Source organism: Citrobacter braakii (assembly GCF_009648935.1).
GTDB classification, from domain to species: Bacteria; Pseudomonadota; Gammaproteobacteria; order Enterobacterales; family Enterobacteriaceae; genus Citrobacter; species Citrobacter braakii.
In genome coordinates, this window is record NZ_CP045771.1 from 4,605,385 (window position 1) to 4,836,070 (window position 230,686).

General features: G+C 53.4%; 212 protein-coding genes, 1 other RNA gene, 2 pseudogenes and 1 other annotated feature (2 of these 216 running past the window's edge). Of the genes and pseudogenes, 96 read left to right on the plus strand and 119 right to left on the minus strand.

Translation table 11 applies throughout. From position 1 onward, the window contains the following. The 4 genes from lpxH to mnmH all read left to right on the plus strand — a co-directional run. Window positions 1-293: the final stretch of a UDP-2,3-diacylglucosamine diphosphatase gene (gene lpxH, locus GFC06_RS21750; RefSeq protein ID WP_046276062.1), read on the plus strand. The gene continues 430 nt to the left of window position 1, outside the view; the window shows 293 of its 723 coding nt (coding positions 431-723); its start codon lies beyond the left edge, outside the window; its stop codon occupies window positions 291-293. 173 nt (window positions 294-466) lie between these two features. Further along, window positions 467-976 carry a 5-(carboxyamino)imidazole ribonucleotide mutase gene (purE, locus tag GFC06_RS21755; RefSeq protein WP_016152120.1) on the plus strand — a complete coding sequence of 170 codons (510 nt, stop codon included), beginning with the start codon at window positions 467-469 and terminating at the stop codon, window positions 974-976. After that, complete coding sequence (purK, locus tag GFC06_RS21760) at window positions 973-2,040, plus strand: 5-(carboxyamino)imidazole ribonucleotide synthase (protein ID WP_137367296.1); 1,068 nt, start codon at window positions 973-975, stop codon at window positions 2,038-2,040. The genes purE and purK overlap by 4 nt, the downstream gene beginning before the upstream one ends. Before the next feature lie 97 nt (window positions 2,041-2,137). Further along, window positions 2,138-3,223 carry a tRNA 2-selenouridine(34) synthase MnmH gene (gene mnmH / locus GFC06_RS21765; protein WP_153690653.1) on the plus strand — a complete coding sequence of 362 codons (1,086 nt, stop codon included), beginning with the start codon at window positions 2,138-2,140 and terminating at the stop codon, window positions 3,221-3,223. On the opposite strand, the gene GFC06_RS21770 is transcribed toward mnmH, so the two are convergent. From GFC06_RS21770 to ybbA, 6 genes are all read right to left on the minus strand, one after another. Continuing rightward, the gene (locus tag GFC06_RS21770; protein ID WP_003831085.1) at window positions 3,224-3,883 is read right to left on the minus strand and encodes a methionine ABC transporter permease; all 660 of its coding nucleotides are present in this window, start codon (window positions 3,881-3,883) and stop codon (window positions 3,224-3,226) included. Continuing rightward, window positions 3,876-4,892 (minus strand): virulence-associated ABC transporter ATP-binding protein SfbB, encoded by a 1,017-nt coding sequence (gene sfbB, locus GFC06_RS21775; protein ID WP_046276103.1) that lies wholly within the window; start codon window positions 4,890-4,892, stop codon window positions 3,876-3,878. The genes GFC06_RS21770 and sfbB overlap by 8 nt, the downstream gene beginning before the upstream one ends. Before the next feature lie 62 nt (window positions 4,893-4,954). After that, window positions 4,955-5,785: a MetQ/NlpA family ABC transporter substrate-binding protein gene (locus tag GFC06_RS21780; protein WP_016152116.1), complete on the minus strand. Its 831-nt coding sequence runs from the start codon at window positions 5,783-5,785 to the stop codon at window positions 4,955-4,957. Between the two features lie 245 nt (window positions 5,786-6,030). Next, window positions 6,031-7,164 (minus strand): porin, encoded by a 1,134-nt coding sequence (locus GFC06_RS21785; RefSeq protein WP_047416825.1) that lies wholly within the window; start codon window positions 7,162-7,164, stop codon window positions 6,031-6,033. Window positions 7,165-7,350: 186 nt separating this feature from the next. Then, the gene (gene ybbP, locus GFC06_RS21790; protein ID WP_153690654.1) at window positions 7,351-9,765 is read right to left on the minus strand and encodes a putative ABC transporter permease subunit YbbP; all 2,415 of its coding nucleotides are present in this window, start codon (window positions 9,763-9,765) and stop codon (window positions 7,351-7,353) included. Further along, window positions 9,762-10,448, minus strand: a complete 687-nt coding sequence (gene ybbA, locus GFC06_RS21795; RefSeq protein WP_016152113.1) for a putative ABC transporter ATP-binding protein YbbA — start codon at window positions 10,446-10,448, stop codon at window positions 9,762-9,764. Before ybbA ends, ybbP begins: the two co-directional genes overlap by 4 nt. On the opposite strand from ybbA, the gene tesA reads away from it, so the two are divergent. From tesA to GFC06_RS21810, 3 genes are read left to right on the plus strand one after another with little or no spacing between them, the layout of a single operon-like run. Beyond that, window positions 10,416-11,042 (plus strand): multifunctional acyl-CoA thioesterase I/protease I/lysophospholipase L1, encoded by a 627-nt coding sequence (gene tesA / locus GFC06_RS21800; protein WP_101700628.1) that lies wholly within the window; start codon window positions 10,416-10,418, stop codon window positions 11,040-11,042. The two genes, ybbA and tesA, sit on opposite strands and share 33 nt — an antisense overlap. A gap of 28 nt (window positions 11,043-11,070) precedes the next feature. Beyond that, complete coding sequence (locus GFC06_RS21805) at window positions 11,071-11,841, plus strand: SDR family oxidoreductase (RefSeq protein ID WP_153690655.1); 771 nt, start codon at window positions 11,071-11,073, stop codon at window positions 11,839-11,841. A gap of 58 nt (window positions 11,842-11,899) precedes the next feature. Beyond that, entirely contained in the window at window positions 11,900-12,754 is an 855-nt protein-coding gene (locus GFC06_RS21810; RefSeq protein ID WP_016152110.1) for a co-chaperone YbbN, read from the plus strand. A gap of 78 nt (window positions 12,755-12,832) precedes the next feature. On the opposite strand, the gene fetB is transcribed toward GFC06_RS21810, so the two are convergent. Both fetB and fetA read right to left on the minus strand, forming a co-directional pair. Beyond that, window positions 12,833-13,612 carry an iron efflux ABC transporter permease subunit FetB gene (gene fetB / locus GFC06_RS21815; protein WP_016155894.1) on the minus strand — a complete coding sequence of 260 codons (780 nt, stop codon included), beginning with the start codon at window positions 13,610-13,612 and terminating at the stop codon, window positions 12,833-12,835. Continuing rightward, window positions 13,599-14,276, minus strand: a complete 678-nt coding sequence (gene fetA / locus GFC06_RS21820; protein WP_019076194.1) for an iron efflux ABC transporter ATP-binding subunit FetA — start codon at window positions 14,274-14,276, stop codon at window positions 13,599-13,601. Before fetA ends, fetB begins: the two co-directional genes overlap by 14 nt. 134 nt (window positions 14,277-14,410) lie before the next feature. On the opposite strand from fetA, the gene GFC06_RS21825 reads away from it, so the two are divergent. The 4 genes from GFC06_RS21825 to GFC06_RS21840 are packed head-to-tail and all read left to right on the plus strand — an operon-like array spanning window position 14,411 to window position 18,633. Continuing rightward, a complete protein-coding gene (locus GFC06_RS21825; RefSeq protein WP_016152106.1) occupies window positions 14,411-15,328 on the plus strand; it encodes an SPFH domain-containing protein in 918 nt (305 codons plus the stop codon). Then, entirely contained in the window at window positions 15,325-15,783 is a 459-nt protein-coding gene (locus tag GFC06_RS21830; protein WP_153690656.1) for an NfeD family protein, read from the plus strand. Before GFC06_RS21825 ends, GFC06_RS21830 begins: the two co-directional genes overlap by 4 nt. A gap of 19 nt (window positions 15,784-15,802) precedes the next feature. Continuing rightward, window positions 15,803-17,947: a hypothetical protein gene (locus GFC06_RS21835; protein ID WP_153690657.1), complete on the plus strand. Its 2,145-nt coding sequence runs from the start codon at window positions 15,803-15,805 to the stop codon at window positions 17,945-17,947. Continuing rightward, window positions 17,917-18,633 carry a DUF3142 domain-containing protein gene (locus GFC06_RS21840; RefSeq protein ID WP_049282502.1) on the plus strand — a complete coding sequence of 239 codons (717 nt, stop codon included), beginning with the start codon at window positions 17,917-17,919 and terminating at the stop codon, window positions 18,631-18,633. The genes GFC06_RS21835 and GFC06_RS21840 overlap by 31 nt, the downstream gene beginning before the upstream one ends. Here the strand turns inward: GFC06_RS21840 and cueR are convergent. Continuing rightward, the gene (cueR, locus tag GFC06_RS21845; protein WP_029139441.1) at window positions 18,630-19,040 is read right to left on the minus strand and encodes a Cu(I)-responsive transcriptional regulator; all 411 of its coding nucleotides are present in this window, start codon (window positions 19,038-19,040) and stop codon (window positions 18,630-18,632) included. The genes GFC06_RS21840 and cueR overlap by 4 nt on opposite strands. Window positions 19,041-19,330: 290 nt before the next feature. Here cueR and GFC06_RS21850 point away from each other — a divergent pair, with 290 nt between their 5' ends. From GFC06_RS21850 to ybaK, 10 genes are all read left to right on the plus strand, one after another. Then, window positions 19,331-21,475 (plus strand): TonB-dependent receptor plug domain-containing protein, encoded by a 2,145-nt coding sequence (locus GFC06_RS21850; RefSeq protein ID WP_153690658.1) that lies wholly within the window; start codon window positions 19,331-19,333, stop codon window positions 21,473-21,475. A gap of 2 nt (window positions 21,476-21,477) precedes the next feature. Then, entirely contained in the window at window positions 21,478-22,302 is an 825-nt protein-coding gene (locus GFC06_RS21855) for a heme/hemin ABC transporter substrate-binding protein (RefSeq protein ID WP_016152100.1), read from the plus strand. 18 nt (window positions 22,303-22,320) lie between these two features. After that, the gene (hutW, locus tag GFC06_RS21860) at window positions 22,321-23,667 is read left to right on the plus strand and encodes a heme anaerobic degradation radical SAM methyltransferase ChuW/HutW (RefSeq protein ID WP_019076190.1); all 1,347 of its coding nucleotides are present in this window, start codon (window positions 22,321-22,323) and stop codon (window positions 23,665-23,667) included. Between the two features lie 3 nt (window positions 23,668-23,670). Continuing rightward, window positions 23,671-24,165 carry a heme utilization cystosolic carrier protein HutX gene (gene hutX / locus GFC06_RS21865; RefSeq protein WP_016155886.1) on the plus strand — a complete coding sequence of 165 codons (495 nt, stop codon included), beginning with the start codon at window positions 23,671-23,673 and terminating at the stop codon, window positions 24,163-24,165. Next, window positions 24,165-24,788 (plus strand): anaerobilin reductase, encoded by a 624-nt coding sequence (gene chuY / locus GFC06_RS21870; RefSeq protein WP_016152097.1) that lies wholly within the window; start codon window positions 24,165-24,167, stop codon window positions 24,786-24,788. The genes hutX and chuY overlap by 1 nt, the downstream gene beginning before the upstream one ends. A gap of 51 nt (window positions 24,789-24,839) precedes the next feature. Continuing rightward, a complete protein-coding gene (locus GFC06_RS21875; RefSeq protein ID WP_016152096.1) occupies window positions 24,840-25,832 on the plus strand; it encodes a FecCD family ABC transporter permease in 993 nt (330 codons plus the stop codon). After that, complete coding sequence (locus GFC06_RS21880) at window positions 25,829-26,599, plus strand: heme ABC transporter ATP-binding protein (RefSeq protein WP_049282506.1); 771 nt, start codon at window positions 25,829-25,831, stop codon at window positions 26,597-26,599. Before GFC06_RS21875 ends, GFC06_RS21880 begins: the two co-directional genes overlap by 4 nt. A gap of 147 nt (window positions 26,600-26,746) precedes the next feature. Continuing rightward, the gene (gene copA / locus GFC06_RS21885; RefSeq protein ID WP_016155883.1) at window positions 26,747-29,248 is read left to right on the plus strand and encodes a copper-exporting P-type ATPase CopA; all 2,502 of its coding nucleotides are present in this window, start codon (window positions 26,747-26,749) and stop codon (window positions 29,246-29,248) included. Between the two features lie 202 nt (window positions 29,249-29,450). Then, window positions 29,451-30,245, plus strand: a complete 795-nt coding sequence (locus GFC06_RS21890; protein WP_049282508.1) for a TraB/GumN family protein — start codon at window positions 29,451-29,453, stop codon at window positions 30,243-30,245. Window positions 30,246-30,445: 200 nt separating this feature from the next. After that, window positions 30,446-30,925, plus strand: a complete 480-nt coding sequence (ybaK, locus tag GFC06_RS21895) for a Cys-tRNA(Pro)/Cys-tRNA(Cys) deacylase YbaK (RefSeq protein WP_016152092.1) — start codon at window positions 30,446-30,448, stop codon at window positions 30,923-30,925. A 181-nt stretch (window positions 30,926-31,106) separates the two neighbouring features. Here the strand turns inward: ybaK and ushA are convergent, their stop codons facing one another. Continuing rightward, window positions 31,107-32,759, minus strand: a complete 1,653-nt coding sequence (gene ushA, locus GFC06_RS21900) for a bifunctional UDP-sugar hydrolase/5'-nucleotidase UshA (protein ID WP_153690659.1) — start codon at window positions 32,757-32,759, stop codon at window positions 31,107-31,109. A 297-nt stretch (window positions 32,760-33,056) separates the two neighbouring features. Between ushA and fsr the strand changes: the two genes are divergently transcribed. Both fsr and ybaL read left to right on the plus strand, forming a co-directional pair. After that, window positions 33,057-34,277, plus strand: a complete 1,221-nt coding sequence (gene fsr / locus GFC06_RS21905; RefSeq protein WP_016155879.1) for a fosmidomycin MFS transporter — start codon at window positions 33,057-33,059, stop codon at window positions 34,275-34,277. Window positions 34,278-34,501: 224 nt separating this feature from the next. After that, entirely contained in the window at window positions 34,502-36,181 is a 1,680-nt protein-coding gene (gene ybaL, locus GFC06_RS21910; protein ID WP_047501892.1) for a YbaL family putative K(+) efflux transporter, read from the plus strand. A gap of 44 nt (window positions 36,182-36,225) precedes the next feature. Here the strand turns inward: ybaL and gsk are convergent, their stop codons facing one another. Then, window positions 36,226-37,530 (minus strand): inosine/guanosine kinase, encoded by a 1,305-nt coding sequence (gsk, locus tag GFC06_RS21915; protein ID WP_016152086.1) that lies wholly within the window; start codon window positions 37,528-37,530, stop codon window positions 36,226-36,228. Between the two features lie 152 nt (window positions 37,531-37,682). On the opposite strand from gsk, the gene aes reads away from it, so the two are divergent. Next, window positions 37,683-38,642, plus strand: a complete 960-nt coding sequence (gene aes, locus GFC06_RS21920; protein ID WP_019076184.1) for an acetyl esterase — start codon at window positions 37,683-37,685, stop codon at window positions 38,640-38,642. Here aes and hemH read toward each other — a convergent pair. From hemH to GFC06_RS21960, 8 genes are all read right to left on the minus strand, one after another. Beyond that, window positions 38,639-39,601: a ferrochelatase gene (gene hemH, locus GFC06_RS21925; RefSeq protein ID WP_153690660.1), complete on the minus strand. Its 963-nt coding sequence runs from the start codon at window positions 39,599-39,601 to the stop codon at window positions 38,639-38,641. The two genes, aes and hemH, sit on opposite strands and share 4 nt — an antisense overlap. Window positions 39,602-39,781: 180 nt before the next feature. Continuing rightward, window positions 39,782-40,426 carry an adenylate kinase gene (adk, locus tag GFC06_RS21930; RefSeq protein ID WP_003021773.1) on the minus strand — a complete coding sequence of 215 codons (645 nt, stop codon included), beginning with the start codon at window positions 40,424-40,426 and terminating at the stop codon, window positions 39,782-39,784. A 232-nt stretch (window positions 40,427-40,658) separates the two neighbouring features. Then, the gene (gene htpG / locus GFC06_RS21935) at window positions 40,659-42,533 is read right to left on the minus strand and encodes a molecular chaperone HtpG (RefSeq protein WP_016152083.1); all 1,875 of its coding nucleotides are present in this window, start codon (window positions 42,531-42,533) and stop codon (window positions 40,659-40,661) included. A gap of 110 nt (window positions 42,534-42,643) precedes the next feature. After that, window positions 42,644-43,249 (minus strand): recombination mediator RecR, encoded by a 606-nt coding sequence (recR, locus tag GFC06_RS21940; RefSeq protein ID WP_016152082.1) that lies wholly within the window; start codon window positions 43,247-43,249, stop codon window positions 42,644-42,646. Further along, on the minus strand, window positions 43,249-43,578 hold the full coding sequence (locus GFC06_RS21945; RefSeq protein WP_003021764.1) for a YbaB/EbfC family nucleoid-associated protein: 330 nt from the start codon (window positions 43,576-43,578) through the stop codon (window positions 43,249-43,251). The genes recR and GFC06_RS21945 overlap by 1 nt, the downstream gene beginning before the upstream one ends. Window positions 43,579-43,636: 58 nt before the next feature. Next, a complete protein-coding gene (dnaX, locus tag GFC06_RS21950) occupies window positions 43,637-45,568 on the minus strand; it encodes a DNA polymerase III subunit gamma/tau (protein ID WP_047501898.1) in 1,932 nt (643 codons plus the stop codon). Then, window positions 44,240-44,304, minus strand: a sequence feature (DnaX frameshifting element). It overlaps the preceding gene by 65 nt. Window positions 45,569-45,686: 118 nt before the next feature. Continuing rightward, window positions 45,687-46,238 carry an adenine phosphoribosyltransferase gene (apt, locus tag GFC06_RS21955; protein ID WP_006685676.1) on the minus strand — a complete coding sequence of 184 codons (552 nt, stop codon included), beginning with the start codon at window positions 46,236-46,238 and terminating at the stop codon, window positions 45,687-45,689. 193 nt (window positions 46,239-46,431) lie between these two features. Next, window positions 46,432-46,809 carry a DUF454 family protein gene (locus GFC06_RS21960; RefSeq protein ID WP_029139439.1) on the minus strand — a complete coding sequence of 126 codons (378 nt, stop codon included), beginning with the start codon at window positions 46,807-46,809 and terminating at the stop codon, window positions 46,432-46,434. Window positions 46,810-46,878: 69 nt separating this feature from the next. Here GFC06_RS21960 and priC point away from each other — a divergent pair, with 69 nt between their 5' ends. Further along, window positions 46,879-47,406, plus strand: coding sequence for a primosomal replication protein N'' (priC, locus tag GFC06_RS21965; protein WP_016152078.1), 528 nt, complete (start codon window positions 46,879-46,881; stop codon window positions 47,404-47,406). Window positions 47,407-47,420: 14 nt separating this feature from the next. Further along, window positions 47,421-47,582 (plus strand): pleiotropic regulatory protein RsmS, encoded by a 162-nt coding sequence (gene rsmS, locus GFC06_RS21970; protein ID WP_103765961.1) that lies wholly within the window; start codon window positions 47,421-47,423, stop codon window positions 47,580-47,582. A 74-nt stretch (window positions 47,583-47,656) separates the two neighbouring features. Here rsmS and mscK read toward each other — a convergent pair whose 3' ends face one another. Continuing rightward, on the minus strand, window positions 47,657-51,022 hold the full coding sequence (gene mscK, locus GFC06_RS21975) for a mechanosensitive channel MscK (protein ID WP_153690661.1): 3,366 nt from the start codon (window positions 51,020-51,022) through the stop codon (window positions 47,657-47,659). Between the two features lie 127 nt (window positions 51,023-51,149). Beyond that, the gene (gene acrR / locus GFC06_RS21980; protein WP_047416857.1) at window positions 51,150-51,800 is read right to left on the minus strand and encodes a multidrug efflux transporter transcriptional repressor AcrR; all 651 of its coding nucleotides are present in this window, start codon (window positions 51,798-51,800) and stop codon (window positions 51,150-51,152) included. A gap of 141 nt (window positions 51,801-51,941) precedes the next feature. Between acrR and acrA the strand changes: the two genes are divergently transcribed. The 6 genes from acrA to GFC06_RS22010 all read left to right on the plus strand — a co-directional run bounded on the left by acrA (window position 51,942) and on the right by GFC06_RS22010 (window position 58,735). Then, entirely contained in the window at window positions 51,942-53,135 is a 1,194-nt protein-coding gene (gene acrA, locus GFC06_RS21985) for a multidrug efflux RND transporter periplasmic adaptor subunit AcrA (RefSeq protein ID WP_016152074.1), read from the plus strand. 22 nt (window positions 53,136-53,157) lie between these two features. Then, window positions 53,158-56,307 (plus strand): efflux RND transporter permease AcrB, encoded by a 3,150-nt coding sequence (gene acrB / locus GFC06_RS21990; protein WP_016152073.1) that lies wholly within the window; start codon window positions 53,158-53,160, stop codon window positions 56,305-56,307. Window positions 56,308-56,795: 488 nt separating this feature from the next. Further along, window positions 56,796-57,170 carry an Hha toxicity modulator TomB gene (gene tomB, locus GFC06_RS21995; RefSeq protein WP_019076175.1) on the plus strand — a complete coding sequence of 125 codons (375 nt, stop codon included), beginning with the start codon at window positions 56,796-56,798 and terminating at the stop codon, window positions 57,168-57,170. Window positions 57,171-57,197: 27 nt separating this feature from the next. Further along, a complete protein-coding gene (locus tag GFC06_RS22000; RefSeq protein ID WP_002892050.1) occupies window positions 57,198-57,416 on the plus strand; it encodes an HHA domain-containing protein in 219 nt (72 codons plus the stop codon). Between the two features lie 180 nt (window positions 57,417-57,596). Next, a complete protein-coding gene (gene maa, locus GFC06_RS22005) occupies window positions 57,597-58,148 on the plus strand; it encodes a maltose O-acetyltransferase (protein ID WP_016152072.1) in 552 nt (183 codons plus the stop codon). A 116-nt stretch (window positions 58,149-58,264) separates the two neighbouring features. After that, window positions 58,265-58,735: a YlaC family protein gene (locus tag GFC06_RS22010; RefSeq protein ID WP_016152071.1), complete on the plus strand. Its 471-nt coding sequence runs from the start codon at window positions 58,265-58,267 to the stop codon at window positions 58,733-58,735. A gap of 78 nt (window positions 58,736-58,813) precedes the next feature. On the opposite strand, the gene ykgO is transcribed toward GFC06_RS22010, so the two are convergent. Both ykgO and GFC06_RS22020 read right to left on the minus strand, forming a co-directional pair. Beyond that, window positions 58,814-58,954 carry a type B 50S ribosomal protein L36 gene (gene ykgO, locus GFC06_RS22015; protein WP_005125190.1) on the minus strand — a complete coding sequence of 47 codons (141 nt, stop codon included), beginning with the start codon at window positions 58,952-58,954 and terminating at the stop codon, window positions 58,814-58,816. 1 nt (window position 58,955) lies between these two features. Then, window positions 58,956-59,216 carry a type B 50S ribosomal protein L31 gene (locus GFC06_RS22020; RefSeq protein ID WP_016152070.1) on the minus strand — a complete coding sequence of 87 codons (261 nt, stop codon included), beginning with the start codon at window positions 59,214-59,216 and terminating at the stop codon, window positions 58,956-58,958. Window positions 59,217-59,404: 188 nt separating this feature from the next. Between GFC06_RS22020 and GFC06_RS22025 the strand changes: the two genes are divergently transcribed. Further along, on the plus strand, window positions 59,405-60,958 hold the full coding sequence (locus tag GFC06_RS22025; RefSeq protein WP_153690662.1) for an EAL domain-containing protein: 1,554 nt from the start codon (window positions 59,405-59,407) through the stop codon (window positions 60,956-60,958). A 51-nt stretch (window positions 60,959-61,009) separates the two neighbouring features. Here GFC06_RS22025 and GFC06_RS22030 read toward each other — a convergent pair whose 3' ends face one another. Beyond that, on the minus strand, window positions 61,010-61,363 hold the full coding sequence (locus tag GFC06_RS22030) for a DUF1428 domain-containing protein (protein ID WP_003831033.1): 354 nt from the start codon (window positions 61,361-61,363) through the stop codon (window positions 61,010-61,012). A 64-nt stretch (window positions 61,364-61,427) separates the two neighbouring features. Then, complete coding sequence (yczE, locus tag GFC06_RS22035) at window positions 61,428-62,057, minus strand: membrane protein YczE (protein WP_016155872.1); 630 nt, start codon at window positions 62,055-62,057, stop codon at window positions 61,428-61,430. 87 nt (window positions 62,058-62,144) lie between these two features. Here yczE and yczR point away from each other — a divergent pair, with 87 nt between their 5' ends. Continuing rightward, entirely contained in the window at window positions 62,145-63,572 is a 1,428-nt protein-coding gene (yczR, locus tag GFC06_RS22040) for a MocR-like transcription factor YczR (RefSeq protein ID WP_153690663.1), read from the plus strand. Window positions 63,573-63,631: 59 nt separating this feature from the next. Here the strand turns inward: yczR and GFC06_RS22045 are convergent, their stop codons facing one another. The 3 genes from GFC06_RS22045 to ffs all read right to left on the minus strand — a co-directional run bounded on the left by GFC06_RS22045 (window position 63,632) and on the right by ffs (window position 64,392). Then, window positions 63,632-63,850 (minus strand): hypothetical protein, encoded by a 219-nt coding sequence (locus GFC06_RS22045; RefSeq protein WP_016152066.1) that lies wholly within the window; start codon window positions 63,848-63,850, stop codon window positions 63,632-63,634. Further along, window positions 63,847-64,098, minus strand: coding sequence for a hypothetical protein (locus GFC06_RS22050; RefSeq protein ID WP_047501909.1), 252 nt, complete (start codon window positions 64,096-64,098; stop codon window positions 63,847-63,849). Before GFC06_RS22050 ends, GFC06_RS22045 begins: the two co-directional genes overlap by 4 nt. Before the next feature lie 197 nt (window positions 64,099-64,295). Next, an RNA gene (ffs, locus tag GFC06_RS22055) (signal recognition particle sRNA small type) lies at window positions 64,296-64,392 on the minus strand. Window positions 64,393-64,476: 84 nt separating this feature from the next. Between ffs and GFC06_RS22060 the strand changes: the two are divergent. Further along, window positions 64,477-64,866: pseudogene (locus GFC06_RS22060) on the plus strand (MGMT family protein). A 31-nt stretch (window positions 64,867-64,897) separates the two neighbouring features. Here the strand turns inward: GFC06_RS22060 and GFC06_RS22065 are convergent. Next, on the minus strand, window positions 64,898-65,467 hold the full coding sequence (locus tag GFC06_RS22065; protein ID WP_016152063.1) for a YbaY family lipoprotein: 570 nt from the start codon (window positions 65,465-65,467) through the stop codon (window positions 64,898-64,900). 212 nt (window positions 65,468-65,679) lie between these two features. Between GFC06_RS22065 and tesB the strand changes: the two genes are divergently transcribed. Then, entirely contained in the window at window positions 65,680-66,540 is an 861-nt protein-coding gene (gene tesB, locus GFC06_RS22070; RefSeq protein WP_016152062.1) for an acyl-CoA thioesterase II, read from the plus strand. A 49-nt stretch (window positions 66,541-66,589) separates the two neighbouring features. Here tesB and amtB read toward each other — a convergent pair whose 3' ends face one another. The 5 genes from amtB to decR all read right to left on the minus strand — a co-directional run bounded on the left by amtB (window position 66,590) and on the right by decR (window position 72,549). Further along, complete coding sequence (gene amtB, locus GFC06_RS22075) at window positions 66,590-67,876, minus strand: ammonium transporter AmtB (RefSeq protein ID WP_008783954.1); 1,287 nt, start codon at window positions 67,874-67,876, stop codon at window positions 66,590-66,592. 31 nt (window positions 67,877-67,907) lie between these two features. Next, on the minus strand, window positions 67,908-68,246 hold the full coding sequence (gene glnK / locus GFC06_RS22080) for a P-II family nitrogen regulator (protein WP_003021657.1): 339 nt from the start codon (window positions 68,244-68,246) through the stop codon (window positions 67,908-67,910). Between the two features lie 256 nt (window positions 68,247-68,502). Then, window positions 68,503-70,281 (minus strand): SmdB family multidrug efflux ABC transporter permease/ATP-binding protein, encoded by a 1,779-nt coding sequence (locus GFC06_RS22085; protein ID WP_016152061.1) that lies wholly within the window; start codon window positions 70,279-70,281, stop codon window positions 68,503-68,505. After that, window positions 70,274-72,046: a SmdA family multidrug ABC transporter permease/ATP-binding protein gene (locus GFC06_RS22090; protein WP_080858958.1), complete on the minus strand. Its 1,773-nt coding sequence runs from the start codon at window positions 72,044-72,046 to the stop codon at window positions 70,274-70,276. The genes GFC06_RS22085 and GFC06_RS22090 overlap by 8 nt, the downstream gene beginning before the upstream one ends. A gap of 44 nt (window positions 72,047-72,090) precedes the next feature. After that, window positions 72,091-72,549 carry a DNA-binding transcriptional regulator DecR gene (gene decR, locus GFC06_RS22095; RefSeq protein ID WP_016152059.1) on the minus strand — a complete coding sequence of 153 codons (459 nt, stop codon included), beginning with the start codon at window positions 72,547-72,549 and terminating at the stop codon, window positions 72,091-72,093. Between the two features lie 116 nt (window positions 72,550-72,665). Here decR and GFC06_RS22100 point away from each other — a divergent pair, with 116 nt between their 5' ends. After that, complete coding sequence (locus GFC06_RS22100) at window positions 72,666-73,721, plus strand: PLP-dependent cysteine synthase family protein (protein ID WP_094168793.1); 1,056 nt, start codon at window positions 72,666-72,668, stop codon at window positions 73,719-73,721. A 50-nt stretch (window positions 73,722-73,771) separates the two neighbouring features. Here the strand turns inward: GFC06_RS22100 and cof are convergent, their stop codons facing one another. After that, entirely contained in the window at window positions 73,772-74,590 is an 819-nt protein-coding gene (gene cof / locus GFC06_RS22105) for an HMP-PP phosphatase (RefSeq protein ID WP_153690664.1), read from the minus strand. A gap of 217 nt (window positions 74,591-74,807) precedes the next feature. On the opposite strand from cof, the gene GFC06_RS22110 reads away from it, so the two are divergent. Continuing rightward, complete coding sequence (locus tag GFC06_RS22110; protein ID WP_153690665.1) at window positions 74,808-76,508, plus strand: SgrR family transcriptional regulator; 1,701 nt, start codon at window positions 74,808-74,810, stop codon at window positions 76,506-76,508. 64 nt (window positions 76,509-76,572) lie between these two features. Continuing rightward, window positions 76,573-77,268 carry a 7-cyano-7-deazaguanine synthase QueC gene (gene queC, locus GFC06_RS22115; protein ID WP_003021638.1) on the plus strand — a complete coding sequence of 232 codons (696 nt, stop codon included), beginning with the start codon at window positions 76,573-76,575 and terminating at the stop codon, window positions 77,266-77,268. 107 nt (window positions 77,269-77,375) lie between these two features. Here the strand turns inward: queC and fadM are convergent, their stop codons facing one another. The 9 genes from fadM to bolA form a co-directional block, all read right to left on the minus strand. Further along, on the minus strand, window positions 77,376-77,774 hold the full coding sequence (gene fadM / locus GFC06_RS22120; RefSeq protein WP_016152055.1) for a long-chain acyl-CoA thioesterase FadM: 399 nt from the start codon (window positions 77,772-77,774) through the stop codon (window positions 77,376-77,378). Window positions 77,775-77,879: 105 nt separating this feature from the next. Further along, window positions 77,880-78,254 (minus strand): helix-hairpin-helix domain-containing protein, encoded by a 375-nt coding sequence (locus GFC06_RS22125; RefSeq protein WP_047357699.1) that lies wholly within the window; start codon window positions 78,252-78,254, stop codon window positions 77,880-77,882. A 146-nt stretch (window positions 78,255-78,400) separates the two neighbouring features. After that, window positions 78,401-80,275, minus strand: a complete 1,875-nt coding sequence (gene ppiD / locus GFC06_RS22130) for a peptidylprolyl isomerase (RefSeq protein ID WP_016152053.1) — start codon at window positions 80,273-80,275, stop codon at window positions 78,401-78,403. A gap of 267 nt (window positions 80,276-80,542) precedes the next feature. Then, the gene (gene hupB, locus GFC06_RS22135) at window positions 80,543-80,833 is read right to left on the minus strand and encodes a nucleoid-associated protein HU-beta (protein WP_219352570.1); all 291 of its coding nucleotides are present in this window, start codon (window positions 80,831-80,833) and stop codon (window positions 80,543-80,545) included. A 190-nt stretch (window positions 80,834-81,023) separates the two neighbouring features. After that, window positions 81,024-83,378 (minus strand): endopeptidase La, encoded by a 2,355-nt coding sequence (lon, locus tag GFC06_RS22140; RefSeq protein WP_016152052.1) that lies wholly within the window; start codon window positions 83,376-83,378, stop codon window positions 81,024-81,026. Window positions 83,379-83,562: 184 nt separating this feature from the next. Then, entirely contained in the window at window positions 83,563-84,837 is a 1,275-nt protein-coding gene (clpX, locus tag GFC06_RS22145) for an ATP-dependent protease ATP-binding subunit ClpX (RefSeq protein ID WP_003831013.1), read from the minus strand. A gap of 126 nt (window positions 84,838-84,963) precedes the next feature. Next, window positions 84,964-85,587, minus strand: coding sequence for an ATP-dependent Clp endopeptidase proteolytic subunit ClpP (clpP, locus tag GFC06_RS22150; protein ID WP_003021624.1), 624 nt, complete (start codon window positions 85,585-85,587; stop codon window positions 84,964-84,966). A gap of 247 nt (window positions 85,588-85,834) precedes the next feature. After that, window positions 85,835-87,133 carry a trigger factor gene (gene tig, locus GFC06_RS22155; protein ID WP_153690666.1) on the minus strand — a complete coding sequence of 433 codons (1,299 nt, stop codon included), beginning with the start codon at window positions 87,131-87,133 and terminating at the stop codon, window positions 85,835-85,837. A gap of 344 nt (window positions 87,134-87,477) precedes the next feature. Further along, window positions 87,478-87,795 carry a transcriptional regulator BolA gene (bolA, locus tag GFC06_RS22160; RefSeq protein ID WP_016152051.1) on the minus strand — a complete coding sequence of 106 codons (318 nt, stop codon included), beginning with the start codon at window positions 87,793-87,795 and terminating at the stop codon, window positions 87,478-87,480. A gap of 306 nt (window positions 87,796-88,101) precedes the next feature. Here bolA and GFC06_RS22165 point away from each other — a divergent pair, with 306 nt between their 5' ends. The 7 genes from GFC06_RS22165 (at window position 88,102) to cyoE (ending at window position 95,453) form a co-directional block, all read left to right on the plus strand. Further along, a complete protein-coding gene (locus tag GFC06_RS22165) occupies window positions 88,102-88,680 on the plus strand; it encodes a lipoprotein (protein ID WP_016152050.1) in 579 nt (192 codons plus the stop codon). A 44-nt stretch (window positions 88,681-88,724) separates the two neighbouring features. Beyond that, the gene (ampG, locus tag GFC06_RS22170; RefSeq protein WP_153690667.1) at window positions 88,725-90,200 is read left to right on the plus strand and encodes a muropeptide MFS transporter AmpG; all 1,476 of its coding nucleotides are present in this window, start codon (window positions 88,725-88,727) and stop codon (window positions 90,198-90,200) included. A 459-nt stretch (window positions 90,201-90,659) separates the two neighbouring features. Next, entirely contained in the window at window positions 90,660-91,607 is a 948-nt protein-coding gene (cyoA, locus tag GFC06_RS22175; protein WP_003847580.1) for a cytochrome o ubiquinol oxidase subunit II, read from the plus strand. Window positions 91,608-91,626: 19 nt separating this feature from the next. Further along, window positions 91,627-93,618 carry a cytochrome o ubiquinol oxidase subunit I gene (cyoB, locus tag GFC06_RS22180; RefSeq protein ID WP_003831008.1) on the plus strand — a complete coding sequence of 664 codons (1,992 nt, stop codon included), beginning with the start codon at window positions 91,627-91,629 and terminating at the stop codon, window positions 93,616-93,618. Next, on the plus strand, window positions 93,608-94,222 hold the full coding sequence (locus tag GFC06_RS22185; protein WP_003831007.1) for a cytochrome o ubiquinol oxidase subunit III: 615 nt from the start codon (window positions 93,608-93,610) through the stop codon (window positions 94,220-94,222). Before cyoB ends, GFC06_RS22185 begins: the two co-directional genes overlap by 11 nt. Then, the gene (locus GFC06_RS22190) at window positions 94,222-94,551 is read left to right on the plus strand and encodes a cytochrome o ubiquinol oxidase subunit IV (RefSeq protein WP_003831006.1); all 330 of its coding nucleotides are present in this window, start codon (window positions 94,222-94,224) and stop codon (window positions 94,549-94,551) included. Before GFC06_RS22185 ends, GFC06_RS22190 begins: the two co-directional genes overlap by 1 nt. Window positions 94,552-94,562: 11 nt before the next feature. Further along, a complete protein-coding gene (cyoE, locus tag GFC06_RS22195) occupies window positions 94,563-95,453 on the plus strand; it encodes a heme o synthase (protein WP_003831005.1) in 891 nt (296 codons plus the stop codon). 59 nt (window positions 95,454-95,512) lie between these two features. Here the strand turns inward: cyoE and GFC06_RS22200 are convergent, their stop codons facing one another. The 3 genes from GFC06_RS22200 to GFC06_RS22210 are packed head-to-tail and all read right to left on the minus strand — an operon-like array spanning window position 95,513 to window position 96,797. Beyond that, window positions 95,513-95,836 carry a DUF1493 family protein gene (locus GFC06_RS22200; RefSeq protein WP_016152048.1) on the minus strand — a complete coding sequence of 108 codons (324 nt, stop codon included), beginning with the start codon at window positions 95,834-95,836 and terminating at the stop codon, window positions 95,513-95,515. Then, window positions 95,836-96,303: an STM2901 family protein gene (locus GFC06_RS22205; protein WP_153690668.1), complete on the minus strand. Its 468-nt coding sequence runs from the start codon at window positions 96,301-96,303 to the stop codon at window positions 95,836-95,838. Before GFC06_RS22205 ends, GFC06_RS22200 begins: the two co-directional genes overlap by 1 nt. Before the next feature lie 11 nt (window positions 96,304-96,314). Then, a complete protein-coding gene (locus tag GFC06_RS22210; protein WP_016155861.1) occupies window positions 96,315-96,797 on the minus strand; it encodes an Hcp family type VI secretion system effector in 483 nt (160 codons plus the stop codon). A gap of 182 nt (window positions 96,798-96,979) precedes the next feature. Here GFC06_RS22210 and GFC06_RS22215 point away from each other — a divergent pair, with 182 nt between their 5' ends. Continuing rightward, complete coding sequence (locus tag GFC06_RS22215) at window positions 96,980-98,344, plus strand: MFS transporter (RefSeq protein WP_016152045.1); 1,365 nt, start codon at window positions 96,980-96,982, stop codon at window positions 98,342-98,344. Between the two features lie 94 nt (window positions 98,345-98,438). Here GFC06_RS22215 and GFC06_RS22220 read toward each other — a convergent pair whose 3' ends face one another. Further along, entirely contained in the window at window positions 98,439-98,930 is a 492-nt protein-coding gene (locus tag GFC06_RS22220) for a YajQ family cyclic di-GMP-binding protein (protein WP_003831002.1), read from the minus strand. 174 nt (window positions 98,931-99,104) lie between these two features. Between GFC06_RS22220 and panE the strand changes: the two genes are divergently transcribed. From panE to GFC06_RS22235, 3 genes are read left to right on the plus strand one after another with little or no spacing between them, the layout of a single operon-like run. Beyond that, a complete protein-coding gene (gene panE / locus GFC06_RS22225; RefSeq protein ID WP_153690669.1) occupies window positions 99,105-100,016 on the plus strand; it encodes a 2-dehydropantoate 2-reductase in 912 nt (303 codons plus the stop codon). Next, on the plus strand, window positions 99,979-100,569 hold the full coding sequence (yajL, locus tag GFC06_RS22230; protein WP_016155859.1) for a protein deglycase YajL: 591 nt from the start codon (window positions 99,979-99,981) through the stop codon (window positions 100,567-100,569). Before panE ends, yajL begins: the two co-directional genes overlap by 38 nt. 31 nt (window positions 100,570-100,600) lie before the next feature. Beyond that, a complete protein-coding gene (locus GFC06_RS22235; RefSeq protein WP_141875508.1) occupies window positions 100,601-101,680 on the plus strand; it encodes a hypothetical protein in 1,080 nt (359 codons plus the stop codon). A 99-nt stretch (window positions 101,681-101,779) separates the two neighbouring features. On the opposite strand, the gene thiI is transcribed toward GFC06_RS22235, so the two are convergent. Next, window positions 101,780-103,228, minus strand: a complete 1,449-nt coding sequence (thiI, locus tag GFC06_RS22240) for a tRNA uracil 4-sulfurtransferase ThiI (protein WP_005125147.1) — start codon at window positions 103,226-103,228, stop codon at window positions 101,780-101,782. A gap of 208 nt (window positions 103,229-103,436) precedes the next feature. Here thiI and xseB point away from each other — a divergent pair, with 208 nt between their 5' ends. Genes xseB through yajO form a run of 4 tightly spaced genes read left to right on the plus strand, consistent with a single transcriptional unit; the run spans window position 103,437 to window position 107,497 of the window. Beyond that, window positions 103,437-103,679, plus strand: coding sequence for an exodeoxyribonuclease VII small subunit (xseB, locus tag GFC06_RS22245; RefSeq protein ID WP_016152040.1), 243 nt, complete (start codon window positions 103,437-103,439; stop codon window positions 103,677-103,679). Continuing rightward, window positions 103,680-104,579: a (2E,6E)-farnesyl diphosphate synthase gene (gene ispA / locus GFC06_RS22250; protein WP_153690670.1), complete on the plus strand. Its 900-nt coding sequence runs from the start codon at window positions 103,680-103,682 to the stop codon at window positions 104,577-104,579. A gap of 24 nt (window positions 104,580-104,603) precedes the next feature. Continuing rightward, window positions 104,604-106,466 carry a 1-deoxy-D-xylulose-5-phosphate synthase gene (dxs, locus tag GFC06_RS22255; protein ID WP_153690671.1) on the plus strand — a complete coding sequence of 621 codons (1,863 nt, stop codon included), beginning with the start codon at window positions 104,604-104,606 and terminating at the stop codon, window positions 106,464-106,466. A 56-nt stretch (window positions 106,467-106,522) separates the two neighbouring features. Then, window positions 106,523-107,497 carry a 1-deoxyxylulose-5-phosphate synthase YajO gene (gene yajO, locus GFC06_RS22260; RefSeq protein ID WP_019076159.1) on the plus strand — a complete coding sequence of 325 codons (975 nt, stop codon included), beginning with the start codon at window positions 106,523-106,525 and terminating at the stop codon, window positions 107,495-107,497. Between the two features lie 100 nt (window positions 107,498-107,597). On the opposite strand, the gene pgpA is transcribed toward yajO, so the two are convergent. From pgpA to nrdR, 6 genes are all read right to left on the minus strand, one after another. Beyond that, window positions 107,598-108,116, minus strand: a complete 519-nt coding sequence (gene pgpA, locus GFC06_RS22265; protein ID WP_016152036.1) for a phosphatidylglycerophosphatase A — start codon at window positions 108,114-108,116, stop codon at window positions 107,598-107,600. Beyond that, on the minus strand, window positions 108,094-109,071 hold the full coding sequence (gene thiL / locus GFC06_RS22270; protein WP_019076158.1) for a thiamine-phosphate kinase: 978 nt from the start codon (window positions 109,069-109,071) through the stop codon (window positions 108,094-108,096). Before thiL ends, pgpA begins: the two co-directional genes overlap by 23 nt. Before the next feature lie 77 nt (window positions 109,072-109,148). Next, window positions 109,149-109,568, minus strand: coding sequence for a transcription antitermination factor NusB (gene nusB, locus GFC06_RS22275; RefSeq protein ID WP_000801129.1), 420 nt, complete (start codon window positions 109,566-109,568; stop codon window positions 109,149-109,151). A 19-nt stretch (window positions 109,569-109,587) separates the two neighbouring features. Beyond that, the gene (gene ribH, locus GFC06_RS22280; protein ID WP_047501927.1) at window positions 109,588-110,058 is read right to left on the minus strand and encodes a 6,7-dimethyl-8-ribityllumazine synthase; all 471 of its coding nucleotides are present in this window, start codon (window positions 110,056-110,058) and stop codon (window positions 109,588-109,590) included. Between the two features lie 86 nt (window positions 110,059-110,144). Then, the gene (gene ribD / locus GFC06_RS22285) at window positions 110,145-111,248 is read right to left on the minus strand and encodes a bifunctional diaminohydroxyphosphoribosylaminopyrimidine deaminase/5-amino-6-(5-phosphoribosylamino)uracil reductase RibD (RefSeq protein WP_141874912.1); all 1,104 of its coding nucleotides are present in this window, start codon (window positions 111,246-111,248) and stop codon (window positions 110,145-110,147) included. A 3-nt stretch (window positions 111,249-111,251) separates the two neighbouring features. After that, window positions 111,252-111,701, minus strand: coding sequence for a transcriptional regulator NrdR (gene nrdR, locus GFC06_RS22290; protein ID WP_016152032.1), 450 nt, complete (start codon window positions 111,699-111,701; stop codon window positions 111,252-111,254). Between the two features lie 153 nt (window positions 111,702-111,854). On the opposite strand from nrdR, the gene GFC06_RS22295 reads away from it, so the two are divergent. After that, complete coding sequence (locus GFC06_RS22295) at window positions 111,855-112,394, plus strand: SadB/YajI family lipoprotein (RefSeq protein ID WP_029139433.1); 540 nt, start codon at window positions 111,855-111,857, stop codon at window positions 112,392-112,394. A gap of 298 nt (window positions 112,395-112,692) precedes the next feature. Beyond that, the gene (locus GFC06_RS22300) at window positions 112,693-113,556 is read left to right on the plus strand and encodes a nucleoside-specific channel-forming protein Tsx (protein WP_003021561.1); all 864 of its coding nucleotides are present in this window, start codon (window positions 112,693-112,695) and stop codon (window positions 113,554-113,556) included. A 45-nt stretch (window positions 113,557-113,601) separates the two neighbouring features. On the opposite strand, the gene GFC06_RS22305 is transcribed toward GFC06_RS22300, so the two are convergent. The 7 genes from GFC06_RS22305 to queA form a co-directional block, all read right to left on the minus strand. Then, entirely contained in the window at window positions 113,602-114,294 is a 693-nt protein-coding gene (locus tag GFC06_RS22305) for a helix-turn-helix transcriptional regulator (RefSeq protein WP_016155852.1), read from the minus strand. Between the two features lie 23 nt (window positions 114,295-114,317). Then, a complete protein-coding gene (locus GFC06_RS22310) occupies window positions 114,318-114,683 on the minus strand; it encodes a VOC family protein (RefSeq protein WP_016152028.1) in 366 nt (121 codons plus the stop codon). Between the two features lie 169 nt (window positions 114,684-114,852). Then, entirely contained in the window at window positions 114,853-115,824 is a 972-nt protein-coding gene (gene secF, locus GFC06_RS22315; protein ID WP_003021550.1) for a protein translocase subunit SecF, read from the minus strand. A gap of 10 nt (window positions 115,825-115,834) precedes the next feature. Then, on the minus strand, window positions 115,835-117,682 hold the full coding sequence (gene secD, locus GFC06_RS22320) for a protein translocase subunit SecD (RefSeq protein WP_153690672.1): 1,848 nt from the start codon (window positions 117,680-117,682) through the stop codon (window positions 115,835-115,837). Between the two features lie 27 nt (window positions 117,683-117,709). Continuing rightward, entirely contained in the window at window positions 117,710-118,042 is a 333-nt protein-coding gene (yajC, locus tag GFC06_RS22325; RefSeq protein ID WP_003021544.1) for a preprotein translocase subunit YajC, read from the minus strand. A 22-nt stretch (window positions 118,043-118,064) separates the two neighbouring features. After that, entirely contained in the window at window positions 118,065-119,192 is a 1,128-nt protein-coding gene (gene tgt, locus GFC06_RS22330) for a tRNA guanosine(34) transglycosylase Tgt (protein ID WP_003021535.1), read from the minus strand. A 55-nt stretch (window positions 119,193-119,247) separates the two neighbouring features. After that, complete coding sequence (queA, locus tag GFC06_RS22335; RefSeq protein ID WP_003021529.1) at window positions 119,248-120,318, minus strand: tRNA preQ1(34) S-adenosylmethionine ribosyltransferase-isomerase QueA; 1,071 nt, start codon at window positions 120,316-120,318, stop codon at window positions 119,248-119,250. Between the two features lie 217 nt (window positions 120,319-120,535). Here queA and acpH point away from each other — a divergent pair, with 217 nt between their 5' ends. Further along, window positions 120,536-121,117 carry an ACP phosphodiesterase gene (acpH, locus tag GFC06_RS22340; RefSeq protein ID WP_016152027.1) on the plus strand — a complete coding sequence of 194 codons (582 nt, stop codon included), beginning with the start codon at window positions 120,536-120,538 and terminating at the stop codon, window positions 121,115-121,117. A gap of 168 nt (window positions 121,118-121,285) precedes the next feature. Next, window positions 121,286-121,888: a peroxiredoxin gene (locus GFC06_RS22345; protein WP_003021524.1), complete on the plus strand. Its 603-nt coding sequence runs from the start codon at window positions 121,286-121,288 to the stop codon at window positions 121,886-121,888. Between the two features lie 48 nt (window positions 121,889-121,936). Here GFC06_RS22345 and GFC06_RS22350 read toward each other — a convergent pair whose 3' ends face one another. The 5 genes from GFC06_RS22350 to GFC06_RS22370 form a co-directional block, all read right to left on the minus strand. Next, the gene (locus GFC06_RS22350) at window positions 121,937-123,331 is read right to left on the minus strand and encodes a DUF3999 domain-containing protein (protein WP_103283538.1); all 1,395 of its coding nucleotides are present in this window, start codon (window positions 123,329-123,331) and stop codon (window positions 121,937-121,939) included. Next, complete coding sequence (locus GFC06_RS22355) at window positions 123,328-125,970, minus strand: DUF2339 domain-containing protein (RefSeq protein ID WP_153690673.1); 2,643 nt, start codon at window positions 125,968-125,970, stop codon at window positions 123,328-123,330. The genes GFC06_RS22350 and GFC06_RS22355 overlap by 4 nt, the downstream gene beginning before the upstream one ends. Before the next feature lie 136 nt (window positions 125,971-126,106). Further along, on the minus strand, window positions 126,107-127,975 hold the full coding sequence (locus GFC06_RS22360) for an amidohydrolase (protein WP_153690674.1): 1,869 nt from the start codon (window positions 127,973-127,975) through the stop codon (window positions 126,107-126,109). A 21-nt stretch (window positions 127,976-127,996) separates the two neighbouring features. Next, window positions 127,997-128,542, minus strand: coding sequence for an antibiotic biosynthesis monooxygenase (locus tag GFC06_RS22365; RefSeq protein WP_016152022.1), 546 nt, complete (start codon window positions 128,540-128,542; stop codon window positions 127,997-127,999). A 173-nt stretch (window positions 128,543-128,715) separates the two neighbouring features. After that, window positions 128,716-129,357, minus strand: a complete 642-nt coding sequence (locus GFC06_RS22370; protein ID WP_003021513.1) for a hydrolase — start codon at window positions 129,355-129,357, stop codon at window positions 128,716-128,718. Between the two features lie 273 nt (window positions 129,358-129,630). Between GFC06_RS22370 and GFC06_RS22375 the strand changes: the two genes are divergently transcribed. Continuing rightward, a complete protein-coding gene (locus GFC06_RS22375; protein WP_153690675.1) occupies window positions 129,631-130,533 on the plus strand; it encodes a LysR family transcriptional regulator in 903 nt (300 codons plus the stop codon). On the opposite strand, the gene malZ is transcribed toward GFC06_RS22375, so the two are convergent. The 5 genes from malZ to phoB form a co-directional block, all read right to left on the minus strand. Beyond that, window positions 130,527-132,344, minus strand: coding sequence for a maltodextrin glucosidase (gene malZ, locus GFC06_RS22380; protein WP_153690676.1), 1,818 nt, complete (start codon window positions 132,342-132,344; stop codon window positions 130,527-130,529). The two genes, GFC06_RS22375 and malZ, sit on opposite strands and share 7 nt — an antisense overlap. Before the next feature lie 138 nt (window positions 132,345-132,482). Further along, window positions 132,483-133,856: a proline-specific permease ProY gene (gene proY, locus GFC06_RS22385; protein WP_103765943.1), complete on the minus strand. Its 1,374-nt coding sequence runs from the start codon at window positions 133,854-133,856 to the stop codon at window positions 132,483-132,485. A gap of 80 nt (window positions 133,857-133,936) precedes the next feature. Then, entirely contained in the window at window positions 133,937-135,256 is a 1,320-nt protein-coding gene (brnQ, locus tag GFC06_RS22390; RefSeq protein ID WP_016152017.1) for a branched-chain amino acid transporter carrier protein BrnQ, read from the minus strand. 405 nt (window positions 135,257-135,661) lie between these two features. Then, a complete protein-coding gene (phoR, locus tag GFC06_RS22395; protein ID WP_047357682.1) occupies window positions 135,662-136,957 on the minus strand; it encodes a phosphate regulon sensor histidine kinase PhoR in 1,296 nt (431 codons plus the stop codon). A gap of 50 nt (window positions 136,958-137,007) precedes the next feature. After that, a complete protein-coding gene (phoB, locus tag GFC06_RS22400; RefSeq protein ID WP_003021496.1) occupies window positions 137,008-137,697 on the minus strand; it encodes a phosphate response regulator transcription factor PhoB in 690 nt (229 codons plus the stop codon). A gap of 190 nt (window positions 137,698-137,887) precedes the next feature. Here phoB and sbcD point away from each other — a divergent pair, with 190 nt between their 5' ends. From sbcD to araJ, 3 genes are all read left to right on the plus strand, one after another. Continuing rightward, window positions 137,888-139,090, plus strand: coding sequence for an exonuclease subunit SbcD (gene sbcD, locus GFC06_RS22405; protein WP_016152015.1), 1,203 nt, complete (start codon window positions 137,888-137,890; stop codon window positions 139,088-139,090). Next, the gene (gene sbcC / locus GFC06_RS22410) at window positions 139,087-142,233 is read left to right on the plus strand and encodes an exonuclease subunit SbcC (RefSeq protein WP_153690677.1); all 3,147 of its coding nucleotides are present in this window, start codon (window positions 139,087-139,089) and stop codon (window positions 142,231-142,233) included. Before sbcD ends, sbcC begins: the two co-directional genes overlap by 4 nt. 187 nt (window positions 142,234-142,420) lie before the next feature. After that, on the plus strand, window positions 142,421-143,593 hold the full coding sequence (araJ, locus tag GFC06_RS22415) for an MFS transporter AraJ (protein ID WP_153690763.1): 1,173 nt from the start codon (window positions 142,421-142,423) through the stop codon (window positions 143,591-143,593). A 27-nt stretch (window positions 143,594-143,620) separates the two neighbouring features. Here araJ and mak read toward each other — a convergent pair whose 3' ends face one another. Next, window positions 143,621-144,529, minus strand: a complete 909-nt coding sequence (gene mak, locus GFC06_RS22420; RefSeq protein WP_016155842.1) for a fructokinase — start codon at window positions 144,527-144,529, stop codon at window positions 143,621-143,623. 91 nt (window positions 144,530-144,620) lie between these two features. Between mak and rdgC the strand changes: the two genes are divergently transcribed. After that, window positions 144,621-145,532: a recombination-associated protein RdgC gene (gene rdgC / locus GFC06_RS22425; RefSeq protein WP_003021479.1), complete on the plus strand. Its 912-nt coding sequence runs from the start codon at window positions 144,621-144,623 to the stop codon at window positions 145,530-145,532. Between the two features lie 50 nt (window positions 145,533-145,582). Here the strand turns inward: rdgC and ppnP are convergent, their stop codons facing one another. From ppnP to GFC06_RS22450, 5 genes are all read right to left on the minus strand, one after another. Beyond that, window positions 145,583-145,867 (minus strand): pyrimidine/purine nucleoside phosphorylase, encoded by a 285-nt coding sequence (ppnP, locus tag GFC06_RS22430; RefSeq protein WP_016152010.1) that lies wholly within the window; start codon window positions 145,865-145,867, stop codon window positions 145,583-145,585. Window positions 145,868-145,938: 71 nt separating this feature from the next. After that, entirely contained in the window at window positions 145,939-146,616 is a 678-nt protein-coding gene (locus tag GFC06_RS22435; protein WP_153690678.1) for an AroM family protein, read from the minus strand. Between the two features lie 247 nt (window positions 146,617-146,863). Next, window positions 146,864-147,055: a protein YaiA gene (gene yaiA / locus GFC06_RS22440; RefSeq protein WP_016155839.1), complete on the minus strand. Its 192-nt coding sequence runs from the start codon at window positions 147,053-147,055 to the stop codon at window positions 146,864-146,866. A 26-nt stretch (window positions 147,056-147,081) separates the two neighbouring features. Beyond that, window positions 147,082-147,627, minus strand: coding sequence for a shikimate kinase AroL (aroL, locus tag GFC06_RS22445; protein WP_016155838.1), 546 nt, complete (start codon window positions 147,625-147,627; stop codon window positions 147,082-147,084). Between the two features lie 185 nt (window positions 147,628-147,812). After that, complete coding sequence (locus GFC06_RS22450; RefSeq protein ID WP_016155837.1) at window positions 147,813-148,268, minus strand: YaiI/YqxD family protein; 456 nt, start codon at window positions 148,266-148,268, stop codon at window positions 147,813-147,815. Window positions 148,269-148,416: 148 nt separating this feature from the next. Here GFC06_RS22450 and proC point away from each other — a divergent pair, with 148 nt between their 5' ends. Then, on the plus strand, window positions 148,417-149,226 hold the full coding sequence (proC, locus tag GFC06_RS22455; protein WP_016152005.1) for a pyrroline-5-carboxylate reductase: 810 nt from the start codon (window positions 148,417-148,419) through the stop codon (window positions 149,224-149,226). A gap of 17 nt (window positions 149,227-149,243) precedes the next feature. On the opposite strand, the gene adrA is transcribed toward proC, so the two are convergent. The 5 genes from adrA to GFC06_RS22480 form a co-directional block, all read right to left on the minus strand. Then, complete coding sequence (gene adrA / locus GFC06_RS22460; protein WP_088583121.1) at window positions 149,244-150,359, minus strand: diguanylate cyclase AdrA; 1,116 nt, start codon at window positions 150,357-150,359, stop codon at window positions 149,244-149,246. 91 nt (window positions 150,360-150,450) lie between these two features. Next, window positions 150,451-150,771: a phosphate starvation-inducible protein PsiF gene (gene psiF, locus GFC06_RS22465; protein ID WP_003830956.1), complete on the minus strand. Its 321-nt coding sequence runs from the start codon at window positions 150,769-150,771 to the stop codon at window positions 150,451-150,453. 97 nt (window positions 150,772-150,868) lie between these two features. Next, window positions 150,869-152,284 (minus strand): alkaline phosphatase, encoded by a 1,416-nt coding sequence (gene phoA, locus GFC06_RS22470; RefSeq protein ID WP_019076143.1) that lies wholly within the window; start codon window positions 152,282-152,284, stop codon window positions 150,869-150,871. A 104-nt stretch (window positions 152,285-152,388) separates the two neighbouring features. Further along, window positions 152,389-152,631 (minus strand): sigma-S stabilization anti-adapter protein IraP, encoded by a 243-nt coding sequence (locus GFC06_RS22475; RefSeq protein ID WP_016152002.1) that lies wholly within the window; start codon window positions 152,629-152,631, stop codon window positions 152,389-152,391. Window positions 152,632-152,880: 249 nt separating this feature from the next. Next, window positions 152,881-154,077, minus strand: coding sequence for a multidrug efflux MFS transporter (locus GFC06_RS22480; protein WP_046275379.1), 1,197 nt, complete (start codon window positions 154,075-154,077; stop codon window positions 152,881-152,883). 301 nt (window positions 154,078-154,378) lie between these two features. On the opposite strand from GFC06_RS22480, the gene ddlA reads away from it, so the two are divergent. Further along, a complete protein-coding gene (gene ddlA, locus GFC06_RS22485) occupies window positions 154,379-155,473 on the plus strand; it encodes a D-alanine--D-alanine ligase (protein ID WP_103766482.1) in 1,095 nt (364 codons plus the stop codon). Window positions 155,474-155,498: 25 nt separating this feature from the next. Here ddlA and GFC06_RS22490 read toward each other — a convergent pair whose 3' ends face one another. Then, on the minus strand, window positions 155,499-155,720 hold the full coding sequence (locus GFC06_RS22490; protein WP_019076140.1) for a DUF2754 domain-containing protein: 222 nt from the start codon (window positions 155,718-155,720) through the stop codon (window positions 155,499-155,501). 263 nt (window positions 155,721-155,983) lie between these two features. Between GFC06_RS22490 and GFC06_RS22495 the strand changes: the two genes are divergently transcribed. After that, on the plus strand, window positions 155,984-156,307 hold the full coding sequence (locus GFC06_RS22495) for a DUF2755 family protein (RefSeq protein WP_016151998.1): 324 nt from the start codon (window positions 155,984-155,986) through the stop codon (window positions 156,305-156,307). Here the strand turns inward: GFC06_RS22495 and GFC06_RS22500 are convergent. Together GFC06_RS22500 and sbmA are read right to left on the minus strand one after the other, a co-directional pair. Continuing rightward, the gene (locus GFC06_RS22500; RefSeq protein WP_153690679.1) at window positions 156,292-157,395 is read right to left on the minus strand and encodes a DUF1615 domain-containing protein; all 1,104 of its coding nucleotides are present in this window, start codon (window positions 157,393-157,395) and stop codon (window positions 156,292-156,294) included. The two genes, GFC06_RS22495 and GFC06_RS22500, sit on opposite strands and share 16 nt — an antisense overlap. A gap of 16 nt (window positions 157,396-157,411) precedes the next feature. After that, window positions 157,412-158,632, minus strand: coding sequence for a peptide antibiotic transporter SbmA (gene sbmA / locus GFC06_RS22505; protein WP_049282012.1), 1,221 nt, complete (start codon window positions 158,630-158,632; stop codon window positions 157,412-157,414). Between the two features lie 383 nt (window positions 158,633-159,015). On the opposite strand from sbmA, the gene ampH reads away from it, so the two are divergent. Next, the gene (gene ampH / locus GFC06_RS22510) at window positions 159,016-160,173 is read left to right on the plus strand and encodes a D-alanyl-D-alanine-carboxypeptidase/endopeptidase AmpH (RefSeq protein ID WP_047497838.1); all 1,158 of its coding nucleotides are present in this window, start codon (window positions 159,016-159,018) and stop codon (window positions 160,171-160,173) included. A 1-nt stretch (window position 160,174) separates the two neighbouring features. Here ampH and iprA read toward each other — a convergent pair whose 3' ends face one another. Continuing rightward, the gene (gene iprA / locus GFC06_RS22515; RefSeq protein WP_047497841.1) at window positions 160,175-160,798 is read right to left on the minus strand and encodes a hydrogen peroxide resistance inhibitor IprA; all 624 of its coding nucleotides are present in this window, start codon (window positions 160,796-160,798) and stop codon (window positions 160,175-160,177) included. 89 nt (window positions 160,799-160,887) lie between these two features. Continuing rightward, a complete protein-coding gene (gene ehaB / locus GFC06_RS22520) occupies window positions 160,888-163,812 on the minus strand; it encodes an autotransporter adhesin EhaB (RefSeq protein WP_153690680.1) in 2,925 nt (974 codons plus the stop codon). Window positions 163,813-164,321: 509 nt separating this feature from the next. On the opposite strand from ehaB, the gene hemB reads away from it, so the two are divergent. Continuing rightward, window positions 164,322-165,296, plus strand: a complete 975-nt coding sequence (gene hemB, locus GFC06_RS22525; protein WP_016151991.1) for a porphobilinogen synthase — start codon at window positions 164,322-164,324, stop codon at window positions 165,294-165,296. A gap of 78 nt (window positions 165,297-165,374) precedes the next feature. Here the strand turns inward: hemB and tauD are convergent, their stop codons facing one another. From tauD to tauA, 4 genes are read right to left on the minus strand one after another with little or no spacing between them, the layout of a single operon-like run. After that, entirely contained in the window at window positions 165,375-166,226 is an 852-nt protein-coding gene (gene tauD, locus GFC06_RS22530) for a taurine dioxygenase (protein WP_047497850.1), read from the minus strand. Then, window positions 166,223-167,053, minus strand: coding sequence for a taurine ABC transporter permease TauC (gene tauC / locus GFC06_RS22535; RefSeq protein WP_016155826.1), 831 nt, complete (start codon window positions 167,051-167,053; stop codon window positions 166,223-166,225). Before tauC ends, tauD begins: the two co-directional genes overlap by 4 nt. Beyond that, the gene (tauB, locus tag GFC06_RS22540; RefSeq protein ID WP_016155825.1) at window positions 167,050-167,817 is read right to left on the minus strand and encodes a taurine ABC transporter ATP-binding subunit; all 768 of its coding nucleotides are present in this window, start codon (window positions 167,815-167,817) and stop codon (window positions 167,050-167,052) included. Before tauB ends, tauC begins: the two co-directional genes overlap by 4 nt. A 14-nt stretch (window positions 167,818-167,831) precedes the next feature. Further along, entirely contained in the window at window positions 167,832-168,794 is a 963-nt protein-coding gene (tauA, locus tag GFC06_RS22545; RefSeq protein ID WP_016155824.1) for a taurine ABC transporter substrate-binding protein, read from the minus strand. Between the two features lie 193 nt (window positions 168,795-168,987). On the opposite strand from tauA, the pseudogene GFC06_RS22550 reads away from it, so the two are divergent. Both GFC06_RS22550 and fbpC read left to right on the plus strand, forming a co-directional pair. After that, window positions 168,988-169,593 (plus strand): annotated as a pseudogene (locus GFC06_RS22550) (ABC transporter permease); the annotation flags it as partial. Between the two features lie 11 nt (window positions 169,594-169,604). Then, window positions 169,605-170,651 (plus strand): ferric ABC transporter ATP-binding protein, encoded by a 1,047-nt coding sequence (gene fbpC / locus GFC06_RS22555; protein ID WP_019076130.1) that lies wholly within the window; start codon window positions 169,605-169,607, stop codon window positions 170,649-170,651. Window positions 170,652-170,721: 70 nt separating this feature from the next. Here the strand turns inward: fbpC and mmuM are convergent, their stop codons facing one another. The 9 genes from mmuM to GFC06_RS22600 form a co-directional block, all read right to left on the minus strand. Continuing rightward, a complete protein-coding gene (mmuM, locus tag GFC06_RS22560) occupies window positions 170,722-171,663 on the minus strand; it encodes a homocysteine S-methyltransferase (protein WP_016151980.1) in 942 nt (313 codons plus the stop codon). Further along, window positions 171,650-173,053: an S-methylmethionine permease gene (gene mmuP / locus GFC06_RS22565; RefSeq protein WP_153690681.1), complete on the minus strand. Its 1,404-nt coding sequence runs from the start codon at window positions 173,051-173,053 to the stop codon at window positions 171,650-171,652. Before mmuP ends, mmuM begins: the two co-directional genes overlap by 14 nt. 274 nt (window positions 173,054-173,327) lie before the next feature. Next, complete coding sequence (mhpT, locus tag GFC06_RS22570) at window positions 173,328-174,539, minus strand: 3-(3-hydroxy-phenyl)propionate transporter MhpT (RefSeq protein ID WP_016155816.1); 1,212 nt, start codon at window positions 174,537-174,539, stop codon at window positions 173,328-173,330. A gap of 68 nt (window positions 174,540-174,607) precedes the next feature. Further along, window positions 174,608-175,621: a 4-hydroxy-2-oxovalerate aldolase gene (gene mhpE / locus GFC06_RS22575; protein ID WP_153690682.1), complete on the minus strand. Its 1,014-nt coding sequence runs from the start codon at window positions 175,619-175,621 to the stop codon at window positions 174,608-174,610. Next, window positions 175,618-176,568: an acetaldehyde dehydrogenase gene (mhpF, locus tag GFC06_RS22580; protein ID WP_103283522.1), complete on the minus strand. Its 951-nt coding sequence runs from the start codon at window positions 176,566-176,568 to the stop codon at window positions 175,618-175,620. Before mhpF ends, mhpE begins: the two co-directional genes overlap by 4 nt. Then, on the minus strand, window positions 176,565-177,374 hold the full coding sequence (gene mhpD, locus GFC06_RS22585; protein WP_016151974.1) for a 2-keto-4-pentenoate hydratase: 810 nt from the start codon (window positions 177,372-177,374) through the stop codon (window positions 176,565-176,567). The genes mhpF and mhpD overlap by 4 nt, the downstream gene beginning before the upstream one ends. 9 nt (window positions 177,375-177,383) lie before the next feature. Beyond that, a complete protein-coding gene (gene mhpC / locus GFC06_RS22590; RefSeq protein ID WP_016151973.1) occupies window positions 177,384-178,250 on the minus strand; it encodes a 2-hydroxy-6-oxonona-2,4-dienedioate hydrolase in 867 nt (288 codons plus the stop codon). 28 nt (window positions 178,251-178,278) lie between these two features. Beyond that, window positions 178,279-179,223 carry a 2,3-dihydroxyphenylpropionate/2,3-dihydroxicinnamic acid 1,2-dioxygenase gene (mhpB, locus tag GFC06_RS22595; RefSeq protein ID WP_046275617.1) on the minus strand — a complete coding sequence of 315 codons (945 nt, stop codon included), beginning with the start codon at window positions 179,221-179,223 and terminating at the stop codon, window positions 178,279-178,281. A gap of 1 nt (window position 179,224) precedes the next feature. After that, window positions 179,225-180,889, minus strand: coding sequence for a bifunctional 3-(3-hydroxy-phenyl)propionate/3-hydroxycinnamic acid hydroxylase (locus GFC06_RS22600; RefSeq protein ID WP_103765931.1), 1,665 nt, complete (start codon window positions 180,887-180,889; stop codon window positions 179,225-179,227). A 192-nt stretch (window positions 180,890-181,081) separates the two neighbouring features. Here GFC06_RS22600 and GFC06_RS22605 point away from each other — a divergent pair, with 192 nt between their 5' ends. Both GFC06_RS22605 and GFC06_RS22610 read left to right on the plus strand, forming a co-directional pair. Then, on the plus strand, window positions 181,082-181,894 hold the full coding sequence (locus GFC06_RS22605; RefSeq protein WP_080860313.1) for a DNA-binding transcriptional regulator: 813 nt from the start codon (window positions 181,082-181,084) through the stop codon (window positions 181,892-181,894). Window positions 181,895-182,029: 135 nt separating this feature from the next. Next, window positions 182,030-182,338 carry a putative quinol monooxygenase gene (locus GFC06_RS22610; protein WP_019076121.1) on the plus strand — a complete coding sequence of 103 codons (309 nt, stop codon included), beginning with the start codon at window positions 182,030-182,032 and terminating at the stop codon, window positions 182,336-182,338. Between the two features lie 127 nt (window positions 182,339-182,465). Here the strand turns inward: GFC06_RS22610 and GFC06_RS22615 are convergent, their stop codons facing one another. Together GFC06_RS22615 and GFC06_RS22620 are read right to left on the minus strand one after the other, a co-directional pair. Beyond that, a complete protein-coding gene (locus GFC06_RS22615) occupies window positions 182,466-182,942 on the minus strand; it encodes a cold-shock protein (protein ID WP_016151966.1) in 477 nt (158 codons plus the stop codon). A gap of 86 nt (window positions 182,943-183,028) precedes the next feature. Next, window positions 183,029-183,274 carry a YmjA family protein gene (locus GFC06_RS22620; protein ID WP_053390019.1) on the minus strand — a complete coding sequence of 82 codons (246 nt, stop codon included), beginning with the start codon at window positions 183,272-183,274 and terminating at the stop codon, window positions 183,029-183,031. Between the two features lie 378 nt (window positions 183,275-183,652). On the opposite strand from GFC06_RS22620, the gene GFC06_RS22625 reads away from it, so the two are divergent. Beyond that, on the plus strand, window positions 183,653-184,429 hold the full coding sequence (locus GFC06_RS22625) for an MBL fold metallo-hydrolase (RefSeq protein ID WP_080860317.1): 777 nt from the start codon (window positions 183,653-183,655) through the stop codon (window positions 184,427-184,429). An 18-nt stretch (window positions 184,430-184,447) separates the two neighbouring features. Next, entirely contained in the window at window positions 184,448-185,398 is a 951-nt protein-coding gene (locus GFC06_RS22630) for a GlxA family transcriptional regulator (RefSeq protein WP_080860319.1), read from the plus strand. On the opposite strand, the gene GFC06_RS22635 is transcribed toward GFC06_RS22630, so the two are convergent. Beyond that, window positions 185,395-186,003 (minus strand): class I SAM-dependent DNA methyltransferase, encoded by a 609-nt coding sequence (locus GFC06_RS22635; protein ID WP_153690683.1) that lies wholly within the window; start codon window positions 186,001-186,003, stop codon window positions 185,395-185,397. The genes GFC06_RS22630 and GFC06_RS22635 overlap by 4 nt on opposite strands. Before the next feature lie 164 nt (window positions 186,004-186,167). Here GFC06_RS22635 and GFC06_RS22640 point away from each other — a divergent pair, with 164 nt between their 5' ends. The 4 genes from GFC06_RS22640 (at window position 186,168) to GFC06_RS22655 (ending at window position 192,189) form a co-directional block, all read left to right on the plus strand. Continuing rightward, a complete protein-coding gene (locus GFC06_RS22640; RefSeq protein WP_047497888.1) occupies window positions 186,168-187,250 on the plus strand; it encodes a LacI family DNA-binding transcriptional regulator in 1,083 nt (360 codons plus the stop codon). A 121-nt stretch (window positions 187,251-187,371) separates the two neighbouring features. After that, complete coding sequence (locus GFC06_RS22645) at window positions 187,372-190,455, plus strand: beta-galactosidase (RefSeq protein ID WP_153690684.1); 3,084 nt, start codon at window positions 187,372-187,374, stop codon at window positions 190,453-190,455. 52 nt (window positions 190,456-190,507) lie between these two features. After that, the gene (locus GFC06_RS22650; protein ID WP_046275623.1) at window positions 190,508-191,761 is read left to right on the plus strand and encodes an MFS transporter; all 1,254 of its coding nucleotides are present in this window, start codon (window positions 190,508-190,510) and stop codon (window positions 191,759-191,761) included. 155 nt (window positions 191,762-191,916) lie between these two features. Continuing rightward, complete coding sequence (locus GFC06_RS22655) at window positions 191,917-192,189, plus strand: YceK/YidQ family lipoprotein (RefSeq protein ID WP_016151950.1); 273 nt, start codon at window positions 191,917-191,919, stop codon at window positions 192,187-192,189. A 44-nt stretch (window positions 192,190-192,233) separates the two neighbouring features. On the opposite strand, the gene prpE is transcribed toward GFC06_RS22655, so the two are convergent. From prpE to prpB, 4 genes are all read right to left on the minus strand, one after another. Next, a complete protein-coding gene (gene prpE, locus GFC06_RS22660) occupies window positions 192,234-194,120 on the minus strand; it encodes a propionate--CoA ligase (protein ID WP_153690685.1) in 1,887 nt (628 codons plus the stop codon). Window positions 194,121-194,159: 39 nt separating this feature from the next. Next, a complete protein-coding gene (locus tag GFC06_RS22665; protein ID WP_153690686.1) occupies window positions 194,160-195,611 on the minus strand; it encodes a bifunctional 2-methylcitrate dehydratase/aconitate hydratase in 1,452 nt (483 codons plus the stop codon). 38 nt (window positions 195,612-195,649) lie between these two features. Continuing rightward, window positions 195,650-196,819 carry a bifunctional 2-methylcitrate synthase/citrate synthase gene (prpC, locus tag GFC06_RS22670; RefSeq protein WP_016151947.1) on the minus strand — a complete coding sequence of 390 codons (1,170 nt, stop codon included), beginning with the start codon at window positions 196,817-196,819 and terminating at the stop codon, window positions 195,650-195,652. A gap of 80 nt (window positions 196,820-196,899) precedes the next feature. Then, window positions 196,900-197,781, minus strand: coding sequence for a methylisocitrate lyase (gene prpB / locus GFC06_RS22675; RefSeq protein WP_153690687.1), 882 nt, complete (start codon window positions 197,779-197,781; stop codon window positions 196,900-196,902). Window positions 197,782-198,032: 251 nt separating this feature from the next. Between prpB and prpR the strand changes: the two genes are divergently transcribed. Next, window positions 198,033-199,643: a propionate catabolism operon regulatory protein PrpR gene (gene prpR / locus GFC06_RS22680; RefSeq protein ID WP_046275626.1), complete on the plus strand. Its 1,611-nt coding sequence runs from the start codon at window positions 198,033-198,035 to the stop codon at window positions 199,641-199,643. A 32-nt stretch (window positions 199,644-199,675) separates the two neighbouring features. On the opposite strand, the gene yahO is transcribed toward prpR, so the two are convergent. After that, window positions 199,676-199,951, minus strand: a complete 276-nt coding sequence (yahO, locus tag GFC06_RS22685; protein ID WP_016151944.1) for a DUF1471 family periplasmic protein YahO — start codon at window positions 199,949-199,951, stop codon at window positions 199,676-199,678. Between the two features lie 273 nt (window positions 199,952-200,224). On the opposite strand from yahO, the gene GFC06_RS22690 reads away from it, so the two are divergent. From GFC06_RS22690 to GFC06_RS22705, 4 genes are all read left to right on the plus strand, one after another. Then, complete coding sequence (locus GFC06_RS22690; RefSeq protein WP_016151943.1) at window positions 200,225-200,857, plus strand: LysE family transporter; 633 nt, start codon at window positions 200,225-200,227, stop codon at window positions 200,855-200,857. Window positions 200,858-200,936: 79 nt separating this feature from the next. Next, window positions 200,937-202,325, plus strand: coding sequence for a diguanylate cyclase (locus tag GFC06_RS22695; protein WP_016151942.1), 1,389 nt, complete (start codon window positions 200,937-200,939; stop codon window positions 202,323-202,325). 219 nt (window positions 202,326-202,544) lie between these two features. Next, window positions 202,545-203,639 (plus strand): 4Fe-4S binding protein, encoded by a 1,095-nt coding sequence (locus GFC06_RS22700; RefSeq protein ID WP_104651284.1) that lies wholly within the window; start codon window positions 202,545-202,547, stop codon window positions 203,637-203,639. A gap of 184 nt (window positions 203,640-203,823) precedes the next feature. Next, on the plus strand, window positions 203,824-204,333 hold the full coding sequence (locus GFC06_RS22705) for a hypothetical protein (RefSeq protein ID WP_223307927.1): 510 nt from the start codon (window positions 203,824-203,826) through the stop codon (window positions 204,331-204,333). 106 nt (window positions 204,334-204,439) lie between these two features. Here GFC06_RS22705 and foxA read toward each other — a convergent pair whose 3' ends face one another. The 7 genes from foxA to pepT form a co-directional block, all read right to left on the minus strand. Further along, a complete protein-coding gene (gene foxA / locus GFC06_RS22710; protein WP_153690688.1) occupies window positions 204,440-206,548 on the minus strand; it encodes a ferrioxamine B receptor FoxA in 2,109 nt (702 codons plus the stop codon). A gap of 121 nt (window positions 206,549-206,669) precedes the next feature. Next, window positions 206,670-207,653: a helix-turn-helix transcriptional regulator gene (locus GFC06_RS22715; RefSeq protein WP_032931274.1), complete on the minus strand. Its 984-nt coding sequence runs from the start codon at window positions 207,651-207,653 to the stop codon at window positions 206,670-206,672. A 286-nt stretch (window positions 207,654-207,939) separates the two neighbouring features. Then, window positions 207,940-209,508 carry a methyl-accepting chemotaxis protein gene (locus GFC06_RS22720; RefSeq protein WP_153690689.1) on the minus strand — a complete coding sequence of 523 codons (1,569 nt, stop codon included), beginning with the start codon at window positions 209,506-209,508 and terminating at the stop codon, window positions 207,940-207,942. A 208-nt stretch (window positions 209,509-209,716) separates the two neighbouring features. Next, window positions 209,717-209,956, minus strand: coding sequence for a hypothetical protein (locus tag GFC06_RS22725; RefSeq protein WP_016151936.1), 240 nt, complete (start codon window positions 209,954-209,956; stop codon window positions 209,717-209,719). Between the two features lie 91 nt (window positions 209,957-210,047). Beyond that, on the minus strand, window positions 210,048-210,683 hold the full coding sequence (locus GFC06_RS22730; RefSeq protein WP_016151935.1) for a DUF2913 family protein: 636 nt from the start codon (window positions 210,681-210,683) through the stop codon (window positions 210,048-210,050). 527 nt (window positions 210,684-211,210) lie between these two features. Further along, window positions 211,211-212,572: a C4-dicarboxylate transporter DcuC gene (gene dcuC / locus GFC06_RS22735; protein WP_153690690.1), complete on the minus strand. Its 1,362-nt coding sequence runs from the start codon at window positions 212,570-212,572 to the stop codon at window positions 211,211-211,213. Continuing rightward, window positions 212,569-213,825, minus strand: coding sequence for a peptidase T (gene pepT, locus GFC06_RS22740; protein WP_153690691.1), 1,257 nt, complete (start codon window positions 213,823-213,825; stop codon window positions 212,569-212,571). Before pepT ends, dcuC begins: the two co-directional genes overlap by 4 nt. Before the next feature lie 1,312 nt (window positions 213,826-215,137). On the opposite strand from pepT, the gene GFC06_RS22745 reads away from it, so the two are divergent. Together GFC06_RS22745 and GFC06_RS22750 are read left to right on the plus strand one after the other, a co-directional pair. Further along, window positions 215,138-215,395, plus strand: a complete 258-nt coding sequence (locus GFC06_RS22745; protein ID WP_016151932.1) for a YjhX family toxin — start codon at window positions 215,138-215,140, stop codon at window positions 215,393-215,395. An 11-nt stretch (window positions 215,396-215,406) separates the two neighbouring features. Further along, window positions 215,407-216,153, plus strand: a complete 747-nt coding sequence (locus tag GFC06_RS22750) for an SAM-dependent methyltransferase (protein ID WP_047498301.1) — start codon at window positions 215,407-215,409, stop codon at window positions 216,151-216,153. Window positions 216,154-216,202: 49 nt separating this feature from the next. Here GFC06_RS22750 and GFC06_RS22755 read toward each other — a convergent pair whose 3' ends face one another. From GFC06_RS22755 to GFC06_RS22765, 3 genes are all read right to left on the minus strand, one after another. Further along, window positions 216,203-216,766 carry a DJ-1/PfpI family protein gene (locus tag GFC06_RS22755; RefSeq protein ID WP_016151930.1) on the minus strand — a complete coding sequence of 188 codons (564 nt, stop codon included), beginning with the start codon at window positions 216,764-216,766 and terminating at the stop codon, window positions 216,203-216,205. A 165-nt stretch (window positions 216,767-216,931) separates the two neighbouring features. After that, the gene (locus tag GFC06_RS22760; protein WP_016151916.1) at window positions 216,932-218,320 is read right to left on the minus strand and encodes an APC family permease; all 1,389 of its coding nucleotides are present in this window, start codon (window positions 218,318-218,320) and stop codon (window positions 216,932-216,934) included. Window positions 218,321-218,706: 386 nt separating this feature from the next. Then, window positions 218,707-220,125 (minus strand): glutamine synthetase family protein, encoded by a 1,419-nt coding sequence (locus GFC06_RS22765; RefSeq protein ID WP_046276299.1) that lies wholly within the window; start codon window positions 220,123-220,125, stop codon window positions 218,707-218,709. Window positions 220,126-220,336: 211 nt separating this feature from the next. Between GFC06_RS22765 and puuD the strand changes: the two genes are divergently transcribed. From puuD to appC, 11 genes are all read left to right on the plus strand, one after another. Continuing rightward, a complete protein-coding gene (gene puuD / locus GFC06_RS22770) occupies window positions 220,337-221,101 on the plus strand; it encodes a gamma-glutamyl-gamma-aminobutyrate hydrolase (RefSeq protein ID WP_016151914.1) in 765 nt (254 codons plus the stop codon). Window positions 221,102-221,126: 25 nt separating this feature from the next. Beyond that, window positions 221,127-221,684 (plus strand): HTH-type transcriptional regulator PuuR, encoded by a 558-nt coding sequence (gene puuR / locus GFC06_RS22775; RefSeq protein ID WP_016151913.1) that lies wholly within the window; start codon window positions 221,127-221,129, stop codon window positions 221,682-221,684. A gap of 138 nt (window positions 221,685-221,822) precedes the next feature. After that, complete coding sequence (puuC, locus tag GFC06_RS22780) at window positions 221,823-223,310, plus strand: aldehyde dehydrogenase PuuC (RefSeq protein ID WP_153690692.1); 1,488 nt, start codon at window positions 221,823-221,825, stop codon at window positions 223,308-223,310. A gap of 2 nt (window positions 223,311-223,312) precedes the next feature. Further along, window positions 223,313-224,593, plus strand: coding sequence for an NAD(P)/FAD-dependent oxidoreductase (locus tag GFC06_RS22785; protein WP_153690693.1), 1,281 nt, complete (start codon window positions 223,313-223,315; stop codon window positions 224,591-224,593). A gap of 207 nt (window positions 224,594-224,800) precedes the next feature. Continuing rightward, window positions 224,801-225,928, plus strand: a complete 1,128-nt coding sequence (gene hyaA / locus GFC06_RS22790) for a hydrogenase 1 small subunit (RefSeq protein WP_046276297.1) — start codon at window positions 224,801-224,803, stop codon at window positions 225,926-225,928. Beyond that, on the plus strand, window positions 225,925-227,718 hold the full coding sequence (gene hyaB, locus GFC06_RS22795) for a Ni/Fe-hydrogenase large subunit (protein ID WP_131405643.1): 1,794 nt from the start codon (window positions 225,925-225,927) through the stop codon (window positions 227,716-227,718). The genes hyaA and hyaB overlap by 4 nt, the downstream gene beginning before the upstream one ends. A gap of 18 nt (window positions 227,719-227,736) precedes the next feature. Next, window positions 227,737-228,471 carry a Ni/Fe-hydrogenase b-type cytochrome subunit gene (gene hyaC, locus GFC06_RS22800; RefSeq protein ID WP_115190922.1) on the plus strand — a complete coding sequence of 245 codons (735 nt, stop codon included), beginning with the start codon at window positions 227,737-227,739 and terminating at the stop codon, window positions 228,469-228,471. Continuing rightward, on the plus strand, window positions 228,468-229,049 hold the full coding sequence (gene hyaD / locus GFC06_RS22805; RefSeq protein ID WP_153690694.1) for a hydrogenase 1 maturation protease: 582 nt from the start codon (window positions 228,468-228,470) through the stop codon (window positions 229,047-229,049). Before hyaC ends, hyaD begins: the two co-directional genes overlap by 4 nt. Window positions 229,050-229,054: 5 nt before the next feature. Beyond that, a complete protein-coding gene (gene hyaE / locus GFC06_RS22810; RefSeq protein WP_153690695.1) occupies window positions 229,055-229,462 on the plus strand; it encodes a hydrogenase-1 operon protein HyaE in 408 nt (135 codons plus the stop codon). Then, window positions 229,455-230,312, plus strand: a complete 858-nt coding sequence (locus GFC06_RS22815) for a hydrogenase expression/formation protein (protein ID WP_153690696.1) — start codon at window positions 229,455-229,457, stop codon at window positions 230,310-230,312. Before hyaE ends, GFC06_RS22815 begins: the two co-directional genes overlap by 8 nt. An 89-nt stretch (window positions 230,313-230,401) precedes the next feature. After that, window positions 230,402-230,686 carry the start of a cytochrome bd-II oxidase subunit 1 gene (gene appC, locus GFC06_RS22820; RefSeq protein WP_153690697.1) on the plus strand. 1,260 nt of this gene lie beyond the right edge of the window, so 285 of the gene's 1,545 nt are visible here — the first part of the coding sequence; its start codon is at window positions 230,402-230,404; its stop codon lies off the right edge, out of view.

The following is a 230,686-nucleotide window of genomic DNA, read 5'->3' on the forward strand; positions in this document are numbered from 1 at the left end:
TACCTCTGTTCGTTCGCCAACGTATCGCCGCGAAAATGCGCGCCAACAGCAAAGCGGCCAACAGCAGCAAGTCACTGGCGATCATGGATGTGAATCCGCAGGCCGTCATCACCGAGATGGAAAAGCATCAGGTCCAGTGGTTAATTCACGGCCACACCCACCGCCCGGCAGTCCACGAGCTTACGGCCAATGAGCAACCCGCTTTCCGCGTGGTATTAGGCGCATGGCACACCGAAGGGTCGATGATCAAAGTCACGCCAGATGACGTTGAACTGATCGCATTTCCATTTTAATTCCGCAGATATCCAGTTCCTCTTTACACAAAACTCGTTGCGATGTAGCCAACTACAAAGGCTGCCTGAAGGGTGAAGTGTAAAGCGCGCAATCGTTTTCCTTGACCGCGAATTATGCTATTCTCTGTGGCCTCAAAAGTCGAGTGTAGTGCATCATAGGAGTTTTCAGACGCATGTCTTCCCGCAATAACCCGGCGCGTGTCGCCATCGTGATGGGGTCCAAAAGCGACTGGGCTACCATGCAGTTCGCCGCCGAAATCTTCGAAATTCTGAACGTGCCACATCATGTTGAAGTCGTCTCCGCCCACCGCACCCCTGACAAGCTGTTTAGCTTCGCCGAAAGCGCAGAAGAGAACGGCTATCAGGTGATCATTGCCGGTGCGGGTGGCGCTGCGCATCTGCCGGGCATGATTGCGGCGAAAACGCTGGTGCCTGTTTTAGGCGTCCCGGTGCAAAGCGCGGCGCTGAGCGGCGTAGATAGCCTTTACTCCATCGTACAGATGCCGCGCGGTATTCCGGTCGGAACGCTGGCTATCGGCAAAGCGGGCGCGGCAAATGCGGCCCTGCTGGCGGCACAAATTCTGGCAACACACGACAAAGCATTACACCAGCGTCTGAACGACTGGCGCAAAGCACAAACCGACGAGGTGCTGGAGAATCCGGACCCGCGAGGTGCGGCATGAAGCAGGTCTGCGTACTCGGTAACGGTCAGCTAGGGCGCATGCTGCGCCAGGCCGGTGAGCCGCTGGGCATTGCGGTCTGGCCCGTCGGGCTGGATGCCGAACCAGCAGCGGTCCCTTTTCAGCAAAGCGTGATCACCGCTGAGATTGAGCGCTGGCCGGAAACGGCGCTCACCCGCGAGCTCGCGCGCCATCCGGCATTTGTCAACCGCGACGTTTTCCCGATTATTGCCGACCGTCTGACGCAAAAGCAGCTTTTTGACAAGCTCGGCCTGGCAACTGCGCCGTGGCAACTGCTGGCGGATAAAAGCGAATGGCCTGCAGTATTCGACAAACTCGGTGAGCTGGCGATCGTGAAACGTCGCGTCGGCGGTTACGACGGTCGTGGGCAGTGGCGTTTGCGCGCAAATGAAACCGAACAACTGCCGGACGACTGCTACGGCGAGTGCATCGTTGAGCAGGGAATCAACTTCTCTGGTGAAGTCTCATTGGTTGGCGCTCGTGCGCACGACGGTAGCACCGTCTTCTATCCGCTGACCCATAACCTGCACCAGGACGGCATTCTGCGCACCAGCGTGGTCTTCCCGCAGGCTAACGGCAAACAGCAGAAACAGGCCGAAGCGATGCTCTCAGCCATCATGCAGGAGCTGGGCTATGTCGGCGTGATGGCGATGGAATGTTTCATCACCCCGGAAGGTCTGCTGATTAACGAACTGGCTCCACGCGTGCACAACAGCGGGCACTGGACGCAAAACGGTGCCAGCATCAGCCAGTTTGAGCTGCACCTGCGCGCCATTACCAACCTGCCGTTACCCACGCCGGTAGTGAACACTCCTTCGGTGATGGTAAATCTGATTGGTAGCGACCTGAACTACGACTGGCTGAAGCTGCCGCTGGTGCATCTGCACTGGTATGACAAAGAGGTGCGTGAAGGGCGTAAGGTGGGACACCTGAACCTGAGCGACAGCGATACCGCGCGTCTTAGTGCGACGCTGGAAGCGCTTATCCCCCTGCTGCCGCCGGAATATGCCAGCGGTATTATCTGGGCGCAGTCAACGCTGAAATAAGCCATTAATGCCGGGGATTTGATTTTATCCTTCCCCGGCCCCTCCTCTGGCGCGTAAAATCCCCTCCATTGCTGTTTTTGTATTTTCAGGATCACACATGAACGATGGAACGGACTATCGCGCAATTTTGCTCGCTGGTACGCCTATAATCGATGTACGCGCCCCCGTCGAATTTCTGCAAGGCGCAATGCCGGGCGCAATCAACCTTCCCCTAATGAACGATGACGAACGTGCCGCCGTGGGTACCTGTTATAAACGTCAGGGACCCGAGGCAGCCCTCACGCTCGGCCATCAACTGGTCTGCGGCGAGACTCGCCAACAACGTATGAAGGCCTGGCTGGACGCCTGTCGTCAAAATCCTGCGGGTTATTTATGCTGCGCGCGCGGCGGTCAGCGTTCGCACATTGTGCAACAGTGGCTGCACGAGTCCGGGATTGACTACCCGCTGATACACGGTGGCTACAAAGCCCTGCGTCAGGCGGCGATTCAACTGACTGAAAAATTAGTGCAAAAGCCGATCGTCTTAATTGGCGGCTGTACCGGGAACGGTAAAACGCAGCTGGTGCAACAGCAGCCGAACGGCGTGGATCTCGAAGGTCTGGCGCACCATCGCGGTTCCTCGTTTGGTCGCACCGTTGAACCGCAGTTGAGTCAGGCGAGTTTTGAAAACCTGCTGGCGGTCGAAATGCTCAGAACCGACAGCCGTCAGGATCTGCGTCTGTGGGTACTGGAAGATGAAGGCCGCATGATCGGGGCTAATCATCTACCCGAATGCCTGCGCGAACGCATGACCCAGGCATCTATTGCAGTGGTGGACGATCCTTTTGAGCGTCGTCTGGAGCGACTGCGCGAAGAGTATTTCGTGCGGATGCACCACGATTTTACCCATGCTTATGGCGAGAGTCAGGGCTGGCAGGAGTATAGCGAGTATCTGCACCACGGCCTGTTTGCTATTCGCCGCCGTCTGGGTTTACAACGTTTTGCCGAGCTGACCGCCCTGCTCGACGTGGCTCTGCGCGAACAGCAAGCAACGGGCAGTACCGACGCCCATATGGGCTGGCTGGTGCCGTTGCTCAACGAGTATTACGACCCGATGTATCGTTATCAACTGGAAAAGAAAGCCGCGAAAGTCGTCTTTCGCGGCACATGGCAGGACGTTGCCGACTGGCTTAACGCACAGTGATCAGTGTCTGTCGCGCTTATCCGCGCGTTTCGCCAGCCAGTCGCCCAGCACCTGAACGACCTGCACCAGAATAATCAGCGCCACCACGGTGACGATCATGACCTGGGTTTCATAGCGGTAATAACCAAAGCGAATCGCCAGGTCGCCTACCCCACCGCCGCCAACGATTCCGGCCATCGCGGAGTAACCGATCAGACTCACCAGCGTTATCGTCAACCCACGCAACAGACCCGCGCTCGCTTCAGGTAACAGAACGGTGCAGATGATGCGCATCGGGCTGGCGCCAAAGGCTTCCGCCGCTTCAATAATGCCTTTATCGACTTCGCGCAGTGCGCTGTCGACCAGACGGGCATAAAAAGCGATTGCCGCCACTGAGAGCGGGACCGACGCCGCAATCGGCCCAATGGTATTTCCGAGTAAAAACTGGGTGAGCGGCAGCAGCAGCACCAGCAGGATCACAAACGGCACCGAACGGATGATATTCACTAGCACGGAGCTGAGCAGATACACAAAACGGTTTTGCCAGAATAAATGCCGGTCGGTGACGAAAATAAGAAAACCGAGCGGCAGACCGCCAATAATCGCCAGCACCGTAGAGATACTTAACATCTGAAAGGTTTCATTAAACGCCAGCGTCAAATCAGGCAATAAATCATCCACGAATCACCTCCACCTGTGCCGTGCGTTGACGAATATGTTCCACGGCGACATCCACCGCAGAAGGGTTATGCGGCGCGGTCAGTTGCACCACCAGAATCCCCAGCGCACGCTCGCCGATATATTCAATTTTGCCGTGCAGAATGTTCACCGCCACACCAAATTTAACCGCGACTTCTGACAACACCGGCTGTTCCGCCGAATCGCCGATGAACAGAATTTTCAGCAACTGGCCAGGCAAATGCTGGCGCAAGCGTTCGGGTAGCGTCAGATTGAGGGTATGCGACACCAGTTGCTGCGTGAAAGCGTGCTGCGGGTGAGCAAAAACGTCAAACACTTCACCGGACTCCACCACCTTGCCGCCGGACATCACCGCCACACGATCGCAAATCGATTTGATCACGTTCATCTCGTGAGTGATCAGCACGATCGTGATCCCCAGCTGTTGGTTGATCTGCTTAAGCAATGCCAGAATAGTGGCCGACGTTTCCAGATCCAGCGCAGAGGTCGGTTCATCACACAGCAGCACATCCGGGTGATTGGCAATCGCACGGGCAATACCAACGCGCTGCTTTTGCCCGCCGCTGAGCTGCACAGGAAAGCGGTTCGCCTTGTCAGACAGCCCCACCAGCGTCAGGATTTCGCTGACGCGTGGGCCAATTTTACTGCGCTCCCATCCGGCAGCCTTCAGGCTGAAAGCGACGTTTTGCGCCACGGTACGGGTATGCATCAGATTAAAATGCTGAAAAATCATCCCAATACGCTGACGGGCTTTACGTAGTTGCGCCCCTTCCAGCGCGGAAATTTCTACGCCGTTAACCTTTACGCTTCCCAGGCTTGGTCGCGTTAAGGCGTTCAGAGTGCGCAGCAGCGTGCTTTTCCCCGCGCCGCTGGTCCCGACAATGCCAAATATCTCGCCTGCGCCTATGCGCAAGCTGACGTCATCAACCGCCCGGGTTGATGGTCCACGGCCTGCGCTAAAATCCACGCAAACCTTTTCTATCTCAATCATAGCCACCTCAGAAATGCGAAAAGGGCAGTCGCCGCTGCCCCTGTTAACCTTGTGCGCAGCGATTATTGGGCTGCCGACATCCATTCCGGTTTCTGGAAGGCGCTGTAAATATTTTGCGGATCGTCGATCACCGCGCGATACGCCGGAGATTTCACCGCCGCCACAATATCTTTCGCGAACGGTTTATCCGCATCTTCACTGCGTACCGCTATGATATTTTTCAGATTTTCGTCCAGATGCTCTTGCTTGATGGCGCTGGCGAGATCCAGTTTTGCCGCCACAGCAAAGTTACCGTTGACCAGCGCGCCGGTCACACCGTCCAGGGTACGCGGCAGCTGTGCCGCTTCCAGCGGCTTAAACACCAGCCCTTTCGGGTTGCTGGCGATATCGCGCTCAGAGGCTTTAGTCGGATCGATAGTGTCTTTGATGGTAATAAGGCCAATAGACTGCAGGAAACGCAGACCGCGAGCCAGGTTGGTTGGATCATTGGAAAGCGTGATCACATCCCCTTTTTTTAACTCATCCAGGCTTTTGATTTTATGTGAGTAAAAACCCATCCCGGCCGTCGGGACCACAATCAGCTTGCTCAGCTTCAGTCCTTTATCAGCGGTGAATTTGTCAAAGTAGAGCGAGTGCTGGAACAAGTTGGCATCAATACTGCCGTTGGAAAGCGCCATGTTCGGCTGCACGTAGTCGCTGAATTCGCGCACCACTACCTTATAGCCTTTCTCTTTCAGCGTAGGGGCAATGGCCTGTTTCACCATATCGCCGTACGGCCCAGGTGCGACGCCAAACACGATGGTATGCGGGTCACTGTTCGCATGAGCAAGTTGTAATCCACAGGCCAGTAACAGCGCTCCGGTCGCGACGCGTAAACTCTGACGCAATCCCATAATTTCTCCATTTTAACGTTGTGGTGTCATGTCTCACGCCGTTCTTGCGGCGTTGTTCTTGTTGGCCTGTTAACAGGCTGATTGTTAACATGACACAGATCACAACCTGCTGTCCTTGAAATTATTTCATGATGTTGCGGGATATGTCGTTGAATGTACGCTGAAGGTACTAATGTGTTTTTCAGCAAAGGATAGTAAAAAACCGGATAACCTTCTGGTTACCCGGTTTTGGCAGGGAAATTGACTTAGAAGTCGTAACGCAGACGAACCAGGTTCATATCACCCAGATCGTCGGTGCTGGAGGTGAAGACGTGTTCGTAATCCACACGGAAACCGTAGTCCAGCTGGAAGCTGATACCCACACCATTGTCGGTACGCAGGTAGTTACGACCATTCACGTATTCAATACGGTCGCCCATAACGTAGGGTTGAACGGATTTCAGCGCATACTGACCAACCGGGAAGGTGTAACCCGCGAAGTATTCCAGACCCCAGGCATCACCGGCAAAGTAATCGTTAACAGAGACTTTTTTGGTGGTCATGAAGTTTTGATACCAACCGCCGCCCATCGAGAAGGTCCAGTTGTCCGGTTTCCAGCTCAGCGCGGTACCGACGATGTTTTGATCGTAGGTTTTGCTGGTGTCGCCACGCATTTCCGCGCGGGTGTAGTTCCACGCCGTACCCCAGGTCAGGTCATCGGTGATGTGATAATCCACACCCAGCGAGCCACCGCCTTTACGCTTGTAGCGCAGACCGTTGTTCGGGTTGTAATCATCGCTGAACAGATAAGATGCGTAGAGATCAACATCACCAACCGTTTTCTTATACTTCAGTGATTTACGCGTACGATAGGAACCGTCATAGTCGCCATTGATACCGTTACCTGGTGCCTGACCGATCATGTCGTAGTCCCAGATATCCGTTTTCGCACCAACCACATCATAGTAAATGCTGTTCTGTTGACCGAAGGTCAGCGTACCCCAGGTCGCGCTCTTCAGACCGGTGTACAACATACGACGCGTGGTATCGTTGGCGCCGTTAGCATAGTGATTATCCCAGTTGAACATTGCCGGGAAGTTTACGCCCAGCTCGTAATAACTCACCCAGCTGATGTCATCAAACAGATAGTAATCAGCGGCGAAGCGGAAACGCGTCCCGCCGTCGAAACCATTACGTTTGTAGCCATTCTTACCATCATCACCGGCCATATTCTGGAACTGCGGACGAATACTCCCGCCAACGGTGAAGTTAAGACGGCTCAGCGGGTTGCCCGCCTGTGGATCTTGTTTCAGGACCGTGATTTCCGCCTGGGAGGCGAACGTCGTTAATGCCACTGCTGCGCCGATCGATACCGCCAGCGCCGTTTTTTTTATAGTCATTATTTGTACCTTGATAGATAGCCTGCCAATTATTCAGCATACAAATATTAACGTTTATTAATACACTCGTGTTGTCGGGTTTTTATTGTTCTGTGCTGTTAAATATCAATGAGTTATCAATTTGTGCTACATAGATAAAAAACGCACCGATTTAAAAAACCGGTGCGTAATCATCACGAATATGAATTAACTACTGAATTGACGGAACAGCGCTTTGCCTTTTAGCAGACGTGAACCGAGCCATCCGCCGCATAACGAGAGCAACAATGCCCCACAAAGCGGCAACACGACCCACAGTCGCCAGTCTGGCTCCCACGGAAAATCAAACACTCGGGTTTGCAGCACCGCCAGTGCGGTTTCCGCGCCGATGGCAGCCACCAGTCCGGCGACCATTCCGAGCATGGCGAACTCGCACCATAGCGTGGTACGCAATAGCTTCTTACCCGCGCCCAGCGTGCGCCAGACCACCAGTTCCTGATGACGCTGACGCATTCCGACCTGGACCTGTGCCAATAGCAGCAACATACCGCAAGCGGTAACCAGCACCACCATCACCTCCAGTGCCCGGCTCACCTGCTCCAGAACCTGGCTCACCTGTTTGAGGATTGCACCAATATCCAGCAGGCTGATAGTCGGGAATTCGCGGTTAAGCTGCGTCAGCATGCCGTTGCCGTTCTCCCAGCGAAAGCTGGTTAACCAGCTTTGCGGCTGAGCGTCCAGCGCGCCGGAGGGAAAGATAAAGAAGAAGTTGGGGCGCAGGCTTTCCCAGTCCACTTTGCGCAGACTGCTGACCGTAGCGCTGAAATCCTGGGTATCGCCCATAAAGGTCACCCGATCGCCAAGCTTGACGTTCAGCCGTTTCGCCAGCCCCTCTTCCATCGAGACTTCGCCCGCTTTTGGCGGCCAGCTTCCGGCAACGATCGGGTTATGATCCGGTCGGGTATCCTGCCAGGTCAGATTAAGCTCGCGGTTCAGCGCCTCATCGTGATTGCCTTCGGTCGGCTTCTCATTGATCGCCGTCAGACGCGCCCGCACAATCGGATAGAACGATTCCGGGATCACCTGATGCTCAGCCAGGAAAGCCTTGAGTGGAACCACCTGTTCGGTGGCAATGTTGATGAGAAAATAGTTCGGGCTTTCCGGCGGCATTTGCTGCTGCCAGCGGTCGAGCAGGTCGCCACGCAGTACCAGCAGCAGCGCCAGCAACATAAAGGAAAGCGAAAATGCCGACAGCTGACTGAGCGTTGACCACGGCTGGCGCAACAGCCGACTGACCGCTAAACGCAGCGGCAGCGAGGTGAGCGTCAGACCACGCAGCACGTTGAGCAGCATCCAGCCGAGCCCCCCGCACAAAAGCGCCAGCACTACCGCTCCGGCCAGCACGGCCCACAGCAGCGGACTTCCGCCCATCAGTCCGGCGAGCAGGGCAATCACGACTATCAATACCACCGGCAAATAAAACTTCAGCGGCCAGACGTTTGCCACCACGTCACGGCGCAGTACCCGCAGTGGCTGAGTCGCCAGCAGCAAACGGTAAGGGCGTAACCCCACCAGCAGAGAAATGACCGTCATGGTGCCTAATGCCCATAGCCACGGCCAGGGACTGGCAGGCGGCAGTTCGCCAGGCAGTACCGGCTTAAGTAATACCACCAGCACGCGTTCAAACAACAGCCCGAATAACCCTCCGGTCACGCCAGACAGCACCAGCACCATCAGCCATTGACCAACAATCAGCCTGCGCAACTGTGCTCTGCCCGCGCCAAGGGTTTTCAGAATAGCCACCAGATCGTAACGACTGCGGCAGTAATGGCTCATCGCCACGGCAACCGCAGCGACCGCCAGCAGCAAGGTTAGCATCGCCGACAGCAGCAGGAACTGTTGCGAACGCTCCAGTGATTTCCCCAGCGCCCCTTCATCCTGCTCCAGCCCATACCAGCGCTGTTCAGGCTTTAACTGCGGGAGCAGCCATTTTTCATAGGCTTCCAGTTGCTGCGGTGTCCCGCCAAATTTATAGCGCCAGGTCACCCGGCTTCCCGGCTGGACCGCCGCCGTTTTTTCGACATCCGCCATGTTCATCATCAGGCGCGGCGCTATCTGGAACGGATTAAAACCGGCATCCGGCTCCTGCACCACTTCCCCGGCGATGCGCAGCGTGGCATCACCCACGTCGATGGAATCACCGATTTTTAAGTTCAGCAACGCCATCAGACGCGGAGCCAGCAGCACCGAGCCAGGCTGAGGTTTCAGTCCCGGCGGATTGGTTTGCAACGTGCCATACATCGGATACACATCATCCACCGCTTTGACGTTCGCCAACTGCGGCGTATCCCGGGCAAAGGTCATAATGGCAAAGGTCAGCTGTTCGCCCACTTTCAGGCCACGCTGTCGCGCCTCGTCAATCCACGCTTTCGGCACGGTACGCGAACTTTGTAGCGACCGATCTCCCGCCATAAACTCACGGCTTTGCTGGCTCAACCCTTTTTCCATACGATCGCTGATATTGCCCAGCGCCAGCACGCAGGCCACGGCCAGGCTCAGCGCCAGCCAGACAATCAGTAATGAAGGCGAGCGCCATTCGCGCCAGAACCAGCGTGCAATCATGCCTCCTCCTGCAACTGTCCGTTCACCAGGCGTAAACGCCGATCGCAACGCGCCGCCAGTTGAGAATCATGGGTCACCAGAATCAGGGTGGTGCCATGTTCCCGGTTCAGAGAAAACAGCAGGTCGGCGATTTTGTCTCCGGTCTGGCGGTCCAGATTGCCCGTCGGTTCATCGGCAAACAGCACGTCAGGGCGACCGTTAAACGCCCGCGCCAGCGCTACGCGCTGCTGCTCCCCGCCGGAAAGCTGGGCCGGAAGATGATCAAGACGTTTTCCCAGCCCCAGTTGCTCCAGCAACGTTTTTGCCCCGTCGCGACTTTTTCCGCTGTTTTCACCGCGCAACAACGCGGGCAACTCGACGTTTTCCAGCGCGTTCAGGGTCGGAATTAACATGAATGACTGGAAGACAAAACCCACGTGTCGCGCCCGCAGCTGTGCCCGGGCTTCTTCATCCATGGTGTGCAGCGCCTGCCCCACCAGGCTGACTTCACCGCTGGTGCCATCGTCCAACCCGGCGAGGATCGCCAGCAGTGTGGATTTTCCTGAACCCGACTCGCCAATCAGCGCAATGGTCTCGGCGCGTTTGACAACCAGTTCAACTCCGGTAAGGATGGATAGCTCATGATCACCCTGACCGACGGATTTCTTAAGATGATGAACTTCAACAATGTTTTCCGCTGGCATTGGCCTTTCCTGTTCCTGGTCCTGTTAACTTTCCGCGCCGCCGCAGCGGACACGTTATTAATTCTGGGTGACAGCCTGAGCGCCGGATACCGTATGTCCGCCAGCGCCGCGTGGCCTGCGCTACTTAATGATAAATGGCAAACCAAAACGCCGGTGGTGAATGCCAGTATTAGCGGCGACACCTCGCAGCAGGGTCTGGCCCGTCTGCCTGCATTACTGAAGCAGCACCAGCCGCGCTGGGTGCTGGTCGAACTTGGCGGCAACGACGGTCTGCGCGGATTTTCGCCTGCGCAAACCGAACAAACCCTGCGCACGATTCTGCAGGATGTGAAAGCAGCAAATGCCGAACCGCTGCTGATGCAAATTCGTCTGCCGGCAAACTACGGTCGCCGTTATAATGAAAGCTTTAGCGCGATTTATCCAAAACTCGCCAAAGAGTTTGATATACCTCTGCTGCCCTTTTTTATGGAAGAGGTTTATCTGAAACCCCAGTGGATGCAGGATGATGGTATTCATCCTAACCGTGACGCCCAGCCGTTTATTGCCGACTGGATGGCGCAACATCTCACTCCTCTAGTAAATCACGACTCGTAAAACAACGGAGATCCTGACAGGTAAAGTTATGCAAAAATCGGTCTTAATAACAGGATGTTCCAGCGGAATCGGTCTGGAAAGCGCGCTTGAGCTAAAGCGCCAGGGTTTTCAAATTCTGGCAGGCTGTCGCAAACCTGACGATGTGGCGCGTATGAACAGCATGGGATTCACCGGCATATTGCTGGATCTGGATTCACCCGAGAGCGTAGATCGCGCGGCTGATGCGGTGATCGCCCTGACCGATAATCGTTTGTATGGGATCTTTAACAACGCCGGATACGGCGTCTATGGCCCACTGCCCACCATCAGCCGCGAGCAGATGGAACAGCAGTTTTCCGCCAACTTCTTTGGCGCACATCAGCTTACCATGCGCCTGTTACCCGCCATGCTACCCCACGGCGAAGGACGAATTGTGATGACCTCGTCGGTAATGGGATTGATCTCAACGCCGGGGCGCGGGGCCTATGCCGCCAGCAAATATGCGCTGGAAGCCTGGTCCGACGCGCTGCGTATGGAACTGCGCCACAGCGGGATTAAGGTCAGCCTGATTGAGCCAGGCCCTATTCGCACCCGCTTTACCGAAAACGTCAACCAGACCCAGAGCGATGCTCCCGTGGAAAACCCCGGAATTGCCGCGCGTTTTACGCTGGGGCCACAAGCGGTTGTCGCCAAAGTGCGTCATGCGTTTGAGAGCGACAAACCCAAGCTGCGTTATCCAGTTACGCTGGTGACCTGGGCAGTTATGCTACTGAAGCGCCTGTTGCCAGGCCGCATAATGGACAAAATTTTACAGGGTTGAGTTGAAGCACGCGCGTCAGCCCCCATGTAACAAGAAATCGACAAAAGAGAGTAACTCCATGTCCACACAGAATATTGTTAACATTAACGAATCGAACCTCCAGCAGACCCTTGAACAGTCGATGACCACGCCGGTCCTGTTCTATTTTTGGTCTGAGCGCAGCCAGCATTGTCTGCAATTAACGCCGGTACTGGAGAGCCTTGTTGCTCAGTACAACGGTCAGTTTATTCTCGCCAAGTTAGATTGCGACGCCGAGCAGATGATCGCCTCCCAGTTTGGTCTGCGCGCGATCCCCACGGTTTATCTGTTCCAGAACGGTCAGCCGGTAGACGGATTCCAGGGCCCGCAGCCGGAAGAGGTTATTCGCGCGCTGCTGGAGAAAGTGTTACCGAGCGAGGAAGAGCTGAAAGCGCGCCAGGCGATCGAGTTCATCGAAGCCGGCAATCACGCTGATGCGCTGCCGCTGCTGAAAGAAGCCTGGCAGATCTCCAACCAGAGCAGCGAAATTGGTCTGCTGCTGGCGGAAACGCAAATCGCCCTGAACCGTTCTGACGAAGCCGAAGCGGTGCTGAAAACTATCCCGTTGCAGGATCAGGACACCCGTTATCAGGGGCTGGTGGCACAGATCGAACTGCTGAAGCAGGCGGCTGATACACCTGAAATCCAACAGTTGCAGCAGCAGGTCGCCAGCAATCCACAGGATGCGGCGCTGGCAACTCAACTGGCCATTCAGTTACACCAGGTCGGACGTAACGAGGAATCACTGGAATTGCTGTTCAGTCACCTGAAGAAAGATCTCACTGCAGCCGACGGTCAGGCGCGTAAAACCTTCCAGGAGATCCTTGCCGCACTGGGCACCGGCGATGCGCTGGCCTCGAAATACCGCCGCCAGCTGTACGCGCTGTTGTACTAATCCGCTGCATTTGCCTGATGGCGCTTGCGCTAATCGGGCCTACAATCTCCCCGTAGGCCCGCGCCATCCGGTACTCCATTAGTTTTTTTTCAAATGCGTCACCACCAGTTGGTGACGTGAATTATAGAACTTCCGATAGGTCAGGTAGCAGGCGATAATGGTTGACAGACTGGCGGTCGAAAGCAGCATAAACGTCACCATAATCTGATACTTAATCGCTTTTACCGGATCAATACCTGCAAAGATCAACCCGGACATCATCCCCGGTAAACTCACCAGTCCCACGGTCTTCGCTGAATCGATCGTCGGGATCAGCGAAGCGCGAATACTGTCGCGAATCAGCGGCGCGGAGGCCACTTTCGGCGTCGCACCGAGGCTGAGTTTTTCCTGAATTTGCTGCTGTTCGCTGTTAAACCGCTGCCCCAGATTGTTGTAACACAGCCCTACCGCAACCATCGCATTGCCTGCAATCATGCCGGAAATTGGGATCACCTGCATTGGGGTAAACTCGATAGAGCCTGACAGAACCAGCACCGCCAGCGTTAACCCCGCCCCCGCCGTGATGGCGATAAATGACGAGAGAAAAGCTTTATCAATATATTTACTGCGCTTTTGCGCGTTATAGGCCGCGTTGAAACAGATAAACAGCACCATCAATAAGGTCAGAATGCTGTGGTTAACGCCGAAAATATATTTCAGCACATAGCCAACGATAATAAGCTGAACCACCGCCCGGCAAACGCTCCAGAGAATATCTTTTTCCAGCGCCAGTTTTTCTTTGTTGCTGATCAGTATCGCGACCACCACCAGCATCATCGCTAACGCCAGTGATTCATTGGTAATATTATGCTCGTTCATTGCTTACTTCCTGCATTTCCCCGGCGTGCGGTTGAAGGGTTATGACATTATCCGCATGATTAATTTCATCTTTATCGTGCGTCACCCACAGCACAGCAATATTCTTATCGCGAACATAGTGGTGAATTAATTCGTTCACATTCCGTTTATTGGCTTCATCCAGCGCGCTGGTAATTTCATCAAGCAGCAGGATTTTTGGCAGAAACTGTAAATTACGAATTAACGAGACGCGTTGCTTTTCGCCGCCGGACAGCTCATTGATGTTTTTTTTGAGGATCGTTTCGGGTAGCTCAAAACGGGCCAAATCGGCAAGAAACACATCCGGATCCGGACGTTTATCGCGGATTTGCCAGGGGAAAATGAGGTTGTCGTAAACGGTGTCACCAAACAACGCGGGCGTTTGCGCACAATAAGAAACCTGCTGGCGATATGTTTCAGGCTTAAGAGTGTTTATCTCCTTGCCCTCAAAGAGAATTTCACCGGCAGTCGGGCTAATTAATGACGCCACTATCTTGAGTAACGTACTTTTACCACAACCAGACTGGCCGGTAATCAGCTTAAATTCTCCGGCCCGGAGATTAAAACAGATGTTATTGAGAACCTGCGTCGCCCCTGCCTGCCATGCGACATTTTTTAACTGAAGCAGAATGCTGCTTTCTTCCATTACCAATCCCTTTTTTACCTCTTTCGTGCAGACAGTCTATCCCTGTAATTTATTATAGGGGAGCCCACCCTGATAAATCGGGTATAATTTGACTAATGAGGCAGTAAAGGACAACACAACAGGAGGTTTCATCAATGCTCATTTTTATTCCTATTCTCATTTTTGTCGCGCTGGTCATCGTCGGTGCTGGCGTCAAAATCGTCCCGCAGGGATATCAGTGGACGGTCGAGCGTTTTGGCCGTTACACCAAAACCCTGCAACCGGGTTTAAACCTTGTTGTACCGTTCATGGACCGCATCGGTCGTAAGATCAACATGATGGAACAGGTGCTTGATATCCCCTCTCAGGAAGTCATCTCCAAAGACAACGCCAACGTCGCGATCGATGCCGTCTGCTTTATTCAGGTGATCGACGCGCCAAAAGCGGCTTATGAGGTCAGCAACCTGGAACTGGCGATCATCAACCTGACCATGACCAACATTCGTACCGTTCTCGGCTCGATGGAACTCGATGAAATGCTCTCCCAGCGTGACAACATCAACACGCGCCTGCTGCATATCGTTGATGAGGCCACGAATCCCTGGGGCATTAAAATCACCCGTATTGAAATCCGCGATGTACGTCCACCGGCGGAACTTATCGACGCCATGAACGCGCAGATGAAAGCCGAACGTACCAAGCGCGCCTATATTCTTGAAGCGGAAGGGATCCGTCAGGCAGAAATCGTCAAGGCCGAAGGTGAGAAACAGTCGAAAATCCTCAAAGCGGAAGGTGAACGCCAGTCGGCATTTTTACAGGCTGAAGCGCGTGAACGTTCCGCAGAAGCCGAGGCCCGCGCGACGCAGATGGTTTCGGAGGCCATTGCCGCCGGGGATATTCAGGCCGTGAACTACTTCGTGGCGCAGAAATACACCGAAGCGCTGCAGCACATCGGTTCGTCGAATAACAGCAAAGTGGTGATGATGCCGCTGGATGCCAGCAGCCTGATGGGGTCCATTGCCGGGATCGCCGAACTGGTGAAAGACAGCGCCAGCGAACGGAAAAAATCATGATAGCGATGATTCTGGTGCACCCGCACATCTTCTGGCTCAGCCTCGGCGGTTTGCTACTCGCCGCCGAGATGCTGGGCGGTAACGGCTATCTGCTGTGGAGCGGCGTGGCGGCGGTGATTACCGGCCTGGTGGTGTGGCTCATCCCGCTTGACTGGGCGTGGCAGGGGGCGATGTTCGCCGTACTCACCCTACTGGCAGCCTGGCTGTGGTGGAAGTGGCTGGCAAGGCGTGTACAAGATCAGAAACCCGCCGACAGCCATCTTAACCAGCGCGGGCAGCAGTTGGTTGGCCGTCGATTTATTCTGGAAACCGCCCTGGTCAATGGCCGCGGACATATTCGCGTCGGCGACAGCTCATGGCCCGTCAGCGCCCGCGACGATTTGAGCGCCGGAACGCAGGTTGAAGTCATTGCCGTTGAGGGAATTACCCTGATTATTACAGCGGTATCACACTGAAAAGACAGGAAATAAGACTATGGTCAGGAAGACATCCCTTACCTTTGCCCTTTGCTCATTATTGGTCGCCGCCCCGCAGGTATTCGCCTCTTTCGATATGGAAGACTGCAAATGGAGCGACGACAGCTGCCTGCTGAAAGGCACGCCCACCTTCAATCCGGAAAACGACAGCCGCGATAACCTGCTGCGGCTGCTGAGCCAGGAGAAATCATTTGCTCTGCCGGTGCAGTCGATGCCGGCGGACATCACCCGCTCCCGCGATTTCTATTTTGCGTATCATCCGCAGTGGGATGACATTGCCCCGCAGCCAGCCGCAGCGCAGGTATCTGCCGAAGACAGCCCCCTGTCCCGACAGATAGCCGAACTGAACATTAGCGCAGACGAAATAAACGTCAACGACGCTGAGCTTGAGAACCGTCATGTTTCGAACAATACCGCGAGCGTCAGCGCGTTTTTTGCCGCACTGCTGGCCGACTCAACGTTAACGGCAAATCAGCGTCAGGCCCTTGCCCAGGCGCGTACAGGACTGTTATCCGGGGCAACCCGCGAGCAAATTGAGTCATCGCTTGCCACTCTCCCGGCAGATTCTCCAGCTCAGTCCTACAAAAGCTATCTGGCAGCGGCCGCCAGTTTTTATGCAGGTAATTATGCCAGCGCCGAACAGGATTTCGCTCAGCTAGCCAAAAGCGATCGTCCGTGGCTGGCTGAGACCGCGCAATACATGCTGATACGTGCGGCGTTGAACAAAAGCAGCCAGAACAGCGTGGGCGAGTACGGCGATTTTGATATCACAAAAATTAACCGCGAGGACGCTTCTCAGGCTCAGACGCTGGCGCAAGCCTATCTGCAACACTACCCGCAAGGCCTGTACGCCGCTTCCTCGCACGGTATGCTGCGTCGTATCAACTGGTATTTACAGGCGTGGCCGCAATTGGCGGGGTTGTATGAGCAGACGCTCCAGCAGTCGGCTGACGCACAGCAACTGCGTGAGATCGTCATCGAATACGATAATGTCTACGGCATGGCGTTCTACGAACAGTCCGTGGTGGAGGCTTTCCCCGATGCGCCGCTTGTCAGCTATATCGAACTGCTGCGCGCGTTGCGCCTGAATAACAACAACAAACCAACGCTGACGCAGGCCCAGCTTGACGCCAGCAAACCGGTGTTTGAGCAGAGCCAAAAACTGCCGCTATGGCGCGATCTGCAGCTGAATCTGTGGCTGGCAACGGGCAACTACGCGGCGATTATTTCGGCAGTTACTCCGGCGCAGAAACTTCCGGCCCACGATACGCTGGCCTTCAGCGAACAGGTGCTGTACGGCGAAGCGCTGATGGGCCAGCAGAAATGGACCACCGCACGTGATTTCTGGCAGACATTGCTGAAGCTCAGCCAGGACAACGAACAGCAGCAGTATGTGCAGGCTAAGCTAGCCGCGACGCTGGTTTATAGCGGCGACGTGGCGGCAATTTTCGCCCCAGAAAGCGCAGTAACTAACCTGCGCTTTCGCTCGCAGGTGCTGAAAACCCAGGCCACGCCTGAACTACTGCGCCAGCAAGCCGTCCATGGTCCTAATAACGAAGAGCGTACCATCGCCCTGCATACGCTGCTGGTGCGGGATCTCACTGAGCATCGCTTTGACGACTGGCTGAATGACAGAAAACTGGCCAGCGCCATTACGCCGCCGGTCATTGGCGAAGCGTTTGATGACGTTAATCTGAGTATTTTCGACTGGAAAGGCGACTCTGCCGAGAGCGGTTATACCTGTCGCAGCCTCAATGAAACGGTAACGGTTCTGAGCAAACAAGCGCATGATGCCCACGCCCTGAACTGCTTAGGCGAATTTTTCCGCACTACGCAAACCCACGTTGATTTATGGAAAAACAGTTCCGGCAACGATGTGCTTGAATCAGCAATCTCGCGCAAGAAACCGTTCGGCCAGTTCGACAGGCAAAGCTACTACCAGCAGGTGATCACATCGCCAAAAGCAGAGGTTGAAGATAAGAGCTTTGCGCTGTATCGCGCCATCATGTGCTATGCGCCGTCAGGCTCTAACGAGTGCGGCGGTGAGGAAGTAGATAAACTACAGCGTAAAGGCTGGTTCACCCAACTGAAAACGCAGTATCCGGGAAGTCCGTGGGCGCAAAAACTCAAATACTACTGGTAACTGCGCTACTGCTCGGCCAGGCACAGGCGGCGGAAATCGTCGCCGCCCGTGAACATCCGGCCTTCTGGCTATGGTCCGGAGTGAAGGCCAGTGACGAGCTGAAAAACGCACAAACGGTCTATCTGCATCAGGGCGAAGTCCTGGTTCGTTCAGGTAACGTGGTGTTCCAGCGTCTAGGACTGCCGGTTAATCGCCTGACTTTCCCCTCTATCTGGTTGACCGTGCGCTTTACCACTCTCGACGTACCGGAGGAGATTCCGGCGCGCATCATACGCTTGATGCAACGCTGGCAGGCGGCCGGAAATCACGTCATCGGCCTGCAGGTTGATTTTGACGCGGCGACCCATCAGCTTGCCGATTACGCCCACTTTCTGCAGCAGTTACGCCAACGGCTACCGACCGAGTTTGCACTTGGCGTAACCGGACTACTGGATTGGGCAAAAACGGGCGACGTCGCCACGCTGAACGCGCTGGCGGTCGATGAACTGGTGGTCCAGAGCTATCAGGGACGTCACACGGTACCGAATTATCAGGCGTATCTGCCCGCCCTCAGTCGTCTGCGCATTCCATTTAAGCTGGGGCTGGTACAAAACGGTAGCCGGGACACGCAGGCTGAAGCGCAGCTTGAGAAATCACCGTGGTACCGCGGCACGGTGGTGTTTATGCTTAATCCGCCACTCCGTTAAGCCTTCGCTTTATGGTGGCAGCAGCCGGAGAGATTATCAATAATCGGGCATTCGGCGCTGTCATCGCCAGGGCAACTCTCCGCCAGCGCCAACAAATGCAAGCGCATAGCCTGCAGCTCGCTGATATGGCGCTCAATGTCCGCCACCTTTTCTAACGTACGCTTTTTCACATCTGCGCTGTGACGCGCCGGATCGTTAAACAGGTTCACCAACTCGCCGCACTCTTCCAGGTTAAAACCAACCTGTCGTGCCTGTCGTAACAGCGTAAGCTCATTCAGATGCTGTTGGTTGTATGTGCGATAGCCATTTTCGCTACGCAGCGGCGGCGTCACTAACCCCTTTTCTTCGTAAAAGCGTATCGCTTTGCTGGTTAAACCGGTTTTTTTCGCAACATCGCTAATATTCACATTTCCCCCGCTGATCTTGTTGGTACTGAGCCACATTATAGCCCACATTGCCGTAATCCTTTACCCAAGAACCCCGCGCATCTTCCACCATCACAGCGATGCACAAATCCTTTTAATTCACATTGTTATATCCGATTCAGATCACATTTCAGCATTTATTGACCACGCAAAATTGACTCAAATCAAAAGATGTATCGGTTCTGCACCTTTCATCTTGAACAAAGGGAAACAATTTTATATACAAACGCGAATGATAATGATGATCATTTACATTCAATAAAGGTTCTCTTATGTTGCCACGGATTAATCAAAGGCCATTTATTCTTTCAGCCCTGACATTATGCATGTCCGGCGCTACTTTTGCAGCGACCTCTCCAACACACGGTTCAACGTCCGACGAAGATACAGTAATCGTTACGGCTAACCGCACAGAAAGTAGTCTCTGGGATAGCCCGGCAACCATTCAGGTTATCGATCGCCAGACGCTACAAAACTCCACCAGCGTTTCTGTTGCTGATGATTTACAAGATATCCCCGGTGTCGAAGTTACCGATAACGCTCTCGCAGGTCGGAAACAAATTCGTATCCGTGGCGAAGCTTCTTCGCGGGTGCTGATTTTGATAGACGGCCAGGTCGTCAGCTACCAACGTGCCGGACAAAACTACGGAGCAGGTTTACTGATTGACGAATCTGCGCTGGAACGTATTGAAGTGGTCAAAGGCCCTTATTCTGTCCTCTATGGTTCGCAGGCAATTGGCGGCGTCGTGAACTTTATTACCAAAAAAGGCGGCGATAAGCCTCTGGGTGGTAGCGTTAAGGCTGTTTATAACTCCGCTACGGCAGGATGGGAAGAGTCAGCGGCAGCCTGGGGAAGCATCGGTAACTTTGACTACCGCATCAATGGCAGCTATTCCGACCAGGGGGATCGCGATACACCTGACGGAAGATTGCCCGACACCAACTTCCGTAATAACGGCCAGGGAGTGTGGCTTGGCTACAACCTCGATCGCCACAAAATTGGGCTCTCACTCGACCGTTATAAGCTATCCACTCAAACCTGGTTTGACGATCCCGAAGGTCAGTTCGATGACTTTAGCGTCAAAATTCCTAAGCTGGAACGCGAGAAAATCGGTCTTTTCTACGACTACGCGGCCGACGGGGATTACCTGAAGAACATCCATTTTGACGCATACACCCAGACAATAGAGCGTAAATTTGAAAACCGGGTCAAAACGACCCAGATTATCCCCAGCCCGATGATTAAAGCGCTGACGGTAAGCAATCAAACCAATACCAACGACAAACAATATACCCAGGGTGTAACGCTGCAGGGCAATATCTCCCTTCCGGCAAACAACACGCTGGTGATTGGCACTCAGTATCAGCATGACAAAATAAAACAGGACACGGACGGCAGTACGCGCCAGACCGCGGCTACCGGCTTCTTCGATACGCAAACCCGTACCCTGTCATATAACGAAGCGGAACAAAGCAACACCTCACTGTTCGCGCAAAACGACTGGCGCTTTGCCGATGACTGGACGTGGACCGTGGGCGCACGCCAGTACTGGCTGTCTTCGAAACTCAATCGCAACGATACGCAAACTATCCAAAGCAGCGGCACCACCAGGCAATCCACCGGGGGAAATTCCGTTCACGATGATGAACTGGTGACCTCGACCAGCCTGCGCTATTCCGGCTTTGAAGATCTTGAACTCCGGGCTGCATACGCCCAGGGCTATGTCTTCCCCACGCTTACTCAGTTGTTCATGCAGACATCCGCCGGCGGCAGCGTTACCTACGGCAACCCAAACCTGAAGGCGGAACACTCAAATAACTATGAGTTGGGCGCGCGGTATAAAGGGAATATGTGGCTGATTGACGGTGCTATTTATTACTCCGAAGCCAAAGACTATATCGCCAGTCTGGCCTGTTCAGGCCAACCCGTTTGCAACGGCAACACCACCTCTTCCCGCGGCGGCTATTACTACTACGACAACATCGATCGTGCCAAAACCTGGGGCATGGAATTAACCGCAGAATACAACGGCTGGGCGGTTTCCCCCTACCTGAGCGGTAATCTCATTCGCCGTCAATACGAAGGCAACACCATAAAAACCTGGGATACCGGCGAACCCACGCTGACCGGGCGCGTTGGCCTGAAACATACCTGGTTGATGAATGTCGCTAACGTGACGTCCGATGTCTTTATTCGCGCGGCGTCCCGCGCCAAAGATAATACCGGCACCACGGAAATAAACTACCCAGGCTGGGCCACGCTTAACCTCGCATTCAACACCGAGTTTGGTCCGCAGGACCAGTATCAGGTCAACCTCGCGCTCAACAACCTGACCGACAAGCGTTACAGAACCGCGCATGAATCTATCCCAGACGCTGGTTTCAATGCCGCTGTTGGCTTTGCGTGGAATTTCTGACGATGAAAAAACTCATGATTGGCTTACTGAGCCTCGCCTGTGTTTTCAGCGCCCAGTCCGCTGACCGCCTGGTGGTGGCGGGCGGTTCGCTTAGCGAACTGATTTACGCCATGGGCGTCGGCAACCGGGTGGTTGGCGTCGATGAAACCACCTCGTACCCACCTGAAACTGCCGCACTCCCGCATATCGGCTACTGGAAGCAGTTAAGCAGCGAGGGCATTTTATCGCTGCACCCGGACAGCTTTATCACCTGGCAGGATGCAGGCCCTCAAATCGTTTTGGATCAGCTCCGGGCGCAGAAAGTTAACGTCGTTACATTGCCGCGCGTACCGGCCACCGTCGAGCAGATGTACGCCAACATTCGGGAGCTGGCTCAAACGCTGCGCATTCCTGAACAAGGTGAAGCGCTGGTCAATCGCCTGCATCAACGTCTGGATCGTGTTCAGCACAGCGTGGCGGCGAAAAATGCGCCGGTCAAAGCCATGTTCATTCTCTCCGCTGGCGGCAGCGCGCCGCAGGTCGCCGGCAAGGGCAGCGTTGCCGATGCCATTATGACCCTTGCGGGCGCACAAAATGTCGCCACCCACGCGCAGTATAAAAGTTACAGCGCGGAGTCGCTGATCGCCGCCAACCCGGAGGTGATCGTGGTGACGTCGCAAATGGTGGATGGCGATCTGGCTCGTCTGAGCGCGATTGCCGGTATTACCCACACTGCGGCCTGGAAAAATCAGCGCATTGTGGCGGTAGACCAGGCGCTGATTCTGGGAATGGGGCCTCGCGTCGCCGATGCGGTTGAAGCCCTGCACCAGCAATTCTGGCCTCACTAACTGGATTTATAAAAAAGAATGAAAACTGAACACTCGCTGGATCTCACCGCGCATTTTGCGCTTGAGGGAAGTCAGCCCTTTAAGGATCGCCGCGCCACAATGCCATGGCGCGGGGCGATTCCGATTGCCAAAGAGCTATTGTCACAAACCTGGCAGGATGTTATCAGCCAGCCTACCCCGCCGCGTAAACGGCTGGTGTACTTGCATATCCCTTTTTGTGCAACGCATTGTACTTTCTGCGGTTTTTATCAAAACCGGTTCGAAGAAGATCACTGCGCCCGCTACACCAACGCGCTGTTGCGCGAAATCGAGATGGAAGCCGATAGCGCGTTACATCAGTCAGCCCCAATTCACGCCGTCTATTTTGGCGGCGGTACGCCTTCAGCGCTGTCAGCACGGGATCTGGGCAGAATCATCACCGCGCTGCGTGAAAAGTTACCGCTGGCGCCGGACTGCGAAATTACCATTGAGGGACGAGTGCTCAATTTTGACGATGCGCGAATTGATGCCTGCCTTGACGCTGGCGCCAATCGGTTTTCGATCGGTATTCAATCTTTTAACAGCCGGATCCGCAAGAAAATGGCGCGCACCTCAGACGGCCCGACCGCAATTGCCTTTATGCAGGGGCTGGTAAAACGGGATCGTGCCGCCGTGGTATGCGATCTGTTGTTTGGTCTGCCAGGACAAGATGCAAAACTGTGGGGCGACGATCTGGCGATTGCCCGTGACATCGGCCTCGACGGCGTAGATCTTTATGCGCTGAACCTGATCCCCAATACACCGCTTGGCAAAGCAGTTGAAACCGGGCGCACAACCGTTCCCTCTCCCGCCGAACGTCGCGATCTCTATCTTCAGGGTTGCGATTTCATGGACAGCGCGGGCTGGCGCTGCATCAGCAACAGCCACTGGGCGCGTACCACGCGTGAACGCAATCTGTACAACCTGCTGATTAAACAGGGAGCGGACTGTCTGGCATTCGGCTCAGGCGCCGGGGGATCAGTCAATGGCTATTCCTGGATGGTCGAGCGCAATCTGACGACATGGCATGAATCTATCGCCGCCGGGAAAAAACCGCTAATGATGATGATGCGTACCGCCGAGCGTGGTTTCCAGTGGCGACACACTCTCCAGGCGGGCATTGAAACGGCCCGCGTTCCGCTGGATGAACTGACGCCTCATGCACAAAAACTAACCCCGCTACTGACCCAATGGCATCACGCAGGACTGACGCGAGATGCCAGCACCTGCGTGCGCCTGACCAATGAAGGGCGTTTTTGGGCGAGCAATATTTTGCAGTCTCTTGATGAACTTATTCAGGCACTTAACGCGCCGCGCATTGCGGTAGAACAACCATACCAGGAGTGAATTATGAGCCATGTCTCTTTACAGGATTTTTTGAAAACTGAACCGGACGGTACGCTGGAAGCTATCGCTGCCCAGTACAACACCACGCTGCTGGAGGTGGTGAAAAACCTCCCCTCCCCGACGCTGGTTTCCGGCGATCAATTTGATACCGTCTGGGAAACCGTCAGCGAATGGGGCAAAGTCACCACCCTGGTCCATACTGCTGATGTCATTCTGGAATTCACCGGTGAATTACCTTCCGGATTCCACCGTCATGGCTACTTCAACCTGCGCGGCAAAAAAGGCATGACCGGTCATATCAAGGCAGAAAACTGTACGCATATTGCCCTGATTGAACGCAAATTTATGGGAATGGACACCGCGTCCATTCTCTTCTTTAACCAGGCGGGTAGCGCGATGTTCAAAATTTTCCTCGGTCGGGATGAACATCGACAGTTACTGGCCGAACAGGTCAGCGCCTTTCACGCGTTGTCTTCATCTTTAAAGGAACATGCCTGATGGCTCCATGGCTCATTTTTGGTGCGGGTGGTAGCGGCGTCGGTGCGAAAACGCTTGAACTCGCACTGGCGGAACAACGTCCGGTGATTGCCGTCGTTCGCAACGCACAGGTCGCTGCTGGGTTGCAGGAAAAAGGTGTGCAGGTCTTCATCGGCGACGCCTGCGATAGTCAGGTCACCGCCTGTGCCTGTCGCGCAGCGGGTCAACATGCCACGGTGATCTCCTCCATGGGCGGCGCCCAGGATTATCTGGCGCACAGAACCGTCATTGATGAAGCAGAAAAAGCGGAGATCAAGCGCATGATTCTGGTGACCTCACTCGGCTGCGGTGACAGTTGGCCTTTTCTTTCTTCACGCGCAAAGGCCGCATTTGGTCAGGCTGTACGGGAAAAATCGTTGGCTGAAAGCTGGCTACAAACCAGTCGACTGGACTACGCCATTCTCCGCCCCGGCGGTTTGCTAAACGGTGCAGCCACCGGCCAGGCGCAACGAATACAGGCTCAGGAGTGTCACGGCTTTGTAATGCGTGCAGATGTTGCGAAGCATATTCACGAACTGGCCACTGCGCCAGCACTTAATAACCAGATTTACAGTTTGGTTGAGCCGGGACTGAAACCCGCGTAAACCCCTCACGGCGCGGGAACTCCGCGCCGCAAAGACGTTATGGAGCGTTACGTGCTTAAGGACTCGCTTTCTTCCGTCAGCATCCTGACGGGTCTTTCTCTTTTGCTGGTTGCTCTGATGCTCTTCGGTGCCAGCCAGGGGGCGCTGAACATTAGCTTCAGCGCTCTGTTCAACGACGAATATCGTGATATCTGGTTAAACATCCGCCTGCCTCGCGTGCTGCTGGCCGTTCTGGTCGGTGCTGCGCTGGCGACGGCTGGGGTCATCATGCAGGGACTTTTTCGCAATCCGATGGCCGATCCTGGCCTGCTTGGCGTCAGCAGCGGCTCCGCGCTGATGGTCGGCATCGCGATAGTTATCCCATTTTCGTTCCCCGTGGTGCTGGTGCTGTATGAGCAGATGATTTTTGCCGTTGCAGGCAGCATGGTGGTCTGCACGATTATTTTCCTGATAAGCCAGCGTCATAACCACGGTGGAATGATGCAACTGCTGTTAGCTGGTATCGCTATCAATGCCCTGTGCGGTTCGGCTATTGGCGTACTGAGCTATGTGGGCGACGAGCAGCAGCTACGTCAACTTACATTGTGGATGATGGGAAATCTCGGCCAAGCCCAGTGGCCAACGCTGTTGGTTGCCAGCACGTTTGTTCTTCCAGCCATTGTTGTAACCATCTGCATGGCGGGAACGCTTAATTTACTGCAGTTGGGTGATGAAGAGGCGCATTACCTCGGCGTAAACGTCAAACGTAAGCGTCAGCAGTTACTGTTGCTCAGTTCGCTCCTGGTTGGCGCTGCGGTTTCCGTCAGCGGCGTAATTGGCTTTATTGGCCTGGTGATCCCGCATCTGATCAGAATGACGACCGGCGCCGATCATCGCTGGTTGATTCCCTGCTCTACGCTGGCCGGTGCCTGTTTACTCCTGATTGCCGACACGTTGGCCCGCACACTTGTTCAGCCAGCCGAAATGCCAGTTGGCCTGTTAACCAGCCTGATCGGTGGACCGTATTTCCTGTGGTTAATACTGCGTAGCCGGAGGGTGTCATGATCGTCGCTGAAAATCTGGTCTACCACATTCAGGGAAGACGACTGACCGACGACGTTTCCCTGACGCTACCTGATGGAGAGATCATCGCGATTCTTGGCCCGAACGGAGCCGGGAAATCGACGCTGCTACGCCAGCTTACGGGATATCTGCAGCCCCACAGTGGGCGTTGTAGCATGTTTGGCAAGCCGCTGGACAAGTGGTCAATCACCGAGCTGGCAAAAACCCGTGCCGTGATGCGCCAGAATAGTCATATGGCCTTCCCGTTTAGCGTTCAGGAGGTCATTCGCATGGGCAGACATCCGTATCGTACGCGCAACACGGGCGATGAAACGGAGCACATCATGGCATTGTGTGATTGCCAGACGCTGGCCGCACGCGATTACAGGCATCTCTCGGGAGGAGAACAACAGCGGGTACAGCTCGCGCGCCTGCTGGTTCAGCTTTGGGAGCCCGAGCCTGAGCCGAAATGGTTGTTTCTTGATGAACCCACCTCCGCGCTGGATATTCACCACCAGCAGCACCTTTTTCGTCTGCTACGTCGTCTGGTGCGTGAACGGCAGTTTAACGTCTGCTGCGTCCTGCACGATCTCAACCTCGCGGCGCGCTATGCCGACCGTGTGGTATTGATGGAACGCGGCAGAATAGTTGATAACGGATATCCGCAGGATGTCCTGAAGCAACGGTCGCTGAACGCGCTGTACGGTGCCGATCTCACGGTCATAAATGAACCGGAGCATCGAACGCCAATTATCGTCCTCAATCAATAACAGACCGGGAACCCCTGACGTGGCGTTCCCGTTTTTTCTCCCTTTACACCCTTTTTTCACCTTTTCTAAAAACGTCCTTGACCTTCCCCTTGCTGGAAGGTTTAACCTTTATCACAGTCAGTTAATCCTGCAAAAAAGGAGTTGGTTATGTCTCAAACAATCGATCTAACCCTGGACGGCCTGTCCTGTGGTCACTGCGTAAAACGCGTTAAAGAAAGTCTGGAACAACGTCCGGACGTTGAGCAAGCGGATGTCACCGTGACAGAAGCGCATGTTACCGGGAGCGCCAGCGCAGAAGCGCTGATTGAAACCATCAAACAAGCCGGTTACGGCGCGGAGTTAAGCCACCCAAAGGCTAAACCGCTGACGGAGTCATCAATCCCGTCGGAAGCACTGGCAGCGGTCCCTTCCGAGCTTCCGGCAGCTACGGCTGATGATGACAGCCAACAGTTGCTGTTAAACGGCATGAGCTGCGCCAGTTGTGTGACCCGCGTACAAAATGCATTGCAAAGTGTACCGGGCGTCACGCAGGCACGGGTAAACCTGGCGGAACGCACTGCGCTGGTAATGGGCAGTGCCTCCGCCGCAGATTTAGTACAGGCGGTTGAAAAAGCGGGCTACGGCGCAGAAGCGATTGAAGATGATGCTAAGCGTCGCGAACGTCAGCAAGAAACCGCCGTGGCAACCATGAAACGTTTTCGCTGGCAGGCAGCCGTCGCGCTGCTCCTGGGTATCCCGGTCATGGTATGGGGCATGATTGGCGACAACATGATGGTGAGCGACGACAACCGCAGCCTGTGGCTGATGATTGGTCTGGCAACGCTTGCCGTGATGGTTTTCGCGGGCGGTCACTTTTACCGCAATGCGTGGAAAAGCCTGATGAACGGCACCGCGACCATGGATACGCTGGTGGCGCTGGGTACGGGGGTGGCATGGCTCTATTCCATGAGCGTCAACCTCTGGCCGCAATGGTTCCCGATGGAAGCGCGACACCTCTATTATGAAGCCAGTGCCATGATTATCGGTCTGATTAACCTCGGACACATGCTGGAAGCGCGGGCTCGCCAACGCTCGTCTAAAGCACTGGAAAAACTGCTCGATCTGACACCGCCGACCGCACGGGTCGTCACTGACGAAGGTGAAAAGAACGTGCCGCTGGCAGAGGTGCAGGCTGGAATGTTGCTGCGCCTGACCACCGGTGACCGCGTTCCGGTTGATGGCGAAATCACTCAGGGTGAAGCCTGGCTGGATGAGGCCATGCTGACCGGGGAGCCGATTCCACAGCAAAAAGGCGCAGGCGATAGCGTCCACGCCGGTACGGTCGTACAGGACGGTAGCGTGCTGTTCCGCGCCAGCGCTGTTGGCAGTCACACCACGCTGTCGCGCATTATTCGTATGGTGCGCCAGGCGCAAAGCAGCAAACCGGAAATTGGCAAACTGGCCGACCGCATCTCCTCGGTGTTCGTTCCGGTCGTGGTCGCCATTGCGCTAGTCAGTGCGGCTATCTGGTATTTCTTTGGACCGGCGCCGCAGATTGTCTATACGCTGGTAATCGCCACCACCGTCCTGATTATTGCCTGCCCTTGTGCGCTGGGTCTGGCAACGCCGATGTCGATTATTTCCGGCGTCGGGCGCGCCGCTGAATTTGGGGTGCTGGTACGTGATGCCGATGCGCTGCAGCGCGCCAGCACGCTCGATACCATCGTGTTTGATAAAACCGGGACGCTAACTGAAGGCAAACCACAGGTTGTCGCCATCAAAACGTTTGGCAATACCGACGAAGCGCTGGCAATTCGTCTGGCAGCGGCCCTTGAACAGGGTTCCAGCCACCCGTTAGCCAGGGCGATTCTGGACAAAGCAGGTGATGTCACGCTGCCGCAGGTCAACGGTTTCCGTACGCTGCGCGGTTTAGGCGTCAGTGGCGAAACGGAAGGCCATTCGCTGCTGCTGGGAAACCAGGCGCTGCTCAATGAACAGCAGGTAGATACCACTGAAATGGAGGCTGAAATCACCGCTCAGGCTTCCCAAGGCTCAACCCCGGTACTGTTAGCGATTGACGGTAAAGCGGCAGCGCTGTTAGCGGTACGTGATCCTCTGCGTAGCGACAGCGTGGCAGCGCTCCAGCGTCTGCACCGCGCCGGGTATCGTCTGGTGATGCTCACCGGCGACAACCCAACGACCGCCAACGCCATTGCCAAAGAGGCGGGTATTGATGAGGTGATTGCTGGCGTTCTGCCTGACGGTAAAGCCGAGGCGATTAAACGTCTGCAGAGCCAGGGGCGTCAGGTTGCCATGGTCGGTGACGGTATCAACGATGCGCCTGCGCTGGCTCAGGCTGATGTAGGGATTGCCATGGGTGGCGGCAGCGATGTGGCGATTGAAACCGCCGCGATTACGCTGATGCGCCATAGCCTGATGGGCGTTGCCGATGCGCTGTCTATCTCCCGGGCAACGCTGCGCAATATGAAGCAGAACCTGCTCGGCGCGTTTATCTATAACAGCATCGGTATCCCCGTTGCCGCTGGGATTTTGTGGCCGTTCACCGGAACACTGCTCAACCCGGTCGTTGCCGGGGCGGCGATGGCGCTCTCCTCCATTACCGTGGTGAGCAACGCTAACCGACTGCTGCGCTTCAAACCTAAAGAGTAAGCCTTTACCGGATGCCGCTCTGAACGGAGCCCCAAATCATTCGCGTTGCATTAAGGCGGCAAGTATAAAAACCCCAGGAGCATAGCCAACTATGTGACTGGGGTTTTTGCTCGCTGCCAATAAAGAGGCTGAGGGAATGATGAAGTGTATTTGCACCTTCCAGGACCACGCGCTAGCATGGAAGTCTACTTAGGGAGGCCGTATGGATCTGTTGTACCGGGTAAAATCATTTTTCACCGCGCTACGCGGCAACCACTATACCTGGCCTGCCATCGACATCTCCTTGCCCGGTAACCGCCATTTTCACCTGATTGGCAGTATTCACATGGGCAGCCGCGATATGGCGCCTCTGCCTGCCAAATTACTCAAAAAGCTCCAGCGTGCCGATGCGCTCATTGTCGAAGCCGATGTTTCCGGCGACGACGCGCCGTTTGCCAACCTTCCGACCTTTGCCGCACTGGAAGAGCGCATCAGCCCAGAGCTGTTAGATAATCTGCACAAAGTCACCGACGAGCTGGGTATTTCCCCTTCCCTGCTGTCTACCCAGCCGCTGTGGCAAATCGCCATGGTCTTGCAGGCAACGCAGGCGCAGCAGTTGGGGTTGCGGGCAGAATACGGCATTGATTACCAACTACTGAATGCGGCAAAAAAGGTGCATAAACCCATAATCGAGCTGGAAGGCGCATCCAGCCAAATCGAGCTGTTGTGTCAGTTACCCGATAACGGACTGGCTCTGCTGGACGATACCCTGACGCACTGGCATACCAATGCCAGACTGCTACAACAGATGATGGGCTGGTGGCTTAAAACGCCGCCACGCAATAGCGAACTCACTCTACCCAATACTTTTAGCCAGTCGCTGTATGACGTTTTGATGCATCAGCGTAATGCGGCCTGGCGCGATCGACTCAGGGCGATGCCTGCCGGTCACTATGTTGTAGCCGTTGGCGCGCTGCATTTGTATGGAGAAGGAAATTTGCCGGAGATGTTACGGTAAAAAAATGGCCAATATTGCTATTGGCCCGTCAAAGAGGAATTTCATCATTATTATGATCCCGACGCTTAAAGCATCGGTGTAGTTCGATTGTCGCTCAAAGTCATCATCCTGCCAACACTATTGCGCAAGATGGTACTATTTTTTAGACAGACATCAGGCGTATGCTTGTGTCGTATTTTGTCTGGGCCAGGAAAATTGCTATGACACCCGCCGTTAAATTACTCGAAAAAAACAAAATTTCTTTTCAGATCCACACCTACGATCACGATCCGTCCGAGACGAACTTTGGTGACGAAGTGGTACGCAAGTTAGGTCTGAATGCGGACCAGGTCTACAAAACGCTACTGGTTGCCGTGAATGGCGATATGAAGCACCTGGCGGTTGCCGTTACGCCGGTAGCCGGTCAACTGGATCTCAAAAAGGTCGCCAGGGCGTTGGGAGCCAAAAAGGTCGATATGGCCGATCCGATGATCGCGCAGCGAACCACCGGGTATCTGGTAGGCGGCATCAGCCCGCTGGGGCAGAAAAAAAGATTGCCGACGCTCATCGACGCTCCCGCCCAGACGTTTGACACCATTTATGTGTCCGGCGGCAAACGCGGGCTGGATATTGAACTGGCAGCAGGCGATTTGGCGAAAATTCTGGATGCGAAATTCGCCGATATCGCACGCCGTGATTAATTGTCTTTTGCCCGGTGATACGGCGATTGAGCCTACTGCGATTACAGGGTGTGATTGGTGAAGACAGTTTGGACTCGGCCAGCGCGCAGGAACCGGAGCATAGAGGTAATAAGTAGGATTATTGGGCCGCCATGAAGGGCGGCCCGGAGGAGCGGATAAAATGATGCCCCAAATTGCCCTGTTACTGCCAGCTTACCTCGCCCTTCGGCTCATACGCACCGGCATCGAGCGGTGAGTTCTTCTGCACGTACTCTTTCAGCACCTCCGCATCAATAAACCCGGTATTCACATAGCCTGGCTTGTTATCAATTCGCGGATAGCCATCGCCGCCGGTGGCATTGAAGCTCAGCGTTGCCATGCGATAGGTTTTGGCTGGATCAACGGGTTCGCCTTTAATTTTCAAATCGTTAATTTTGCCGTCTTTCGCCACGAAGCTGACGTTGGCAAACTGCGGATAGGCCCCGGAATCCGGCTTCATTTGTGCCACGGCGGTCAGATAGTCAATCACCTCTTTCCCGCTCATGTCGGCATACACCACGATGTTACCGAACGGCTGCACTTTCAGCACGCTCTTATAGGTGATATCACCGCCTTCGATGGAGTCACGGATACCGCCGCCGCTCATCACGCCAAAATCAGCGCTGGTTCGCGCCATTTGCGCAGCCAGCAGTAAATGCCCCATGTTGGTCTGTACGAAACGGACTTTGCTACGGTCGCCTTCGAGGCGCGCATTGACGCTACCAATTTTCACGTCGAGCTGCGCTTTGCCTTTATTCTGGAATGGCGTCAGCAGAGAAAGCATTTGCTGATTTTCTGCAATTTCCGGGGTGTAGAGTACGCGCTCACTTTTACCGTTGTCCCAGGTCACTTTTTTCTTCAGGTTGACGGGGATGAGCTGGTAGTTAACCATTTTCATTTCGCCATTGCGGAACTCAAAGTCCGCCCGCCCCACGTATTTCCCCCACTCATGCGCCTGCACAATCCAGATCCCGTTTTGCTTGTCTGGCGCACACGGCGTACCCGGTACGTAATCAACCTGCTTCTTGTTTTCCGCGGCCATACATACCGGATCCTGCGAGTGACCACCCACAATCATTGCCAGCGATCCCGCCGGCAGGCTGCGCGCCATTTCTACGTCGCCAGGCGCGTTCGAGCCGTGATTGCCATTGTCATAATGTCCCATATGGGTGGTCGCAATAATGATGTCCGGCTTTTCCCCCATGTTCAGTTCCTGGATAACCAATTTGGCTTCATCAGCAGGTTTACGGAACTCAATATCGGTAAAGAACTCTGGGTTGCCAATTTTCGCCGTATCGTCAGTGGTTAAACCGAGTACGGCAATTTTTAAATCCTGGCGCTTAAAGATGGCCCACGGCTTAAACAAACGCTCACCGGTGCTTTTCTGATAGATATTGGCCGAGAGAAACGGGAATTTGGACCATTTTTCCTGCTGGCGCAATACGCTAAGCGGATTATCAAACTCGTGGTTTCCGACCGCCATCGCATCATAGCCAATCAGGTTCATTCCGCGAAAATCAGGTTCCGCATCCTGCAGATCGGACTCCGGTACGCCGGTATTAATGTCGCCACCGGAAAGCAGCAGTACACTGCCTCCTTCCTCAGCCACCTCTTTACGAATACCGTCCACCAGCGTTTTTTGTGCCGCCAGCCCGTATTCACCGTATTCGCTACGCCAGAAGTGACCGTGATGATCGTTGGTATGCAGAATGGTAATTTTGTAGGTTTTATCTTTTTCGTACGCCTGTGCAGGTTGACCTGCCAGCGCAAATGCGGCTAATAACGCCAGCGCCACGCCCCGTTTTAAAAACTTCATATTTCACTCCCTGACTCAATATCAACCGCCATACCCGTTATCATTCAAATTACATGTGCGTTGGCTGCGCTCACTTCCCCCTGTCGCTTATGCAGTAAGCTCCTGGGACTCTCGCGTTTGCCGCCTACCTGTAAGTCGAATTAGTTCGGGCATAAAATTACAGCTACTGAAAATAATAGCCGAAAATGTTTTCAGAAATGAGACTTCCTTCAAACACCTTCCGCAGGTATGTTAGTCAGGTAATAATAACAAATTAGATTACCCTCATAATCGCAACCCAAACAGAAGTGACTTTCTATGGCAATAAGTGAACCAACCCAGCCAGTGGCTGGCGCGTCAGCGTCGGTTGCTAAAGCACGCACCTCATTTGGCATTTTAGGGGCAATCAGCCTCTCCCATCTGCTAAACGATATGATCCAGTCGCTGATCCTGGCGATTTATCCGCTATTGCAGTCAGAGTTCTCGCTGACGTTTATGCAGATAGGGATGATTACCCTGACCTTCCAGCTTGCTTCCTCACTGCTGCAACCGGTTGTGGGTTACTGGACGGATAAATACCCGATGCCGTGGTCGCTGCCCATTGGGATGTGCTTCACGCTGAGTGGGCTTGTTTTGCTGGCCATGGCCGGCAGTTTCCATATGGTCCTGCTCGCCGCAGCGCTGGTTGGTACCGGCTCTTCGGTATTTCACCCGGAATCATCCCGCGTGGCGCGAATGGCCTCCGGCGGTCGTCACGGTCTTGCCCAGTCAATTTTCCAGGTTGGCGGCAACTTCGGTAGCTCTCTGGGACCGTTACTGGCGGCTGTCATCATCGCGCCATATGGTAAGGGTAATGTGGCCTGGTTTGTGCTGGCTGCGTTATTAGCGATTGTCGTTCTGGCGCAAATCAGCCGTTGGTATGCTGCGCAGCACCGGATGAGTAAAGGAAAACCGAAAGTCGCCATCGTGAATCCGTTACCACGGAATAAAGTGGTACTGGCGGTAAGCATCCTGCTAGTGCTGATTTTCTCCAAATACTTCTATATGGCGAGCATCAGCAGCTATTACACCTTTTATCTGATGCAAAAATTCGGATTATCGGTACAAAATGCCCAGTTTCACCTGTTTGCCTTCCTGTTTGCCGTCGCAGCCGGGACGGTGATTGGTGGACCATTGGGCGATAAAATTGGCAGAAAATATGTTATTTGGGGCTCTATCCTCGGCGTAGCACCCTTTACCCTCTTTTTACCCTACGCAACGCTGGAATGGACCGGGATTTTAACCGTGATCATTGGTTTTATCCTCGCATCGGCGTTTTCTGCCATTCTGGTCTACGCGCAGGAGCTGCTTCCTGGCCGTATCGGCATGGTTTCTGGGCTATTTTTCGGTTTTGCCTTCGGCATGGGCGGCTTGGGAGCCGCGGTGTTAGGGCTGATTGCCGACCATACCAGCATCGATTTGGTCTACAAAATATGTGCTTTCCTGCCACTACTGGGGATACTCACCATATTCTTACCTGATAACCGACATAAAGCCTGATTTTCTGACGGCCAAAAGTAAATTTTGGCCGTCAGACTTACAGTAGCCATCAGCCTTTGCCTCTCACATACCGCTGTACTTTTCCGATCCGTGCTTTTTTACGTCTAAAATCCTATTTTCATCAAAATTCAATAATTATTCACAAACAAAAACATCAAAATTGTCATAAACTATTACTCGTCGTTTGAGTTTTCAGGATTATCACAGCAACCAAAGGAGACGGAATGCATCACGCCACCCCGCTTATCACCACCATTGTCGGCGGCCTTGTGCTCGCTTTTATATTAGGCATGATTGCCAATAAACTACGTATTTCTCCTCTGGTGGGATATCTGTTAGCGGGCGTTCTGGCCGGTCCATTTACACCTGGTTTTGTTGCTGATACCAAGCTAGCGCCTGAACTGGCCGAGCTTGGCGTAATCCTGCTGATGTTCGGCGTGGGGCTGCACTTTTCGCTGAAGGATTTGATGGCGGTAAAGTCTATCGCCATTCCCGGCGCGATTGCCCAGATAGCGGTGGCAACGCTGCTGGGCATGGCGCTTTCAGCGGTGATGGGCTGGTCGCTGATGGTAGGGATCGTGTTTGGTCTGTGTCTTTCAACCGCCAGTACCGTGGTGCTATTGCGTGCGCTTGAAGAAAGGCAGCTCATTGACAGTCAGCGCGGACAAATCGCCATTGGCTGGCTGATTGTCGAAGACCTGATGATGGTGCTGACGCTGGTTCTCCTGCCAGCCGTCGCTGGAATGCTGGAAAAAGAAGATGTCGGCTTTGCCTCGCTGGCCGTAGATATGGGCATTACCATCGGTAAGGTGGTGGCGTTTATCGCAATTATGATGCTGGTCGGTCGTCGCCTGGTGCCGTGGATTATGGCCCGTAGCGCCGCAACCGGCTCACGCGAACTGTTTACCCTGTCAGTCCTCGCCCTCGCATTAGGTATCGCATTTGGCGCAGTGGAGCTGTTCGATGTCTCCTTTGCACTGGGGGCATTCTTCGCTGGCATGGTGCTGAACGAATCTGAACTGAGTCACCGTGCGGCGCATGACACCCTGCCGCTGCGCGATGCGTTCGCCGTACTGTTCTTCGTTTCCGTCGGGATGCTCTTTGATCCCATGATTCTGATTCAGCAGCCGCTGGCGGTGCTGGGCACGCTGGCGATTATCATCTTTGGTAAATCCCTTGCCGCCTATTTCCTGGTGCGCCTGTTTGGTCACTCCCAACGCACAGCGCTCACCATTGCCACCAGCCTGGCGCAGATTGGTGAATTTGCCTTTATCCTGGCGGGTCTGGGCATGGCGTTAAACCTGCTGCCGCAGGCCGGACAGAATCTGGTGCTGGCGGGGGCGATCCTGTCCATCATGCTTAACCCGGTGCTGTTCGCGGTGTTAGAAAAATATCTCGCCAAAACAGAAACGCTGGAAGAACAGACGCTGGAAGAGGCTATTGAAGAAGAGAAGCAAATTCCGGTGGATATCTGCAATCACGCCCTGCTGGTTGGCTTTGGTCGCGTCGGTAGCCTGCTGGGCGAGAAATTGATGGCTGCGGGGATCCCGCTGGTAGTTATCGAAACCTCACGCACCCGAGTGGATGAACTGCGCGAGCGCGGGATCCGAGCGGTGCTGGGAAATGCCGCCAACGAAGAAATTATGAATCTGGCGCATCTGGATTGCGCACGCTGGCTGCTGCTGACCATTCCCAATGGCTATGAAGCGGGTGAAATTGTCGCTTCAGCACGCGAGAAGAGCCCGTCGATTGAGATTATCGCCCGCGCGCATTATGACGACGAGGTGGAATACATTACCGAACGCGGCGCCAATCAGGTCGTCATGGGTGAGCGTGAAATCGCCCGTACCATGCTGGAACTGATTGAAACGCCGCCTGCTGGTGAGGTGGTCGTTACAGGCTGATGTCGTTGCCGGATGGCGCTATCGCTTATCCGGCATGTGCATGATTAACGATCCCAGTACGACTCTTCGAGGCTATCTTCGCGTTCCGGCAAACCGCGCGTCAGGCGCGGGGAATGCTGGTTCAGTACCTGATAACTCACGCGATTCGCATATTTACACACCTGGGCTAACGACGAATAGGTCAGCCAGGTGAACTTGTGCTTGCTGGAGTTAGGCACGTTGCTGCGGTGATAGCTGTTAGCGGTAATATCATGCAGTAATGCCGCCAGCGCGCCGTCGCCAGCGCCGTTGGTATTCATGATCTTCTCTGGACCGCCCATATACGGTGCGATGTGCGAATACACACGCAGCGGATTGGTACAATCTTTATGGCGCATGGCGCGGCTAAACTCGTACTGGTTGAATTCGGCAATGGCCCCAGGCAGCAGCGGATGCTGGGTTTTACGTTTGACTTCTTCTTCCGTAAAGCCCGCCATATACAGACCCGCCGGACCCGCTGTGCACAGCACCAGATCCACCCAATCCAGCGCCTTGTCGGACGCCAGCAGTGGATCGTTTTCGCCGGTCAGCGCTTCGGCCTCTTCTTCATTCATCGCCAGAATTGAGACATGCTCTTTCAGGAATGCCTGCCACCACTGCGGATTATCGGCAATGACAAATTTGGTGCCCAGCGTCAGTACCACCGGTACATTGTGTTTTTTAGCAAATTCGATCGCCTTCATGGTCGCTTCCGGCATTGGCTCGCCCGGCTCGCAGCGCACCAGATAGGACGTCAGCACCAGCGCGGACGCTCCGGCAATCACCGATTCAGGGATGCTATCCGCCCGCAGCTTGTTCATATGCCCAGGGCTGATTGCAAAGGTACGCTCACCGGACTCGCCAATCAGCGTAAAGCAGCGACCAATCGGTCCATCTACGCCCTGCAGGTAGTTCAGATCGGTACGACTGGAGGTATTGCATAAATAGCGGTACGCATAGCTGCCAATCTCGATATTGCTGCACATCACACCCAGCAGCACCGAGCGGTCATCCGCCAGCACGGAGTAGTTGTGCATCGTATTACCGATAGTACCGCCCGCAAACTGATGGGTGATCAAATTTTCACGCACCAGTTCCTGGTAGAGCGCTTCAGCGACATCATCTGCAATCACCAGAGAGTGCCCGGCACTTAATCCATAACGTTTTACAAAGTTATCATCAACTTTGGCTTCAATATCCACCAGCGTCTGGTCAATACCCACCACCCAGGCTGCGCTGGTTTCATTTTCTGGCTGAATTTGTTGCAGCAACGGATCGCGCGCGCTGACGGGGAAATAGTGTTTGGATTTACGTTTACCGGGAAATTTCATGGTCGATTTTACGGGTGGTTAGCTGAGCGATGCATGGTAGCACATTCCCCGCTGCGCATGCGATGCGGCGCTGAGTTTCAATATCGGACGGTGAGATCGCAGTTTATCTGGGATGAATTTCTACAATAACTCACCTTCACAAGGAGCGCTTTATGAAGCCGGAAAACAAGATCCCCGTACTCGACAACATTTCGGATGAAATGAAAAGTGTGGTGAATTTTCATCGCGAAGATTTGCCACCGTGGCCCGCTGCTGATGACTTTGTGGCCCAGCGTAAACACTACATTCATGAACGGCAGTTGTGGAATGCCGATGCCCCACAGATGAATACCCGAGAATGTGTTATTTCTACCGCATGCGGCCCCGTTGCCACACGAATTTACGCTCCGCAGCCCCATAGCCAGGCGACGCTATATTACCTGCACGGCGGCGGTTTTATTCTCGGTAATCTGGATACCCACGATCGCATTATGCGTTTACTGGCGCGCTATACGCAGTGCACGATCATTGGCATCGACTATTCGCTTGCGCCAGAGGCCCGCTACCCGCAAGCCATCGAAGAGATTGTCGCCGTCTGTCAGTACTTTTATCAGCACGCTGGCGATTATTCCCTTAATGTGAATCATATTGGTTTTGCGGGCGATTCCGCCGGGGCCATGCTGGCGCTTGCCAGCGCGTTGTGGTTGCGGGATAAACAAATTGCCTGCGGCAAGGTGGCTGGCGTGCTGTTGTGGTATGGGCTTTACGGCCTGCAGGATTCACTGAGCCGACGGCTAATGGGCGGCGCCTGGGATGGTTTAACTCGCGAGGATCTGCTGATGTACGAAAACGCGTACCTGCGTAGCGCCGACGATCGTGAATCACCGTACTATTGCCTGTTTAATAACGACCTGACGCGCGACGTACCGCCGTGTTTTATCGCCGGTGCGGAGTTTGATCCGCTGATTGACGATAGCCGCTTATTATTCCAGACGCTACAGGCGCATCAGCAGCCCTGCCAGTACAAAATGTACCCCGGTACGTTGCACGCCTTCCTGCACTATTCGCGGATGATGAAAACCGCCGACGATGCGTTACGGGAGGGCGCGCGTTACTTCAGAGCGCAGCTTTAACGGTAGGCTGCGGTCAGTTTAACCATCATTTCGATATGTTCCGGTGTGGAATTCAGCGCCGGAATATACTCATATTGCTTACCGCCAGCCTCAAGGAAAATCTCCCGGTTTTGCACCGCTATCTCTTCCAGCGTTTCGAGACAATCAGCCGCGAAGCCCGGACACATGACCTGGATATGTCGGGTCCCTTTCTCCGCCAGCATTTTTAACGTTTCATCGGTATATGGCGTCAACCACGGTTCACGGCCAAAGCGAGACTGGAAGGTCATCATCACTTTTTCCGGCGGCAAGCCAAGCGCTGAAACCAGCTCACGAGTGGTATCGCGGCAGCGCTGCGGGTAGTCATCGCCTTCATCGGCGTAGCGCTGCGGAATGCCGTGGTAGGAAAGCAGCAGCAAATCGGGTTCACCATGTTGAGCAAATGAATCACGGGCGCTCTTGGCCAGCGCATCAATGTAGCTGCTGTCATCGGCGTAATCACGAATAAATGAGATGCCAGGAATACTGCGTTTACGCGCTAAGATTCGCGCCAGTTCGTCCCAGACTGCCGCCACGGTAGAACAGGAATATTGCGGGTACAGCGGTAACACCACCATGTGTTCAACTCCGCTTGCCAGCAGTTCATCGACCGCGCTTTCAAGCGACGGTGAACCGTAGCTCATCCCCAGCGCGACAGGCGTATTTGGCAGACGTTGCGCCAGCGCCTGCTGTTGCGCCTTGCTGTAGACCATCAGCGGGGAACCGTCTTCCATCCAGATTGACTGGTACAGCTTTGCCACACGTGGCGCACGCAGCGGCAAAATCACACCACGCAGCAGCGGCCACCACAGCGCAGGTGACGTATCGACTACGCGTTGATCGCTTAAAAACTGGCGCAGGTAGCGCTTAACGGCTTCGGGGGTTGGGGCATCGGGAGTGCCGAGGTTTGCCAGCAGGATACCGGTTTTCGTCTGACGCATTACCGCCTCTTATCGATTCAAATTGTTGATAATTGTAGCGGAAAAGCGATAAAGAAGAACTAATTGCTGTGAAAGGTAAGACGAGAATTTGCCTGATGGCGCTGCGCTTATCAGGCCTACATAAAATCGTAGGCCGGATAAGGTGTTGACACCGCCATCCGGCATTGATTGCGCTAAAACTTAACCGAGGATTTTTTCCAGCGCTGCGCGAACGTCAGCCACAGCCTGGGTGCCGTCAACTTTCGCGTATTTGGTGTTACCCGCCTGCGCTTCTTTAGAGTAGTAGCCGATCAGCGGAGCGGTCATCTGATGGTATTCCACCAGGCGCTTACGTACGGTCTCTTCCTGATCGTCTTTACGGGTGGTCAGCTCTTCGCCGGTCACGTCGTCTTTGCCTTCAACCTTAGGCGGGTTGAATTTGATGTGGTAAACGCGGCCAGAAGCAGCGTGTACGCGACGACCCACGATACGGTCAACGATCAGCTCGTCCGGAACGTCGAATTCAAGAACGTAGTCCACGTTGATGCCTGCTTCTTTCATGGCATCAGCCTGCGGAATAGTACGCGGGAAGCCATCAAGCAGGAAACCATTACGGCAGTCTTCCTGAGCAATACGCTCTTTTACCAGCGCGATCACCAGCTCATCAGTCACCAGCTTACCGGCGTCCATGATGTCTTTCGCTTGTTTGCCCAGCTCGGAGCCAGATTTCACGGCAGCACGCAGCATATCACCGGTGGAGATTTGCGGAATACCATACTTCTCCATGATGAACTGAGCCTGAGTTCCTTTACCCGCGCCCGGAGCGCCAAGCAGAATGATACGCATTACGAAAATCCCCTTAAAGGTTGTCGATATTTTTTAAAAAGCGCTAAACGATACCACCATCACGCAATTGGCTCAAGGAAGACGCCCGACGCTGAAACGGTTAACGGTGGGAAAATTAAAAATGAGGAGAGAAAATGCCGGATCGCGGTGTAAACACCGTATCCAGCCAGGGATCGACGAGATGGTGTAAGCCGGACACGCGTTAGCATCATCCGGCATTACCTTACGGCTATCAGGACACCAGCAACTGGTTCATACGACGAATGAACTGGTTTGGATCTTCCAGCGTGCCGCGTTCAGCAAACAGCGCCTGATCCAGCAGCAGTTCAACCCACTCTTTGAACTGTGCTTCGTCCTGGGTATCCGCCGTGCGTTTGACCAGCACGTGGTCCGGGTTGAGTTCAAAGATATATTTCACTTCCGGTACGGCCTGGCCAGCAGCAGCGAACAGTTTCGCCATCTGGGTGCTCATTTCGTCCGCATCGGTGGTAACGATGGCCGGCGTGTCGGTCAGACGGTGAGTCAGACGCACTTCTTTTACGCGATCGCCCAGCAGGGTTTTCACGCGCTCAACGAACGGCGTCAGCGCTTTTTCCGCTTCTTTTGCCGATTCGTCAACGTCATCCGCCAGCTTGTCGATGGACTCGTCAGCTTTGGCTACGGACTGGAATGCCTTACCGTCGAACTCGGTCAGGTAGTTCATCATCCACTCATCGATACGGTCCGAAAGCAGCAGCACTTCGATGCCTTTCTTACGCAACAGTTCCAGGTGCGGGCTGCTCTTCGCCGCCGCATAGCTGTCTGCGGTGATGTAATAGATTTTCTCCTGCCCTTCTTTCATACGCGACACGTAGTCTTCCAGCGACACGGTTTGTGCGGAGGAGTCAGTGTGCGTGGACGCGAAGCGCATCAGCTTAGCGATCGTTTCCTGGTTAGCGTTGTCTTCCGCCGGGCCTTCTTTCAGCACCAGGCCGAACTGTTTCCAGAAGGTCTGGTATTTTTCTGCGTCGTCTTTCGCCAGTTTTTCCAGCATCTGCAGTACGCGTTTGGTCAGCGCGCTACGCAGGTTACGGGTGACGGTGCTGTCCTGCAGGATCTCACGAGAAACGTTCAGCGGCAGATCGTTAGAATCTATCAGGCCACGCACAAAGCGCAGGTAATTCGGCATAAACTGCTCGGCGTCGTCCATAATGAACACGCGCTGAACGTACAGTTTCAGACCATGCTTGTGATCGCGGTTCCACATATCCCACGGAGCCTGAGAAGGGATGTACAGCAGGCTGGTGTACTCCTGCTTACCTTCCACACGGTTATGGCTCCAGGTCAGCGGATCAGTGAAGTCGTGCGCGATATGTTTGTAGAATTCGTTGTACTCGTCGTCTTTGATTTCCGACTTGTTACGGGTCCACAGCGCCTGCGCCTTGTTGATCTTTTCCCAGGAAACCACGGTCTCGCCGTCTTTCTCTTCGGATTTTTCGATCTCTACCGGCAACGCGATATGGTCGGAATATTTGCTGATGATGGAACGTACGCGCCAGTCATCAAGGAACTCGTCTTCGCCTTCGCGCAGATGCAGCGTGATTTCGGTGCCGCGATCGTCTTTGGTGATGTCGGCAACGGTGTACTCACCTTCACCCGCAGATTCCCAGAACACGCCGTTTTCCGGTTTATCGCCCGCTGCGCGGGTACGCACGGTGACTTTATCCGCCACGATGAACGCAGAGTAGAAGCCAACCCCGAACTGGCCGATCAACTGGCTGTCTTTCGCCTGATCGGATCCCATGGATTCAAGGAAAGATTTAGTACCGGATTTCGCAATGGTCCCCAGATGATCGATAACGTCATCACGGTTCATTCCCACGCCGTTATCGGCAATGGTCAACGTACGCTTATCTTTATCGAAGGAAACACGCACACGCAGCTCACCGTCACCTTCATACAGGTCCGGGTTAGACAGTGCGCGAAAACGCAGCTTGTCTGCCGCATCCGAGGCGTTAGAGATAAGCTCACGCAGGAAGATTTCTTTATTGGAATACAGAGAATGGATCATCAGGTGCAGAAGCTGTTTTACTTCTGACTGAAAACCACGAGTTTCTTGTCCTTTCATGTAGGTCTACCTCAACAATGCCATTTTCAATGGTAAAAACAGGTTGAGGGTGAAATGGGGACAAGCGGGAAGGATTTCAAGCGGAAGCCGCCGTCGCGGCCTCCGTTTGTTCAGAATTTAATCTTGTGTCGTCCTGCCAGAGAGTGCGACAGCGTGGTGCCATCGACCATTTCCAGCTCGCCACCAACCGGAACGCCATGGGCGATACGGCTGGCTTCAACGTCATATTGCATGCAAAGCTCAGCAATATAGTTGGCGGTCGCCTCTCCTTCGACCGTGGGATTGGTCGCCAGGATCAGTTCGCTGATTTGCTCAGATGCCAGCCGCTGCTCGAGACGATCCAGCCCGATATCATCAGGGCCAATACCGTCCAGCGGCGACAGGTGTCCCATCAGCACGAAGTAACGTCCGGAAAATTGCCCGGTTTGCTCAATGGCGTAGATGTCCGCCGGACTCTCCACCACGCAAATCTGACCATTTTCCTGGCGACGCGGGTTCGAGCAGATGTTGCAGACGTCCTGTTCTGTGAATGTGCGGCAATCGGCACAGTGGCCGATTTCCGACATCGCCTTCGTTAACGCCTGCGCCAGACGCATCCCGCCGCTGCGATCGCGCTGAAGCAGCGTGAACGCCATGCGCTGCGCAGACTTCGGGCCAACGCCCGGCAGACAGCGCAGAGCTTCCATAAGCTGAGTTAACAGCGGGCTGGTTTGCATCAGAACGGCATCTTAAAGCCAGGCGGCAGCTGCATTCCGGAGGAAACAGAGGCCATCTTCTCTTTCTGCGTCTCTTCAATACGGCGCGCGGCGTCGTTGAATGCCGCAGCAACCAAGTCTTCCAGCATCTCTTTGTCGTCTTCCAGCAGGCTTGGATCGATCTCCACACGACGGCAGTTATGCGCGCCGTTGATGGTTACTTTTACCAGACCCGCGCCAGATTCGCCGGTCACTTCCAGCTTGGCGACTTCTTCCTGCATCTGCTGCATTTTTTCTTGCATCTGCTGGGCCTGTTTCATCAGGTTACCCAGACCGCCTTTACCAAACATAGGCTTCTCTCTCAATCACGTTAAGGGATGACGACCGTCAAACCGTAATGGCTGACGATCAAATGGGGCGAATACTCTCTTCGTCCAGGTCCGCATCGAAAAAACGACGCAGCGTCTGAATGTTATTATCCGCAATAATCGACTCACGCGCCTGCGCGAGTTTCTCTTCATAAATGGCCTGACGCCACTCCAGCGGCGTGCGCACCGCTGGATTATCATCTTCAACGATGGTCAATTCAACCGTTGACCCTGTTAAGGAACTCAATGCTTCGGCCAGTTTTTGCTGCGCGCCGCTGGAGTTAAGGTGTCGCTGCGTGGAACGCAGGTGCAGGCAAACCACGTTGCCATTCTCTTCTTTCCAGGCATTAAGCGCCACCTGCTCCACCAGTTTAGGCAGCGAGAGCTGGCTCACCTGTGCGGCCCACGGGTCGCGTTCGATGGCCTCAGCCGCCAGCTTTGCCGCCAGTTCTGGCGTTTTTTCATGCTCAAGCGCTTTTTTCAGCGCTTTCGGCGTAGCGACGACTTCTTTGACTTCTGCAACAGGATTGGTCGCTTTCCAGCGATACGCTTCTTTCTTCGCTGGCGCTTTTTCCAGTGCAGAGACCGCTGGACGCGCCTGAACACGTTCCGACACCGAAGCCAGTCTTTCCAGCGCAGCATTATTCACCGGCCGCGCGCGGGAAGCGGCTGCCGGTTCACTCTTTTTTGGTTTGGTTGCTCCCTGAGCGCGTTGCAGCTGGCTGCGTGCCGCCAGCACCTGGCTGGTAGCATCGGAGAGCGGCACATTCTGTTGCTGTTGCGCTGCCGCAGGCTGCTGCTGCGGCACCTGCGTCGGGTTCATCACCGCAGTGGGTGCGACCGGGGCAAACGAGTGTCGTGGGGCTTCAGGTTCCGGGAGCGGCATGCGCGGATGAAAAGCCAGCGCACGTAGCAGCGTCATTTCAACGCCCATTCGCCTGTCCGGCGCATACGGCAGTTCTTTGCGCCCGATTAACAGGGTCTGGTAGTAAAGCTGCACATCGGTTGGCGGGACGATTCGCGCCAGTTCGCGCATACGCTGTTCAATAGCGGCCATATCGCTGCCGAGTGCGGCAGGTGAAAGCTGAACCATGGCAATCCGATGCAGCAGAGCCGACATCTCAACCAGTAGCGCTTCCCATTCAATACCGCGCGCGGCGGCATCGTTCACCAGCGTCATAACGCGTTCGCCGTCCGCAGCCACAACCGCTTCAACCAGCGAAAGCGCCTGGTCGTCGTCCAGCGTACCAAGCATGGTGCTGACCGCGTCGGTCGAGACCTGACCATCGCCGCTGGCGATCGCTTGATCGGTCAGGCTCAGCGCATCGCGCAGGCTGCCGTCTGCGGCGCGAGCCAGCAGTTGCAACGCACGTGGCTCATGGGCGATATGCTCTTCTTTGAGGATATGCTCAAGCTGATGGCGAATCTGTTCGACATCCAACGCTTTAAGATGGAATTGCAGACAGCGCGACAGGATAGTCACCGGCAGCTTCTGCGGATCGGTAGTCGCCAGCAGGAACTTAACGTGCGCGGGCGGCTCTTCGAGCGTTTTCAGCAAGGCGTTAAAACTGTGGCGCGACAGCATGTGCACTTCGTCAATCAAATAGACCTTAAAGCGACCGCGCGCTGGCGCGTACTGGACGTTATCCAGCAGGTCACGGGTGTCTTCGACTTTGGTGCGTGAGGCGGCGTCGATTTCAATCAGATCGACAAAGCGCCCCTGCTCGATTTCACGGCAGTTATCGCACACGCCGCACGGCGTAGCGGTGATGCCGGTTTCACAGTTTAATCCCTTCGCCAGCAAACGGGCGATTGACGTTTTCCCGACGCCACGGGTGCCGGAAAATAAATAAGCATGATGAATACGCCCTAACGACAAGCCGTTCGCCAGTGCCGTCAGCACATGTTCCTGGCCGACGACGTCAGCAAAGGTTTGTGGGCGCCATTTTCGGGCTAAGACCTGATAACTCATTGGCAGGCTCTGAAAGGCTGGAGGGTGGATTCACAGGGGGATAATGCTAACACAACCTCGCAGCGACAGCGAGGTTGTGTGTCTCGGTATTAATCTGCCGAGATAAGATAGCCCGAAATTAGTGGCCCGGGAATGGAACCAGGCTATAACAGGTCAGCCCCTGCTTTTCCAGACGCTGCTCGCCGCCAAGATCAAACAGGTTAATGATAAATGCAGCATCGGTCACTTCGCCACCCAGACGGCGGATCAGTTTCACGGTCGCTTCAATCGTGCCGCCGGTTGCCAGCAGGTCGTCCACAACCAGGACTTTATCGCCAGGTTTGATGGCATCAACGTGGATTTCCAGTTGATCGGTGCCGTATTCCAGCTCATAGCTCTCAGCAATAACTTCACGCGGAAGCTTACGGGGTTTACGTACCGGAACAAAACCAACGCCCAGACCCAACGCTACCGGCGCGCCAAACAGGAAGCCACGCGCTTCGGTACCAACCACTTTAGTGATACCCGCATTTTTGTAGCGTTCAACCAGCAATTCAATACTGAGGGCGTAGGCTTTCGGGTCTTCCAGTAAACTGGTGACATCACGAAAAAGAATGCCCGGTTTTGGGTAATCGTGGATGCTTTTGATGCTATTTTTGAGAAACTCAAGCTGCTGTGCAGTCGCGGTCATAAGTTTGTGCCTGATTAATACAGTATTACTTCACGGCGCACTATACACTTCATCCTCGACGTATCTTGAATGATTTTGTGTCTGTATAAGAGCCAAGGTTATATTTGCTTAACCTTTGACCACCTGCGCCTGTGCTCGAAAACGGTCGAATTTACTGGCTGTGAGAGACAATTGCAACAGCGTTTATTGCGCTTTACTGCTTTTGTTGTTTTTCATCAATCACCGGGATCCGCCACATAAAAATCAGTAAACAGGCGAGAATAACCAGCAGCAGGCCGCGTACCCACATCATATTGACCAGCCACAGTGAAATACTAAACGTTACCAGGATCAACAAAATAGCGCGCGGCTTTGCTCCCGGAGGCATCGCGCGGTGTTTTTGCCAGTGGCGCAGATACCCGCCGAACCACGAACGGTACAGCAACCAGTCGTGAAAACGCGGCGACGAGCGAGCAAAACACCAGGCGGCCAGCAAGATAAACGGCGTTGTCGGCAACAGAGGCAATACAACGCCCAGCGTTCCTAACACTACCGCTATCCAGCCTATGATGATTAGAATAATGCGTTGCATAATATGAATACTTAACACAGAGAATCGCTACTTTATCATAACAGTTCTCATTTTCATCGGAGTGTTGTCGTGAAAACCGTCATGCTGCTTCAGACGCTCGAAAACCAGCTTAACCGCTTGCGGCAGCGTTGTGCCCCACTGGCACACCATGCCACGCTTAGCGCCCGCTTTGACAGGCATCTGTTTCACACCCGCAGCACGTTGCTACAGGCCTGTCTGGATGAAGCTGATGATAATCTCACTGCTCTACGTCGCGCAGTTGAACAGCAACAACTACCACAAATTACCTGGCTTACGGAACACCTTGCCTCACAGTTAGAGGCGATTTCACGTGAAACCGCCAGTTGGTCGCTCCGGGAGTGGGACAGCGCCTCTCCTGGCCTGGCGCGCTGGCAGCGTAAGCGAGTTCAACATCAGGAGTTTGAGCGCCGCCTGGTTGAAATGACGCGTGAACGTAAAGAACGCCTGGCACAGGTTACGGGCTTTGAAGAACAGCAAAAACTGCATCGCGAAGTAGAGGCATTCGAAGCACGACTGGCACGCTGTCGTCATGCACTGGCAAGAATAGATAACGTGCTGGCGCGTTTAACCCGCTAATCCCCGGAGAATTTATGTCATTAGAGAACGCCCCAGATGAAGTCAAACTGGCCGTCGATTTGATTGTCCTGCTTGAAGAGAATCAGATGGAGCCTGAAACAGTTCTGAAAGCACTGGAGATTGTGAAGCAGGATTACGAGAAGAAACAGCTCTCTTTATCTAAAAAAGAGCGGTAACTGAAAACCTGATGGCGTTGCACTTATCAGGCCTACGAATGAATCGAAGCTCGCAGGCCTGATGATTATTTCTGTTAACCTACCGAAGGCGTCGGATCGTCACCTTTAATGATGTCACGTTTTACCTCGGTCACGGTGTCACCTTTCGCGTTATGCAGGTGAACTTCGAGCTGGTTAAAGGCGATATCAATGTCATTTTCACGGCACAAACGATCGACCGCCCGGTTAAGTTCATCAACCGTGTGGCTACGATCGCGCAATTCACGCACGTATAAACGCAGCTCATGATCCAGCGTGCTGGCACCGAAGGCGGTAAAGAACACTGCAGGCTCCGGATCGTGCATCACTTTCGGGTGTTCTGTCGCCGCCTGCAACAGCACCTTCTTCACTTTGTCCAGATCCGAACCATAGGCCACGCCAATGCGGATCACCAGACGCGTGGTGGTATCGGAGAGCGACCAGTTGATCAAACGCTCCGTCACGAATGCTTTGTTCGGGATGATCACCTCTTTGCGATCGAAGTCAGTAATGGTGGTGGCACGGATACGGATCTTGCTGACCGTTCCGGAGAACGTACCGATGGTCACGGTATCGCCGATGCGTACCGGGCGTTCAAACAGAATAATCAGACCGGAAACAAAGTTACCGAAAATTTCCTGCAAGCCGAAACCAAGACCAACCGAGAGAGCAGCGGCCAGCCACTGTAGCTTATCCCACGAAACGCCGAGCGATCCGAAGACCGTCATCGCACCAATGGCGATGATGGCGTAATTCAGGATCGTGGTGATCGCATAAGAAGCCCCCTGGCGCATCTTCAGTCGCGAGAGCACCAGCACTTCCAGCAGGCCGGGTAAGTTGCGGATCAGCGCCCACGCGACCATTGACGCAATAATCGCAAACAACAGGCTGCCCATGGTGACGTCTTTCACCACTGCCGCACCCGCTTCGGTGCCGTTGTAATGCCAGAGCGTTATGCTGTCGAGATAGCTGAACACGGTGATCAAATCAGACCAAATGGCCCAGAACAGAACACCAAACAGGGCAACCATCACCAGCATGGTTATACGCAGCGTTTGCTGATTAACCTGTTCCAGCGCAATAGTCGGTTCTTCCTGCGGCTCTGCGCCTTCGGCCCCTTCTTTCACCAGGTTCTGACGACGCGCTAACGCACGACGCCAGGCGATACGGCGAGCCGCTACGCTCAACCCTCGCAGCACCGTCTGGTACAGCAGATTCCAGAGGATAACCAGATAGACCGTTTCAATCCAGCGGCCCGCCAGGCGCAGCGTGGTGTAGAAATACCCTGTCGCCGTCAGCACCATTAATGCAATCGGAATAATAGACAGCACGGTAATAGTGACCAGACGCAGACCATGCGACTCTTTGTCACGCCAGCTTTCGCGGCACATTGGCCATACCAGGAAGGCGATCAGCAGCAGGTTGAGGAAAATGACCACCTGGCCAAGCACATCGTCCATCAAATTAAGCGGCGACAGCTCAGCAATGACCGACCAGAAGTTAAGCGGCAACAGCGCAAGGCTAATACGCACAATCTGGCGACGCCAGTGGCTGGTCTGCTTCGCTGGCATGCCAAAATGACGTATCGCCACACCATCTTTTTCCAGCACCTTCCAGCACAGACCAAACACCAGCCAGAAGATGGTCATCTTCTTACTGAACGCCCACAGCAGGTCGCTAATATTCAGCTGCATAGTCAGCAGAATCAGACCCACCGCGAGGATAATCAGACACGCCGGCAAGGCTCTGATGAGATCGATCAGAATCGCTTTTGGCGTATTAAGCTGACTGTCATTGCGCAGGTTCCCCACCGCGGCGGCTAATGTTGCCTGATAATCCTTCAGCCACTTCAAACGCCAGCGGATTAACCCGGCGATAAGCAGCAGCGGCAGCCCTGCCAGGAACGCAATAAATACGGCGGGCCAGGCTTTTTCCCAGTTCACCGTGATTTTCATCGACTTAAACTGGTCTTTTAGGGTTTGCGGGAAGGCTTTAATCCAGTCCCAGTCCATCGGACGGTTACTGTTAACCCAGAAGATTTGCTGCGTGAGGATCTCTTTCAGGTTTTTCGACACGCTCATTAACTGCTGCTGGTTGATTTGCAGATTAATCGCCATCATCAACTGGTTGCCCAGCTGCTTATTTAGCTGATCCAACAGTTCACGACGCATATCCACGACCTGCAGCAGGGCATCATGGACTTCAGGGTTAACGTCGTTGCTGTGTCCTTCTTCCAGTTTGGCGACAAACGCATCATTCTGGAACAACGTATCGCGCTGCTGGTTGACTTCGAACTGCTCCAGACGCAAATCGGCGATCCGGTTGGTCATATCGGCAAGCTCATCCGCCGACGGCAGCGTTTGTTGTTGCTGATATAAAATGCGTGACAGCAGCAGACTGCCTTTCAGGACAGCGATCTGCTCTTTAATGTTGCGTTCGGATTGCATCGCGCGGTCAAGCCAGTTTTTGACCTTGATATTTTGCTGCATCAGGCTGTTGCCGTTTTCAGTCGCGGCAATCAGGCGCTGGCTGAGCTGATGGTTAACATCAAGCTCCTGCTTCACTAACGGATTGGACTGAATACGCTCGGCTTCGTCCGGCGTTACCGCTTCCTGTGCCGTCTTTTCGGTTAACGTCAGTCGTTTGCTGTTCACCGCCTCTTGCAGGAGCTGGAGCTGGTGTTCAAGGCGGTTACTGTGCGCCGTCACATAATCGCGTTGTTTTTGCAGGGTATCCTGCAAAACGGTATTCCCTTCGAGGCTCTTACGCTGCTGGTCGATCTGCGCGTTCAGCAACGCTTGCTGCGCCTGCAGCAGCACCTGCTGGCTGGGGCGTAAAGCCGCCTCTCCCACAGTGGTGCCATCGAGTCGATTGCGGATTTGCTGCATCTGTTGCGACGCGGTGTACATCGCATTTTGTACACGCTCTGGCTGTGTCTGCAGCGATACCAGTTGGCTGTTGTAAGCGGCCAGATCGTTTTGCGAGCTTTGCAGATCATCCAGGACCTGCGACACGCGCGACTCAAGCTGTCGTAAGGAGAGCGTACTCAGCGTTTTTCGCGTTTCATCGTCATTATCGACATCGCTAAGCGAATTTAGCGCATCCGTCGCCTGACGCATTTTCTCCGGCGCCTGGGCAACTTTTTGCCGAAGCTGTACGGTTTCATCCTTCACACGATCGATTTTATCCAGCGTAGCAATGGTATCGATGAGATCCTGTTGAACCAGCTTATCCTGTGCGGAGAGATCTTTTTGTTTATTCAGCGTGTCTAACTGGCTCTGAATATCCGCTTTCGTCGGCAGTTCACCACTCTGTTGCGCCCGCGCAAATGCAGATGACTCGCAGGATAGCAAAAGAATGAAGAAAAGAATGGTAATAGCAATAAGATGCTGTGAACGTTTATAGAGCTGCAACATAGTCATGAGAATGAAGGTTTCTGAACCGGAAAAGTGACCGAAAATAGTCAAGCGGCAAGAATATCACGGCTGTGACCGGCAGAATAGCAGGAGGCAAAATGACCAGGAGAATTCCTGGTACAGACCCAGAGAGTTAACAGGTTTCCGTTACGTTAACCCGCAAGGTTGGGCAGAGAAGACACATCTCAAGCAGCACGGCGACGTATTCCCGAGCCTCTTTTTTCAGATCAAAAGATTCAGGGGCAAATAACCAGTTTTCTATAATTCCGGTAACATAACTACGCAGCAGCACCGCCACGCGACGCGTGTTCAGATTTTCCGGCAGCATGTTGGCGTTCATGCAGTGCCGCAATGTTTGTTCGATACGGTCGTAATTTTCAATACACAGACTGCGTTGAGCTAGCTGAACTGAGGCCATTTCCCCGACAAATTCGCATTTGTGGAATATAATTTCCAACAATAAACGTCGGCGTTCTTCTGTCACGGTAGCTTCAAGAACGTAAATTAAAATTTCTCTTAATACTGATAGTGGATCGTCGGGGAATTTTGCCTGATACTCAGTCTCTAACTCATCAATGTTAGGTTTTGCTAGCTCCCAGATTTCACTGAATAAATCCGATTTGTTTTTGAAATGCCAATAGATCGCGCCGCGCGTGACACCAGCGGCTGCTGCGATCTCCGCAAGCGAGGTGGATGATACCCCTTGTTGCGAAAACAAACGCAGAGCGACATCGAGAATGTGCTGTCGAGTTTCCTGTGCTTGTTGTTTGGTTTTTCGTGCCATAGGTCAGTGAATTTACAGGCGTTAGATTTACATACATTTGTGAATGTATGTACCATAGCACGACGATAATATAAACGCAGCAATGGGTTTATGGGCTTTCAGCCATTGATCAATTTGAAATCGGACACTCGAGGTTTACATATGAACAAAAACAGAGGGTTAACGCCTCTGGCAGTCGTTCTGATGCTCTCAGGCAGCTTAGCGCTAACAGGATGTGACGACAAACAGGCCCAACAAGGGGGCCAGCAGATGCCAGAGGTTGGAGTTGTTACGCTCAAAACTGAACCTCTACAGATAACAACCGAACTCCCGGGTCGCACCAGTGCGTATCGCATTGCAGAAGTTCGTCCTCAGGTTAGCGGTATTATCCTGAAGCGTAATTTCACGGAAGGTGGTGACATCGAAGCGGGTGTATCTCTCTATCAGATTGATCCTGCTACTTACCAGGCCGCTTATGAAAGCGCAAAAGGCGATCTGGCAAAAGCACAAGCCGCAGCAAATATCGCTCAACTGACGGTTAAACGTTATCAGAAACTGTTGGGTACTAAGTACATCAGTCAACAGGATTACGATAGTGCACTGGCAGACGCACAGCAGGCGAACGCCTCCGTTGTCGCCGCGAAAGCCGCGGTAGAAACTGCACGCATCAATCTGGCTTATACCAAAGTAACGTCGCCGATCAGCGGCCGCATTGGTAAATCATCCGTTACTGAAGGCGCTCTGGTGCAAAACGGTCAGGCAACCGCACTGGCAACCGTTCAGCAGTTGGATCCCATCTATGTCGACGTGACGCAGTCAAGCAACGATTTCCTGCGCCTGAAACAAGAGTTGGCCAACGGCACGCTGAAGCAGGAAAACGGTAAAGCGAAAGTCGAACTGGTGACCAATGACGGCATTAAATTCCCGCAGTCCGGTACGCTGGAATTTTCTGATGTCACGGTAGATCAAACCACCGGGTCGATTACGTTACGCGCAATCTTCCCTAACCCGGATCACACCTTACTGCCGGGTATGTTCGTCCGTGCTCGTCTGGAAGAAGGGACTAACCCAACTGCATTACTGGTTCCACAGCAAGGCGTTACCCGCACACCGCGTGGCGATGCCAGTGCATTGGTTATCGGTGCAGACAACAAAGTTGAAACCCGTCAAATTGTTGCCGCACAAGCGATTGGCGACAAATGGTTAGTCACTGATGGACTTAAACCGGGCGACCGCGTGATTGTCACTGGGCTGCAAAAAGTACGTCCTGGCGCGCAGGTAAAAGCGCAGGAAATCACCGCTGATAACAACCAGCAAGCTGCAAGCGGTAGCCAGCCTGAACAGTCCAAGTCTTAACTTAAACAGGAGCCGTTAAGACATGCCTAATTTCTTTATCGATCGCCCAATATTTGCGTGGGTGATCGCCATTATCATCATGTTGGCAGGGGGGCTCGCGATCCTCAAATTGCCGGTAGCGCAATATCCGACTATTGCACCGCCAGCAGTGACGATCTCCGCGACCTACCCTGGCGCTGATGCCAAAACAGTACAGGATACTGTTACTCAGGTTATCGAACAGAATATGAACGGTATCGATAACCTGATGTACATGTCCTCAAACAGTGACTCCACGGGTACCGTGCAGATCACGCTTACCTTTCAGTCTGGTACTGATGCGGATATCGCGCAGGTACAGGTGCAGAACAAACTGCAGCTGGCAATGCCGCTTCTACCGCAGGAAGTACAACAACAGGGTGTGAGCGTTGAGAAATCATCCAGTAGCTTCCTGATGGTTGTCGGCGTAATCAACACCAACGGCACCATGACGCAGGAGGATATTTCCGACTACGTGGGCGCCAACATGAAGGACGCCATCAGCCGTACTTCAGGTGTGGGTGATGTTCAGCTGTTCGGTTCCCAGTACGCGATGCGCATCTGGATGGATCCGAACAAACTGAATAACTTCCAGCTGACGCCGGTTGATGTGATCAGCGCCATCAAAGCGCAGAACGCCCAGGTTGCAGCCGGTCAGTTAGGCGGTACGCCGCCGGTGAAAGGCCAGCAACTTAACGCTTCGATCATCGCGCAAACCCGTCTGACCTCCGCCGATGAGTTCAGCAAAATTCTGCTGAAAGTGAATCAGGACGGTTCCCAGGTGCGCCTGCGTGACGTAGCGAAAGTCGAACTGGGTGGCGAGAACTACGACATCATTGCGAAGTTCAACGGTAAACCGGCATCCGGTCTGGGTATCAAGCTGGCGACAGGCGCTAACGCCCTGGACACAGCAAACGCTATCCGCGATGAACTGAAGAAGATGGAACCGTTCTTCCCGTCAGGTCTGAAGATCGTTTACCCGTATGACACCACGCCGTTCGTGAAAATCTCTATTCACGAAGTAGTGAAAACGCTGGCGGAAGCCATCATCCTCGTGTTCCTGGTAATGTATCTGTTCCTGCAGAACTTCCGCGCGACGCTGATTCCGACTATCGCCGTGCCGGTGGTGCTATTGGGTACGTTTGCCGTCCTTGCGATTTTCGGCTTCTCGATAAACACGCTGACGATGTTCGGGATGGTGCTCGCCATCGGCCTGTTGGTGGATGACGCCATCGTTGTGGTCGAGAACGTTGAACGTGTAATGGCTGAGGAAGGGCTACCACCGAAGGAAGCAACGCGTAAATCGATGGGCCAGATTCAGGGCGCACTGGTTGGTATCGCCATGGTGCTGTCAGCGGTATTTATTCCGATGGCCTTCTTCGGGGGATCTACCGGTGCAATTTACCGTCAGTTCTCCATCACCATTGTTTCGGCGATGGCGTTATCAGTCCTGGTGGCATTGATTCTGACCCCTGCCCTGTGTGCGACCATGCTCAAACCGGTTGCTAAAGGCGATCACGGAGAAGGCAAAAAAGGTTTCTTCGGCTGGTTTAACCGCATGTTCGATAAGAGCACGCACCATTACACCGACAGCGTGGGCGGAATTCTGCGCAGCACCGGTCGTTATCTGGCGCTGTATCTGATCATCGTCGTGGGTATGGCCTATCTGTTCGTTCGTCTGCCAAGCTCGTTCCTGCCAGATGAAGACCAGGGGGTATTCCTGTCAATGGCTCAGCTGCCAGCGGGTGCAACGCAAGAGCGTACCCAGAAGGTGCTGGACGAAATGACGGATTACTATCTGACCAAAGAAAAAGCGAACGTTGAATCGGTGTTTGCCGTTAACGGCTTCGGTTTTGCAGGACGTGGTCAGAACACCGGTATCGCGTTCGTCTCTCTGAAAGACTGGAGTGAACGTCCAGGCGAAGAGAACAAGGTTGAGGCAATTACTCAACGTGCGATGGGCGCATTCTCGCAGATTAAAGACGCGATGGTCTTTGCTTTTAACCTGCCAGCGATTGTGGAGTTAGGGACCGCGACCGGTTTCGACTTCCAGCTGATTGACCAGGCAGGTTTAGGTCATGAGAAGCTAACCCAGGCGCGTAACCAGCTGTTTGGTGAAGTTGCAAAACATCCTGATCTGTTAGTCGGCGTACGTCCTAACGGTCTGGAAGATACGCCACAGTTCAAGATCGATATCGATCAGGAAAAAGCGCAGGCTCTGGGTGTATCCATTAGTGATATTAATACAACGCTGGGTGCAGCATGGGGCGGAAGCTACGTAAATGACTTCATCGACCGTGGTCGTGTGAAGAAAGTTTACATCATGTCTGAAGCGAAATACCGTATGTTGCCGGAAGATATTGGAAACTGGTATGTCCGCGGTAGCGATGGACAGATGGTACCGTTCTCCGCCTTCTCTACCTCACGTTGGGAATATGGTTCACCGCGTCTGGAACGCTATAACGGTCTGCCTTCCATGGAAATCTTAGGCCAGGCCGCACCGGGTAAAAGTACCGGTGAAGCCATGGCAATGATGGAGGAACTGGCCAGCAAACTGCCATCCGGTATCGGCTATGACTGGACCGGTATGTCCTACCAGGAACGACTGTCCGGCAACCAGGCCCCTGCTCTGTATGCCATTTCACTGATTGTCGTATTCCTGTGTCTGGCGGCATTGTACGAGAGCTGGTCAATTCCGTTCTCCGTCATGCTGGTGGTACCGTTAGGTGTTATCGGTGCATTGCTGGCGGCAACGTTCCGCGGCCTGACCAACGACGTTTACTTCCAGGTAGGCCTGCTCACAACCATTGGGTTGTCGGCGAAGAACGCGATACTTATCGTCGAATTCGCCAAAGACTTGATGGATAAAGAGGGTAAAGGTCTGATAGAGGCGACGCTGGATGCGGTCCGCATGCGTTTACGTCCGATCCTGATGACATCGCTGGCCTTTATTCTGGGCGTAATGCCGCTGGTTATCAGCTCCGGCGCAGGCTCCGGCGCGCAGAACGCCGTTGGTACTGGCGTAATGGGCGGGATGGTGACGGCAACCGTGTTGGCTATCTTCTTTGTTCCGGTGTTCTTTGTGGTGGTACGCCGCCGCTTTAGCCGCAAAAGTGAAGATCTTGAGCATAGCCACTCAGTAGACCATCATTGATAGATCTCTAAAGATAAGGCCGCGCAAGCGGCCTTTTTTCTGGAAAAATCATAAAAATCACTTATTGCTATTTCGTTTATTTTCTCCAGAGTAAATAAGCGATATAATCCCTGTAGCCTTAAAGGCTATTCTTAAAAAAACATTGAGAGTTCTTATTTACTTTAATAAATATTAAGATTATTCCTGGTAAGCGGTTCACATTGTCGATTGTTACCTTTCGTTGCTAAACCTAATCAAGATAACTCGATGATTGCCCGAAGAATAAAGAAATTGTCCGATTCCGAATAACCGCATTTATCTGTTAAAATGTAAAAATGACCTGACATCATAAGTTTGCATAATTGTAATTTTTCGTGATATGACGATGAAATCTTTTTTAGACTAGATTATAGTTAAATCATCAGGAGTCGCGGGCAAGTTCCAGGTAGTCTGTTGTATCCATCCCGAAGGTGTTCGGTTAGTTTAAGCCACGAAGAAGGGGATGCGTTATGGATGAATACTCACCCAAAAGACATGATATCGCGCAGCTTAAATTTCTCTGCGAAACCCTGTATCATGACTGTCTTGCAAACCTTGAACAAAGTAACCATGGCTGGGTTAATGACCCTACCTCTGCCACCAGCTTGCAGCTCAATGAACTGATAGAGCATATTGCAACCTTCGCACTTAATTATAAAATTAAGTACAATGAGGACAATAAGCTGGTCGCGCAGATAGATGAATACCTGGATGACACTTTTATGTTGTTCAGCAGTTATGGTATTAATACGCAGGATCTGCAGAAATGGCGGAAGTCAGGTAATCGACTGTTTCGCTGTTTTGTCAATGCCACCAGGGCTAATCCTGTTAGTTTGTCTTGTTAAAAATTATTACAATCATAGGTAAGATTTATGTCCGATAAACCATTAACTAAAACTGATTATTTGATGCGCCTGCGACGTTGTCAGACAATTGACACACTTGAGCGCGTTATTGAAAAAAATAAATATGAATTGTCCGACAACGAACTGGCTGTATTTTACTCAGCAGCAGATCACCGCCTTGCTGAATTGACTATGAATAAGCTCTACGACAAGATTCCAACTTCTGTTTGGAAATTCATTCGCTAATTGCTCACGGGTTAAGTCAGGTATAGCGGTACATTTGTCTGGCTGACCATTTTCGTATTTACAATGGTTATTTAAATCAAATCACGTGACTACGATCACAGCGAAGAAGCGGGAACGTTCCCCTTGTTTGCATTGCGTTTTACTGTGTTGAAATGACCTCCAGTACACAGGAAATTCGTAATGAGTAATGAAAAGCAAAAAATGATCGCCGGTGAACTTTATCGCCCGGCGGATGAAACATTGCGCCACGACCGACTACGCGCTCGTCAGCTGACCCATCGCTACAATCTCACCGCTCCCGATGAAAAAAATGCGCGACAAGCTATCCTGCATGAGCTGTTGGGCCAGAGCGAAGGGGCTTACATTGAACCCTCTTTTCGTTGTGATTACGGCTATAACATTTATCTCGGTAAAGAATTTTACGCCAACTTCGACTGCGTTATGCTCGACGTCTGCCCGATCCATATTGGCGACAACTGCATGTTAGCCCCAGGAGTCCATATTTATACCGCCACCCACCCGCTGGATGCCACCGAGCGAAACAGTGGCATGGAGCTCGGCAAACCCGTGACTATTGGCAACAACGTCTGGATAGGTGGACGCGCAGTGATAAACCCTGGCGTAACGTTGGGTGATAACGTGGTTGTGGCCTCAGGCGCGGTGGTCACGAAAAGCGTTCCGGCAAACTGCGTGGTTGGGGGCAATCCCGCCAGGATTATTAAAACGCTGTGATCTTAAATGTAACTGTTATGATAAATTGTGGTTAATCTGTTACTTTCTTCACAAGGTATCCCCTTTTAAAATAGGGCGATCGCATCTGAATATCGCAGACACCACAAAGGCAAGAGATGACAGAAATACAGCGCCTGCTTACCGAAACCATCGACGACTTAAATATTCGCGAAAAGCGCGACAACAAACCGCGCTTTAGCATCAGCTTTATTCGCAAACATCCCGGCTTGTTCATCGGCATGTATGTTGCGTGGTTTGCCACGCTGGCGGTGATGCTGCAGTCAGAAACGTTAGTCGATTCAGTATGGCTGCTGGTGGTTCTGTTCGTCATACTCAACGCGTTTTTCTTTTTCGACGTTGCGCCGCGATACCGCTTTGAAGATATCGACGTACTGGATTTCAGAGTTTGCTATAACGGGGAATGGTATAACACGCGCTTTGTCCCCCCTTCACTCATCGATACCATCCTGCACTCACCTTCCGTCGATAGCGAACATAAAGCGCAGCTGCAAAAGATGATATCGCGTAAGGGAGAACTCTCGTTCTACGATGTCTTTACGCTAACCCGCCCCCAGACCAGTCAGTAACGACATCTCAACGCAGATAAAAAAAGTGCGTCCCGATGAAGGAAACGCACTTTAATCCCTGAAATGTTGGTAAAGAAACTAACGTCTTTTTTTACGCCCCTGAACAGCTTTAAAGCGCGGATTCGTTTTGCAGATGACGTACAAACGCCCTTTGCGTTTCACTATCTGGCAGTCAGGATGACGCTGTTTTGCACTACGAAGTGAATTGAGTACCTGCATCTTAACCTCGCTTAGTGCCAATAAAATGACCAAAACGTTTCTGGAAACGTGCTGCACTGCCTTCGTTATCAAAGGTTTTTTGTTTCCCGGTATAGTACGGATGCGATTTGGAAGAGATATCCAGGGTCACGTACGGATACATTTTCCCCTCAAACTCAATCTCACGTTCCGTTTTAATGGTCGAGCCGACCTTAAAAAATTCATTGGCACTGGTATCGTGAAACACCACAGTACGGTAAAAAGGATGAATATCCGGCTTCATGGCAACCTCAATTTGCTACGTTATAACATAACAATCAAAATACACCACTCTTGTATAAATCACAACCTGGTTTACGCGATTAAGAGTTAAACGGGATGATAAGTGGCCGTAAATATATGATGCCAATCGAATAGCTTTTTCGGCTTTCGGATATACTTTCCCTACGCTGTGTTAATAAGGATATCACTGTGATAACACGACATCTGATAAGCCTGGTGACTGGGGTGCTGTTTCTTTCCATCCTCGCGCCCGTAGGTTTAAGCCTGTGGCTGGCGCATCGTCAGGTCGAAACGAAATTTATCGATGAACTCGATATGTTCTCAACCCGAGTCGCATTACGTACGGAACGCGTAGGTGAACAGGCCAAAAAAGCGTTGCGCCATATTGAAGCTTTTCAGGGTGAACCTTGTAGTGAAGAGCATCTGCTTGAAATGCGTCGTTTGTCATATAGCTATCGCTATATTCAGGAAGTGCTGTACCTCAAAGATAACGTTCCACAATGCTCATCCCTGGAAAAAAGAAGCCGGGCAGCCGCGTTTCCTCCAGCAATGAAAATCACGCCCGATGGCTACCACGCATGGTTGACCATGCAAAACGATTTGGGCATCAAGCGTTTTATGGCGGCATTAGGTAGCAAGCATTACGTCGTGATGATCGATCCCGGTTCTTTTATTGATGTCATCCCGTTTGGCTCATGGCCGATTGAAGTCGCTATCCTTGGTACCGCGCGTAACACGGTGGTAGCCAGTAGCACCGATCTGCCACCGGATGTTTTACAACATGTGCAACTAGAGCATTCGATTACCCATCTGCAGAAAGACGGCAGTATTTATAACGCCCGCCCCTTCCCCGAACTGGGCATTACGGTTGTAACCTGGGCATCCACTGTACCTTTGCAAAAGAGCTGGCACCGACAAGCGCTAATCTGGTTACCGGCAGGGATCCTCCTCGGCTTACTCACCGCAGCCTTTATTCTGCGTATTTTGCGCCGTTTACAGTCCCCTCATCACCAGTTGCAGGACGCTATCCAGCATCGGGATATCAAGGTCTACTACCAGCCGATTATCTCGCTCAAAACGGGGAAAGTGGTCGGGGCAGAAGCGCTGGCTCGCTGGCCACAGGCCGACGGGAGCTATCTGTCGCCTGAGATTTTCGTCGCACTGGCGCAAGAGACCGGGCTTTCAGAGCCGCTCACCCGTTTGATTATTGAAAGCGTATTTGACGATTTAGGAAAATGGCTGCGTCAATATCCCCACCAGCATATATCCATTAACCTTGAGTCAGCCGATCTGACCTCCGAAACGCTTCCAGCTCTGTTAAGCCAGAAGGTGAACCACTGGCAACTTAGGCCTGCACAAATCGCGCTGGAACTGACCGAACGCGAATTTGCCGACCCGAAAAACAGCGCGCCGTTTATTGCTAAATACCGACAGGCAGGCCATTCGATCTATATTGATGACTTTGGTACCGGCTATTCAAGTCTTAGCTATTTGCAGGATCTGGATGTGGATATCCTGAAGATCGACAAATCGTTCGTCGATGCGCTGGAGTACAACAACGTCACGCCGCATATCATCGAGATCGCGAAAACGCTGAAGCTGGAGATGGTGGCAGAAGGTATTGAAACCGAGAATCAGGAAGCCTGGCTACGCCAGCACGGCGTGCAGTACGGTCAGGGCTGGCTTTACAGTAAAGCGCTGCCGAAAGCAGAATTTATTCTGTGGGCAGAAAAACGGCTTTAGCATGGCTGTTGATGGTGAGATGGCTGGCGGCACGCCGCACAGCCAGTCACATCACTCTTCCATAATGGGCGCAAATCCACCGTAGATCATTCGCTTGCCATCAAATGGCATTGATTCACCGAATTCCTTCATACGGGGATCGGACATCATCTTCTGATTCGCCGCATCGCGGACCTCTTTGGAAGGGTATTCAATCCAGCTGAATACCACTTCCTCATGATCCTGCGCTTTCACAGCCATGCGAAAATCGGTCAGTTTGCCGTCGGGGACGTCATCTGCCCAGCACTCCACCACGCGCAATGCACCGAACTCCTTGAAAAGCGGAGCTGCTTTTGCCGCCATCGCAATGTACGCCTCCTTGTTTTCAGCGGGTACGGCAACCACAAAGCCATCAACATACTTCATGAGAAAAACCTCCGAAGTGTACTGCACGGCAAGCCGATTCCGGCCGCGTCAGTCGAGGTTAAGTTTAGTCGCCAGCAGGCGATCGTGCCCCAGGCGCATTCCTGATACGAATACGCGCCTGCGGCTGATGGCAAAACCATGGCAGGCAAATTTGAATCAGCGGCCCAATAGCCAGTGCATACAGCACCGTTCCAAACCCAACGGTTCCCCCCAACAGCCAACCAATAAGCAACACGGACACTTCGATTGCGGTTCGAATTCGTCGTACTGGCCAGCCGGTACGCGCGTGAATTCCAGTCATCAGACCGTCACGCGGGCCCGCGCCAAAACCGGCACCAATGTACAGAGCGGTTGCTAACGCATTCAGTATCACCGCTGACACCAGCAGCCCGCTGCGCGCCAGCAGGGATTCAAATCCCGGAATCACCAGCAGCGCGACATCTGCCGCCAGCCCAATCATAATCACGTTGCTTAACGTGCCAAACCCTGGGCGCTGGCGTAGCGGTATCCACGCCAGAAGCACCAACACACCCACGGCAATAATCACCACGCCGATATTCATCGACAGTAAATTTGCCACCCCCAGGTGAAACACGTTCCACGGATCGGCCCCTAAATCGGCACGGACAAACATCGCCGTCGACACACCGTACAGCGTCAGCCCGATAAACAGCTGAAGTAAACGACGCAGCATGTTCTTCCCCTCTTACTCTCAGATAACTTTCATCTTCACCGCAATTGGCACTATGATTAATGTCCAGTTTTCAAAAAGTGGACTGCTATGTCATCTCGCCGTTACGGAAGCCAGTCTTTGCAACGCCTGCTCGGACACTGGCAGGAAAGTCCCTCGCGAACGCCCATCTGGCGACAGTTGGCAGAAGCGTTACGTTTGCTGATCCTCGATGGGCGACTGGCGCTGGATAGCCGCTTGCCCGGTGAACGCGAACTCGCTGCCGTTCTGCAAGTCAGCCGAACCACCGTCGCCAGCGCCATGGCGCAACTGCGTGAGGAGGGATATCTGGAAAGCCGACATGGTAGCGGTTCACGGGTGATCCTGCCGGAGCATATTCGCCATGTGCCAACGCGAACCAACACTGGCACAGCGCTTGATTTGTCCACGGCAGCGCTGAGTGCCGGTCCTGAAATTCATCAGGCTTACCAGCAGGCACTGTTCGCAATGCCGCAGCATCTGCTGAGCTCCGGGTATCTACCGCAGGGACTGTCGGTTTTGCGTGAATCCATCGCCCGGCATTATCGCGAACGCGGACTCCCGACGCAGCCCGACGAAATAATGGTCGTGAACGGCGCGGTCAGCGGTCTGGCGTTGATCCTGCGTTTACTCACCGGCCCCGGCGATCGCGTAGTGGTAGATCACCCCACTTATCCGCTGGCCATTGCAGCAATACAAGGGGCGTCATGTCGCCCCGTCGGCGTGTCGCTGCCCGAGCACGGTTGGGATACGGCGGGTCTGGTCGCCACCATCGCGCAAACTGCTCCGAGAATGGCCTATCTGATGCCGGATTTTCACAACCCGACCGGACGCTGTATGGACACCGCTACTCGCCAGGTCGTGGCGGATATTGCTGAAAGAACCCGCACGACGTTGGTGGTCGATGAGACCATGGTGAACCTGTGGTATGACGCCCCACCGCCACCGCCGCTTGCCGCATTCAATCGCGATGCCCCGATAATCTTGCTCGGTTCAGCAGGGAAAAGCTTTTGGGGCGGATTACGTCTGGGCTGGATTCGGGCGTCGGCGCGTACCATTGCCGCGCTGGTCCAAACCCGCGACACCTTCGATTTGGGCTCCCCGGTGCTTGAACAACTCGCCACCAGTTGGCTGCTGGATAACGCTGAGGACTTTCTTCCTGACAGAAGACGCCGGCTCACATCACAGCGAGACCTGTGCTCGCGCCTGATGAACTCACATTTTCCGGAATGGCAATTTACCCAGCCACAAGGAGGACTCTCTTTCTGGGTTGAACTGCCTGATACGCTGGCGACGCTCTTTGCCACGCGCGCCGAAAGTGCAGGCATTCAGTTGGGAACCGGTACGCGGTTCGGCCTTGATGGCGCATTCGACCGCTTTTTGCGTATGCCCTTCACGTTGCCGGATGACACAGCATGTGCCGCCTTCAGAGTGTTGCAACCTATTTGGGATAGCCTGCGTTTGCAGGCCAGCGGCGGGAAAATGCGTAAAATAATCTAAACGACGAGTTAAAGGACCCGCTCTTGAATGCCGTGATGGACGAGGAGGTCCTGGCAATACTACCGCTGAGGAGGAACCGGAAAACCCTTCAGGGAAATCACGAAATTCTCACCGTCTTTCTTAATTTTTGCCCCAGCATCACACCAGTCGGAGGCAATACGGAAGAACTCATCGCTGCCGACATTCCAGCTCAGACGAACGTGTTTCACATAACCGGAGCGCAGCATTTCACAGGCTTCGCCATAATTACAGGCGGTTGAGAGCGATTGTTGTTTCATTTTTTCTTCTTCAGTAATCTTCGCAATGCTTTGATTTCTTTAGGAGTCAGTGCGTCAACTACGGATTCTTCCGTATGCTGGCTATCGATATCCTCAGCGGAGACTCCCACCTCTTCAATGGCGGAAAACGCGATCAGTAGCAGTTTTTCCGTGGCGATACTCAAATTTTCATTATGCACTTCAGCATAATGGCGAAGCTTTTCTTTTAGCGTCTCATCAACTTTGACATTCAATACAGCGGTCGACATCGTGGAAAATCCTTGTAGTCAGCCACAACACACCGGATGTAAGACCATGTCATTACAGCGCAATGGCGGCGGCAAAAGCTCAAATAACATCCCCAAAACACAGTGACAGTATTTGATGACAATAAAATGACGATCCGATGACAAAGAAAAGAAGATAAACAGAAGAGAAATTGCCGGACGGCAGAAATGGGTGGGGGCCCTGCCAGCTACATCCCGGCACACACGTCATCTGCCTTGGCTGCTTCCTTCCGGACCTGACCTGGTAAACAGAGTAGTGTTGCGGGAGAACCAACAGAGCCCCCATTGAGAGCGTTGTTAACCAACGCGCAGGCGCATTATCACTGCTGCACCCTGTAATTGCAACCCATCCAGCATCGGATGCTGTTTTCTTGTGCAATGCGGCTTCACTCCTTCGCCATTCGGCATTATGCTGGAGGATTAGCGCAGGAATAAATGATGGATATACAAGACTCTTTCCCCCAACGCGTCTGGCAAATCGTCGCTTCAATCCCCGAAGGTTTCGTCACCACGTATGGCGATGTTGCCCGGCTTGCGGGATCGCCGCGCGCTGCGCGTCAGGTAGGCGGCGTGCTTAAACGTCTCCCCGAAGGCAGCACCCTGCCCTGGCATCGGGTGGTCAATCGCCATGGGGCCATTTCGCTGACGGGTCCCGACCTGCAACGACAACGTCAGGCGTTGCTGGCAGAAGGAATAGTGGTTTCAGGAAGCGGACAGATCGATTTACAGCGCTATCGCTGGGTGTACTAACCCTCTCCAGGCGGAGAGGGTTACAACGACCTTAGTACTGCGTGGGAGCCGGAACCGCAGATGACGGATTAACCTGGGTTGGTGACGTTGACGGAACCGTGGTAGTAGCCCCACCGCTCGCCTGAACCGGTACTGCTGTTTGCTGTACCGGGACCAGCGTCAGGTCAGCTTTAGTCCCACCCTGATTGATGACCGTCTGAACGGTATCAGTAATAAAGACCAGTTTATCATTTACCGTAATAGCCGCACTCAGCAGAATACGGGCGTTAGGTTGAATATCTGCCGGGTTGAACGGTAATACAAAGCTGAAAGGCGCCTGTTTACCTTCAGTACGAACCGCTTTTTGCGACAGCACTTTTGACGGCGCATCGGCCAGTGAAGCATCTGACAGTGTAACGGTTAGCACCGCATCGGGTGGCAAGGCCACTTTCTGACGGATCCATACTGTACCGGAGACATTTGGCTGCTGAATTTTAGACTGTGTGTCAGAAATTGAGGTATTAGGGCTTGGCGCAGGTGTCTGAATATCAGCGCTTTTATCGGCACAGGCCGCCAGAGCGACTGCAACCGCTAAACCACTTACCATGTGCACGAGTTTCATTAAATTCTCCTTATCATCTATGCACCAGCGAGAACTTTCCTCGCCAGAAGAGTGGTTAACAAAAACATAACGTGACTAAGTGTGGCACAAGACAGCTATTTTTGCCTGTAATAGGCCAGTAATTCAGACAATTGCACCCATCGGACCACTTTTAAAATTGCGTTATACTCTGCCTACCTCGCTGCGACATCGATATCACCTGGAGAGCACGTATGAGTCTGGCACTGAAAAATTTGCTGACATTGTTAAATCTGGAAAAAATTGAAGAAGGACTCTTTCGGGGCCAAAGTGAAGACTTAGGGTTACGTCAGGTTTTTGGGGGACAGGTTGTCGGTCAGGCGCTATATGCCGCAAAAGAAACCGTACCGGAAGAGCGTCTGGTACACTCTTTTCACAGCTACTTTTTACGCCCCGGCGATAGCCAAAAGCCCATCATCTATGATGTGGAAGTCCTGCGTGATGGTAACAGCTTCAGCGCGCGCCGAGTTGCTGCGATCCAGAATGGTAAACCCATTTTTTACATGACCGCCTCTTTTCAGGCACCGGAAGACGGATTTGAACATCAGAAAACCATGCCGGATGCGCCGGGTCCCGATGAGCTGAAATCAGAAACGGAAATTGCCCGCTCAGTGGCGCATTTGCTGCCGCCGCTGTTGAAAGAAAAATTTATCAACGATCGTCCGTTGGAAGTACGCCCTGTCGAGTTTCATAACCCCCTAAAAGGTCACGTCGCACCTCCGACGCGCCAGGTATGGATCCGAGCTAACGGCGTGCTGCAGGACGATCTGCGCGTCCATCAGTATCTGCTGGGTTATGCCTCAGACCTGAACTTCCTGCCTGTTGCGCTGCAACCGTATGGGATTGGCTTCCTGGAAAAAGGGATTCAGATCGCCACCATTGACCATTCCATGTGGTTCCACCGTCCGTTTAATATCAATGAATGGCTGCTGTATAACGTCGAGAGTACTTCGGCATCCGGTGCCCGGGGCTTTGTACGCGGAGAGTTTTATACCCAGGATGGCGTGCTGGTCGCTTCTACCGTACAGGAAGGGGTAATGCGTAATCGCAATTGAGAATTACCGGATGGTGGCGCAAAAGCGTTGCCATCCGGCAAATTGAGAATCAGGCGTTGTAAGCGTTCTCGCCGTGACTGTTTACATCCAGACCTTCGCGCTCCTGCTCTTCCGGTACGCGCAAACCCACCGTCATATCCGCCAGCTTATAGCCAATGAAAGCCACCACGCCGGACCAGACGATGGTGATAGCCACGCTTTCCAGTTGCACCAGCAGCTGATGCCCCATGGTCACGCCCTCGGCAAAGCCCACGCCTCCCAAAGAGCTGGCAGCGAAAACTCCGGTCAGGATACAGCCGACAATGCCGCACACGCCGTGAACGCCAAACACGTCACACGGATCGTCCACACGCAGAAAACGCTTCAGCATGGTCACGCCCCACAGGCCTGCCAGACCCGCAACGACACCGATAATCAGCGCGCCGCCGACACCGATATAGCCACATGCAGGTGTTACGCCCACCAGACCCGCAATGGCACCAGAGCAGGCGCCCAGCAGAGACGGTTTACCACGCAGCGCCCATTCACCGAAGATCCATCCGAGGATGGCTGCAGCGGTGGCGACCACGGTATTGACGAAGGCCAGTGCGGCGATTTCATTTGCCGTACCCGCTGAACCAGCGTTAAAGCCAAACCAACCAATGTAGAGAATAGCGGTACCGGTGAAGACCATCGGCAGGTTATGCGGTTTAAAAGCTTCTTTGCCAAAACCGACACGTTTGCCAATCAGATACGCGCCTACCAGACCGGCAATCGCCGCGTTGATGTGTACAACCGTTCCACCAGCAAAATCCAGCGCGCCGTGGGAAGCCAGCAAGCCGCCGCCCCAGACCATATGGGCAATGGGGATGTACGACAGCGTTAACCATACCACCACAAAAATCAGCACCGCGGAGAAGCGAATACGTTCAGCCAGCGCACCGACGATTAGCCCAACGGTGATGCAGGCGAACGAGCCCTGAAAAGCAACGTGAATGTACTGGTAGAAGCTCCCCGTTACCGCCGTCAGCGCAATATTCTTCAGCAATACCCAGTTGAAGTTGCCGAAGAAATTATTACCTTCGCCGAAGGCCAGTGAGTAGCCATAAACCACCCATAAAATACAAACCAGAGCAAATGTCACCGTAACCTGAGTCAGCATCGACAGCACGTTCTTACCGCGAATCAAACCGCCGTAGAACAGCGCAATGCCAGGGATGGTCATAAACAGCACCAGCGCGGTACAGATCATCATAAAAGCGTTATCCGCTTTATCCGCAACCGCCGGTGCCGCCATCGCCAGTCCCGGCAGCAGCGCCAGTGAAGCAATACCTGTTTTCATCGTTGCTATCTTCATTTTTTGGTTTCCTATCACTGTGTGCCAGACGTTACAGTGCGGCTTCGTCGGCTTCGCCGGTACGAATACGAATCACACGTTGCAGCTCGGCGACGAAGATTTTGCCGTCGCCAATTTTTCCGGTGTATGCCGCCTTACTGATGACATCAATCACGCCATCCAGTTGGTCGTCGGCAATCGCCACATCAATCTTCACCTTCGGCAGAAAATTGACGCTATATTCAGCCCCACGGTACAGCTCAGCATGACCTTTCTGTCGGCCAAACCCCTTCACTTCGGTGACGGTCAGCCCCTGAATACCAATAGACGACAATGCTTCACGGACGTCTTCCAGTTTGAACGGTTTGATTACCACGGTAACCAGCTTCATAGATCCCCTCCAGTCAGAATTCAGTAGTGGCTGCAGATACACGAGAGGAATATTGCAAGGGATGTGCCAGGAATGAAAAAGGCGGGATGATTCAGGTTCTCAGGGTACTTCCGGGAGAGGAAAAGAAAAAACGCACTATAACGGTGCATAGTGCGTTACATTTTTGCACCAGATTGTTGATTGCCGGATGGCAGCGTAAACGCCTTACCCGGCCTACGAGACCGTGCTGGCCCCAGACCGGATAAGCGCCGCGCCATCAGGCGATAACAGAATCGTCTTGCGTGCTGGCGGCTAACTCTTCACCCGCCAACTGTAGCTGATACATCTGCCAGTAACGGCCTTGCGCCGCCAGTAATTGCTGGTGCGTACCACGCTCCACCGCCTGACCGCGATGCAGCACCAGAATGGTGTCCGCATCGACAATCGTCGATAACCGATGCGCAATCACCACCAGCGTGGTGTGTTCACGTACCGCCGCCAGAGCTTGCTGAATGGCCTGTTCAGTACCGGAGTCAATACTGGCCGTGGCTTCGTCGAGGATCAACACCTGTGGCGTTTCAACCAACACCCGCGCCAACGCCAGCAGCTGTTTTTGACCAACGGAGAGATTATTGCCCTGCTCGCCCAGACGGGTATGAATCCCCTCGCTCAGACCTCGCGCCAGTTCAGCCAGTTGCACGGTCTCCAGCGCCTGCCATACCCGCTCTTCTGAGATATCGCGGCCCAGCGTAACGTTCGCCAGGAAGGTATCTGCCATCACCACCGGATCCTGCTGCACCATGGCGATGCCCTGACGTAACGCACCGTGGCTCAGTGAAGACAGCGGCCGTCCATCAAGGCGGATTTCCCCCTGCGTCAGCGGGTAGTAACCCATCAACAGGCTGGCGAGCGTGCTTTTACCACTGCCGGTGTGTCCGACCAAAGCCACAAAGCTGCGCGAAGGCACGGACAAACTGATATTTTGCAGCACCAGATTGTCGTCGCGATAGGCAAATGAAACGTTATCCACCTCAATGTCCCCGCTCTTTAGCGGCCGCTCATCTTCACCATAGCGCTGACGTGGCCCATCCATCAGTTCGAACACTCGCTCACCGGCGACAACCGCCTGCTGCAACATTGATTGCTGAGTGGTCAACTCGATCAGCGGTTCGTTCAAACGGCCGAGGTAGCTGATAAACGCGTACAGCACGCCAACCTCGATCGAGCTGCCAGAGGTAAAACTGAACAGCATCAGCAATCCGCAGAGGATCAGCGCCGAGAAAAGGCTAAGCAGCGGGCGCAACAAAAAACCATCCAGTCGCAGGGTCTGCATACGCGCCATATAGTGCGAGCGGCTTGCTTCGCCCATTCTCTCGCCAAATCGCGCCTGCTGGCGGAACTGCTGGATAACACTCATGCCGTTGATGACTTCGTTAAAGCCATCGTTAATATCCGCCAGATAAGCGCGAACCCGGCGCACAATCGGGGTGCTGTAGCGTTGATAAATCACCATCACCACCAGCACGGCCGGGAAAATGGCCATCGCCACTAGCGCCATACGCCACTCAAGGCTGAACATCGCTACCAGCATGGCGCCAATTAATGCCGCGCTGCGCAGGACCGTTGCTACCACCGTCACGTACAGGTCGCGAATAACTTCAGTGTCGTTGGTCACGCGGGAGATTAGCTGCCCGACAGGTTGAGTATCAAAGGCGCTGAGCGGCTGGCGCAGCGCAGCGTCCATTACGTCGGTGCGCAACTGTTGTACTACGCCAACTGCCGCCTGGTTAAACAGCAATGACTGCGCGTAATGCAGGCCAGCCGCCAGCAGTTGTAGACCGATATATGCCGCAACCAGCCCGGCGACCATCGCCAGCGGCAGATTATTCTTCGCCACCATGTTATCGATAAAATAGCTAATCAGCAGCGGACCGCTGACTTCCGCCGCAGCCGCCACCCAGAGCATGACTACCGCAATAGCCAGCTGTTTTCGCCATGGAGAGCCATACGCCAGCAATCTTTTCAGGGTCGGCCATAATTGCCCAAAACTACGCATTAGCCGCCTCCTCGTTTATCTCTGGTGCATCAGTCAGCGCCGCTTCCAGTTGCTGATAGCGGTACATATCGCGATACCAGCCAGGCTGCTGCACTAACGCATCATGCTCGCCGCGCTGGGCAATATGCCCATGCTGCATCACGATAATCTCACTGGCTTCCGTCAGGGCCGATAAACGGTGGGCGCTAATAATGACGGTTCTGCCTTCGCCCCACTGGCGCAGGTTATGCAGGATCTGATGCTCGGTACGACCATCTACCGCCGACAGCGCATCATCCAGAATCAAGATTTCAGCGTTCAGGAGTAGCGCTCGAGCGATAGAAATACGCTGTTTTTGCCCACCAGACAGCATCACCCCACGTTCGCCAACTTCGGTGTCGTAGCCCTGCGGAAGACGTAAAATATCCTCATGAACGCTGGCAAGGCGTGCCACATACTCGATCTCTTCCTGCGTGGCCTGAGGGCGTCCTAACGCGATGTTATTGCCAACGGTATCCGAAAACAGGAATGGCGTCTGGCTGACAACTGCCAGCCGGCTGCGCCAGCTATCCAGTTGTAATCGCGTTAAGGGGATATCATGAAAGCGCACATCGCCGTGGGTGATATCAAAATGACGCTGAATCAGCGACAGCACCGTACTTTTCCCCGCGCCGGTAGGCCCACAGATGCCCAGCATCTGCCCAGGTTTAAGCTGGAAGTTCACATTTTCCAGCGCCGGGTGTGTCGTTTGCGGGTAGCAAAATTCGCGAATCGCCACCGCCAGCTCCCCACGCCCTTCCGGTACCGGTTCAGTGCCGTCATCCACCACCGGCGCTTCAGACAGCATGGCGCGAATACGGCTGTACGCCGCGCTGCCACGTTCGACGATGTTAAACATCCATGCCAGCGCCAGCATCGGCCAAATCATCAAACCGAGATACATCATAAAGCTGGTGAGCTGGCCGAGCGTCAGCGAGCCGTGCACCACCATCCAGCTTCCCCCAGCAATCGCCAGTAGGTTAGCCATGCCAATGGCGATATAAATCGTGGGATCAAAACGGGCGTCAATGCGCGCCACGCGCAGGTTTTTCTTACCGGTATCTTCGGCATCGGCGGCAAATAATGCCGATTGCCGATCCTCCAGACCGAAGGCCTTGATCATGCGAATACTGGTCAGGCTTTCCTGAGTACGGTCGTTGAGACTGGAAAACGCCGCCTGCGCCAGCTTAAAGCGGTTATGCAGTCGATCGCCGTAACGTTTGATCATCAACGCCATCACCGGCATCGGCAGCAGCGCAATTAACGTCAACTGCCAGCTTATCTGCGTTGACATCACGATCAGCACCGCACATCCCATTACCAGCGAATCTACCAGCGTCAGCACGCCTTCTCCGGCGGCAAATACGACCCGATCGACATCGTTGGTCGCACGCGCCATCAGATCGCCCGTGCGGTGACGCAGATAAAATTCTGGATGCTGGCGACTCAACTGACGGTAATAATCTTCCCGCAGCTCAACCGCCAGTTGGTAGGATGCGCCAAACAGCAGCACGCGCCAGACATAGCGCAGCAAATAAACCACCACTGCAATCAGGGCAATTGTTCCCACCCACATCAGCAGCCACTCGGTGGTGAAGCGTTGAGTCGTCACGCCATCCACAATGATCCCGACCACTTTCGGCGGAATAAGCTGAAGGATAGCGATGATGATAAGCAGGGCCACCGCCCCGAGGTAGCGACGCCACTCCCGGCGGAAGTACCAGCTTAATTGAGCAAATAATCGCACGCGTTATGTCCTGACAAGATTTCCGGCAATAAGCGCCGGGAGAGTTATTCAATAGGGAGAGCAGTTGTGTATTTAATCTGTTCCATCGCAAAGCTGGAGGTGACGTCAGACAGGCCCGGTACGCTGTTCACCAGGCGCTTATAAAATTCATCGTAGCTTTTCATATCGGCGACCTGCACTCGCATCAGGTAATCATACTCCCCTGCCATACGCCAGAACCCCAGAACCTCCGGCATACCGGTGACTTCGGTGACAAAGCGGCAATACCATTCACTGCTGTGATGCTGAGTCTTAATCAGCACAAACGCGGTCAGCCCCAGTCCCAGTTTTTCTGGATCCAACAGGGCGACTCTACCCAGCAGGATACCGTCATCCTCAAGCCGTTTGAGGCGTTTCCAGCAGGGGGTGGTAGTCAGATTAACGGCATCTGCTAACGCCTGCAAAGAAAGGGTGCAGTCCTGTTGCAGTAAGCTAAGCAGCTTACGGTCAATTTTGTCTAACATATCCACTCCACAGAGAAGAATTTTCTCCTTACATTCTATTTTAAAGGCTAAATGGCAACAATTTTTTCCGTGCTTTTCGCTATTCTTGGCACAAAATGACAAATGGATATCTATTAATGATGAATAGCTCCTGGGTTAAAAACGCCATCAATGAAATCAACGCGGATTATCAGCGTTCTGCGGATACGCATCTCATTCGTCTGTCGCTACCGGCGTTCCCGGGCATTCAGATCTATTTAAAAGATGAGAGCACGCATCCCACCGGGAGCCTGAAGCATCGTCTGGCGCGTTCACTGTTTCTGTACGGATTGTGCAATGGCTGGATTAAAGAAGGCACCACCATCATTGAATCATCGTCCGGTTCAACGGCGGTCTCCGAAGCTTATTTCGCCCGATTGTTAGGGCTGCCGTTTATTGCCGTCATGCCTTCCTGTACAGCGAAGCGTAAAATTGAACAGATTGAGTTTTACGGTGGTCGCTGTCATTTCGTGGAAAGCGCCTGTGAAATCTATGCGGCCTCTGAACAGCTGGCGCGTGAGCTGAACGGTCATTACATGGACCAGTTCACTTATGCTGAGCGCGCTACCGACTGGCGTGGCAATAACAATATTGCTGACAGCATCTTCCGTCAGATGCAGTGCGAGCCCAACCCCGTCCCCCGCCATATTGTGATGAGCGCCGGAACCGGCGGCACCTCTGCAACCATTGGCCGCTATATTCGTTGTCAGGGCTACGACACCCGCCTGATGGTGGTGGATCCGGAAAACTCAGTCTTTCTGCCCTTCTGGCAGGATCGCGATGCAACGTTACGCAGCCCGGTAGGAAGCAAAATCGAAGGCATCGGCCGCCCACGTGTCGAACCCTCCTTCATTCCTGACGTAGTCGATGAAATGCTGCGCGTACCGGATGCCGCAAGCGTGGCCACCGCACACTGGCTGGAAACGCAGTTGGGCCGCAAAGTCGGCGCTTCAACCGGCACCAACATGTGGGGAACGCTGCAACTTGCCGCCCGTATGCGCGATGCCGGAGAAAGCGGTTCACTGGTCACGCTGCTGTGCGACAGCGGCGAACGCTATCTTGAAACCTACTACAACCCGCAGTGGATCGACACGCACATCGGTGATTTAACGCCGTGGAAAGCGGAACTCACCCGGCTTCTGAACACCCATTAATGGGATAAAAAAAAGCCAGACGCGAAGTCTGGCTTGCTGGAAGGGATCTCTCATTCGGGGGAATAAGGTAGATGCGGATTGTCCAGCCAATGCGTCAAAAAGTGTGACACCGCCTGATTGCGGCAATGCCCAATCACCGACAAATGCGGCAGTTCAGCAATCAGTTGTGGCATCGCGTTGCCCATAATCAGGCCGCGCCCAACGCTGCCTAACATTTCGCGATCGTTCATGGCATCGCCAAATGCCATACATTCGGCCATTGAATAACCTAAGTGGTCGCTTAGTACCGCCAGCGCCGATCCTTTGTTACAGCCCACCGGCAGCACCTCAAGGCAATCAACCGCGGAAAAACAGAGATTTGCCTGCTCACCCAGCGCCTCATTCAGTTGAATGCGTAATTGGATCAGGGAGTCATGATCCCCACAGAAACAGACTTTCGTTACCTGATGAGCCGGGATACGTTTCACATCGACGATCTGGTAGCGAAATCCGCTATACACATGCGCCTGTAGCAGCGATGGGATCTCTTGTCCGGTGAACCAACCACTGTCATTAAAGACATGCATGCTGGCTGTAGTATCCCACTTCTGATGTAACACAATATCCGCCACAGTTGGATCCAGATCCTGACGGTGCAATACATCGCCCTCAACAGAGTGAATGCGCGTGCCGTTACCCGTGATCAAAAAGGCGTCCAGTGAGATAGAACCCAAAATATGGCGCATCTCAAGCACATGGCGGCCGGTGGCAAATGTCAGGGTGATCTCGCGTTCACGCAGGCGCGCCAGCGTTGAAAGCGTTTCGTCACCTAAATGGTGATTCGGCATCAAAAGGGTGCCATCCATATCAAATGCAGCCAGACGAGCCATTTCTTTCTCCACACTGTGACGCGGTTAACTTGTGATTCAGTATCACCTGAGATATACGGAAGTAATAGTGAATAGATAAAATGAATTGTTCCGGGTTTATTACACAAAATCATTCAAGTTGCATCCAGGCGGCAAGTGAATGAACGTCCAGGAGCATGCAGTGACTGGGGTGAATTAACGCCGCCAACAAAGAGGCAGCTTGAAGGATGACGTGTATATGAGATTGTTGAATCGCCTGAATCAGTACCAACGCCTGTGGCAGCCGTCGGCGGGAGAACCGCAGTCGGTGACCGTCGGGGAGCTGGCAGAACGCTGTTTTTGCAGCGAGCGCCACGTGCGTACCCTGCTGAAGCAAGCGCAGGATGCTGGCTGGCTGGAGTGGCACGCCCAGTCGGGGCGTGGGAAACGCGGGCAGCTACGCTTTTTGGTGACGCCAGATTCGCTACGCAGCATTATGATGGAGCAAGCGCTGCAAAAGGGGGAGCAACTTAGCGTACTGGAGCTGGCTCAGCTGGCGCCGGGAGAATTAAGAACACTGCTCCAGCCGTTTATGGGCGGGCAGTGGCAAAATGACACGCCAACGCTGCGTATCCCCTATTACCGCCAGCTCGACCCTTTGCACCCTGGATTCCTCCCCGGTCGCGCAGAGCAACACCTCGCCGGACAAATATTCTCGGGCCTGACCCGGTTCGACAGTGTTACGCAACGCCCCTGCGGAGATTTAGCCCACCACTGGAATATCTCCGCCGACGGCCAGCGCTGGGATTTCTATATTCGCTCCACCCTGTACTGGCATAACGGCGATGCGGTCAGCAGCACACAGCTACATCAACAGTTGCTGAAGCTGTTAGAGCTACCCGCGTTAAATAAGCTGTTTATCAGCGTAAAGCGCATTGAGGTGACGCATCCCCAGTGCCTAACCTTTATTTTGCATCGCCCAGACTTCTGGCTGGCGCATCGTCTGGCAAGCTACAGCAGTCACCTGGCACATCCCGAACTCCCGTTTGTTGGTACCGGTCCGTTCCGGTTGACGCTGTTTACCCCTGACCTGGTGCGCATCGAGAGTCACGATCACTACCACCTGAGTCATCCGCTACTAAAAGCCATTGAATACTGGATAACCCCGCAGCTTTTCTCCCAGGATTTGGGCACCAGCTGTCGCCATCCGGTTCAAATTGCAATTGGTAAACCCGAAGAGCTTCCCATGCTAAGCCAGGTAAGCAGCGGGATCAGCCTCGGTTTCTGCTATCTCACGCTCAGAAAAAGCGCGCGGCTGAATACGCAGCAGGCCCGTCGCCTGGTCAATATTATCCACCGATCTTCCCTGCTACAAACGCTTGACGTGGATGAAAACCTGATCACGCCAAGCAATGCGCTGCTGCCGGGATGGACGATCCCCCAATGGGATGAACGGGATGACGTGCCGCTACCGGAAAAACTTACGCTGGCCTATCACCTGCCGGTAGAGTTGCACGCCATGGCTGAACAGCTTCGCCAGGCGCTGGCGCTACTCGACTGTGAATTAACGCTTATTTTTCATAATGCTAAAAACTGGGATGGCGACCATCCTTTAGCCCAGGCCGACCTGATGATGGGCGACAGGCTGATTGGCGAAGCGCCTGAATATACCCTCGAACAGTGGCTGCGCTGCGATCAGCTCTGGTCACATGTATTGAGTTCACCGGCATATACTCATCTGCAAACCACCCTGGATGCCCTGCAAATTCAGGCCGATGAGGACGATCGTCATGCGGCTTTACAACACGTTTTCGCCTCGCTGATGCATGACGCGACCCTGACACCGCTGTTCAATTATCACTATCGTATTAGCGCTCCGCCGGGCGTGAACGGCGTACGCCTGAATCCTCGCGGCTGGTTTGAATTTACCGAAGCCTGGCTACCGCCCCCGTCGGCGTGAAGAAGCTGGTCGGCGACACGTCCAGGCGCTACCATAAGGGTTTCGTTATTTGTCAGGAAAAACCATGAAACGTGCCGTTGTTGTATTCAGTGGGGGTCAGGACTCCACAACCTGTCTGGCGCAAGCGCTGCATCAGTATGATGAAGTGCACTGCGTGACCTTTGATTATGGTCAGCGCCATCGCGCTGAGATTGATGTCGCACGTGACCTGGCCTTAAAACTTGGCGCGCGTGCGCACAAGGTACTTGATGTAACGCTGCTCAGCGAACTGGCCGTCAGCAGCCTGACCCGCGATAACATTCCGGTACCCGATTACGAACCGGATGCGAACGGCATTCCCAATACCTTTGTGCCAGGACGCAATATTCTGTTTTTAACGCTGGCGGCGATTTACGCGTATCAGGTGCAGGCGGAGGCGGTCATTACCGGCGTTTGTGAAACGGATTTCTCTGGATATCCGGACTGCCGCGATGAGTTTGTCAAAGCCCTGAACCATGCCGTAAGCCTGGGAATGGCGAAAGATATCCGCTTTGAAACCCCGCTGATGTGGATCGATAAAGCCGAAACCTGGGCACTGGCCGATTACTGGGGCAAGCTGGACCTGGTACGCGAAGAAACGCTGACCTGCTATAACGGCATCAAAGGTGACGGTTGCGGTCACTGCGCGGCCTGTAATCTGCGCGCCAACGGCCTGAACCATTATCTGGCAGATAAACCGGCAGTGATGGCGGCAATGAAGCAGAAAACAGGACTAAAGTGATCGTTTTGCCGGATGGCGGTGCACGCACCTTATCCGGCTTTCGACATTCACCGTGGTCAATATCGCCCGTAAGCCTGATAAGCGAAGCGCCGTCAGGCTTTCTTCCATCACTTCACCATCTGCTCCAGTTTTTCGCGCAACTCCCCTTCCAGCGGTAGCGCCTTTTGCGTTTTCAAATCAATACAGACGAAGGTAATCAACGCGTCTGCCACCACCTGTCCTTCCGGCTCCAGGGTGATAGTCTGGTTCAACACACCGCTTTTGCCATTTAGCTGTTGCACCTGACTGGTAATGGTCAGCAGGTCGCTCAGCACCGCAGGGCGGCGGTAGTTAATGTTAATATTCACGACCACAAAAGCGATGTTGTGTGCGGTCATCCACTGAAAGCTGTCGCTGTTTTCCAGGCCATCCCAGCGGGCTTCTTCCAGAAACTCAAGATAGCGAGCATTGTTAACGTGCTGATAGACATCAAGATGAAAACCACGAACTTTGATTTGTGTTTGCATAGCGCAGGAGCCTTACGTTGTTTTTATAGGAACACACTTCAGGGTAAGAGGTCATAACTGGTATGACCTCTACAGTCTGGCAAACTTTCAGCACTCTGCAAGTTATTAAAGTGTTAAAACTGCCAGATTGCGCTCTACCAGCGAACTCCCCATGCCCGGCACCTGCTTTAAGTCCTCCACCGTTTTAAACGGCCCGTACTCCTCACGATAGCTGACAATCGCCTGTGCTTTCTTCAGACCTACGCCATTCATGACTCGCGCTAAATCCTCCGCAGAAGCGCTGTTGATGCTTACCCTGGTGCCTTCATCATCGCTCGCTTTAGCCGGTTGCGTGGCTTTGCTTTGTGCTACCCCCGTAGCATCCACTTTGGCTTGAGTCGCCTGGCTTTTGGCGACTGGCTCTGCAGCCAGTGCGCTTTGAGCCATACCGGCGCAGGTCAATGAAAGGGTAATAAGCAGGGCTTTGATTCCATGTTTCATACTGTTTTCTCCTTGTTTGTTAACAGTGGAATCACGATAGCGAGGTGCAGAACGGCAGACAAACGGCAAATATCAGAAATGGAAAAGGCCGCGAAAGCGGCCTTTGGTTGATACAACTTTTTGCAATTTTTTGCGAGTAGCCTCGGTTATTGCTGCTGTTCCAGCGCGTCACCGACTTTAATTTTTGCGGCTTTACGCAGGTTGCTCATCAGCGCTTCAAAGACAATCTGCGCATTGTTCTGGGTAATCCCCTGAACCATCGCTTTCTTCTGCTCTTCAGGCATAGAACCGGCTTTCACCTCGTCCAGCGCCAGAAGTACAACGTTACCCTGCATGTCGTTCGCCACGCCGTAGCTCGGTTTGTCTTTCGCCGGCAGGCTCAGGCCAAAGGCCGCCTGACTCAGCGGATCCTGACCCGTACGGCTCAGCGTTTTCGCTTCGCCAAAGCTCAGACCCGCCGCTTTCATGGCTTCATCGCCCTTACCAGCTTTCAGATCCGCCAGCAGTTTATCGGCATCAAGCTTCGCCTGCTGCTCTGCTTTATTGTGCTTAACAAGCGCAGTTACCTGATCTTTCACTTCAGCCAGTGGTTTAACGGCTTCAGCTTTGTGCTCTGCAATTCGCAATACAAACGCGCGATCGCCATCCACGGTGATGATGTCGGAGTTACTGCCAGGCGTACCGTTCTCACCAACCAAACCACCATTGAAAATGATGTCAGCGACCGGTTTGAAGTTCAGCTCTTCCGGCAGACTGTCACGGCTAAACCAGCCCGTTTCAACCGCTTTCATACCCGCCGCCTGCTCCGCACCCGCCAGGGATTCGTTATCGTTGCTGGCGGCATCGCTCACTTTCTGCTGCAGCGCATAGTAGGCATCCAGCGCTTTTTCCTGCTTCACTTTCGCCGCAATGTCGTCGCGGGCTTCGCTCAGCGGTTTAACCTGCGCAGGCTGCACGTCGTCAAGACGCGCAACGAGGAAACCAACGGAAGACTTAATCACACCTGACAGCTGGCCTTTCTCTTTCAGACCGGCATTCTTCAGCTCATCCGGGGTGGTGGAATCTTCCAGCCATCCCATGTCGCCGCCTTTACGGGCAGAGATGATGTCAGCAGATTTTTCTTTTGCCAGCGCAGCGAAATCACCGCCTTTGTTCAGCTCGTCCAGTACCGCTTTGGCTTCATCTTCCGTTTTGGTCTGAATGATGCTGTAGCGGTTACGCTGCGGCTGAGTGAACTGATCCTGATGCTGGTCATAATAAGCCTGAATATCCGCATCGCTGGCCGTCTCCTGCATAGCAGCAGCATCCAGCTTGATGTAGCTCACGCGGAACTGTTCCGGCGTCATAAAGTTGTTTTTATTCTGCTCGTAGTAGCTGGCAACTTCCTGCTCGGTAACAGACTGCTTCGCGGCCAGTGCGTTAACGTCAATTGTCGCCTCGCGAACGATACGCTGCTGTGCGACCAGCGCCGCCAGCTCGTCCGTTTCGCCTTTCAGCATGAAGTCCGTACCGGCAACGCCGTTAATCAGTTGCTGGGTAGTAAGCTGATTACGTAATGCCTGAGCGTACTGGTCTGCGGTCATTCCCATCTGATTAACAATCGCGTTGTAGCGATTGTTATCAAATTTACCGTCCACCTGGAACGCAGGCGTGGCGAAAATAGCCTGTTTAACCTGATCGTCGCTGATGTTGAGATTAAGCTCGCGGGAGTACTGATCCAGCAGCGCTTCGTCAATAAGACGATTCAGCACCTGCTGACGCAGCGTTTTCATGTAGCCTTCGTTCGCAGCCAGCTCGGAGTATTGATCGCCCAGCTGTTGCTGCATGCGGTTACGTTCGCTATTGAACGCATTCTCGAACTGCCCGCGGCTAATCTCCTGGCCATTCACTTTGGCGGCGAAGTTATTGCCCCCGCCAATCAGGTAACCACTCACGCCGGTCAAAATGAACGACACGATAATGATACCGAAAATAATCTTGAGCACGAGACTGTTAGCAGCCGTGCGTAAGCTGTCCATCATGGTGTAACCACACTCCGCTGTAGATGACTATACGCGTTATCTCTCAAGCCGCCTGCGCGTTGTCACCACAGCGGCGGCAAGGATTTTGAGTATATATGCTTCACGCAGCATAGCGTTTCCTGAACGCTGCGTACAAAGGCCTATTGTGACAAGAAACAGGGGCAATTGTCAGCCCACAACGCGTAGAAAGTACCGGAATTACAAATAAAAAAGGCACATCAGTCGATGCGCCCTTGTACTTCGTCACATCCCCAAAGGGGAAATCACTTAGTTTACCGCGTCTTTCAGTGCTTTACCTGCACGGAAGCCCGGTACTTTAGCCGCGGCGATGGTGATCTCTTTACCTGTTTGCGGGTTGCGACCAGTACGGGCAGCACGCTCTTTAACGGCAAAAGTACCAAAACCTACCAGCGCTACGTCATCACCTTCTTTCAGAGATTCAGTAACAGAAGCAATAATTGCATCTAACGCACGTCCAGCCGCAGCTTTAGAGATATCAGCCCCTGCAGCAATTTTGTCGATCAGTTGAGATTTATTCACTCTTCTCTTCCTCTTTATAATTTATATCGCACCTGAATCCTTCAAAGTGCGAACGCGCAGCAGTTATATCAGGCCTGCCATGCCCTTACAACACCCGTTAATGATGGCAAGCCCAATCCGTCATCTAAATTAGCTATACAAAAAAAGGCTGGCAAGTCCGAAATGGCCTGCCAGCCCTGTTTTTATTAGTGCTCTTTGCGCGAGGTCACTATTTTGCGGTCACAACCTGCATTCCGGAGGGCTCATTTTGCAACGCGAGCGTCAGAACCTCCTCAATGCGTTTCACCGGATGGATGTCCAGATCGGCAATTACGTTGTCCGGAATCTCTTCCAGGTCACGTTTGTTTTCGTCTGGAATTAAGACCGTTTTAATACCACCACGGTGTGCTGCCAGCAGTTTTTCTTTCAAACCACCAATAGGCAGAACCTGGCCACGCAGGGTGATCTCGCCGGTCATCGCCACGTCGGCGCGAACCGGGTTACCGGTCAGACAAGAAACCAGCGCGGTACACATGGCAATACCTGCACTTGGACCGTCTTTCGGCGTCGCCCCTTCAGGTACGTGAACGTGGATGTCGCGTTTTTCGTAAAAGTCCGGATTAATACCCAGTTTTTCCGCACGCGCGCGCACCACGGTCAGCGCAGCCTGAATGGATTCCTGCATGACTTCACCCAGAGAACCGGTGTAGGTCAGCTTTCCTTTACCCGGTACGCAAGCGGTTTCGATGGTCAGCAGATCGCCGCCCACTTCCGTCCATGCCAGACCGGTTACCTGACCAACGCGGTTTTCGTTGTCCGCGCGGCCATAGTCAAAGCGCTGTACGCCCAGGTAGTCGTGCAGGTTGTCGCCATTGATCTCAATATGTTTCAGCGACTTGTCGAGCAGCAGCTGTTTCACCGCTTTACGGCACAGTTTGGAAATTTCACGCTCCAGACTACGCACGCCAGCTTCACGGGTGTAATAACGAATAATGCCCACAATAGCGCTATCGTCGACCGTCAGCTCGCCTTTTTTCAGCGCGTTACGCTCAATCTGTTTCGGCAACAGGTGACGTTTAGCAATGTTCAGCTTCTCGTCTTCGGTATACCCGGACAGACGGATCACTTCCATACGATCCAGCAACGGTGCGGGAATATTCATGGAGTTAGAGGTCGCAACGAACATCACGTCGCTGAGATCGTAGTCCACTTCCAGGTAATGATCGCTGAACGCCACGTTCTGCTCTGGATCCAGCACCTCAAGCAGTGCGGAAGCCGGATCGCCACGCATGTCGGAAGACATTTTGTCGATCTCATCAAGCAGGAACAGCGGGTTTTTAACGCCCACTTTAGCCATTTTCTGGATCAGTTTACCCGGCATCGAACCAATATAGGTCCGGCGGTGACCGCGAATTTCAGCTTCATCACGCACGCCGCCCAGTGCCATACGGATATATTTACGTCCGGTTGCTTTAGCGATGGACTGTCCCAGAGAAGTTTTACCTACCCCCGGCGGCCCAACCAGGCACAGGATCGGCCCCTTGATTTTATTCACACGGCTTTGAACCGCGAGATACTCAAGAATACGGTCTTTGACGCGTTCCAGACCGTAATGGTCGGTATCGAGGATTTCCTGAGCCTGACGCAGATCTTTTTTGACCTTGCTACGCGCATTCCATGGCACCTGAACCATCCAGTCGATGTAGCCACGGACTACGGTCGCTTCCGCTGACATCGGAGACATCATTTTCAGCTTCTGCAGTTCTGCTTCCGCTTTCTCTTTTGCCTCTTTCGGCATTTTCGCCGCGTCGATTTTACGCTTCAACGCTTCGTTTTCGTCCGGCGCATCGTCCATCTCGCCGAGCTCTTTCTGAATGGCTTTCATCTGCTCGTTCAGATAGTACTCACGCTGGGATTTTTCCATCTGCTTTTTAACGCGGTTGCGAATGCGTTTCTCAACCTGCAGCAGATCGATTTCAGATTCCATCATCGCCATCAGATATTCCAGACGTTCGTTAACGTCGGACATCTCCAGTACGGACTGCTTGTCAGCAAGCTTCAGCGGCATGTGCGCAGCGATGGTGTCCGCCAGACGTGCAGGATCGTCAATGCTGTTCAGCGACGTCAGCACTTCGGGCGGGATTTTCTTGTTCAGCTTGATATAGCCTTCGAACTGGCTGATAGCGGTACGCACCAGCACTTCCTGTTCGCGCTCATCAATAGCAGGCGAGTCAAGGTACTCCGCTTTCGCAGAGAAGTGCTCGCCGTTGTCAGACAGCGCTGAAATACGCGCGCGCTGTAACCCCTCGACCAGCACTTTTACGGTGCCGTCAGGCAGTTTCAGCATCTGCAAAATAGAGGCCACGGTCCCGACGGTGAAAAGATCGTTTACACCCGGCTCATCCGTTGACGCTTCTTTCTGGGCAACCAGCATGATTTTTTTATCATGGTCCATAGCCGCTTCCAGACAACGGATAGATTTTTCCCGCCCTACAAATAAGGGTATGACCATGTGCGGATAAACCACCACATCGCGCAACGGCAATACGGGGATTTCAATGCGTTCAGAACGCTCAGGATTCATAGAGCTCTCTCTTAGTTTAGTTTCCGCCAGGTAATCAGGTGGTACGACTGTGCTCCACACCACCTTTAACATGTATGTCAGTATATGGGGATGTTTCCCACACATTCAACGCCATGTTTACGGAAAAATAAAAGGGGAGATAAAATCCCCCCTTATTAATTAAATGCCTGTATGAATTGATGAATTATTCGCCAGATGCCTGCTGCGCTTCCGGCTTACCGTAAATCAGCAATGGCTTGCTCTGGCCGCCAATCACCGACTCATCGATCACCACTTTTTCGACGTCTTCCATAGAAGGCAGATCGTACATGGTGTCAAGCAGTGCGGCTTCGACGATAGAACGCAGACCACGAGCACCGGTTTTACGTGCCATCGCTTTCTTGGCGATCGCATCCAGCGCTTCCTCACGGAATTCCAGATCAACACCTTCAAGATTGAACAGCGCCTGGTACTGCTTGGTCAGGGCGTTTTTCGGCTCTTTCAGGATCTGGATCAGCGCTTCTTCGCTCAGTTCGCTCAGCGTCGCTACAACCGGCAGACGCCCGATGAACTCAGGGATCAGACCAAATTTGATCAGATCTTCCGGCTCCACCTGCGACAGCAGTTCACCTTCACTGGCTTTATCAGACTGCGCTTTTACCGTTGCGCCAAAACCAATACCGGAGCCCGTTTCAACACGGTTAGCAATGACTTTATCCAGACCGGCAAAGGCACCGCCACAGATAAACAGGATCTTGGAGGTATCAACCTGCAGGAATTCCTGCTGAGGATGTTTACGCCCCCCCTGCGGTGGAACGGCAGCAACCGTACCTTCGATCAGTTTCAACAGCGCCTGCTGTACGCCTTCGCCGGAAACGTCACGGGTAATGGACGGGTTGTCAGACTTACGAGAAATCTTGTCGATTTCATCGATATAGACGATCCCGCGCTGTGCTTTCTGCACGTCGTAATCGCACTTCTGCAGCAGTTTCTGAATAATATTTTCAACATCTTCACCCACATAACCGGCTTCGGTCAGCGTGGTGGCATCGGCCATAGTGAACGGAACGTCCAGCAGGCGTGCCAGCGTTTCAGCCAGCAGCGTTTTACCGGAACCCGTCGGGCCAATCAGCAGGATGTTACTTTTGCCCAACTCGACGCCATTGCTGGTGTCGCCGTTGCGCAGACGTTTGTAATGGTTGTATACCGCGACCGCCAGCACTTTCTTCGCCTGCTCCTGACCGATAACGTAATCGTCCAGGTGGTTGCGAATTTCATGTGGCGTCGGCAGCGCACTGCGTTCACGGTGCGGTGCTACTTCCTTAATCTCTTCGCGAATGATGTCGTTACATAAATCAACACATTCGTCGCAGATATACACGGATGGTCCGGCAATCAGCTTACGCACTTCATGCTGGCTTTTGCCGCAAAAAGAGCAGTACAACAATTTGCCCGAGCCATCTTTGCGTTTATCTGTCATGGGTCAAAACCTCTTCTTTGTTCTTTGTGCCGCACACGACGACGCAAATGCCATTCTCAGGCGCAAGACGCTAGTCAGCGTTGTGCCGCTCCAGGTAATTATAGCGGTACACCTGCGCGCTGGGCATTAATTACGATGGGTCAAAATCGAGTCGACCAGACCGTACTCTACCGCTTCAGAAGCGGAGAGGAAGCGATCGCGCTCGGTATCACGTTCAATCTGCTCAAGAGATTGACCCGTATGATGCGCCATAAGTTCGTTCATGCGCCCTTTTACCTTCAGGATTTCACGGGCATGAATTTCAATATCCGTTGCCTGGCCCTGGTAACCGCCCAGAGGCTGGTGGATCATGACGCGAGAGTTAGGCAGGCAAAAACGTTTACCTTTCGCCCCGGCAGTCAGCAGGAACGCGCCCATTGAGGCCGCCTGGCCCATACAAATGGTGCTGACGTCCGGCTTAATAAACTGCATGGTGTCATAGATAGACATCCCGGCAGTGATCACTCCACCAGGGGAGTTGATGTACAGGTAGATATCTTTTTCTGGGTTTTCTGCTTCCAGGAACAGCATCTGCGCCACGATCAGGTTAGCCATATGGTCTTCGACCTGGCCGGTCAGAAAAATGACGCGTTCCTTAAGTAGACGAGAATAGATATCAAAAGAGCGCTCACCACGTGAGGTCTGTTCAATGACCATCGGCACCAGCGCCATATGGGGTGCAAAGTTATCTCGTTCGCCGCTGTATGACATTTCCGTCTCCTGGATAAAATTTGAAAAAACCTGCTGTGCTGATTGTAACCTTATGGACGGATTATCAGCTAGTCCCTCTGTAATGGGTACGACATCGCCATAATTCAAGCATAACAATCTTTTGTTGTAACGCTAACACTGAAACGCTGTTTTCGCACTCTTCCCATGCAAAATCCGTGACAAAAAAAAACCCGCCACCAAAAGGTGACGGGCTTGCGTACGAAATTCGTGCTAAATAAGCGACGAATTACGCCTGCTGGTTCATCAGCTCGTTGAAGGAAGTGGCTTTTTCAGTCACTTTCGCTTTCGCCAGAACGGCTTCAACAGCCTGCTCTTCCAGAGCGACATTACGCATGTTGTCCATCAGCTCTTTATTTTTGCTGTAGAACTCAACAACTTCTTTCGGATCTTCGTAAGCAGAAGCCATCTCTTCGATCAGGCCTTTAACGCGATCTTCGTCAGCTTTCAGCTCGTTGGTACGAATCACTTCGCCCAGCAGCAGACCTACAACTACGCGACGCTTAGCCTGTTCTTCGAACAGTTCACGCGGCAGTTCCAGAGCTTGTTTTTCGTTGCCGCCAAAACGCTGTGCAGCCTGACGACGCAGAACGTCGATTTCGCTGTCGATCAGAGCAGCCGGAACGTCGATGTCGTTAGCTTTTACCAGACCTTCGATCGCCTGAGATTTAACGCGGTTACGCACAGCGCCTTTCAGCTCGCGTTCCATGTTTTTACGTACTTCAGCGCGCAGACCCGCTACGGAACCATCTTCAACGCCGAAACGTTTGATGAATTCTTCAGTCAGTTCCGGCAGTTCGCGCTCTTCAACTTTCTTCAGGTTGATAACGAACTTAGCGGCTTTACCTTTCAGGTTTTCAGCGTGGTACTCTTCCGGGAAGGTCACATCGATAGTGAACTCTTCGCCAGCTTTGTGGCCTTTAACGCCTTCTTCAAAGCCTGGGATCATACGACCCTGGCCCATCGCCAGTACGAAGTCAGACGCTTTGCCGCCTTCGAACTCTTCGCCGTCAACAGAGCCGGTGAAGTCGATGGTTACACGATCTTCTGCATCAGCAGCGCCGTCTTTGTCTTTCCAGGTAGCCTGCTGCTTACGCAGGGTGTCCAGCATCACGTCAACGTCAGCGTCGGTGACTTCAACAACCGGTTTTTCAACTTCGATTGCTTCCAGGCCAGTCAGCTCAACTTCCGGGTAAACTTCAAACTCTACCGCGTAAGTAAAATCTTCACCCAGTTTGTATTCGCCCGGAACGTAGTTCGGTGCGCCAGCCGGATTGATTTTTTCTTTGATGATCGCGTCAACGAAGTTGCGGCTCATCAGGTCGCCCAGAACGTCCTGGCGAACAGACGCGCCATAACGCTGAGCAACAACATTCATCGGTATTTTTCCTTTGCGGAAACCGTCAATACGCACTTTCTTCGCTACGTTGACCAGCTCGCTTTTCACAGCGGTCTCGATGCTGTCAGCAGCGATAGTAATCGTTACACGGCGGCCAAGGCCTTGAGTGGTTTCAACTGAAACTTGCATCTTGTTACCTCAAAAAATCACAGTGCTCGGTCAACTCTTCTCCGCAAGCACAGGTTGTTGGCTTCGCGGAACTGGGATGTTCTCATAAGCAATCACATTCCCTGTCGTCAGAATCATCCCGAAGACATTCCGAAAAATAAGACGCGCATTATAGCGGCATCACTTTTATGAGTCGAGAACGGTTATCGCGCGTTGCTGCGGCTTTTTTCACAATTCCCGGCTAATTTTTGTCTGAATACTGTACGACTGCCCCAGAATTCAGACAAAACAAAACGGCCCGCAGGCCGTTTTCACATAATCTGTAGCAACATACTGGAAAAGCGTCGGTTGTTGCAAATCCGTTTTTACGCGATGCTTCCCGCCCCACGACACGGAGGCGATGCAAAAATCGTATCCTGCAACGCTTCCCACTCCTTAATGGTGTAGGTATGCAGGGCAAGTGCATGAACGGTTGTGGAAAGCTCCACCGTTAAGGTGCTGTAAATCATCCGATGACGATTCAGAAAACGCTCACCTGTAAAGCGATCGCTAACCAGCACAACCTTAAAGTGGCTTTCAGAACCTGCCGGGACATTGTGACGATAGCTTTCATCCACAACTTCGAGGAACACGGGTTGGAACGCTGCCCTTAATTTTTCTTCTATTTGCTCACGAATCATCATGAAGTTTTTCCTCCGACAACGCTGAGATGTCACCCATCCCTTTAAATACTAGCCGCTTTTACCGCTTTCATTACACCTTAGCAACAAAAAATTAGCGTTTGTCTGATTTTCTCAGCCAAATGGATGAAGTTCACTAAATCCTCACTTCGATTTATTGCAAAAAGTCCGTTTATGGTCTCCACAAAGACATAAAACTGACAACACAATGAATTTACATGCGTTACCCACTTCCCCTCATCGTTGGCGATGTTATGATGGCGGGAATTTTCTCCAACCATACAATTTAGATTCGCTGAGAGCCCTGGCATGTTTAAAAAAATCCTCGTCCCGTTTGTCGCGCTGTTTATGTTAGCTGGATGCGCAACGCCGCCGACCACTATTGAAGTTTCCCCGAAAATTACCCTGCCACAGCAGGACCCGAGCCTGATGGGTGTGACCGTTAGCATCAATGGTGCCGACCAGCGTCAGGATCAGGCGCTGGCAAAAGTTACCCGTGACAACCAGCTTGTTACCCTGACCGCGTCCCGCGATCTGCGCTTCCTGCTGCAAGAAGTACTGGAAAAACAGATGACCGCACGCGGTTATATGATTGGGCCAAACGGTGCTGTTAACCTGCAAATCATTGTTAGCCAGCTGTATGCAGACGTGTCCCAGGGTAGCGTGCGCTATAACATCGCCACCAAGGCAGACATCGCCATCATTGCGACTGCTGCTAACGGCAACAAGATGACCAAAAACTACCGCGCAAGCTATTCTGTTGAAGGCGCACTGCAGGCCTCTAACAAAAATATCGCTGACGCCGTTAACAGCGTGCTGACCGATACCATCGCTGATATGTCTCAGGACACCAGCGTTCACGATTTCATCAAGCAGAACGCTCGTTAATTTCTGCCCATATGGCCCGGCGTTCGTCGGGCCTATAGAAGCCCATGTCCAGTCATTACTTACGTATTTTTCAGCAACCACGTTCAGCTATCCTGCTCATACTGGGATTCGCCTCCGGTTTACCGCTCGCACTGACCTCGGGTACGCTTCAGGCATGGATGACGGTCGAGAATATCGATCTTAAAACCATCGGTTTCTTTTCTCTGGTCGGCCAGGCCTACGTGTTTAAGTTCCTCTGGTCTCCGCTAATGGACCGCTACACGCCGCCGTTTTTAGGTCGACGCCGTGGTTGGTTGCTGGCAACTCAGGTGCTGTTACTGATTTCTATCGCCGCGATGGGCTTTCTGGAGCCTGGCACGCAGCTACGCTGGATGGCCGCGCTTGCGGTGGTGATCGCGTTTTGCTCGGCATCGCAGGATATCGTCTTTGACGCATGGAAAACCGACGTGCTACCCGCCGAAGAACGCGGCACCGGCGCGGCTATCAGCGTGCTGGGCTATCGTTTAGGGATGCTGGTTTCCGGTGGGCTGGCTCTGTGGATGGCCGACCGCTGGCTGGGCTGGCAAGGAATGTACTGGCTGATGGCGGCGCTGCTGATACCTTGCATCATTGCTACCCTGCTAGCGCCCGAACCGACTGATGCCATTCCGGTGCCCAAAACGCTGGAGCAAGCGGTTGTGGCCCCTCTGCGCGACTTCTTTGGTCGTAACAATGCCTGGCTAATTCTGCTGCTTATCGTTCTGTATAAGCTCGGGGATGCCTTTGCCATGAGCCTGACTACAACCTTTTTAATCCGCGGCGTCGGATTTGATGCGGGTGAAGTAGGCGTGGTGAATAAAACGCTCGGACTGCTGGCAACCATCGTTGGCGCGCTGTACGGCGGGATCCTGATGCAACGCCTTTCGCTGTTTCGCGCATTGCTGATTTTCGGCATCCTGCAGGGGGCGTCGAATGCGGGCTACTGGCTATTGTCCATCACTGACAAACACATGTTCAGTATGGCCGCCGCCGTCTTCTTTGAAAACCTGTGTGGTGGCATGGGTACGGCAGCGTTTGTCGCCTTATTAATGACGCTGTGCAATAAGTCCTTTTCAGCGACCCAGTTCGCTCTGCTCTCCGCGCTTTCAGCCGTTGGTCGCGTTTACGTTGGCCCGGTAGCAGGTTGGTTTGTTGAAGCGCACGGGTGGCCAACGTTTTATTTGTTCTCTGTGTTTGCCGCTATCCCCGGCCTCATACTGCTGCTGGTTTGTCGTCAGACTCTGGAACATAGCTGGCAAAATGAGAGCTTTATTCCGCGCACGGAATTTCGTGGCGCGTACAGTCTGGCATTAATGACGTTGGTTGTGGGCTGCTGTCTGCTGGTGGTTTGGCTGCTGCTGTTAACCATGAACGCGCTGGATTACACCCACTTCTCCTTCCTGCCGGAACTGCTGGAAATCTCGGTGGTGGTCGCGGTCTGCGGGGTCGTTTTTGGTGGATTGCTGGATTATCTGGCACTGCGCAAAACCCGCCTGGCGTAAAAATCCACATTAATATCGCCGTTGTAATCACCCTGCGTAATTATAACGGCTAAATAAACAACAATTACTAAAAATATTATTTGTTATTTTGTGCGCCAAAGAATTTGGAAATTATTGACGCCTTTTATATATACTATTTCCCTTACTCGATTCAGCCACTACAGATTTATTTTTTGTTCTTCAATTGTCTTTTTATTGATAATCAATTGTTAAACAATTGTTTTATTTTCGTATTGGTTATACCAATTGCCCTCAGCACGTCTCCCGCTTGCCCGCTTTCGTTATAACGTGATGTTGCAACAGGTTCTTAAAGTCAAAACGACATATATTGCAACATATGTGACATGCCCGGCAGAACCCAGTAACACAGATCCAAGGATGTTTACAGTAATGTAACCTTCCCGTAAAATGCCCTCACACTTTAAACGCCACCCGGTCCCGTGGAATTGAGGTCGTTAAATGAGACTCAGGAAATACAATAAAAGTTTGGGATGGTTGTCATTAATTGCAGGCACTGCATTACTCAGTGGCTGTAATTCTGCGCTGCTTGACCCTAAAGGACAGATTGGACTGGAACAACGTTCTCTGATACTGACGGCATTTGGCCTGATGTTGATTGTCGTTATTCCTGCCATCTTGATGGCTGTTGGTTTCGCCTGGAAGTATCGTGCAAGCAATAAAGATGCGAAGTACAGCCCGAACTGGTCACACTCCAATAAAGTGGAAGCTGTGGTCTGGACGGTGCCGATCTTAATCATCATTTTCCTTGCCGTACTGACCTGGAAAACCACTCACGCTCTTGAGCCAAGCAAACCGCTGGCGCATGACGAGAAGCCCATTACCATTGAAGTGGTTTCCATGGACTGGAAATGGTTCTTCATCTATCCGGAACAAGGTATCGCTACCGTGAATGAAATCGCCTTCCCGGCGAATACTCCGGTTGAGTTCAAAGTGACATCCAACTCCGTGATGAACTCCTTCTTTATCCCGCGTCTGGGTAGCCAGATTTATGCCATGGCCGGTATGCAGACTCGACTGCATCTGATCGCCAACGAAGTCGGTACTTATGATGGTATCTCCGCAAGCTATAGCGGACCAGGCTTCTCCGGTATGAAGTTCAAGGCTATCGCAACAAAGGACCGCGCCGAATTCGACCAATGGGTTGCTAAAGCTAAACAGTCCACGAACACCATGAGCGACATGGCTGCGTTCGAAAAAGTGGCTGTGCCAAGCGAATACAACCAGGTGGAATACTTCTCCAACGTGAAACCAGATTTGTTTAAAGACGTTATTAACAAATTTATGGCTCACGGTAAGAGCATGGACATGACCCAACCCGAAGGTGAGCACAGCGCACACGAAGGAATGGAAGGCATGGACATGAGCCACGCGGAATCCGCTCACTAAGGGGCCGAGGAAGAATACGATGTTCGGAAAATTGACGCTGGATGCAGTGCCGTTCCATGAACCAATTGTCATGGTTACGATCGCTGCCATTATCATCGGTGGTGCGGCCTTACTGGGCCTAATCACTTACTTCGGTAAGTGGACCTACCTGTGGAAAGAGTGGCTAACTTCGGTTGACCACAAACGCCTTGGCATCATGTATGTCATTGTCGCAATCGTCATGTTGATTCGTGGCTTTGCCGACGCCATCATGATGCGTAGTCAGCAAGCGCTGGCTTCTGCAGGTGAAGCGGGCTTCCTGCCACCTCACCACTACGATCAGATCTTCACGGCTCACGGCGTGATTATGATCTTCTTCGTGGCAATGCCATTTGTTATCGGTCTGATGAACCTGGTGGTTCCGCTGCAGATCGGCGCACGTGACGTTGCATTCCCGTTCCTGAACAACCTGAGCTTCTGGTTCACCGTTGTCGGCGTAATCCTGGTTAACCTGTCTCTGGGCGTGGGTGAATTCGCACAGACCGGTTGGCTGGCGTACCCGCCACTCTCGGGAATAGAGTACAGTCCAAGCGTCGGGGTCGATTATTGGATATGGGCAGTCCAGTTGTCCGGTATTGGTACAACCCTAACCGGGATCAACTTCTTTGTGACCATCATTAAGATGCGTGCGCCAGGAATGACCATGTTCAAGATGCCGGTATTTAGCTGGGCATCGCTGTGTGCGAACATCCTGATTATCGCGTCTTTCCCAATCCTGACGGTTACCGTCGCGTTGCTGACCCTGGATCGCTATTTAGGCACCCATTTCTTTACCAACGATATGGGCGGCAACATGATGATGTACATCAACCTGATTTGGGCCTGGGGCCATCCGGAAGTGTACATTCTGGTTCTGCCGGTCTTCGGTGTGTTCTCCGAAATCGCTGCAACCTTCTCACGTAAACGTCTGTTTGGTTACACCTCACTGGTGTGGGCAACCGTGTGTATCACCGTTCTGTCGTTCGTTGTTTGGCTGCACCACTTCTTCACCATGGGTGCAGGCGCTAACGTAAACGCCTTCTTCGGTATTACCACCATGATTATCGCCATCCCGACCGGGGTGAAGATCTTCAACTGGCTGTTCACCATGTACCAGGGTCGTATCGTATTCCACTCAGCGATGCTGTGGACGATTGGCTTTATCGTTACCTTCTCAGTCGGCGGCATGACCGGCGTACTGCTGGCGGTTCCGGGTGCGGACTTCGTGCTGCACAACAGTCTGTTCCTGATTGCGCACTTCCATAACGTTATCATCGGCGGCGTCGTATTTGGATGCTTCGCAGGTATGACCTACTGGTGGCCAAAAGCGTTTGGCTTCACGCTGAACGAAACCTGGGGTAAACGCGCATTCTGGTTCTGGATCATCGGCTTCTTCGTGGCGTTTATGCCGCTGTATGTGCTGGGCTTTATGGGGATGACCCGTCGCCTCAGCCAGCAGATTGACCCGCAGTTCCATCCGATGCTGGTCGTTGCCGCCTGCGGTGCCGCGCTGATTGCATTGGGTATCCTGTGCCAGCTGATTCAGATCTTCGTTTCTATTCGCGACCGCGAGCAGAACCGCGACCTGACCGGTGACCCATGGGGTGGTCGTACGCTGGAGTGGGCAACCTCTTCCCCGCCTCCGTTCTACAACTTTGCCGTTGTGCCGCACGTTCACGAGCGTGATGCCTTCTGGGAAATGAAAGAAAAAGGTGAAGCGTACAAGCAGCCTGCGCACTATGAAGAAATTCATATGCCGAAAAACAGCGGTGCCGGTATCGTCATTACCGCTTTCGCAACACTGTTTGGTTTCGCCATGATCTGGCATATCTGGTGGCTGGCGATTGCAAGCTTCGCAGGCATGATTATCAGCTGGATTGTGAAAAGCTTTGATGAAGACGTGGATTACTACGTGCCGGTCCCGGAAGTCGAAAAACTGGAAAACCAGCATTTCGATGAGATTACTAAGGCAGGGCTGAAAAATGGCAACTGATACTTTAACGCACGCGACTGCCCACGCGCACGAACACGGGCACCACGATGCAGGCCAGACCAAGATCTTCGGATTCTGGGTCTACCTGATGAGCGACTGCATTCTGTTCTCTATTCTGTTTGCAACCTATGCCGTTCTGGTGAACGGCACCGCTGGTGGCCCAACGGGTAAGGACATTTTTGAACTGCCGTTCGTTCTGGTTGAAACATTCCTGCTGTTATTCAGCTCTATTACTTACGGCATGGCGGCGATCGCCATGTACAAGAACAACAAGAGCCAGGTTATCTCCTGGCTGGCGTTGACCTTCTTGTTCGGTGCCGGATTCATCGGGATGGAACTCTATGAATTCCATCACCTGATTGTTAACGGTATGGGTCCGGATCGCAGCGGCTTCCTGTCTGCGTTCTTCGCGCTGGTCGGCACGCACGGTCTGCACGTCACCTCCGGTCTTATCTGGATGGCGGTGCTGATGGTGCAAGTTGCTCGTCGCGGCCTGACCAGTACTAACCGTACCCGCATCATGTGCCTGAGCCTGTTCTGGCACTTCCTGGATGTGGTGTGGATCTGTGTGTTCACTGTTGTTTATCTGATGGGGGCGATGTAATGAGTCATTCTAACGAGAGCGGCGGCGCATCCCATGGCAGCGTAAAAACCTACATGACAGGTTTTATCCTGTCGATAATCCTGACGGTTATTCCGTTCTGGATGGTCATGACAGGTTCTGCCTCTCCTGCCGTCATTCTGGGAACTATTCTGGCAATGGCAGTGGTACAGATTCTGGTGCACCTGGTGTGCTTCCTGCACATGAATAGCAAATCTGATGAAGGTTGGAACATGACAGCCTTTGTCTTTACTGTGCTAATCATCGCCATCCTGGTTGTGGGCTCCATCTGGATTATGTGGAACCTTAACTACAACATGATGATGCACTAAGAGCGGCGATTATGATGTTTAAGCAATACCTGCAAGTAACAAAACCAGGCATCATCTTTGGCAACCTGATCTCGGTGATTGGGGGATTCCTGCTGGCCTCGAAAGGCAGCATTGATTATCCCCTGTTTATCTACACGTTGGTTGGGGTGTCACTGGTTGTGGCGTCGGGTTGTGTATTTAACAACTACATCGACAGGGATATCGACAGGAAGATGGAGAGGACCAAAAACCGCGTGCTGGTTAAAGGTCTGATTTCCCCTGCGGTCTCGCTGGTATACGCCACCCTGCTGGGTATTGCTGGCTTTATGCTGCTGTGGTTTGGCGCGAACCCTCTGGCCTGCTGGTTGGGGGTAATGGGCTTCGTGGTCTATGTGGGCGTCTATAGCCTGTACATGAAGCGCCATTCCGTTTATGGCACGCTGATTGGCTCACTCTCCGGCGCTGCGCCGCCGGTGATTGGCTACTGCGCCGTAACCGGTGAGTTCGATAGCGGTGCGCTGATTCTGCTGGCTATTTTCAGTCTGTGGCAGATGCCGCACTCTTACGCGATTGCGATTTTCCGCTTTAAGGATTATCAGGCAGCCAACATCCCGGTACTGCCGGTGGTGAAAGGTATTTCGGTCGCGAAGAACCATATCACGCTGTACATCGTGGCGTTTGCTATCGCCACGCTGATGCTCACCCTGGGCGGCTATGCTGGTTATAAATACCTGATTGTTGCTGCGGCGGTGAGTGTCTGGTGGTTGGGCATGGCGCTGCGCGGTTATAAAGTGGAAGATGACAGGGTCTGGGCGCGCAAGCTGTTCGGTTTCTCCATCATCGCCATTACCGCGCTTTCCGTGATGATGTCCGTTGACTTTATGGTGCCAAACTCGCAGAACCTGCTGACTTACGTCTGGTAAAGATCTGCTGATACGAAAAGGGTGCCTCCGGCACCCTTTTTTATTGGCAGGGATGTTATTCAGTCATAAAGCCATTTCCCCGCCTTTGCTGACTCTATAATCATCTCTACTGTCAAAGGCTTTAATTCAATTTCAGGAGGATCTTTTTTCCAGAAAGGGTATTCTTGTTCAATATAATTCCTTCCATCAAAGTTCGAATATTCAATATCAAAATGCTCAAATAAATCAGCTAAAAAATCATATGCATCTTCCGGAATAAACTGAAAATCATCCTCCAGGGTCCATTCTTTCGTGACCTGCTTAAGACCAGGTCTAAACCAACGTTCCCTGATTGGGTAATTCTTCATGATGTACTCAATAACTTCAGCTTCATAATTTCTCATCAGAACGATGTCCACTGTATGCGATCTTTGGGTCGTGCGATGAGGTTGTATTTATCGCGGGTATGTTTTGCCACCGCGAACAAAAGCACGATTAACTGAGCATGCCCGACAAAAGGAACCCAACGGCCTATGTAAGTTGCTATTTGGTTTGTTGGAACCATCTTCAATTTGGAAAACTTTCCCATAGGAGCGTGTAGTCTTAAACCAAACGGGAACCGAGCCCCTTTCAGAAGTTTTCTACATAGAATTGATGCAATACTAGTGCCTGGAGTGTTCGTGGCTGCTGATAGTTTTCCTTTGACAGGAATAAATGGTTGACCGATCAAAACCAGCATAACAGCGTCCGTGGTGATACCTAATGAATCTGCCAACTGCTCAATGAATATCAAATCAAACAGTTCACCCGACGTTACGTTAGCATGACCATGATACCAATAGGTTCCATTCGCCTCTTCAGTTGTGTCCATTCAATCCCCCATTATGCCGTCTGCCGGTCATTCCATGCGTCGGTATAGATAATGTTCCCGTCGCAATGCTTCCAGGTGATTTTTTCGTAGCGTAATTCTATGGTTTCAAGATGGTTATTATTCATGTCCTCTGGACCAGCCATCGAGGGAGAAACGGAGACAATCCGCACCCCTTCCAGAAACATATTGAAGTATTCAACTTCCTGACCGGCATCATTGATTTTGTACCAACGAATCTCTGCAGACTTAAGATTCTGACCAGAAGCGACAGCTTTGTATAAATACGGGCTGGAGTAGTCAAACTCTTTGACGATCATCATCGGTGAATGTTGGCGTGTGCCTGTTGGCTTGCCTGTACCGTTATCAGTGGGAATAGACAAATTGTGATGAAAGCCTTTAAATTCAATACTGTATTCTCTTCCCTTTACATCACACCCGCCCTTAATCAGCGCACCACCATCGTCATAAATCCACATATTGCCCGGAATCGCCATTTTCCTTTTCCCTCTTTCCATTAGAAATAACCACCAAAAGACTACACCTGTAATTATCGCAAGTAAATTAGTTGCAGTTGTAATTATTTCAATTTTCCCACTACACAATTCCACATATCGTAGAGGTTTACCGCACTCCTTCCCCGCTTTACACTAGGCGCGAAATTAATACAGAGGTGGGAATGAACGATTACAAAATGACGCCCGGTGAGTTGCGCGCCACCTGGGGTTTAGGGACCGTATTCTCGTTGCGCATGCTTGGCATGTTTATGGTTCTGCCGGTTCTGACCACGTACGGTATGGCGCTACAGGGGGCCAGTGAAGCGCTGATTGGCCTTGCCATTGGCATTTATGGTCTGGCGCAAGCCGTTTTCCAGATCCCCTTTGGTCTGCTTTCAGACCGCATCGGTCGTAAGCCGCTTATCGTCGGCGGGCTGGCGGTGTTCGTTCTCGGCAGCGTGATTGCCGCCCTCTCCGATTCAATCTGGGGCATTATTCTCGGTCGCGCTTTGCAAGGCTCTGGCGCGATTGCCGCCGCCGTGATGGCGCTGCTTTCCGACTTAACCCGTGAGCAAAACCGTACCAAAGCGATGGCGTTTATCGGCGTCAGCTTTGGTATCACCTTCGCCATTGCGATGGTGCTAGGACCGATCGTTACCCATGCGCTGGGGCTACACGCGCTGTTCTGGATGATTGCAGCTCTTGCAACCACCGGCATCGTGCTGACTATTTGGGTCGTTCCCAATAGCACCAGCCACGTGCTGAACCGCGAATCTGGCATGGTAAAAGGCAGCTTCAGCAAAGTGCTGGCGGAGCCCAAACTGCTCAAGCTCAACTTTGGCATCATGTGTCTGCACATTTTGTTGATGTCCACTTTCGTCGCCTTACCGGGCCAACTGGCGAAAGCCGGTTTCCCCGCCGCAGAGCACTGGAAAATTTATCTGGTGACGATGCTGCTGTCCTTTGTTTCCGTGGTGCCGTTCATCATCTACGCAGAAGTGAAGCGGCGGATGAAGCGCGTATTCCTCGCCTGCGTGTTACTGATCCTTATCGCAGAGATTGTATTGTGGAGCGCTAACGTGCGTTTTTGGGGGCTGATTGCAGGCGTTCAGATATTCTTCCTCGCCTTCAACCTGATGGAGGCCCTCCTCCCCTCGCTTATCAGCAAAGAGTCTCCGGCTGGCTATAAAGGCACGGCGATGGGCGTTTACTCCACCAGCCAGTTTCTTGGCGTGGCGATTGGCGGTTCGCTCGGCGGTTGGGTGGTCGAAATGTTTGATGGTCAGGCGGTATTCCTGGCCGGCGCGCTTCTGGCGGCAGTTTGGTTGTTGGTGGCAAGCACAATGAAAGAGCCGCCGTATGTCAGTAGCCTGCGAGTGGAAATCCCACCTGAGATTGCCGCAGATGACACCCTTAAGCAGCGTCTGCTGGCTAAAGAAGGGATAAGCGAAGTGTTAATTGTAGCGAAAGAGCATTCGGCTTACGTGAAAATCGACAGCAAAGTGACGAATCGATTTGAGGTTGAGCAGGCCATCAGCCAGGCGTGAAGAGTGCCAGATGGCGACTATCGTTTGATCCAGCCTACAAATAGCGTGTGCAACCTGTAGGCCGGATAAGCGTAGCGCCATCAGGCATTACGACTTAATCGCGGAAGTTCTTAAACTGGAACGGCTGGCCGAGATCGCCGCCGCGAACCAGCGCCATAACGGATTGCAGATCGTCACGCGCCTTGCCGGTCACGCGGATTTCTTCGCCCTGAATCTGCGCCTGCACCTTCAGTTTGCTGTCTTTGATCAGCTTAACGATTTTCTTTTGCACCGCGCTTTCAATGCCCTGTTTCAGCTTAGCTTCAACAAACCAGGTTTTACCGCTGTGCACGAAGGTTTCTGGTACGTCCAACGAAGTGCCTTCAATACCACGTTTCAGCAGCTTGGCACGTAAAATATCCAGCAACTGATTGACCTGGAAATCAGACTCGCTTAGCACCTTAATCGTCTTATTCGACTCGTTCAGCTCAAAAGTCGCTTCAACGCCACGAAAATCAAAGCGTGACTCCACTTCGCGGCTGGCGTTATCTACCGCGTTACGGGCTTCCTGAAGATCAACTTCAGAAACAATATCGAAAGATGGCATCTTTTCCTCTCCCTTCATTTTTGATGCGAAGCATAATACCTGCAAAGTTACACAACAGACAGCGCTATACTAGGCTGTATCCTTTAATTGTACGTGGTACTGATACCTGCGAACAATAATGGGGTACGGCCGATATGGATTAACACCTGGTGATGTTGCAGGTGAGGAGGAAGAATGAAAATTACCGTACTGGGATGTGGAGCGTTAGGACAGCTTTGGCTAACCACGCTGTGCAAACATGGACATGAGGTTCAGGGGTGGCTACGCGTACCGCAACCCTATTGCAGCGTTAACCTGATCGACACGGATGGGTCAGTATTCAATGAATCCCTGACGGCAAACGACCCCGATTTTTTGGCGAAAAGCGACCTGTTGCTTGTCACTCTGAAAGCCTGGCAGGTTTCTGATGCGGTCAAAGGCCTGGCCTCCATTCTGCCTGACACCACTCCCATTCTGCTGATTCACAACGGTATGGGGACGATTGAAGAGTTGCATAACATTAAGCAACCTCTGCTGATGGGCACCACAACCCACGCGGCACGCCGTGACGGCAACGTGATCATTCATGTCGCTCAGGGAACAACAAGGATTGGTCCGGCGCGTGAACAAGACGGTGATTTCAGTTATCTGGCTGAAGTCCTGCAAGAGGTGCTACCGGACGTCGCCTGGCACAACAATATTCGCGCTGAGTTGTGGCGCAAGCTGGCCGTCAACTGCGTCATTAACCCGCTGACCGCATTATGGGATTGCTCGAATGGAGAGTTACGCCATCATCCTGAAAAAATAGCGCTCATCTGCGAGGAGGTGGCGGCGGTCATTGAACGCGAAGGCCACCACACATCTGTGGATGATTTACGCTATTATGTTGAGCAAGTGATTGACAGTACGGCGGAAAATATCTCATCAATGCTGCAAGACATACACGCCCTGCGCCATACTGAGATCGACTACATTACCGGTTATTTGTTAAAACGCGCCCGCGCGCACGGCATCGCCGTCCCGGAAAATGCCCGCCTGTTTGAAATGGTTAAGAGAAAGGAAAGTGAGTATGAGCGCTCAAGCACTGGTATGTCTCGCCCCTGGTAGTGAAGAGACCGAAGCGGTCACCACTATCGATCTGCTGGTTCGCGGCGGAATTAAGGTCACGACTGCAAGCGTTGCCAGCGATGGCAGCCTGACGATCGTGTGCTCACGCGGCGTAAAACTACTGGCGGATGCACCATTAGTGGAAGTTGCTGACGGGGATTTCGACATTATCGTGCTGCCCGGCGGTATTAAAGGCGCCGAGTGTTTTCGCGACAGCCCTCTGCTTGTCGAAACCGTGAAACAGTTTCATCGCTCCGGGCGCATTGTCGCGGCAATTTGCGCCGCTGCCGCCACAGTCCTCGTCCCACACGATATTTTCCCCATCGGTAACATGACCGGTTTTCCGGCGCTGAAAGACAATATTCCCACTGACCAGTGGCAGGATAAGCGCGTCGTATGGGATCCGCGCGTCAATCTGTTAACCAGCCAGGGACCGGGAACCTCAATCGATTTCGGTTTAAAAATCATTGATCTCCTGGTGAGTCGCGAAAAGGCTTACGAAGTGGCATCACAACTGGTGATGGCTGCAGGAATTTATAACTACTACGAGTAATCTTCAGGCCACTCGCATTCAAGGAATTATGATGAAAGGATATCTGAGCGGAGTGGCTTTACTGCTCCTTCCCGGCTACGCCAGTGCGACTCAACTTGAAATTGAGAGCCTTGAGTATCGCTATCCCGCAAGCACTGAGATGCAATATCGCGTGCCGTGGTTTACCTCAACGGATAACCCACAGGTTGCAAAACGCATTAACGATTATATTTTCACAAGCTTTATCAATCAGCTACCGGGAAATAATCCACAAGCGACCGTGAATCAGTTTGCGAAATCAGAGATGAATCCCACCGCAAACCTTGACTACACGGTTGAGTATCGCGACGCCAAAGTGTTGACTCTCAACATGTTTGTCGAAGGCTGCGGGGCGTATTGCGAGTCGTACAATGTACCAATCAGCTTCGATTTAGCCAACGGCGCGACAATTACCCTTAACGACCTCTTTTCCCGCTCCACGATGACCGAATTAAACACCCGCATCAGAAAAGATATCCGCAGCCAAATTGATACCTTTGTTGACGCACAGAAATCACAAAAGCCGGAGCAAATAAAAGAAGACGGTGGAGATTCTGGCTTTGCCGAATTCTACGCATCGTGTGCAACCTACACCGACGGTCTGTACTACATCGACAAATTCTCCCTGCAAAAAGACCATCTGGCTTTCCTGAACGGACGTTGTAGCAACCACGCCAATCGCGCGGGTGACGAACTGGGCGATTTCACCACGAAAATCCCGACCGTTGAACTGCATAATCAGCTCACGCCTTACGGCCAGTATCTGACTGCCACAAAGAGATCTACACCGGTTTCGCCAGCGCCCGGCATTGACGGCAAGGTCATGTACGGCACGTTGGGAAAAAGCATGCGTATTGTGTTGAAGGTCGACTGCAAATACGGTGATTTTTTTGAAGGGGCTTACTTTTACCAAAAATTTGGCGCACCGATTGAATTAAACGGTAAATGCGACACAGCCGACAATCAACATTATGTACTTAAGACCTCTGCCGCTGAACAATCGGAAGAGAAGATAACGCTGGAGTTAAAAGACGGCGTCTATCAGGGTGTCTGGGAGTCGAACGGGAAAAAGCTCCCCATCCGTTTTGAATAATATTGTTATATTGCCGGATGGCAGCGTAAACAATTTATCAGGCCTACAAAACATACCGCTTGCAGGCCTGATAAGCGCAGCACCCTCAGGCAAAAGTCACTACGGGCGATATACCTTCACGTTTTCAAAGCCCTGCTCGCGCAGATACAGCGCCTGCAGACGGCTCATCACTCCGCGTTCACACCACAGCAGCCAGGTTTTACTCTGGTCCAGATCGCCGAATTTGGTGCTCAATTTGTAGAACGGCAGAGAAACGACGTCCACACCGTCAACCTTCAGCGGTTTGTCATCCTGTTCATCCACAGAGCGGATATCCAGAATCACATCGTTCGGGCCGAAGCCGCTCACGGTTTCCACTTCCACCACGGTCTGCTGCGTCTGCTGGGCGATATCACGAATATCGATATTGTTCGCTTCTTCAACCACTTTATCGAGGATAGAGAAATCGAAGTTTTCTTCTTCGGCCTCAATCTTCGCTTTAATCGCTTTCACCGTCGGGCTTTTTGAAATCACACCGCAGTATTCCGGCATGGTACGGGCAAAGTCCTCAGTACCAATTTCACGCGCCAGATTAATGATGTGCTCCTTATCATGGGAGATAAGCGGGCGCAGGATCAGGGTGTCAGAAACGTTATCGATCAGGCGCAGGTTGGTCAGCGTCTGGCTGGACACCTGGCCCAGCGCTTCACCGGTTACCAGCGCCTGTACGCCGTAGCGCTCAGCGACTTTCGACGCTGCACGTACCATCATACGTTTAAGGACCACGCCCATCTGACCGTCGTCGACTTTCTCCAGGATCTCGCCAACCACCGGCTCAAAGTTGATCGCGACAAAACGCACGCGATGCGAGCTACCAAAGCGGTTCCACAGATAATGCGCCACCTGGCGAACGCCGATTTCATGCGCTGCGCCGCCGAGATTAAAGAAGCAGTAGTGCACGCGGCAGCCGCGACGCATCAGCATATAGCTGGACACGCCGGAGTCGAAACCACCGGAAATCAGCGACAGTACATCTTCCTGCGTCCCGATCGGGAAACCGCCAATACCTTCATAGCGGCCTTTAACCAGCAGCAGACGGTCGTTTTCGATTTCAAGATTAACCGTCACGTCCGGCTTCGTCAGCTTCACGCGCGCGGATTCAATATGCTGGTTCAGTCCACCGCCAACATAGCGTTCCACCTCAATAGAGCTAAACTCATGCTTACCGCGACGCTTAACGCGTACGCAGAAGGTTTTGCCTTCCAGTTGATCGCGATACTGCACCAGCGCTTTCTCGAAAATATCGTGCATATCGGTAAACGGCACGTCTTCAACTTCGAGAATATGGTGGATCCCCGGAATACGGGTCAGCGCGTCACGAATATCCAGGCGCTGGCTTTCATCTTTAGCGCGAACCTCAACGTGGTCCCAGTGGCGGACAACGGCAAGGTCTTCATCATAGTGCTTTAAAACGTTACGAATGTTCCCTGTCAGAATTTTTATAAAGCGCAAACGCACAGATTGGCTTTTGATGGTGATTTCTGGGAACAATTTAATGATAAACTTCATGGCGGCAATGGTTCTTTGGCAAGTCTGAATGACTTGTAATGGAAAAAAATACAGCAGCCCATACCCTGCGGCTGCATCCAGGCGCGCAAGTATACCACCATCATGGTCATCCTGTGCACATCGCCTTACCATTGTGCGTTATTTGCTTATCAGTGCGAGTCCGTTACCATAGCCTTGTGCTGCCAATACAGAGAGTCAGACATTCATTATGCCGAAGAAAAATGAAGCGCCAGCCAGTTTTGAAACAGCGCTGAGCGACCTGGAACAGATTGTTACCCGTCTGGAAAGCGGCGACCTGCCGCTGGAAGAAGCGCTGAACGAATTTGAACGTGGCGTACAGTTAGCACGTCAGGGACAGGTCAAGTTGCAACAGGCTGAACAGCGCGTACAAATCCTGCTGTCAGATACTGAAGACGCCGCCCTTACGCCTTTCACACCGGATAATGAGTAAATGGATTTTACGCAGCAGCTACAGGCTTGCGTTGAGCAGGCCAACCAGGCACTGAGCCGTTTCATCGCGCCATTGCCCTTTCAGAACACTCCCGTGGTCGAAACCATGCAATATGGCGCATTATTAGGCGGTAAACGTCTGCGCCCGTTTCTGGTGTATGCGACCGGTCAGATGTTTGACGTCAGCCTGAGTACGCTTGATGCTCCCGCTGCCGCCGTCGAGTGTATCCATGCCTATTCGCTGATGCACGATGACTTACCCGCGATGGACGACGATGACCTGCGCCGCGGTCTGCCGACCTGCCACGTAAAATTTGGCGAGGCTAATGCGATCCTGGCTGGAGATGCGCTACAGACGCTGGCGTTCTCCATTATCAGCGACGCCCCGATGCCGGAAGTTTCTGACCGTGACCGCATCGCGATGATCTCTGAACTGGCCCAGGCCAGCGGTATCGCCGGTATGTGCGGCGGTCAGGCGTTGGATCTGGACGCTGAAGGCCATCAGGTAGAATTGGATGCGCTGGAGCGTATTCACCGCCATAAAACCGGGGCATTGATTCGCGCCGCCGTGCGTCTGGGTGCGTTAAGCGCTGGCGATAAAGGTCGAGAATGCCTGGCAATACTCGACAAGTACGCAGAAAGCATCGGTCTGGCCTTCCAGGTTCAGGATGACATCCTGGATGTGGTAGGCGATACTACAACATTGGGTAAACGTCAGGGTGCTGACCAGCAGCTTGGCAAAAGTACCTATCCTGCACTTCTGGGTCTTGAGCAAGCCCAGAATAAAGCCCGGGATTTAATTGAGGATGCCCGCCAGTCGCTAAGTTTGCTGGCCGCACAGTCACTCGATACCTCGGCACTGGAAGCGCTAGCGGACTACATAATCCAGCGTGATAAATAAACCAACATATCCCATGAGCTTGCGATGAGTTTTGATATAGCCAAATACCCGACCCTGGCGCTGGTCGACTCCACTCAGGAGTTACGCCTGCTGCCAAAAGAGAGCCTGCCAAAGCTTTGCGACGAACTGCGCCGCTATTTGCTCGACAGCGTAAGCCGTTCCAGCGGGCACTTCGCCTCTGGTCTGGGCACGGTGGAACTCACCGTAGCGCTGCACTACGTCTACAACACCCCGTTTGACCAGTTAATCTGGGATGTGGGACATCAGGCTTACCCGCACAAAATTCTGACCGGCCGCCGCGATAAAATCGGCACCATTCGGCAGAAAGGCGGTTTGCATCCATTCCCATGGCGCGGTGAGAGCGAATATGACGTACTGAGCGTTGGGCACTCCTCAACCTCCATCAGCGCAGGTATCGGTATTGCGGTTGCCGCCGAGAAAGAAGGCAAGGAACGCCGTACCGTTTGTGTGATTGGGGACGGTGCAATCACCGCAGGCATGGCATTTGAAGCGATGAACCACGCGGGTGATATTAAGCCCGACATGCTGGTTATCCTCAACGACAACGAAATGTCGATTTCAGAGAACGTCGGCGCGCTGAACAATCACCTGGCGCAACTGCTCTCAGGCAAACTCTACTCCTCGCTGCGCGAAGGCGGGAAGAAAGTGTTCTCCGGTGTACCACCGATTAAGGAACTGCTCAAACGTACCGAAGAGCACATCAAAGGCATGGTTGTACCGGGTACGCTGTTTGAAGAGCTGGGCTTTAACTATATTGGTCCGGTGGACGGTCACGACGTGCTGGGGCTTATCACCACGCTTAAGAACATGCGCGATCTCAAAGGACCACAGTTCCTGCACATCATGACCAAAAAAGGTCGTGGCTACGAGCCGGCGGAAAAAGATCCGATTACGTTCCACGCGGTACCAAAATTCGATCCATCCAGCGGATGTCTGCCGAAAAGCAGCGGCGGCCTGCCGAGCTATTCAAAAATCTTCGGTGACTGGCTGTGTGAGACCGCGGCGAAAGACAATAAGCTGATGGCGATCACCCCGGCGATGCGCGAAGGCTCCGGTATGGTGGAGTTCTCACGTAAGTTCCCGGACCGCTACTTTGATGTGGCGATTGCCGAGCAGCACGCGGTGACGTTTGCAGCCGGTCTGGCGATTGGCGGTTATAAGCCGGTCGTGGCTATTTACTCCACCTTCCTGCAACGCGCTTACGATCAGGTACTGCATGATGTCGCCATCCAGAAACTGCCGGTCCTGTTCGCCGTCGACCGGGCAGGTATCGTTGGCGCTGATGGACAAACCCACCAAGGGGCGTTCGACCTCTCTTTCCTGCGCTGCATCCCGGAAATGGTCATTATGACCCCAAGCGATGAGAACGAATGTCGCCAGATGCTGTTCACCGGCTATCACTACAACGACGGTCCAACGGTCGTACGTTATCCGCGCGGTAACGCGGTGGGCGTTGAGCTGGCGCCGCTGGAACATCTGCCAATCGGCAAAGGCATCGTGAAGCGTCACGGGGAGAAAGTAGCGATTCTCAACTTCGGCACCCTAATGCCGGAAGCCGCTCAGGTCGCAGAGTCACTGAACGCCACGCTGGTTGATATGCGCTTTGTGAAACCGTTGGATGAAACGTTGATCCTCGAAATGGCAGCCCAACACGAGGTGCTGGTCACCCTCGAAGAGAATGCCATTATGGGCGGCGCTGGTAGCAGCGTAAACGAAGTGCTAATGGCCCATCGCAAGCCTGTTCCGGTGCTGAACATTGGCCTGCCTGACTTCTTCATCCCGCAGGGGACTCAGGACGAGGCTCGCGCCGAACTGGGACTTAATGCCGCCGGAATTGAGGCCAAAATCAAGGCCTGGCTGGCATAATCCCCTCCCCGCTCCTGCTATGCTTAACTCATCACGAGCATAGCAGGAGTGGATTAATGAAATACAACACCTTAGGAAAAACCGACCTACGGGTCTCCCGCCTTTGCCTGGGTTGCATGACGTTTGGCGAGCCCAATCGCGGCAATCACGCCTGGACGCTACCTGAAGAAAGCAGCCGCCCGATAATCAAACACGCTCTTGAAGGCGGCATTAACTTTTTTGATACCGCCAACAGCTACTCCGCTGGCAGCAGCGAAGAGATTGTCGGCCGCGCGCTGCGTGATTTCGCCCGCCGCGAAGATGTCGTGGTCGCCACCAAGGTTTTTCACCAGGTTGATGATTTAGCGGAAGGATTATCCCGCGCACAAATCTTACGCTCAATCGACGATAGCCTCAGACGCCTGGGTATGGACTATGTGGACATCCTGCAAATTCACCGCTGGGATTACAATACGCCTATCGAAGAAACGCTGGAAGCCCTTAACGACGTAGTGAAAGCCGGTAAAGCTCGCTATATTGGCGCCTCATCCATGCACGCGTCTCAGTTTGCTCAGGCGCTGGCCTTACAGAAACAACACGGCTGGGCGCAGTTCGTTAGCATGCAGGATCACTACAACCTGATCTACCGTGAGGAAGAACGCGAAATGCTGCCGCTTTGCTATCAGGAAGGCGTCGCGGTGATCCCATGGAGTCCGCTGGCGCGTGGTCGCCTGACGCGCCCCTGGGGAGAAACGACCGCACGTCTGGTTTCTGATGAAGTCGGTAAAAATTTATACAGTGACAGCGATGAAAACGACGCGCAAATTGCCGCGCGGCTGACCGGTGTCAGTGAGGAATTAGGCGTAACGCGTGCGCAGGTTGCGCTGGCCTGGCTGCTAAGCAAACCGGGTGTGGCAGCGCCGATTATCGGCACTTCGCGCGAGGAACAGTTGGATGAGTTACTTAATGCGGTGGATTTGACGCTGAAGCCAGAGCAGATTGCCGAGCTGGAAACGCCGTACAAACAGCATCCGGTGGTCGGATTTAAATAATCTGGCATTGCCCGATGGCGCTACGCTTATCGGGCCTACGAAACCGCCATCGTGTTTCCAGGCCAGATAAGGCGTTTACGCTGCCATCCGGCAAACCTATTTAAATGATACCTACCGGCCAGTGATGGCCGATAAAATACAAAATTCCGGCGGAGAGTATTCCGGCCACAATATCATCAATCATGATCCCCGTACCGCCATGCACGTTGCGATCGAACCAACGGATCGGCCACGGCTTCCACATATCCAGAATACGGAAAATCACAAATCCGGCGGCGACCCACTGCCAGTCGTGGGTCGGCAGCGCCATCAGGGTTATCCACATCCCGACAAACTCGTCCCAGACAATACTACCGTGATCGTGCACGCCCATATCTTTCGCCGTTTGATGGCACAGATAAACGCCGATACAGATAGACAACATGACCACCAGTGAATACAGCTGCCACGGCAGAAACGTCATTAAATACCAAAAAGGGATCGCCGCCAGCGATCCCATCGTGCCTGGAACAATTGGGCTCAGCCCGCTGCCAAAACCGGTGGCCAACAGGTGCCACGGATTGCGCATACTCAGGCGGCTTTTGGCGACATCTTTTTTAAGGCGCGGCAAAATGGTCATATCCTTTCCAGTCGAACGTGACGGGTTTTCCGTCGCGCGTAAAGTGAATGCCTTCCACGTCCGCGCTCATCTGCCCAATGCAGGTAAACGATGCGCCGAGATTTCCCAGCGCCACGTCCAGTGCGCCACGGTTAATTTCCGGTACGGTAAAGCATAACTCATAATCTTCACCACCCGAGAGCGCCCAGCGCAGGGCTTGTTCCGGCTCAACGTGTTGGGCAAATGCCGTAGAGTATGGCAACGCATCGACGTTAACCCGCGCCCCACAGCCGCAGGCATTGACGATATGCCCCAGATCGGAAATCAGGCCGTCGGAAATATCGATAGCCGCACTGGCCAGATCGCGCAGGGCTTGTCCCTGCAAAATACGCGGCGTTGGACGCAGATGACGTTTAAGCAGATAGTCTGCGTCTTTTGCATCTGCCACCTGCAAGCGATCCTGCAAAATCGCCAGCCCGGCCGCGCTGTCGCCCGGCGTACCGGTCACATAAATCCAGTCCCCTGGTTTCGCACCGGAGCGTTTTAAGGCCCGTCCAACAGGGACGTAGCCGTGGATACCCAGCGTCATCGACAGTGGCCCACGCGTGGTGTCACCACCTATCAGCTGCATATCATAGTAATTGAGGAGTTCAAACAGGCCATCGCTGAAGGCTTCAAGCCAGGCTTCGTCGACGTCAGGCAGCGTGAGCGCCAGCGTCAGCCACGCAGGATCGGCTCCCATCGCCGCCAGATCGCTCAAATTCACCGCCAGCGCTTTCCAGGCGAGATCGGTGGGATCAATGTCGGGGAGGAAGTGGTTACCTGCCACCAGCGTATCGGTGCTGATCGCCAGCGTCTGTTTTTCAGGGATGTTCAGAAGTGCGCAATCGTCACCAATACCGGTTTCGACATCAAGACGAGACGTTCTTACGCGGTCAAAATAACGGGCAATCAGGGAAAATTCGCCGCATGCCATACGTTATGCCTCAGCAGAAAAAAAAGAAAAAGCCGGGGGCAGCGGAAACAAGTTCCACCATCCAGCCGGCCTCGGGATTACTTTTTGTTGGGGCGAATCACAGGTGCTGCTTTATCCAGTACGCCGTTCACGAATTTATGGCTGTCTTCAGCGCCGAAGGTTTTCGCCAGTTCAATCGCTTCGTTGATGGCCACTTTGTACGGCACATCACTACGTTTAGACAGTTCAAACAGCGCAATACGCAGCACGGCTTTTTCTACCTGACCCAGCTCTTCCAACAGACGAGACAGATAAGGCTTCATTAATCCATCCAGGTACGCGCTGTTAGTCGCCACCCCGGACAGCAGTTCACGGAAATACAGAACGTCGACATCTTTTACGTCCTGTTCCGCCAGGAACTGGTATTCAACATCAGCGATGTCGTTCTGGGACAACTGCCAGGAGTAGAGCGCCTGGACGGCACACTCACGGGCGCGGCGACGAGCAGCAGGTTTCACGGATTTCCCCTTACAAAAATCAGGCCTTGATGGCTTTCAATACATTAATCATTTCAAGTGCAGTCAGTGCAGCTTCTGCGCCTTTGTTGCCGGCTTTAGTGCCAGCACGTTCGATGGCTTGTTCAATACTTTCGGTGGTCAGAACACCGAAGGCTACCGGAATGCCACTGTCCTGAGCGACCTGCGCCAGGCCATTGCTTGCACCGCCAGCCACATATTCGAAGTGCGCGGTACCACCACGAATCACCGTACCTAACGCAATCACCGCGTCGTATTTACCGGATTTTGCAAGTACTGAGGCTGCCAGCGGCAGCTCATACGCGCCCGGAACCCAAACGACGGTAATGTTTTCATCTTTAACCTGACCAATACGTTTCAGGGCGTCGATCGCACCTTCCAGCAGGCTGTCATTGATAAAGTTGTTGAAACGCGCAATGGTGATGGCGACGCGAGCGTCCGGGGTAGCAACGTTAGCTTCAATAATGTTCATATTCTTCCTTCGGATTCACTAGACCCCGCAGGGGGGCGGATTTTATCATAATAATCTGTGCGCTGCTTCCCTTTCGAACCGGGAGATCATGCGCCCACTAAATGCAGGCAAAGGTCCGGACCTACATGGCGTATTTCGTTGAATTTGAAATGGGGGGCGTCAGCCAGTTTCTCAAGGCCTGGAAGCACACATAATCCTCGTGCTTCGCTGCCTAACAGTTTAGGCGCAACATACACGATTAGCTCATCGACCAGACCGGCCTGTAATAACGCGCCCGCAAGCGTTGGACCTGCTTCAACCCAAATGCTGTTAATTTGCTGCTTGCCCAGTTGCATCATCAGCACCACCAGATCCAGATGCCCGTTATGTTCCGGCACCTTCAGGCTGCGCACCGTCTCCGGCCAACTACGAGGATCATCTTTTGTCCGGGCAATCCAGGTTTCTCCAGGCTGTTGCACAATACGGTGTTCCGGCGTGACCTGATTCTGGCTATCAACAACAATGCGGATAGGCTGGCGCAGATTTTCCTGCGGGTAACTCGCCTGGGTTGACTCCCCAAGTTCCGACCAACGCACGGTAAGCTGAGGGTCGTCAGCCAACACCGTAGCGCTGCTGGTTAAGATGGCGTGGCTTTGCGCCCGTAATCGTTGCACATCGCGACGCGCCTGTGGCGAGGTTATCCACTGGCTTTCACCACTGGCCATCGCCGTACGCCCATCAAGCGACGCACCAAGTTTAAGCTGCACGTAGGGGAATCCCGTACGCATACGCTTGAGAAAGCCTTTATTAAGCTGCTCAACCTCGCTCATCATCAGCCCGTGACTGACGTCAATGCCCGCCTGCTGCAAACGGTAGAGACCACGACCTGCTACCTGCGGATTGGGATCCTGCATCGCTGCAACCACACGTGACACTCCTGCGGCAATCAGCGCATCGCAGCACGGGGGAGTACGACCATGATGGCTGCAGGGTTCAAGCGTTACATAGGCAGTCGCCCCTTGCGCTTTTTCTCCAGCCATGCGCAGAGCGTGGACTTCGGCATGCGGTTCACCCGCGCGGTGATGATACCCTTCACCGACGATCTCCCCATCTTTGACAATCACGCAGCCCACGTTGGGATTGGGGTGAGTGGTAAAACGTCCGCGCGCAGCAAGCTTCAGCGCGCGCGCCATGTACAATTCATCCTGCATGGCTTAGTCCTGTAGGCGAGCAATCTCTTCGCCAAATTCTTTGATATCTTCGAAACTCCGGTAAACCGAGGCAAAGCGGATGTAGGCGACTTTATCGAGTTTTTTCAACTGCTCCATCACCAGGTTGCCGATCATCTTGCTCGGCACCTCACGCTCGCCAGTCGCACGCAGTTGTGATTTGATATGATTCAACGCCATTTCGACGTCATCTGAGCTGACCGGACGTTTCTCAAGCGCTCTGAGCATGCCGCTGCGCAGCTTATCTTCATTAAAGGGTTCACGCACATCGTTGCTTTTCACAACGCGCGGCATGACAAGTTCAGCCACTTCAAAAGTGGTGAAACGTTCGTTACAGACCAGACACTGCCGACGGCGGCGTACTGAGGAGCCCTCGCCTACAAGACGAGAGTCAATTACCTTAGTGTCTACGGCGAAACAGAATGGGCAATGCATACGGCGTCCTGTCCTCAGTGGTTAACAGAAATCTATTTTACCCTGAACTGGCGTGACAACAAAGGCACAGCGCTTTTGAGACAAAGGATCGATGCCTTCGTGCTCGGTGCGCACTACCATTATGCTATCGCGACAATGAAGGAAGTAATCACAATGACAAGACGTTACCTAAGAATTCTCCTGGTGGGAAGTCTCTTTAGTCTTAGCGCATGCGCACAGCAAAGCGAAGTACGCCAGATGCATCAAAGCGTTAGCACGTTGAATAAAGAGATGACACAGCTAAATCAGGAAACGGTAAAAATTACACAACAAAATATGTTGAATGCCAAATCAACCAGTGGAGCCTATCTGCTGCCGGGTTCCAATACACCAGCCCGACTGGACAGCCAGATTGGCATGTTACGGATGTCACTTGTCAATATTGCGCCGAACGCCGACGGCACGCGGCTCACATTACGTATTCAAGGTGAATCCACTACGCCTTTACCCGCCTTTAGCGCCACCGTCGAGTATGGACAAATTCAGGGCACCACGGATAACTATCAGGAAGCGAACGTTCAGAACCAATTGGTAACTGCCCCGGCAAGTATCCTTGCTCCCAGCGACGTAGACATTCCGCTGCAGATAAATGGCCTCTCTCCGGACCAGTTAGGATTTGTTCGTATCCACGACATCCAGCCTGTTAATCAATAAACTTTTTTGCGGGACGTTTTGTGCGTTCCGCAACATCACTCCGGCCCGTTTTGTTACTCACCTGACATAACCGATATTTCTGGTAAAACTTGGCAACATTCATGGGAGCCAGTACAATTCGCCGCCTAAAGTAAGCAAACGTGAACGCAATCGATTACGTAAATGATAGAACTGTGAAACAACACATATTTTTGTGAACAATGATTTTTATAATAGGCTCCGAAGAAACACGAAATATTTAGAAACGCAATTTGCGCCTTTTTCACTCCCGAAAGGGATTTCAAACAGTGGCATACATATGAAAAAAACATTACTTGCAGCCGGTGCAGTGCTGGCGCTCTCCTCGTCTTTTACTGCCAACGCTGCAGAAAATGACAAACCGCAATATCTGTCCGACTGGTGGCACCAGAGCGTCAACGTGGTGGGTAGCTACCACACCCGTTTCTCCCCGAAACTGAACAACGACGTTTATCTGGAATACGAAGCGTTTGCCAAAAAAGACTGGTTTGACTTCTATGGCTACATCGATATTCCGAAAACCTTCGACTGGGGTAACGGCAACGATAAAGGCATCTGGTCTGACGGTTCCCCGCTGTTTATGGAAATCGAACCGCGTTTCTCCATCGATAAACTGACCGGTGCTGACCTGAGCTTTGGTCCGTTCAAAGAATGGTATTTCGCCAACAACTACATCTACGATATGGGTGATAACAAAGCCAGCCGCCAGAGCACCTGGTATATGGGTCTGGGTACCGATATCGATACCGGTCTGCCGATGGGTCTGTCCCTGAACGTGTATGCTAAATACCAGTGGCAGAACTATGGCGCATCCAACGAAAACGAGTGGGATGGCTACCGTTTCAAAGTGAAATACTTTGTGCCGATCACCCAAGTTTGGGGCGGCCAACTGACCTACATCGGCTTCACCAACTTCGACTGGGGCTCCGATTTGGGTGATGATCCGAACCGCACCAGCAACTCTATCGCTTCCAGCCACGTCCTGGCGCTGAACTACGATCACTGGCACTACTCCGTAGTAGCGCGTTACTTCCATAACGGCGGCCAGTGGAAAGGTGGAGATACTCTGAACTGGGGCGAAGGCGACTTCAGCGCGAAATCTACCGGTTGGGGTGGTTACCTGGTCGTAGGTTACAACTTCTAATCCTGCCAATTTATCGCAGACAAGCCAGCTTAACCGCTGGCTTTTTTATGGCTGGTCTTCACAGCGTACTTTACGTAAAAAGTCACTTAGCGAGCGATCTGCAGATTCACGAAAATGCCTGTCGAGCGGCGTGATCTTCAGACAACGATCAACGCGAAAGCAGCGATAATCGTCACGTTTCTCGCACCAGGCAACCAGCAACCAGTGCTCACCCCAGAAAAATAACCCCAGCGGCTGAACGTCGCGCCAGGAGAGATTCCCGGACTCGTCGCGATAATGCAGCGCCAGCACCTGCTGCGCCGAAACCGCGCGATGTATGAGATCAAAAGCACTGCGTGAATGCGGCTGATTGCCAAAATCTGGCGCGAAAACCCGCGTTTGCTCGGCTCTGCGCCGACACTCTGGCGGCAATATCGCCAGCACTTTTTCCTGCGCGGATTCTAGCGCCTGTGAGAGTGAATCCCCGCCCCATGTTTTCAGCAACCGAATCGCTACCATTAACGCTTCTGATTCGCGATGCGTTAACATCAACGGCGGCAGATCAAACCCCGCCATTAAGCGGTATCCACTGCCCACTTCACCTTCAATGGGCACGCCGGATAAAGAGAGATCGCGGATATCGCGATAAATCGTCCGTTCAGAAACCTCAAGACGTTCTGCCAGCAGCGCCGCCGTTGTCACTCGCCTGCCACGCAGGATTTGTACAATCTGAAACAAGCGGTCGGCGCGTCTGGTCATTTTAATCCTCAGTCCTGAAAATATTACGCGGGTTGATGTAAACCAACACGATTGCCTTCGCTGTCAGTAAACAGCGCAATAGTGCCAATATCCTGCCCCAGTTCGAGCGGACCAAACACGCACTGGCCGCCAGCGGTGGCGACGCGTTTAAGCGTTGCAGCCAAATCATCCGTATGCAGATAAATAATAGCGCCCTGCGCTGAAGGCGTAATACCGTCAAATTTAGCCAGCGCCCCGCCGGGAGCGGGATCCTGATGTGGAAATACGGCCAGCTCCGCGCTGTCCATATTCTCACGACGCAAAGAAACCTGCATCACTGGCTCATAAAAAGCAATGGCGCGCTCCATTTGTGCCACGGGGATTTCAAACCAGCTAATTACGTTATTCATACTTCCTCCTGCCTGTGTGGGTAATCTCAGAAGGACTATAAGACAGGGCTACTGACAGCATACTGTCAGTAGTATGGCGACCGGAAAAGATAATGGACTGCTAGCAAATCGCAGGCAAAAAAAATCCCGACCTTGTGATCGGGATTCCAGTATCTTCACTCTTAATAGTTTAAGGCAGAATTGACGGTTGATCCGCCCCTTCTTTCTCAACCTTCTGCTGCAGCATGTGCTCACGCTTCATACCCAGCTTCAGCGCCAGCGCCGATGCTACGTAGATAGAAGATGCAGTACCGATGGAAACACCGATCAGCATCGTCAGCGAGAAGCCTTCCAGTACCGGACCACCGAACAGGAACAGCATCAGAATAACCATCAACGTCGTACCGGACGTAATCAACGTACGGTGCAGCGTCTGAGTCAGTGACACGTTAAAGATTTCGTAAGGCGTACCGCGACGAATTTTGCGGAAGTTTTCACGAATACGGTCAGATACGACGATACTGTCGTTCAGCGAGTAACCGATTACCGACATCAACGATGCGACGATAGTCAGATCAATCTCGATATGGAACAACGACAGGATCCCAAGTGTGATAATCACGTCGTGCGCCAGAGCGATAACTACCCCTGCCGCCAGTCGCCACTCAAAGCGGAAACCGACGTACACCAGGATAGATATCAACGCCGCCATCAGCGCCATTGCACCGGTTTGCGCCAGGTCTGCCCCCACGCTCGGACCCACGAATTCAATTCGCTTCACCGCGGCGTTTTGGTTGGTGGATTCGTTAATCACACTCAACACTTTGCTGCCCAGTACCTGACCGCCGTCTGCGCCTTCAGTTGGCGGCATACGCACCATAATGTCGTGGCTGCTGCCGAAGTTCTGCAGAAGCGGATCAACAAAGCCCGCTTTCTCCAGCGCATCGCGCATCACGTCCATATCGGCCGGTTTTTCCAGCGTGATTTCAATTACCGTACCACCGGTGAAATCGAGCCCCCAGTTAAACCCGCGTACGCCCATCACCACGATGGCCGCAATCAGCAGGAAACCTGAAATGCCGAAAGCCCAGTAGTCCCAGCGCATAAAGTCCCAGACTTTACGGCCGTGGTTCAATTGTTCAACAGTATATTCCTGTGCCACTTCGCACTCCTCAGATTGACAGCTTTTTGACGCGCTTGCCGCCATACAACAGGTTTACGATGGCACGTGTACCGACAATCGCGGTAAACATCGACGTCGCCACACCAATACCGGTAGTAATCGCGAACCCTTTAATTGCCCCGGTGCCAACTGCGTACAGGATAATGACCTTAATCAGCGTCGTAATGTTCGCATCAAAGATGGAGCTAAATGCACCCGCATAACCTTCATTGATGGCCTGCTGCACCGAACGCCCGTTACTCAACTCTTCTTTGATACGTTCGTTAATCAGTACGTTCGCATCGACCGCGACAGCAAGGGTTAAGACGATCCCCGCAATCCCCGGCATACTCAGCGTGGCGCCCGGCAGCAGCGACATAATACCGACAATCAGTACCAGGTTAGCAATCAGCGCACTGGTCGCGATCAGACCGAACTTCTTATAGAAGAAGATCATGAACAGGATAGACACCACCAGACCGGCCAGACACGCTTCCAGACCCTGTTTAATGTTCTGCATACCCAGGGTAGGACCGATGGTACGTTCTTCAACAATCTGAATCGGCGCAATCAACGCACCGGCACGTAACAGCAGAGAAAGCTGACGCGCTTCGTTCGGGTTGTTAATACCGGTGATACGGAAGCTGTTGCCCAGGCGAGACTGGATGTTGGCGATGTTAATCACCTCTTCCTGTTTCACCAGCACTGAGCGACCGTTGGCATCTTTTTTACCGCTGTCTTTGTACTCCACGAACAGGGTCGCCATCGGCTTACCGATGTTGTCCTTGGTGAAGTTGGACATGATGTTACCACCCGCGCTATCCAGCGAGATGTTAACCTGCGGCTGATTGTATTCGTCCTGGCTGGAAGTGGAGTCGGTGATATGATCACCGGTCAGGATCACGCGTTTGTACAGCACAACCGGCTGACCTTCACGAGACTGTTTCACTTCCGAATCACCCGGTACACGCCCGGATGCCGCAGCAGACTGGTCAACGTTGGTGTTCACCAGACGGAATTCCAGCGTCGCGGTAGCGCCCAGAATTTCTTTCGCACGCGCGGTATCCTGAATGCCTGGCAGTTCGACCACAATGCGGTCAGCACCCTGACGTTGGACCACCGGCTCAGCAACACCCAGTTGGTTAACACGATTACGCAGAATGTTGATGTTCTGCTGTACCGCGTATTCACGGGCTTCGCTCAGGCGCGCATCGGTCATCACCGCACGCAGAGCATTGCTGCCCTGGCTGGAAATAACCAGATCCTGGTGACGCTTGCTAAGGTAAGAGATAGCTTCATCACGGGCGCTGCTATCACGGAAGGTGATGCTCAGACCGTAGTTATCTTCTTTGCGAACGGTAGTATAAGGAATGCCTTTTTCACGCAGATCGCTGCGCAGGCTATCGATATTTTGTTCCTGCAACTTACTCAGCGCGGTGTCCATATCCACTTCCATCAGGAAGTGAACGCCGCCACGCAGGTCAAGACCGAGTTTCATCGGTTCTGCGTGAATGGCTGCCAGCCAGCGTGGAGTTGCCGGTGCAAGGTTAAGCGCCACGACGTATTGATCGCCCAATACGCCCATTAACACTTCACGTGCGCGCAGTTGGGTATCAGTGGAGTCGAAGCGCGCAAGAATAGCACCCTCTTCCAGAGCCACAGACTTAGGTGTGATTTTATCTTCTTGTAACGTTTTCTGGACCTGGATCAGCGTTTGCTCACTGGCGGCGGCACCGCGCACGCCAGTGATTTGAACAGCCGGATCCTCACCATACAGGTTGGGAAGCGCATAGAGCAGACCGACGACAATAACGACGATCAGCATGACATACTTCCACAAAGGATAACGGTTTAACACGGCAGTTCCCTTTGGGAAAACAATAAATTACAGCGCCTTCATGGTGCCTTTCGGCAGAACGGCAGCTACGAAATCACGTTTAATAACCACTTCAGTGGTGTCGTTCAGCGCGATAGCGATGTAGCCAGATTCTGCTACTTTGGTCACGCGACCCACCAGACCACCGTTAGTCAGCACTTCATCGCCTTTCGCAATGGAGTTCATCAGATTTTTGTGTTCTTTGGTGCGCTTTTGCTGCGGGCGCAGGATCATGAAGTAGAAAATCAGACCAAACACCACCAGCATCAGAATCAGAGACATCGGGCTGCCCTGCGCCGGAGCACCTGTTGCCGCTACCGCATCAGAAATAAAAAAGCTCATTCAAATTCCCTCATTATTAAAATTAATCAACGTTCACAGGTGGAACTGGTCTACCCTGACGTTGGTAAAAATCGGTCACGAAGCTCTCTAATTTACCCTCTTCAATAGCCTTGCGTAAACCCGCCATCAAACGCTGGTAGTAGCGAAGGTTATGAATCGTGTTGAGTCGCGCGCCCAATATTTCGTTGCAACGGTCGAGATGATGCAAGTAAGCGCGCGAATAATTGCGACAGGTGTAGCAATCACACTCAGCATCGAGCGGACTGGTGTCGCTTTTATGTTTCGCGTTACGAATTTTTACCACGCCGTCAGTCACAAACAAATGACCATTACGGGCATTTCGCGTTGGCATCACGCAGTCAAACATATCGATACCGCGACGTACGCCTTCAACCAGATCTTCTGGTTTGCCGACGCCCATCAGGTAACGAGGTTTATCTGCCGGAATCTGTGGGCATACATGCTCCAGGATACGGTGCATATCTTCCTTCGGCTCACCGACAGCCAAACCGCCGACAGCGTAGCCATCAAAGCCGATGTCTACCAGACCTTTAACGGAGATATCACGTAAATCTTCGTAAACACTGCCCTGAATGATGCCAAAAAGCGCATTTTTGTTGCCGAGGCTATCAAAACGATCCCGACTGCGCTTCGCCCAACGCAGAGACATCTCCATCGAGCGTTTAGCATAGTCCCAGTCGGCCGGATACGGTGTACATTCGTCGAAGATCATGACGATATCGGAACCGAGATCGTATTGAATCTCCATTGATTTCTCGGGATCGAGGAAAATCGGATCGCCGTTGATCGGGTTACGGAAATGCACGCCCTGCTCGGTAATCTTACGGATATCACCCAGGCTGAAAACCTGGAAGCCGCCGGAATCGGTGAGGATTGGCCCTTTCCACTGCATAAAATCGTGCAGATCGCCATGCAGTTTCATGATTTCCTGTCCCGGGCGCAGCCACAGGTGGAAGGTGTTACCGAGGATAATCTGCGCGCCAGTTGCTTCAACTTCTTCCGGCGTCATGCCTTTCACAGTACCGTAAGTACCGACCGGCATAAAAGCAGGTGTTTCTACTACGCCACGATCAAAAACCAGGCGCCCGCGGCGAGCGCGACCGTCTGTGGTATCCAGTTCAAATTTCATCTTAACTCCTGCGTCAGAAAAACAGTCCGACGTTTTAAATACTCATATCGCGGATTTATTCCCCGACACGCTCAGAAATAGCCTGCGGATTGTACGTGATAAACATCGCATCACCGTAACTAAAAAAGCGATATTCCGCTTTTACCGCTTCATGATAGGCGTGCATGGTGTTTTTATAACCAGCAAACGCGGAAACCAGCATGATCAGCGTTGATTCCGGCAGGTGGAAGTTGGTTACCAGGGCATCAATCACCTGATATTTATAGCCAGGATAAATGAATATTTGCGTATCGCCGAAAAACGGCTCGATAAGGTCGTTTTTGGCCGCCTGTGCCGCGCTTTCCAGTGAACGTACGGAGGTGGTGCCCACCGCAATCACGCGGTTGCCGCGAGCTTTCGCCGCCAGCACAGCATCAACAACATCCTGCGGCACTTCCGCATATTCGGAGTGCATGATGTGATCTTCGATGGTGTCTACGCGCACCGGCTGGAAAGTCCCCGCGCCCACGTGCAGCGTGACGAACGCCATTTCAATGCCTTTATCGCGCAGCTTAGCCAGCAGCGGATCGTCAAAGTGCAGACCCGCAGTCGGCGCGGCGACCGCACCCGGTTTTTCGCTATACACGGTCTGATACAGCTCGCGGTCGGCGTCTTCATCCGGACGGTCAATATACGGTGGCAGCGGCATATGGCCGATGGCGTTAAGGATATCCAGCACGCTGCGCTCGTCGTTAAACTCGACTTCAAACAGCGCGTCATGGCGTGCCACCATCGTTGCTTTAATACTTTCGTCGTCGCCCAGCAGCAGCTCGGCCCCAGGTTTCGGCGCTTTCGAGGCGCGAATATGCGCCAGAATACGTTTGTCATCCAACATACGCTCGACCAGCACTTCAATCTTGCCGCCGCTGGCTTTACGGCCAAACAGACGCGCCGGAATAACGCGGGTGTTGTTAAAGACCAGCAAATCGCCAGGGTTGAGCTTATCGAGCAAATCGGTGAAAGTACCGTGCGTCAGCGCGCCCGTCGGCCCGTCCAAAGACAGCAAGCGGCAACTACTGCGCTCAGCTTGCGGATAGTGGGCAATCAGGGATTCGGGTAGTTCAAAGGTGAAATCGGTAACGCGCATGACACTGACTCAGACTAAAATAAGAGGCGGGTAGTCTAGTGCCGGGGCGTCCTCCCTGCAACCTTTACCCCTCAAGTTAAAAGACATAATCTATACACAAAATCATTCAAGATGCATCGAGGCGGCAACTGAATGAGTCCCCGGGAGCTTACTCAAGTAAGTGACTGGGGTGAGTGAAGGCAGCCAACAAAGAGGCAGTTTGAAGGATGAAGTGGATATGAATTTTCTTGCACATTTGCATCTGGCTCACCTTGCCGACAGCTCGCTTTCCGGCAATTTGCTGGCCGACTTTGTCCGGGGCAATCCGGAAACGCACTATTCGCCTGACGTGGTAGAAGGCATCTTCATGCACCGTCGTATCGACGTGATGACCGATAACCTGCCGCAGGTGCGTGAAGCCAAAGAGTGGTTTCGCAGCGAAACGCGCCGTGTCGCGCCGATTACGCTGGACGTAATGTGGGATCATTTTCTGTCGCGCCACTGGTCGGAAATATCCCCCGACTTCCCGCTGGCGGACTTTGTCCGCTATGCACGCACCCAGGTGACCACTATTTTGCCTGAATCGCCACCGCGCTTTATCAATTTAAACAACTATATATGGTCAGAGAAATGGCTTGAGCGCTATCGGGACATGGATTTTATCCAGAACGTCCTGAATGGCATGGCCAGCCGCCGCCCACGACTCGATGCCCTGCGTGACTCATGGTATGACCTGGATACGCATTACGATGCGTTAGAGGAACGATTCTGGCAGTTTTATCCGCAAATGATGGAACAGGCGCAGCGTAAAACCCTTTGACTACAGCCCGTATTAGCCGCCGGATAAGCAGTAGCCGCCATCCGGCAAAAGATTGATAGACAAAACCTGTCTCATTGATTGCCAGCGCCTCTTTGTCTTATTCCCGAACACTCTCTATACTGGCCCGCGTTGCGTTCCAAAAACCCCTTAACATTGCAGGAGAATTATATGGTACTGGTAACTCGTCAGGCTCCGGATTTCACAGCAGCTGCGGTACTGGGTAGCGGTGAGATCGTTGAAAACTTCAACTTCAAACAGCATACCAACGGTAAAACTACCGTTCTGTTCTTCTGGCCGATGGACTTCACTTTCGTTTGCCCGTCTGAACTGATCGCTTTCGACAAACGTTACGAAGAATTCCAGAAGCGCGGCGTGGAAGTTGTTGGCGTTTCCTTCGACTCTGAATTTGTCCACAACGCATGGCGTAACACCCCTGTCGACAAAGGCGGCATCGGTGCAGTGAAATACGCAATGGTTGCTGACATCAAACGCGAAATCCAGAAAGCCTACGGCATTGAGCACCCAGAAGCGGGCGTTGCTCTGCGCGGTTCTTTCCTGATCGACGCTAACGGCGTTGTTCGCCACCAGGTGGTTAACGATCTGCCGCTGGGTCGTAACATCGACGAAATGCTGCGCATGGTTGACGCGCTGCAGTTCCACGAAGAGCACGGCGACGTTTGCCCGGCACAGTGGGAAAAAGGTAAAGAAGGTATGAACGCGTCTCCGGACGGCGTAGCAAAATACCTGACCGAGAACGTTTCCAGCCTGTAATTGGCATGAATCGTAAGAGGCCCGCAAATGCGGGCCTCTTTTATTGGTTTATGTCGGATTACCCTTTTTCACTTCACGCCAGATTCGCCACGCCATAAGCGCCAGTACGGCGACCCCAAGAATTAACGCCCCCCACACCAACAGCGTTTTCCACTGGCTTTGTTGCTCAGCTACTGACGTTGCCGTCAATCGCGCTTCACCACCAAGCGCCACGCTCTCCTGAAGAGTCGCCCACGGTAGATAATCTATCTCCTGCGATTTACGCAGCGACGCCGGGATCAGCATATCGAGACCAACATCTGCCTTTTTCGCCGCCCGGTTTCCCCACGCCAGCATATAAGGCCCTTTGCCCTGCGTATTAAACACCAGTTGATAACTGTCGCGCATGCCGCTCAACTCAGGCAGCCTCTCTGGCAACCGGGCGTTAATAGTCGTCATCCGGACGGCCTCAACCAACTGACCGGAAAGACGAATATCTTCCGCACTCCTCCAGTCCAGATTGTAAAGCATGGTTTTTGTCAGCGGCTGCCAGGGCTCTTTTTCAGCGCTGCGCCAGGCCAGTTCCACCGGTAAAACACCTTCACTTTCCAGATCGATGCGAAGCGAGGTCAGCGGCTGGGGCTGCGCCCATCGCCAGACGGCTTCGTCATCCGAAACCTTAATCCCCTGGGCTTCAATCACGATACGCTCGGATTCCGGCTCGCTGCTGGCCGCTATCGCGCTCACGCTGTTTAACGTCAGCGCCGGACTTTGCGAGTCGAGGATCACCAGCAGGTAGCGAGTCGCCTCCACAGAGAGCGTGAGGCTGGCGCTGATGGTGTCCATTTTCAGGCGATCGTTATCACGCGTCAGATCCATTAACGGCGCATCTTCCTGCACGGGTCGCCAGTAGCGTAAATCACTGCTTGCATAAACCGAGGCTTTCCCCTGCCAGTTGCCCGCCTGCGAGTCCCAGTTCAGGCGTAACTGCGCCAGTGAAAAGGCATCTTTCGTCTCTTCCGGGAGCGTCAGTAAATAGCTCTGGCCGAGCGCTTTGACATCATCACTTTGCAAATGAATTTCAATGCCGCTCTTCGAGCGTAAAACAATAGCGTCTCCGCCTCGTTGCCCCTCCTCACGCGGCGCAACCGGTGACATATCAAGCGGGAAAAAACGCAGCGCCACTGCCTCTGGCGTAACGGGCTGGGTTTTCTGCGCCACCAGAGTAAACGGCACCGTCTCCCCCAGATGGTTAAAGACCCGGACATCGCGCAAATCCGCCCAGGCGGTACCCGGATACACCGCCGGAGGTAGCGAAACGCGATACCAGGGCGATGTGCCCGTAGTTTCCAGCGTCACCCCCGTTACGTAGTCCGCCGGAGACTCTTTCACTTCATCGCTGCTTACCGCCGCGCCTGTCGCGCCCAACAGTACGCTGCATAACACCGCTTTCATCCATTTCATTTTTCTTCTCCTGCTTTGGGCGGTAATGGTGAAAAATACCCGATAATCAACACCAGAATGGCCACGCCGATAAACGCAACCGCGCGCGCCAGACCGCCGCCTCCTGCGCTGTCCACCAGCATCAGTTTCACAATGACTATCCCCAGCAATACCGCGCCACACAGCCATTCCCGACGCGAGCGGCGCCGGGTCGCCCGCAGCATCACCACCAATGCCGCCAGCATCCAGAACAGAGCAAAACAGGTTTGAATCAGCCGTGAATCCCATAGTGCGTCTACACGCCACGCAACCTCGCCATACCAGGACAATGCGCGCAGCAGCACACCATTGAGCCACCAAAAGCTGAGCGCCATCAGCGCCACAACCGGCCATGGGCGACATACCGAAAGCTGCACCGGGAAATAGCGTTCAGACGCGCGATAAAACACCACCAGGCCCAGTAGGGCAAAAGCTGCGCCCTCTTCCAGCGGGTTGAGCAACGGCAGATAAGTCTGACGATAAACTACGCCATCTTGTAAATTGGTCAGCACGAGCAGACCGACCAGCACCAGCACAACGGGAACCATCGCCTGAACAGAATAGAGGGTAGGCCAGATGCGAAACGGCCAGATTTGTCGATGAACAGACTGATAAATCAGGAAAATAAGCAGCCCGCCAGCCGCCATCATCAGGCCGCTACCCCACGCAGCCCTTCCCCACGGCAGCCCCTGCGCGAACCAGAACAGCTCAACCGCGAGCGCCAGTAAAATCATCCATAAGAACGATAAATGCGCCAGTCTGGAAAGCATTGGCGGTAATATTTGTGCGTCACGCCAGAGCAGCGCTATCGCAACAATTAGCGCCGCGCACCAGGCCAGATTCGGCCAGCCCGCCGCAAAAATCTGCTGTACAGCGATCTGATACATCAGCATCACCAGCATCATCGGCCACAGCAGCCATTTACTGGCATCCAGCTCCCGCCACGCCAGGCGACCCGCGATACTTCGCCAGCCCCAGCTCGATACCGCCATTAATGCCAGCACGCCAGACAGTACCCACCGATCCTGTTTCAGAGCGAGTTGCGATGCCGCAACGAGCGCAATGATCCAGAAAACCAAACCACCAGCGAGTAGCGCCCAACTGCCCTGCATCCAAATGTTGCGCCATAGCCATGCAGCAACCAGCCAACTGAGGCTGAGCACGGCAAAAATCAGCATGACTGAGAGCGCGGTTGTTCCGTTCGCCAGCGCCCATAGCGCGCTCCCCACGGCCAGCACGAGCAGCGCCGTACCGCTATAACTCATGCGTCGTTGCTGTTGTTGCACGCCCAGCCAGAGGATCCCAAGCCCCTCCAGCGACCAGGCCATCGCCGTCCAACGGGCTGAAAGCGCCAACGGGATAGCAAGCGTGGTAAACGCACCACCGAGCGCCAGGGCGGACAATACCAGAGGTCTCCCCAGAGAAGAGGAACGGCGCAACGCAAACTTTGCTAACACCAGATAGAAACCACCGTAGCCCAGCGCACTAAGCGCCGGACCATAAGCCATATGCCGGGTAATGGCATACTGCATTCCAAAACCGATCAGCGGTGGGGCAAACAGCAGTACGCCGTCAATAATCTGTTTGCCTTTTTCCTGCGCCCGGAGCGACAACGCCACGCTCAGCACGCCAAAAATAATCGTGTTGGCGATCAGGAACAGTTGGCAACTCAGGTAATACTCTGGTCGATAGTCCTCCAGGCCCCATACCCCGCCAACGCCGAAGGTGAACAGCAGGCCAAGCAGATTAAGCTCCCGCCAGTGCTGCCAGATGCTGATGGCGAGAATGCCGACCGAGAGCAGAAGATAGAATGAGAAGAGCGCGACATGACTGCCGCCGCCGGTGGAAAGCAGCAGCGGCGCGAGATAACCGCCAAGACTTGCCAGCATCGCCAGGCTGAGCGCCTTTTGCAGAATAGCCAGCCCCACACTCGCCGCACAAATCACCACCAGCAGCGCAAATGCCAGCGTCATTGGCAGCATTTGCCACAGCCGGAACGCGCCAAAGACGGTGAGATAGAGTGCTCCGGTAGCTCCCCCCTGTAATATCAGCGCATAGATCGGTTGCTTATGCCGCAACCGCCAGCCCAACGCCAACAGCACAATAGCGAACAGCGCGGCCGCCACCAGACGCAGCTCCAGCGGAAACAGAGAATGTTCGACCGTATAACGCAGCAGGAAAGAAAGCCCCAAAAACAGGAGCAAAATACCGAGCTTTGCCAACGGGTTACCCTGCATAAACCAGCGCACCAGCGATGACATTACCCCGCCAAAAGCAGAAGGCCGCTCGACGTCGGGCGTAGATACCGCCGCATTATCCGGCTTCGGCTGTGAAGCCCACGGGTTAACGGGCTCAGGCGGCGGCTCAGTTACAGGCTCCGGCGATACGCTGCTCATCGCAGCCGTTGACGCATCGGCAGGAACAATTTCTTTTGCTGCCGTTGGCTCAACGGCGCTGGTCTGCGCCACACCGCGCAGCTCCAGCTCCTCTACCCGACGGCGCAAGACCATCAGCTCAGAACGTACAGCCGCACTGCGTCTGAATGCCACGATCGCGAGGCCAGGAACGACTACCAGCGCGAAGAATAATACAATGCAGCCAAGGGTTAGCAGCTCATCCATGTTTCCACCTTCACTGTATAAAGACAGACCAGAATGACACAAATTGTTGCAGTTGCGCCATATCGGTTAACGCGATGAACCGCTTTTCAGAATAGACAATCAGCCCCTGCGTTTGGCCAGGGGCTGTGATGAGGGATTAAAACGCGAAGCAGGAGCAGCCAAGCGCGCCCCAGAAAGCCCGGTCATCTGACACCGGAATTGCCGATTTACGCGCTATATCATGCTGATGGCCGTGTACGCCGCAGCTGCCGCAGCACTGGTGCATCTGCACCATTGCGCCAATTTTCGCCGCAGCAGGCGGCGCTGAGCGATAGTGCCCCGGCACTTTTACCACCGGCGACCAGTCAGGTACAACCGGGATGGCCGGCGGCGCCAGCGGAGTGAAATGCCCGGCCGCATACACCACTTTGCCATCGACAATGGTCATTACCGACTCTATGCCTTTGATCTCCTCTTCCGGCACACTGAAGTAATCTTTAGACAGCACCACCAGGTCGGCCAGTTGGTCTTTCTCGATGCGCCCTTTCTTACCCTGTTCGCTGGAGAACCAGGCGCTACCGGCCGTCCACAATTCCAGCGCCACATCGCGCGGCAGGCGATTGTTATCATCGTACATCGCCATCCCTCCCACAGTACGTCCCGAAACCAGCCAGTAGAGCGCTGTCCACGGGTTGTAGCTGGCCACGCGGGTGGCATCAGTCCCCAGCCCTACCGGAACTTCAGCCGCCAGCATTTTCGCCACCGGCGGGGTATGTTTGACCGCATCTTTGCCGTAGCGATCGACAAAATATTCGCCCTGGAACGCCATACGGTGCTGAACAGCGATCCCGCCCCCCAGCGCTTTTACGCGCTCGATATTCCGTTCGGTAATTGTTTCAGCGTGATCGAAGAACCAGTGCAGCCCATTGAACGGGATATCGCGATTCACCTTCTCGAATACGTCGAGCATACGGCTGATGGATTCATCGTAGGTGGCGTGCAGGCGGAACGGCCAGCGGTGCTCCACGAGGTGGCGCACCACGCGCTCCAGCTCATCTTCCATACCTTCCGGCAGATCCGGGCGTGGCTGGAGGAAGTCTTCAAAATCCGCGGCCGAGAAGACCAGCATTTCCCCTGCCCCATTGGCACGGTAGAAGTCGGTCCCCTGCCTTGGTTTAAGCATATCGGTCCAGCGTTCAAAGTCTTCCAGTTCCTGCTGCGGACGCTGGGTAAACAAGTTGTAGGCGATGCGCACCGTCATCTGTTTGTGGGCGTGTAACTGCTCAATTATCTCGTAATCTTCCGGGTAGTTCTGAAAACCACCGCCTGCATCGATGGCGCTGGTCAGCCCTAGACGGTTCAGCTCGCGCATAAACTGCCGGGTCGAGTTGACCTGCATTTCCAGCGGCAGTTTTGGTCCTTTTGCCAGCGTCGAATAAAGGATCATGGCGTTGGGTTTGGCGATCAGCATCCCGGTTGGGTTACCGTTGCTATCACGCACAATCTCACCGCCCGCCGGGTCCGGCGTCGCCTTGGTGTAGCCGACTGCTTTCAGTGCAGCACGGTTCAGCAAAGCTCTGTCGTAGAGGTGCAGAACAAAAACTGGGGTATCCGGGGCAGCTTCATTCAGTTCTTCGAGGGTTGGCATGCGACGTTCGGCAAACTGGAATTCGCTCCAGCCGCCCACCACGCGCACCCATTGCGGCGATGGCGTTCTGTCAGCCTGCTCTTTGAGCATGCGCAGCGCGTCCGCCAGCGACGGTACGCCTTCCCAACGCAATTCCAGGTTGTAATTCAGACCGCCGCGAATGAGGTGCAGGTGCGAATCGTTCAGGCCCGGGATCACCGTATGTCCCTGCAGATCGACAACCTGCGTCCCGTCGGTGGCAAAACTCATGATGCGATCGTGGCTACCGGTCGCCAGGATCTTACCATTGGCGATCGCCACCGCCTCGACCTGCGGGTTTTGTCTTTCGAGAGTATGAATTTTTCCGTGAGTCAGAATCAGTGTGGCAGTTTGAGACATAACAATCTCCTGAGAAACCGGTCAGGCTTTTTTCAGCCATCCGGCAAACAGACGGGTTACGATGGGCATCCAGAACCAGACCACCAGCGCAACCACACAGGCATCATTGATCAGATGCAGGAGTAACGAGCCCTTCATGGCAGGCAGCACAATGCCGGTCAACCACGGCACCAGATTGGTGCTGGGAAAAATCACCAGCAGGGTTATCAGAAACTGTTTCCAGCGCCTGGGCTGACGTACATGGGGCGCGGGCGGCGTAAACCAGAACGCCGCTTCGGTGCGGATTTCAGTTTTATCCCCTTCCGCCAGCAGCGGGGCAATCTCTTCGACCAGCACGCGGCGCGTATCGGACTGGGTCCAGTTATACAGATGCTCAAGCGTGTCGAAGCGGATAATGATGTTCCACAGATTGTTGCCATCTGCTGGACGAATCACATTCGCCCCCAGATGACCGGGAAACTCGGCCGCCACCGGCATGATTTTCCCCAGCCACTGCTCATACCGCTGCGCTTGTTCAGGCAGCAGGGTGTGAGAAATCACCAACGTCACATGTTTGTTCTGCGCCATAAAGGGTTCCTTGTTGAGAGGAAACAGGCCCGCTTAGGCCACGGAAGCAATACACAAAATCATTCATGGCGCATCGAAGCGGCAAGATTGTGTATCCCCGGAGGCTGACAAAGTGAGTGACCGGGGTACGCAAACGAAGCCTACAAAGAGGCAACATGAAGGATGAGGTGTATTTAGGCTTTACGTTCCGGCGCGCCATGCACCATGGTGTAGGCGTAATCCACGCCCATACCGTAGGCGCCGCTGTGCTCACGTACCAGATCCATGACGGCGTCGTAGGTTTCTTTGCGGGACCAGTCGCGCTGGTACTCGAGAAGAACCTGTTGCCAGGTCACAGGTACGGCACCCGCCTGTACCATGCGGTCGATAGAACGCTCGTGGGCATCCACGGACGTGCCGCCAGAAGTGTCAGTTACCACATAAACTTCGTAACCCGCTTCCAGCGCCATCAGCGCCGGGAAAGTCAGGCATACTTCGGTCCACAGCGCGGAGATAATCAATTTTTTACGCCCGGTCGCTTCCACGGCTTTCACAAACGCCGCATCTTCCCAGGAGTTCATCGAGGTGCGTTCAATTGGTTTCACATCAGGATGAACCGCTAACAATTCCGGCCAGATATAACCGCTAAAACTTTTCGTTTCCACAGAAGTATAAATCACCGGAACATTAAATATTTTCCCGGCCTTCGCTAATGCCACGGTATTATTTTTCAAAGTCTGGCGGTCAATATTCGCCACACCAAATGACATTTGCGGCTGATGATCAATAAAAATAAGCGTTGAGTTTTGAGGGTCAATCAGTTCCCGAATAGACATAGCACACCTTCTTAATCAATAAGTTAAAAGGCAACGGTCTGTATCTGCCGTCAGCAGCAGGATCCTGAATCAGAAAGCTTGTTGAGTATAGCGGGAAATTTCTAACGAGTTATTAAAGAAAACTTACCATCCAGTGAAACTATTAATTTTGTGTTGCGATATATCCTAAACAACATCAAAAAAATGCGCATGACTCATCTAATTTATTCACTGGCATTGTTTTTCTCCATTCGGTACAACAGAGGGGTTTAATTTTCAGGATATTTTCTGCTTATGCGCATCAATCTGGATGTTTTGCTAATTCTCGACGCACTTGATAAACAGGGTTCATTTGCCGCGGCGGCGGAATCGCTGTTTAAAACCCCTGCAGCACTCAGCTATATGATTCAAAAGCTGGAAAGTGATTTGAATATCGAGTTGCTTGACCGTTCCGGTCACCGGGCAAAATTTACCGACACCGGTCAGATGATGCTGGAAAAGGGACGTTTGCTGCTGAGTGCGGCAAAAGATCTCGAAAAACAGGCGGTGCAGCTGAGTTCAGGCTGGGAAAAAGAGCTGGCGATTGCGCTGGACGACTCCTTCCCTTTCGCCTCGCTGTTGCCCATTGTCGATGAATTTCACGCGCTGAATAAGCAAACCCGCCTTAACTTCACCCACCATACGCTGGCGGGCTCCTGGGAAGAGCTGACGCATAATGGAGCAGATATTATTTTGGGGGCGATTAATGAACCGCCCACGTCAGCGGCCTGGTCCTACAAAATGCTTGGCACGCTGGACAATGTGTTTGTCGTTGCGCCTGAGCATCCGCTGGCCGCAGCACCGGATGGCCTGACTAACGAACAGCTGTGCCTGCACCGGGCGATTGTCATTAGCGACAGCGCCCGCTTTTGTCATCCGTTACAAACCAATCTGATGGAGGAGCAGGCGCAGATTCGCGTTGATGATTTCCACAGTAAGGTGATGCTACTGCGGGCCGGCTTGGGCTGCGGATTTCTCCCCCGCCATATTGCTAACCCGTGGCTTGCCACGGGCGAGCTGGTGGAAAAAACGGTCATCTCATTTCGCCAAAAAGACGTGGCCTATATGGCCTGGCGCAATAACCGCGATGGACTGGCGCAGCGCTGGTGGCGGGAAACGCTACTGGCAAGCCCGGATGTTACGCGCTTATATCAATGACCCATCCACACCGAGGCGGAAATCGCCGGCAGCGTCAGGATATCCTCGGCAAGCACGCCTTTGCCCTCCTGGTGCTGCCATTGGCTGACGCTAAGTAATGGCGAGGCTGGCAGGACCACTTCACAGGCGTGGCCACGGTTAATCGCCACCAATACGCGCTGGCGGTTTAGCACGCGTACAAACACCACCACGTTATCCTCGGCGTAAATCACCTGACAACCACCATGGCGCAGCGCCTGGCTCTGGTGGCGTAATGTTGCCAGCCGCTGATACAACGCCAGCAGGTTAGCGTCCTGTTTTTCAGGCTGCCACGGGAATGGTTTGCGACAAAACGGATCGTTGTTCCCATCCAGTCCCACTTCGTCACCGTAGTAAATACAGGGCACGCCAGGCCAGGTAAACAGCCACACCACCGCCAATGGTAAACGTGCGACGTCTTTACCGAGCAGAGATTTAAAACGGGCGGTATCGTGGCTGTCGAGCTGGTTGAACATCCGCAACTGCTGCTGATGCGACAAACCCGCGCGATAGTTATCCATCCACGCCATACAGGTCTGGGCGTCAATGAATTGCGGATCGTATGAGATATCGGTATTGGCGAGAAATCCCCATATCGGGAAGGTAAAACCGCGATAGTTCATGGCGGCATCTTCCGCGTCGGCCTGCAACCATTGGCGCGCGTCGCCAAAATGCTCGCCCACCACATACGCCTCTGACTGGGTCTCTTTCGCCGCCTGCGTAATTCCGGCCACGTGCTGCAGGTTGTTGTGCGCACCACCGGCCTCTCCCAGCATATGCACCACGTCAAGACGCCAGCCGTCCATACTCCACGGCGCTTTCAGCCAGTGGCGAACGATACTGTCTTCGCCGCGATAAATTTCATTCACCAGGCTTTCAGAGGAAAAGTCCAGCTTGGGCAGGCTGGAATACCCCAGCCAGTCGAGCGCGACGCCGTCGGCTGAGAAATGATACCAGTCGCGCCAGGGGGATTGCGGATTATGGCACGCGCCATCCGTTCCCCGATTATGTCGGTCAAACCAGGCGTGTGAATCGCCGCAATGGTTAAAAACACCGTCGAGAATCAGGCGCATCCCCTGCTGTTGGGTGGTGTGACGCAGGCGCAGCAGCGCCCTGTCGCCGCCAAACTGCGGATCAACATGACGGTAATCTTCGGTATCGTATTTATGCACGCTCGGCGCGGTAAATACCGGATTCAGGTACAGCGCCGTGACGCCTAACGTTTTCAGATACGGCAGCTTTTCGCTGATGCCGTCCAAATCGCCGCCATAAAACGTGGAGCCACCGGCCTGGGCCGTAAGCGGTTCATCCCACTCGCGCCGCACAATATCGTGTCCGGCGGCATGGTGGTAATAGACGTTATCCTGAGTCGCTTCACGCGACTGGCTGCGGGCAAAACGGTCCGGGAAAATTTGGTAAAAAATCTGATCGGCGGCCCACTGCGGACCGTTATCCGGCACATCAACAGCAAACTGCTCCAGACGCGCAGGCGGAAAACGGCTGAATCCCTGCGGGGTAAACCACAGCTGACGATCGAGCCAAAGTAATTTAAAACTATAGCGTCGACGAGGCTGTCCGCTGGAGAGATCGATCGCCGCTCTCCACGCGGTCACGCCCGGTTGCGGCTGGCTGCGTTGCTTGTGCATACCCAACGAAATCTCTTCGTTATCGTTTTCTGCGCGTAGCGTCACCCGCTGGGGTGGATTTTCCCCCGCCAGCCATAATGTAATCGTCAGTTGATCTTTGTTTTGCTTAACAAATGGGGCAACCGGAAGGTGCCAGGCGTTCAACATCACGTATCCCCTTTGATGATAATGACGTCACCTTGCCATAGCGAAGTGCAGGATCACTCATCATCTTAACGTTTATTGGGGGAGGAGTGTGGGGGAGGAGAAAATTGCCGGGTAACATTAAGCTACCCGGCAAAAATATTACTGCGCTTCAGCCAGTTGGCGCTCGCGACGGCGCTTGAAAACCCAGCCGGCAAGCAGCAGGATAATCCACGCAAAGCCGACGTATAGCGAAATGCGGGTATCCGGATGATAGCCGATAAGCGCGATGATAAAGACCAGGAAAATCAGGCCAATGACGGTCGTCACAACCCCACCCGGCACTTTAAATTTCAGCGCCCTAACCTCTTCCGGCGGCAGACGACGACGGAAGGCAATTTGTGACAGCAGGATCATAATCCACACCCATACCGTTGCGAAGGTCGCCAGAGAGGCGATCACCAGGAAGACGTTTTCCGGCATGATGTAGTTTAGATACACCGCAAACAGCAGCGCGATGGTCATCACCATCACCGTCACCCATGGCACGCCACGACGCGACGTCTTGGCGAACATTTTCGGCGCGCTGCCCTGCTCCGCCATACCATGCAGCATACGCCCCACGCCAAAGACGTCAGAGTTGATGGCCGACAGCGACGCGGTCAGGACTACGAAGTTAAGGATCCCGGCGGCAAAGGTAATCCCCATATGCTGGAACGTCAGAACGAACGGGCTACCGTCAGTGCCGACCTGGTTCCACGGGTAAATAGACATGATGACGAACAGCGTCCCCACGTAAAACACGAGGATACGCATCGGTACGGAATTGATGGCGCGCGGAATAGATTTTTCCGGGTCTTTGGCTTCGCCAGCGGTAATCCCGATAATCTCAATCCCGCCGTAGGCGAACATCACCATTTGTAGCGACATCACCATGCCGAGCCAGCCGTTGCTGAAGAAACCGCCGTTGCTCCACAGATTATGGATACCGGTAGGCTGTCCGCCGTTACCAATCCCCCAAATGATGATGCCAAAACCGGCGACAATCATGATGATAATGGTGGCGACTTTAAAGAATGAGAACCAAAATTCCAGCTCGCCAAACACCTTCACGCTCATCAGGTTGATGGCGCAGATAATCAATACCACGCTGAGTACCCAAATCCAGTGCGGTACGGCCGGGAACCAGACGCCCATGTAAATACCAAAGGCAGTCACATCGGCAATGGCGACAATCAGGATTTCAAAACAGTAGGTCCAGCCGGTTATGTAGCCTGCCAGCGGTCCGAGGTTTTCCTGCGCATAGCGCGAGAAGGAGCTGGCAGCAGGGTTATGAACGGACATTTCGCCCAGCGCGCGCATAATGATATACGCCGCTACGCCGCCGATAATATAGGCCAGCAACACGCTTGGCCCCGCCATTTTGATGGCATCGGCCGAGCCGTAGAACAGCCCGGTACCAATTGCTGAACCTAATGCCATAAAGCGAATGTGCCGGGTGCTCAGCCCACGCTTTAGCTTGTTATTACTTTCCATCGATTCCTAACCTGTTAACACAATAAAAAACCACGGGGCCATGTTAATAGCCCCGTGGTTAAAACTTATTGTCAGTGATATTAGTGTGCGCTGGAGGTCACTTGTCGACCCGCTGCACGATCCCAGATAACTGCCAGGACCACCATCACGACTGTTGGCATCAACCACGCCAGCCCCTGCTCCGCCAGCGGTAAACGCTGGGTCCAGGCCGGTAACACGTCGCCAATTGCAGAAGCTTTAATGCCATCAAGGATACCAAAAATCAGGCTGATAAACATCGCAGGTGCAATGACGCGGGAAGAATTATGCCACCATGAGCGGGTAAAACTTAATACAACCAGTGCGATACATGGCGGATAGATAGCCGTCAGCACCGGAATAGAGATCTGAATCAGATGGCTCAGACCCAGGTTAGAGACCACCATCGAGAAGCCGCCGAGGATAAATACCAGCGTACGATAAGACAGTGGAACGTACTGGGCAAAGAACTCTGCGCACGCGCAGGTCAGGCCAACAGCGGTGACCAGACAGGCGATGAAAATCAACGCCGCCAGCAGGAAGCTCCCTGCGCCACCAAAGGTGTGCTGAACATACGCATGCAGAATTGCCGCGCCGTTAGCAGACTGATCGACCAGAATTGCGCTATCTGAACCCAGACGGAACAACGCGAGATACAGCAGCGTTAAGCCCACACCCGCCATCAAACCCGCCCAAACGGTATAACGGGTCAGCAGACGCGCTTCAGTAACGCCACGCGAGCGAGCGGCGTTGACGATAACAATACCAAATACCATCGCGCCCAGCGTATCCATGGTCAGATACCCGTTCACGAAGCCATTAGAAAACGCCGCAGTTTGATAGGCTTCCATCGCATTGCTGATCGGGCCTGCTGGCCAGACGATTGCGGCGACAGACAGGACCACCAGCGCCAGGATTTTCAGCGGAGCCAGGAAATTACCAACCGTATCCAGCAGTTTGCCCGGATACAGCGAAACCAGAATCACAATCGCGAAATAGACCACGCTGTAGATAAGCAGTGGCAGCGCGGAGTCACCGGTCAGCGGTGCAATCCCGACTTCGAAAGAGACCGTTGCGGTACGCGGCGTAGCAAATAACGGTCCAACAGCCAGGTAGCACACGGTCGCCAGCAGCAAACCAGCGACTTTACCGATAGGCGTGCTCAGTCGGTCCACACCACCACCGACTTTCGCCAGCGCGACAACGGTAAGTACCGGCAGGCCAACGGCGGTAATCAAAAAGCCAAAAGCCGCAGTCCAGACGTGTTCACCTGCCTGCAAACCAACCATTGGGGGGAAGATGATGTTACCTGCACCAACGAACAGTGCAAATGTCATAAATCCCAAAGCGATAATATCGCGCGATTTTAACTGATGGGTCATAAAGTCTTACTGCCTGTGGATGTGGTGTTGAAAATAATAAATTTTTGCCTTTCCCTGGGGGACAATACAGCGGCATTTTTGCTCAATTCCAGCGGGAAACACTCCCAGACTGGCGCGGCGAAGAATAGTTTTTCGATTTACCGCGTAAATGCAGTCGGTATGACAGCACCTGGAGCGCAATTTAAACGCTTATAACGTTTTAAAGCAAGGTGGGATCCCAAAACCAGAACAATATAGCGATATGAAAAATGGGGTTAGCACAAAACACCATTTCATGGAAAAAGGTATGGGTAATAGTTCGAACAAAAAACAACCAAACGTCGTAAAATTCAGGATGGTTATATTGACCGCATAGAAAAAGCCAGCTTGCGCTGGCTTTTGGAAAGATTATCTTACGAATGCGCCTTAACCGTTAATTTTGGCAATTAAACGTTCCGGGATCACGAAACTAAATCGCGTCCCAACGCCTGGTTCGCTTTCGATATTCAAGCGACTGTCGTGATGATGCAGCGCATGCTTAACGATGGCCAGACCAAGTCCGCTGCCGCCCGTTTGCCGCGATCGCGCCTTATCCACACGATAAAAACGTTCGGTTAAGCGTGGAATATGCTCGGCGGCAATGCCTGGACCGTTGTCTTCCACGCAAAACTCCGCCCCCGACGCCACATGCTGCCAGCGTACGGTAATGTGCGTTCCCGCTGGCGTATGGTTCACCGCGTTGTAGACGAGATTCGAGATAGCGCTACGCAACTGCTCCTCGTTACCCCGCACGTTCAGGCTGTTATCAACATCAAAGGTAAACGTATGTTTTTGCTGGCTCAGCGTTTGCGCTTCGTGTTCGAGCACGCGCAGCATCATGGGCACATCGACCTTCTCATTCAGCAGTAGCGTCGGAGCAGCCTCAATTTTTGACAGCGTCAGCAGCTGTTTCACCAGCCCTTCCATGCGATACGTTTGTTCGCGCATGGTATGCAGCGCTTTTTCACGCGTCGTCCCTTCCAGCGGATGCTCCTGCATCATTTCCAGGTACCCTTGTAACACCGTCAGAGGCGTACGCAGTTCATGGCTGGCGTTGGCGAAAAAGTTACGTCGTGAACCTTCCAGTTGATGCATCTGGGTAACGTCGCGCGCCACCATCAGCAGTTGCTTATCGGTATAGGGCATCACGCGAATTTCCAGATGCCGTCCGGTATTGAGTACCAGATTGATCGGTCGGCTAAAATCGCGCGTTTTCAGATATTGTGTAAATTCCGGGTAGCGCAACAGGTTAAGAATATTTTGCCCGCTATCGTCCGGCCAGCGCAGTCCCAGAACCTGCTGAGCCAGTCCGTTACACCAGAAGATACCGCCTTCTTCAGTGGTCAGCACCACCGCGTCGGGTAGCGATTCCGCCCCGCTGCGAAAACGTTTAATCAGATTACCCAGTTCACGACGGCGCTTTTTGTTGCGCAGTTGCATTTGATGCAGCCCGTACAGCAACGGCTCCCAACTGCCTCGCCCCGGCGGCGGCGTCATGCTTCTGTCGACCCATAGCCACCAGGACAAACGTAATAAATTCCAGAAATGCCAGATAAGCAGGCCCGTTACCGACGCCAGTAAAAACCAGGGCAGGTAACCGAAAAAAGCGCTAAGGATAAATGCCGGTATGCAGCACAGGATCAGCTCCAGTACCAACCTTTTCCATGACAATCGTTCTAGCAAACGTCTTACTCCCTATACGGCCTATTCCTTCAGGCCCTGATTCTTGTCAGTCAGAAGCGGGTTGAAAAACGATATCCCGTCCCGCGAACCGTCTGCACCATACGATCGTGTCCGCTGTGCTCCAGCGCCTTACGTAAGCGGCGGATGTGCACATCCACTGTCCGGTCTTCCACGTACACATTGGTTCCCCAGACATGATTGAGGAGTTGCTCGCGACTGTAGACACGCTCGGGATGAGTCATAAAGAAGTGCAACAGTTTGAATTCGGTCGGCCCCATATCCAGCGGATCCTCGCCGGTCATCACGCGATGCGAGGTGGGATCAAGGCTTAGCCCCTGCATCTCTATAACCTCTTCCACCGCCATCGGTGAAATACGACGCAGAACTGCTTTAATACGCGCCACCAGCTCCTTGGGAGAAAAGGGCTTGGTAATATAGTCATCCGCGCCGGTTTCCAGCCCCCGGACGCGATCTTCCTCTTCCCCCCTCGCCGTCAGCATCATCACCGGGATATCCCGCGTCATCGCTTCGCGCTTGAGATGTTTAATAAACTGTAGACCCGAGCCGCCGGGAAGCATCCAATCAAGCAGGACGAGATCCGGCCAGGGTTCATTGAGTTGGTTCACAGCACTGTCATAGTCTTCGGCTTCAACGGGTTGAAATCCGTTTTGCTCGAGCACGAAGCAGACCATTTCACGAATTGGAGCTTCATCTTCTACGACCAGAATACGTCTCGCCATGATTTGCCCTGTTTGTAATTAAATCGTTTGCCATCAATACAGTGCCATTATGCGTCAGTTTTATGACAGATTTATGAAAAGATAGTCCAGGTTTAACGCAGCCCGGCGAATTATGACAGCCCGGAGACAAGATATTCCCACTCGTGAAGGGTTATAATCCCCGCCATTGTTTTACCGTCATGGAACTCTTATGCGCATCCTTCACACGTCTGACTGGCATCTGGGCCAAAATTTCTACAGCAAGAGCCGCGCCGCCGAGCATCAGGCCTTTCTCGACTGGCTGCTGGAAACGGCACAATCCCAGCAGGTGGATGCCATTATTGTGGCAGGCGATATTTTCGATACCGGCTCACCGCCTAGCTATGCCCGTGAGCTGTATAACCGTTTTGTCGTCAATCTGCAGCAAACCGGCTGTCATCTGGTGGTGCTGGCAGGCAACCACGACTCTGTCGCCACGCTCAATGAATCCCGCGATATTCTGGCGTTTCTCAACACCACGGTGGTTGCCAGCGCTGGCCATGGGCCGCAGATACTGCCGCTACGCGACGGTACGCCGGGGGCGATCCTGTGTCCGGTGCCTTTTTTACGTCCGCGCGACATCATCACCAGCCAGGCTGGGCTGACAGGACAAGAAAAACAGCAGCATTTACTGGGCGCAATCACCGACTATTATCAGCAGCAGTATCAGGATGCCTGCACGCTGCGCGGCGACCACAATCTTCCCATCATTGCGACCGGGCATTTGACCACCGTCGGAGCCAGTAAAAGCGACGCCGTACGTGACATTTATATCGGTACGCTGGACGCCTTCCCGGCGCAAAACTTCCCACCGGCAGACTACATCGCGCTGGGACATATTCACCGGGCGCAGGTTATCGGCGGCACGGAACATATTCGCTACTGCGGCTCGCCGATTGCCCTCAGTTTTGACGAGTGCGGCAAAAGCAAATGTGTACATCTGGTGAGCTTTGACGCGGGGAAACTTAGCGCCGTTGAAAATCTCACCGTGCCGGTTACGCAGCAGCTTGCGGTACTGAAAGGCGATTTAGCCGCCATTACTACCCAGCTTGAGCAGTGGCGCGGCGTGCAGCAAGAGCCACCGGTGTGGCTGGATATTGAAATCACCACCGACGACTACCTGCATGATATGCAACGTAAGATCCAGGCCTTAACCGAAGATTTACCGGTAGAGGTGCTACTGGTGCGCCGCAGTCGTGAACAGCGCGAACGCATTATGGCCAATGAACGACGTGAAACGTTAAGCGAGCTGAGCGTGGCAGAGGTTTTTGACCGCCGCCTGGCGCTGGAAGAACTCGAAGAACCGCAGCGTGAGCGGCTTAACCAGCTGTTTAGCGCAACCTTACAAACGCTCGCCGGGGAGGCTGAAGCATGAAAATTCTCAGCCTGCGCCTGAAAAACCTCAACTCCCTGAAGGGAGAATGGAAAGTCGATTTTACGGCAGAACCGTTTGCCAGCAACGGGTTATTCGCCATCACCGGACCAACGGGTGCGGGAAAAACGACCCTGCTGGACGCAATTTGCCTTGCGCTGTACCACGAAACGCCGCGCCTGAATACCGTGTCACAGTCGCAAAACGACCTGATGACCCGCGACACCGCGGAGTGTCTGGCCGAGGTCGAGTTTGAGGTGCGGGGCGAAGCCTACCGCGCATTCTGGAGCCAGAACCGGGCACGCAATCAGCCGGAGGGCAATCTGCAGGTCCCTCGCGTAGAGCTGGCCCGCTGCTCCGACGGTAAAATCCTCGCCGATAAGGTCAAAGATAAGCTGGAGATGACCGCCGAGCTTACCGGGCTGGATTACGGACGTTTTACCCGTTCGATGCTGCTGTCTCAGGGGCAGTTTGCCGCATTTCTCAATGCCAAACCGAAAGAACGCGCCGAGCTGCTGGAAGAGCTGACCGGCACTGAGATCTACGGCCAAATCTCCGCCATGGTATTTGAAAAGCACAAATCAGCGCGTACGGAACTGGAAAAATTGCAGGCCCAGGCCAGCGGTGTTGCGCTGTTAACGCCAGAACAGCTGCAATCCCTGACAGAAAGTTTGCAGGTACTTACTGACGAAGAAAAACAATATCTTACCTGCCAACAAGCCCAGCAGCAGCACCTCAACTGGCTCATGCGGCAAAATGAGCTACAGGCGGAGATAAACCGCCACCAGCAGGCATTACAGGCTGCACTTCAGGCGCAGGAAGACGCGCAGCCGCAACTGGCGGCGCTGAGTCTGGCACTCCCGGCCAGAGCGTTACGCCCACACTGGGAGCGAATCCAGGAACAAACGGCTACGATTGACCGTACGCGACAGAAGATTCAGGAAGTGAATGCTCGCTTACAAAGCAGCTTAGCGCTGCGCGGACGTATTCGTCAGCAGGCACAAACGCAGTCAGCCGCTATGCTCGCCGGACAGCAAACGTTAACCGACTGGTTGAAGGAACATGACCGCTTCCGCTTGTGGAGTAGCGAACTGGCAGGATGGAAAGCGCTGCTGGCCCAACAGTCCGACGCCAGCGTCCAACTGCGCCAGTGGCAGCAGTTGCGAGAGAACGACACGCGCAAGCTCGATGCGCTGGCGCTTCCCACGCTGACCCTTTCGGTACAACAGGTAACGGAAGCGCTGGCGCAACATGTGCAGCTTCGTCCGTTACGCCAGCGGCTGAGTAATCTGCACGGGCAAATCGCCCCGAAGCAAAAGCAACTGGCGCAGCTACGCGCCACGCTTGTGCAGCGTCAGCAGGAGCTGGCCCAGCGCAATGCGGTGCTTACAGAAAAGCGTCAGCGCTATAAAGATAAAAATCAGCAGCTTGCCGATGTGAGAATCATTTGCGAGCAGGAAGCCCGCATCAAAGATCTGGAAAGCCAGCGGGCACTATTGCAATCCGGCATGCCTTGCCCACTTTGCGGCTCCACCACGCACCCGGCGATTGAGCGCTATCAAACGCTCGAACTGAGTGTGAATCAGACACGGCGTGAAGCGCTGGAAAAAGAGGTCAAAACGCTTGCCGATGAGGGTTCAACGCTACGCGGTCAACTCGAGGCGATAACCCAGCAACTTCAGCGCGATGAACGCGAAGTACAAACGCTTTCTCAGGAAGAGCAAGCACTTACTCAAGAGTGGCAGACCGTCACCGCCAGCCTCAACGTGACGCTGCAACCGCAGGATGACATCGCCCCGTGGCTTGCCGCCCAGGAAGAGCACGAGCAGCAGCTTCACCAGCTGAGTCTGCGTCATACCCTGCAAGCGCAAATCACCGCACACACAGAGCAGATTACTCAGCTCCAGCAGCATATTGACCAGCGTCAGGCAACGCTAACCGCCGAGCTGGCCCGTCATGGTCTGTCCCTTCCGGCCGAGGGTGAAGTCGCCTCATGGCTGAGCGAACGGGCGAACGAAGCGCAAATGTGGCAGCAGCGCCAGAACGAACTGACTGAATTACAGGCTCGAATCGCCCAGCTTGCGCCGGTGCTGGAAACGCTGCCTGAAACCGATGCGCTTGGTGAAAACATTGAGAATCTGTCGCTGGAAAACTGGCGGCAGGTGCACGACGATTGCCTCTCTTTACAGGGGCAGTGGCAAACCTTACAGCAGCAGGAGACGCAGGAGGTTCAGCGCGCTGCAGAAATTCAGGCGCAGTTTGATACCGCATTGCAGGCCAGCATCTTTGCCGATCGCGACGCCTTTGTTGCCGCCCTGCTGGATGAAGAGACCTTTAACCGCCTTGAACAATTGAAGCAATCACTGGAAAGCCAGCGACAGCAGGCGCAAACGCTGCTTAATCAGGCGCAGCAGGCGCTGGCGACTCATCAACAACAGCTACCAATCGGGGTGGATCTCACGCTCACCGTGCAACATCTTCACGACGCGCTGGCGCAACTCACCCAGCAGCTACGGGAGAACACCACTCGTCAGGGCGAAATTCGCCAGCAGCTCAAGCAGGATGGAGAAAACCGCCAGCAGCAGCAGGCGCTGATGCTCGAGATTGCGAAAGTCGCACAGCAGGTCGAAGACTGGGGCTATCTGAACGCGCTGATCGGCTCGAAAGAGGGAGATAAATTCCGCAAGTTTGCCCAGGGGCTGACGCTGGATAATCTGGTCTGGCTTGCCAACAACCAGTTGACCCGTCTGCACGGTCGCTATCTGTTGCAGCGCAAGGCCAGCGAAGCGCTGGAGCTGGAAGTGGTTGATACCTGGCAGGCCGATGCCGTGCGTGACACGCGTACGCTTTCCGGCGGCGAGAGCTTCCTCGTGAGTCTGGCGCTGGCGCTGGCGTTGTCCGATCTGGTCAGCCACAAAACGCGAATTGACTCCCTGTTCCTCGACGAAGGTTTCGGCACGTTGGACAGCGAAACGCTGGATACCGCCCTGGATGCGCTCGATGCGCTCAACGCCACTGGCAAAACCATTGGTGTCATCAGCCACGTTGAAGCGATGAAAGAACGCATTCCGGTACAGATCAAGGTCAAAAAAATCAACGGACTGGGCTACAGCAAACTCGATAAAATGTTTGCAGTTGATGCCTGATAGCAGTTCGGCTCCTGGAGGCCGGATATGCGCCAGCGCTATCCGGCACGGCACATAGCACGATCGTGAATACACAAAGACGGATATGAAATGGCATTCCACTTCGCTTATCCGCAAGCTATCTCTATTGGCGGCGAACGTTCGCCGCTATGGCGCACATCGTGCGTCTTTCTTGTTGGCAGGTGGTATGAAAAAAGTCATTTTCTCTTTAGCTCTGGGGACATTTGGGCTGGGCATGGCCGAGTTTGGCATCATGGGTGTACTCACCGAGCTGGCGCGGGACGTGGGAATTTCCATCCCTGCCGCTGGCCATATGATTTCGTTTTACGCTTTTGGCGTGGTGCTGGGCGCGCCTATTATTGCGCTCTTTTCCAACCGCTTTTCTCTCAAGCACATTCTGCTGTTTCTGGTCACGCTGTGCGTGATCGGCAACGCCATCTTCACCCTCTCCTCCTCATATTTAATGCTGGCGGTGGGCAGGCTGGTTTCCGGCTTTCCACACGGCGCGTTTTTTGGCGTTGGCGCGATTATCCTGTCGAAGCTGGCCCGTCCGGGAAAAGTCACCGCCGCCGTCGCGGGCATGGTTTCGGGTATGACCGTTGCTAATCTGATTGGCATTCCCATCGGCACCTGGCTGAGCCAGGAATTTAGCTGGCGCTACACGTTTCTGCTGATAGCCGTCTTTAATATCGCCGTGATGGTCTCGATAACTTTTTGGGTACCCAACATCAGCGATGAAGCAAAAGGGAAACTGCGCGAACAATTTCACTTTTTGAAAACCCCCGCCCCGTGGCTCATCTTTTCCGCCACCATGTTTGGTAACGCCGGGGTTTTCGCCTGGTTCAGCTACGTCAAACCGTACATGATGTTCATCTCCGGCTTTTCCGAAGCGCTGATGACCCTCATCATGATGCTGGTGGGATTGGGAATGGTGTTGGGAAGTCTGCTGAGCGGTCGCCTTTCTGGCCGCTATACGCCGCTGCGTATTGCGGTAATAACCGACTTTGTAATTGTGCTGGCTCTGCTGCTGCTCTTTGCCTTTGGCGGGATCAAAGCCGCGTCGCTGATCTTCGCCTTTATTTGCTGCGCGGGCCTGTTTGCCCTGTCGGCGCCGCTGCAAATTTTGCTGCTGCAAAATGCTAAAGGGGGTGAGCTGCTGGGTGCGGCAGGAGGGCAAATTGCCTTTAATCTCGGCAGCGCGATTGGCGCCTGGTGCGGTGGTATGATGCTGACGCTGGGCTTTGCCTACAACTACGTGACGTTGCCGGCGGCGCTGCTGTCGTTTTCTGCAATGTCGTCGCTGCTGCTCTACGGTCGCCTGAAGCGCAGCGTATCCCGGATGACTCCCGTTGCCGGATAGCCTCTGCGCTACCCGGCAACGCGAACATTACTCCTGCGGCCACAACCAGGCCGCGCCGCGCACGCCGCTGGAGTCACCGTGCAGCGCCTTGCGTAGAGGCGTTTCGCACTCGCCGCCAAAGACAAACTGTTTAATCAACGTTGGTACGTTTTGATACAGTCGGTCGACATTGCTCATTCCACCGCCCAGCACGATTACATCCGGATCGAGAATATTCACCACATGTGCCAGTGATTTCGCCAGACGCAGCTCGTACCGACTCAACGCCTGTTCCGCCTGGGCATCCCGGGCATTAACAAGACTGATAATTTCACTGCCCTTGAGCGACTTACCGCTCAGACGCTGGTAGTCGGTGGCAAAACCGGTTCCGGAAATGAAGGTTTCAATGCAGCCTTGCTTGCCGCAATAGCAGGGCACTTCCTGCCGATAACGCAGTTCGTCTTCGTCCATCCACGGCAGCGGATTATGCCCCCACTCGCCCGCAGTACCGTTCCCGCCCGTGTGCGCCCGGCCGTTCAGCGCCACTCCTGCGCCACATCCTGTACCGATAATCACCGCAAACACGGTTTGCGCCCCCGCCGCTGCACCATCAACGGCTTCAGAAACCGCCAGGCAGTTGGCATCATTTGCCAGCCGCACTTCGCGATTCAGACGCGTACTCAGGTCTTTGTCAAAAGGTTGCCCGTTAAGCCAGGTCGAGTTGGCATTCTTCACCACTCCGGTGTAGGGCGAAATTGAACCGGGAATGCCCATCCCGACGGTTCCCGACTGCCCGGTGGCCTTTTCCGCCATCTCCACCAGCGCGGCGATGGTTTCTATCGTTTGCCGATAATCATCACGCGGCGTGGGCAGGCGATGGCGAAAAAGCTGTTCGCCTGCATCGCCAAGCGCGATAACTTCCGTTTTCGTACCGCCTAAATCGATACCTATACGCACTGTTTGCTCCTCTTCCCGATTAACAATGCAAGCATAGCGACAATTCGCTATCATGCCCGCTGGATTTAACGACAAGGCCGTGGAAATTATCATGCTGTGGTTCAAAAATTTAATGGTTTACCGTCTTAGCCGCGATGTTTCTTTGCGTGCCGAAGAGATGGAAAAACAGCTGGCATCAATGACGTTCACCCCTTGCGGTAGCCAGGATATGGCAAAAATGGGCTGGGTTCCGCCGATGGGATCGCACAGCGATGCATTAACGCATACCGCCAATGGCCAAATTATTATCTGCGCCCGCAAAGAAGAAAAAATTCTGCCGTCGCCGGTTATCAAACAGGCGCTGGAAGCCAAAATTTTCAAACTGGAAGCTGAGCAAGGTCGCAAACTCAAGAAGACCGAAAAAGACTCGCTGAAAGATGAAGTTCTGCACTCATTGCTGCCGCGCGCCTTTAGCCGTTTCAGCCAGACGATGATGTGGATCGATACCGTCAACGATCTGATCATGGTTGATTGCGCGAGTGCGAAGAAAGCCGAAGATACGCTGGCGCTGCTGCGTAAGAGTCTCGGTTCGCTGCCGGTCGTTCCGCTGACGATGGAAAACCCCATTGAGCTGACGCTGACCGAATGGGTTCGTTCCGGTACAACGGCACAGGGATTCCAGTTACTGGATGAAGCCGAACTAAAAGCGATCCTTGAAGACGGCGGCGTGATCCGCGCGAAAAAGCAGGATCTGGTCTGCGACGAAATCGCCGTGCATATCGAAGCGGGCAAACTGGTCACCAAGCTGGCCCTCGACTGGCAGCAGCGCATTCAGTTCGTGATGTGTGACGACGGCTCTATTAAGCGTTTGAAGTTTAGCGACGAGCTGCGCGATCAGAACGAAGATATTGACCGCGAAGATTATGCTCAGCGTTTTGATGCCGATTTCATCCTGATGACGGGTGAACTGGCGGCGCTGATTAAAAGTCTGGTGGAAGGATTAGGCGGCGAAGCGCAACGTTAAGCCGTACTTACCGAATGGCGGCACAATGTCGCCATTCGTCATTTCTATGCTTACAGATAGCGGCAAAGATAGGATGTTGGCTCTGCCACCTGCAGATGAAACTCGCTGTTGCCCGGTACGTTGAACACGTCCCCTGCGGCATACACCTTCCACTCGGTTTCCCCCGGCAGCAGCACGTTCAGTGCGCCGCTAACGACAGTCATCTCTTCAGGCGCCGCAGTACTAAAGGTATATTCGCCTTCAGCCATCACGCCAACACTGGCGCGGCCAGTACTGCTGCTGGTAAAACCGATCGATTTTACTTTGCCGGAAAAGTATTCATTACTTTGAAGCATACAACTGGCCCTATCTCGTGATTAAGTTGAGAACCAATATAGGGGGCTGACGTTCCACCTGTCACGCAAAATTACGCCAACAGTTCCGAAGCCAGTCGGGCAATCAACACATTAGACAGAAGAACCGGGACATCCAGCGATTTTTGCAGTAAATCGCGATGGCGTTGATTGAACCCCAGACAATCCAGCATGATCACATCCGCGCCTTGCTCCAGCAGTTCTTTCCCGGCATCAATCAATTGTTGTTCGCTACCTTCGATCGGATTCGCCACGGCATACACTGGTGGTGTTTGTAACACCTGCCATTTTTGCGTCTGGGCTTTGAGCAATTCGGTGACGGGGACAATAACCCCGACCTGATGCCCATCGACAATCGAGGCCACCAGCGGGGGGATAATACGTAACGGCTCCAATAGAATGCTATTGCGGGCGGTCAGGCGAGCGATTGAGGCGGTACTCATCAGCAGGATCACGTCAAAGCCCTGGTTATCCAACACCTCCACGATACTTTGCAGCGAGCGCTCTACCTTCTGGCGTGAGACATGCGCAAGTTGGTGGTCGCTGAGCAGCGTTAATAAAGGCTCGTCACCGGGCGAAACGCCGTACTCAGCCATCACATCTTCTCGCCGCATCTGTCCAAGCAGACTGTGGTGAGTAATGTGCTGTTCATCGATATATTCCGTCAGGAGCGGTAACACCTCACACATCGGCACCACGCCAATCGTGAGGATAGCCAACGACGCACTCATTTGTTGCTCCACCATCTTATTACTTTGCTGTGAAATCCCGGGCAAGTGCCGGGCGCTGACCTGCGCTACAAATGCTCAAAAGCGTAGCAGTTGATCGGCGGTGTATTGTGTAAAGATTCCAAATCATTCCGGTACTGGATTGTTATTGCTTAATTTTCAATTTTAACTGTATACGGCGAAATTTAAGAAAATGTGATGAACGCCCGTCCTGGCACTTTTCAGACTCGTGCCAGGACGGTGCTTAATATCAGGTTTTATCGGGGTCTTCGTAGCGTTTTTTGGCATCCATGGCTTCCTGCGCAGAAGGATGCTCACTGATCAACGTATTCGGTTTAGGGTGATCGGCTCGAAGTTGATACCAGGTTACCGTCTGGCCTGGCGTACCCTTTTCAACCGTAACAATGTTCGCTTGACGTGGGTAAGGTGGTTTTGTCGGCATAGTTCTTCCTTTTCACTGGATGAACATTAAGTATAGACACCGCCCTGTAACCGTGGCGCTGCCTGCGCCAGTATCTCAAGAATGTCTTCCACCACCTGCGCAGGTTTATGGGTGGCATCAACGATGTAGTGCGCAGCTTCACGGTACAGAACATCGCGCTGGGCGAGCACTTCCTGCACCTCTTCAGTCAACGGCTTACCGGTTAAGGTTGGGCGCAATCCCTCTTCAGGCGTGGCCTCCAGACGATCAACCAGTACTGATACCGGTGCGCTTAAATAGATAACCACGCCGTGGCTGCGCATGTAATGACGATTAAATTCGGTAAGAATGATGCCGCCGCCGGTCGCAACAACCGTTGCTGGGGCTGTGACGGCCTGCAGAGCGCTCGTCTCCTGGGCACGAAACCCTTCCCATCCTTCCCTTTCGACGATCTCCGCCACGGTCATCTGCACGTGCGATTGCAACCAGCGATCGGTATCGACAAACTGGAAATCGATAGCCTTCGCCAGCGCCATACCGGTAGTTGTCTTACCACACCCCCGGGGGCCGACAAGATAAAGAGGTTGCGTCATTACAGAAATTCCCCAGGGAGCCGCGAGCGAGCGGGATCTGATGCGGTTAAAGATATAATCATATCACCAAACTAGTACATCGCCAAAACGTAAAGAAAAGATTACATATAGGGTAGCTGTACCTATTAACCCCTACTATAACAAGAATTCACCATGAATAAAGTGTAAATAATAAATTACACGCTTTATTTTCTACGCTGTACTTCCAGCCACCACTTATCAAGCTCAGCAGCAAAATGCTGCCTGTCTCGTGGTGAAAGGCTGTCCGGCCCGCCGGTCTGAATACCGCTGGCGCGTAGCGTATCCATAAAATCACGCATCATCAGACGCTCACGGATCGTGGCTTCGGTATAACGTTCACCGCGCGGATTAAGCGCCGCCGCACCTTTTTCAATGACTTCTGCCGCCAGCGGGATATCCGCTGTTATCACTAAATCACCGGCACTACACTGACGTACAATCTCGTTATCCGCCACGTCAAACCCGGCGGGAACACGTAATGTGCGGATAAACCGCGAAGACGGGACGCGCAAACTTTGGTTGGCTACCAAAATAAGCGGCATCTGCATGCGCTCAGAAGCGCGGTACAAAATATCTTTAATCACATTCGGACACGCATCGGCATCCACCCATATTGTCATAATTTCTCCCCACTGATGTGCAGTTGCACATTGTCGCGTGCTTTTACTTACAGGCAAAGTGCTGTTTATCCTTCTGCACATATTCAATCCGCGCTAAGCTTAGCTTTCCCAGGTAAAACAATGAATATCACGCATAGGGAGTGACAAAATGGACAAGAAAATCGGTTTTATCGGCTGCGGTAATATGGGCAAAGCGATACTTGGCGGCATGATCGCCAGCGGCCAGGTTCTCCCCGGACAAATCTGGGTCTACACCCCTTCCCCCGATAAAGTCGCTGCATTGCACGACCAGTACGGTATTAATGCGGCGCAGTCTGCGCAAGAGGTCGCGCAAATCGCTGACATCGTTTTTGGGGCCGTAAAACCAGGCATCATGATTAAAGTGCTGAGCGAAATTACCTCCAGCCTGAACAAAGACTCCCTGGTCGTCTCGATTGCCGCTGGCGTCACCCTCGATCAGCTCGCCCGCGCGCTGGGCCATGACCGTAAAATCATTCGCGCGATGCCAAACACGCCGTCACTGGTGAATGCCGGAATGACCTCCGTCACGCCGAACGCCTTAGTCACGCCAGAAGACACGGCCGACGTGCTGAATATCTTCCGCTGCTTTGGCGAAGCGGAAGTCATTGCGGAGGCAATGATTCATCCGGTCGTTGGCGTTAGTGGTTCAGCCCCGGCCTATGTGTTTATGTTTATTGAAGCGATGGCGGACGCCGCCGTGCAGGGTGGCATGCCTCGCGCGCAAGCTTATAAATTCGCGGCGCAGGCAGTAATGGGGTCGGCAAAGATGGTGCTGGATACGGGTAAACATCCCGGAGAACTGAAGGATATGGTGTGCTCGCCTGGCGGAACCACCATTGAAGCGGTACGCGTCCTGGAAGAACGAGGTTTTCGTTCATCAGTGATTGAAGCGATGATTAAGTGCATGGAGCAGTCGGAAAAACTCAGCCGCTCCTGAGTTAACACCGCCGGACGTCAGGCCGCCGCCTCAGTGCGGTTACGTCCGGAATTCTTTGCTTTGTAGAGCGCCATATCCGCCGACTTTAACCATTCTCGATAATGCTCGGTTTCTGCGGTCAGCGGCGCAACGCCCACGCTGATCCGCAGAGCAACCTGCGGCGCGCAGGATAAACGCAGTTGACCAAGTCGTTCGTGAACACGAGACATCGCCGCAATCGCGCTGGTTGCCGGCGTGCCGCACATAATCACCGCAAACTCATCACCGCCAAAGCGCCCGATCACGTCGCTACCGCGTAAGGTCATCTGCAACTGGCGGGTCAACGCGACAATCGCCTGGTCCCCAACGTCGTGACCCCAGGTATCATTGATGCTCTTAAAATGGTCGATATCGATAATCAGTAACGTGGCGTCACGCTGGTAGCGGCGGCAATTATCAAATTCATTACGCAGTAACAGTTCCCAATGGCGGCGGTTATACACCCCAGTCATGCCATCTCGCGTACTCATCACCTGTAAACGGCGTTTATGTTCCGCCAGCTTGATGACCGTCTGGTAACTGACCCAGGCAAACAGCAGCGGATAAATCACCAGTACCGGCAGCGTCAATAGCACGCTAAGTTGAGTACTGCTAAAAGCGACGGAGATATCGGTTAACTGTAACGTCACCAGGCATGAAACCATCATCAAAACGGCGCCTGCGATGAATATTCGCATCCCGCCTGCGCCCATCAGGTTGATGCAGATAATCATCAGCAGCGCCGTGGATGGCAACAGGTTTACGCCCATAATCCCTATCCACATACCGGCAAGAATGGCATCGGCTTTTAAGTTGGTAAATTCGCTATGCAGAGGATCGTCGGCTTTGCTGGCCAACTGCCAGGCCAAATGCGGCCAGACAAACGCCCATCCCACCAGTAATAGCCACCAGCCACCGGTAATGGGCTGAGCAACTAATACCGACGCGATAGGGAAAAACATTCCCCCCAATCCCACCGCTCGCGGCAGCCTGATTCGTCGGGCGAATCGCAGACCGGAACGTTGGTGGTCATTTTGATGAAGCGATAAAAATGCTTCATTCGGGACGACCTTCTTTTGATAAAAGTTTTCATCATTCATTGTATTTGGGAATATTCTGAAACAAATTTCCCAAATTATAGGAAGGGGTCTGGTGGCGGAAGTATGATATTTCGGGTGAGCGATTTTACCTGCTCACCCGTAAGTGCTACGCAGATTTCTTCAGGCAAGCGCTCATAAATTTATTACGATCATCACCTTTCAGAGACTGCTCCGTCGCCTTAACGTTACATTCACGCATTTTTTGCTGCTGCGGCGTCAGGCTCTTTTCCTCCGGCGCAGATTTACTGTTTTTCAGGCAATCACTCATATATGTCTTACGCGCATCCCCTTTTAAGGTCTGCGCCGTTGCCTGCTGATTGCAGGTGGTCATACGCTGTTGTTGCGGGGTTAAAGTCTTCTCGGCAGCACCGACGGTAGTTAAAAAAATCAGACCAAAAAGCAGCGTCATTAATAATGTAATTTTCATAGCATCCTTCTTTTCTGAACGACAACACACAGGTAAGTTTGGCTGCTAACGATAAAAATACCACCCGGCGGCAAAAGTATTGCCGCCGGGCGTCGGGTTATTTCAGTCCTAACGCCGCTTTCATGGTGTAAAACAGGTCGGTTTGATCGGTCAGGCCGACCACATTCGCCGCATGCGGGCCATAGGCTGCAATTCGCAGTTGGCTGCCGGTGTGCTCCTGAGATTCCTCTTCAGAGTTGCCGTAGCTGATGACCATAACCGCGCCATCTTTGGTGTTCAGCGCCTGGGTCAGGCCTGGTGCTTTGGTATCCGGCGCGACAATCTGGCTGGCATGTGCGTGGTCAGCGGTTACCACCACCAGGGTGTTGCCATCTTTCTTCGCAAAGGCAAGCGCGCGCTGTACCGCTTCGTCCAGATCGACCGTTTCGCCAATCTGTCCGCACGGGTTGGCGGCGTGGTCCTGTTTATCGATTGACGCCCCTTCCACTTGCAGGAAGAAACCTTTCTCATTTTTGCTTAACAACTCAATCGCTTTATCCGTCATCTGCGCCAGCGTTGGCACGCTGTCGTCACGCTTTGGATTTGGCGTACAGGTCACAACCGGCTTATCCAGATTGCCATGATAAGACGCTTTCGGACCTTCCCAGCGCACGGGCATATTGCCATCAGAGAACAGGCCCAGCAGCGGTTTATCCTGATTAGCTTCGGTAATCGCCGCCAGCGTCGCGGTATCACTCACCATCTGATAACCGCGGGCCAGGGCTTGTTCACGCAACGTTTTACCCTGCCACTCGCCTGCCGCAGCGGTTTCCGCAAACGTTTTTGCCCCGCCGCCCAGCGTAACGTCAGCCCGGGCATTGAGTAATTGTTCGGTGATGGACCCTTTACCGCCTTTTTCCAGCGCATTGGTTGGGCATTTTTCACGTGTCACGCCAGGGCCATAGCACTTACGCGAAGTCACATGGGCAACCAGCGCCGCCGGAGTAGCATCCTGCAATTCAGCGGTAGAAACGTTGCCCGTTGCCAGCCCCGCCGCTTTTGCCATTTCAAGAATTGTGGCGTGATCTTTTTCATGAATATCAACGCCCAGCGCGCCATTATAGGTTTTCACACCGGTGGTCCACGCCGTCGCGGATGCCGCAGAATCCGTCACATAATCGGGTTTACCCGTTTTCTTATCCAACGCATAGTGCGTGTATTGTCCGGTCAACGGTAAAGCATCAATCCCTTTAAAAAAGCCGCCTGCGCCTTCGGCATAATTTCGCGCGGCCGTTATTTCTGAGTCCCCCATCCCATCGCCAATCAATAAAATAATATTTTTGGCCGGTTTATCGCTCAGAGATTCGCGCAGAGCCGCCGTTTGATCGGCAGACAATCGGCGGGCGCCGCCCGGCGTGGTGATATCACCCTGAGCGGCACGATTATCCATAACCGCTATGGCAGAGGTTTCTGCATTAATAACCGGGGTAAACAGCAAAGGTAACAGGGCAATAGCGAGTGCGCTTTGTTTCACTTTATTTTCTCCATGTATAAATACGGTAAAATTAAAACAAAGCGACTATAAGTATTTGATGTGACACTTTTATGATAATTTGTGGATGACGCACCACGGATTACTCAAAACGCTTTTGGCACACTCTCGCCAGCGTTATGAACGTTGGTCAGAAACGCAGGCATACGGCCTTCTCCAGCCAAAGCCCCTTCAATTTGGCGAATAAATATTTGCCGATCGTTACACGTCATATTGCGCAGCATTTCGATGATTACCTGCTCCAGCGTTTCAACCTGCGCCGTCAGTTCTTGCGACTCTTCTTCTTTTTGGGCGAGCTTAAGTAACAACTCAGTAACGAGATTTTTCATTTACGTATTCCCTTAACCAAATATAGGCCACGTTATCATTAAGACTCACAACTGCCTAGAGGATGAAAGTTGTATTTTCATAAGAAATAAAACGTTTTGCGAAAACAATCACAACACAAAATAAGGGGGAAGGAGTCTTAGCGCAGAATTATTCCATATAAAAGGGTAAGGGGATTAATAATCACCTGGATATATAAATGCATAATGATGGATTAACAACGCTTGCGGGCAGCGTTGTTAATCAGATACTCAGCGTGCGCAGCGCCGACGTCGCAACGCGATAGCCAGTTGCCAGATGTTGATAAGCACAATGCACGCCGTGGCAATAAACACCCAGCGAAAGCCCGCCATTGCCGAAACCGTTGCCCCCATTAATGGCCCGGCTACGTTGCCGAGGTACATAAATGACTGGTTATAACCAAAAATGCGCCCGGTTATCTGGTCGCTGGAGTATTTTACCAGCAGCGTCTGCACCGCGGGCAACATCGCGCCGTCGGCAAAGCCGAGCAGAAAACGTAAGATCCCCAACTGCAACGGCGTAGTGACCCATGACATGGCGAAAAACAACACGACGGCGAAGATTAACGTTGCCATTAAAATCCGCTCGGTCCCAATACGATCGCCTAATTTACCTAGCCGGGGCGCAGAAATCAGCGCCGAGATGCCCGGAACCGAAGCAATCAGCCCGCTGAGAAAAGCAATATTAGAACTGTCTGGGACCATTGATTTAATAAACAGCGCCAGAATCGGCCCAATTGAGCCGTTACACAACTGGATCACCATCGTAGTAAAAAACAGGCTGATCACCAGCGCCGGATAAGGCAGCGAGGCAAAGACGGCCTTCCCGCTCAGGCGTTCGCTTTTTTTGATTGTCGGGCGCACACCTTCTTTGATTAAGAACAGCGTGACCAGAAAACTCACTACCAGCAAGGCCGCGGTAATACAGAATACCGCCCGTAAGCCAACGTGGTCGGCAATAAAGCCCCCCATCAGTGGTCCGCCAATAACGCCGCTAATTTGCGCCGTCGAGAGCGTACTCAGCGCCCACCCGCTGCGTTCGCGCGGAACCTGTGAGGCTACCAGCGCCATCGCATTGGGAATATAGCCAGACGTTAACCCCATGACCCCACGCAGCAGAAAAAGCTGCCAGACGTTAGTGGCAAAGGCCTGCAGTAAAATCGCAATCGCCATACCCAAAGAGGCCCGCAGCAGCATTAGCTTGCGTCCTTTACGGTCGGCTAAACTCCCCCACATCGGAGAGACGATGGCTGAAATCAGGAAGGTGACGCTAAACGTTAAGCCGGACCACATTGAGAGTGCTTCATGGGAGCTTACCCCCAGTTGGGAGATATAGAGCGGTAAAAAAGGCAGGATTTGGCTGATTGCCAGGCCGGTGAAAAAGCAACCGAACCATACGGAAATGAGGTTGACTCTCCAGGATTCCATAGGGACTCATAACGATAAGTAGCTGAAAACTGTGAGTAGCTTAACAAATTACTTAGCCAAATAAGGGTCCACAGGTGCGATATATCACAGTTTAGGATTTTATCTTCCCGCTCATCATATTTGTGATATACCTCACATCAACCCCACAATATCAGCAGGGGTTTATGCTCCGCGTCCGTTCTGCGCGTTTGCGCTTATCTGTTCCTCTGTTGCCCACCAAAACAATCTGCCAGAAGCCGAGGAAACCTGCGTTTTGTCGTGGTAATGTATGTGCTTTGCATTCATGGAATGGGTTTTTAAGATGGCAAAGTTGCGGGTAGGAATCGTATTTGGTGGTAAATCAGCGGAACATGAAGTGTCATTGCAATCGGCAAAAAATATTGTCGATGCCATCGACAAGACTCGCTTTGACGTTGTGCTGTTAGGTATTGATAAGCAAGGACAATGGCACATTAGCGATGCCAGTAACTATCTGCTCAATTCAGATGATCCAGCGCATATTGCGCTGCGTCCTTCCGCGACCAGCCTGGCTCAGGTCCCGGGTAAACAAGAGCACCAGTTGATCGATGCGCAAAACGGTCAGCCACTGCCAACGGTCGATGTTATTTTCCCGATCGTACACGGCACGTTGGGTGAAGATGGCTCTCTGCAGGGTATGCTGCGCGTGGCGAATCTGCCGTTCGTCGGTTCTGATGTCCTGGGTTCTGCGGCCTGTATGGATAAAGACGTGACCAAACGTCTACTGCGCGATGCCGGATTAAACATCGCGCCATTTATTACGCTCACTCGCGCTAATCGCAACCGCATCAGCTTTGCCGAGGTGGAATCCCGCCTTGGCCTGCCGCTGTTTGTGAAACCAGCCAACCAGGGCTCGTCCGTTGGCGTCAGTAAAGTGACCAGCGAAGCGCAATACGATCAGGCCGTCGCGCTGGCATTTGAATTCGACCATAAAGTCGTGGTGGAGCAAGGGATCAAGGGCCGCGAGATCGAATGCGCGGTGCTGGGCAACGATCAACCGCAGGCCAGTACCTGTGGCGAGATCGTGCTGAACAGTGATTTTTACGCTTACGACACCAAATACATTGACGATAACGGTGCCAAAGTGGTTGTTCCGGCAGCGATCGCACCGGAAGTTAACGATAAGATCCGCGACATTGCTATTCAGGCTTATCAGGCGCTGGGCTGCGCCGGTATGGCGCGCGTGGACGTTTTCTTAACCGCAGAGAACGATGTTGTGATCAATGAGATCAACACGCTGCCGGGCTTTACCAACATCAGCATGTATCCAAAATTGTGGCAGGCGAGCGGCTTAGGCTATACCGATTTGATCACTCGCCTGATCGAACTGGCGCTGGAACGTCATGCGGCGGATAGCGCGTTGAAAACCAGTATGTAAACCCGCCTGGATGCCTGATCGAGAGCTATTGGGCATCCTTTGCTTCTTCTTCATCTTCCACGCGGCGACGGATAATTAATCCGGCCAGCCAAAAGCTAATCACCCACGTCACCAACCCCACCGCATAGGTCTGCCATCCCTGCGCTTCAAAACCCAGTAAGCCGACCACACCGTTCAGAATAAAGATGAGCCCAATAGCGAAGGCATAGTAGTGCCAGTCTCGGCGAATTTTAACAGGCAGGTTCATAACGGCTCCGGTGGAAATACAACGTGAAAGCGCATCCTCGCACATTTCCTCATAGACGTCTGTGGCCTGTGCGGAATTTCTGAAATGTAACTTGATTTCACTTAAGGTTACTTAATTGTGACAATCAGCAAAAAACCGAGATCCAGGAATAATCTCTACCTGAAATTACCATCATTCTGATATTGACATTGCCGATCACCTGTCAGACTCACTGTCAGTTCCAGGCATCACGTCAAAAAAGCAGGTTATTTCCGGAGGTCTTTATGGCTGATTTTACGCTCTCAAAATCCCTGTTTAAGGGCAAGCATCGGGATACCTCCTCCCTGCCCGGCAACATTGCGTATGCCGTATTTGTGCTGTTTTGCTTTTGGGCAGGCGCGCAGGTTTTAAATCTGTTGGCCCACGCTCCCGGCATCTATGAACAGCTGATGCAGTTGCAAATGCAAGAGACAGGACGCCCACGAGTTGAAATTGGCTTAGGCGTCGGTACCCTTTTTGGGCTGGTCCCTTTCCTTGCCGGAAGTCTGATTCTTGGCGCCATCGCGGCATTCGTGCGCTGGCGCCGCCGTCATCATAACGATGACTGACCCATACATTTCGCCCGACGATCGTCCACGCGTTTCGCAAACCACGCGGTAGTCAGATTACGTGTAATCTTCGGGCTTTCCAGCTGAATGCCTGGCAGCATTTCACGGGGTAGCGCTTTCCCAGTCTTCGCTTCCGCCAGCTTATAGACCTTCTCGTACAGCGCGGTATCCTCAAAGGCCAGACTGTCACCTTTTTGCAGTTGGCGGTGGATCTCACTCTCGCTCATCCCCAGCTTCCCGGCCAGTTTACGTACCGCCAGCTCGGTTTTGCCCGGCTCGCTGCTGCCGTAGAGAATCAAATCACCATCCATCACCAGCTTCACTCCGCTGGCTTTACTGACCGCATTCTGGAAAGCTGCATTGCGGCTGGCATACCATCCCGCATTGAAATCGGCGAAACGGAAGATTGGCGCGCTGTAATTCGCCGGGTAGTTAAGCAGATGATACGTACCGAACCACAGCCCACCGCGGCGGCTGAACACTTCCTGACGAACTGTTCCGGCCATTTTCCACGGATACCCGTCGGCGTGCTGCTCGGCAAACGCGATACTGACCTGCATTGGCCCACCGGTATGTACCGGATTAAGCGAACCAAACAGCGTCTGCCCCATCGGTACCATATTGATAAAATCATCAAAAATGGCGCTAAGCTGTTTTTCCGTTTTCACCGTATCCAGACGCTCGCTGTAGCTTTTCCCCGTTGGCGAGTTAATCTTCAGTGCGGTATGCACCACAAACTGCGGGATATGCATACGCTCGGCGCGCCGGTCGATCTCTTTCCAGGCGATTTTACTTAAGTTTGGAACGGCCGGATCCGCCTGATAGTTTGACTCCTGTTGCGCGACCGCCAGCACCGAACAGATATTTTCAACCGTCGGCGCCAGCTTCTGGCTTTCAAACGTCTTCGCTAAATCCTGCGCCCATGCGTCCCGGTCTTTCACGCTGGCGGGCATTTTCTGGCGCACCACGCTCGCCACATCGACGGCTTTCTCCCCTTTTTTTAGCGGCTGCGCGGGTTGGCTACTACATCCCACCAGCACCAGAGCGGCCAGACCGGACAAGGGGTAAAGACGGGAAACCGTCGACATAACATCTCCTTTTTTATTAACTAAGCGTATGGGTAACTTCCTGAATATCCTGGCCATCAAGCTCACGTTCAAAGCTGCGCAGACGCTTATAAATAGACATCAGTTCGACTAACGTTGTCCAGGAGTTAATCAAATACTGGAACGAACCGCGCACCTGGCCAAACACGTTGGTGATTTGCGTCATCAGGCCGAGCGTAATCGTACCGGCAACAATCGACGGGAACAGCAGGAACAAGCCGAAAACGTTATCAACCTGCAGGTATAGAATGCGGGCGATATTGAAGTACATATAGTGAAAATAGAGGCGGAAGTAGTTCTGGCGCACCGCATGGAACAGTTCACGCACCGTCGGCGGGGTCGCACGATTAGCGTCATCTTCACCGTAAACCAGTTCTTTACGGTAGGCCGCTTCCACGCGCTGGTTTTTAAACTCCAGCCCCGGAAGTTTGATCCCGACTACCGCCAGCAAGCCGGTTCCCATCAGCGACCAGACAATCGCGGCAATCACCAGGCCATAAGGAACATGTCCAACAATGGGCAGGTCCGGCACATGGGCTGAGAGTGTGACCAGGACAGGTAAGAAGGCAATCAGCGTCATAATCGCATTGATAAAGCTGACCCCCATATTTTCAAGCGTGGAGGCAAAACGCATGGTATCTTCCTGCACACGCTGCGCCGCGCCTTCAATATGACGCAGATGCTGCCAGTGCGCCATATAGTGTTCGTTCATTGCGGTACGCCAGCGGAATACATAGTGGCTAACGAAGAAGTTGTTCATCACCCCAATGACCACGGCAATCAGCGCAATGCCAAGAAAGATGCCTACTTCATGATAGAACTGCTCAATCTTCACCTTATGCGGCGCACTCAACGCGGACTGAATCAGATCATAGAATGGCGCATACCAGGCGTTGACGGCGACGCCAACTTCAACCAGAAACCAGGTCACGAAAATAATCAGCGACGTGCCCAGTATGGACCAGTACTGCCAGCGGTGCGGGCTGTAGATAAACCAGAACAGCGCGAACACACCAACACAAAGGATGTAATACGCATAAAAAATCAGGTAATCCAGTGACCAGAATCGGGCCGCGCTAATCGGTACGTCTCCCGACGCGCCGGTAATATGCGCAACCCAGGCTCCCCCACCTCCTTGCCAGAATACAACGGCGACCAGTGCCCAAATAAATGCCGAAATAAAGAACGGCCCCGGCTTTGGGAAAAAAGACTTAAACATAGTGCTCTCCTGCTAACTTCTTATCGTTATGACGACTGCTGTGTATTTGCCACCGTGGAGTGCGGCGGCCAGACGGCTTACGCCCAAAAACACAAGCTGAAACCGACAAGTGTGACCAAAACCGCGGCACTTAGTTCGCACCCGGGTATGAAGAATTGTTTCTGTGATTTTCACACTCGACAACGTTCCAGCAAGTGCAGATTATCACAGCGTGAGATCACAAAAGCGAACATCCGTAATCCGGGAAACGCTCGCGTTTACTCATCGTTACGTTTTTCACACTATCATTGGCTGATAAGCGCTTTGCAATACGCCGATGAGTAGTATAAATACGCATACGCACGACATCCTTTTTCACTTTCTCTAACTCATGGACACCACCGTTGAAACGTAGTCTGCTTTTTTCTGCCGCGCTGTGTGCGGCGTCATTGACATCTGTCCAGGCGGCACAGCCTATAACCGATCCGGTCTTCGCCTCTGATATCGTCGATCGTTATGCCGACCATATATTTTACGGCAGCGGTGCTACGGGGATGGCGCTCGTGGTGATTGATGGTAACCAGCGCGTATTTCGCAGCTTCGGCGAAACACGCCCTGGCAATAACGTTCATCCGCAGCTGGATTCCGTTATTCGAATTGCCTCTATTACTAAATTAATGACCAGCGAAATGCTGGTGAAATTACTCGATCAGGGTACGGTTAAACTCAACGATCCATTGAGCAAATATGCGCCGCCTGGCGCGCGCGTGCCAACTTATCAGGGCACGCCGATTACGCTGGTGAATCTGGCGACGCATACCAGCGCGCTACCGCGCGAACAACCTGGCGGCGCGGCGAAGCGCCCAGTGTTTGTCTGGCCAACCCGTGAACAGCGCTGGAGCTATCTCTCAACCGCCACGCTTAAAACCGCACCGGGCTCGCAGGCTTCTTATTCCAACCTGGCGTTTGACCTGCTGGCCGATGCGCTAGGAACCGCATCCGGAAAGCCTTATCCGCAGCTGTTTGAAGAAAAAATTACCCGTCCGCTGGGGATGAAAGACACCACCTTTACCCCATCCCCCGATCAATGCAGACGCCTGATGGTCGCGGAAAAAGGCGCCAGTCCTTGCAACAATACCCTGGCGGCAATGGGCAGCGGCGGTGTTTATTCAACGCCCGGCGATATGATGCGCTGGATGCAGCAGTATCTCTCATCTGATTTTTACCATCGTAGCCAGCAGGCCGACCGTATGCAGACGCTGATTTATCAGCGTACGCAGTTAACCAAAGTGATAGGGATGGATGTTCCGGGTAGAGCCGATGCGCTGGGTTTGGGCTGGGTCTATATGGCGCCGAAGAATGGGCGACCAGGAATTATTCAAAAAACTGGTGGCGGCGGCGGCTTCATTACCTATATGGCGATGATCCCGCAGCAAAACGTCGGGGCATTTATCGTGGTGACCCGCTCTCCGCTAACCCGCTTTACCAATATGAGCGACGGTATCAACGATCTGGTTGCTGAGCTGAGCGGGAACAAACCGCAGGTTATTCCTGCATCCTGACTTAATACTCAAAAGGCAAACGGTTAATGCTCACCAGTTTGCCTTTATTCATTTCAATGTAACCACCTTTACGCAATGCCGCGAGAACCTCAGCGACAACTGAGCGTGAAATTCGCGTGCGTTGGTGAATATAGTTCATGACGCCGATACGCGAACGCAGTACGTCGTCCCATTTTGTCATGGATATCAGCGTCGCGCGGATCTGATCGTAGGAGTTATTGCCGATCAGTTGCAGATCGCGCAACTCAAACATGGAGTTTTGCCATGCCAGCCAGCAAAAGGCTTCACGCCAAAGCTGGCATTGTTCAATTATATTTATCGTTTGCGAAGCAGGCAGGTGGTATCCTGTACAATTACTTTCGGTTATTAATTTGTATTGTACATCTGTTTTCATCACGCCATCAGAAAGGCCCATAATAAAAGGTGCCTGTGCAATCCCGACCAGCACGCTTTCCCCTCTACGCAAGGAAACAACACCACTTAAAATAACGAAAGTATCATCACTATTAATATCACCGGAATAAATTATTTCTTTATCGTTCTCACACTCAAAGTGTTTACCATATTTCGCTAAACATTTATCAAGCTTACCAAACTCAAGAAGAGGTTTATTTGAAGATAGCATGTGCGCATTCCTTGCAATAAATGCCCGTCAAATCCGTGACGGGCATTATTCTAAATTAAATTACCTTTTATTTCTCTGCGAGAAAGTTGTTACCAGGTATATTTAACACCAACGTTTGCAGACCAGTCTTGATCGACATCACCGCCACCGAGGTAATTAGCATCGGTGTACGCGCTGAAGTTCTTGGTGAAGCTGAACTGAGTACCCAGCCCAACGCGTACCGCAGAACCTTCTACGCCGTTGTCGATAGAATCACCGTTTACATCAGAATCGTTGTTAGAGTCGTCGTAAACGTAGGCCAGTTTGAAGTACGGGGTCAGCGCCTGGTCATCGCTGTAGGCGAAGGTATAACCCGCATCTACACCAAGTTCATAACGCATGCTGTCATAAGACTGACCGTCAACTTTCATGTCGTTGCTCAGCTTATAGTCATCACCAGACTGGAACAGACCGGATACGCTACCGTAAGGGGTTACGTAACCTGCGTCACCCAGCTTCAGGTCATAACCCAGTTTCAAGCCAAAGCCCCAGGCATCAGAAGAGGTGCTGCCATCAACATACTGACCGTTGCTCATGCTGGCAGAAAGATCGTTGTTGAAGTGGGAGTAGCTTAAGTTACTGTCAACAAAGATGTTGTTCGCAAAACGAGCAGAAGAGTAGATATAGGCAGTCTGGCTATCCTGATCTACCTGACCGGTACGATCACTCATGTCACCTTTCGCGAAGCCTGCCGCAGCACCGACAATCCACTTAGCGTTGTTACCATCGATTTTGGAATCAACACCGACCATGATGCCGTTAACATCCTGATCATAGTTAATGTTGCCGTTATCCGCATCGAAGCTGCCGCCGAAGTAGCTCACCCATGCACCACCGTTATCTACCAGGCCATGACGCGCGTTAGTCAGACGAGTACCAACGGTGTCTTGTTCCAGGTTCCAGATATTGGTGTTGGCAGACGGAATGCTCAGCGCCATGTTCGCGTAGTCGGTCAGCTCCATCTGCTGCAGAACAACGGTGTTACCCTGCTGCTGAGCCTGATAGGTGTAAGCACCCAGGTCTGCTTTGTTGGCTGCAGAGAAGGTTGCGGTGCTGTTCGTGTCGTTAACGTAGATCAGCTCGTTACCGTTGTAATCAGCAACAGAACCTGCGCCAGTGGCGTTATCGATGCGAACTTTATAGTTACCGGTTGCCGCTGCTACCTGATCACCGTAGTTATCAACTTCAGACTGATCGCCTGAGGTGTCGGAATCGCCGTTACCGTTGATAGTCAGATGACCATCAGAGTTCATCGCGATCACGCCATAACCGTAGTTAGCCTGGCGCGTATCGTTGGTACGATCGTTGGTCAGGTCAGCATTCAACACATAGTTAGCGCTGTTGATGTCGAAAACACCCGCATTAACATGGTTGTAAGCGTCGGTGTAGCTGGTCAGATTCAGGGTATCAACCTGCAGCGCGTTTCCGGTGCTGTTGCCCACATCCAGAACGCCGTTGTTGGTGACGTTAATGGTATTGGCATACAGCGCGGCATTAAGCACATTCCAGCCTGCAGAGACATCATCAGCAATCGTTACGGTACTGTTGTCAATAGACAGCGTATTAGTCGCAACACGACCATCTTCATTGATGTTCAGTGCGGAAGCACCGGTCAGAGAGATGGAGTCAGAAACCAGCGCAGAATCACCCACGTTGACAACGGAACCGCTGTTGATGCTCAGAGTGTCAATCAGAGAAGTTTTGGTGGTATCCCACTGGGAAGCGCCGTTCAGCGTCACGTTGAACAGACCGCTCTGATAAACGGTATTGCCAACCACATGACCATTTTCGTCATAAGAGGTTGTGTCGCTATCGATACCGTAGGTTGAAGAAGGCCACAGGCTGTTGGCAGCGATATCAATCAGCGTAGCGGTGGCTTCAGTGCCCTCAGCATAGCTTTCGTAAACGCCATCACCATCAACGTCAACCTGATGGACGGACATTGCCGCACCAACCCACTTGCTGCCGTGGTTCAGGGTCAGATCCAGACGGTCAGTACCATCCCAGCCGTTGGTATCCAGATCGGCATCGGTATCACGGTATGTATCAGCACCGTTCGGGAAGAAGTTCTCATCAAAGTTGCTGGAGAACAGCACATCGCCCATCAGCGTAGCGTTATCAAACGTGGCGGTGGTCTGCATCGCGTTATCTGCATCGGGATGAGCAATAACCGCCAATGCGATATCATTCGCGTTCCAACCGTTACCGTTGTAGTCGCTCGCATTGCTGGTGTTACCAAACCAGCCGGATCTTCCTTCATCAGACCAGGAACCGGAGGTCAGGGTAGAGTCGGTAACAGCGATAGTGTTGTTAAACACTTCGCCGCTGTTTACGCCGGTGATGACGGTATTATCGTCAATATCTTCCCACTCATAACCTTGAGTCAGGGTAATACCCGCAACGTGAGAGTTGTTGGTGATAGACAGATCAACTTCTTGATCCAGAGTGATAGCCGTACCCAGGTTATAAACGTCGACAACGTGCGTATCAGCCACGTCATTATAGGTACCGTTGTAGGTATAATGTTCGTAGTTGTCATCGATAGTAGAATTGATGACGTTCATCGCCAGACGATCGTAGTAATAGTCGGTACCCGTACGGTTAGTACAATCCGTGGTCATACATTCGGATGTCACCATACCGTGAATGGTACTGTTTTTAATCGTCAGGCTGTTATAATTGCCGTTGGTTGACAGTCCATCATCCAGATAATAAGTAGAAATAACGCCGTTGACAGTAGCGTTATTGATTACCGGATAAATATCACCGTTATAAATACTATCAGTGCCGTAATTGTTCCAACCGACATAGCCATCGAAGTAAACGTCATCAACATGTGATGCGTCATTATAATGGGTGAACGTTGTGTACGTCGTCCCAGAAATATCAGTAGAAGCATTCGCCTGAGAAGTGATTGCCAAAGTACAGGCTAATGCTAATTGTGAGACTACAAGTTTCTTTTTCCAAGTGTGCATTTGTCATCCCTCCTCAGGGACGTAATATAGTTGATCCATCAATTATCAATGCAAAGAAAACATTTTATGTTTCGCGGGGACGATTATGCGGTTTCACAAAGGAAAGGTTCAATTATTCTTTGCTAGTCGTCCGAAACCGGACAACACTACGAATACCCTCGCCTCTGACACAAAAGACAAAAAAACTCATTCTTTCAATGAAATATCTCACAAGACATTTCTGAAGCATATAATTAATAAATAACTCACCACTCACCCAAACAAATAAACAATAAATGAAATGGAATTATTTCAAGATCTATAAAAATAAACGCATCGATATTTAAAATAATAAAATAGAAACAAACAAAATAATGAATATGAATAATTTGCCATAAATGTGAATAAATTGCTCTAATGATTCAGCCTTCCACCATGGAAAATCCAGATATAACGCCAACTTTCGTAAACCACCCACCCTCAGGTTCGGGTATACTACGGCCTTCGATTCCACAAACATCAGGCATACCATGACAGACCTAATCCAACGCCCTCGCCGCCTGCGCAAATCACCTGCGCTGCGCGCTATGTTTGAAGAGACAACACTCAGCTTAAATGACCTGGTGTTGCCGATCTTTGTTGAAGAAGAACTCGACGATTACAAAGCTATCGAGGCCATGCCCGGCGTGATGCGCATTCCAGAGAAGCATCTGGCGCGCGAAATTGAACGCATTGCTAATGCAGGCATCCGCTCGGTTATGACCTTCGGCATTTCTCATCACACCGATGACACCGGCAGCGATGCCTGGAAAGAAGACGGTCTGGTGGCGCGCATGTCGCGTATCTGTAAGCAGACCGTACCGGAGATGATCGTCATGTCCGACACCTGCTTCTGTGAATACACCTCGCACGGTCACTGCGGCGTATTATGCGAGCACGGCGTTGATAACGATTTAACCCTTGCCAACCTCGGCAAACAGGCGGTCGTTGCCGCCGCTGCGGGCGCAGATTTCATCGCCCCTTCCGCCGCAATGGACGGCCAGGTGCAGGCGATTCGCCAGGCGCTGGATGCCGCGGGCTTTACCGATACCGCGATCATGTCCTACTCCACCAAATTTGCCTCTTCTTTCTATGGCCCATTCCGTGAAGCCGCAGGTACCGCGCTGAAGGGCGATCGTAAAACCTATCAGATGAACCCGATGAACCGTCGGGAAGCGATCCGCGAATCGCTGCTGGATGAAGCCCAGGGCGCAGACTGCCTGATGGTCAAACCGGCTGGCGCATACCTCGATATTCTGCGCGATATCCGCGAGCGCACCGAGCTGCCGATTGGCGCTTATCAGGTCAGCGGTGAATACGCGATGATCAAGTTTGCAGCCCTCGCGGGTGCAATAGATGAAGAGAAAGTGGTGCTGGAAAGCTTAGGCTCGATCAAACGCGCTGGCGCGGATCTGATCTTCAGCTACTTCGCACTGGATCTGGCTGAGAAAAAAATCCTGCGCTAATCACTTTGTTGCCTAATGACGGCTTCGCTTTACCGGACCTACAGGTCGTAGGCCCGGTAAATGAAGCGTCTCCGATAATCATCCCGCCCGAAAAAACGGCTTGTCTCCCAAAATTGTCGCCCGGTGCATAATGCGCCGCTGGGGCAGATAATCCGCATTCGCATAATGCTGCGTCACGCGATTATCCCAAATCGCCACATCGTTGGGCTGCCAACGCCAGCGCACCTGGAACTCCGGTTTAGTGATATGCGCGAACAAAAAGCGCAGTAACGCCTCGCTCTCTTTTTCCGTCACATCGACAATTCGCGTGGTAAATCCTTCATTCACGAACAGCGCCTGCTTCCCGCTCACTGGATGCGTGCGCACCACCGGATGCAGCAGGGGCGGATGCTTTGCCACCGCCTCCAGCCAGCGCTGATGCTCCTCTGGCGTCTGGCGGTATTTATATTCCTGGAAGGATTTACGAAAATCATGCTCTGCCCGCAGGCCGCTCAGCAACTGGCGAAACGGCTCAGATAATGCGTCATAAGCGGCAATCCCGCTGGTCCACAGGGTGTCTCCCCCGGTCGATGGCAGCTCTTTTGCCGCCAGAATCGCACCCGCTGGCGGCGTGTCGATAAAGGTTACATCGGTGTGCCAGTTGTCGTTATCCGGCGGATTATCGTTATGAGTATCCAGCACGATAATCTCTTCAACCCCTTCGGCATGCGGATAGACAGGGTGAATATGCAGATCGCCAAAACGCAGCGCCAGCGCCCGCTGTTGTTGCGGCGTAATCACCTGCTCACGCAGAAACACCACCTGATGGCGCAGTACGGCGTGATAAAGCTGTTCAAACTGATTATCGCTCAGCGGGCGCGTCAAATCCGCACCGGTGATTTGTGCGCCAATGTTCGGCCCCAGCGGGGTAATGCTCAGACGTTCACTCATTGTACTTCTCCATGCCAGGGCGTCAGGCGGCGCTGAAGCGCGCGCAGACCCAGTTCTAAAATAAACGCGATAACGGCAATCACCGCGATCCCCGCCAGCACCACATCCGTTGCCAGAAACTCACCGGCTGACTGCACCATAAATCCTAAACCTCGCGTGGCGGCAATCAGCTCTGCTGCCACCAACGTCGACCAGCCCACGCCAAGCCCGATACGCAACCCTGTGAGTATCTCCGGCAATGCCCCCGGCAAAATAACAAACCACAGCACCTGCGTACGGCTGGCTCCCAGCGACTGTGCGGCACGCACTCTCACCTGCTGCGCGCTTTTAACCCCCGCCAGCGCCGACATCGCTACAGGGGCGAAAATCGCCAGATAGATCAGCAGGATCTTGGAGGTCTCACCAATGCCAAACCAGATCACCATCAGCGGCAAATAGGCCAATGGCGGAACCGGACGATACAGTTCAATGATCGGATCGAGAATGCCGCGCATCGTCGGACTCAGCCCCATAGCGATCCCAACCGGAACGCCGAGCAGTACCGCCGCCAGCAGCGCGATAACAATACGCGTCAGGCTCGCCGCCAGATGCTGCCACAGCGTGGCATCCATAAACCCCTGCGGCCCGGCAATAACCATCAGTTTTTGCAAAACCTGGCCCGGCGGGGGTAAAAACAGCGGACTGATTAACTGCAGCGCCGCCACCGTCCACCACACCGCCAGAATGACGACCAGCGTACCGAAGCTTAAGGTAATCTGCCGCGAGAACGGCCAGCGCCAGTTCAGCGCGCGCTGGCGACGGGGTTTATCATTAATCACCACGCTCATGAGAATGCCTCCCGTTGTTCAAAGACACGACCTAACACATACTCGCGCATGGCGATAAACTGCGGGTCGGACTTAATGCTGCGGCTCGGCTCTCCGGCCACAAAGCGACGAGCGAAATTCAGCGGCAGACGCTCCAGTACCCGGCCAGGGCCTGGCGACAGCAATACCAGCTCCGTTGCCAAAAAAACGGCTTCTTCAATATCGTGGGTAATCAACAGCACCTGTTTGCCAGTCTCATGCCACAACTTCAGCAGCAGGGTTTGCATCTGCTCGCGGGTAAAGGCGTCGAGCGCGCCAAAGGGTTCATCCAGCAACAACAGCTGCGGGTTGGCAGCCAACGCCCTCGCAATGCCGACGCGCTGACGCTGACCACCAGAGAGCTGCCAGATAAAACGTTTTCCCGCATCCTCCAGCCCAACTTTCTGCAACATCTCCCGCGCGATTCGTTGACGTTGGGGCTTCTCCATCCCCGCCAGTTGCAGCCCGAAGGCCACGTTGTCCTGCACGTTGCGCCAGGGCAGCAGGCCTTCGTTCTGGAACACAACCCCGCGCTCTGCGCCTGGACCTTCAACTTTGTTGCCCGCCAGCATAATGCTGCCATGCTGATACGGCACAAACCCGGCAATCAGATTTAACAGCGTGGTTTTTCCGCAACCAGAAGGTCCGAGTACCACCAGCAGTTCGCCACTATCGAGCGTCAGGTTGATATCTTCCAGCACCGGTTTTCCACCGTAGCTGGCGGCAAGATGAGAGATTTGCAGCATCAGCGCCTCCTTATTTATTGCACGAAGCGATCGGTCACATACTGGCTGTAATCCGTCGCGACGGCGGGGACTTTGCCCTGCTCTTTGAGGAACTGCGCGGTGTCGATAATCGCTTTATTCACCGGGCCGGTTAGCTCAGCGGTTTGCTGTTGTGCCGTCAAATAGGTGTTACCTTTCACCAGGCCCGGCACATCCGCCTCCGGTACGCCACTCAAACGCGACAGTTTGCTGATATTCTCCGGCTGTTTCAGCCATTCATCGGGATTAGCGATATAAGGCTGCTGGGCGTCGATGGCGCTTTTGGCAAAGGCTTTCACCACGTCAGGATGCTTCTCGGCAAAATCTTTGCGCACCACCCACACGTCCAGCGTCGGTGCGCCCCACTCGCCAACCTGCGATGAGTCGGTTAATACCTTGCCATCTTTTTCCAGCGCGTTTACCGCAGGCGCCCAGACATAAGCACCATCAATATCTCCGCGCTGCCAGGCGGCAATAATCGCGGGTGGCTGCAGGTTCACAATCTCCACCTGCCCTGCTTTGATACCCCAGTGTTTCAACGCCGCCAGCAGGCTGTAATGGGTAGTGGAAATAAACGGCACGGCAATGCGCTTACCAATCAAATCTTGCGGTTTACTGATGTTTTTCTTCACCACCAGCGCTTCAGAATTGCCGAGTTTTGACGCCAGCAGGAAAACCTCAATAGGCACCTGCTGGCTGGCAGCGACCGCCAGCGGGCTGGAGCCAAGATTACCGATCTGCACATCACCGGATGCCAGCGCACGGACGATGCTCGCACCGCTGTCGAATTTGCGCCAGTCAACGGTAGCCCCGCTCTCTTTAGCAAAGGTGTTATCCGCCTGCGCCACTTTGGCGGGTTCAGCGGAGGTCTGATAAGCAACGGTGACGTTCACCGCCTGTGCCTGAAATGCGATGAATGCCAGTGCGGCAAGTAGTGCGTTACGCGATGAAATAGCCATGATTGTCTGCTCCCCTGTCTTGTTATGGGGGCAGTATTTCGTTGCGGCACAATTTGATAAAGGAATTAAAAATTCTGGCTAATAGCGATCTGTTTTTAGAAAAAAAGCGGCAATGCTTAGCCCGGAAATGCATTTGATTGCAGGCCGGCAAATTATTGCGATTTTGTTACATTCGTTACATATCCGCGCCACGGGGATTGCCGCGCCGATCACCGCTATCTTTGGCCTGCTGATCGCATGGGTTGTGGTGCGTCAGCAGTTTAAAGGCAAAAAGACCATCGAGTTCACCACTATGCTGTGCTTTGCCGTTCCGGGCACCGTAGCGGGCGTATCGTACATTCTGGCCTTTAACAGCGCCCCGGTATACCTCACCGGCACCGCCGCCATCGTGATTATCTCAATGGTAATGCGTAATGTCCCGGTCGGTATCCGGGCGGGCATTGCGGGCTTAGGCCAAATCGATAAATCGCTGGATGAAGCCTCGCTCAGTCTGCGCGCCGGTTCCCTGCGCACTATTACGCACATCCTGTTGCCGCTGCTGCGCCCGGCGATCCTCTCAGCGCTGATCTACAGCTTTGTGCGCGCCATTACCACCGTCAGCGCCATTGTGTTCCTCGTTACGCCGGATACCCGCGTGGCCACGGCCTACATCCTGAACCGCGTAGAAGACGGCGAATACGGCGTGGCGATTGCCTACGGTTCCATTTTGATCGTGGTGATGCTGGCGATTATTTTCATCTTTGACTGGCTGATCGGTGAATCACGTACCTCCCGTTCAAAAGCCAAAAACCAGGCGTAATGGAGCGCACTATGACTCAGAAAAATTTCGTTGAACTGCGCAACGTCACTAAACGATTTGGCAGCAACACGGTTATCGACAATATCAATCTCACCATTCCGCAGGGGCAAATGGTAACGCTGCTCGGCCCGTCCGGCTGCGGTAAAACCACCATCTTGCGTCTGGTTGCCGGGTTGGAAAAACCGAGCGAAGGACAAATTTTCATTGATGGCGAAGACGTTACCCATCGTTCTATTCAGCAGCGCGATATCTGTATGGTGTTTCAGTCATATGCCCTGTTCCCGCACATGTCGTTAGGGGAGAACGTCGGTTATGGCCTGAAGATGCTCGGCGTGTCGCGCGCGGAGGTGAAAACCCGCGTCAAAGAGGCGCTGGCGATGGTGGATCTGGAAGGATTTGAAGACCGCTTTGTCGATCAGATCTCCGGCGGTCAGCAGCAGCGCGTGGCGCTGGCCCGTGCGTTGATCCTCAAACCGAAAGTGCTTCTGTTTGATGAACCGTTAAGTAACCTGGACGCCAACCTGCGTCGCAGCATGCGCGACAAAATCCGCGAGCTGCAAAAGCAGTTTGATATCACCTCGCTGTACGTCACCCACGATCAGAGCGAAGCCTTTGCGGTTTCCGATACCGTACTGGTGATGAACAAGGGACACATCATGCAGATCGGCTCGCCGCAGGATCTCTATCGCCAGCCCGCCTCCCGCTTTATGGCGAGCTTTATGGGCGATTCTAACCTGTTCCCGGCCACCTTCAGCGACAGATACGTTGATATCTACGGCTATCATCTGCCGCGCCCACTGCACTTTAGCGATCAAGGCGAGGGCATGGTAGGCGTGCGCCCGGAAGCGATCACGCTCAGCGACCGCGGCGAAGAGAGCCAGCGCTGCGTAATCAGCCATGTCGCGTATATGGGACCCCAATATGAGGTCACGGTGGAGTGGCACGGACAGGAGATTTTATTGCAGGTCAACGCTACGCGTCTGCAGCCGGACGTCGGCGAGCAGTATTATCTCGAAATCCATCCGTACGGCATGTTTGTGCTGGCGGATGCGGCATAAAGTGTTACCCATGTTTCCGGTTCATACCGTATCGCCATCTGGCAAAAAATGCCCGATGGCGGCTTACGTCTTATCGGGCCTGGGCCTGAACTTTTAACGCGGCAATATCCGCAGGCGTGGTGCGACAGCACCCGCCAATCAATCGTGCGCCAGCGGCCTGCCACTGTGGCAGATAATCCGCCAGTTGCGCACAAGACTCACCGTGATGATGCCAGGTTTTGCTCGCGGCATCGTACTGCTCGCCCGAATTCGGATACACCACCAGCGGCAGCGCCGTTAAGCCGTGTAAATGCTGCAACGCAGCGGTGGTGTTTTCCAGCGCAATGCAGTTAATGCCTAACGCCACCACCTGCGGATAATCCGCCAGCAACGCAACCACGTCACGCAGCGGCGTACCGTCGCTCAGGTGCTCGCTGTCACGCAGAGTAAATGAGAACCAGGCACGCGCACGCGGGTACGCGGTCAACAGCTCAGCCAGTGCGCCAATCTCGACAAAATTCGGCAGGGTTTCGCAGGCCAGCAGATCGGCCCCGGCATCCAGCAATGCTTCCACGCGCGGGCGATGAAACGCCTGGAATGCCTCGGCGCTGCGCTGGTAATCGCCACGGTATTCAGAGCCGTCCGCCAGATACGCGCCGTAAGGTCCGACAGATCCCGCCACCAACAGCGTGCCCGCTTGCGGGTTCTCTGCCAGATACGCTTCACGCGCTTTACGCGCCAGCTCCACGCTTTTGCCAATCAGCGCTTTCGACTGCGCTTCATCCAGGCCACGCGCGGCAAAGCCCGCCGGTGTCGCCTGATAGCTGGCGGTGATCGCGCATTGCGCCCCCGCCCGGTAATAATCAAGATGCACTTCGCGGATAAGCTCCGGGTTTTCTACCAGCACTTTGGCTGACCACAGGCTGTCGGCTAAGTTACACCCTCGCGCTTCCAGCTCCGTCGCCATCGCGCCATCCAGTAACAGGACATCCTGTTTCTCAAGGAGAGCGCGTAACGGATTATTCTGCGACATGTTCTGGCTCCTGTTTTGCGTTACGGGGTTGAGTAAGGAAATATGCACCATAGCACAACGCAACAAACGGTAACCCGCACCACAACGCAATTCTCTGCGCTGGATCGAATGCCAGCCCCACACAGGCCACCAGACACAACACAAATCCTAATACCGGCACCAGCGGATACCACGGCGCACGATAATGTAATGCACTCAATGCCTTACCCTGTTGCAGATGACGGCGGCGAAAAACAAAGTGCGAGGCGCAGATGCTCAGCCACACCGCCACCACCGCAAACCCGGAGATTGCCGACAGCGCGACAAATACCGTGTCCGGGGCCACCACGCTGGAAAACAGCGCCAGTACGCCGCCGAGCATACTGACCGACAGCGCCGTCAGCGGCACGCCGTTTTTCGTCACTCGCGCAAAACAGGCTGGCAGCGTACGTTCATTCGACAGCGACCAGAGCATGCGCCCGGAGGCATACAGCCCGGAGTTCGCCGCAGAAAGAATGGCTGTCAGGATCACGAAGTTAAAAATATCGGCGGCGTACGGAATCCCTACCTTCTCAAACACCAGCACAAACGGGCTTTTCTCCACGCCCGCCTGCTGCATCGGGATCAGCGCCGCCAGCACAAACACGGTACCGATAAAGAAAATAATCAGTCGCGCGATGGTGGTACGAATCGCCACCGGGATCACCTTGCGCGGATTTTCCGTTTCACCGGCGGCAATACCGATAAGCTCCGTTCCCGAAAAAGCAAAGTTCACCGCCACCATAGTCATCAGGATCGGTAAGCCACCATGCGGGAACCAACCTTCCGCCGTGAGATTACTCAGCCCCGGCGCGGGCGAGCCATCCTGCATCGGGATAAAGCCAAAAATCGCCGCCCCACCAAGGATAATAAAGGCGATGATAGTGACCACTTTCACCAACGAGAACCAGAACTCCCCTTCGGCAAAAAAGCGCGTGGAGATAACGTTCAGGCCAAAAATAATCACACAGAACACCACGCACCAGACCCATACTGGCACCAGCGGAAACCAGTACTGCATACAGAATCCAGCAGCGGTAAAACTCGAACCAAGCGCCACGGTCCAGGTCAGCCAGTAGAGCCAGGCCACGGTATACCCCGTCGCCGGGCCGAGATAGCGCGCGGCATAGACGTGAAACGCCCCGGTCTCCGGCATCGCGACCGACAGCTCGCCCAGACACTGCATAACCAGCCAGACCACCAGCGCGCCAATCAGATAGGCCAGCAGCGTTCCCGCGGCCCCGGTAGTGGAGATGATGTAACCGGTATTGAAGAATAACCCTGTGCCAATCACGCCACCCAAGGAGAGCATAATCAGATGACGCGTTTTCATCGTGCGCTTCAGTGGCGCATTTTGTTGTGTTGTTTGCATATAACCTTCCAAACGTATGGACATCTAAACATCCAAAGAAGGTTTGTTATACCGCGTTTGTTAACACAATGCAAAGTCAACCCTGCACCAGACGCAGATGACCGCGCCGGGCGCTTAATACCGGGTGGGGGTTAATTATCAAATATAAAAAGGGCCGCCAGCTCATAACGCCTCCGTTGCCAGGCTTTACATAAACTCTGGCAACGTCATCGCCGGCTGGCGTTCACCCGGAAGTGGGAACCGTATCTCCCCACTCATACAACCGAACGATTGCTTATGAGCCACTGGTCGGGATCGGCATCTGCGATTTACGGCTCATCAGGAAAAATACCGCCAGCCCTGCCAGTAAAATGCCCGGCGCAGAAGCCGCCATCACGCCTACCGTTCCTGTGCCGAGCGCTAACATTTTTCCTGCCAGCAGCGGGCCGCTCATCGCCCCCAGACGCCCAACGGCGACAGCGGTACCCACGCCTGTCGCGCGGATCTGCGTACTGTAAAACAGCGGAGCCAGCGCATACAGCACGCTTTGTCCTCCAGTGGCAAACATCCCCGCCACAAATCCGGCCATCAGCATACCGCTCAATGACGACACCGTCCCCAGCGCCAGCAGCGAAGCCAACATCCCGGTGTAGATCAGAAGCGACATGACCACCGGGCGCAGTTTGTCCATTAACGCCCCGAGAATTAACGTGCCGCTGGCCGCGCCGATTTGCAGAGCAAACATCACACCAGCCGCCTGCGAGGGCTGAAAGCCCTGCTCCACCAGCAGCATCGGCAGCCAGTTGATCAGCATATACACCACCAGCAGGGTGAAGAAATAGCACAGCCACAGCAGCAGCGTGGCTGTCGCGGTAGCAGGTGCGAACAGGGCGCGCAACGGCGCGGCGGCCACCTGCGTTTGCTGGGCATAAACCTGTGATTCTGGCAGCCAGCGCATCAACAACGGCACCAGCAGCAGCGGGATCACTCCGCCAACCCAGAACACCGTTTGCCAGGCGGCGGCCAGACCGCTAAACCCGAGCGCCGCCGCTAACGCCGCGCCAATCGGCACGCCACAGTACATCAGGCTCACCGCCGTACCGCGAAAACGCGGGCCCGCCGCTTCGGAGGTCAGCGCGATCAGATTCGGCAACGCCGCGCCCAACCCGACGCCGGTCATCAGACGGGCAAACACCAGCGACGAGAAATCCCAGGAAATCGCCGTCGCCAGCGAGAACAGGCCGAACAGCGCCACGGAGGCAATAAGAATGCGCTTGCGCCCATAGCGATCGGCCAGCATGCCGCCCACCAGCGCGCCGGGCAGCAGTCCGAGAATGCCCGCACTGAAGATCCAGCCCATCTGCATTTTATCCAGCGCAAACGCCTGGGCGATACCGACGGCAGCGATCCCGGCGGCCTGTAGATCCAGCCCTTCCATCAGGGCAACTAAAAAGCAAAGCCCGACGGTTAACGTCAGTCGGTAAGATGTGGGGGTACGGGTAGTCATAAGATGTACCTCTGAGGTCACGATGCAGGTGAGTCGCGGCTGATACGTTGCCAGCCGCGTAATCATTTTTATTTTCTATTGCGCAGATCCAGCGCCACGTCGACGATCATATCTTCCTGGCCGCCCACCATTCGGCGTTTGCCCAGTTCAACCAGAATATCGACCGCGCTCAGGCCATAACGCGCCGCCGCCACTTCGCAGTGACGCAAGAAGCTGGAGTACACCCCGGCATAGCCCAGTGCCAGCGTTTCGCGATCCACCCGCACCGGACGGTCCTGCAGTGGACGCACCAGATCGTCGGCGGCGTCCATCAGCGCATACAGATCGGTGCCGTGCTGCCAGCCGAGCTTATCCGCAGCGGCGATAAACACTTCCAGCGGCGCGTTGCCCGCGCCAGCGCCCATACCCGCCAGGCTGGCGTCGATACGGTCGCAGCCCTCTTCCACCGCGGCAATCGAGTTCGCCACGCCGAGGCTCAGGTTGTGATGCGCATGCATTCCGGTTTCTGTCTCTGGCTTCAGCACCGTTTTCAGGGCACGGAAGCGGGCGCGAATATCGCTCATATTCATTGCCCCGCCGGAATCGACCACGTAGATACACGTCGCACCGTAGTTTTCCATCAGCTTCGCCTGCTGCGCCAGATTCTCCGGCGTGGTCATATGGCTCATCATCAGAAAGCCGACGGTATCCATGCCGAGCTCACGCGCGTACTGAATATGCTGGGCCGACACGTCCGCTTCGGTGCAGTGGGTCGCCACGCGCACCACTCGCGCGCCGGCCTGATACGCGTTTTTCAGGTCATGAAGAGTGCCGATGCCCGGCAGCAACAGCGTGGCGATCTTTGCGTGTTTGACCACGTCTGCTGCCGCTTCAATCCACTCGAGATCGCTGTGCGCGCCAAAGCCGTAGTTAAAGCTGGAACCTTGTAAACCGTCGCCGTGGGCCACCTCAATGGAATCAACCCGCGCGTCGTCCAGCGCTTTGGCAATCTGGCGCACGTTTTCCAGCGAATACTGGTGACGAATCGCATGCATACCGTCGCGCAGGGTCACGTCAGAGATATAGAGTTTTTTACCGTTCATGCTGCTTCTCCTGCCTGACGGGTGAGTGACTGCGCCATCTGCTCAGCGGTCGCCAGCGCGCTGGAAGTCATAATGTCGAGGTTGCCCGCGTAGGCGGGTAAATAGTGCGCCGCACCTTCCACTTCCAGATACACCGCGGTTTTCAGCCCGGAAAACTGACCAATACCCGGCAGATTCACCGGTTTATCCTCCGGGATGACTTCAAACTGGACGCGCTGTTTCAGGCGATAGCCCGGCACATACGCCTGCACCGCCGCCGCCATGTCATTAATCGACGCTTCAACTTCAAGCTGAGAGGCCGCTTCGCTCAACACATACACCGTGTCGCGCATCATCAGCGGCGGCTCAGCCGGGTTAAGTACGATAATGGCTTTGCCTTTGGCCGCGCCCCCCACCACTTCAATCGCCTTCGAGGTGGTTTCGGTAAACTCGTCGATATTGGCGCGGGTGCCCGGTCCCGCAGATTTACTGGCGATCGAGGCGATAATTTCGGCGTAATGGACTTTTGCCACGCGAGAAACCGCCGCCACCATCGGGATGGTCGCCTGTCCGCCGCAGGTCACCATATTGACGTTCTGCTGGTTAACGTTGGTCTCCAGATTCACCACCGGGACGCAGTACGGGCCGATCGCTGCGGGCGTCAGGTCGATCAGACGGATCCCCGGTTTTACGGCGCGCAGCACGGCGTCATTTTTCACGTGCGCGCCCGCACTGGTGGCATCAAACACGATGTCGATGTCGGCGAATTCTGGCATCGCAAGAAGCCCCGTCACCCCTTCATGGGTGGTGGCAACGCCCATACGCCGGGCGCGTGCCAGACCGTCGGATTGCGGATCAATCCCCACCATCACCGCCATCTCCAGACGTACGCCGTGACGCAGAATTTTAATCATCAAATCGGTGCCGATGTTGCCAGAGCCGATAATGGCGACTTTACGCTTACTCATGACTGACTTCCTTTTGTAACCGCCGCTGAAAAGGTGGCGGCAACTGAACCAATACCGTCGATATGGGCTTCGAAACGATCGCCCGCATTCACCGCCACCATCGGGCCTAACGCCCCGGTGAGAATAATGTCCCCGGCACGCAGCGGCTCGCCGAGGCTGGCCATTTTGCGCGCCAGCCACACGGCGGCGTTGATCGGATGTCCCAGACATTCGCTACCGCGCCCGCTGGAAACCTCTTCGTTATTGCGCGTCATTTTCATCGCGCAGTTTTTCAGATCTAATCCTGCCGGACGTTGTGCCGGACCGCCGACCACATACACGCCACAGGAGGCGTTATCCGCCACGGTATCAACAAACTTGATCGACCAGTCGCGAATACGGCTGCCGACCACTTCCAGCGCGGGTAGCACCCACTCGATGGCGTTGTACAGCTCGTCAAAGGTGGTATCGGCATTGGGCAGATCGCGGTTCAGCACCAGCGCAATCTCCGCTTCAATACGCGGTTGTAGCACGCGGGCAAACGCAATGGTGTCGTTGTCGCCGTAGCACATGTCGGCGAACAGCGTGCCGAAGTCCGGCTGATCGACGCCCAGCTGCTGTTGCACTTTCGGGTGTGTCAGCCCCACTTTGCGCCCGACGACGCGACGCCCTCGCGCCACGTCATACTGCACATTGATACGCTGAATGGCGTAGGCCGCTTCGGCGTTATCCACGCCGATCAGTTCACGCAGCGGGGCGATAGCGTCCCCTTTTTCCTCAGCCTGACGTAAATCGGCGGCTAACTGCTCAAGATTAAGATTCGTCATGTCCGTTCCTTAAGGGCGTGCGAGGAAGTTCAGCACCAGCTGGTTAAAAGCATCCGCATGTTCCCACTGTGCCCAGTGCCCGCAGTCGCGGTAGATGTGCAGCTCAGACCCGGCAATCCCGGAGAGCAGGCGCAGGCCGGCGTCCATCGGCACGAAGCGGTCGTTGCGTCCCCAGACAATCAGGGTCTGGGCTTTGATTTCGCCCAGGCGCGGGCTGAAATCCGGAAACTGTTTCGGGTTGGCTTCAAGGCTGTGGACAAAGTTTTCCAGGTGATCGCGACGCGACAGCATGTTATTCAGACGCGCCTCAAACAGCGCCTCGGTCAGGTCGCTGGTGTCGAAGACAAAGATCTCCATCATCAGCTTCAGGTTCTCAATGGTCGGTTCGCGGTACAGCTGATTCAGGCGCTTGATGCCTTCGGTCGGCATCGGGGTAAACAGGCTCATGCCCCCCGTCCCGCCGCCCATCAGCACCAGCTTGCCCACACGCTCCGGCCAGCTCAGGGTGAACGCCACGGCACTGTGGCCCCCCATAGAGTTGCCCAGCAGATGGATTTTCTGAATATCCAACTGATCGACCACGCTTTTCAGGATGCGAGCATTAAGATCGGATCGCGAACCGCGATTAACGATGCCATCGCTTTTGCCCCAGCCAGGACAATCCAGCAGGATCACCCGGTATCCAGCCTCCACCAGCGGATCGATATTGCGGCTGAAGTTCGCCCAGCCCGTCGCACCCGGACCAGATCCATGCAACAGCACGACAGTCTCTTCGCCCTGCCCACAGTCATTGAAATGCACGCGCAGCGTTTCGCCTGCTTCCTGCACCTGCAGAAAACGACTGGTTGCGGCTTCGGTTTGCGGTTGGTAAGTCATGATGTTCTCCTGCATATTCAGTTCTGTTTCAGTTCTGTGTGGTGGCGCTCAGGGAGCCGAATCCAGCGATCCACTCTGGGATCGGGCGGTAATAACGGCCTTCGCTGCGCCAGTTGCCAAAGGCAGAAATAGCGGCGAAGGCAGCAACCCAGGTTTTAACTTCGTGCGTTGATTTGCCCGCCATCGCGGACAGTTCTTCGTTACTGACTGCGTCCAGCTCCTGCAAACGCCCCTGTTCAAGCAGCGTCATAAAGCGGTTATCCCAGACAGGGTTAAGCGGATGCAGCGTGTGTTGATCGGCCACAAACTTCTCGGCGGCGCTGATCACCCGCTGCTGGCGCAGCTCGCGCTCGTTTTCAGGCAGTTGTTTGCCGCTGCCGAGCAGGCGGTCGCGCATATGGGCATCAGCCTTCGCCAGCTCCGGGACCGGCGGCTGATGTGACAGGCCACCGGAGCCTAAAAACAGCACACGCTGATTCAGCGAGCTGGCGAATCGGCCAATCGCTTCACCGAGCATGCGGGTACGCTGAAAGCCCGGCAGCGGCGTGGCGACGCCGTTAATAAACACTGGCAGCACCGGCACGTTATCCAGACCACCGAGCAAAAACTCCAGCGGCTGCGCGAAGCCGTGATCGACCTGCATGTTGTAGGACACGGCGAGATCGATGCCGCTTTTCATTACCGCGTGGGCGCAGGCTTCAGCGAGATCTGTCGGCACCGGCAGTTCCCCCGCCGCGCTACCGAAATCGCCGATCGCCGTAGCGCCTACGCCTAAACAGAACGGAGGCATCACGTCGTAGAAAAATCCGTTGTAGTGATCGGGGGCAAACAGCACCACCAGTTCAGGGTCGAACGCCGCAATACGTGCCCGGGCGCTGGCGATCACACCGTTAACCTCGTCGAGCACGGCCTGCGCAGGGTCGACGTAACCCACCAGCGGCGAGTGGGAAAGACAGTGAAGATAAGCGTGCATATCAGGCCACCTTTTCAGCGGGAATGTGGGCATTAACGCGGGTGAGCGTCATCACCGACGCCAGTTTATTCAGGGTACTGCCCAGGGTTTGCGGAATGGCGATGGCAGCCACAAAGCGGTCCGGGCGTATCACCACCAGCGCGGCGTTGTGCTGGGCAAACCACGTGCGCAGGCGGTTTTGCGTATCGCCAATGCGGGTAACGCCGTCGTGGTTATCCTGATCGGTTTGTATCTGTGTATCCGGCACCACCTGGATAAACTGCGTCCCCAGCGCCTGCCACTGTTGGATCTGCGCCTCGCTCATGCCCCACAGCGGGTTACAGCCCCAACCGATCACCGCGAAATTCGGCCCGATGACGTTGTCGAGCAGCGTCACTTCACCTGATTCCAGCGTTACCTTCGGCTGGATAAACATCTTGCCAACGGGAGAGGTTTTCACGTCGCCTTCACGCACCAGCGCCCCGGCGTGGTACTGCGGCATCGGCTTAAAGCGCATTTCAAGGAAGTAGCGTTTGACCGGCGGAATGTAGTTCAGCAGCCAGGAAACCCCGTCGCGCACCGCGCCGTGCCAGCGTTTCGGCGGCGCAAGTACGTTGCCTGCGGTCACCGAGAGATCGATCATCGCTTTGGCGTGGTCGCGGCGTTCCTGCTGGTAGGAATCCAACAGCGCATCACCGGCTTTACCCTCAATCACCAGCGCCAGTTTCCACGCCAGATTGAAGGCATCGCGCATGCCGCTGTTGTACCCCTGCCCCTGCCAGACCGGCATAATGTGCGCCGCATCGCCCGCCAGCAGCACGCGGTCAATGCGAAAACGTTCGGCCAGACGTGCGTTATGGGTATATACGCGCTGGCGGATCAGCTCGACGTTGTCCGGGTTCGGCAGCACTTTGCTCAAAAGCTGGCGCATATTCTGCGGTTCGCTGAGCTGCGCTTCGGTTTCCCCTGGCATTACCATAAATTCAAAGCGGCGCACCGCGTGCGGCAGCGCGGCGGAGACATACGGGCGCACCGGATCGCAGCACAGATACACATGCGGCGTGCTGAGCGGATCGTTAGCGATATCCACCACAATCCACTGATTCGGCGCGGTTTTGCCTTCAAATGGCACATTCAGCGAACGTCTGACGTTGCTGGCCCCACCGTCGCAGGCCACCAGCCACTGAGCTTTCACCGTTTCACGCTGGCCATCCGGCGCTTTCAGGTTCAACGTCACTTCACCATTTTGCTGGCTGAAGGCTTCCAGTTCTCGGGAGAACAGGCAGCGCACGTTGGGAAAACGCGACAGCCCTTCCAGCATCACCGCGTCCACCTGCGGCTGAATAAACGCGTTGCGGCGCGACCAGCCAAATTCGTCGGTCATCGGCTGGATATCAGCAAAACAGCGCCCTTTCGGGGTGAGAAAGCGCATCGCATGCCACGGCGTGGTGTGCGGCAGAACATTTTCGACCAGACCGACGGACTGCATGGTGCGCAGCGCTTCATCGTCAATGCCGATGGCGCGAGGATAGTCGATAAGGGTATCGAGCTTCTCCACCACCAACACCTCAATGCCCATCTGGCCAAGATAGTTCGCCATCATCAGCCCTACCGGACCGGCTCCGGCAATCGCTACCTGCACGGTGTGCTGCACAGCGGGTTGGATATCTGGATTTATTGTTGTCATTTCAGAACCTCACTACTCGGACAAAATGCAATTGCAGACCCTGGTGAGGCGCAATCGTCTTTTGTTAAAAGAATGTGAATAATTTTTTATTGTGCCGTCAGTATAGAAGTGAGTTTTTGCGCTACAATCAAAACATGCCTGGATGTGCACTAAGTGCACAACGTTGTTTTAACTGTAGATTTGTCAATAAATATGAAAAGTGACGACAGTACCGAATACAAAACCGTGCGCGGGTTAACGCGCGGACTAATGTTATTAAATATGTTAAATCGTCTCGACGGCGGGGCCAGCGTTGGCCTGCTGGCAGAGCTGAGCGGCCTGCACCGCACCACGGTCAGGCGACTACTGGAAACCCTGCAGGATGAGGGTTACGTCCGGCGCAGTCTGTCCGATGACAGCTTTCGCTTAACCATTAAGGTCCGTCAGCTCAGTGAGGGATTTCGTGACGAGCAGTGGATTTCTGCGCTCGCCGCCCCGCTGTTGGGAGATTTGCTGCGCGAGGTCATCTGGCCGACCGACGTTTCCACGCTGGATGTGGACGCGATGGTGGTGCGTGAAACCACCCATCGCTTCAGCCGCCTGTCGTTTCATCGGGCGATGGTCGGGCGTCGTTTGCCGCTGCTGAAAACCGCATCCGGCCTGACCTGGCTGGCATTTAGCCCGGAGAATGAACGTCAGGAACTGATTGAAATGCTGGCTTCACGACCGGGAGATGAGTTCCAGTTGGCGCGCGAACCGCTGAAGCTCGACGCCATTTTGAGCCGTGCGCGCAAAGACGGTTTTGGCCAGAACTTTCGCGGTTGGGATCAGGAGGAGAAAATCGCCTCCATCGCCGTCCCCATTCGCAGTGAACAGCGGGTGATCGGCTGCCTGAATCTGGTGTATATGGCCAGCGCCATGACCATCGAACAGGCCGCGGAAAAACATCTTCCGGCCTTACAAAAGGTGGCGAAACAGATAGAGGACGGCGTTGAGTCGCAGGAGATTTTGGTTGCCGGGAGGTGAGATGGATCACAGTTAAGCGGATCATCGGATTAATAGCTGAGATAACTCACTCACCGACCGATATAACACTGTGGTGTCTTGCCCTAAATATATCTTCATCACATAGTGTGCATTCGTTTTCTGCCAGGAGGCTGCATGTTAAAGGTCATTGCCGAAGATTTCATCAAACCTGAGTATATTGAAACCGTTCTCCCTTTGTACCGTGAGCTAATATCGGCGACGAAGAAAGAGCCGCAATGCATTGCTTATGACCTCTATATTGATGAAAAAGATCCGGGGCATTTTATTTTTATCGAAGAATGGCCAAACCACGCGGCTCTCGATGAACATTGTGCCAGTGAGCATTTCCGGCGACTTGTGCCGTTAATCGATCAATACACGCGCCAGGAAGCACGTTACATACTGATGGATGACGTGGTAATTCCAGGTGCCTCGTCAAAATAAAAAAACAGAATGGAATTTGCTATTTGGCTCAAATGGATATTCCCTTCTGACAAAAATACGCATAAAAAAACCGAAACCCCGCTTCTGAAAAGAGCAGGATTTCGGTTTTCATTCACTCTGAAGGGCTTCAGACCTTAAGCAGTTTCACCGTCTCGTCGATATCGATTTCATCTTCCGAGAAGATCAGCGTCGTGCCCTGGAAGGTGGTGATGGCCAGCTTTTTCAGCGTGCGCATTTCACCAGGCTTCACGTCTGATTTCGGTCGGATGCTGTTCATCAGCACACCAACGGACAGCACCGCATTTTCTTTGTCGATACGAGTCTCAGCAGGGACTTCTTCGCTGTAGACCAGGTAAGACTTGATCGCCGTGAGCTTCAGACGCTCGCCGGCGATATAGATGTATTTGCTGTCGGGTATGACTTTTACCGCGTAGGCAGATAAGCCTTTGTTGTTGGTGGTAGGCTCAAAGGTCACCGCCGCGTCTTTCTTGATCAGCTCAGGATTAGCAACCTTAATCACATGAAAATAGCGGTTGTCGCCGTTTTCATCTTTGATAAATCCAAAGCCTTTATCTTTAAACCACGTTGTGATTGTTCCGTTCATTGCTGTTTCCGCCTGATTAAACCTATTACTTGTAGAGTATACCTACTCAATTTGCGCGCAGTGTAAAACACAGGCCATGTCTTTGGCTACTCGTTACCCCAACGATTGAGGAACTCCGCGATATCATCGATACGCTGTGCGTCGACTCCGGCCTTGGTTGCCATCTCCTGCTGCGCTTCTTCGCTGATCTCTTCATTGTTCATCAAACGAGTGATCAACTGCTGGAAGTAGTGTGCCAGTGCGTCGCGTTCTGTATCGCTCACCGGCTTTGCAGCTTCAGTCGCGTATTCGTCGGCGATATCATAAAATTTTAGCGGAATGTCGTTGTTCATCGGGTGCTCCGGGGTAAATGCGAGTGCCAGCAGTTGCCTGCCGCGTCTGGTGTGAATGATAGCATTCTTATTTCATGGTTCGCGATATGTTTTATTGGCTGCAATACGTTGCATATATCAACACTATTTTCTGGAGCCGCTTCGAATTTAATAAATCTACTCTTATTTAAATGACGTTTTTTTCAGTACGAGATAATGGCTGCGAATTAAATAAAGAGTCGCAAAGGAAATATTCAATTACTTTAATTCTAATTACATTATCGAACTCTGCCATCTGCTATTGGCCCAATCTCATCGCTAGTCGCCCATTTGCCCACATTCATCTTCTGGGCAACACTCTACGATGACACCACTGACCCAACATGTGGAGCAAACACCATGAACATCACGCAAATCCGTAACGCCACACAGCGCATCACCTTTGGCGGTAAAACCTTTCTGATCGATCCAATGCTGGCGGCAAAAGGGACTTATCCGGGCTTTACCGGAACGGCACGCGCCGAGATCCGCAACCCGACTGTGGAACTGCCCGTTGATGTCGACACCCTGCTCAACGTCGATGCGCTGATCGTGACCCATCTGCATGAAGATCATTGGGATGAGGCTGCTGCTCGTATCGTACCGAAAGACAAACCGATCTATGTACAAAATGAGCAGGATAAGCAGGTGCTGCGAAAGCAGGGTTTCACGCAACTGACCGTACTGGCACACAGCACCACGCTCGGCGACATCACCCTGCGTAAAACCGGCGGCCAGCACGGTTCGGATCGCGCTTACGCCATCCCGCAAATGGCGGAGCGTCTGGGTGATGCCTGCGGGGTTATCTTCCAGCATCCGGCGGAAAAAACGCTGTATCTGATCGGGGACACTCTCTGGCGCGACGAGGTGGAAACCAACATGCGGACGTTCCTGCCTGGCGTGGTTATTTTGAACGCAGGTTTTGCCCACGTTATCGGGTTTGGCCCAATCATCATGGGCGCAGAAGATGTGCTAAAAACCCACTTCACGCTGCCCGAAGCACAAATTGTGGCGACCCACATGGAGGCAATTAACCACTGTCTTCTGACTCGCGCGGCTCTAAAAGAGTACGCCCACGATAACCAGATTGCGCAATTTGTTAACGTACCGGAAGATGGCGAAACCCTGACGTTTTAATATCCACAAAGGAATCGTATGCAACCGCTTAACGTCGCCATTGTTGCCGTGGAAGATTTCAGCCCGTTTCACTTCTCGGTGCCGTGCATCATTTTTAGTGACAAAGTAGCGGCGAAAAAACGCTTCGAGGTGCAACTTTGCGCCGAACAGCCAGGTATCGTTTCCTCGCAGGATGGCTTTTCCATTACCGCAGCTCACGGCTATGAAGCGGTGGAGGCCGCCGACATCGTGGTGCTCCCCTACTGGGGCACCACGGCACATCGTCCACCACAAAGCCTGCTTGATGCGCTCAACCATGCACGACAAAACGGCGCACAGATTGTCGGGCTATGTCTGGGGGCATTTGTCCTCGGCTATGCCGGTCTGCTCGATGGCAAACGGGCGGCTACGCATTGGGAGTTCGAGCAAGATTTTCAGGCGCGCTTTCCGGCAGCCCGTCTGGATATTAACGCGCTGTACGTGGATGACGACGGCATAATTACCTCGGCAGGCACCGCCGCCGCGCTGGATTGCTGTCTGTACGTCATCCGTCAGCGTTTTGGCAGCACGGCGGCGAATCAGATTGCCCGACGGATGATTGTGCCGCCGCATCGTGAGGGCGGCCAGGCACAGTTTATCGAGCAACCCGTGGCGAAAAACACCCAGGATCAGCGCATCAACGTCCTGCTCGACTATTTGCGCCAGCATCTCCACGAACCGCATAATCTCGACGAGCTGGCGCAGCGGGTGATGATGAGCCGTCGCACTTTAACCCGTCATTTTATGAAGGCCACCGGGTCAAGCGTGGCCGAATGGTTGATTGCCGAGCGTCTGCGCCGTAGTCAGATACTGCTGGAGTCCAGCCAGTTACCCGTTGAACGCATCGCCGAACAGGTCGGTTTCCAGTCGCCCATCACCTGGCGGCAGCATTTTAAATCCCACTTTGGCGTTAGCCCGGCTGAATGGCGTAAAACCTTTCGCGGCGATTAGCCACGTTTTTGCGCCAGCCAGATGGTATGCCCGGCGCAGTGCGGATCTTCCATCACCATCTCTACCACCACAAAACCGTGCTCTGACAGCAATGCGCGGTATTCATCCGGTGCGAGGCTGGCGTGAAACAGCGGTTCGCCCTCAAATTGCCCCATCGCGATACCGTTTTCCGTCCCGCTGGTAAACATCAGCGCGCTGCCGGGACGGCTGAGTCGGTCAAAAATCGGGAACATCTTTTGCTGATCCTGCTGAGTTAAATGGAAAAAGCTGTCCCAGGCGATCAGACCATCAAAATTCTCGTTAAGTCCCAGCTCGCGCATATCCTGCTCCAGCCAGCGCTGTGCGGGAAAAGAGTGCCGGGCCCGCGCCAGCATCGCCGCAGAACCATCAATTCCCGTAAGCGGAAAGCCTTGCTGAATAAAATAACCAGCAATCGGCTGACCGTTGCCGCAGCCAATATCCACAATGCTGCCCTGTCCGCCCATCACGGTGATGAACTTATCCAGCCAGCTTTTCTCGAACAGTGCGCGTGAACGCTGGCTGGCAAAGGCCTCCGCATGACGTTGGTAGATGGACAGAATGTTGTTTGCCGCAGAGTCGCTCACGATGTCCTCACTTTTTTATTCTGTTAAGCATCACGACGATAAATCCTCCAGCACACGATCTGCAACCCTGGAATGCGCCTCGCAGAACCAATGCGCAAATACCCCAAAACCGTCCCGCTGTGGCATCATAGCGCGCAGATAACGTCATGACAGGGGTGATAAACGTGAAACCGGTAACGCTATACGATGTGGCAGACCATGCAGGAGTCTCTTACCAGACCGTCTCGCGCGTCGTGAATCAGGCCAGCCACGTTTCCGCAAAAACCCGACAGAAAGTTGAGGCCGCGATGGCGGAGCTCAATTACATCCCCAACCGTGTCGCACAGCAGCTGGCGGGCAAACAGACGCCGCTGATTGGCGTCGTGACGGCGAACCTTGCCCTGCACGCCCCCTCGCAAATCGTTGCCGCCATAAAATCCCGCGCCGACCAGTCCGGGGCCAGCGTGGTGATCGCCATGGTCGAACGTAGCGGCGTTGAGGCATGTAAAGCCGCAGTCCACAACCTGCTTTCTCAACGCGTAACCGGGCTTATCATCAACTACCCGCTCGATGAAGAAGACGCCATTGCCGTGGCTGCCGCCTGCGGTACGGTGCCGGTGCTGTTTCTCGATGTCTCAGATCAGACGCCAATTAACAGCGTGATTTTCTCCCATGACGACGGCGCACGTCTCGGCGTTGAACATCTGGTGCAGCATGGGCATCAGCGTATCGCCCTGCTGAGCGGGCCACACACTTCGGTTTCGGCAAGACTTCGCCATGCGGGGTGGCATAAATATCTGGCGCACTACCAGTTGCAACCCACCGCGGAGCTGGAAGGCGACTGGAGCGCGATGTCAGGTTTTCAGCAAACGCTGCATATGCTTAATGGTGGTAATCTCCCCACGGCCATGCTGGTCGCTAACGATCAAATGGCGCTGGGCGCGATGCGGGCAATCAGTGAGTTCGGTCTGCGGGTGGCGGTTGATATCTCGGTGATCGGCTACGATGACACCGAAGACAGCGCCTGCTACATCCCACCACTGACCACTATCAGGCAGGATTTTCCGTTACTGGGTGAAACCAGCGTCGACAGACTGCTGCAACTTCCCCGTGGGACCTCAAGCGTGGGCAACCAACTGCTGCCCGTAACACTGGTTAAGCGCAATACGGTTCTGCCTCCCGATACGCAAACCCTCTCACCCCAGGTGCTGGCCGACTCACTGATCCAGCTAGCGCGGCAAGTTTCGCAGCTCACACCTAAATTGTGAACGCATAACAATTGTGTGAGTCAGTTCACTCATTGAGCGCCCCGTCCTTTACAGTTGGGATCGCTTATTCGTATTTTGATTGAAATTGTGAGCGAATAACAAATTCAAACAGGATACCGTTATGAACCTGAACACAGATTCACTCTCCGCTGTACTGGCCCGCCGTGACTGGGAAAATCCCGGCGTCACGCAGCTCAACCGCCTGGAGGCGCACCCGCCGTTTTGTAGCTGGCGCTCAGCGGATGATGCGCGCACCAATCAGCGATCAACTCAGTTACGCTCGCTGAATGGCAAGTGGCAGTTCGCCTGGTTTTCCGCGCCTGAGGCCGTGCCGGAAAGCTGGCTGACAAGCGATCTGCCACAGGCTGATACTATCAACGTCCCCTCTAACTGGCAGATGGACGGTTACGACGCGCCAATTTATACCAACGTCACCTACCCGATCCCGGTTAACCCCCCGTACGTTCCAGCGCAGAATCCGACAGGATGTTACTCGCTCACATTCAGTATCGAAGACGCGTGGTTAGATGAAGGTCAGACGCGCATTATTTTTGACGGGGTGAATTCCGCGTTTCATCTGTGGTGCAACGGTCGCTGGGTTGGCTACGGTCAGGACAGCCGCCTGCCGTCTGAATTTGATCTTAGCGATTATCTGCTGCACGGCGAAAACCGCCTGGCAGTGATGGTGCTGCGCTGGAGCGACGGCAGTTATCTGGAAGACCAGGACATGTGGCGCATGAGCGGGATCTTTCGCGATGTATCTTTGCTGCATAAGCCCACTACACAAATCCGCGACCTGCGCATTAACACCCGTTTTAACGACGATTTCAGCCGCGCCACGCTGGAAACAGAAGTCAGAGTGGCGGACAACGAGAGCGAAGATTTACGCGTCACCCTGCAATTGTGGGACGGTGAAACGCTCACTCACGAAACGACTTCCCCGCTCGGCAGCGAAATTATTGATGAACGCGGCGCTTATCATGATCGGGTTACCCTGCGTCTGAACGTCGAAAACCCGGCGCTGTGGAGTGCCGAAACGCCTAATCTGTACCGCGCTGTGGTCCAGTTACGTACCGCTGACGGAGCGCTGATTGAAGCGGAAGCCTGTGATGTCGGCTTTCGTCAGGTTCGTATTGAAAACGGCCTGCTGTTACTCAACGGTAAGCCGCTGTTGATTCGCGGCACCAACCGTCATGAGCACCATCCGGTCAACGGTCAGGTGATGGACGAGGCGACGATGGTGCAGGATATTCTGCTGATGAAGCAGAATAACTTTAACGCCGTGCGCTGCTCCCATTACCCGAACCATCCATTGTGGTACACCCTGTGCGATCGCTACGGCCTGTATGTGGTCGACGAAGCCAACATTGAAACCCACGGCATGGTGCCGATGAATCGCCTCACCGACGATCCCGCGTGGCTGCCAGCCATGAGCCAGCGCGTCACGCGCATGGTGCAACGCGATCGCAACCACACGAGCATCATCATCTGGTCACTGGGCAATGAATCCGGGCATGGCGCCAACCATGACGCGCTCTACCGCTGGATAAAATCAGAAGATCCGTCCCGCCCGGTACAGTATGAAGGCGGCGGCGCAAATACCACGGCGACCGACATTATTTGCCCGATGTACGCCCGCGTCGATCAGGATCAGCCCTTCCCTGCGGTACCCAAATGGTCGATTAAAAAGTGGCTGTCGATGCCCGGCGAGCAGCGTCCGCTGATCCTCTGCGAATACGCCCACGCCATGGGCAACAGTTTTGGCGGCTTCGCCAAATACTGGCAAGCGTTCCGTCAATTTCCGCGCCTACAGGGCGGGTTTGTCTGGGACTGGGTAGATCAGTCGCTGATTAAATATGATGAGAACGGCAAGGCATGGTCTGCCTACGGTGGTGATTTTGGCGACACGCCTAACGATCGTCAATTTTGCATGAACGGCCTGGTGTTCGCCGATCGCACCCCGCATCCGGCATTATACGAGGCCAAACATGTGCAGCAGTTTTTCCAGTTTACACTGCTGCCGGGACCCAAACGCCAGATTGAAATAACCAGCGAATATCTGTTCCGCCACAGCGATAACGAAGTTCTGCACTGGTCGATTGCCCAGGATGGCAACCCGCTGGCCGCCGGAGAAATCGTGCTGGATATCGCCCCACAGAGTCGCCAGGTGATTACCCTGCCAGATGTCCCGCTGCCGGAAACCGCCGGCCAGTTATGGCTAACGGTACGCGTAGAGCAACCTCAGGCCACCGCATGGTCAGATGCCGGGCACATTAGCGCCTGGCAGCAATGGAAGCTGGAAGAGAAACTCAGCCTGGCGCCACGGCCAACTGCCCGTACCGCACCACAGCTGAACGTGAGCGAAAACACCTTTACTGTTGAGGTCAACGACAAGCGCTGGCAATTCGACCGTCAGTCTGGCCTGCTGACACAGTACTGGATTGGCGACGCAGCTCAGCTGTTAACCCCGCTTACTGACCAGTTCACCCGCGCGCCGCTGGACAACGACATCGGCGTGAGCGAGTCAACCCGCATCGACCCTAACGCCTGGGTCGAACGCTGGAAAGCCGCCGGTCATTATCTGGTCGAAGCAACGTTACTGCACTGTGCTGCCGACACGCTAAGCAATGCGGTACTGATCGCCACCGAACATGCGTGGCAGTATCAGGGCGAAACGCTGTTCGTCAGCCGAAAAAGCTACCGTATTGACGGCAATGGTGAGATGCAGATAACGGTGGATGTCGACGTCGCCAGCGGCACGCCACATCCGGCCCGCATCGGCCTGAGCTGCCAGCTGGCGCAGGTCGCTGAGCGCGTGAACTGGTTAGGTCTCGGCCCACATGAGAACTACCCGGATCGTCTGAGCGCCGCCTGTTTTGATCGTTGGGATTTGTCGCTTGATGAGATGTACACCCCGTATGTTTTCCCTGGCGAAAACGGTCTACGCTGCAACACGCGTGAGCTACGCTACGGCGCGCATCAATGGCGAGGGGACTTCCTGTTCAACATCAGCCGCTTTAGCCAGAAGCAACTGATGGAAACCAGCCACCGCCATCTGCTGCAACCGGAGGCTGGTACCTGGGTCAATATTGATGGCTTCCATATGGGCGTGGGCGGTGACGACTCCTGGAGTCCTTCCGTTTCACCAGAGTTCCTGCTGAGTGCCGGACGCTACCACTACCAGCTGGTCTGGGGTCAAAAATAATAATAATCGGGCAGGTTCCCCCCTGCCCGCATTCATCGTAAGGAAGTCCATTATGTATTATTTGAAAAACACTAACTTTTGGATGTTCGGCTTCTTCTTTTTCTTTTACTTTTTCATTATGGGTGCCTATTTCCCCTTCTTCCCTATCTGGTTACACGATGTAAACCATATCAGTAAAGGTGACACCGGGATCATTTTCGCCTGTATTTCACTATTTTCGTTATTATTCCAGCCTGTTTTCGGACTGCTTTCCGATAAGCTTGGCCTGCGTAAACACCTGCTGTGGGTAATTACCGGAATGCTGGTAATGTTTGCCCCGTTCTTTATTTACGTCTTTGGCCCGTTATTACAGGTTAATATTTTACTGGGTTCGATTGTCGGCGGGATTTACCTTGGCTTTATCTACAATGCCGGCGCCCCGGCGATTGAAGCCTATATTGAAAAAGCCAGCCGCCGAAGCAATTTTGAATTTGGTCGCGCGCGCATGTTTGGCTGCGTGGGCTGGGCGCTGTGCGCCTCAATTGCAGGGATTATGTTCACCATCAATAACCAGTTTGTCTTCTGGTTAGGTTCCGGCTGTGCGGTCATTCTGGCATTGCTGCTGCTCTTTTCAAAAACAGATGTCCCCTCTTCTGCAAAAGTTGCGGATGCGGTAGGCGCCAACAACTCGGCATTCAGTCTGAAGCTGGCGCTGGAGTTATTTAAACAACCGAAACTCTGGTTCCTCTCCCTGTACGTGGTCGGCGTTTCCTGTACGTATGATGTGTTTGACCAGCAGTTCGCCAACTTCTTTACCTCGTTCTTTGCCACCGGCGAACAGGGTACCCGTGTGTTTGGCTACGTCACGACCATGGGGGAATTACTTAATGCCTCTATCATGTTCTTTGCGCCGCTGATTGTGAACCGCATTGGCGGAAAGAACGCCTTACTGCTGGCCGGTACGATAATGTCGGTGCGGATCATCGGCTCCTCCTTCGCCACCTCTGCGCTGGAGGTCGTCATTCTCAAAACGCTGCATATGTTTGAAATACCGTTCCTGATCGTCGGTTGCTTCAAATACATCACCAGTCAGTTTGAAGTGCGCTTCTCGGCCACAATTTACCTGGTGTGCTTCTGTTTCTTCAAACAGTTAGCAATGATTTTCATGTCAGTTCTGGCCGGAAAAATGTATGAGAGTATTGGTTTCCAGGGGGCGTATCTGGTGCTGGGGATAATTGCGCTAAGCTTCACGTTGATTTCCGTATTTACCCTAAGTGGACCGGGGCCGTTTTCTCTGCTGCGTCGTCGCGAAAGCGTCACGCTGTAAAAGCCTCTTTGCCGGATACACCACTCACGTGGTTTATCCGGCCTACGATATGCCATCCTCACATGATGAGTCCTGACCTGGTGGTTTAAGTTCCGAGGACAACACGCCGCTTTTTTATCGTTATGGTAAAACGGGGCGAGAAGCCAGGTCATAGCATGAGCAAAAAGACGGTTGCGGTAACAACGCTCTTTATCAGCGTATTACTTACAGGATGTGGCAGCATTGATGCGCGCACGGCAGGCGAGGATTCAGATACGTATTACGTGGGTATGCGCCATGATATTGATAAACTAAAAAACCCGGGCGCTTACGATTATAACTATTTCGATTTAGCGCTGTTATTTGTTGATGTGCCGTTATCGTTCGTGGCCGATACGGTTTATGCGCCGTTTGATTACTATCACGGGCCGTATAAGAAAGTTGATTAACACGTAGGCCCGGTAAGCATTGCGCCACCGGGCATCACACGACGTTACTCCTCGATCGCCTGACGGATTTGCTGCAACGATGCGGGATCGTCAATGGTCGTTAGATCGCCAGGATCGCGGCCTTCGCAGATCGCCTGAATCGTCCGTCTGAGCATTTTGCCGGAGCGTGTTTTCGGCAGTTGCGACACAAACCAGACGTGCGCCGGACGACCAAAATTACCAATTTGACTGTCCACCAGCGCCATAATCGCCTTCTCTTCCGAATGGGCAATGTCGCTGTCTTCCAGACTGTCGCTCTGTTTTGGAATAACAAACGCGACCGCCACCTGCCCTTTCAGCGCATCCTTCACGCCAACTACCGCCACTTCGGCGACGTTTGGATAGCTGGAAATACTCTCCTCTATCTCGCGCGTCCCCAGCCGGTGTCCGGCCACGTTGATCACGTCATCCGTACGGCCCAGAATGAAGTAATAGCCATCGGCATCGCGAATGCCCCAGTCAAAGGTGGCGTACACCTGGCGGGAAAACAGCGACCAGTAGGTATTCACAAACCGCGCGTCATCCCCCCAGATAGTCTGAATACAGCCCGGCGGCAGCGGCCCTTCAATCACCAGCATCCCCTTCTCGTTCGCCGCACAAGGTTCACCGGTCACCTCATTGAGCAACTGCACGTTATAGCCGTACATCGGCACGCCAGGACTGCCCAGCCGCGACGGTCGGTCGTCCAGCCCGCGGGCGATAGCCATAATCGGCCAGCCGGATTCAGTCTGCCAGTAGTTGTCGATAACCGGGACGCCCAGCGTTTCCGTTACCCAACTGGCGGTCGGTTCGTCCAGCGGCTCACCCGCCAGATACAGCACCTCCAGCGAGGAGAGATCGTGATTGCGGATTTGCGCGGTTGGGAATTTTTTCAGCACGCGGATGGCGGTCGGGGCCGAGAACATCCGGCTGACCTGATACTTCTCAACAATTTTCCACCATACGCCGCAGTCCGGATACGTTGGCAGCCCTTCGTAAACCACCGTCGCCATCCCCGCCAGCAGCGGGGCATACACGATATAGGAATGCCCAACCACCCAGCCGATATCCGACGCGCAGAAGAACACGCCGCCCGCTTTGCCGCCGAAAATGGTGTCCATCGAGGTCGCCAGCGCGACCGCATAGCCACCAACGTCGCGCTGGACGCCTTTCGGTTTACCGGTTGTCCCGGAGGTGTAGAGAATGCAGGACGTTTCGTTCGACTCCAGCCAGACAACCGGCACCCGTGCGCCGAGATGCTGTTGGCGTAGCGCGGCAAAGTCGAGGTCACGCCCCTCCACCCGCGCCATTTTCGCCAGACCGCGGTCGACCAGCACCACATGACGCGGCTGATGCTGAGCCTGATCGATCGCATCATCGAGTAGCTTTTTATAGGGCAGGACCTTGCCGCCGCGCGCCCCGGCATCCGCCGAAACGATAACCACCGGTCGGGCGTCATCGATGCGCGCCGCCACGCTGTGCGAAGCAAAACCACCGAACACCACCGAATGGATCGCCCCAATGCGTGCGCAGGCCAGCAGCGTAATGTGCGCTTCGGCGATCATCGGCATATAAACCAGTACCCGATCCCCGCGCTGTACGCCGAGCGACAACAGCATCGCTGCCACAATATTCACTTCGTCATACAGCTGACGAAAGGTAAACGTGCGTTCTTCTTCGGTTTCTGATGACACAGCAATCAGCGCCAGCGCCTCGGGCTGTTTCTCCAGCCAGCGGTCGATGGCGTTATGGCACAGGTTGGTCGTCCCGCCACAAAACCAGCGGGCAAACGGCGGATTGCTGTGGTCCAGTACCTGCGTATACGGCTGCTGCCAGTCAATACGCTGGGCCTGCTCGGCCCAGAACGACTCCGGCTGCGTAATAGAACGTTGATAAAACTCGCTATAAGACATAATGCTCTCCTGTTGAACTTACGCCTGATGAGTCGGGTTTCAGATAACAAACAAATCCATATACTCATTGACCGGCATCTGCTCCAGGCGAGTTCTGTCCAGGGAGACATCCAGAATGCGCTGCTGCTGACGGGTCGGGAACTGACGCGCCAGGTTGATTTTGAACTTCTCGACCAGCTTCGGCATCCCGTCGTTACGACGGCGCGCGTGGCCGATTGGGTACTCCACCACCACTTCTTCAAAACGTGAGCCGTCGGTGAATTCCAGGGTGATGGCATTCGCGATGGCGCGTTTTTCAGGATCGTGGTAATCGGCTGTAAAGGCCGGATCTTCAAAGCAGTTGATCTTCTCGCGCAGGGCATCAATGCGTTTGTCCTGCGCCACGCCGTCTTCATAATCTGCCGCGGTTAAGCGTCCGAACAGCAGCGGAATGGCGACCATATACTGGATGCAGTGATCGCGATCCGCCGGGTTATTCAGCGGGCCTTTTTTATCGATGATGCGGATACAGGCTTCGTGCGTACGAATGGTCACTTTTTCGATATCCGCCGCCGTTTTCCCGGCAGCCTGTAGCTGCTCGTACAGCGTCATCGCCGCCTCTACCGCAGTCTGCGAGTGGAACTCGGCCGGGAAGGAGATTTTAAACAGCACGTTTTCCATCACATAAGAGCCGTACGGGCGCTGGAAGCGGAACGATTCGCCTTTGAAAGAGACGTCATAAAAGCCCCAGGTTTTCGCCGTCAGCGCAGACGGATACCCCATCTCACCGGTTTTCGCCATTAGCGCCAGACGTACCGCGCGCGAAGTTGCATCGCCAGCCGCCCAGGATTTACGCGTGCCGGTATTTGGCGCATGGCGATAGGTACGCAGCGACTGCCCGTCAACCCACGCCAGCGACACGGCGTTGAGAATTTCATCCCGGTTCAGGCCAAGCATCTCGGCGACCACCGCCGTGGAGGCCACTTTGACCAGCAGGACGTGATCGAGACCGACGCGGTTAAAAGAGTTTTCCAGCGCAATGCAGCCCTGAATTTCATGGGCTTTAATCATTCCGGTGAGCACTTTTTTCATGGTTAACGGCGCTTTCCCCACCGCTACCGCATTGCGTGACAGCCAGTCAGCCGTAGCCAGAATGCCGCCGAGGTTATCGGAAGGATGCCCCCATTCCGCGGCCAGCCAGGTGTCGTTAAAGTCCAGCCAGCGGATCATCGCGCCGATGTTAAACGCCGCCTGCACCGGGTCGAGTTGGAACTGGGTGCCCGGAACGCGCACGCCGTTCGGCACCACAGTCCCTGGGACTACCGGCCCCAGCAGTTTTTTACAGGCCGGATATTCCAGCGCTTCCAGCCCGCAGCCTATGGTATCAAGCAGGCAATAATGCGCGGTGTCATACGCTACCGTCGAAGTGATCTCGTAATTCATGACGTAATCAACGATATCAACGATTTCACGGTCAAATTCCGGGCGGACGTTCGAAATATGTGCAGACATAACAAGGGTTCCTGTTTTTTATATTTAGAGGTTTTGCATTAGCAACGCTGATCTATCGCGACAAAGACACGATCTTCCGGGCCGGTGTAGTTGGCGGAAGGACGGATAATTTTGTTGTCCTGGCGCTGTTCAATGATGTGCGCCGCCCAGCCGGTGACGCGGGCGATGACAAACAGCGGCGTGAACATTTCGGTGGGGACGCCCATCATGTTGTAGGAGACTGCCGAGAACCAGTCGAGGTTGGGGAACATCTTTTTCGTTTCCCACATCACGTCTTCCAGACGGTCGGCGATGTTGTACATTTTCAGCGAACCGCCTTCCTGGGAAAGCTGTTTCGCCACGCGCTTTATCACCTGATGGCGCGGGTCGGCGATGGTGTAAACCGGATGACCAAAGCCAATCACCACTTCTTTGTTTTCAACGCGTTTACGGATATCCGCTTCCGCTTCGTCTGGCGTTTCGTAGCGCTGTTGGATCTCCAGCGATACTTCATTCGCCCCGCCGTGTTTTGGACCACGCAGTGCGCCAATCGCGCCGATAATCGCGGAATACATATCGGATCCGGTCCCTGCAATCACGCGGCTGGTGAAGGTGGAGGCGTTGAATTCGTGTTCGGCGTACAGCACCAGCGAAATATGCATCGCTTTTTCCCAGCTTCGCGACGGCTTTTCGCCATGCAGCAGATGCAGGAAGTGGCCGCCAATGGAATCATCGTCAGTTTCCGGCTGAATACGCTCGCCGTTATGGCTGTAGTGATACCAGTACAGGAGAATAGAACTGAGCGATGCCAGCAGCTTATCGGCAATATCGCGTGCGCCGGAGACGGTATGCCCTTCTTTTTCCGGCAACGTACAGCCCAGCGCGGAGACGCCGGTGCGCATCACGTCCATCGGGTGCGAGGCAGCAGGCAGCGCTTCCAGAACGGTACGCACGTTTGCGGGCAGTCCGCGCAGCGCTTTTAATTTGCTTTTATAGGCGGTGAGCTCATCACGGGTGGGCAATTTCCCGTGGATCAGCAGGTGCGCGACTTCTTCAAATTCGCACTGCTGCGCCAGATCGAGAATATCGTAGCCGCGATAGTGCAGGTCGTTCCCGCTTTTGCCTACGGTACACAGCGCGGTATTTCCGGCGGCGACGCCTGACAGCGCAACCGATTTTTTAGGTTTAATGACATGGGTACTATTTTGCAGGATCGTTGTGTCGCTCATGTTGTCCTCGTCATTTTTATAATATGTAGGGTACAAATTTATTGCCGGATGGCAGCTACGCCTTATCCGGCCTACGACGGTTACTTCTTGGTATACAACGCGTCGAGTTTCTCTTCGAACTGGTAGTAATTGATGCTTTCGTACAGCTCGTTGCGCGTCTGCATAATGTCGATAACGCTCTTTTGCGTTCCTTCCTGGCGCAGCACGTTGTAAACCTTTTCCGCAGCGCGGTTCATGGCGCGGAAGGCCGACAGTGGATACAGCGCCATCGCGACGTTCGCGCTGCGCAGTTCATCAGTGGTGAGCAGTGGCGTAGCACCAAATTCGGTAATGTTGGCGAGGATCGGCACCTGTACCGCATCAGCAAACTGACGGTACATGGCAAGCTCGGTAATGGCTTCCGGGAACAACATATCCGCGCCTGCTTCGACGTACGCCTGGGCACGATCGATGGCGGCCTCTAACCCTTCCACCGCCAATGCATCGGTCCGCGCCATGATCACAAAGTTGGGATCGGTACGCGCATCCACGGCGGCGCGGATCCTGTCGACCATCTCTTCTTTCGAGACGATCGCCTTGTTCGGGCGATGGCCGCAGCGTTTGGCGCCGATCTGATCTTCAATATGCAGCGCGGCGGCACCGGCTTTGGAAATCGACTTCACGGTCCGCGCCACGTTGAAGGCTGACGATCCAAAACCGATATCCGCATCCACCAGCAATGGCAGCGGGCAAACATCAGTAATGCGGCGAATATCGGTTAGCACATCATCAAGGGTAGAAATACCAAGATCCGGCAGACCCAGAGACCCAGCCGCGACGCCGCCGCCGGAGAGATAAATCGCCTGATATCCGGCGCGTTGGGCCAGCAGAGCGTGGTTGGCGTTGATGGTGCCAACGATTTGTAATGGGTTTTCTTTGCTGAGCGCGGCGCGAAACGCCTGCCCTGGGGAGTGTAGAGACATATCCCGTCCTTTGTTATCAACTTGTTATCGTTCGTTGATTTATTTAAAGCAAGGGGTATGCCAAAGACCTTAATTTTTAATTAATTTATATATTTACCTTTAAAAACAATACATTAAATTAAATCCTTGTATCTTTATTGCACAAAAGCGTGTCAGCTATCGTTTCATGAAACGTTCCTTCACGTTTCATTGCAACATTCATGAAACACAACTAAACCCTAATACTCGGTGCCTTACTTTTTAGGATGGTTATGGCTGATACGCATCTTCCGCCGCGGGTGAACGACGACAAACCGGTTATCTGGACCGTTTCGGTCACGCGCCTGTTCGAACTGTTTCGCGACATCAGCCTGGAGTTCGACCACCTGGCAACCATCACCCCTATTCAGCTTGGTTTTGAAAAAGCGGTGACGTATATCCGCAAGAAGTTAGCCACCGAGCGTTGTGATGCCATCATTGCCGCGGGTTCCAACGGGGCGTATCTGAAAAGCCGTTTATCTATTCCGGTGATCCTGATTAAACCCAGCGGGTTTGACGTGCTACAGGCGCTGGCCAAAGCGGGAAAGCTCACCTCGTCGATTGGCGTCATTACCTATCAGGAAACCCTCCCCGCGCTGCTCGCTTTTCAAAAAACCTTCAATTTGCAGCTTGAACAGCGCAGCTATATCACGGAAGAAGATGCCCGTGGGCAAATCAACGAGCTGAAAGCCAGCGGCACGCAGGCGGTCGTGGGCGCGGGGTTGATTACCGACCTGGCTGAAGAAGCAGGCATGACCGGCATCTTTATCTATTCGGCGGCCACCGTGCGCCAGGCCTTTGTCGATGCGCTCGATATGACTCGTCTGACGCTGCGCAGAAACGGTCCGTACGTTTCCGGCGATACGCTGCGCACCCGCTATGCGCTGGGGGATATGCGCGGTCACTCGGCACAGATGGAACAGGTGCGGCACACCATTATGCTTTATGCCCGTTCGCGTGCACCGGTGCTGATTCAGGGCGAAACAGGCACGGGCAAAGAACTGGCGGCGCAGGCAATTCATCGTGAGTTTTTCACCCGTCAGGAGAACCGGCGCGGTAAACCTTCGCCGCCGTTTGTTGCCGTCAACTGCGGGGCAATCACCGAATCATTACTGGAAGCGGAGCTGTTCGGCTATGAGGATGGCGCCTTTACCGGCTCCCGTCGGGGAGGACGCGCGGGCCTGTTTGAAATCGCCCACGGCGGAACGCTGTTTCTTGATGAGATAGGTGAAATGCCGCTGCCGTTACAAACCCGACTGCTGCGCGTGCTGGAAGAAAAAGAGGTCACCCGGGTCGGTGGACATCAGCCGATTCCGGTCGATGTACGAGTGATTAGCGCCACCCACTGTCATCTGGAGCAGGAGATAAAACAGGGAGAATTTCGCACCGATCTGTTTTATCGCCTGAGTATTTTGCGCCTCACGCTACCGCCGCTACGCGAGCGATTGCCCGATATCCTGCCGCTGGCGGAAGGCTTTTTAAAACAGTCGCTGGCGGAACTGGAGGTGCCGTTTTCTGAACCTGTGCGCAAAGGGCTGGGTCTGAGTCAACCGACGTTACTGAATTATGGCTGGCCAGGGAATATCCGTGAACTGCGTAATATGATGGAGCGCCTGGCGCTGTTTTTAAGCGTCGAGCCGCAGCCGGAGCTGAACGTACAATTCCTGCAGCAACTGTTACCGGAACTGGCCGTTGCTGCTGACGCGCCGCAGGTATCCTCATCGCTCACGCCGCAGCAGGTGCTGGCGCAATTCAATGGCGATAAAACCGCGGCTGCCCGATATCTCGGGGTAAGTCGAACCACCTTCTGGCGCAGATTAAAAGAAAACCCGCCGATACAATGACCGGCGGGTATCGTGATTTTTACAGTAGCGTATTATTTTTTCTTGTAGATATTGGCTGTGCCATGGATTTTATTATCCGTTTGACCGGAGGTTAATACCACCACATCGGCCCCTTTCTCTTCTGCTTTCTTCAGCAGCTCTTCTTTAGCGTCTGAGACAGAAACTTCATTACTCGTTGAGATATCACCGATTTTTGTGTACTGCGACTCAACCTTTTCAAATTCAAGTTTTGTCATAAATTCCGCGGCATATGCGTTGGTCACGACAAAAGCTAATGCACCAATAAGTACTTTAATTCCAGTTTTCATAGACCAGCTCCAGGTTTTGTTATTACGCCATCATCGATCCCTGAACATTACATAACGCGATTCAAGGATGATTAATAACTAGTCCAGCCTGGATAAAAAATCCACATTCAGCAGGAATATATAGAGATTTTGCGGCGCAGAAAAAACCGGTCACCGGGTAGCAATGCGTCAACCTGTTCAAAGTTTCAATAGCCAGTGTGAGTTGATCCTCAGAACAGGCAGCGCACTGAAATTATAGTGTTAACTTTATGAGAATCTGAGGAATTGTTGTCTATGGAACCTCTGCACGCCGTCGTACTCACCGTCAGCCTGTTTGTTTTAACTTTTTTTAACCCCGGCGCGAACCTGTTTGTGGTGGTGCAAACCAGCCTGGCGTCAGGGCGACGCGCGGGCGTGATAACCGGTCTGGGCGTCGCCTTAGGCGATGCGTTCTACTCTGGCCTCGGGCTCTTTGGCATGGCGACGCTTATCACTCAGTGTGAAGAGATTTTTTCGTTGATTAAGATTGTCGGCGGCGCCTATCTGCTGTGGTTCGCCTGGAACAGCATCCGGCATCAGGCGACACCGCAAATGCCAACGCTACAGCAGCCGCTTTCCGCCCCCTGGTATGTGTTTTTCCGCCGCGGGTTATTAACGGATTTATCTAATCCGCAAACCGTGCTGTTTTTTATTAGTATCTTCTCGGTCACCTTAAGCGCAGACACGCCAACGTGGGCCAGGTTGATGGCCTGGGCCGGCATTGTGTTGTCTTCCGTTATCTGGCGTATTTTTCTCAGCCAGGCGTTTTCGTTGCCCGCCGTGCGCCGTGCGTATGGCCGAATCCAACGGGTTGCCAGCCGGGTGATTGGCGCCATTATTGGTGTCTTCGCGCTCAGGCTTATTTATGAAGGTATTAGCCATCGATAAGAGAGTTTAACTTGACCATCGTGAGGTAATTGTCCGTAATACCGCCTGAATTTTTAATCGCACGTTGAGTGGCAGTAAGATGGAACAGGTTGAACCGGTAAACGACACATTACTCCTTACAGAATGGCAGGCGCTGTTACGTCAAACATCACCTGAAGTTCACACGCTCCTGACATCGTTAAGCGATGAAGAGATCCGCCATTTAGTAACCGTTTTTTATGACTATATGCTCTCCCATGCGGAGAGCGCATTGTTCCTCAATACAGAACAGGTCAGTACCCGCCTCAGCGGCAGCATGTTTGACTGGCTGCGCAGCGTACTTGGCAGCGCCCACGAAGATCTCTCACAACTGCTGGCCAAACAGCGCAAAATTGGTGTGGTGCATGCCCGTATCGGCCTGCCCATCGATCTGGTAAACCGCGGCGCGCGCAAGCTGAAAGATGAGCTGTACAGGGTGTTAAAAACAAAGGCGGATTCCACTCCCGCCTTGCTGAGCGATGCTATCTGTTTCAGCAGTCTGGCAATGGATACTGCGCTGGAGGCCATGACGGTCTCCTATTCCCCCAGTTTTCAAAACTCTATGCACACGCAGGAGCAGTACCGTCTACAGACTATTTACGATGACGTTAACGTCGAGCGCGAGCGGCAAATCCGTTCGTTTACCGACTGGGAAAACCAGTTTATTTATAACATCGCCACCGGAATGCCTTTCGGTGAGATGGTGTTTCTGGCGAATTCTGACTTCGGTATGTGGTTATCACATAAGGGAAAACATATCCTCGGCAACAGCAATCTGCTGAATAAGATGGAATCACTGATTGCAGAGATCGACAGTCGTCTGACAACAACCCTGTCGCATCAGCATCAGCCGACAGAACCCGAGCGGATGAGCTTATTGCAGGATGTACGCCAGCTATCGGCAAAAATCCATTTCCTGCTCGCCTCAATGTTCGACGCGCTGGTTAAGCAGGAAAATGGTAAAGATTCGCTGACCCAGTTGCTTAATCGCCGCTTTATTCCGACCATCATGCGGCGCGAGATCTCGCTGGCGTTACATACGCGTAAGCCTTTTACCCTGGCGATGCTGGATATCGACTACTTCAAGCAAATTAACGATAACTTCGGGCATAATACTGGCGATCTGACGCTCAAAAACGTCGCGGCGGTCATTTACGATCATATCCGCAGCAGCGATTACGTGTTCCGCTACGGTGGCGAAGAATTTATGATTCTGCTCGTCGAGTCAGATGAAACACAGGCCAGTATTATTCTGGAAACGCTGCGTATGAAAATTGCCGAGATGCGCATGGCAGCCTCAGCGACAGAAACGTTTTCTATTACCGTCAGTATTGGTATTGCCGAATATGACTATCATCCCGACTATAAACAGTTGGTTGATAAAGCCGATCGCGCACTTTATCTGGCGAAAAGTAATGGCCGCGACCGCGTTGAGGTTTATCAGGAATAACCGTTGCCCTGCAGAGAAATAAATACCCCGTTCAGGGTATTTATCTGACCTGTGATAAATATCGGGCTGTTATTATTTTTCAGGCATATTGGCATGAAGAAAATAACAGCCGCGTAATAAGATGCAAATCAAATACACCAAATCTGAATAGCGCTAGCATATCCCGGTGATGACGCCTTCTGAATGCAGAAGGGGAAATATGAGGGATACTATAAAACCATGAACGGGAAGATGAGAACGCGCTGGCAGCGCCGCCCAGGCACGACCGGGGGCAAACTGCCGTGGAATGACTGGCGCAACGCCAGCAGCTGGCGAAAAGCCACCCAGTTTCTCCTGCTGGCTATCAATATTTATATTGGCGTGGCGTTCTGGTATTGGGTCCGCTATTTCGAAACCGCCGGCACCAGCGTTTATATTCCAAGGCCCGGCGGTATTGAGGGATGGCTGCCGATAGCGGGTTTGATGAATTTCCGCTATACGCTAGAGACCGGTTTTCTTCCGCCCATCCATGCCGCCTCTATGCTGCTGTTCGTTGCGTTTATCCTGATTAGCCTGTTGTTAAAAAAAGCTTTCTGTTCATGGTTATGCCCAGTGGGGACGCTTTCCGAACTGCTCGGTAATCTGGGGAGAAAATTATTCGGTCGTAACTTTACGCTGCCGCGCTGGCTGGATATCCCGCTGCTCAGCCTGAAGTATCTGCTGCTGGGGTTTTTCTTGTATATCGCCCTGTCGATGCCCGCCCAGGGGATTCAGTACTTTCTGACGTCAGCCTATGGAATCATCATCGATGTGAAGATGCTCGATTTCTTTCGCCATATTGGCTCCGCCACGCTCATCTCCGTGGTGGTTATCAGCCTCCTGAGCCTGTTTATTCGCAACGCCTGGTGTCGTTATCTGTGTCCTTACGGCGCACTGCTTGGTCTGTTCTCGCTGTTCTCGCCGTTTAAAATCCGCCGCAACGCCGACAGTTGCATTGATTGCGGGAAATGCGCGAAAAATTGCCCATCGAAAATCCCGGTCGACAGACTGATTCAGGTGCGTACTGTGGAATGCACTGGCTGCATGACCTGTGTTGAATCCTGTCCGGTGGCTTCAACGCTGAGCTTTTCCCTGCAGACACCGCCGGGTGCAAAAGGCAGCGGTAAAGCGTTATGGCGACAAACGGCACTGTCGGGTATTGCCATGACAATACTGGTGCTGGGGATTCTGTTTGCCACCATTGGTTACGCGGTTTATGCCAATGTCTGGGATACGCCGGTGCCGGATCACCTGTATTTCCAGCTGATCCCGAAAGCAAAAATGATCGGCCATTAATGCTTTACCAGTATGTTCAAAACCCCTGCCAATTCTGGCAGGGTTTCCTGCCTGTAACGCCATTTTAAGACTATTGCACTTGTGTCATCGTGCCCCCGTTTATACAACCTTAAATATCACCCGTAATCATTTTTTCTATTATGTTATGGGCGACTGGGATCACAATAATGAACGGGATAACATCATGACTAAAATAAAACTGGCGCTGCTTTTACCTCTGTTTCTGGCGGGTTGTACGGTGAGCGATGGAGAATTAAGAAACGCTTACGCTCAGCGTTATCAGCAGCCCGCCGCTTATGTCGATATCTATAAACAGAAAATAGCAGGCATGGATATTAATGCGCTGGCCCAATATGCCGCCGCAGAAGATAAGAAAAAAATGCGTGGGCAACCAAGACTGAAAATCGACGAATTCATTACCATTGAAAATGTGCAGGCGAAAGGAAACCGGGTGGTCTACGATTACTCGCTGTCCGAGAGCTGGCTGGCGCTGTCCGCAGATAAGCAGCGTGAAAAGCAGACCAATATGAATAAAGACCTGATCTACCGTACCTGCTCGCTGGAAACGGTACGTCTGGCGCAGGCGAAAGGGTTGGAAGAAGAGCATAACTATTACAGCCAGTACCCAGACAAAGTCGCCTTTACCCTGAGAACCAGCGCGCAGATTTGTATGCAAAACGGTTTTACACAATAACCGCAATCCCCCAGCCTGATGGCGCTGCGCTTATCAGGCCTACACTTTGCACGCAACTGTAGGCTTGATAAGGCGCCAGCGCCGCCATCCGGCTAAAAAACGATACTCAGAACTTCCATGAAACGCTGCCGACAATGCTGCGCTCGGCACCGAAGTAGCAGTATGAGAGCGAATTACAAGCTGCAACGTAGCGCTTGTCGGTCAGGTTGTTGACGTTCAACTGAGCGCTCAACCCTTTAATACCGATATTCGTTAAGTCGTAGCCAATTGCCATATCCACCAGCGTGTAGGACGGCAGAGTGTGAGTATTCAGGCGATCGCTGGCAATACCGTTGACATAACGTACGCCTGAGCCCAGCGTCAGGCCATCCAGCGGACCGCTTTTCACATCGTAGCTCAGCCAGGTACTGGCCTGGTTACGCGGCGCGTACACTGCACGCTTACCCTGCTCTTCCGGGCTGCTTTTCTTATAGCGAATGTCGGTATAGGTATACGCCGCCTGCAGACGGAAGCTCTCCGTCAGTTGGCTAATGGCCTCCAGCTCCACCCCTTCAGACTCAATTTCCCCAATCGAGCGGTACGGATCGGTCGGCTCTTCTTTGGTGGCGATATTCGTCTGATTGATACGGAATACCGACGCGCTGAACTGACTGTTGAGTCCTTCCGGCTCATATTTCAGCCCGGCTTCCCACTGCTTGCCTTTCATCGGCTCCAGCAGATTGCCGTTCTCATCGGCAAAGCTGGTTGGCGTAAAGGCGGTGGAATAACTCACATACGGCGCAAAGCCGTTATCGAACAAATAGAGCAGCGCAGCACGGGTGCTGAAGTTGTTTTTGTCCAGATCGCTGCGGGTATCGTTGATCTTATCAATGTTAGAAACGCTCACCTGATCGTAGCGACCGCCGAGCGTAATACGCCAGCGATCCCATGACATCTGATCCTGCAAATAGTAGCCTGTCTGGCGCAGCTTGTGCTTCTCACGCGCATACATGTTGATGTAATCAGGCTGCGCGCCGTATACCGGGTTAAAGGCGTCAATCGGCGGGAATGCACCGTAGTAACCGGTGGTATTGTTGCTGCGATTCTGATAGTCGATCCCCACCAGCACACGGTGGTTGACCTGCCAGGTATCAAAGCTGCCGTCGAGTTGGTTATCCAGCGTAATCGCTGACATTTTTTCATCGGAGCCGGAGTAGCCGCGGTTAAGCTCGGTTTCATTCAGCCAGCCTGCCGCATACACCTGATTCAGCTCAACGTCGGTATGCAGGTAGCGCAGTTTTTGCCGCACCGACCAGCCGTTATCAAACAGGTGCTCAACGTTGTAGCCCACCATGTTTTCACGGCGATCGTATTTGTCGTAATCATCCTCGCCTTCGTAAAAGGTGTTGGAGATCTTTTGCCCGTAATGTGGAACCACGGTGCCGTCATACGGCAGACCGGAGTGGCTTCCGCCTTCCGGGTCACGGTGCAGATAAGCCATCAGATCCAGACGCGTCTGGTCGGTGATGCGCCAGGTCAGGCTGGGCATCAGCGCATAACGTTCTTCCTTCAATGGGCCAAACTGCGAGTCCGCGTAACGCGTCATTCCACTCAGTCGTGCCGCCACGCGATCGTTATCATCCAGCGCCCCAGTGACGTCAAACGCCGCGCCGCGCTGGTTATTGTTGCCAGCAAACAGTTTCACTTCTCCGCCGGCATCAAACGACGGCTTACGTGATGTCAGCGCGACAATACCGCCCGGAGAAGAACGGCCATACAGTACGGAAGCCGGGCCGCGTACCACTTCGATATCTTCGAGGAACCACGGATCGACCACCAGCGAGCTGTGTGAGTTGGTGTCCCCCATCATCTTCAGGCCATCGAGATAGACGTTGTCCAGGCTACCATCCGAGAAACCACGCAGCACAATATAGTCAAAGCGGTTGGAGGCACCAATCTGATTGCTGTACACCCCCGGCGTATAGCTTACGGCCTGGCGCACGCTGGTGGCGCCCTGCTCTTCAAACTGTTCACGGGTAATGATCGATACCGACTGAGGCGTTTCAAGATCCGGCGTGGCGAGCTTCGTGGCCCCGCTTTGCATTTGCGAGGTGACAACCACCGTATCGTTTTTTGTTGTTTCCTGCGCCAGCAGAGGAAAAGCCACGCTACCGGTCACCCATCCCACCACTAGCGCCAACCGAGTCTTCGCGAACATGAATATCTCCAAAGGCATGTCTAATTGTAAGTGAGAATTATTACCTTTTTGCTAACAGAGATAGCTATGCAGGATGCCAGGTTGCCTATGCGCAGTGCCAAATTGTCGGGAAGGCACGTGCGAAAAACGTAAAAATGGATTAGCAAAGTTTGAGCACATCGCCAGGCGAAAAGCCGTAACGACGCCGAAATGCGGTGGAGAAGTTGGTAGCATGTTGATAACCCGACATCCAGGCCGCCTGCTGTACGCTGTATCCTTCCAGTAAATAGCCGCGCGCGCGTTCCAGACGGCAATCACGCAGGTAGTCAAAGACGGAACAGCCATAGGCCGCACGGAACTTGCTGCGCAGGCTGCTGGGGCTCATCGCCGCGCGTTGGGCCAGGGCATTGAGGGTGTAGTCATTCTCGGGACTCTGCTCCAGCAGACGACGAACGACCTCCAGCCGCTGCTGTTCACCGCTTGCCGCAAGCCGCTTGCCACTCTCAACCTGACACACGCTGAGGCCATGGCCGAACAGTTGTAATATCAGCCCTTCCAGCATCAGTTGGCGAGATACATGACCGATCGTGCTCCGCTGCGCATACTGCAGGCCGCTGAGTAAAAACCCCGGCACCTGCCAGATAAGCGTCGGCGTTTCGCATCTTTCCCACTCACGCATCAACGATTCGAGCAACCCCGTGCGCCACGCGCCGTCGGGATACAGACCGAGCGATAACGTGCGCAGTTTGCAGTCAGCATGATGGCGGGCACGCATCGTCTGATGCTCGCTCAGGCGTGAGCTAAACGCCATCCCGGAACGTACCACATGCTCCTGCCCGTTGAGCGTCAGGATGACGCAGCCTTCCAGAACCACCAGCATATACAGAGGACTGCTGTGGCGGGAGGTGGTTTCGTAGGGTTGTAGCACCTGCACATCAGAGTGCGTGACACACATCCCGCAGGGGAGCGTCATCTCCTCAACCTCCCCCTGCAGAACGGGGCTGCAAGACGACAAATCCGGCTTTTGCGCCAGCAGGGGAAAGCGGTAATCGATCCCGTAACGCTCACCAAAATCCATAAACTCGCTGACGGAGAAGGTGCGGGCTACGCGTCTGGACGTATTCAGGGCGGTGGTGTTGTTCATGCTGTCTTCTGCACAGGAAATGGGATTAACGGTTGATAACTGAAGCAACATTACCATTACCTGTACAACACAACAATAATAATGAGAATTATTATCAACATGACGTATGCGATTTCAAATCGCGTTGGAGAACGTCATTCCCGATATTTTTCTCACGCAGCTCATCAGGCAACATTGACACCTGATGAACTGCGGTCTGTGAGCCGTGTGCAGCTCAACCTTTCTCACTGTCATAAACGGGCACGTCAAACGCACCTCGATACCCGCCGAGTTTGTACTCTATTTATTATGCTGAAGGCTGGTTTTCCTCCACCTGGAACACCGCCACAGCCTGGGATAGCATTGCCGACTGCTCTTCCACACTGCCTGTCGTGGCGGCTATCTCCTCAACCAGCGAGGCGTTTTGCTGAGTCACTTGCTCCATTTGCGTTACCGCAACCCGGATCTGTTCGATGCCGCGACTCTGTTCCCCTGAGGCTCCAGAGATATCTTCCATTAAGACATTAATGTTGCGTATTGCCTTCGCAATATCCGCCATCATGGCGCCACTGTTTTCGGCTATCTCTACCCCTTCCTTAACGCTAATTGCCGCTTTGGCAACCAGTTCACTGATTTCTTTCGCCGAGGAGGCGCTGCGCTGGGCAAGCGTTCGGACTTCACTCGCCACAACGGCAAACCCACGCCCGGACTCACCAGCGCGTGCAGCTTCCACCGCCGCGTTTAATGCCAGGATATTGGTTTGAAAAGCAATACTATCAATAACATTGGATATTTCGTTCACGCCTTGCGCATTACGGCTGATCAGGTGAATTTTCTCAACCATATCACTCATTAAACGCTCGCCACGCAATGCCATTTCCGTGCTTTCGCTGGTCATGACGGATGCCTGATGTGACTTATCAGTATTATTTTTTGTTGTGACTGAAATCTGTTCCATACTGGCCGCCGTTTCAACGACTGCCGCAGCCTGCTGTTCCGTTCTGGTTGATAAATCGGAATTACCGGAAGCAATTTCCTGCATACCGATATTAATAGACTCAACGCCATCGCGAATAGTGCTGACAGTCTCCCGCAGGCCTTTTTGCATATTATGCAAATTTAAGCACAGTACGCCGATTTCATTGTTACCCGATACCTTAACAGGATGGCTGAGATCGCCCTTACCAATCCGCGCAAAATGTTCAGAAACGATTTTTAAAGGCTGAATGATGGTCCGGTTCAACCAGAAATTACAGATAAAGAAGATAAGTACCGTAATGACCAGGATCACGGATACTTTCAGGATCGAGGTATTAAACTGAACGTGTGTTTGTGCAACGATCTTCTCACCAATCAGCATTGTTGATTTGTAATAATTCGTCACTTCGTTATCGAAATTTTTGCGAGCCGCGAGCAGTTCCGCATTCGCATTTTCTTGTGCATTAATAATACTGTTGCTGGAAAGCATCTGATTTAATGTATCAATAGACTTTTGCTCAGCATTCATTTGTTGCTCAAAAGCCGTTCTGATGACTTTACCGATTTGCGGATCGTCAGCCGTCAATCCAGGAATACCCCAGAAAATATCGAACTGTTTTCTGGCATACGCCATCTGATCTTGCATTTGATTCACTGTCTGTCGGGCATCGGTCGCATTATGTTGTTGAATATTATCACGAACGCTTCTGACCTTATAAACAGCCTCAACGACCTTATGCAGGGTATCCTGCTCCTTAATGATGTTATGTAGTAATAACGTATTTTTTTGATTTCCTTTGAGATCAACCAACTCAAACCCATTGGAAAAGAACTGCATGAAGGTAAATAACAACAGCAATAATAACAGGCTGGTTTTAATTCTCATATTCTTTAACATTTAAACATCTCCATAACAATAAAAATCCTCTACGACTTAATTGTTATCGACACATCACGCAATACCTTAACCTGTAAAATGATTAATTATTAGAAAGTTTCCGCATTCATTCTCAGGTAGTAAATTAATTACTCAGGGGGACATACTGCGATAAACAGCAGCCCTCTAACATTGGCAAAAATAAGGCCAAAACTATTCAATATTAATATTATTTATGGATATAAACGGTAATGTCTTTCTGACTATCGACAGGCACCCGCACCCAGGACAACGAATCGACGGTGATCGGTGCCATTTCATTTTCTAAACGTAACAACGGCGTGCTGGCGTCTGGCACACCTGTACTTTCAGTTATCTCGAGAACGCCCCGAAAAGAAATGGACACACTGTCTGGAATATCAGACAACCTTATCCATTCGTTGGCAATCACTAACTTTCGAGTAAACATTCGCTGTCCTTGGCGCGTGGTTTCTATCCGATAAATTTACAAGTTGATCAATCTATTCTTTGCATTAACAGCACATTGTTCACATCGTCAGTTAAGCATTACTTACCAGAAGAAAATGGAAGTGATAAAACTCATTTGAAACGTGCTTTACAAATTCAGCCGGAAGGTTATGTTTAATGAACGTTAACTTTGCAAACTCAACATCGCCATATACCCGGATACAGAAGGGTTTGACAATCTCACCCTGCACGCCAAAACACGCCTGCAGCCGAGTGTCATCCATAAAAATAAAATTACCTTCTCTTACCTTAATCTTTTCATGCAGATCTCGCCATTTCTCTGGCGTAAGCAGAAAGCTTTCCCAGCCATTATTTCTCAACACCTCAATCGTATGAGTAAACTTAAAATAGTCGTTCTGCATCGATACATCGCCACTCGAAGTCGAGTATAGATATTCTATTTTAAATTTAAGTTGTGCATTGAGGCTTTTTTTCTTGCCTTCATCAATTAGCCATTGAAGTTCATTGATTACGTTCCTTGAGAAGAGCTTTCTTTTTTTAGCGATGGCCAGCCATTGCATAATAAAAAGATGCTCTGACATTTTAGAATGAATCTTACGGTCCCGTATTGCGATACCAATTGCTACCAATGCACTCCAGGTAAACGCTTCCAGGTCATCCTGATAATGGTGTCGTAACGTACTAACTTTTCCTGAATCCCTTACCACTTAAACCTGCCCAAATAAATCATTATCACATGTAAATCTTGCATTATTTCATTTTAAAAAATACTACAACTAAAAACATCAAAATATGATCCAGATTAATTTATCCCTATGTAATAAAATTGCAAACTTAACACATCACTCTTATTAATCATTGATGCCCGGATGGCTCAGCGATAAATAATAAGAATTATACGATAAAGATAAAAACTAATAATACTCACAGGTTATCAATTCCACCTACTGTTAAAAATATGATCATCATAAAACTTCAAAAATTGCTGATTAGAAGAAATATCCTGATAGTTTTGACCAGACACCCCAGACAAACACCCATTTCAACGCTAAACAGCCATTAAACATCCTAATGGAATCGCATTTTATCCTCCGCTGAGCGACAGACAGCCTCACAGCAGCAGGCCAGGCTTTTTATACAGGTATCAGTAATATTAACGCGTTTAAATTTCGCCTAATTCAAAAAGCCAACATCCGGATTCAATGAACCGGAAGTTGGCTTGTCGCTGGAACGGTTAATAGAAAATACCGATGATCAGAGTGTGAGTAACGAACCCCACAATCAGCGGTACGGCGGTACGCTTCACCACATCGAATGGGGTTATTTTCGCTCCGCTGGAAACGGCAATCACGACGCCGGATACCGGTGAAATGGCCCGTCCCATATGCGATGCCTGCTGCATCGGCAGGATCATGGCAACGGCGTTAGCGCCCATACTGGCGGCAATTTGCGGGATGAGCTCAACGAAGGCGAGGAATGGCGCATTCCCCGACCCCATAATGATCGCCGCGGCCAGCGTCACCAGCGCAAATACTACCGCCATGGCAAACGGCGGTAATCCCACGTGTTCGGCCATCAGAATGAGCTGATCGATCGCACCGATGACTTTAATTCCGTGAGCAAAAACCCCTGCCGCAACCAACAGTCCAACCACACCGGTAAACGCAGTGCCCATTCCTTTCAGGAAATGGCTGAAACCTTCGCAGACCGACTTTAAATCACGCACTCGCAGCCATTCAATCAGCATACAGATGGTCATTGAAATGAGGACAATAGTGATAATATTCAGGTTGATACCCCTGACGAACATTTCGGATGATCCTACTGCCATCAGTATCGGAAGCATGGGGAGCAGCGCGTAAAAAGCCGGGGCTTTTCCTGAATCAGTCACTTCTGCGCTACCGATTTCCCGCGGTAACGTCCCTGCTTTACGGTCGCAATGCCGCTGCCAGAAAAAATGGCACACGCCGACAACCAGAACCGTTGCCAGCGCGGCGGGTCCCTGGTGGTAAACAACATATTCCACTACATCCATATTCACTGCTTTAGAGCCCCTGATAGCATCGATTGCCGTCGGGGTGTAAGCCACGCCAAGCGAAGTAGCAATGACCCCGGCAGCCGAGGCCGCTGAGAGCCCTAACCCCAGCATAATGGGGAACATCGTCCCCATCAGCAACACGGCAAGCCCGGTTGCAGAAGGAATGGCCAACTGCAGGAGGCTGGCGAGCAGGTAGGAGAAAAAGAGGAGCACATAGGGTGAACGCAGCGCCCGTAAGGGTTTCGTTACTACCCGCACGACCGCCTCATTTGCGCCGATATGATCCATGTAATGCGCAAATCCCATTAACGCCATGATCATCAGGCCGAGATCGGCGGCGCGCGTGCTGAAGAGATCGCGCATTACCTCGAAAGGATCGAGAAAGGAAATTCCCGTACTGGCAACCCCCTTCGGTAATACGGAACCCCATCCGGTTAACGCGGTGCAAATCATCAAGACTAAGCCCGCAATGAAGAGCACCGGTTCAGCGCGATAACCTTTCAGAATCAGACGCGCGACCACCACGATAACCAGAAGTGCGATTAACACCTGAATCATGACTGAGCTCTCCGCTGCGCGAACTCAGTATAAGTTTCCTCAATCACCGCCACCACCACATCACTGGCGGCCTGCAGAGAACGCACCGGCAGATACTCATAAATTGAATGGAAGTTATGAGCACCGGTAAAAATATTCGGGCACGGCAATCCTTTCTGCGACAGCACCGCGCCATCATACCCGCCACGCATGGCGACAGGTGCGGGCGTTATGCCGCATTTCTGATACGCGCGGAATGCAATATCAATCGGGTAGTGAGCATCCCCCTGCAAACTGTTCAACACATTCGCGTAGCGATCGGCTAAATGACAGACCACGCTGTTTTCCCCCCACAGGGCACAGGTGCTGACGGCAAGCTGGCGAATAAACGCCATACGCGCCTTATAACCTTCTTCACTGAAATCGCGGATATCCAGCTTAAGTACCGTGCGGGCGCTGTTACCCTGTAGCTGTTTTACCCAGTAATACCCTTCGCGCCCTTCCGTATATTCAGGCGCTTCTCCCCCTGGGAGCATGGCAATAAACTTATGCGCCATCAGCAGCGAATTCTTTAACTTACCTTTGGCCGACATCGGGTGTGCGGACTGGCCGGTAAAGATGATTTCCGCATCGCCCGCATTCCAGTTCTCGTAAACAAACTCACCGATACCGCAGCAATCCAGGGTATAGCCAAAATCAGCACCAAACGCGGCAACATCAAACGCTTTTGCGCCACGCAAGCCCTGTTCCTCATCCGGGACAAAACCCACTTTTACCGGCCCATGTTTTATTTCCGGGTGTGCGACCAGATACTCAAGAGCATTCATAATCGCGGCGATGGCTGCTTTATCATCAGCGCCCAACAGACTGGTCCCGTCGGTCACCAGTAGGTCATCACCGATATAATTTTTCAGTTCCGGAAATTCACTTTCGCGCAGGTAAATATTCAGCTCTTTGTTCAGGCATAAATCCCCGCCGTGATAATGCAGGCGTTGTGCTTTGGTGTCTGCCGTCTGTTCCGCACTGGTATCCAGATGACCAAAAAAAGAGACCACCGGGATCATGTCATCGGTATTTGCAGGTAAGGTTGCCGTCACTATAGCGGTATCCCTGACCTCAATGTTTTCCATTCCTAATGCTTCAAGTTCTGCTGCAAGCAGTTTTGCCAGTTCCATTTGACCAGGAGAAGAAGGCATTATCCCATTAGCGCCATTTTCCCTTGATGTCGTGGTATTGATTTTCGTGTAGTTAATAAAGCGTTCAACAATATCCATTCCAGGAGATCCTTTAATGTATCATTTATGAGGTACTGCGAGAGGTGTTCTGCATGCAGCGTGGAGTAAATAATCTGAGAACCAAATAAAATCAGCGCTCATCCCAGAACGCTGATTTTATGGGCATTACGACAACGATTTATATAAAGGAAGATAAAAAGGCCAGTGATTATACCTGCGATTAAAAAACTCCTTTCTGATTGATAAAATCATATTCCCTGTCTATTTTTACTGCTATTTCCCATGGTGTTAAGCTAACAGAAGTCATAAACGGCATCCCTATACCTATGAGATAATAGAAATCATTTAGATTCCTGTACTCTGTACTGGCATAAGACATACCATCGCGATATTTTTTTAATGAACGAATACTGTATCAGCAACATGCAACCGTTTGCACCTCTCTACAAATAGCCACTTCGCGCACTAAAATCCGTGAACAAAATCACAATTACCTCAAAAGCAAAAAACTTCTATCGCGCTGAAAAAAAGGCAGTTATAAGGAAAGCTATATAATACCCACATAAACATAGCCAGAATTATACTATTCACTATGAAATAGATTCAGGCTGATACTATTTCAATATTGCCGTAGAGGTCAGTAGAGCTAAATCGTCGTAACCAATAATGTTGAATATCAATAACGATAATATTAAAATTTCTATTTATGACGATAAGCCAAATAATATGCAGGCAAAAAAAACCTCTCCCCCGAGAAGAGATTCAGGGCAGAGGTAATACGGGTGTTAAGGACATACTTATAGTTTTAATGATAACAGAAGCGCTTCTTGCAGGACCGAGTATACACACTTAGCCACGTTAAGAAAATTCTTAAAAACATTAAATTGCAAATTTCATTTAAAACCACAATTATGATAAAGGATCATTTATCAAAGAACAAAATTAACCAGCAAAAAGAGTAAACCATACTAATCAATGAGGTGATAAAAAAGCAATGCTGTATGGCTACCGATAGCGTTTCTGGCGACGCTGAAACATTAAATTAATTTAATGAATAAATGCGATTTACATAACGAGAATTAAAAAGTCATTAAATAAAAGAAATACAATTTTTCGTTACAGATCACACTTCCACTATAAGGAGGTTCCCCTACTGTTTCTTGCAGGTATGATTCAGCATGTAAATACCTTTCAACTCAACCCGAGGCTTTGATGCTGGAGAATGTAATCATCTGATAATCAGCTTCCCGACCTTTTCAGGCCGGACTGGTTATCAATGCGCCGAATTCGAATGCGGACACCGCTGTGTGTTTGCACGTTTTGCACATGATGATTAAACAGGTTTTCCAGTATGAATTTATCCCGTCAGGAACAACGTACCTTACACGTTCTCGCCAAAGGTGGCCGTATTGCTCACGTCCGCGATGCCTCTGGCCGCGTCACTTCCGTCGAATGCTATAGCCGTGAAGGGTTGCTGCTCTGCGACTGCACGCTCGAGGTGTTCAAAAAGCTCAGAACCAAGAAACTGATCAAATCCGTCAATGGTCAGCCCTACCGTATTAATACGACCGGCCTGAACAACGTTCGCGCCCAACTTGATAATCGCTAAAGGAAAGAGAGATGGATATCCCGAAGATTTTTACCATCAGCGAAAGCGCACACCGCATTCATAATCCGTTCACCGCACAGAAATACGCCACGTTAGGCCAGGTTTTACGGATGGCACCAGGAACACGCATTCTGGACCTCGGCAGCGGTTCGGGTGAGATGTTGTGCACCTGGGCACGCGATCACGGTATTTCCGGCGTGGGTATCGATATGAGCCGGCTGTTCAGTGAGCAAGCCACCCTGCGGGCCAAAGAGTTGGGTGTCAATGAGCACGTGCGTTTTATTCATGCCGATGCAACAGGTTATATCGCCAAAGAAAAATTCGATATTGCCGCTTGCGTTGGTGCGACCTGGATTGCCGGCGGCGTCGCTGGAACGGTCAGACAGCTGGAACAAAGTCTCAAACCAGGCGGAATTATACTCATCGGCGAACCATACTGGCGTCAGACGCCTGCAACGGAGAGCATCGCCCAGGCTTGCGGCGCGACTTCAGTGACCGATTTTCTTTCTCTGCCAGAGCTCGTTTCATCTTTCGACCTGCTCGGTTATGACGTGGTTGAAATGGTACTGGCTGACCAGGAGGGTTGGGACAGATACGAGGCGGCAAAATGGCTGACGATGCGCCGGTGGCTGGAGGCAAATCCGAACGATGAATTTGCCCCGGAAGTCAGAGAGCAACTGAGGAGTTCACCAGCACGCCACGTAGCCTTCACCCGGGAGTACATTGGTTGGGGGGTGTTCGCACTCATACAGAGGTAATATGTCCAGTCGGTATAACGAGGCAGGTTATACCGACTTTTTTCATCGCTTACTTCATTAATACTTCAACAAATTTAGCCAGCCATTGCGGATGCGCGGGCCATGCAGGCGCGGTAATCAGATTGCCATCCACGTGGGCTTGATCAATGCCGATATCTGCGTAATGCCCGCCGCTCAGACGAACTTCTGGCGCACAGGCCGGATAGGCGCTACAGGTCCGGTTTTCTAACACCCCCGCCGCCGCTAATAGCTGAGGTCCATGACAGACCGCGGCGATAGGCTTACCGGCAGCGTTGAAATCTTGCACCAGCTTAATAACATCCGGATTCAGCCGGAGATATTCCGGAGCACGTCCGCCGGGGATCAGCAGCGCGTCGTAATCGGTGGCCCGCGCCTCGGCAAAATTTGCATTCAGCGTAAAACGATGACCCGGTTTTTCACTGTAGGTCTGCGCCCCATCAAAATCATGAATAGCGGTTTGAACGTAGTCCCCCTGACTTTTATCCGGACAGACGGCATCAACACGATGGCCCAGCATCTGCAATGCCTGAAAAGGCACCATCGTTTCATAATCTTCGACATAATCGCCGACCAGCATCAGTATCTTCTTCATTCACATCCCCCGCTCACGGTTATTAATGATGAGAAATAACGGCCATCTTTACTATAGCCCACGCATTTCACGACATTAATAAATACCGCAGGACACGCCGTCACCGGACGTCTGAAGGGGGTTGCCCCTGACGGCGCGCCCTGTTGTTAATACCTGAAGTTTCTATCACTCCCAGGCTTGCTCAGATTTCGCGGCGTCAAACTGCGGCGGCGGCTTGCGGAAACGTCCGGTCAGGTAGGCGAGATACACCAACCCCACGCCAGCCCATACCAGTCCCAGCGTCAGCGATGTCACCTCCAGGTTCACCCACAGTACGGCAACGGTGGCGGCGCCGACCATTGGCAATACCAGGTAGTGCAACTTTTCCTGCCAGGTATGCTTACGCCCTTCACGACGCCAGAAGTGGTTAAACACGGACAAATTAACGAACGTAAAGGCCACCAGCGCGCCAAAGTTAATCAACGCCGTTGCGGTCACCAGGTCAAAAAACAGGGCCGAGAGTGCCACAATCCCGACCATAATGACGTTCAGCGCGGGTGTACGCCATTTCGGATGGACATAGCCGAAGTACTTCTCCGGGAAGACGTTATCGCGGCCCATCACGTACAGCAGACGCGAAACGCTGGCATGGGACGCCAGACCTGACGCCAGCGTATTCACAAAGGTCGTACACAAGAAAATAGACTGGAACAGTTTGCCGCCGACGTACAGCGCAATCTCCGGCAGCGCCGCGTCCGGGTCTTTAAATCGGCTAATATCCGGAAAGAACAGCTGCATAAAGAACGAGGCGGCAATGAAGATCAGTCCGCCGTAAAGCGCGGTAAGGAAAATAGCTTTTGGAATGGTACGCGCGGCATCCGGTGTCTCTTCAGAGAGCGTGGTTACCGCATCAAAACCGAGAAACGAGAAGCAGACGATGGTCGCCCCGGTGATAATCGGGATCAAATGCGCATTCTGGCTGATAAACGGTTGCAGCGACCAGACGGTCCCGACCCCTTCGCCTTTGTGCAGCCCCTGCACCACGAGAACAATGAACACCACGATTATCGCAACCTGCACCAGTACAAACAGCGCATTGAAGTTCGCCACCAGATTTACGCTTTTCAAATTGGCCGCGGTGAGGATCGCTACAAACATCACCACCCAAATCCATGGCGCAACGCCCGGGAACAACGCGGAAAGGTAAATTTTCGCCAGCAGGACGTTAATCATCGGCAGGAACAGGTAATCAAGCAGTGACGACCAGCCGACCATAAACCCCACATGCGGGTTGATCGCTTTTTGCGCATAGGTGTAGGCCGAACCGGCTTGTGGAAACTGGCGTACCAGCTTTCCGTAACTGATGGCGGTAAACAGCACGCCCGCCAGGGCCAGCAGATAGGAGGCCGGAACATGGCCATTGCTGATACCCGAAACAATACCAAAAGTGTCAAATACCGTCATCGGTGTGAGATAGGCCAGCCCCATCACCACCACCTGCCACAGCTTGAGGGATTTACGCAACTGTGCTTTGCCCGGCTGGGCCGCGAGATCCACAGAAGAATTAGTCGACATAGCTTTCCTCCCCGCCACGGGCCCAGATCTGCGTTCGAAACGTGGGTACAGCAGACCTGGGTCGTGTCGGGGTGGAAAGCCAAAAGAAAGGCGTCAATGTTGCACGGCACAGATGCGGTCCGTACTTACTGCGGGAGCCATGGATGCTCACGCGGGGCGGGTTTTTAAACATTGGCATCATCACATTTCCTCGTCACAAACTCTGTCGGTTATCTGAAGACCCGTTGTCGCAAGCCGCTCCATTACGCGACATCCGGGAAATGGCAGGTGATCCTGCAATATTGACGGGCTGGCTCCGCTCAGACCGCATGATGCGACTTCTTTTTTTCAATGACTAAACAATGCGACAGGCCCGACAAACATTCCGCCGCCGGGCCACTTTCCTGTCAGGCGTTTTTCAGCATCCACTCAATTTCAGTGTCGGTAATCAGGCGTTCAAACTGGATCAGTTCATCGTGTTTACAGGCGTGATACACATGGCTAAAACGCTCCCCGAGCAACTCACGCAGACTGTCATTTTGCATGAACTCCCACAGCGCATCGCTCTGGCGGATCGGGAACGGTAGCCCTTCCTGCTCCAGGCCGTTGCCTTCCACCTCTTCCTGCAACGGCAGCTCGTTATCCAGACCATGCAGGATCCCCGCCAGAATGGTCGACATCACCAGATACGGGTTGGCGTCAGCCCCCGCCACACGATATTCAACCCGATGGTTATCACGATCGCCGCAGGGAATGCGCAGCGCCACCGTACGGTTGTTGTGCCCCCAGGAAGCCTGGGTCGGAACATACATCCCCGGCTGGAAGCGGCGATAAGAGTTCACATTCGGCGCCAGCAGCGCCATTGACGCGGGCATCAGATCAATCATCCCGGCAAGCGCACGCTTAAGTAACGCGGAATCATCACCATTCGCATCGGCCAACACGTTCTCGCCTTTATTATTCATAATGCTGATGTGGATATGCATTCCGCTACCGGCATGCTCCTCATAAGGTTTTGCCATAAACGTGGCATGCATCTTATGTTTCTCCGCCACCAGCCGTACCAGGCGTTTCAGCGCCAGCGCGTCATCGCAGGCGTCGAGTACGTTATCGGTATGGTAGAGGTTGATTTCAAACTGCCCAGGGGAGGCTTCAGCCACCGCGCCGTCAGCCGGGATCAGCTGCAAACGGGCCAGTTCATCGATATCGTTCAGCACATCAGCAAAGTGGTTCAGGTTATCAACCGAGTAAACCTGACTTTGCGTATTCCGATCGTCCGTTCCCGGCGCGCACGGCGGCTGCAGATAACCTTCGGGATCGCGCTTACGATCGAGTAAATAGAACTCCAGCTCTACCGCTACGACGGGGAACAGACCGCGCTGGCGAAGTTTCTGCCAGAGTCGGTTAAGTACGTTCCGCGGCTCAACGTCAAAGGGAGCGCCATCTTCATCCAGCATCGTCAGCATCATCTGCGCAATACATTCCGGATCGGCGGCCGAAGGCGTTAACGTGCCAGGCACCGGGACACAGGTCCGATCCGGTTCGCCAAGCTCCTGGCCTAATCCCGCCTCTTCGACCACATTGCCAAGAATATCCATCGCGAAAACGGATGCCGGGAAATAGCAGCCTTTCTCTAACTTATGTAATCCCGCAACGGGAATGCGTTTACCACGAAAACAACCATTCAGGTCGGTTAACAGCACATCCACGAACTGCGTGTTGGGATAGCGCTCCAGATACTGCTTAACTTCACGCGCAAACGCGCTACTTCGTCTCTCTTCAGAATGCTGAACAAAATTCTCAACTTCTACAATATTGGTTTCCATGATTCACCGCCGTTGGCCTGTAAGCTGTTCTGTGATTTGACTGTTAAATATAATGTCCACTCTTCGACTCTGGATGCAAACAAATTGTTTGTCAAATGTTAAATTAAGTTTGCTAGAAGGTTATTCCGCTGCTAGATTGAGAAAATAATGAACGGAATGGCATAACAAGGAACCGTTTGGCAATAATTTATTCCAAAACGTGAGGTCGATCATGGGCAATATATTTGACAAGCCAGTTATTGGTGTAGTGATGTGTAGGAACAGGCTTAAGGGTCACGAGACCCAGACTCTGCAAGAAAAGTACCTGAATGCAGTATTAAACGCCGGTGGATTACCGATAGCGATTCCCCATGCGCTTGCGGAACCCGAATTACTGAACGCGCTGTTACCGAAACTGGATGGAATCTTCCTGCCAGGAAGCCCAAGCAATGTGCAGCCGCACCTCTATGGTGAAAATGGCGATGAGTCTGACGCCGATCCCGGGCGTGATCTTCTGAGCATGGCGCTAATTACCGCCGGGCTCGAAAGGCGCATTCCCATTTTCGCCATCTGCCGGGGCTTACAGGAATTAGTTGTCGCCACTGGCGGGACTCTGTATCGTCGCCTGTGCGATCACTCACAGTTCCTGGAACATCGTGAAGATGCGGAACTCCCGGTGGAGCAGCAATATGCGCCATCTCATGAAGTCCAGGTTCAACAGGGAGGATTGCTATCTCAGCTAATACCAGGTTGCAGCACGTTTTGGGTTAACTCCTTGCATGGTCAGGGCGCAAAAACCCTTGGCCCGCAACTGCGCGTGGAAGCACGCTCGCAGGATGGATTAGTGGAAGCAGCCAGCGTTCACGACCATCCTTTCGCGCTTGGCGTGCAGTGGCACCCGGAATGGAACAGTAGCGAATACGCCCTGTCGCGTTTGTTACTTGAAGGTTTTATCACCGCTTGTCAGAACCACCTCGCTGAAAAACAGCGACTCTGACCACTACAGTTAAGGAAATGCAATTATGAGCGATGACGGCCTGGCGCCGGGTAAACGTTTGTCAGAGATCCGCCAGCAATTGGGTCTTTCACAGCGTCGTGCCGCCGAACTGTCTGGGTTAACGCATAGCGCCATCAGCACCATAGAGCAGGATAAAGTCAGTCCTGCCATCAGTACGCTGCAAAAGCTATTGAAAGTTTATGGGCTGTCGCTCTCCGAGTTCTTCGCGGAACCGGAAAAGCCTGACGAACCGCAGGTGGTTATCAATCAAGATGATTTGATTGAGATCGGGAGTCAGGGAGTATCCATGAAGCTGGTACACAACGGAAATCCGAATCGTACGCTGGCCATGATGTTTGAAACTTATCAGCCAGGTACGACAACCGGGGAGAGAATTAAACACCAGGGTGAAGAGATTGGGACAATACTGGAAGGTGAAGTGATACTGACCATCAACGGTCAAACGTATCATCTTGTTGCAGGACAAAGTTATGCCATTAACACCGGTATACCACACAGCTTCAGCAACACCTCGGCAGGGATCTGCCGCATCATCAGTGCCCACACTCCTACCACTTTCTAATAAGTAGCGGCCTGAGTTTCTCAGGCCTTCTTAAATAACGCGCATTAACAGGGTACATCCCTGGGGCATCGTGCAGCCTGATTTTGCCTGAAAAAGATCAGCAACGAACTTTATCTTATTGATATAAAAGGAGTAGCTATGAACTTTCAGAATCTTAAATATTGGCGTGAGAAAGCCAGCCATTATTCGCCGGAGACCCGTTTATTTATTAACGGCGAATATTGCGCAGCCGCCGATAACGAAACCTTTATTACGCAGGATCCGGCAGGACAACGCCCGCTCGCCAAAGTCGCCCGCGGCAAAAAAGCGGATGTAGACCGCGCGGTCACCGCAGCCCGCACCGTGTTTGAACGCGGAGACTGGTCGCAAGCATCACCCGCAGAGCGCAAGGCAGTCCTGCACAAGTTCGCCGATTTAATGGAGCAGCATCACGAGGAGCTGGCGCTACTGGAAACGCTCGACACCGGTAAACCGATTCGCCATAGCCTGCGTGATGATATTCCAGGCGCGGCACGCGCCATCCGTTGGTACGCCGAAGCAATAGATAAAGTCTATGGCGAAGTGGCCACCACCTCGGTGAGCGATCTGGCGCTGATTGTGCGCGAGCCGGTGGGCGTCATTGCGGCCATCGTGCCGTGGAATTTTCCCCTGCTGCTGGCCTGCTGGAAACTTGGCCCGGCACTGGCTGCAGGCAACAGCGTGATCCTCAAACCTTCAGAAAAATCACCGCTGACCGCCATTCGCCTTGCTACGTTGGCAAAAAAAGCAGGTTTGCCCGATGGCGTTCTCAGCGTGGTGAGCGGATATGGCCACGAAGCGGGCCAGGCGTTGTCGCAGCATCCGGATGTTGATGTGATCACCTTTACCGGCTCGACCCGCACCGGCAAGCAACTGCTCAAAGACGCTGGCGACAGCAATATGAAACGTGTCTGGCTGGAGGCCGGTGGTAAAAGTGCCAACATCGTTTTTGCCGACTGCCCGGATCTGCCGAAAGCCGCCGCCAATGCTGCAGCAGGCATCTTCTATAACCAGGGTCAGGTCTGTATCGCCGGTACGCGTCTGTTACTGGAAGAGAGTATTGCCGACGAGTTCATCGCCCTGCTGAAAGAGCAGGCGAAAAACTGGCAGCCGGGCAACCCGCTGGATCCGGAAACCACGATGGGCACGCTTATCGACAACGCGCATGCCGACACCGTGCACGGTTTTATTCGCGACGGTGAAGCACAAGGCACGCTGGCGCTGGATGGTCGCAGCCACGTACACCCAGCGGCTATCGGCCCGACTATTTTTGTCGATACAGCCCCGCAAGCCCACGTCAGCCGCGATGAGATTTTCGGCCCGGTACTGGTCGTCACCCGTTTTAGCAGCGAAGCCGAAGCCCTGGCGCTGGCCAACGACAGTGACTACGGCCTGGGGGCCGCGGTCTGGACCCGCGATCTGTCGCGCGCCCACCGCATGAGTCGTCGCCTGAAGGCCGGTTCGGTCTTCGTTAATAACTACAACGACGGTGATATGACTGTGCCGTTCGGCGGTTATAAGCAAAGCGGCAACGGGCGCGATAAGTCCCTGCATGCGCTGGAAAAATTTAGCGAACTGAAAACCATTTGGATCTCCCTGGAGCCTTAATCATGACTGAACATACCAGCAGTTATTACACCGCAAGCGCCAATCAGTACGAACCGTTTCCCACCCTTAGCGAGTCGGTTAGCTGTGATGTTTGCGTCGTGGGCGGTGGATATACCGGTCTCTCCTCCGCCCTGCACTTAGCGGAGATGGGTTACGACGTAGTGCTACTGGAATCCGCGCGTATCGGCTTTGGGGCCAGCGGACGTAACGGCGGTCAGTTGGTGAACTCCTACAGTCGCGATATCGACGTCATCGAGCGCACCTATGGCCCGGACGCCGCCAAAATGCTTGGCAGCATGATGTTTGAAGGCGGTAATATCATCCGCGAACGTATCAAGCGTTATCAGATCGAATGCGACTATCGCCCCGGCGGACTGTTTGTGGCTCTGAACCACAAGCAGATGGAAACGCTGGAGGAGCAGAAGTCGAACTGGGAACGCTACGGCAACACGCAGCTTGAACTGTTAGACAGCAGCGAAATTCGTCGCGAAGTCAGCAGCGATCGTTATGTCGGCGCGCTGCTCGACCACAGCGGTGGTCATATTCATCCGCTGAACCTGGCGATTGGCGAAGCTAACGCCATTCGTCTGAACGGCGGGCGCGTCTTCGAACAGTCGCCGGTCACCCGTATCCAGCACACCAGCCCGGCGGTGGTCAGCACCGAAAAAGGTCAGGTTACGGCCCGCTTTGTGATCGTCGCGGGCAACGCCTACCTCGGCGACAAACTGGAGCCTGCGCTGGCAAAAAGCAGCATGCCATGCGGCACACAGGTATTAACCACCGAACCGTTGTCTGCGGAGATGGCACGCTCGCTGATTCCTAAAAACTACTGCGTGGAAGATTGTAACTATCTGCTGGATTACTACCGTCTGACCGGCGATAACCGCCTGTTGTACGGCGGCGGCGTGGTCTACGGCGCCCGCGATCCGGAGGATATTGAACGTCTGGTAATGCCGAAACTGCTGAAAACCTTCCCGCAATTGCAGGGGGTAAAAATTGATTACCGCTGGACCGGTAATTTCCTGTTAACGCTATCTCGCATGCCGCAGTTTGGCCGTCTTGATACCAACATTTACTATATGCAGGGCTACAGCGGCCACGGCGTGACCTGTACCCACCTGGCAGGACGTCTGATTTCTGAACTGCTGCGCGGGGATGCCGAGCGCTTTGACGCTTTCGCCAAACTGCCGCACTACCCGTTCCCGGGGGGGCGCAGCCTGCGCATTCCGTTTACCGCCATGGGGGCGGCATATTACAGCTTACGCGATCGCCTTGGGGTTTAAGTTCTTCCGCAATAAACCCGACGCACAGGGCGGTCTCCCCTGTGCGTTTTTTTTTCCCGGACAGTGAAAAACAGGTAACGGGCACGAAAATATCGCAATAGGACATAACCCTACACTTTGCATTGTTTCTCCCCGCTGATCGGATAGGCTTTTTTAGATTATCGCTGGCGACGTGGCCAGAACTCAACGGGGGAAGAAACGCGTGTTATGAATACGAATAACGAGGAGACCTTTTATCAGGCGATGCGCCGCAAAGGGGTGAGTCGACGCAGTTTTCTCAAATATTGCAGCCTCGCAGCAACATCGCTTGGGCTGGGAGCCGCAATGACGCCCAGAATAGCCTGGGCGCTGGAAAACAAACCCCGGATCCCGGTCGTCTGGATCCACGGGCTGGAATGCACCTGTTGCACCGAATCATTTATCCGCTCCTCTCACCCACTCGCCAAAGACGTCATCCTCTCCCTGATTTCTCTTGATTACGACGACACCCTGATGGCCGCCGCCGGAACGCAGGCCGAAGAGGTATTTGAAGACATTCTGAGCCGCTACCACGGCCGATACATTCTGGCCGTCGAGGGCAATCCTCCGCTGGGTGAACAAGGAATGTTCTGCATCAGCGGCGGGCGACCGTTTATTGAAAAGCTAAAAAGAGCTGCGGCAGGCGCCAGCGCGATTATCGCCTGGGGAACCTGTGCCTCCTGGGGCTGCGTGCAGGCCGCCCGGCCTAATCCAACCCAGGCAACGCCGATCGATAAGGTGATCACCGATAAACCAATCGTGAAAGTGCCCGGCTGCCCGCCGATTCCGGATGTCATGAGCGCCATCATTACCTATATGGTGACGTTTGATCGTCTGCCTGAACTCGATCGTTTGGGGCGTCCGCTGATGTTCTATGGTCAGCGTATTCACGACAAATGCTACCGCCGCGCCCACTTTGACGCCGGGGAGTTCGTTGAGAGTTGGGACGATGACGCTGCCCGAAAAGGCTATTGTCTGTACAAAATGGGCTGCAAAGGGCCTACCACTTATAACGCCTGCTCCACCACCCGCTGGAACGGCGGCGTTTCTTTCCCCATCCAGTCCGGTCATGGGTGTCTGGGATGTTCGGAGAATGGCTTCTGGGATCGCGGTTCGTTCTACAGCCGCGTGGTCGATATCCCGCAGATGGGGACGCATTCAACCGCCGATACCGTGGGCCTCACCGCGCTTGGCGTGGTGGCCGCCAGCGTCGGTGTCCACGCAGTCGCCAGCGCCGTCAATCAACATAACCGTCACAAACAGCAATTAGCCGACGCCGGACAACAGTCGCCAGACAATGAGGATAAACAGGCATGAGCAATTCGTATCAAACCCAGGGATATACGGTCAATAATGCCGGCCGCCGCCTGGTTGTCGACCCCATTACGCGCATTGAAGGGCATATGCGTTGTGAGGTGAACATTGATGAGCAAAACATCATCACCAACGCTGTGTCCTGCGGCACCATGTTCCGTGGACTGGAAATTATTCTGCAAGGGCGCGACCCGCGCGATGCCTGGGCGTTTGTCGAACGAATTTGCGGGGTGTGCACTGGCGTACATGCGCTCGCATCGGTCTATGCCATTGAAGATGCCATTGGCATCAAGGTGCCCGATAACGCCAACATCATTCGCAATATTATGCTGGCGACGCTGTGGTGCCACGACCACCTGGTCCACTTTTACCAGCTAGCCGGAATGGACTGGATTGACGTTCTGAATGCCCTGAAAGCCGACCCGCGCGCAACCTCGCAGTTGGCACAAAGCCTTTCTGCCTGGCCTATGTCCTCCCCGGGCTACTTCTTTGACGTACAAAACCGCCTGAAGAAATTTGTCGATGGCGGTCAGCTGGGGATTTTCCGCAACGGTTATTGGGGACATCCGCAGTACAAACTGTCGCCAGAGGCTAACCTGATGGGCTTTGCCCATTATCTGGAAGCGCTCGATTTTCAGCGCGAGATTATCAAAATCCATACGGTGTTTGGCGGCAAGAATCCGCATCCTAACTGGATTGTCGGCGGCATGCCATGCGCTATCAATATCGATCAGAGCGGCGCGGTTGGCGCGGTCGATATGGAACGTCTTAACCTGGTACAGTCGATCATCACCCGCACCGCCGACTTCATCAACAACGTCATGGTTCCTGACGCGCTGGCTATCGGCCAGTTCAACAAACCCTGGAGCCAGATTGGCACCGGGCTGTCTGATAAGTGCGTCTTAAGCTACGGCGCGTTCCCGGATATTGCCAACGACTTCAGCGCGAAGAGCCTGTTGATGCCTGGCGGCGCGGTCATTAACGGTGATTTTAACAACGTCATGCCGGTGGATCTGGCCGATCAGCAGCAAATTCAGGAGTTTGTCGATCATGCCTGGTACCGTTATCCGGACGATCAATTAGGTCGTCACCCGTTCGAGGGGATTACTGAACCCTGGTACAACCCCGGCGATGTCAAAGGCAGCGATACCGATATCCAGCAGCTCAACGAACAGGAACGCTACTCGTGGATTAAAGCCCCGCGCTGGCGCGGACACGCCATGGAAGTTGGACCGTTGGCGCGTACGCTGATTGCCTATCACAAAGGGGATGCCGCCACGATTGAATCCGTCGATCGCATGATGTCCGCACTCAAACTGCCGCTGTCGGGTATGCAGTCGACGCTGGGGCGTATTTTGTGCCGCGCGCACGAGGCGCAGTGGGCCGTGAGCAAGCTGCAATATTTCTTCGACAAGCTGATGACCAACCTGAAAAACGGCAATCTGGCTACGGCGAATACCGAAAAATGGGAGCCTGCAAGCTGGCCGCAGCAGTGCCGTGGGATCGGTTTCACCGAGGCGCCGCGCGGAGCACTCGGTCACTGGGCGTCGATTCGCGACCAGAAGATCGACGTGTATCAGTGCGTAGTGCCGACCACCTGGAATGCCAGCCCGCGCGATCCGAAGGGGCAAATTGGTGCCTACGAGGCGGCGTTGATGGGCACCCAAATGGCGATACCGGATCAACCGCTGGAGATCCTGCGCACCTTGCACAGCTTCGACCCCTGCCTGGCATGTTCAACCCACGTCCTCGGCGACGACGGCAACGAACTTATCGCAGTCCAGGTTCGCTAAGCGTTAAGGAACGGAACGATGACTGGAAAGATATCCCCACGCGTCGGGGAGGCGCGTGATACCGCCGTCAGCCACTATGTGTTTGAAGCGCCCGTACGCTTGTGGCACTGGCTGACAGTGGGCTGCATGTTGGTTTTGATGGTAACCGGATACTTCATTGGCCGACCACTGCCGTCGGTCAACGGCGAGGCCACTTACCTGTTCTACATGGGCGACATCCGGTTAGTACATTTCGCCGCAGCCATGGTGTTTACGGTGATACTGCTGGGTCGTATTTACTGGGCCTTCGTCGGCAATCGCTATTCACGCGAGCTGTTTGTCGTGCCGGTCTGGCGTCGCAGCTGGTGGCAGGGTGCCTTTTCGGTGGTGCGCTGGTATCTGTTTCTGGAAAAAAAACCGGGAGAAGATATCGGCCATAACCCCGTCGCGCAGGCGGCGATGTTCGGTTATTTCCTGCTCTCCGTTTTTATGATCCTCACCGGTTTTGCCTTATACAGCGAGCATAGCCAGTACGCCATTTTTACCCCCTTCCACTATGTGACGGAGTTTTTCTACTGGACCGGCGGTAACTCTCTCGATATCCACAGCTGGCATCGGTTGGGGATGTGGTTCATCGCCGCCTTCATCATCGGTCATGTGTATATGGCTATCCGCGAGGACATCATGTCTGACGATACCGTTATCTCAACCATGATCAACGGCTATCGTAGCCACAAATTTGCCAAACGCCAGCACGATAAGGAGGCGTCATGAGCGAACCTAACGTCATCGTGATGGGCTTAGGCAACCTGCTGTGGGCAGATGAAGGATTTGGCATTCGCGTCGCCGAGCGCCTGTACGCCCACTATCACTGGCCAGAATGGGTAGAGATTGTCGACGGCGGCACGCAAGGGCTGAATCTGCTGGGCTACGTTGAGCAGGCCAGCCATTTGTTGCTGCTGGACGCTATCGACTACGGACTCGCGCCAGGCACTTTGCAATCCTACGCCAGTGAACAAGTCCCCAGTTACCTCAGCGCCAAAAAAATGAGTCTGCATCAGAACAGCTTCTCCGAAGTGCTTGCTCTGGCGGAGATTCGCGGTCATCTGCCCACCCACATCGCCCTCGTAGGACTACAGCCGGTGCAGCTGGACGACTATGGCGGCAGCCTGACCGACATCGCGCGCGCTCAGCTCCCGGCGGCAGAACAAGCCGCGCTAACGCAACTGGCCGCGTGGGGCATCGCGCCACAGACAATCGATGAAACGCGTTGCCTGAACTATGAATGCCTGTCGCTGGAAAACTATGAAGGCGTGCGTATTCGCCAGTATCGTGTAACGCTGGAGAGATAAGCAACATGTTGAATGACAAACCATTTTCTACGCTATGGCAACGCATGCTGGCGCGCGGCTGGCAACCGCTGACCGCATCTGAACTGGATGACTGGGTAACGCGTGTGCGTGATGGCGTGGTGCTGCTCAGTAGCGATCCCCGCCGCACGCCAGAAGTCAGCGATAACCCAGTAATGATTGCCGAGTTGCTCCGCGAGTTTCCCCAGTTTGACTGGCAAATCGCTATGGCGGATCTCGAGCACAGCGAGGCTATCGGCGATCGTTTTGGCGTATTCCGCTTCCCGGCCACGCTGGTATTTATCCACGGCGAGCTGCGCGGCATTCTCAGCGGCATCCACCCGTGGGCCGACCTGCTCAACCTGATGCGCCCCCTCGTTGAAGAACGTATCCCCCGGAGCCTGCAAGATGAGTGATACCTTTTTTCATCTGCTGGGACCGGGAACCCAGCCGGGCGATGACAGCTTCAGCATGAATCCCTTGCCCCTCACCTGCCAGGTCAACAGCAGCCCCAGCATGGCGAGGCTGGAAAACTGTCCGCACAGCCCGGCGGTGATGGCATTGTTAGCCGATGTGCGCCACCAGCTTAGCCAGAAAATCCCCGTAAAACAGGACGTGCTGGGGTGGGATTTATCCACGCTCAACGCAGACGACCTCACGTTTTTGAATACGCTGCTCGGCGAAGGCGAAGTTTCCGTGCGTATCCAGCAGGCCGACGGCAGGGCGAGCGAGATTCAGGAGTCTATTTTCTGCGGAATCTGGCGGGTACGTTGCCAGAATGACTTGGGTCAATGGGAGGAGCATCTGGAGGCAGGCAGCGCGCCACGGGCGCTGTGGCAGGCAGCAACAATCACGACGCTGCCAGACGATAGCCTGTTGCCTCCGCCCGTCGATGGGTTGATGAATGGCCTGACGCTGGCTCAGGAACTGCTGGCGCACGTGCGCGATCTGGCCACGCAACCTCATAGCATTAACCTCACCCAACTCCCGGTTAGCGATGCGGATCGCCAGTTCCTCTCCCGCCTGTGTGGCGAAGGGCGCATTCAGATCCGCACCATCGGCTACGGCGAGAGCCAAATCGACGCCACGGCGCTGCGCCATGTCTGGCATGTGCGCTGTCTGGATACCCTGAAAGGGCTTCTGCTCGAGAGTTATGAGATCTGTCCATTACCGGAACTGGTACTGGCTGCTCCAGAGGATCTGCTCGACTCGCTCCAGCGCCTGGATGAAGTCTGTAGCTGGCTGGCATCCGGCCCGCCAGCCTGATCCCCTTCTCCCGACCCGCATACTTTTCTGCTGCGGGTCTGGCGTTTTCTTCCTTATCTATTCACTCTCTAATGCCTGATGGAGTTCGCATGTGGGACGTCATTGACTTATCGCGCTGGCAGTTTGCGCTGACCGCGCTGTACCATTTTCTGTTTGTTCCCCTGACGCTGGGGCTGATTTTTTTGCTGGCCATCATGGAAACCCTGTTCGTGGTGACGGGCAAAACAGTCTACCGCGACATGACGCGTTTCTGGGGAAAGTTATTCGGTATTAACTTTGCGCTCGGTGTGGCGACTGGCCTGACCATGGAGTTTCAGTTCGGGACTAACTGGTCGCTCTATTCCAACTATGTGGGCGATATTTTCGGTGCTCCG

Bases quoted from the DNA above. Each gene is read 5' to 3' on its own strand.
- purE (WP_016152120.1), top strand. From the start codon at position 467: ATGTCTTCCCGCAATAACCCGGCGCGTGTCGCCATCGTGATGGGGTCC.
- purK (WP_137367296.1), top strand. From the start codon at position 973: ATGAAGCAGGTCTGCGTACTCGGTAACGGTCAGCTAGGGCGCATGCTG.
- mnmH (WP_153690653.1), top strand. From the start codon at position 2,138: ATGAACGATGGAACGGACTATCGCGCAATTTTGCTCGCTGGTACGCCT.
- sfbB (WP_046276103.1), bottom strand. From the start codon at position 4,892: ATGATTGAGATAGAAAAGGTTTGCGTGGATTTTAGCGCAGGCCGTGGA.
- GFC06_RS21780 (WP_016152116.1), bottom strand. From the start codon at position 5,785: ATGGGATTGCGTCAGAGTTTACGCGTCGCGACCGGAGCGCTGTTACTG.
- GFC06_RS21785 (WP_047416825.1), bottom strand. From the start codon at position 7,164: ATGACTATAAAAAAAACGGCGCTGGCGGTATCGATCGGCGCAGCAGTG.
- ybbP (WP_153690654.1), bottom strand. From the start codon at position 9,765: ATGATTGCACGCTGGTTCTGGCGCGAATGGCGCTCGCCTTCATTACTG.
- tesA (WP_101700628.1), top strand. From the start codon at position 10,416: ATGATGAACTTCAACAATGTTTTCCGCTGGCATTGGCCTTTCCTGTTC.
- ybbA (WP_016152113.1), bottom strand. From the start codon at position 10,448: ATGCCAGCGGAAAACATTGTTGAAGTTCATCATCTTAAGAAATCCGTC.
- GFC06_RS21805 (WP_153690655.1), top strand. From the start codon at position 11,071: ATGCAAAAATCGGTCTTAATAACAGGATGTTCCAGCGGAATCGGTCTG.
- GFC06_RS21810 (WP_016152110.1), top strand. From the start codon at position 11,900: ATGTCCACACAGAATATTGTTAACATTAACGAATCGAACCTCCAGCAG.
- fetB (WP_016155894.1), bottom strand. From the start codon at position 13,612: ATGAACGAGCATAATATTACCAATGAATCACTGGCGTTAGCGATGATG.
- fetA (WP_019076194.1), bottom strand. From the start codon at position 14,276: ATGGAAGAAAGCAGCATTCTGCTTCAGTTAAAAAATGTCGCATGGCAG.
- GFC06_RS21825 (WP_016152106.1), top strand. From the start codon at position 14,411: ATGCTCATTTTTATTCCTATTCTCATTTTTGTCGCGCTGGTCATCGTC.
- GFC06_RS21830 (WP_153690656.1), top strand. From the start codon at position 15,325: ATGATAGCGATGATTCTGGTGCACCCGCACATCTTCTGGCTCAGCCTC.
- GFC06_RS21835 (WP_153690657.1), top strand. From the start codon at position 15,803: ATGGTCAGGAAGACATCCCTTACCTTTGCCCTTTGCTCATTATTGGTC.
- GFC06_RS21850 (WP_153690658.1), top strand. From the start codon at position 19,331: ATGTTGCCACGGATTAATCAAAGGCCATTTATTCTTTCAGCCCTGACA.
- GFC06_RS21855 (WP_016152100.1), top strand. From the start codon at position 21,478: ATGAAAAAACTCATGATTGGCTTACTGAGCCTCGCCTGTGTTTTCAGC.
- hutW (WP_019076190.1), top strand. From the start codon at position 22,321: ATGAAAACTGAACACTCGCTGGATCTCACCGCGCATTTTGCGCTTGAG.
- hutX (WP_016155886.1), top strand. From the start codon at position 23,671: ATGAGCCATGTCTCTTTACAGGATTTTTTGAAAACTGAACCGGACGGT.
- chuY (WP_016152097.1), top strand. From the start codon at position 24,165: ATGGCTCCATGGCTCATTTTTGGTGCGGGTGGTAGCGGCGTCGGTGCG.
- GFC06_RS21880 (WP_049282506.1), top strand. From the start codon at position 25,829: ATGATCGTCGCTGAAAATCTGGTCTACCACATTCAGGGAAGACGACTG.
- copA (WP_016155883.1), top strand. From the start codon at position 26,747: ATGTCTCAAACAATCGATCTAACCCTGGACGGCCTGTCCTGTGGTCAC.
- GFC06_RS21890 (WP_049282508.1), top strand. From the start codon at position 29,451: ATGGATCTGTTGTACCGGGTAAAATCATTTTTCACCGCGCTACGCGGC.
- ybaK (WP_016152092.1), top strand. From the start codon at position 30,446: ATGACACCCGCCGTTAAATTACTCGAAAAAAACAAAATTTCTTTTCAG.
- ushA (WP_153690659.1), bottom strand. From the start codon at position 32,759: ATGAAGTTTTTAAAACGGGGCGTGGCGCTGGCGTTATTAGCCGCATTT.
- fsr (WP_016155879.1), top strand. From the start codon at position 33,057: ATGGCAATAAGTGAACCAACCCAGCCAGTGGCTGGCGCGTCAGCGTCG.
- ybaL (WP_047501892.1), top strand. From the start codon at position 34,502: ATGCATCACGCCACCCCGCTTATCACCACCATTGTCGGCGGCCTTGTG.
- gsk (WP_016152086.1), bottom strand. From the start codon at position 37,530: ATGAAATTTCCCGGTAAACGTAAATCCAAACACTATTTCCCCGTCAGC.
- aes (WP_019076184.1), top strand. From the start codon at position 37,683: ATGAAGCCGGAAAACAAGATCCCCGTACTCGACAACATTTCGGATGAA.
- hemH (WP_153690660.1), bottom strand. From the start codon at position 39,601: ATGCGTCAGACGAAAACCGGTATCCTGCTGGCAAACCTCGGCACTCCC.
- adk (WP_003021773.1), bottom strand. From the start codon at position 40,426: ATGCGTATCATTCTGCTTGGCGCTCCGGGCGCGGGTAAAGGAACTCAG.
- htpG (WP_016152083.1), bottom strand. From the start codon at position 42,533: ATGAAAGGACAAGAAACTCGTGGTTTTCAGTCAGAAGTAAAACAGCTT.
- recR (WP_016152082.1), bottom strand. From the start codon at position 43,249: ATGCAAACCAGCCCGCTGTTAACTCAGCTTATGGAAGCTCTGCGCTGT.
- GFC06_RS21945 (WP_003021764.1), bottom strand. From the start codon at position 43,578: ATGTTTGGTAAAGGCGGTCTGGGTAACCTGATGAAACAGGCCCAGCAG.
- dnaX (WP_047501898.1), bottom strand. From the start codon at position 45,568: ATGAGTTATCAGGTCTTAGCCCGAAAATGGCGCCCACAAACCTTTGCT.
- apt (WP_006685676.1), bottom strand. From the start codon at position 46,238: ATGACCGCGACTGCACAGCAGCTTGAGTTTCTCAAAAATAGCATCAAA.
- GFC06_RS21960 (WP_029139439.1), bottom strand. From the start codon at position 46,809: ATGCAACGCATTATTCTAATCATCATAGGCTGGATAGCGGTAGTGTTA.
- rsmS (WP_103765961.1), top strand. From the start codon at position 47,421: ATGTCATTAGAGAACGCCCCAGATGAAGTCAAACTGGCCGTCGATTTG.
- mscK (WP_153690661.1), bottom strand. From the start codon at position 51,022: ATGACTATGTTGCAGCTCTATAAACGTTCACAGCATCTTATTGCTATT.
- acrR (WP_047416857.1), bottom strand. From the start codon at position 51,800: ATGGCACGAAAAACCAAACAACAAGCACAGGAAACTCGACAGCACATT.
- acrA (WP_016152074.1), top strand. From the start codon at position 51,942: ATGAACAAAAACAGAGGGTTAACGCCTCTGGCAGTCGTTCTGATGCTC.
- acrB (WP_016152073.1), top strand. From the start codon at position 53,158: ATGCCTAATTTCTTTATCGATCGCCCAATATTTGCGTGGGTGATCGCC.
- tomB (WP_019076175.1), top strand. From the start codon at position 56,796: ATGGATGAATACTCACCCAAAAGACATGATATCGCGCAGCTTAAATTT.
- GFC06_RS22000 (WP_002892050.1), top strand. From the start codon at position 57,198: ATGTCCGATAAACCATTAACTAAAACTGATTATTTGATGCGCCTGCGA.
- maa (WP_016152072.1), top strand. From the start codon at position 57,597: ATGAGTAATGAAAAGCAAAAAATGATCGCCGGTGAACTTTATCGCCCG.
- GFC06_RS22010 (WP_016152071.1), top strand. From the start codon at position 58,265: ATGACAGAAATACAGCGCCTGCTTACCGAAACCATCGACGACTTAAAT.
- ykgO (WP_005125190.1), bottom strand. From the start codon at position 58,954: ATGCAGGTACTCAATTCACTTCGTAGTGCAAAACAGCGTCATCCTGAC.
- GFC06_RS22020 (WP_016152070.1), bottom strand. From the start codon at position 59,216: ATGAAGCCGGATATTCATCCTTTTTACCGTACTGTGGTGTTTCACGAT.
- GFC06_RS22030 (WP_003831033.1), bottom strand. From the start codon at position 61,363: ATGAAGTATGTTGATGGCTTTGTGGTTGCCGTACCCGCTGAAAACAAG.
- yczE (WP_016155872.1), bottom strand. From the start codon at position 62,057: ATGCTGCGTCGTTTACTTCAGCTGTTTATCGGGCTGACGCTGTACGGT.
- yczR (WP_153690663.1), top strand. From the start codon at position 62,145: ATGTCATCTCGCCGTTACGGAAGCCAGTCTTTGCAACGCCTGCTCGGA.
- GFC06_RS22045 (WP_016152066.1), bottom strand. From the start codon at position 63,850: ATGAAACAACAATCGCTCTCAACCGCCTGTAATTATGGCGAAGCCTGT.
- GFC06_RS22050 (WP_047501909.1), bottom strand. From the start codon at position 64,098: ATGTCGACCGCTGTATTGAATGTCAAAGTTGATGAGACGCTAAAAGAA.
- GFC06_RS22065 (WP_016152063.1), bottom strand. From the start codon at position 65,467: ATGAAACTCGTGCACATGGTAAGTGGTTTAGCGGTTGCAGTCGCTCTG.
- tesB (WP_016152062.1), top strand. From the start codon at position 65,680: ATGAGTCTGGCACTGAAAAATTTGCTGACATTGTTAAATCTGGAAAAA.
- amtB (WP_008783954.1), bottom strand. From the start codon at position 67,876: ATGAAGATAGCAACGATGAAAACAGGTATTGCTTCACTGGCGCTGCTG.
- glnK (WP_003021657.1), bottom strand. From the start codon at position 68,246: ATGAAGCTGGTTACCGTGGTAATCAAACCGTTCAAACTGGAAGACGTC.
- GFC06_RS22085 (WP_016152061.1), bottom strand. From the start codon at position 70,281: ATGCGTAGTTTTGGGCAATTATGGCCGACCCTGAAAAGATTGCTGGCG.
- decR (WP_016152059.1), bottom strand. From the start codon at position 72,549: ATGTTAGACAAAATTGACCGTAAGCTGCTTAGCTTACTGCAACAGGAC.
- GFC06_RS22100 (WP_094168793.1), top strand. From the start codon at position 72,666: ATGATGAATAGCTCCTGGGTTAAAAACGCCATCAATGAAATCAACGCG.
- cof (WP_153690664.1), bottom strand. From the start codon at position 74,590: ATGGCTCGTCTGGCTGCATTTGATATGGATGGCACCCTTTTGATGCCG.
- GFC06_RS22110 (WP_153690665.1), top strand. From the start codon at position 74,808: ATGAGATTGTTGAATCGCCTGAATCAGTACCAACGCCTGTGGCAGCCG.
- queC (WP_003021638.1), top strand. From the start codon at position 76,573: ATGAAACGTGCCGTTGTTGTATTCAGTGGGGGTCAGGACTCCACAACC.
- fadM (WP_016152055.1), bottom strand. From the start codon at position 77,774: ATGCAAACACAAATCAAAGTTCGTGGTTTTCATCTTGATGTCTATCAG.
- GFC06_RS22125 (WP_047357699.1), bottom strand. From the start codon at position 78,254: ATGAAACATGGAATCAAAGCCCTGCTTATTACCCTTTCATTGACCTGC.
- ppiD (WP_016152053.1), bottom strand. From the start codon at position 80,275: ATGATGGACAGCTTACGCACGGCTGCTAACAGTCTCGTGCTCAAGATT.
- lon (WP_016152052.1), bottom strand. From the start codon at position 83,378: ATGAATCCTGAGCGTTCTGAACGCATTGAAATCCCCGTATTGCCGTTG.
- clpX (WP_003831013.1), bottom strand. From the start codon at position 84,837: ATGACAGATAAACGCAAAGATGGCTCGGGCAAATTGTTGTACTGCTCT.
- clpP (WP_003021624.1), bottom strand. From the start codon at position 85,587: ATGTCATACAGCGGCGAACGAGATAACTTTGCACCCCATATGGCGCTG.
- tig (WP_153690666.1), bottom strand. From the start codon at position 87,133: ATGCAAGTTTCAGTTGAAACCACTCAAGGCCTTGGCCGCCGTGTAACG.
- bolA (WP_016152051.1), bottom strand. From the start codon at position 87,795: ATGATGATTCGTGAGCAAATAGAAGAAAAATTAAGGGCAGCGTTCCAA.
- GFC06_RS22165 (WP_016152050.1), top strand. From the start codon at position 88,102: ATGTTTAAAAAAATCCTCGTCCCGTTTGTCGCGCTGTTTATGTTAGCT.
- ampG (WP_153690667.1), top strand. From the start codon at position 88,725: ATGTCCAGTCATTACTTACGTATTTTTCAGCAACCACGTTCAGCTATC.
- cyoA (WP_003847580.1), top strand. From the start codon at position 90,660: ATGAGACTCAGGAAATACAATAAAAGTTTGGGATGGTTGTCATTAATT.
- cyoB (WP_003831008.1), top strand. From the start codon at position 91,627: ATGTTCGGAAAATTGACGCTGGATGCAGTGCCGTTCCATGAACCAATT.
- GFC06_RS22185 (WP_003831007.1), top strand. From the start codon at position 93,608: ATGGCAACTGATACTTTAACGCACGCGACTGCCCACGCGCACGAACAC.
- GFC06_RS22190 (WP_003831006.1), top strand. From the start codon at position 94,222: ATGAGTCATTCTAACGAGAGCGGCGGCGCATCCCATGGCAGCGTAAAA.
- cyoE (WP_003831005.1), top strand. From the start codon at position 94,563: ATGATGTTTAAGCAATACCTGCAAGTAACAAAACCAGGCATCATCTTT.
- GFC06_RS22200 (WP_016152048.1), bottom strand. From the start codon at position 95,836: ATGAGAAATTATGAAGCTGAAGTTATTGAGTACATCATGAAGAATTAC.
- GFC06_RS22205 (WP_153690668.1), bottom strand. From the start codon at position 96,303: ATGGACACAACTGAAGAGGCGAATGGAACCTATTGGTATCATGGTCAT.
- GFC06_RS22210 (WP_016155861.1), bottom strand. From the start codon at position 96,797: ATGGCGATTCCGGGCAATATGTGGATTTATGACGATGGTGGTGCGCTG.
- GFC06_RS22215 (WP_016152045.1), top strand. From the start codon at position 96,980: ATGAACGATTACAAAATGACGCCCGGTGAGTTGCGCGCCACCTGGGGT.
- GFC06_RS22220 (WP_003831002.1), bottom strand. From the start codon at position 98,930: ATGCCATCTTTCGATATTGTTTCTGAAGTTGATCTTCAGGAAGCCCGT.
- panE (WP_153690669.1), top strand. From the start codon at position 99,105: ATGAAAATTACCGTACTGGGATGTGGAGCGTTAGGACAGCTTTGGCTA.
- yajL (WP_016155859.1), top strand. From the start codon at position 99,979: ATGAGCGCTCAAGCACTGGTATGTCTCGCCCCTGGTAGTGAAGAGACC.
- GFC06_RS22235 (WP_141875508.1), top strand. From the start codon at position 100,601: ATGAAAGGATATCTGAGCGGAGTGGCTTTACTGCTCCTTCCCGGCTAC.
- thiI (WP_005125147.1), bottom strand. From the start codon at position 103,228: ATGAAGTTTATCATTAAATTGTTCCCAGAAATCACCATCAAAAGCCAA.
- xseB (WP_016152040.1), top strand. From the start codon at position 103,437: ATGCCGAAGAAAAATGAAGCGCCAGCCAGTTTTGAAACAGCGCTGAGC.
- ispA (WP_153690670.1), top strand. From the start codon at position 103,680: ATGGATTTTACGCAGCAGCTACAGGCTTGCGTTGAGCAGGCCAACCAG.
- dxs (WP_153690671.1), top strand. From the start codon at position 104,604: ATGAGTTTTGATATAGCCAAATACCCGACCCTGGCGCTGGTCGACTCC.
- yajO (WP_019076159.1), top strand. From the start codon at position 106,523: ATGAAATACAACACCTTAGGAAAAACCGACCTACGGGTCTCCCGCCTT.
- pgpA (WP_016152036.1), bottom strand. From the start codon at position 108,116: ATGACCATTTTGCCGCGCCTTAAAAAAGATGTCGCCAAAAGCCGCCTG.
- thiL (WP_019076158.1), bottom strand. From the start codon at position 109,071: ATGGCATGCGGCGAATTTTCCCTGATTGCCCGTTATTTTGACCGCGTA.
- ribH (WP_047501927.1), bottom strand. From the start codon at position 110,058: ATGAACATTATTGAAGCTAACGTTGCTACCCCGGACGCTCGCGTCGCC.
- ribD (WP_141874912.1), bottom strand. From the start codon at position 111,248: ATGCAGGATGAATTGTACATGGCGCGCGCGCTGAAGCTTGCTGCGCGC.
- nrdR (WP_016152032.1), bottom strand. From the start codon at position 111,701: ATGCATTGCCCATTCTGTTTCGCCGTAGACACTAAGGTAATTGACTCT.
- GFC06_RS22295 (WP_029139433.1), top strand. From the start codon at position 111,855: ATGACAAGACGTTACCTAAGAATTCTCCTGGTGGGAAGTCTCTTTAGT.
- GFC06_RS22300 (WP_003021561.1), top strand. From the start codon at position 112,693: ATGAAAAAAACATTACTTGCAGCCGGTGCAGTGCTGGCGCTCTCCTCG.
- GFC06_RS22305 (WP_016155852.1), bottom strand. From the start codon at position 114,294: ATGACCAGACGCGCCGACCGCTTGTTTCAGATTGTACAAATCCTGCGT.
- GFC06_RS22310 (WP_016152028.1), bottom strand. From the start codon at position 114,683: ATGAATAACGTAATTAGCTGGTTTGAAATCCCCGTGGCACAAATGGAG.
- yajC (WP_003021544.1), bottom strand. From the start codon at position 118,042: ATGAGCTTTTTTATTTCTGATGCGGTAGCGGCAACAGGTGCTCCGGCG.
- tgt (WP_003021535.1), bottom strand. From the start codon at position 119,192: ATGAAATTTGAACTGGATACCACAGACGGTCGCGCTCGCCGCGGGCGC.
- queA (WP_003021529.1), bottom strand. From the start codon at position 120,318: ATGCGCGTTACCGATTTCACCTTTGAACTACCCGAATCCCTGATTGCC.
- acpH (WP_016152027.1), top strand. From the start codon at position 120,536: ATGAATTTTCTTGCACATTTGCATCTGGCTCACCTTGCCGACAGCTCG.
- GFC06_RS22345 (WP_003021524.1), top strand. From the start codon at position 121,286: ATGGTACTGGTAACTCGTCAGGCTCCGGATTTCACAGCAGCTGCGGTA.
- GFC06_RS22350 (WP_103283538.1), bottom strand. From the start codon at position 123,331: ATGAAATGGATGAAAGCGGTGTTATGCAGCGTACTGTTGGGCGCGACA.
- GFC06_RS22355 (WP_153690673.1), bottom strand. From the start codon at position 125,970: ATGGATGAGCTGCTAACCCTTGGCTGCATTGTATTATTCTTCGCGCTG.
- GFC06_RS22360 (WP_153690674.1), bottom strand. From the start codon at position 127,975: ATGTCTCAAACTGCCACACTGATTCTGACTCACGGAAAAATTCATACT.
- GFC06_RS22365 (WP_016152022.1), bottom strand. From the start codon at position 128,542: ATGGCGCAGAACAAACATGTGACGTTGGTGATTTCTCACACCCTGCTG.
- GFC06_RS22370 (WP_003021513.1), bottom strand. From the start codon at position 129,357: ATGTCTATTCGGGAACTGATTGACCCTCAAAACTCAACGCTTATTTTT.
- GFC06_RS22375 (WP_153690675.1), top strand. From the start codon at position 129,631: ATGCGCATCAATCTGGATGTTTTGCTAATTCTCGACGCACTTGATAAA.
- malZ (WP_153690676.1), bottom strand. From the start codon at position 132,344: ATGTTGAACGCCTGGCACCTTCCGGTTGCCCCATTTGTTAAGCAAAAC.
- proY (WP_103765943.1), bottom strand. From the start codon at position 133,856: ATGGAAAGTAATAACAAGCTAAAGCGTGGGCTGAGCACCCGGCACATT.
- brnQ (WP_016152017.1), bottom strand. From the start codon at position 135,256: ATGACCCATCAGTTAAAATCGCGCGATATTATCGCTTTGGGATTTATG.
- phoB (WP_003021496.1), bottom strand. From the start codon at position 137,697: ATGGCGAGACGTATTCTGGTCGTAGAAGATGAAGCTCCAATTCGTGAA.
- sbcD (WP_016152015.1), top strand. From the start codon at position 137,888: ATGCGCATCCTTCACACGTCTGACTGGCATCTGGGCCAAAATTTCTAC.
- sbcC (WP_153690677.1), top strand. From the start codon at position 139,087: ATGAAAATTCTCAGCCTGCGCCTGAAAAACCTCAACTCCCTGAAGGGA.
- araJ (WP_153690763.1), top strand. From the start codon at position 142,421: ATGAAAAAAGTCATTTTCTCTTTAGCTCTGGGGACATTTGGGCTGGGC.
- rdgC (WP_003021479.1), top strand. From the start codon at position 144,621: ATGCTGTGGTTCAAAAATTTAATGGTTTACCGTCTTAGCCGCGATGTT.
- ppnP (WP_016152010.1), bottom strand. From the start codon at position 145,867: ATGCTTCAAAGTAATGAATACTTTTCCGGCAAAGTAAAATCGATCGGT.
- GFC06_RS22435 (WP_153690678.1), bottom strand. From the start codon at position 146,616: ATGAGTGCGTCGTTGGCTATCCTCACGATTGGCGTGGTGCCGATGTGT.
- yaiA (WP_016155839.1), bottom strand. From the start codon at position 147,055: ATGCCGACAAAACCACCTTACCCACGTCAAGCGAACATTGTTACGGTT.
- aroL (WP_016155838.1), bottom strand. From the start codon at position 147,627: ATGACGCAACCTCTTTATCTTGTCGGCCCCCGGGGGTGTGGTAAGACA.
- GFC06_RS22450 (WP_016155837.1), bottom strand. From the start codon at position 148,268: ATGACAATATGGGTGGATGCCGATGCGTGTCCGAATGTGATTAAAGAT.
- proC (WP_016152005.1), top strand. From the start codon at position 148,417: ATGGACAAGAAAATCGGTTTTATCGGCTGCGGTAATATGGGCAAAGCG.
- psiF (WP_003830956.1), bottom strand. From the start codon at position 150,771: ATGAAAATTACATTATTAATGACGCTGCTTTTTGGTCTGATTTTTTTA.
- GFC06_RS22475 (WP_016152002.1), bottom strand. From the start codon at position 152,631: ATGAAAAATCTCGTTACTGAGTTGTTACTTAAGCTCGCCCAAAAAGAA.
- GFC06_RS22480 (WP_046275379.1), bottom strand. From the start codon at position 154,077: ATGGAATCCTGGAGAGTCAACCTCATTTCCGTATGGTTCGGTTGCTTT.
- ddlA (WP_103766482.1), top strand. From the start codon at position 154,379: ATGGCAAAGTTGCGGGTAGGAATCGTATTTGGTGGTAAATCAGCGGAA.
- GFC06_RS22490 (WP_019076140.1), bottom strand. From the start codon at position 155,720: ATGAACCTGCCTGTTAAAATTCGCCGAGACTGGCACTACTATGCCTTC.
- GFC06_RS22495 (WP_016151998.1), top strand. From the start codon at position 155,984: ATGGCTGATTTTACGCTCTCAAAATCCCTGTTTAAGGGCAAGCATCGG.
- GFC06_RS22500 (WP_153690679.1), bottom strand. From the start codon at position 157,395: ATGTCGACGGTTTCCCGTCTTTACCCCTTGTCCGGTCTGGCCGCTCTG.
- sbmA (WP_049282012.1), bottom strand. From the start codon at position 158,632: ATGTTTAAGTCTTTTTTCCCAAAGCCGGGGCCGTTCTTTATTTCGGCA.
- iprA (WP_047497841.1), bottom strand. From the start codon at position 160,798: ATGCTATCTTCAAATAAACCTCTTCTTGAGTTTGGTAAGCTTGATAAA.
- ehaB (WP_153690680.1), bottom strand. From the start codon at position 163,812: ATGCACACTTGGAAAAAGAAACTTGTAGTCTCACAATTAGCATTAGCC.
- hemB (WP_016151991.1), top strand. From the start codon at position 164,322: ATGACAGACCTAATCCAACGCCCTCGCCGCCTGCGCAAATCACCTGCG.
- tauD (WP_047497850.1), bottom strand. From the start codon at position 166,226: ATGAGTGAACGTCTGAGCATTACCCCGCTGGGGCCGAACATTGGCGCA.
- tauC (WP_016155826.1), bottom strand. From the start codon at position 167,053: ATGAGCGTGGTGATTAATGATAAACCCCGTCGCCAGCGCGCGCTGAAC.
- tauB (WP_016155825.1), bottom strand. From the start codon at position 167,817: ATGCTGCAAATCTCTCATCTTGCCGCCAGCTACGGTGGAAAACCGGTG.
- tauA (WP_016155824.1), bottom strand. From the start codon at position 168,794: ATGGCTATTTCATCGCGTAACGCACTACTTGCCGCACTGGCATTCATC.
- fbpC (WP_019076130.1), top strand. From the start codon at position 169,605: ATGACTCAGAAAAATTTCGTTGAACTGCGCAACGTCACTAAACGATTT.
- mmuM (WP_016151980.1), bottom strand. From the start codon at position 171,663: ATGTCGCAGAATAATCCGTTACGCGCTCTCCTTGAGAAACAGGATGTC.
- mmuP (WP_153690681.1), bottom strand. From the start codon at position 173,053: ATGCAAACAACACAACAAAATGCGCCACTGAAGCGCACGATGAAAACG.
- mhpT (WP_016155816.1), bottom strand. From the start codon at position 174,539: ATGACTACCCGTACCCCCACATCTTACCGACTGACGTTAACCGTCGGG.
- mhpE (WP_153690682.1), bottom strand. From the start codon at position 175,621: ATGAACGGTAAAAAACTCTATATCTCTGACGTGACCCTGCGCGACGGT.
- mhpF (WP_103283522.1), bottom strand. From the start codon at position 176,568: ATGAGTAAGCGTAAAGTCGCCATTATCGGCTCTGGCAACATCGGCACC.
- mhpD (WP_016151974.1), bottom strand. From the start codon at position 177,374: ATGACGAATCTTAATCTTGAGCAGTTAGCCGCCGATTTACGTCAGGCT.
- mhpC (WP_016151973.1), bottom strand. From the start codon at position 178,250: ATGACTTACCAACCGCAAACCGAAGCCGCAACCAGTCGTTTTCTGCAG.
- mhpB (WP_046275617.1), bottom strand. From the start codon at position 179,223: ATGCACGCTTATCTTCACTGTCTTTCCCACTCGCCGCTGGTGGGTTAC.
- GFC06_RS22600 (WP_103765931.1), bottom strand. From the start codon at position 180,889: ATGACAACAATAAATCCAGATATCCAACCCGCTGTGCAGCACACCGTG.
- GFC06_RS22605 (WP_080860313.1), top strand. From the start codon at position 181,082: ATGAAAAGTGACGACAGTACCGAATACAAAACCGTGCGCGGGTTAACG.
- GFC06_RS22610 (WP_019076121.1), top strand. From the start codon at position 182,030: ATGTTAAAGGTCATTGCCGAAGATTTCATCAAACCTGAGTATATTGAA.
- GFC06_RS22615 (WP_016151966.1), bottom strand. From the start codon at position 182,942: ATGAACGGAACAATCACAACGTGGTTTAAAGATAAAGGCTTTGGATTT.
- GFC06_RS22620 (WP_053390019.1), bottom strand. From the start codon at position 183,274: ATGAACAACGACATTCCGCTAAAATTTTATGATATCGCCGACGAATAC.
- GFC06_RS22625 (WP_080860317.1), top strand. From the start codon at position 183,653: ATGAACATCACGCAAATCCGTAACGCCACACAGCGCATCACCTTTGGC.
- GFC06_RS22630 (WP_080860319.1), top strand. From the start codon at position 184,448: ATGCAACCGCTTAACGTCGCCATTGTTGCCGTGGAAGATTTCAGCCCG.
- GFC06_RS22645 (WP_153690684.1), top strand. From the start codon at position 187,372: ATGAACCTGAACACAGATTCACTCTCCGCTGTACTGGCCCGCCGTGAC.
- GFC06_RS22650 (WP_046275623.1), top strand. From the start codon at position 190,508: ATGTATTATTTGAAAAACACTAACTTTTGGATGTTCGGCTTCTTCTTT.
- GFC06_RS22655 (WP_016151950.1), top strand. From the start codon at position 191,917: ATGAGCAAAAAGACGGTTGCGGTAACAACGCTCTTTATCAGCGTATTA.
- prpE (WP_153690685.1), bottom strand. From the start codon at position 194,120: ATGTCTTATAGCGAGTTTTATCAACGTTCTATTACGCAGCCGGAGTCG.
- GFC06_RS22665 (WP_153690686.1), bottom strand. From the start codon at position 195,611: ATGTCTGCACATATTTCGAACGTCCGCCCGGAATTTGACCGTGAAATC.
- prpC (WP_016151947.1), bottom strand. From the start codon at position 196,819: ATGAGCGACACAACGATCCTGCAAAATAGTACCCATGTCATTAAACCT.
- prpB (WP_153690687.1), bottom strand. From the start codon at position 197,781: ATGTCTCTACACTCCCCAGGGCAGGCGTTTCGCGCCGCGCTCAGCAAA.
- prpR (WP_046275626.1), top strand. From the start codon at position 198,033: ATGGCTGATACGCATCTTCCGCCGCGGGTGAACGACGACAAACCGGTT.
- yahO (WP_016151944.1), bottom strand. From the start codon at position 199,951: ATGAAAACTGGAATTAAAGTACTTATTGGTGCATTAGCTTTTGTCGTG.
- GFC06_RS22690 (WP_016151943.1), top strand. From the start codon at position 200,225: ATGGAACCTCTGCACGCCGTCGTACTCACCGTCAGCCTGTTTGTTTTA.
- GFC06_RS22695 (WP_016151942.1), top strand. From the start codon at position 200,937: ATGGAACAGGTTGAACCGGTAAACGACACATTACTCCTTACAGAATGG.
- GFC06_RS22700 (WP_104651284.1), top strand. From the start codon at position 202,545: ATGAACGGGAAGATGAGAACGCGCTGGCAGCGCCGCCCAGGCACGACC.
- GFC06_RS22705 (WP_223307927.1), top strand. From the start codon at position 203,824: ATGACTAAAATAAAACTGGCGCTGCTTTTACCTCTGTTTCTGGCGGGT.
- foxA (WP_153690688.1), bottom strand. From the start codon at position 206,548: ATGCCTTTGGAGATATTCATGTTCGCGAAGACTCGGTTGGCGCTAGTG.
- GFC06_RS22715 (WP_032931274.1), bottom strand. From the start codon at position 207,653: ATGAACAACACCACCGCCCTGAATACGTCCAGACGCGTAGCCCGCACC.
- GFC06_RS22720 (WP_153690689.1), bottom strand. From the start codon at position 209,508: ATGTTAAAGAATATGAGAATTAAAACCAGCCTGTTATTATTGCTGTTG.
- GFC06_RS22725 (WP_016151936.1), bottom strand. From the start codon at position 209,956: ATGTTTACTCGAAAGTTAGTGATTGCCAACGAATGGATAAGGTTGTCT.
- dcuC (WP_153690690.1), bottom strand. From the start codon at position 212,572: ATGATTCAGGTGTTAATCGCACTTCTGGTTATCGTGGTGGTCGCGCGT.
- pepT (WP_153690691.1), bottom strand. From the start codon at position 213,825: ATGGATATTGTTGAACGCTTTATTAACTACACGAAAATCAATACCACG.
- GFC06_RS22745 (WP_016151932.1), top strand. From the start codon at position 215,138: ATGAATTTATCCCGTCAGGAACAACGTACCTTACACGTTCTCGCCAAA.
- GFC06_RS22750 (WP_047498301.1), top strand. From the start codon at position 215,407: ATGGATATCCCGAAGATTTTTACCATCAGCGAAAGCGCACACCGCATT.
- GFC06_RS22755 (WP_016151930.1), bottom strand. From the start codon at position 216,766: ATGAAGAAGATACTGATGCTGGTCGGCGATTATGTCGAAGATTATGAA.
- GFC06_RS22760 (WP_016151916.1), bottom strand. From the start codon at position 218,320: ATGTCGACTAATTCTTCTGTGGATCTCGCGGCCCAGCCGGGCAAAGCA.
- GFC06_RS22765 (WP_046276299.1), bottom strand. From the start codon at position 220,125: ATGGAAACCAATATTGTAGAAGTTGAGAATTTTGTTCAGCATTCTGAA.
- puuD (WP_016151914.1), top strand. From the start codon at position 220,337: ATGGGCAATATATTTGACAAGCCAGTTATTGGTGTAGTGATGTGTAGG.
- puuR (WP_016151913.1), top strand. From the start codon at position 221,127: ATGAGCGATGACGGCCTGGCGCCGGGTAAACGTTTGTCAGAGATCCGC.
- puuC (WP_153690692.1), top strand. From the start codon at position 221,823: ATGAACTTTCAGAATCTTAAATATTGGCGTGAGAAAGCCAGCCATTAT.
- GFC06_RS22785 (WP_153690693.1), top strand. From the start codon at position 223,313: ATGACTGAACATACCAGCAGTTATTACACCGCAAGCGCCAATCAGTAC.
- hyaA (WP_046276297.1), top strand. From the start codon at position 224,801: ATGAATACGAATAACGAGGAGACCTTTTATCAGGCGATGCGCCGCAAA.
- hyaB (WP_131405643.1), top strand. From the start codon at position 225,925: ATGAGCAATTCGTATCAAACCCAGGGATATACGGTCAATAATGCCGGC.
- hyaC (WP_115190922.1), top strand. From the start codon at position 227,737: ATGACTGGAAAGATATCCCCACGCGTCGGGGAGGCGCGTGATACCGCC.
- hyaD (WP_153690694.1), top strand. From the start codon at position 228,468: ATGAGCGAACCTAACGTCATCGTGATGGGCTTAGGCAACCTGCTGTGG.
- hyaE (WP_153690695.1), top strand. From the start codon at position 229,055: ATGTTGAATGACAAACCATTTTCTACGCTATGGCAACGCATGCTGGCG.
- GFC06_RS22815 (WP_153690696.1), top strand. From the start codon at position 229,455: ATGAGTGATACCTTTTTTCATCTGCTGGGACCGGGAACCCAGCCGGGC.